General features: G+C 72.3%; 141 protein-coding genes, 1 tRNA gene, 2 pseudogenes and 1 riboswitch (1 of these 145 only partly in view). Of the genes and pseudogenes, 72 read left to right on the top strand and 72 right to left on the bottom strand.

Annotation, left to right across the window (positions count from 1 at the left end):
* On the bottom strand, positions 1 to 1523 hold the 5' portion of the coding sequence (locus OHA91_RS10835; RefSeq protein WP_328739179.1) for an MFS transporter. The gene continues 31 nt to the left of window position 1, outside the view; 1523 of the gene's 1554 nt are visible here — the first part of the coding sequence; its start codon is at positions 1521 to 1523; its stop codon lies beyond the left edge, outside the window.
* Between the two features lie 143 nt (positions 1524 to 1666).
* Between OHA91_RS10835 and OHA91_RS10830 the strand changes: the two genes are divergently transcribed.
* The 3 genes from OHA91_RS10830 to OHA91_RS10820 all read left to right on the top strand — a co-directional run bounded on the left by OHA91_RS10830 (position 1667) and on the right by OHA91_RS10820 (position 3793).
* Entirely contained in the window at positions 1667 to 2269 is a 603-nt protein-coding gene (locus OHA91_RS10830; RefSeq protein ID WP_031146461.1) for a TetR/AcrR family transcriptional regulator, read from the top strand.
* A gap of 115 nt (positions 2270 to 2384) precedes the next feature.
* Positions 2385 to 3095 (top strand): ribonuclease HII, encoded by a 711-nt coding sequence (locus tag OHA91_RS10825; protein WP_030650359.1) that lies wholly within the window; start codon positions 2385 to 2387, stop codon positions 3093 to 3095.
* A 59-nt stretch (positions 3096 to 3154) separates the two neighbouring features.
* Positions 3155 to 3793 (top strand): hypothetical protein, encoded by a 639-nt coding sequence (locus OHA91_RS10820; RefSeq protein ID WP_031146464.1) that lies wholly within the window; start codon positions 3155 to 3157, stop codon positions 3791 to 3793.
* 247 nt (positions 3794 to 4040) lie between these two features.
* On the opposite strand, the gene OHA91_RS10815 is transcribed toward OHA91_RS10820, so the two are convergent.
* Entirely contained in the window at positions 4041 to 4670 is a 630-nt protein-coding gene (locus tag OHA91_RS10815; protein WP_031146466.1) for a hypothetical protein, read from the bottom strand.
* A gap of 215 nt (positions 4671 to 4885) precedes the next feature.
* Positions 4886 to 7045, bottom strand: a complete 2160-nt coding sequence (locus OHA91_RS10810; RefSeq protein WP_031146468.1) for a RecQ family ATP-dependent DNA helicase — start codon at positions 7043 to 7045, stop codon at positions 4886 to 4888.
* A 123-nt stretch (positions 7046 to 7168) separates the two neighbouring features.
* Between OHA91_RS10810 and OHA91_RS10805 the strand changes: the two genes are divergently transcribed.
* The 7 genes from OHA91_RS10805 to OHA91_RS10775 all read left to right on the top strand — a co-directional run bounded on the left by OHA91_RS10805 (position 7169) and on the right by OHA91_RS10775 (position 17639).
* Positions 7169 to 8434, top strand: coding sequence for a DUF4192 domain-containing protein (locus tag OHA91_RS10805; RefSeq protein WP_063835493.1), 1266 nt, complete (start codon positions 7169 to 7171; stop codon positions 8432 to 8434).
* A 209-nt stretch (positions 8435 to 8643) separates the two neighbouring features.
* Complete coding sequence (locus OHA91_RS10800) at positions 8644 to 10632, top strand: amylo-alpha-1,6-glucosidase (protein ID WP_328739178.1); 1989 nt, start codon at positions 8644 to 8646, stop codon at positions 10630 to 10632.
* 168 nt (positions 10633 to 10800) lie between these two features.
* Positions 10801 to 11547, top strand: a complete 747-nt coding sequence (locus OHA91_RS10795) for an NUDIX hydrolase (RefSeq protein ID WP_328739177.1) — start codon at positions 10801 to 10803, stop codon at positions 11545 to 11547.
* A 188-nt stretch (positions 11548 to 11735) separates the two neighbouring features.
* Positions 11736 to 13523 carry an ABC transporter ATP-binding protein gene (locus OHA91_RS10790; protein WP_328739176.1) on the top strand — a complete coding sequence of 596 codons (1788 nt, stop codon included), beginning with the start codon at positions 11736 to 11738 and terminating at the stop codon, positions 13521 to 13523.
* Positions 13524 to 13714: 191 nt separating this feature from the next.
* Positions 13715 to 14602: a FadR/GntR family transcriptional regulator gene (locus OHA91_RS10785; protein ID WP_078959064.1), complete on the top strand. Its 888-nt coding sequence runs from the start codon at positions 13715 to 13717 to the stop codon at positions 14600 to 14602.
* 386 nt (positions 14603 to 14988) lie between these two features.
* Entirely contained in the window at positions 14989 to 16572 is a 1584-nt protein-coding gene (locus OHA91_RS10780) for an RNA polymerase sigma factor (protein WP_328739175.1), read from the top strand.
* 140 nt (positions 16573 to 16712) lie between these two features.
* Entirely contained in the window at positions 16713 to 17639 is a 927-nt protein-coding gene (locus OHA91_RS10775; RefSeq protein WP_078959066.1) for a S1 family peptidase, read from the top strand.
* A gap of 189 nt (positions 17640 to 17828) precedes the next feature.
* Here OHA91_RS10775 and OHA91_RS10770 read toward each other — a convergent pair whose 3' ends face one another.
* Entirely contained in the window at positions 17829 to 18062 is a 234-nt protein-coding gene (locus tag OHA91_RS10770) for a DUF7455 domain-containing protein (protein ID WP_030028922.1), read from the bottom strand.
* A 447-nt stretch (positions 18063 to 18509) separates the two neighbouring features.
* On the opposite strand from OHA91_RS10770, the gene OHA91_RS10765 reads away from it, so the two are divergent.
* The 3 genes from OHA91_RS10765 to OHA91_RS10755 all read left to right on the top strand — a co-directional run bounded on the left by OHA91_RS10765 (position 18510) and on the right by OHA91_RS10755 (position 22881).
* Positions 18510 to 20630: a DNA gyrase/topoisomerase IV subunit B gene (locus tag OHA91_RS10765; protein WP_031146487.1), complete on the top strand. Its 2121-nt coding sequence runs from the start codon at positions 18510 to 18512 to the stop codon at positions 20628 to 20630.
* 176 nt (positions 20631 to 20806) lie between these two features.
* Positions 20807 to 21292: a DUF485 domain-containing protein gene (locus OHA91_RS10760; RefSeq protein WP_051892621.1), complete on the top strand. Its 486-nt coding sequence runs from the start codon at positions 20807 to 20809 to the stop codon at positions 21290 to 21292.
* Positions 21289 to 22881 (top strand): solute symporter family protein, encoded by a 1593-nt coding sequence (locus tag OHA91_RS10755; protein ID WP_031146491.1) that lies wholly within the window; start codon positions 21289 to 21291, stop codon positions 22879 to 22881. Before OHA91_RS10760 ends, OHA91_RS10755 begins: the two co-directional genes overlap by 4 nt.
* A 64-nt stretch (positions 22882 to 22945) precedes the next feature.
* Here the strand turns inward: OHA91_RS10755 and OHA91_RS10750 are convergent, their stop codons facing one another.
* The 4 genes from OHA91_RS10750 to OHA91_RS10735 all read right to left on the bottom strand — a co-directional run bounded on the left by OHA91_RS10750 (position 22946) and on the right by OHA91_RS10735 (position 26961).
* On the bottom strand, positions 22946 to 23647 hold the full coding sequence (locus tag OHA91_RS10750; RefSeq protein ID WP_031146493.1) for a DUF7342 family protein: 702 nt from the start codon (positions 23645 to 23647) through the stop codon (positions 22946 to 22948).
* Positions 23644 to 25245, bottom strand: coding sequence for a sensor histidine kinase (locus tag OHA91_RS10745; RefSeq protein WP_328739174.1), 1602 nt, complete (start codon positions 25243 to 25245; stop codon positions 23644 to 23646). Before OHA91_RS10745 ends, OHA91_RS10750 begins: the two co-directional genes overlap by 4 nt.
* 105 nt (positions 25246 to 25350) lie before the next feature.
* Positions 25351 to 25515 carry a hypothetical protein gene (locus tag OHA91_RS10740; RefSeq protein WP_328739173.1) on the bottom strand — a complete coding sequence of 55 codons (165 nt, stop codon included), beginning with the start codon at positions 25513 to 25515 and terminating at the stop codon, positions 25351 to 25353.
* Between the two features lie 210 nt (positions 25516 to 25725).
* The gene (locus OHA91_RS10735; protein WP_328739172.1) at positions 25726 to 26961 is read right to left on the bottom strand and encodes a citrate synthase; all 1236 of its coding nucleotides are present in this window, start codon (positions 26959 to 26961) and stop codon (positions 25726 to 25728) included.
* A gap of 80 nt (positions 26962 to 27041) precedes the next feature.
* Here OHA91_RS10735 and OHA91_RS10730 point away from each other — a divergent pair, with 80 nt between their 5' ends.
* Both OHA91_RS10730 and OHA91_RS10725 read left to right on the top strand, forming a co-directional pair.
* Complete coding sequence (locus OHA91_RS10730) at positions 27042 to 28202, top strand: citrate synthase/methylcitrate synthase (RefSeq protein ID WP_031146498.1); 1161 nt, start codon at positions 27042 to 27044, stop codon at positions 28200 to 28202.
* Positions 28203 to 28228: 26 nt separating this feature from the next.
* Positions 28229 to 29332, top strand: coding sequence for a CobW family GTP-binding protein (locus OHA91_RS10725; protein WP_031146500.1), 1104 nt, complete (start codon positions 28229 to 28231; stop codon positions 29330 to 29332).
* A 28-nt stretch (positions 29333 to 29360) separates the two neighbouring features.
* Here OHA91_RS10725 and OHA91_RS10720 read toward each other — a convergent pair whose 3' ends face one another.
* The 4 genes from OHA91_RS10720 to OHA91_RS10705 form a co-directional block, all read right to left on the bottom strand.
* Positions 29361 to 30269, bottom strand: a complete 909-nt coding sequence (locus OHA91_RS10720; protein ID WP_266492207.1) for a CAP domain-containing protein — start codon at positions 30267 to 30269, stop codon at positions 29361 to 29363.
* A 9-nt stretch (positions 30270 to 30278) separates the two neighbouring features.
* The gene (locus tag OHA91_RS10715) at positions 30279 to 30866 is read right to left on the bottom strand and encodes a hypothetical protein (protein ID WP_328739171.1); all 588 of its coding nucleotides are present in this window, start codon (positions 30864 to 30866) and stop codon (positions 30279 to 30281) included.
* Positions 30867 to 30878: 12 nt separating this feature from the next.
* Positions 30879 to 32969, bottom strand: coding sequence for a restriction endonuclease (locus tag OHA91_RS10710; protein ID WP_266492211.1), 2091 nt, complete (start codon positions 32967 to 32969; stop codon positions 30879 to 30881).
* A gap of 106 nt (positions 32970 to 33075) precedes the next feature.
* On the bottom strand, positions 33076 to 35532 hold the full coding sequence (locus tag OHA91_RS10705) for a DNA gyrase/topoisomerase IV subunit A (RefSeq protein WP_266492213.1): 2457 nt from the start codon (positions 35530 to 35532) through the stop codon (positions 33076 to 33078).
* A gap of 242 nt (positions 35533 to 35774) precedes the next feature.
* Between OHA91_RS10705 and OHA91_RS10700 the strand changes: the two genes are divergently transcribed.
* From OHA91_RS10700 to OHA91_RS10685, 4 genes are all read left to right on the top strand, one after another.
* Complete coding sequence (locus OHA91_RS10700; protein WP_266492215.1) at positions 35775 to 37142, top strand: M16 family metallopeptidase; 1368 nt, start codon at positions 35775 to 35777, stop codon at positions 37140 to 37142.
* A gap of 20 nt (positions 37143 to 37162) precedes the next feature.
* Complete coding sequence (locus OHA91_RS10695; RefSeq protein ID WP_266496774.1) at positions 37163 to 38530, top strand: M16 family metallopeptidase; 1368 nt, start codon at positions 37163 to 37165, stop codon at positions 38528 to 38530.
* A gap of 215 nt (positions 38531 to 38745) precedes the next feature.
* Positions 38746 to 38904: riboswitch (cyclic di-AMP (ydaO/yuaA leader) on the top strand.
* A 13-nt stretch (positions 38905 to 38917) separates the two neighbouring features.
* Positions 38918 to 39718, top strand: coding sequence for a M23 family metallopeptidase (locus OHA91_RS10690; protein ID WP_031146514.1), 801 nt, complete (start codon positions 38918 to 38920; stop codon positions 39716 to 39718).
* Positions 39719 to 39926: 208 nt separating this feature from the next.
* The gene (locus tag OHA91_RS10685; RefSeq protein WP_031146517.1) at positions 39927 to 40604 is read left to right on the top strand and encodes a GntR family transcriptional regulator; all 678 of its coding nucleotides are present in this window, start codon (positions 39927 to 39929) and stop codon (positions 40602 to 40604) included.
* 246 nt (positions 40605 to 40850) lie between these two features.
* Here the strand turns inward: OHA91_RS10685 and OHA91_RS10680 are convergent, their stop codons facing one another.
* Entirely contained in the window at positions 40851 to 41132 is a 282-nt protein-coding gene (locus OHA91_RS10680) for an HPr family phosphocarrier protein (protein WP_031146520.1), read from the bottom strand.
* Positions 41133 to 41311: 179 nt separating this feature from the next.
* Here OHA91_RS10680 and OHA91_RS10675 point away from each other — a divergent pair, with 179 nt between their 5' ends.
* From OHA91_RS10675 to OHA91_RS10660, 4 genes are read left to right on the top strand one after another with little or no spacing between them, the layout of a single operon-like run.
* Entirely contained in the window at positions 41312 to 44101 is a 2790-nt protein-coding gene (locus OHA91_RS10675; RefSeq protein ID WP_408059162.1) for a bifunctional acetate--CoA ligase family protein/GNAT family N-acetyltransferase, read from the top strand.
* Positions 44102 to 44151: 50 nt separating this feature from the next.
* Complete coding sequence (locus tag OHA91_RS10670; protein WP_030838227.1) at positions 44152 to 44751, top strand: DUF5998 family protein; 600 nt, start codon at positions 44152 to 44154, stop codon at positions 44749 to 44751.
* Positions 44751 to 45953: an alkaline phosphatase family protein gene (locus tag OHA91_RS10665; protein ID WP_031146526.1), complete on the top strand. Its 1203-nt coding sequence runs from the start codon at positions 44751 to 44753 to the stop codon at positions 45951 to 45953. Before OHA91_RS10670 ends, OHA91_RS10665 begins: the two co-directional genes overlap by 1 nt.
* A gap of 58 nt (positions 45954 to 46011) precedes the next feature.
* Positions 46012 to 46662, top strand: coding sequence for a thymidine kinase (locus tag OHA91_RS10660; RefSeq protein WP_266492231.1), 651 nt, complete (start codon positions 46012 to 46014; stop codon positions 46660 to 46662).
* A 9-nt stretch (positions 46663 to 46671) separates the two neighbouring features.
* On the opposite strand, the gene OHA91_RS10655 is transcribed toward OHA91_RS10660, so the two are convergent.
* Positions 46672 to 47958, bottom strand: coding sequence for a DUF2254 domain-containing protein (locus tag OHA91_RS10655; protein WP_266492233.1), 1287 nt, complete (start codon positions 47956 to 47958; stop codon positions 46672 to 46674).
* Between the two features lie 301 nt (positions 47959 to 48259).
* Between OHA91_RS10655 and OHA91_RS10650 the strand changes: the two genes are divergently transcribed.
* On the top strand, positions 48260 to 50107 hold the full coding sequence (locus OHA91_RS10650; protein ID WP_031146534.1) for a glycoside hydrolase family 15 protein: 1848 nt from the start codon (positions 48260 to 48262) through the stop codon (positions 50105 to 50107).
* Here OHA91_RS10650 and OHA91_RS10645 read toward each other — a convergent pair.
* From OHA91_RS10645 to OHA91_RS10595, 11 genes are all read right to left on the bottom strand, one after another.
* Positions 50079 to 51866: a cation:proton antiporter gene (locus OHA91_RS10645; protein ID WP_031146537.1), complete on the bottom strand. Its 1788-nt coding sequence runs from the start codon at positions 51864 to 51866 to the stop codon at positions 50079 to 50081. The two genes, OHA91_RS10650 and OHA91_RS10645, sit on opposite strands and share 29 nt — an antisense overlap.
* A 60-nt stretch (positions 51867 to 51926) precedes the next feature.
* Positions 51927 to 52982 (bottom strand): cytochrome d ubiquinol oxidase subunit II, encoded by a 1056-nt coding sequence (locus OHA91_RS10640; RefSeq protein ID WP_328739169.1) that lies wholly within the window; start codon positions 52980 to 52982, stop codon positions 51927 to 51929.
* Entirely contained in the window at positions 52979 to 54466 is a 1488-nt protein-coding gene (locus tag OHA91_RS10635; RefSeq protein WP_031146541.1) for a cytochrome ubiquinol oxidase subunit I, read from the bottom strand. The genes OHA91_RS10640 and OHA91_RS10635 overlap by 4 nt, the downstream gene beginning before the upstream one ends.
* Before the next feature lie 30 nt (positions 54467 to 54496).
* The gene (locus tag OHA91_RS10630) at positions 54497 to 55324 is read right to left on the bottom strand and encodes an SDR family oxidoreductase (RefSeq protein WP_328741117.1); all 828 of its coding nucleotides are present in this window, start codon (positions 55322 to 55324) and stop codon (positions 54497 to 54499) included.
* A gap of 176 nt (positions 55325 to 55500) precedes the next feature.
* Positions 55501 to 57081 carry a GMC oxidoreductase gene (locus OHA91_RS10625; protein ID WP_031146545.1) on the bottom strand — a complete coding sequence of 527 codons (1581 nt, stop codon included), beginning with the start codon at positions 57079 to 57081 and terminating at the stop codon, positions 55501 to 55503.
* Positions 57082 to 57232: 151 nt separating this feature from the next.
* The gene (locus OHA91_RS10620) at positions 57233 to 58150 is read right to left on the bottom strand and encodes a cyclase family protein (RefSeq protein WP_031146547.1); all 918 of its coding nucleotides are present in this window, start codon (positions 58148 to 58150) and stop codon (positions 57233 to 57235) included.
* Between the two features lie 35 nt (positions 58151 to 58185).
* A complete protein-coding gene (locus OHA91_RS10615) occupies positions 58186 to 59700 on the bottom strand; it encodes a gluconokinase, GntK/IdnK-type (protein ID WP_328739168.1) in 1515 nt (504 codons plus the stop codon).
* Positions 59701 to 59706: 6 nt separating this feature from the next.
* Positions 59707 to 60147, bottom strand: coding sequence for a DUF7144 family membrane protein (locus tag OHA91_RS10610; protein ID WP_031146550.1), 441 nt, complete (start codon positions 60145 to 60147; stop codon positions 59707 to 59709).
* A gap of 14 nt (positions 60148 to 60161) precedes the next feature.
* Positions 60162 to 61523, bottom strand: coding sequence for a chloride channel protein (locus OHA91_RS10605; protein WP_328739167.1), 1362 nt, complete (start codon positions 61521 to 61523; stop codon positions 60162 to 60164).
* Between the two features lie 39 nt (positions 61524 to 61562).
* Positions 61563 to 61847 (bottom strand): SHOCT domain-containing protein, encoded by a 285-nt coding sequence (locus OHA91_RS10600; protein WP_031146552.1) that lies wholly within the window; start codon positions 61845 to 61847, stop codon positions 61563 to 61565.
* Positions 61848 to 61946: 99 nt separating this feature from the next.
* The gene (locus OHA91_RS10595; RefSeq protein WP_031146554.1) at positions 61947 to 62381 is read right to left on the bottom strand and encodes a DUF6325 family protein; all 435 of its coding nucleotides are present in this window, start codon (positions 62379 to 62381) and stop codon (positions 61947 to 61949) included.
* A 262-nt stretch (positions 62382 to 62643) separates the two neighbouring features.
* Here OHA91_RS10595 and OHA91_RS10590 point away from each other — a divergent pair.
* Positions 62644 to 62715, top strand: a tRNA-Cys gene (locus OHA91_RS10590).
* Here OHA91_RS10590 and OHA91_RS10585 read toward each other — a convergent pair.
* The 6 genes from OHA91_RS10585 to OHA91_RS10560 are packed head-to-tail and all read right to left on the bottom strand — an operon-like array spanning position 62716 to position 68639.
* Complete coding sequence (locus OHA91_RS10585) at positions 62716 to 63714, bottom strand: pyridoxal-phosphate dependent enzyme (RefSeq protein WP_031146556.1); 999 nt, start codon at positions 63712 to 63714, stop codon at positions 62716 to 62718. It lies immediately after the preceding tRNA gene.
* Positions 63635 to 64732, bottom strand: coding sequence for a GHMP family kinase ATP-binding protein (locus OHA91_RS10580; protein ID WP_031146558.1), 1098 nt, complete (start codon positions 64730 to 64732; stop codon positions 63635 to 63637). The genes OHA91_RS10585 and OHA91_RS10580 overlap by 80 nt, the downstream gene beginning before the upstream one ends.
* Positions 64729 to 65634, bottom strand: a complete 906-nt coding sequence (locus OHA91_RS10575; protein WP_328739166.1) for a Rossmann-like domain-containing protein — start codon at positions 65632 to 65634, stop codon at positions 64729 to 64731. The genes OHA91_RS10580 and OHA91_RS10575 overlap by 4 nt, the downstream gene beginning before the upstream one ends.
* Positions 65631 to 66449, bottom strand: coding sequence for an ABC transporter ATP-binding protein (locus OHA91_RS10570; RefSeq protein ID WP_328739165.1), 819 nt, complete (start codon positions 66447 to 66449; stop codon positions 65631 to 65633). The genes OHA91_RS10575 and OHA91_RS10570 overlap by 4 nt, the downstream gene beginning before the upstream one ends.
* On the bottom strand, positions 66446 to 67612 hold the full coding sequence (locus tag OHA91_RS10565) for a FecCD family ABC transporter permease (RefSeq protein WP_266492271.1): 1167 nt from the start codon (positions 67610 to 67612) through the stop codon (positions 66446 to 66448). Before OHA91_RS10565 ends, OHA91_RS10570 begins: the two co-directional genes overlap by 4 nt.
* Positions 67602 to 68639: an ABC transporter substrate-binding protein gene (locus OHA91_RS10560; RefSeq protein ID WP_031146565.1), complete on the bottom strand. Its 1038-nt coding sequence runs from the start codon at positions 68637 to 68639 to the stop codon at positions 67602 to 67604. The genes OHA91_RS10565 and OHA91_RS10560 overlap by 11 nt, the downstream gene beginning before the upstream one ends.
* Positions 68640 to 68755: 116 nt before the next feature.
* On the opposite strand from OHA91_RS10560, the gene OHA91_RS10555 reads away from it, so the two are divergent.
* Complete coding sequence (locus OHA91_RS10555; protein WP_031146567.1) at positions 68756 to 70018, top strand: MFS transporter; 1263 nt, start codon at positions 68756 to 68758, stop codon at positions 70016 to 70018.
* An 18-nt stretch (positions 70019 to 70036) separates the two neighbouring features.
* Here the strand turns inward: OHA91_RS10555 and OHA91_RS10550 are convergent, their stop codons facing one another.
* The gene (locus OHA91_RS10550; RefSeq protein WP_031146569.1) at positions 70037 to 70822 is read right to left on the bottom strand and encodes a VOC family protein; all 786 of its coding nucleotides are present in this window, start codon (positions 70820 to 70822) and stop codon (positions 70037 to 70039) included.
* Positions 70823 to 70997: 175 nt separating this feature from the next.
* Between OHA91_RS10550 and OHA91_RS10545 the strand changes: the two genes are divergently transcribed.
* Positions 70998 to 71843: a sulfurtransferase gene (locus tag OHA91_RS10545; RefSeq protein ID WP_031146571.1), complete on the top strand. Its 846-nt coding sequence runs from the start codon at positions 70998 to 71000 to the stop codon at positions 71841 to 71843.
* A gap of 73 nt (positions 71844 to 71916) precedes the next feature.
* On the opposite strand, the gene sepH is transcribed toward OHA91_RS10545, so the two are convergent.
* Entirely contained in the window at positions 71917 to 72975 is a 1059-nt protein-coding gene (sepH, locus tag OHA91_RS10540; protein ID WP_328739164.1) for a septation protein SepH, read from the bottom strand.
* A 494-nt stretch (positions 72976 to 73469) separates the two neighbouring features.
* On the opposite strand from sepH, the gene OHA91_RS10535 reads away from it, so the two are divergent.
* Positions 73470 to 74243 (top strand): hypothetical protein, encoded by a 774-nt coding sequence (locus OHA91_RS10535; protein WP_037631534.1) that lies wholly within the window; start codon positions 73470 to 73472, stop codon positions 74241 to 74243.
* 6 nt (positions 74244 to 74249) lie between these two features.
* On the opposite strand, the gene OHA91_RS10530 is transcribed toward OHA91_RS10535, so the two are convergent.
* Positions 74250 to 75578, bottom strand: a complete 1329-nt coding sequence (locus tag OHA91_RS10530; RefSeq protein ID WP_031146576.1) for a D-arabinono-1,4-lactone oxidase — start codon at positions 75576 to 75578, stop codon at positions 74250 to 74252.
* Entirely contained in the window at positions 75529 to 76782 is a 1254-nt protein-coding gene (locus tag OHA91_RS10525) for an MFS transporter (protein WP_328739163.1), read from the bottom strand. Before OHA91_RS10525 ends, OHA91_RS10530 begins: the two co-directional genes overlap by 50 nt.
* Before the next feature lie 172 nt (positions 76783 to 76954).
* Between OHA91_RS10525 and OHA91_RS10520 the strand changes: the two genes are divergently transcribed.
* On the top strand, positions 76955 to 78130 hold the full coding sequence (locus OHA91_RS10520) for a ferrochelatase (RefSeq protein WP_031146579.1): 1176 nt from the start codon (positions 76955 to 76957) through the stop codon (positions 78128 to 78130).
* On the top strand, positions 78127 to 78930 hold the full coding sequence (locus tag OHA91_RS10515; protein ID WP_381625384.1) for an inositol monophosphatase family protein: 804 nt from the start codon (positions 78127 to 78129) through the stop codon (positions 78928 to 78930). Before OHA91_RS10520 ends, OHA91_RS10515 begins: the two co-directional genes overlap by 4 nt.
* 100 nt (positions 78931 to 79030) lie before the next feature.
* On the opposite strand, the gene OHA91_RS10510 is transcribed toward OHA91_RS10515, so the two are convergent.
* Positions 79031 to 79210: a hypothetical protein gene (locus OHA91_RS10510; protein WP_031146582.1), complete on the bottom strand. Its 180-nt coding sequence runs from the start codon at positions 79208 to 79210 to the stop codon at positions 79031 to 79033.
* A 247-nt stretch (positions 79211 to 79457) separates the two neighbouring features.
* Here OHA91_RS10510 and OHA91_RS10505 point away from each other — a divergent pair, with 247 nt between their 5' ends.
* The 4 genes from OHA91_RS10505 to OHA91_RS10490 all read left to right on the top strand — a co-directional run bounded on the left by OHA91_RS10505 (position 79458) and on the right by OHA91_RS10490 (position 82982).
* Positions 79458 to 80111 carry a response regulator transcription factor gene (locus tag OHA91_RS10505; protein ID WP_030008767.1) on the top strand — a complete coding sequence of 218 codons (654 nt, stop codon included), beginning with the start codon at positions 79458 to 79460 and terminating at the stop codon, positions 80109 to 80111.
* Between the two features lie 4 nt (positions 80112 to 80115).
* Positions 80116 to 81360 carry a sensor histidine kinase gene (locus tag OHA91_RS10500; protein WP_031146583.1) on the top strand — a complete coding sequence of 415 codons (1245 nt, stop codon included), beginning with the start codon at positions 80116 to 80118 and terminating at the stop codon, positions 81358 to 81360.
* A 383-nt stretch (positions 81361 to 81743) separates the two neighbouring features.
* Entirely contained in the window at positions 81744 to 82040 is a 297-nt protein-coding gene (locus OHA91_RS10495; protein ID WP_030036261.1) for a DUF4193 domain-containing protein, read from the top strand.
* A gap of 12 nt (positions 82041 to 82052) precedes the next feature.
* Positions 82053 to 82982 (top strand): hypothetical protein, encoded by a 930-nt coding sequence (locus tag OHA91_RS10490; RefSeq protein ID WP_328739162.1) that lies wholly within the window; start codon positions 82053 to 82055, stop codon positions 82980 to 82982.
* A 42-nt stretch (positions 82983 to 83024) separates the two neighbouring features.
* On the opposite strand, the gene OHA91_RS10485 is transcribed toward OHA91_RS10490, so the two are convergent.
* Positions 83025 to 83483 carry a DUF3093 domain-containing protein gene (locus tag OHA91_RS10485; protein ID WP_031146586.1) on the bottom strand — a complete coding sequence of 153 codons (459 nt, stop codon included), beginning with the start codon at positions 83481 to 83483 and terminating at the stop codon, positions 83025 to 83027.
* Between the two features lie 58 nt (positions 83484 to 83541).
* Between OHA91_RS10485 and OHA91_RS10480 the strand changes: the two genes are divergently transcribed.
* The 7 genes from OHA91_RS10480 (at position 83542) to OHA91_RS10450 (ending at position 90264) form a co-directional block, all read left to right on the top strand.
* The gene (locus tag OHA91_RS10480) at positions 83542 to 84126 is read left to right on the top strand and encodes a PaaI family thioesterase (protein ID WP_031146588.1); all 585 of its coding nucleotides are present in this window, start codon (positions 83542 to 83544) and stop codon (positions 84124 to 84126) included.
* Complete coding sequence (gene dut, locus OHA91_RS10475) at positions 84126 to 84671, top strand: dUTP diphosphatase (RefSeq protein WP_031146589.1); 546 nt, start codon at positions 84126 to 84128, stop codon at positions 84669 to 84671. Before OHA91_RS10480 ends, dut begins: the two co-directional genes overlap by 1 nt.
* A 1-nt stretch (position 84672) precedes the next feature.
* Positions 84673 to 85461, top strand: coding sequence for a DUF3710 domain-containing protein (locus tag OHA91_RS10470; RefSeq protein ID WP_031146591.1), 789 nt, complete (start codon positions 84673 to 84675; stop codon positions 85459 to 85461).
* 201 nt (positions 85462 to 85662) lie between these two features.
* On the top strand, positions 85663 to 88398 hold the full coding sequence (locus OHA91_RS10465; RefSeq protein WP_078959070.1) for a sensor histidine kinase: 2736 nt from the start codon (positions 85663 to 85665) through the stop codon (positions 88396 to 88398).
* Positions 88395 to 89081: a response regulator gene (locus OHA91_RS10460; RefSeq protein ID WP_031146595.1), complete on the top strand. Its 687-nt coding sequence runs from the start codon at positions 88395 to 88397 to the stop codon at positions 89079 to 89081. Before OHA91_RS10465 ends, OHA91_RS10460 begins: the two co-directional genes overlap by 4 nt.
* A gap of 25 nt (positions 89082 to 89106) precedes the next feature.
* Positions 89107 to 89526, top strand: a complete 420-nt coding sequence (locus tag OHA91_RS10455; protein WP_075971173.1) for an OB-fold nucleic acid binding domain-containing protein — start codon at positions 89107 to 89109, stop codon at positions 89524 to 89526.
* A gap of 6 nt (positions 89527 to 89532) precedes the next feature.
* Positions 89533 to 90264, top strand: coding sequence for a DUF3159 domain-containing protein (locus OHA91_RS10450; RefSeq protein ID WP_031146597.1), 732 nt, complete (start codon positions 89533 to 89535; stop codon positions 90262 to 90264).
* Positions 90265 to 90786: 522 nt separating this feature from the next.
* Here OHA91_RS10450 and OHA91_RS10445 read toward each other — a convergent pair.
* Together OHA91_RS10445 and OHA91_RS10440 are read right to left on the bottom strand one after the other, a co-directional pair.
* On the bottom strand, positions 90787 to 91449 hold the full coding sequence (locus OHA91_RS10445) for a potassium channel family protein (protein WP_030650639.1): 663 nt from the start codon (positions 91447 to 91449) through the stop codon (positions 90787 to 90789).
* A complete protein-coding gene (locus tag OHA91_RS10440; RefSeq protein ID WP_031146599.1) occupies positions 91446 to 92114 on the bottom strand; it encodes a potassium channel family protein in 669 nt (222 codons plus the stop codon). The genes OHA91_RS10445 and OHA91_RS10440 overlap by 4 nt, the downstream gene beginning before the upstream one ends.
* 271 nt (positions 92115 to 92385) lie before the next feature.
* On the opposite strand from OHA91_RS10440, the gene OHA91_RS10435 reads away from it, so the two are divergent.
* Both OHA91_RS10435 and OHA91_RS10430 read left to right on the top strand, forming a co-directional pair.
* Entirely contained in the window at positions 92386 to 94440 is a 2055-nt protein-coding gene (locus OHA91_RS10435; protein ID WP_031146601.1) for an APC family permease, read from the top strand.
* A gap of 100 nt (positions 94441 to 94540) precedes the next feature.
* Positions 94541 to 95872, top strand: coding sequence for a class I SAM-dependent RNA methyltransferase (locus OHA91_RS10430; RefSeq protein WP_328739161.1), 1332 nt, complete (start codon positions 94541 to 94543; stop codon positions 95870 to 95872).
* A 289-nt stretch (positions 95873 to 96161) separates the two neighbouring features.
* On the opposite strand, the gene OHA91_RS10425 is transcribed toward OHA91_RS10430, so the two are convergent.
* Positions 96162 to 98435 (bottom strand): UvrD-helicase domain-containing protein, encoded by a 2274-nt coding sequence (locus OHA91_RS10425; protein ID WP_328739160.1) that lies wholly within the window; start codon positions 98433 to 98435, stop codon positions 96162 to 96164.
* On the bottom strand, positions 98432 to 105256 hold the full coding sequence (locus OHA91_RS10420; RefSeq protein WP_328739159.1) for a DEAD/DEAH box helicase: 6825 nt from the start codon (positions 105254 to 105256) through the stop codon (positions 98432 to 98434). The genes OHA91_RS10425 and OHA91_RS10420 overlap by 4 nt, the downstream gene beginning before the upstream one ends.
* A 197-nt stretch (positions 105257 to 105453) precedes the next feature.
* Between OHA91_RS10420 and OHA91_RS10415 the strand changes: the two genes are divergently transcribed.
* Both OHA91_RS10415 and OHA91_RS10410 read left to right on the top strand, forming a co-directional pair.
* On the top strand, positions 105454 to 108531 hold the full coding sequence (locus OHA91_RS10415; protein ID WP_328739158.1) for an AAA domain-containing protein: 3078 nt from the start codon (positions 105454 to 105456) through the stop codon (positions 108529 to 108531).
* A gap of 36 nt (positions 108532 to 108567) precedes the next feature.
* Positions 108568 to 110136, top strand: coding sequence for an NnrS multi-domain protein (locus OHA91_RS10410; RefSeq protein WP_328739157.1), 1569 nt, complete (start codon positions 108568 to 108570; stop codon positions 110134 to 110136).
* Positions 110137 to 110139: 3 nt separating this feature from the next.
* Here OHA91_RS10410 and OHA91_RS10405 read toward each other — a convergent pair whose 3' ends face one another.
* Complete coding sequence (locus OHA91_RS10405; RefSeq protein ID WP_328739156.1) at positions 110140 to 111615, bottom strand: hypothetical protein; 1476 nt, start codon at positions 111613 to 111615, stop codon at positions 110140 to 110142.
* 18 nt (positions 111616 to 111633) lie between these two features.
* Positions 111634 to 112101, bottom strand: a complete 468-nt coding sequence (locus OHA91_RS10400; RefSeq protein WP_408059161.1) for an ATP-binding protein — start codon at positions 112099 to 112101, stop codon at positions 111634 to 111636.
* Positions 112102 to 112248: 147 nt separating this feature from the next.
* Here OHA91_RS10400 and OHA91_RS10395 point away from each other — a divergent pair, with 147 nt between their 5' ends.
* Together OHA91_RS10395 and OHA91_RS10390 are read left to right on the top strand one after the other, a co-directional pair.
* Complete coding sequence (locus tag OHA91_RS10395) at positions 112249 to 113085, top strand: helix-turn-helix domain-containing protein (protein WP_328739155.1); 837 nt, start codon at positions 112249 to 112251, stop codon at positions 113083 to 113085.
* Positions 113082 to 113285: a DUF397 domain-containing protein gene (locus OHA91_RS10390; RefSeq protein WP_328739154.1), complete on the top strand. Its 204-nt coding sequence runs from the start codon at positions 113082 to 113084 to the stop codon at positions 113283 to 113285. The genes OHA91_RS10395 and OHA91_RS10390 overlap by 4 nt, the downstream gene beginning before the upstream one ends.
* 55 nt (positions 113286 to 113340) lie before the next feature.
* Here OHA91_RS10390 and OHA91_RS10385 read toward each other — a convergent pair whose 3' ends face one another.
* The 11 genes from OHA91_RS10385 to OHA91_RS10335 all read right to left on the bottom strand — a co-directional run bounded on the left by OHA91_RS10385 (position 113341) and on the right by OHA91_RS10335 (position 132699).
* Positions 113341 to 118419, bottom strand: a complete 5079-nt coding sequence (locus OHA91_RS10385; protein WP_328739153.1) for a class I SAM-dependent DNA methyltransferase — start codon at positions 118417 to 118419, stop codon at positions 113341 to 113343.
* Between the two features lie 15 nt (positions 118420 to 118434).
* Positions 118435 to 121320 (bottom strand): DEAD/DEAH box helicase, encoded by a 2886-nt coding sequence (locus tag OHA91_RS10380; protein ID WP_328739152.1) that lies wholly within the window; start codon positions 121318 to 121320, stop codon positions 118435 to 118437.
* Positions 121321 to 121436: 116 nt separating this feature from the next.
* Positions 121437 to 122618 carry a serine/threonine-protein kinase gene (locus OHA91_RS10375; RefSeq protein WP_328739151.1) on the bottom strand — a complete coding sequence of 394 codons (1182 nt, stop codon included), beginning with the start codon at positions 122616 to 122618 and terminating at the stop codon, positions 121437 to 121439.
* A gap of 254 nt (positions 122619 to 122872) precedes the next feature.
* The gene (locus OHA91_RS10370; RefSeq protein ID WP_308288976.1) at positions 122873 to 123076 is read right to left on the bottom strand and encodes a hypothetical protein; all 204 of its coding nucleotides are present in this window, start codon (positions 123074 to 123076) and stop codon (positions 122873 to 122875) included.
* Complete coding sequence (locus tag OHA91_RS10365; protein WP_328739150.1) at positions 123061 to 123600, bottom strand: hypothetical protein; 540 nt, start codon at positions 123598 to 123600, stop codon at positions 123061 to 123063. The genes OHA91_RS10370 and OHA91_RS10365 overlap by 16 nt, the downstream gene beginning before the upstream one ends.
* A complete protein-coding gene (locus tag OHA91_RS10360; protein WP_328739149.1) occupies positions 123537 to 124460 on the bottom strand; it encodes an SWIM zinc finger family protein in 924 nt (307 codons plus the stop codon). Before OHA91_RS10360 ends, OHA91_RS10365 begins: the two co-directional genes overlap by 64 nt.
* A gap of 221 nt (positions 124461 to 124681) precedes the next feature.
* Positions 124682 to 126760, bottom strand: a complete 2079-nt coding sequence (locus OHA91_RS10355) for an Hsp70 family protein (protein ID WP_266492416.1) — start codon at positions 126758 to 126760, stop codon at positions 124682 to 124684.
* Entirely contained in the window at positions 126757 to 127269 is a 513-nt protein-coding gene (locus OHA91_RS10350) for a hypothetical protein (protein WP_266492419.1), read from the bottom strand. Before OHA91_RS10350 ends, OHA91_RS10355 begins: the two co-directional genes overlap by 4 nt.
* 169 nt (positions 127270 to 127438) lie before the next feature.
* Positions 127439 to 129133 (bottom strand): hypothetical protein, encoded by a 1695-nt coding sequence (locus OHA91_RS10345; protein WP_266496785.1) that lies wholly within the window; start codon positions 129131 to 129133, stop codon positions 127439 to 127441.
* 333 nt (positions 129134 to 129466) lie between these two features.
* Positions 129467 to 130888 (bottom strand): McrC family protein, encoded by a 1422-nt coding sequence (locus tag OHA91_RS10340; RefSeq protein WP_408059160.1) that lies wholly within the window; start codon positions 130886 to 130888, stop codon positions 129467 to 129469.
* Entirely contained in the window at positions 130885 to 132699 is a 1815-nt protein-coding gene (locus tag OHA91_RS10335) for a DUF4357 domain-containing protein (protein ID WP_266492422.1), read from the bottom strand. Before OHA91_RS10335 ends, OHA91_RS10340 begins: the two co-directional genes overlap by 4 nt.
* Positions 132700 to 132782: 83 nt before the next feature.
* Between OHA91_RS10335 and OHA91_RS10330 the strand changes: the two genes are divergently transcribed.
* A complete protein-coding gene (locus OHA91_RS10330; protein ID WP_328739148.1) occupies positions 132783 to 134459 on the top strand; it encodes a DUF262 domain-containing protein in 1677 nt (558 codons plus the stop codon).
* Positions 134460 to 134487: 28 nt separating this feature from the next.
* On the opposite strand, the gene OHA91_RS10325 is transcribed toward OHA91_RS10330, so the two are convergent.
* Both OHA91_RS10325 and OHA91_RS10320 read right to left on the bottom strand, forming a co-directional pair.
* Positions 134488 to 134886 (bottom strand): hypothetical protein, encoded by a 399-nt coding sequence (locus OHA91_RS10325; RefSeq protein ID WP_266492426.1) that lies wholly within the window; start codon positions 134884 to 134886, stop codon positions 134488 to 134490.
* A complete protein-coding gene (locus OHA91_RS10320; protein WP_328739147.1) occupies positions 134883 to 137300 on the bottom strand; it encodes an AAA family ATPase in 2418 nt (805 codons plus the stop codon). Before OHA91_RS10320 ends, OHA91_RS10325 begins: the two co-directional genes overlap by 4 nt.
* Positions 137301 to 137586: 286 nt before the next feature.
* Between OHA91_RS10320 and OHA91_RS10315 the strand changes: the two genes are divergently transcribed.
* Positions 137587 to 139917: a DUF2786 domain-containing protein gene (locus OHA91_RS10315; protein ID WP_328739146.1), complete on the top strand. Its 2331-nt coding sequence runs from the start codon at positions 137587 to 137589 to the stop codon at positions 139915 to 139917.
* 94 nt (positions 139918 to 140011) lie between these two features.
* On the opposite strand, the gene OHA91_RS10310 is transcribed toward OHA91_RS10315, so the two are convergent.
* Positions 140012 to 141154, bottom strand: coding sequence for an EcsC family protein (locus OHA91_RS10310; RefSeq protein ID WP_266492434.1), 1143 nt, complete (start codon positions 141152 to 141154; stop codon positions 140012 to 140014).
* A 469-nt stretch (positions 141155 to 141623) separates the two neighbouring features.
* Between OHA91_RS10310 and OHA91_RS10305 the strand changes: the two genes are divergently transcribed.
* The gene (locus OHA91_RS10305) at positions 141624 to 143639 is read left to right on the top strand and encodes a UvrD-helicase domain-containing protein (RefSeq protein WP_328739145.1); all 2016 of its coding nucleotides are present in this window, start codon (positions 141624 to 141626) and stop codon (positions 143637 to 143639) included.
* Between the two features lie 254 nt (positions 143640 to 143893).
* On the opposite strand, the gene OHA91_RS10300 is transcribed toward OHA91_RS10305, so the two are convergent.
* Positions 143894 to 144715: a helix-turn-helix domain-containing protein gene (locus OHA91_RS10300; RefSeq protein ID WP_328739144.1), complete on the bottom strand. Its 822-nt coding sequence runs from the start codon at positions 144713 to 144715 to the stop codon at positions 143894 to 143896.
* Between the two features lie 142 nt (positions 144716 to 144857).
* Between OHA91_RS10300 and OHA91_RS10295 the strand changes: the two genes are divergently transcribed.
* The 16 genes from OHA91_RS10295 (at position 144858) to OHA91_RS10220 (ending at position 185190) form a co-directional block, all read left to right on the top strand.
* The gene (locus OHA91_RS10295) at positions 144858 to 145592 is read left to right on the top strand and encodes an SDR family oxidoreductase (protein ID WP_031154398.1); all 735 of its coding nucleotides are present in this window, start codon (positions 144858 to 144860) and stop codon (positions 145590 to 145592) included.
* On the top strand, positions 145589 to 146065 hold the full coding sequence (locus tag OHA91_RS10290) for a nuclear transport factor 2 family protein (protein ID WP_328739143.1): 477 nt from the start codon (positions 145589 to 145591) through the stop codon (positions 146063 to 146065). Before OHA91_RS10295 ends, OHA91_RS10290 begins: the two co-directional genes overlap by 4 nt.
* Before the next feature lie 75 nt (positions 146066 to 146140).
* Positions 146141 to 146641, top strand: a complete 501-nt coding sequence (locus OHA91_RS10285; protein ID WP_031154394.1) for a hypothetical protein — start codon at positions 146141 to 146143, stop codon at positions 146639 to 146641.
* Positions 146642 to 146745: 104 nt separating this feature from the next.
* Positions 146746 to 147594, top strand: coding sequence for a dimethylargininase (gene ddaH / locus OHA91_RS10280; protein WP_328739140.1), 849 nt, complete (start codon positions 146746 to 146748; stop codon positions 147592 to 147594).
* A gap of 506 nt (positions 147595 to 148100) precedes the next feature.
* Complete coding sequence (locus OHA91_RS10275; RefSeq protein ID WP_266492452.1) at positions 148101 to 148637, top strand: toxin-antitoxin system HicB family antitoxin; 537 nt, start codon at positions 148101 to 148103, stop codon at positions 148635 to 148637.
* Positions 148638 to 148765: 128 nt separating this feature from the next.
* Positions 148766 to 149614 carry a DUF4097 family beta strand repeat-containing protein gene (locus OHA91_RS10270; protein WP_031154386.1) on the top strand — a complete coding sequence of 283 codons (849 nt, stop codon included), beginning with the start codon at positions 148766 to 148768 and terminating at the stop codon, positions 149612 to 149614.
* Between the two features lie 45 nt (positions 149615 to 149659).
* Complete coding sequence (locus tag OHA91_RS10265; protein ID WP_031154384.1) at positions 149660 to 150673, top strand: daunorubicin resistance protein DrrA family ABC transporter ATP-binding protein; 1014 nt, start codon at positions 149660 to 149662, stop codon at positions 150671 to 150673.
* The gene (locus OHA91_RS10260) at positions 150670 to 151467 is read left to right on the top strand and encodes an ABC transporter permease (protein ID WP_266492462.1); all 798 of its coding nucleotides are present in this window, start codon (positions 150670 to 150672) and stop codon (positions 151465 to 151467) included. The genes OHA91_RS10265 and OHA91_RS10260 overlap by 4 nt, the downstream gene beginning before the upstream one ends.
* 387 nt (positions 151468 to 151854) lie before the next feature.
* Complete coding sequence (locus OHA91_RS10255) at positions 151855 to 152643, top strand: thioesterase II family protein (RefSeq protein ID WP_328739134.1); 789 nt, start codon at positions 151855 to 151857, stop codon at positions 152641 to 152643.
* A gap of 177 nt (positions 152644 to 152820) precedes the next feature.
* Positions 152821 to 159363: a non-ribosomal peptide synthetase gene (locus tag OHA91_RS10250; protein ID WP_328739132.1), complete on the top strand. Its 6543-nt coding sequence runs from the start codon at positions 152821 to 152823 to the stop codon at positions 159361 to 159363.
* 10 nt (positions 159364 to 159373) lie between these two features.
* Positions 159374 to 176929 carry a non-ribosomal peptide synthetase gene (locus OHA91_RS10245; RefSeq protein ID WP_328739130.1) on the top strand — a complete coding sequence of 5852 codons (17556 nt, stop codon included), beginning with the start codon at positions 159374 to 159376 and terminating at the stop codon, positions 176927 to 176929.
* A gap of 2 nt (positions 176930 to 176931) precedes the next feature.
* Entirely contained in the window at positions 176932 to 178164 is a 1233-nt protein-coding gene (locus tag OHA91_RS10240; RefSeq protein WP_051893384.1) for a cytochrome P450, read from the top strand.
* 46 nt (positions 178165 to 178210) lie between these two features.
* A complete protein-coding gene (locus OHA91_RS10235) occupies positions 178211 to 179413 on the top strand; it encodes a cytochrome P450 (protein ID WP_031154369.1) in 1203 nt (400 codons plus the stop codon).
* A 106-nt stretch (positions 179414 to 179519) separates the two neighbouring features.
* Positions 179520 to 180728: an NAD(P)/FAD-dependent oxidoreductase gene (locus OHA91_RS10230; protein WP_266492478.1), complete on the top strand. Its 1209-nt coding sequence runs from the start codon at positions 179520 to 179522 to the stop codon at positions 180726 to 180728.
* Positions 180725 to 183889 (top strand): non-ribosomal peptide synthetase, encoded by a 3165-nt coding sequence (locus OHA91_RS10225; protein ID WP_328739125.1) that lies wholly within the window; start codon positions 180725 to 180727, stop codon positions 183887 to 183889. Before OHA91_RS10230 ends, OHA91_RS10225 begins: the two co-directional genes overlap by 4 nt.
* A 59-nt stretch (positions 183890 to 183948) precedes the next feature.
* A complete protein-coding gene (locus OHA91_RS10220; protein ID WP_031154363.1) occupies positions 183949 to 185190 on the top strand; it encodes a cytochrome P450 in 1242 nt (413 codons plus the stop codon).
* Positions 185191 to 185258: 68 nt separating this feature from the next.
* Here the strand turns inward: OHA91_RS10220 and OHA91_RS10215 are convergent, their stop codons facing one another.
* The 7 genes and pseudogenes from OHA91_RS10215 to OHA91_RS10190 form a co-directional block, all read right to left on the bottom strand.
* Positions 185259 to 186056, bottom strand: a complete 798-nt coding sequence (locus tag OHA91_RS10215) for a thioesterase II family protein (RefSeq protein ID WP_328739122.1) — start codon at positions 186054 to 186056, stop codon at positions 185259 to 185261.
* Complete coding sequence (locus OHA91_RS10210) at positions 186053 to 188050, bottom strand: alpha/beta fold hydrolase (RefSeq protein WP_328741114.1); 1998 nt, start codon at positions 188048 to 188050, stop codon at positions 186053 to 186055. The genes OHA91_RS10215 and OHA91_RS10210 overlap by 4 nt, the downstream gene beginning before the upstream one ends.
* A pseudogene (locus OHA91_RS10205) lies at positions 188047 to 194673 on the bottom strand (SDR family NAD(P)-dependent oxidoreductase); the annotation flags it as partial. The gene OHA91_RS10210 and the pseudogene OHA91_RS10205, both read right to left, overlap by 4 nt.
* Positions 194674 to 194808: 135 nt before the next feature.
* The gene (locus OHA91_RS10200; protein WP_456293594.1) at positions 194809 to 205746 is read right to left on the bottom strand and encodes a type I polyketide synthase; all 10938 of its coding nucleotides are present in this window, start codon (positions 205744 to 205746) and stop codon (positions 194809 to 194811) included.
* A 162-nt stretch (positions 205747 to 205908) separates the two neighbouring features.
* Positions 205909 to 208254, bottom strand: a pseudogene (locus OHA91_RS40035) (acyltransferase domain-containing protein); the annotation flags it as partial.
* Positions 208255 to 208363: 109 nt separating this feature from the next.
* Entirely contained in the window at positions 208364 to 209554 is a 1191-nt protein-coding gene (locus OHA91_RS10195; protein WP_328739116.1) for a cytochrome P450, read from the bottom strand.
* A gap of 27 nt (positions 209555 to 209581) precedes the next feature.
* The gene (locus tag OHA91_RS10190) at positions 209582 to 210745 is read right to left on the bottom strand and encodes a pyridoxal phosphate-dependent aminotransferase (protein WP_328739114.1); all 1164 of its coding nucleotides are present in this window, start codon (positions 210743 to 210745) and stop codon (positions 209582 to 209584) included.
* A gap of 372 nt (positions 210746 to 211117) precedes the next feature.
* Here OHA91_RS10190 and OHA91_RS10185 point away from each other — a divergent pair, with 372 nt between their 5' ends.
* The gene (locus OHA91_RS10185) at positions 211118 to 211930 is read left to right on the top strand and encodes an LmbU family transcriptional regulator (protein WP_266492495.1); all 813 of its coding nucleotides are present in this window, start codon (positions 211118 to 211120) and stop codon (positions 211928 to 211930) included.
* A 100-nt stretch (positions 211931 to 212030) separates the two neighbouring features.
* Here OHA91_RS10185 and OHA91_RS10180 read toward each other — a convergent pair whose 3' ends face one another.
* The gene (locus OHA91_RS10180) at positions 212031 to 212678 is read right to left on the bottom strand and encodes an FMN-binding negative transcriptional regulator (protein WP_328739111.1); all 648 of its coding nucleotides are present in this window, start codon (positions 212676 to 212678) and stop codon (positions 212031 to 212033) included.
* Positions 212679 to 212912: 234 nt separating this feature from the next.
* Between OHA91_RS10180 and OHA91_RS10175 the strand changes: the two genes are divergently transcribed.
* On the top strand, positions 212913 to 214271 hold the full coding sequence (locus OHA91_RS10175; RefSeq protein WP_031150969.1) for a lysine N(6)-hydroxylase/L-ornithine N(5)-oxygenase family protein: 1359 nt from the start codon (positions 212913 to 212915) through the stop codon (positions 214269 to 214271).
* 118 nt (positions 214272 to 214389) lie between these two features.
* On the opposite strand, the gene OHA91_RS10170 is transcribed toward OHA91_RS10175, so the two are convergent.
* Entirely contained in the window at positions 214390 to 214626 is a 237-nt protein-coding gene (locus OHA91_RS10170; protein WP_031150971.1) for an MbtH family protein, read from the bottom strand.
* A 416-nt stretch (positions 214627 to 215042) separates the two neighbouring features.
* On the opposite strand from OHA91_RS10170, the gene argB reads away from it, so the two are divergent.
* Positions 215043 to 216017 (top strand): acetylglutamate kinase, encoded by a 975-nt coding sequence (argB, locus tag OHA91_RS10165; RefSeq protein WP_328739108.1) that lies wholly within the window; start codon positions 215043 to 215045, stop codon positions 216015 to 216017.
* 427 nt (positions 216018 to 216444) lie between these two features.
* Positions 216445 to 218694, top strand: coding sequence for an MMPL family transporter (locus OHA91_RS10160; protein WP_328739106.1), 2250 nt, complete (start codon positions 216445 to 216447; stop codon positions 218692 to 218694).
* A 94-nt stretch (positions 218695 to 218788) separates the two neighbouring features.
* On the opposite strand, the gene OHA91_RS10155 is transcribed toward OHA91_RS10160, so the two are convergent.
* Entirely contained in the window at positions 218789 to 219241 is a 453-nt protein-coding gene (locus OHA91_RS10155) for an Lrp/AsnC family transcriptional regulator (RefSeq protein ID WP_031150977.1), read from the bottom strand.
* A gap of 122 nt (positions 219242 to 219363) precedes the next feature.
* Between OHA91_RS10155 and OHA91_RS10150 the strand changes: the two genes are divergently transcribed.
* Together OHA91_RS10150 and OHA91_RS10145 are read left to right on the top strand one after the other, a co-directional pair.
* On the top strand, positions 219364 to 220365 hold the full coding sequence (locus OHA91_RS10150; RefSeq protein ID WP_266492506.1) for an asparaginase: 1002 nt from the start codon (positions 219364 to 219366) through the stop codon (positions 220363 to 220365).
* 64 nt (positions 220366 to 220429) lie between these two features.
* The gene (locus tag OHA91_RS10145; RefSeq protein WP_266492508.1) at positions 220430 to 223813 is read left to right on the top strand and encodes an NACHT domain-containing protein; all 3384 of its coding nucleotides are present in this window, start codon (positions 220430 to 220432) and stop codon (positions 223811 to 223813) included.
* A 56-nt stretch (positions 223814 to 223869) separates the two neighbouring features.
* Here the strand turns inward: OHA91_RS10145 and meaB are convergent, their stop codons facing one another.
* From meaB to OHA91_RS10125, 4 genes are read right to left on the bottom strand one after another with little or no spacing between them, the layout of a single operon-like run.
* On the bottom strand, positions 223870 to 224853 hold the full coding sequence (gene meaB, locus OHA91_RS10140) for a methylmalonyl Co-A mutase-associated GTPase MeaB (RefSeq protein WP_031150983.1): 984 nt from the start codon (positions 224851 to 224853) through the stop codon (positions 223870 to 223872).
* A 10-nt stretch (positions 224854 to 224863) separates the two neighbouring features.
* Entirely contained in the window at positions 224864 to 227050 is a 2187-nt protein-coding gene (scpA, locus tag OHA91_RS10135; protein WP_031150985.1) for a methylmalonyl-CoA mutase, read from the bottom strand.
* On the bottom strand, positions 227047 to 228912 hold the full coding sequence (mutA, locus tag OHA91_RS10130) for a methylmalonyl-CoA mutase small subunit (RefSeq protein WP_266492513.1): 1866 nt from the start codon (positions 228910 to 228912) through the stop codon (positions 227047 to 227049). The genes scpA and mutA overlap by 4 nt, the downstream gene beginning before the upstream one ends.
* Positions 228896 to 230137: an ROK family protein gene (locus tag OHA91_RS10125; RefSeq protein WP_328741113.1), complete on the bottom strand. Its 1242-nt coding sequence runs from the start codon at positions 230135 to 230137 to the stop codon at positions 228896 to 228898. Before OHA91_RS10125 ends, mutA begins: the two co-directional genes overlap by 17 nt.
* Positions 230138 to 230686: the final 549 nt, after the last annotated feature.

Genomic DNA, 230686 nt, shown 5'->3' with positions numbered 1-230686 from the left:
CCGGCCAGGGCCTGCAGGTCGCTCTTGCGCACCCGGATCACCAGCAGGGCGGTGGCCAGGGCGAGGCCGGCCATCGCCACGGCGGCCATGAACGAGGTGGAGATGCCCTGGGCCAGGACGAGGTCCCCCCAGGGGTCGGGCAGCCGTCCGGTCTCCTTGAAGGCGGCCGCGGCCTGGGGATCCGCCTGGGCAAGGAAGGCCGGTACCTGCTTCGTGGCCTCCTCGCGGCTGGCGGTGCCGAAGACGGTGACGAGGATGGACAGGCCGAGCGAGCCGCCGACCTGCTGGCCGGCGTTCAGCAGTCCGGAGGCGGCCCCGGCCTCCTTCGGGTCCACCCCGGAAACGGCGGTCAGGGTCAGCGTCACGAAGTTGAGGCCCATGCCGAAGCCGAACAGGAGCATCGGGCCGAGGACGCCGGAGAGGTACGAGCTGTCGGTCCGCAGGAGGGCCAGCCAGGCCAGCCCGGTGCCGGTGAGCGCGGATCCGATGACCATGAAGGGCTTGGGGCCGAAGCGCGGCAGGAAGCGCTGCGAGAGGCCGGCGGCGGTGACGATGGCGACCGTGACGGGCAGGAAGCCGAGCCCCGACCGGATCGGCGAGAAGCCCAGCACGTTCTGCACGAACTGGACGATGAAGAAGAACATGCCGAACATCGCCGCGGCGAGGCCGAGCATGATGACGTAGGTGCCGGTGCGGTTGCGGTCGGCGAACATGCGCAGCGGGATGATCGGTTCGCGGGCCTGCGACTCGATGACGACGAAGAGCGCCAGCAGGACCAGGGCGGCGGCGAACGAGCCGAGAGTGAGCGGGTCGCGCCAGCCCTCCTCCGAGGCGCGGATGAAGCCGTAGACGAGCGAGGCCATGCCGCCGGTGGAGGTGAGGGCTCCGGCGATGTCGAAACGGCCGGGGTGGCGCTCGGACTCGCTGATGTAGAGCGGGGTGAGCACCGCGATCAGAATGCCGATCGGTACGTTGACGAAGAGCACCCAGCGCCAGTCGAGCCACTCGGTCAGCATGCCGCCCGCCAGCAGGCCGATCGCGCCACCGCCCGCGGAGACGGCGGCGAACACTCCGAACGCCCGGTTCCGCTCCGGGCCTTCGGCGAACGTCGTCGTGATCAGCGCGAGCGAGGTCGGGGAGGCGATCGCGCCGCCGACCCCCTGGAGGGCTCGGGCGGCGAGCAGCTGCCACGGCTCCTGGGCGAAGCCGCCGAGGAGCGAGGCCAGCGTGAAGAGCAGGATTCCGGCCAGGAACACCCGGCGCCGGCCGAGGATGTCGCCGGCCCGGCCGCCGAGCAGCAGCAGTCCGCCGAAGGTGAGGGTGTAGGCGCTGAGCACCCAGGAGAGGTCGGTGGTGCTGAAGTCGAGCGCGGTCTGGATGTGCGGGAGCGCGATGTTCACGATGGTCGCGTCGAGGACGACCATGAGCTGGCAGGCGGCGATGACGGCGAGCGCCACGCCGGGGCGTCCCTCCCGGCGCGCCGCCCCCGGTATCCGGGGCGCGGCGAGTTGAGAGCTTGTCACTGAGGATCCCCCCCAAAGTGAAATAGTGAACGGCGTCGTTCACTACGGGTCCACGGTAGGAGCCGGGATTAGTGCACGCAAGCGTTCACTAAGGCTGAAAATGTATGCAGTGACGGCGTCTCGGGCCGGTGGGAGGTGGGGAGATGGTGGGTTCGCGCTGGTCATCGGCGTCGCCGGGGCGCAGGCGGGGTCCCGAACTCGAACGGGCGATTCTCGACGCGGCGTTGGAGCAACTGAGCACGGTCGGCTGGAACGCGCTGACCATGGAGGGTGTCGCGGCCGGTGCGCAGACCGGCAAGGCCGCGCTGTACCGGCGCTGGCCCTCGAAGGCGGATCTCGTGGCCGACGCGCTGCGGACCGGACTGCCGGAGATCGGTGAGATTCCCGACTCCGGCTCGATCCGCGAGGACCTCTACCTGCTGTGCGAGCAGACGAGGGACGTCATGCACTCGCGTGCCGGACAGGCCCTCTGGTCGGTGCTTCACGAATGCGATCACTTGACCGCGGAGCGGTTCCACGGCGTCATTTGGTCCGGGCTGCAGGAGCCCGCCCGGCGTCTGATCAGGGAGCTTGTGCTGCGCGGAATCGAGCGGGGGGACGTGCGACCGGACGCTACTGGTCCGTTTGTCGTGGATGTCATTCCGGCGATGCTGATGTACCGCGCCAAGGTGTGCGGAAGCGAATGGAGGGATGCTGACATCGCCGAGTTGATCGACGGGGTGATGGTGCCGCTGCTCAGGGTGTGAGACGGGGAGGGGCGGCTGCGGGAGGGGGCGGGCGGGATCCGTGGCCGATCGCATGCCGGTCGGACCGGGGCGGGGGTGTGCAGTGGGCTCGGGGCGGCGTAACCTTGCTGGCGCCATGCCGTACGAAGCACCCACCCACACCGTCGAGCGCTCCCTCCGTGCAACCACCGGCGCCAAGGTCATCGCCGGGGTCGACGAAGTCGGACGAGGGGCCTGGGCCGGTCCCGTCACCGTGTGTGCGGCGATCACGGGCCTGCGCCGGCCGCCCGCCGGGCTCACCGACTCCAAACTGCTCACCCCCAAGCGGCGCGACGCTCTGCTCGATGTCCTGGAGGACTGGGTCACCGCGTACGCGCTCGGGCACTCCACGCCCGAGGAGATCGACGAACTGGGCATGACGGCCGCCCTGCGGCTCGCTGCGGAGCGCGCGCTGGAGGCCCTGCCGGTGCGGCCCGACGCGGTGATACTCGACGGCAAGCACGACTATCTCGGCCCGCCCTGGCGGGTTCGTACGGTGATCAAGGGCGACCAGTCCTGCATCGCCGTCTCGGCGGCTTCGGTCATCGCCAAGGTCCGACGCGACCGCATGATGGCCGAACTCGGCGAACAGGGCGGCGGAATCGAGGACTTCGCTTTCGCCGCCAATGCCGGATACCCCTCGCCCGTGCATCGGGCGGCCCTTGAGGAGCGGGGGCCCACCCCCTACCACCGGCTCTCGTGGTCGTACCTCGACGCGCTGCCCAGATGGCGCCACCTGAAGAAGGTGCGCCGCAGCGAGGAGTCGATGGAGCTGGAAAACGGAGGCCAACTCGGCTTCGATTTCTGATCGCACCCATGTGCCACCGGCCGGTACGTTTCGTACCGGTGTTTGATAGATGTCAACTCATGCCTCTCACCCCCGCCATCGAGGAGCCTCAGATTCACGAGAGTGCCCAGGGTCCCCGCGTCACGCCGGCCGCGAGCCGCACCGCGCAGACCCCCCGCCCCGTACCTGGTCCGCGTCCCGCCGCAGTCCCGCGGCCCGGTCGCCCCGGTCCCGCCCGGCCCGCACCCCCCGCGCAGCGCGCGGCGCAGGCCACGCCCGGACCCGTTCCCGCAGCCCCTGCCCCCACTGCACCGTCCGTCTCCGCGGCGGTGCCGCAGATCCAGCTGATCCCGGCGTCCGCCGAGGGTGCGCTGGACGCGGCCGAAGAGGCCGTGGACCTGCTGCTCGACACCGGGCGCGCGCCCGGCGACATCCTGGTCCTCACCACCGGCGACCCGCACCCGTGGGCCGCTCACGAGCTGTCCTTCGGCGAGGCCGCGTACTGGGCCCTGCACGACGCCGGGGACGACGTCTTCTACGCGGACGCGGCGCAGGTCGAGCGTGCCGCCGGGCGTCCCGTCGTGGTCTTCGCGGCCAACGGCGGTCCGGTCGACACCGTCGTGGGTTCCCTGCCGGTCGCGCTCACCCGGGCGGGTGCCCTGCTGATCGTGTGCGGTGACGCGAAGCAGATCAACTCCGTGCTGGGTGCGGGCGTCTGACGCCCTGTACCCCGGCACGGGCGAGGGGCGGGGCGGGCGCTGAGCCGGCCCCGCTGAAGCCCGGGCCGAGACCTGGTCCGAGGTTCGAGCCGTGGCCCGAGCCGTGGCCCGTGTCGACGCCCGCGCGGGTACCCGAGGCCTGATCCGCCGTACGCCCGGTTCCGGGTGTACGGCCGTGAGGCCTGCCCGCGGGCAGGCTGCGCGTCGTGAACGAGGGTCGAACGGGGCCGGACGCCGGGTACGGGCTTCAGCGCGCGGCGGTCCGGCGCAGGGCCTCGGCCGCGCCGCCACCGGTGTGCAGGGCCACCGGAGCGAACTCGGCCACGGTGTCGCCGAGCCGCTGCGGTCGCGAGTCCGAACTGGGCCGCCGGCCACCACGGCCTTCGCCCAGCACCTGCCAGCCGGCGCGGGTCAGCGTGATGTACGCGCCGCAGCGCAGTCCGTGCAGGGTGCAGGCGTCCCGCAGCCCCCACATCCACGCCCCGTCCTCCGGGGTCCACCGCTCGTCGCCCTCGCGGCAGTAGAGCAGGACGGCCGTCCGCACCGGGGTCCGTCGGCGCAGGTCGTGCGGGAGGACCCGGCGCAGCCGGGACAGCAGGGCGTTGCGGTACTCCCAGCCGTCGGCCGACGCCGAGCGCTGCACGAAGGAAGCGCTCGCCACGAGCTGTTCCTCCGGGCCGAGGACGGCGATCACCGCGGTCGCAGGCACCGGGCTGTGCCGGGAGTGCAGCCCGCTGACGACCTCGCGAGGATTGCGCAGCAGGGGAATGCCCGCCGACATCCACTCGGACGGTTCCAGCAGCCTGCCGTGCCGGCTCGCGCCGCCGGTGGCCGTTGCCAGAGACGAGGTCGAAGGCGGCGTGAATCCGAAGGTCACGTTCCTCCCTTCGGGTACACGCCCGCGGACGGGCACGGCTGGAGTCAGGGCGCGCCGCAGCGCGGCCCAGGAGGGTGCCGAGGAGCCGAGCGGGAGCACTCCAATTCTCGCGTGGCTTCCGAGCATGCGGCAACGAGCAATTGACGACGCCGACCGGAATTCGCCGGTATGCCGTTCATATCCTTGCCCCGCCACGCCGAGAATGACGCATCGGGTCACCCCTGGAGCGCCAGCACCAGCGGGAACACCTCCTTTGCGCCTGCGCGTCGCAGGAGCCGTGCGGCCACCGCGAGTGTCCATCCGCTCTCCGCGCGGTCGTCCACGAGGAGCACCGGGCCGGGGGTCTGCGCCAGTGCCGCAGCCAGCTCCTGCGGGACGGCCAGGGCTTGGTGGAGACCGCGGACCCGCTGCGCGCTGTTGGAGGACGCCAGCCCGAACTCGGGGACCTGATCGGTGTAGGAGATCGTGCCGAGCAGGGGCATCCGCCCGACCTCGGCGATCCGCGCGGCCAGCGAACCGACGAGTTGGGGACGGCTGCGCGAGGGCAGTGCGACCACACCCACCGGACGTTCCGGTGCGTCGGAGGCGCCGGAGGCCCAACCGCCGGGGCCCCGGGCCCAGTCGGCGAGCACCGCGATCACGGCCTGCGTGACATCGTCCGGAACCGGCTGGTCGGGAGCCTGCGGGGCGAGCATGGGGCGCAGCCGGTTGCCCCAGCCGATGTCGGACAGCCGGCCCAGGGCCCGGCCCGTGGAGGCCTGCTCCCCGGCGGGGATGCGCCCCTTGAGGTCGACACCGACCGCGGCGAGTCCGGTCGGCCACATCTTGCGCGGCTCCAACTCCACACCGGGGCGGCCCAGCTCGCCGCGCGCGGTGTCCAGCGCGGTGGTGGAGACCTCGGCTGCGAACCGGGCTCCGGCGCAGTTGTCGCAGCGGCCGCAGGGCGCGGCCTCCTCGTCGTCGAGCTGCCTGCGCAGGAACTCCATCCGGCAACCCGTGGCCGCCGCGTAGTCGCGCATCGCCTGCTGCTCGGCGGCCCGCTGGCGGGCCACCCAGGCGTAGCGCTCGGCGTCGTAGGCCCACGGTTCACCCGTCGAGGTCCAGCCGCCCTTGACGCGGTGCACGGCGCCGTCGACGTCGAGGACCTTGAGCATGGTCTCCAGCCGGGTGCGGCGCAGGTCGACCAGCGGCTCCAGGGCGGGCAGCGACATCGGGCGCCCCGCCTGGGCCAGGACGTCGAGGGTGCGGCGCACCTGCTCCTCCGGCGGGAAGGCGACCGACGCGAAGTACTGCCAGATCGCCTCGTCCTCCCGGCCGGGCAGCAGCAAGACCTCCGCGTGCTCCACGCCACGGCCCGCTCGGCCGACCTGCTGGTAGTAGGCGATCGGCGAGGACGGAGACCCCAGGTGCACGACGAAGCCCAGGTCGGGCTTGTCGAAGCCCATCCCGAGGGCGGACGTGGCCACCAGGGCCTTGACCCGGTTCGCCTGCAGGTCGTCCTCGGCCTGCTGGCGGTCCGCGTTCTCCGTCTTGCCGGTGTACGAGGACACCGTGTGCCCGCGGTGGCGCAGGTACGTGGTGACCTCCTCGGCCGCCGCGACCGTCAGCGTGTAGATGATCCCGGACCCGGGCAGCTCGCCGAGGTGGTCCGCGAGCCAGGCCAGCCGGTGCGCCGCGTCGGGCAGGGTCAGGACCGCCAGGCTGAGGCTCTCGCGGTCCAGCGGGCCGCGCAGCACCAGCGCGTCCGTGCCGGCTCCGGTGCCCAGCTGCTCGGCGACGTCGGCGGTCACGCGGGCGTTGGCCGTGGCGGTCGTGGCGAGGACCGGGACGCCCGGCGGGAGGTCGGCCAGCATGGTGCGCAGCCGGCGGTAGTCGGGGCGGAAGTCGTGCCCCCAGTCGGAGATGCAGTGCGCCTCGTCCACCACGAGCAGGCCGGTGGCCGCCGAGAGCTTGGGCAGGACCTGGTCGCGGAAGTCCGGGTTGTTGAGCCGCTCCGGGCTCACCAGCAGGACGTCGACCTCGCCCGCCGCGACCTCGGCCTGGATCCCCTCCCATTCCTCGGGGTTGGCGGAGTTGATGGTGCGGGCGCGGATCCCCGCCCGTGCCGCGGCCTCGACCTGATTGCGCATCAGCGCGAGGAGCGGCGAGACGATCACGGTCGGGCCGGCGCCCGCCGCACGCAGCAGCGACGTGGCGACGAAGTACACGGCGGACTTGCCCCAGCCCGTGCGCTGGACCACGAGCGCCCGCCGCTTGTGCGCGACGAGGGCCTCGATCGCGAGCCACTGGTCCTCGCGCAGCCGGGCGGTGCCCGTGGGGTCCCCCACGAGGCGGGCGAGTACGGAGTCGGCCGAGGACCTCAGGTCTGCGTTCATGCCCCCATGCAACCCGATGCATCCGACATCGCGCCAATGCTGCCCGACACAGTGTGGAAGTTGAAGCATCAACACTTATCCACAGGGCTTTCGGGATCGGATCATGCACGGGACCTTCGTGGCATGACGAACAACAGCGAATCCCGTCGCCCGTCCGACCGGCCCTTCATCAGCCCGGCCGGAACCACCGACGAACCTCAGATCACCCTGCGCAGCCCGGCCGAACTGGCCGACGCGCTGCCCTACATGCTCGGCTTCCACCCGTCCGACTCCCTCGTCATGGTCGCCGTTCACGGCGAGGGCGGGCGTTTCGGCGGCCGGCTCCGCGTCGGCATCCCCACCGCTCCCGCCGAATGGGAGGACACCGCCCGACAGGTCGCGGACTGCCTCATCCGGGGCAGCGAACGACGCGGAGTCAAGCCCGACGGCATCGTCGTCTACCTCTGCCAGGAGCCGCGCGGAGAAGAGAGCGGCCGCGGCGTGATGACCCGGCTGCGGCCGTTCGCCCAGCGGATCCGGCTGGCCTGCGGCGCGCTGGACGTGCCGGTGCTGGAGGCCCTGTGCCTGTCGGCGGGCCGCTTCTGGTCCTACGTCTGCCCCGACGAGCGGTGCTGCCCGGCCGAGGGCAGCCCGCTGGCCCCGGTCGGCACCTCGGTGATGGCCGCGGCCGCGACCTTCGCCGGGCTCCAGATCCGGGGCTCCCTCGAAGAGATCGAGGGCAGGCTGGCGCCGCTGCGCGGGGCCGTGGCAGAGGAGGCGGAGCGGGCCCTGGACCGGGCGGCCGCCGCCCTGATGCCGAGGATCCTCCACGGTGCCACCCGGGAAGAGGTCGGCACCGAGACCATCACGCTGGCGCAGGCCCTGATGCGGCGCATGACCCTGGCGCCACCCGTCGAGAGCGGCGTCCAGGGCGACGACTGGGACGACGCGCTGCTCGGCCACGACGAGGCCGCATCGCTGATCCTCGGCCTCCAGGACCGCGAAGTCCGGGACGTCGCGGCCGAGTGGATGGAGGGCGAGGAGGCGGCCCCCGCCCTCCGCCTGTGGCGGGCACTGGCCCGCCGCTGCGTCGGTGCCTACGGCGAGCACGCCGCGGCCCCCCTCACCCTGGCCGGCTGGGTCTCCTGGTCCACCGGGGACGAGCCGACGGCCCGGATCGCCCTCGGCCTGGCCCTGCGGGCCGACGCCGAATACCGCTTCGCCCAGCTGCTCCACCACGCCTGCAACGAGGGAATCGACCCCGAGGGGCTGCGGCAGTGCCTCAGGGAGGAGCGGCGCCGCAGGGAACCCCGGCGCAGCCGGCCCTCCGCCGCCACCCGGCCGCCGGGCCGCCGGGGCCGCACGGCGCCGCGCCGCGGATCCCGCCGCACCGCGGGGAGCGGGCAGTGAGCGCGCGCCGGCCGTCGTACGGCCGTCCCGTGCGGCTGCTCCGCGGCGCCTTGACCCCGGCCTGGCGCAGCGGGCTCCCTCCCCGCCGCGCCCGGCCGGAGCCGCGGCCCGTGACCCGGGCGGGGGCGGGGGCGTTCAGCTGGGGGGAGGTGCCGCCCCGGCCGCGCCGCCGCCCAGCTGAACCCACCGGAGCGCAGACAAGGCGACACATGTCTCACCCCGCACCTCCCCGCCCGACCGGCGTGCCCGCAGCCCGCAGGCCCGAGCTGCCGCCCGTGCACGGCGCCGTCATCTGCGTCGCCGCGCCCTGCCTGGTCATCTCGCCGGAACACGGCCAGCTGACCGGGCGGGGGATCGACGGGATCTACCGCTCCGGGCGCAGGCTGCTCTCCAGGTGCGTGCTGCGCGTCGGGGGCCGTGACCCGGTCGCCGTCCAGGGACGCAGCCTCGGTGCCGACCGGGCCGCCTTCACCGCCACCGTGCGCACCGGCGCCGAGCCCGGACCCGATCCGGACATCGGGGTGGAACGCGTCCGCCACGCCGACGGCACCGAACGGATCACCCTGCGCAGCTTCACGGGCCGGCCGGTGCGGCTTCCCGTGGAGGTACTGCTCGGCACCGACCTGGCGGAACTGGCCGAAGTGGCCGCCGGCCGGGCCGGCCCGGAGCTGCCCGCCGGGGTGCACGCGGCCGGCCTGCGCTGGAGCACCGGCGGCGCGCAAGCCGTCACCGCGGCGGAGCCCGCGCCCGACGACGCCGTGGCCTCGGCCGGTCTGCTGCGCTGGCAGCTCGAACTGGGCCCCGGCGAATCCCGCACCATCGAGCTGCGGACCACGCACGACCGCGTGGTGCGGGCACCCGCCGGCCAGGTGGCGAACCCGCTGGCCGACGCCCGGGCCGAGGGGGACGATCCGAGGGCCGAGGCGTGGTTCCGAACCAGCGTCGAGGATCTGGGCGCGCTGCTCTCGCGAGACCCCGAGGAGCCGGGCGACGCCTTCGCGGCGGCCGGGGCGCCCTGGCGGCTGGGCCTCGCGCCGGCGGAGTCGCTCTGGGCCGCCCGTATGGCGCTGCCGCTGGGGACCGGGCTCGCCGCCGCCACGCTGCGCATCCTCGCCCGGACACAGACCGAGGGGTCCGGGGCCGAGGCCGGGAAGATCCCGGGGCCCCTGCGCGGAGCGGGCCCGCAGCTGCCGCCCGCGTGCACCGGCACCGAGGCGACCCTCGCCTTCCCCGCCGTGCTCGCCGAAGCCCGGCTCTGGGGCATGCCGGAGGAGGACGTCGCCCGACTGCTCCCAGCCGCCGAACGGTGCCTCGACTGGCTGCGCGGCGCCCTCGGCAAGGACGGCTTCCTGGCGGATCCCGAGCCAGGTCCGCGGCGCTGCGAGACCCAGGCCCACGCGCACCGGGCCGCCGTGCTCGGCGCGGACCTCCTCGCCGGATGCGGACGACCCGGAGCGGAGGAGTGGCGGGAGCGGGCGACCGCGCTGCGGCAGCGGTTCCGGGAGGGGTTCTGGATCGACGGCCCGGACGGCGGCCGGCCGGCCTCGGCCCTGCATCCCGACGGGCGGCCACTGCCACGGCTGACCGGCGCCGCCGCCCACCTGCTCGATACCGGGCTGCTCGGCGGCGGCCGGCTCGCCCCCGGGCTCCTCGACCGGATCCGCACCGAGCAGCTGGCCCGGCTGCTCGGAGCCCCCGCCATGGACTGCGGATGGGGGTTGCGGAGCATGGCCCTCAAGGAACCGGGACACAACCCGTTCGGCCACCGCTCGGGCGCGGTACGGGCGCACGAGAGCGCGGTGGCCGTGTCCGGCCTGGCCGCTGCGGGGTTCGAGAAGGAGGCGGCCGGCCTGCTCAGGGGCCTCCTGGACGCGGCGGAGGCCTTCGGGTACCGGCTGCCGGAGATGTTCGCCGCCGAGCAGCGGACCGCGGGCAGCGCCCCCATCCCGCACCCGGCGGCCTGCCGCCCCGCCGCCGTGGCCGCGGCCGCGGGGGTCCACGTACTGACCGCCCTCGCCGGAATCCGCCCCGACGCCCCCGCCGGCACCGTCGCCCTCGTTCCCCTTCCCGGCGCTCCCCTCGGCGCGATCCGGCTCGCGGGCCTGCGGGTGGCGGGCGAGCCCTTCGCCGTCCGGGTCAGCCGGCTCGGCCTCGGCATGGTGGAGGAGGCCGCGGATGCGCTCCAACTGGGAGGCTGAGCCGGCCGGCGGCCCGCGCCTCGTACGAGCCGTGATGTGCCGACTCCGGCGCGCAGGCGGCGCACATCGCGGGCCGCGCCCGCCCGGCGCACCCGTCGGCCTGCAGGCCGTTGTCTTCAAGGTCACCAAAGCGCTGTTTATCGTCAGGCAGACGACTATGATCGCGGCATGTCGCCCTACGACCCGTCGGCCTATCCGCCCTTCGCAGTCACCGTCGACCTGGTCGTGCTCACCGTGCGGCGCCACGCGCTCTGCGCGCTGGTCGTCCGGCGGGGTGAGCAGCCGTTCCAGGGGCGCTGGGCGCTGCCCGGCGGATTCGTCCGCGGGGACGAGGACCTTGCGGCCGCCGCCGCCAGAGAGCTCGCCGAGGAAACCGGCCTGGGCGCGCACGACCCCGCCTTGCCGGGCGCGGGCAACGGGGCGCACCTCGAACAGCTGGCCACGTACGGCGACCCGAAGCGTGATCCGCGGATGCGGGTCGTCAGCGTGGCGCATCTGGTGCTGGCGCCGGACCTCCCCGCACCCCGGGCCGGCGGCGACGCCAACAGCGCGCGCTGGGCCCCTGTCGACGAGGTGCTGGCCGTCGGCGACGAGAGCTCCGCTGGGCTCGCCTTCGACCACGCGCAGATCCTTGCCGACGGTGTGGAGCGGGCCCGCTCGAAGATTGAGTACTCCTCGCTGGCCACCGCCTTCTGCCCGCCCGAGTTCACCGTCGGCGAGCTGCGACGGGTGTACGAGGCCGTGTGGGGAGTGGCGCTGGACCCGCGCAACTTCCACCGCAAGGTCACCGGCACCCCCGGGTTCCTGGTGCCGGCCGGCGGAACGACGACCCGTCAGGGCGGGCGCCCGGCCCAGCTGTTCCGGGCGGGCGGGGCGACCCTGCTCAACCCGCCGATGCTGCGCCCGGAGGTCTGACGCCGCGGCACACGCGCCGCCGGTCCTGCACCCGCCGGCGGCCGAACCGGGCTCCCGGACGGGGGTGAGCTTGACGGAACGATCGGCATTCCATCGGACCGGTTGCGCCGAAAATCGGACATATCGCGTTATCTTGCTTGCGGTACCCACGCTGCCGCAAAGCGGTCTCACACCCCGCGAGGGAAGCGATGCTCCAGGCCATCGGACTCACCAGCAAACCACGTTCCGGCGCCCCGCCACTTGTGGACGACCTCACCCTCGAGGCCCGCCCGGGGCATGTGACCGCCCTGCTCGGCGAGCCGGGATCGGGCAAGACGACCGCCCTGCGGCTCATGCTCGAACTCGAACCGGGCCGCGGCGTCACCTACTTCCGCGGCCGGCCGCTGCACCGGATCCCGCACCCCGGCCGTGAGGTCGGAGTGGTGCTGGGAGACGTCCCCGGCAACCCGGCACGAACCGTCCGCAACCAGCTGCGGATGCTCTGCGCCGCCGCCGGGGTGCCGGCCTCCCGGGCCGACACCATGCTCGAGGTCGTCGGCATCGCGGGCCTGCGGGATCAGCGTCTCGGCTCGCTGTCGCTCGGCATGGAGCGCAGGGTCGCCCTTGCCTCGGCCCTGCTCGGCGATCCTTGCACCCTGCTCCTCGACGAGCCCGCCGCAGGGCTCTCCCCCCGCGAACGCGGCTGGCTGTACGGGCTGCTGCGCGGCCACGCCTCTCTCGGGGGAGCCGTGCTCTTCACCACCGCCGACGCCAAGGAGGCGGCCCGGAGCGCCGACCGGGTCGTCAGCATCGAGGCGGGCCGCCTCGTCGCCGACCAGGAGGCCGCGGAGTTCGCGCGGACGAGGCTGAGGCCCCGGGTCGCCGTGCGCACCCCGCACGCCGCCCGGCTGGCCGACGTACTGGGACGGGAAGCCCGCGCGGCCCAGCGGGCGGTGGAGATCGTCGAGGAGAGCGGCAGCCGGCTGTCGGTGTACGGCAGCAACTGCGCCGAGGTCGGCGAGGCGGCGTTCCGCCACGGCGTACTGGTCCACCAGCTCGCCGACGAGACCGGCGATGCCGGCGCTTCGACGGCGCCGGTCCCGCACGCCCGGGCCGGGGCCGCAACCGCGGTGGCCGCCGGCGCGGCGCAGGAGCCCTCCGAGGACTCCGGCGGCCCTGCCCGGCGCGCCCGCTCCCAGCCGCCGGCCTCGGCCGTGCGGCGCGTGGGCGGACCCCTGCGGCCCCTGCGCTACGAGCTGCTCCGCGTCTTCGGCACCGCCACCCCCGTCCTGACCGCCGCCCTCGTCGTCGTGGTCTCCGTCCTCACCGCCCTCGTGCTCGCCCGGGCCGGCCAGACCCCGCAGAGCCGGCTGCTCGCCGCCTGGCCCGAGCTGCTGCCGCTGCCGCCCGCAGCCCTGGGTGCGGGTCTGCTCGGCGCGCTGGCCTTCGGCGAGGAGTACCGCTACCCCGCCCTCGCCGCCGACCGGGGCACCGTGCCCCGCCGTCTGGGACTGCTCACCGCGAAACTCGGCGTCTGCGCCACCCTCGCCCTCGTGCTGGGCGCCCTGGTGGTGACGGCCGACGCCGCCGCCCTGGCACTCGTCTTCGACAGCGGCCCCCTGCGCGTCCCGGTGGAATGGCTGTCCCCGGCGGCTAGTTGGGCAGGCCTCTTGATCGGCTGCGCCTGGGCCGGAGTACTGGCCTCCGGCGTCTTCCGGTCCGCCACCGCGGGGCTCGCGGCGGTGCTCGCCGTACCCGTGGGAGTGGTTCCGCTGGTGCGCAAGGCGCTGGAAGGCTCGTCCGCGTACCCGGTGACCGGACTGGGGCCCAGGCTGCGCGGCCTGTCCTGGGTGCAGTGGCCGCCCGAGGCGGACCGGCTGCTGGTGGGGGCCCTGCGGGTGATCACCCAACCCGTCGCCACCGCATTGGTGTTGTCGCTGATGGTCCTGTTGTGCGCCTATGGGTTCACCGGACTGCGCAGCAGGGTCCGTTGGTGATCGTTCCGGTGCCGGAGCGGTCACGGACGGGACCGTTGCAGTCCATGTCGCGTCAAGCGGACCGCAACTCCACCCAATAGGCCCGGTTCTTTACGATAAGTCGTCAATTGCGCAGGTGGCGCCGATCACCCTTTCGTGTGCTTTTCACCAAAGACCTCAAGGGTCGTGGAGGCACGACCGACAAAGGATTCGTGAGTACCCTTGCGCACACCATGATGACCGCCGCCCGCCATGCCGACTCCGGCCTCGCCGGCGCGGGCGAACTCGACCGCTACCCCTACGCGGAGGCCCCCGTGTCCGACCGCGTCGGAGCACCCCACTGGGACGGCGCCGACGTGGAGTTGAGCCGCGTGGGCCGCCGCGCGGCAGGCAGCCGCGGGCGCGGACTGCACGGCCAACTCGTCCAGCAGCTCGGCCAGATGATCGTCTCCGGCGACCTCGGCGCGGACCGCCCCCTGGTCCCCGAGGAGATCGGCCAGCGCTTCGAGGTCTCCCGTACGGTCGTCCGCGAATCGCTGCGGGTCCTGGAGGCCAAGGGCCTCGTCAGCGCCCGCCCAAACGTCGGCACCCGGGTCCGCCCCGTCGCCGACTGGAACCTGCTCGACCCCGACATCATCGAGTGGCGCGCCTTCGGGCCCCAGCGCGACGACCAGCGCCGTGAGCTCGGCGAGCTCCGCTGGACGATCGAGCCGCTCGCCGCCCGCCTGGCCGCCGGCCACGGCCGCCCGGACATCCAGCAGCGCCTGGCCGACATGGTCGAGATCATGGGCCACGCCCTCGGGCAGGGTGACTCGATCACCTTCGCGCGCGCCGACAACGAGTTCCACGCGCTCCTCATCCAGGTCGCCGGCAACCGCATGCTGGAGCACCTCTCCGGCATCGTCTCCGCCGCCCTCCAGGTCTCCGGCAGCCCGATGACCTCCTGCGACCGGCCGAGCGAGACCTGCGTCGCGCACCACGCACGGATGGTCGAGGCCCTCGCCGCGGGCGACGCGGTGGGCGCCGAGAGCGCGATGCGCCAGCTCCTGACGGTTCATCCGGAGGTCGAGCGCGTGGTCCCCGCCCCGCGCGAGCACTGACGGGCGGGCGCGTGGGGGTGTACGACACGTCGCCGGGCCCGGCCGGGCCCGGCGACACCGGCGTGCGGGCCCCGTCCCTGTTCCGGAGCCCCTTCCGGAGCCGCCGCGGCCCTTCCGGAACCGAGGGGTGCGACCGTATGACCGGCATTCGCGCATACGGGGTGTGACTCGGGCCACGAAGATTGGGCGTAACGCTCCGCGAGGTCGCGCGATGACTTAAGAGGTGATGGCCGACGGAGGGAAGACAGCAGCCCTTGGGGGTGCTGTGCAGCTCCCCGGCCCCTGCCCGCGCCGCCGGCCCATCCCCGGTCGGTGGTCGTCGGCTCCGGTCCAGCACCACCAGGCCCGGGGTCGGAAGCCGTTCCCATCGTTCCGAGAGGTTGTTCGTGTCGGCCAGCACATCCCGTACGCTCCCGCCGGAGATCGCCGATTCCGAGTCTGTGATGGCGCTCATCGAGCGGGGCAAGGCCGAGGGGCAGATCGCCGGCGATGACGTGCGTCGGGCCTTCGAGGCTGACCAGATTCCTGCGACCCAGTGGAAGAATGTTCTGCGCAGCCTCAACCAGATCCTCGAGGAAGAGGGTGTGACGCTGATGGTCAGTGCCGCGGAGTCGCCCAAGCGCACCACCCGCAAGAGCGTCGCAGCGAAGAGCCCGGCCAAGCGGACGGCCACCGAGCCGGTCAGGAAGACGGCGGCCAGGACGACGGCGGCGCAGCCCGCGGCCCCCGCGGTCCCGGCGGCCGAGGCGGCGGACCCGCAGGCAGCGGACGCCCTCGTCGAGGAGACGGCAGCGGAGCCCGTCGCCAAGAAGGCGGCGGCGAAGAAGACGGCCGCGAAGAAGGCCGCGCCCGCCAAGAAGACGGCCGCGAAGAAGACCGCAGCCAAGAAGACCGCGGCCAAGAAGGACGCGGACGAGGGCGGCGACGACGAGAACCCGGAAGAGGGTCCCGACGCGGTCAAGGCCGAGGGCGAAGAAGAGGAAGAGGGCGGGGAGAACAAGGGCTTCGTCATCTCGGACGACGAGGACGACGCCCCGGCCCAGCAGGTCGTGGTGGCCGGCGCCACCGCCGACCCGGTCAAGGACTACCTCAAGCAGATCGGCAAGGTCCCCCTCCTCAACGCCGAGCAGGAGGTCGAGCTCGCCAAGCGGATCGAGGCGGGTCTGTTCGCCGAGGACAAGCTGGCGAACTCCGACAAGCTGGCGCCCAAGCTCAAGCGCGAGCTGGAGATCATCGCCGAGGACGGCCGCCGGGCGAAGAACCACCTGCTGGAGGCCAACCTCCGCCTCGTGGTCTCCCTGGCCAAGCGCTACACCGGCCGCGGCATGCTCTTCCTGGACCTGATCCAGGAGGGAAACCTGGGTCTCATCCGCGCGGTCGAGAAGTTCGACTACACCAAGGGCTACAAGTTCTCCACCTACGCGACGTGGTGGATCCGGCAGGCGATCACGCGCGCCATGGCCGACCAGGCCCGCACCATCCGCATCCCCGTCCACATGGTCGAGGTCATCAACAAGCTCGCCCGCGTGCAGCGCCAGATGCTCCAGGACCTGGGCCGCGAGCCCACTCCGGAGGAGCTGGCCAAGGAACTCGACATGACCCCCGAGAAGGTCATCGAGGTCCAGAAGTACGGCCGTGAGCCGATCTCCCTGCACACGCCCCTGGGCGAGGACGGCGACAGCGAGTTCGGTGACCTCATCGAGGACTCCGAGGCCGTCGTCCCGGCCGACGCCGTGAGCTTCACACTCCTGCAGGAGCAGCTGCACTCGGTGCTCGACACCCTGAGCGAGCGCGAGGCCGGCGTGGTTTCCATGCGCTTCGGTCTCACCGACGGGCAGCCGAAGACCCTTGACGAGATCGGCAAGGTCTACGGGGTCACGCGTGAGCGGATCCGCCAGATCGAGTCCAAGACGATGTCGAAGCTGCGCCACCCGTCCCGCTCCCAGGTGCTGCGCGACTACCTGGACTGAGCAGGCGGGCGGACGGGCCTCGGCGGCGCAAGGTGCCGAGGCCCGGCGACAGAGGCCGTGGCGGTGGCCGCGCGGGTGCGCTCGGCCACCGGGCATCCCACTCTGGGTGGAGTCATGCACACTCGGAGTCAGGAGGCCTCATGCGTCGTCCCTTTGCCCGTGTCCTGGCGGGCGCGCTGACCCTGGCGGCGGGAGCGGCCGCGGCGCCGCTCGCCCAGATGCCTCAGGCGGCCGCGGACAGCGTGGTGATCGGCGGGAAGCCGGTGATGGTGGCCGACAGCCCCTGGGTCGTGGCTCTGGCCAGCCGTGACCGGTTCGGAGGTACGCGGGACGGGCAGTTCTGCGGGGGTGTCGTCGTCGCTCCGACCAGGGTGGTCACCGCGGCGCACTGCCTGAGCCGGCAGGTGCTCGGCGGTCCTGTCGAATCCGTGTCCGATTTCCGGGTGATCGCCGGCCGTACGGAGCTCCGGGCGGCCGACGGCAGGGAGATCGCGGTGCGCGGGGCGCGGGTCAACCCCGGCTACGACCCCCAGAGCAATGCCGGGGACCTCGCGGTTCTGGAGCTGGCGGAAGCCGTGCCGGCGCACCACGTGCTCCCCATGGCGGAGGCGGGTCACCCCGCGTACGGGGCGGGCACCGAGGCGGACGTGTACGGCTGGGGTGACACGAGCGGCTTCGGCGACTACGCGTACGCCCTGCGGGCCGCACGCGTGACGGTGCTGGCGGACGAGGTCTGCGGGCGCGCCTACCCCGGGGACGCGGACGGACAGTACCGGGCCGAATCCATGGTGTGCGCGGGTGACGGCGGGGGCGGCAAGGACGCCTGCCAGGGCGACAGCGGCGGGCCGCTGGTGGCCCAGGGGCGGCTGATCGGGCTGGTCTCGTGGGGCCGGGGCTGCGGGCGGGCCGACAGTCCGGGCGTGTACACGCGCATCGCCCCCTTGGCCGGCTTCGTGACGGCCCCGGAGAGGGCCGCGCAGCCGGGTGGGGGCCAGGACGCCGCGTGGGGGCCCCAGAGGAGCTCCGGGGCGCGAGCAGGGTCCGTACAGGGGCATCGTGCGCATTAGCGGCGGTCGGACGATGTCCCGGCCGACCAGCGCGACACGCCGGTGACAGCCCGTACCCCCGCCCCTCGCGAGGGGCGGGGGTACGGCCTGCGGATGTGAGGACGGGCGGCACCCCTGGGTCTCAGGGGTGCCGCCCGTCGACCGGCCTGGCCGGTCCTGGCTCGTCGGATGCGAGGTTCGGCCTGTGTGTCAGCGGTCCTCGGGTTCGGCATGGGCAGCCGGAGCGGACGTGAGCCGCTCGGTCTCATCCTGTATTTCCGCGGCGATCTTCTTGAGTTCCGGCTCGAACTTGCGACCGTGGTGGGCGCAGAAGAGCAGTTCACCGCCGCTCAGCAGGACGACGCGCAGATATGCCTGGGCGCCGCAACGGTCGCATCGGTCAGCGGCCGTCAGCGGGGTCGCGGGTGTCAGAACAGTAGTCACGTCGCCTCTTCTCTAGCTCGACGAGCTGTCGTACCAGGGTCAACATCCAACCAGGCCGAAAACGTTCCCGCTCGCGGCTTTTCCTCGAAACTTCCTTCCGAAGCTGGCCGGCTGTTGCCGGTTGGCGGCGAAGGAGCCGTATTGCGTTGCTTTACGGTTTCGCGTTGTCAGTCGTGTGCTTGTTGCAGTTCCATCCTCCCCGGCGAGAGTGCCAGGTTGTTCATGAGGACGTGCCCGAACCCTAAATGGTTCATGCGCGGAAGGGAACGTGATGTTTCCTTCACCCGCCCGGGGGATCGAACATCCGTGCGGATCTGGACTAGGCTGAGGAAAGCGCGAGGGTGGCGTTGCATCGGCTCTACCTGGCCTCGGTACCCTTCGACGGGCACCCGAGCCACCCCTGCGCCCGACAGGGCCAGAAAAGAAATTCAGCGAGGAGCGAACTGCGTGACCGCCGACACGTCCGTGCCTTCCAGCGCGCTGCTGTCCGGAGCAGACCGGGACGGTTCCAACTACACCGCGCGGCACCTGCTCGTCCTCGAAGGGCTGGAGGCCGTCCGCAAGCGTCCCGGCATGTATATCGGCTCGACCGACAGCCGGGGCCTCATGCACTGCCTGTGGGAGATCATCGACAATTCCGTCGACGAGGCCCTGGGCGGCTACTGCGACCACATCGAAGTGATCCTCCACGAGGACTCCTCTGTCGAGGTCAGGGACAACGGCCGCGGCATCCCCGTGGACGTCGAGCCCAAGACCGGCCTGTCCGGTGTCGAGGTCGTCATGACCAAGCTGCACGCGGGCGGCAAGTTCGGCGGCGGCTCGTACGCGGCCTCCGGCGGCCTGCACGGCGTCGGCGCCTCGGTGGTCAACGCCCTCTCGGCCCGCCTGGATGTCGAGGTCGACCGGGGCAGCTCCACCCACGCCATCAGCTTCCGCCGCGGCGTCCCCGGCATGTTCACCGAGCAGGGCCCGGACAGCCCCTTCGACCCGGCGAACGGCCTGCGCAAGGTCAAGCGCATCGCCAAGGGCAAGACCGGCACCCGGATCCGCTACTGGTCCGATCGCCAGATCTTCCTCAAGGATGCCCGCCTCGGCCTGGAGACGCTCTACCAGCGCGCCCGCCAGACCGCCTTCCTGGTCCCCGGCCTGACCCTGGTCGTACGCGACGAGCGGGGCATCGACGGGGCCGGCAAGACCGAGGAGACCTTCCGCTTCGACGGCGGCATCAGCGAGTTCTGCGAGTACCTCGCCCAGGACAAGGCCGCCTGCGACGTGCTGCGGCTGACCGGATCGGGCACCTTCAAGGAGACCGTCCCGGTCCTCGACGACCGCGGCCACATGACCCCCACCGAGGTCACCCGCGAACTCGGCGTGGACATCGCCCTGCGCTGGGGCACGGGCTACGAGACCAACGTCAAGTCCTTCGTGAACATCATCGCCACCCCCAAGGGCGGCACCCACGTCACCGGCTTCGAACGCTCCGTGACCAAGACCGTCAACGAGGTGCTGCGCTCGGCCAAGCTGCTGCGCGTGGCCGAGGACGACGTGGTCAAGGACGACGCGATGGAGGGCATGACGGCCGTCGTCACCGTCCGTCTGGCCGAACCCCAGTTCGAGGGTCAGACCAAGGAGGTGCTCGGCACCTCGGCCGCCACCCGGATCGTCGCCGCCGTGGTCGCCAAGGAGCTCAAGGCCTTCCTGACCTCCACGAAGCGTGACGACAAGCAGCAGGCCCGCGCCGTGATGGAGAAGATCGTCGCGGCTGCCCGGACCCGGATCGCGGCCCGCCAGCACAAGGAGGCGCAGCGCCGCAAGACCGCGCTGGAGACCTCCTCCCTGCCCGCCAAGCTGGCAGACTGCCGCAGCGACGACGTGGACCGCAGCGAGCTCTTCATCGTCGAGGGCGACTCCGCCCTCGGCACCGCGAAGCTCGCCCGGAACTCCGAGTTCCAGGCACTCCTGCCCATCCGCGGCAAGATCCTCAACGTCCAGAAGTCCTCGGTCTCCGACATGCTCAAGAACGCCGAGTGCGGGGCGATCATCCAGGTCATAGGAGCCGGCTCGGGCCGGACCTTCGACATCGACGCTGCCCGCTACGGCAAGATCGTGCTGCTCGTCGACGCCGATGTGGACGGCGCGCACATCCGCTGCCTGCTGCTCACGCTCTTCCAGCGGTACATGCGGCCGATGGTCGAGGCCGGCCGGGTCTTCGCGGCCGTCCCGCCGCTGCACCGGATCGAGCTGGTCCAGCCGAAGAAGGGCCAGGACAAGTACGTCTACACGTACTCGGACAACGAGCTGCGCCAGACCCTTCTGGAGTACCAGCGCAAGAACATCCGGTACAAGGACTCGATCCAGCGCTACAAGGGCCTCGGCGAGATGGACGCGGACCAGCTGGCGGAGACCACCATGGACCCCCGCTTCCGTACCCTGCGCCGGATCAACATCGGCGACCTGGACTCCGCCGAGCAGGTCTTCGACCTGCTCATGGGCAATGAGGTGGCCCCGCGCAAGGAGTTCATCACGAGCTCCGCGGCGACGCTGGACCGCTCGCGCATCGACGCCTGAGCGGAAGGGCACCGGTGGCCGGCGACGCCTGATGCGGGCGGTCGCGACGGCACACCGGTGCCCTTCGCTCCATCACCTGTTGGAGTGAAGAGCACCGGTACACCAGTCCGGAAACAGTCCATTCCGCACATCCTTGTGGGCACGCGGCCAATGCGGCAGCGGACAAGGAGAGTTCGGTGGACAAGCACGAAGGTCGTGATGTCGGAACGATCCGGCTGGACGACCCCTGGTACGACGCGCTGGCCGTCGGCTGGGGCGAGGGCGCGGAACCGTCCCCGCCGCGGCCGGCCCCGGCCGGCCGCCCGGCACCCGGCGCATCCGACATCTACCTGGAAGTACAGCGCAGCGCCGCCTTCCAGGAGGTCCGCAGCCGATATCGCCGGTTCGTCGTCCCCGCGACCGCCGGGTTCTTCCTCTGGTACGTCGCCTACGTGGTGGCCGCCACGGCCGCACCCGGTCTGATGGCCCGCCCCGTCCTGGGCGCGGTCAACGTGGCCATGCTTGCGGGGCTCGGCCAGTTCCTCAGCACCTTCCTGCTCACCTGGGCCTACGCCCGGCATGCGCGGCTGCGCCGGGACCGGGCCGCGCTCGACCTGCGCTGGACCGTCTTCGAGCAGGAGCGCGGCCAGGAGCGGAACCGGGCGAGGAGGGCGGGCCGGTGACCACTGAGCACCAGACCCTGGCGCTGATGCTGTTCAGCCTCTTCATCGCGGTGACCCTGGGCATCACCACCTGGGTCAGTCGCAACCGGCACGGCTCGGCCGAGGAGTTCTACGCCGGCGGGCGGCTCTTCTCCCCGATGGAGAACGGTTTCGCCATCGCGGGCGACTACATGTCCGCCGCCTCCTTCCTCGGCATCTCCGGTCTGATCGCCCTCTTCGGCTACGACGGCCTGCTCTACTCGGTGGGATTCCTCGTCGCCTGGCTGGTGGTGCTGTTCCTCGTCGCCGAACTGGTGCGCAACTGCGGGCGCTTCACCCTCGCCGACGTGGTCGCGGCCCGGATGAGCGAGCGCCCGGTGCGGATCGCGGCCGGTACCTCCTCGGTCGTCGTGTCCGTGCTCTACCTCGTCGCGCAGATGGTCGGCGCGGGCAGCCTGGTTGGGCTGCTGCTGGGGAACTCGAGCGCCGCGGCCCGGACCCTCACCGTGATCGGGGTGGGCGCCCTGATGGTGGTCTACGTGTCCTTCGGCGGAATGCGGGCCACCACCTGGATCCAGATCGTGAAGGCCGTGCTGCTGATGGGCGGGGCGATCACGCTGACGGTGCTGGTGCTGCTGCGCTTCCACGGCGACTTCGACCGGCTGCTCACCAGCGCCGCCGAACGCAGCGGGCACGGACTCGCGTTCCTCAGCCCCGGACTCAAGTACGGCGGGGACTGGACCGCCCGCTTCGACTTCATCAGCCTCGGTCTCGCGCTGGTCCTGGGGACCGCCGGACTGCCGCACATCCTGTCGCGCTTCTACACCGTGCCCACCGCCCGCGCGGCCCGCCGCTCCGTGGTGTGGGCGATCGGGCTCATCGGCAGCTTCTACCTGATGACCATCGTCCTCGGCTTCGGGGCCGCGGCCCTGGTCGGACCGGACGAGGTTCGGGCCTCCAACGCCTCGGGCAACACGGCCGTCCCGCTGCTCGCGGCCTTCCTCGGCGGAGGCGCCGAAACCACCGGTGGCGCCGTGCTGTTCGCCTTCGTCGCCGCCATCGCCTTCGCCACCATCCTGGCCGTGGTGGCCGGCATCACCCTGGCCTCGTCCGCCTCCGTGGCCCACGACCTGTACGCCTCGCTCAAGCGCAGGCACGCCAGGCAGCGCAGCGAGGTCTCGGTGGCCCGGGCCGCCGCCGTGGGCATCGGGGCGGTGGCCATCGCCCTCGGGCTGCTCGCGCAGAACCTCAACGTGGCGTTCCTGGTGGGGCTGGCCTTCGCGGTGGCGGCCTCGGCCAACCTTCCGGTGTTGATGTACTCGCTCTTCTGGCGCGGTTTCACCACGCGCGGAGCCGTCTGGTCGGTGTACGGGGGCCTGGTCCCGGCGGTACTGCTGGTGCTGGTCTCACCGGTGGTGTCGGGCAGTGCGGAGTCGCTGTTCCCGGGAGTCGACTTCCAGTTCTTCCCGCTGCAGAACCCGGGGATCGTCTCGATCCCGCTGGGCTTCCTGGCCGGCTGGCTGGGCACGGTCATCTCGGGCGAGGAACCGGACGAGGCGAAGCACGCGGAGACGGAAGTCCGTTCGCTGACCGGCGCTGGAGCGGTCTGAGCGGAGGGGCAGAACCGGAGGTGCCGGGCCGGAGGGGCGGGTCGGGGGGGCGGGTCGGGGGCCGTCAGGCCGGCCCCTCCGACGGGAGCCAGGCGTAGCGGTGCTCCGGGCGGCCGGTCTCGCCGTAGCGCAGGGCCAGGGAGACGCGGCCGGAGCGTTCGAGGAGCTTCAGATAGCGCTGGGCGGTCTGGCGGCTGATGCCCGCGCGGTCGGCGATCTGCTGGGTGGACAGGGGGCCTTCGGCGGAGCGCAGCACCTGGCGGACCAGCTCCGCCGTGGTGGGGGAGTGGCCCTTGGGGAGCTCGTTCACGGAAGCCGCGCCGGCGAGGGCGCCGAAGATCCGGTCCACCTCGGCCTGTTCGGCCTCACCGCCCGTTTCCAGGGCGCGGCGCAGCGAACCGTACGCCTCCAGCCGGGTGCGCAGCCCGGCGAAGGTGAACGGTTTGACCAGGTACTGGAGGGCTCCGAGGCGCATGGCTGCCTGCACGGTGGCGAGGTCGCGGGCGGCGGTGACCATGATCACATCGGTCCCGTCGCCGCGCTGGCGCAGGCGGCGGACCAGGTCCAGGCCGTTCTCGTCGGGGAGGTAGTGGTCCAGGAGGACCAGGTCCACCGGGTGGGCGGAGAGGAAGTCCAGGGCCTCGGCGGCCGAATGTGCCTGCGCGATCACGTGGAAACCGGGAACCTTCGCCACGTACGCCGCGTTGATCCGGGCAACACGCATGTCGTCGTCGACGACCAATACGTGGATCGGGGTCTCGTTCATCGCAGGGCCTCCGGAAGTACGACGGAGAATTCCGCCCCTCCGTCCGCTGCTTCACCGGCCCGGGCGCTTCCGCCCTGCCGCTCTGCGAGGCGGCGTACGAGGGCGAGGCCCAGCCCGCGCTCGCGGTGGGCCCGGGGCTGCTTGGTCGACCAGCCCTCCGTGAAGATCTCCTCGCGGCGCGCGGCGGGGACCCCGGGGCCGCTGTCGCGCACCCGCAGCACGGCGGTACGGCCCTCCGCGCGCAGCTCCACCTCGACCAGGGGCGCCGTTCCGCCGGCGGCGGCGTCCAGGGCGTTGTCCACCAGGTTGCCGACGATCGTGACGAGCCCGCCCGGGTCGACCAGGCGGTCGGGAAGGAGGGTGGCGGCTGCCAGCCGCAGGGGGATGCCGCGCTCGGCGGCGACGGTGGCCTTGCCCACGAGGAGGGCGGCCAGCAGCGGGTCGTGGACCTTCTCGGTGACCTGCTCGGCGGTGGTGCGGTGCACGCCGACGACTTCCGTCACGAACTCCACCGCCTCCTCGTGCAGGCCCAGCTCCAGCAGGCCGAGGAGGGTGTGGAGACGGTTGGCGTGTTCGTGGTCCTGGGCGCGCAGGGCGTCGATGAGACCACGGGTGGAGTCGAGTTCGCGGCCCAGGTGCTCCAGCTCGGTGCGGTCGCGCAGGGTGGCTACGGCACCTCCGTCCGCGGTGGGCATGCGGTTGGCGACCAGGACCCGCGGGCCCTGGACGGTGAGGAGGTCCCGGCCCGTCACGCGGCCGGAGAGTACGTCGGCGGTGCGGCCGGCGCCGAGGACGTCGCCCAGCGGCCGTCCGGCGAAGGTGCCGATGGTGTCCGGGGTGAGGCCCAGGAGGCGGGCGGCCTCGTCGTTGACCAGCCGGACCCGGCCGTCCGGGGCGAGGGCGATCACGCCTTCGCGGATGGAGTGCAGCATCGCCTCGCGTTCGGCGAGCAGGCCGGCGATGTCGGAGAAGGCCAGGTCACGGGTCTGGCGTTGGATCCTGCGGGAGAGGAGGTAGGCGGCGAGGGCGCCTGCGGCCAGGGCGCCGCCGGCGTAGGCCAGCAGGCCCGGTATGGCCCCGAGCAGGCGGTCGCGGACGCTGTCGTAGGCGATGCCGACCGAGACCGCGCCGACGATCTCGCCGTCGGCGGCGACGAGCGGGACCTTGCCGCGGGCGGAGCGCCCCAGGGTGCCGTCGTCGATCTCCATGACCTCGCGGCCGGCCAGGGCGTCGCTCGGGTCGGTGGAGACGGGCAGTCCGATCCGGTCGGGGCTCGGATGCGAGCGGCGGATGCCGTCCAGGTCGAGGACGACGACGTACTCGGCGCCCGTCGCCCGGCGGATGCGCTCGGCCGAGGCCTGCACCGGGCTGTCCGCCGACGCCCCGGAATCCAGGAGGCCTGCGGCGATCGCGGGATCGGCCGCGGCGCTCTGCGCGATGGCCAGGGCACGGCGCATGGCCTGGTCGTCGAGCTGGGCGCTGAGCGGCGCGAGGAACAGTCCCGTGGCCAGGACGACGACCCCGGCCGCGATGGCCAGCTGGGTCAGCAGGATCTGCGAGACCGCCCGTCTGGGCAGCCCGAGGCGCCGAGCGCTCATGAGGGGGAACCGCATGGACAGCAACGGTAGGTCGGCCCCGGCACAAGCGGAACATTTGCGCCCCGCTTGTCGGGTACCCCACTCCCGTCATGCCCGGGTCGTGTTTCACGGGTCACTGCGGGTGAAGTGGGTGTCGTAGGGCTCCTGGACGTCCGGGAGGGATTCCGGGGGCGCGACGAGGAGGTCGGCGTTCTCGCCGGGGCGGCTCGCGGAGCCGGTGCCGTGGCTGCGGGAGGTCCACGCGGCCTCCGGTCCACCGGCAGGGGACATGCTCGCGGTCGCGCTGGCCGCCGCGGGGAGGAGCGGGAAGCCCCGGTATCCACGGCCGGGCCGGACCGCTGCGGACGGACTACTTCCGCAAGGAACTCTCGGTGAACTGGCCGTGCTGCTGGGCCGGGAGGACGGGGCTGCGGCCCGTTTCGCGCTGGCCGAGGGCATCGCGGAGCGGTGGGACAGCCCACTGGGCCGCCCGGACACGGTCTAAGGCATCGGCTGGGGCGGGCGCGGGCCGTGGTACTGGCCGCTCGGCCGCATGCGCAGCGGGCGCTCCTGGTACTCCTCCAGCGCGTGGGCGATCCAGCCCGCCGTGCGGGCCACCGCGAAGACCGTCTCACCGGCCTCGGCGGCCATGCCGCAGGACACCGACAGGACCGCCAGCGCCAGGTCCACGTTGGCGTGCAGCCCGCCCTGGCGGGCCGTCACCGCGACCACCTCGCGGGCCGCCGCCAGGGCGGGGGCGGCTTGCTCCAGCCCTTCCAGCCGTGCGAACAGCGCCCCCGCCCGGGGGTCCTCGCCCCGGTAGAGGCGGTGGCCCAGGCCCGGGACCCGGCGTCCCGCCCGCAGGTGCTCGGCGACCACCGGCGCGGCACCGCCCTGTTCCAGCACCTCCACCAGCATCCGGTGCGCGAGCCGCCCGGCCGCGCCGTGCAGTGGTCCTTCGAGCGCGCCGAGCCCGGCCGAGACCGCCGCGTACGGATGCGCGCGCGCCGACGCGGCCACCCGTACGGCGAGCGTGGAGGCGGCCAGGTCGTGGTCGACCAGCAGCGCCAGGGCCAGGTCCAGTACGGCGAGGGCGTCCGGGTCCGGCTCCCGCGGCGTCAGCCGGGACCACAGCTGCCGGGCGATCCGGCCGTCGCCGGCCCACCCGCTGCCCACCGCGGGCAGTGCGCCGACCAGCGTCGGGATCAGGCAGCGCGCGGAGCCGAGTACGGCCTCCTCCGACAGGTCGAAGCGCAGCGGATCCGCCACCGCGGCGGCGGCGACCGCCACCCGCAGCCGGTCGACCGGGCCGCTGTGCGCCGGCAGGGCGTCCACCGCCCGACGGGCCGCCTCCAGCAGCTCCGCAGGAGCGGTGAACCGGGCCCCGGGGGTGAGGGTCCCGGTCCAGAGCCACTCGGCGACCTCCTCGTAGCGGTACCGCGAGGCCAGGGCCACGGCGTCGACGCCCCGGAAGTAGAACCGGTCGGGTTCGATGAGGGTGAGCGCCGTGCGGACCGAGAGCTCACCGGCGGGGGGAGCCGCCGCCTCGCGCCGGCTGCGCCGGGCCAGCGCCTCCACCTCGGCGGCGTCGAAGCTGCTGCCCCGCCCTGCCGCATCGCGGCGGCTGGTGAGCTGGCCCCGGCTGACATAGGCGTACACCGTCGCCGGCTTCACGCCGAGCACCCGCGCCGCCTCCTGCGTGCTGAGCCTGCGTCCGCCGTCCGTCTGGTCACTCATGCCGAACACCCTACAGATGCATTGTTGTATTGATTCAATCAATATTGACAGCGATTGAATCCATCATGGATGGTCGATGCATGAACACCACCGACAGCACCATCGAAGGACCGCGGGGCCTCGCCGGAGTCGTGGTCACCGAAACCGAGCTGGGCGACGTCCGGGGCCGCGAGGGCTTCTACCACTACCGCCAGTACTCGGCCGTGGAGCTCGCCGCCGGCCGCAGTTTCGAGGACGTGTGGCACCTGATGTTCCGCGGCACCCTCCCGGCGGATCCCGCCGAGCGGGCCGCCTTCGCCGCCGAGACCGCCGCGCTGCGCCGGCTCCCCGAGGAGGTGCGGGCGGTCCTGCCGGACCTGGCCCGCGCCACCCGGCTCTCCGGCCCGCTCGCCGGGCTGCGCACCGCGCTCTCGCTGCTCGGCGCCTCCGCCGGATTCCGGCCGGTGTACGACCTCACCCCCCAGCGCCGGGCAGCGGACGCGCTGGCGGCCTGCGCCGCGGTGCCGACCCTGTTGACCGCCCTGCACCGGCTGGGCCAGGGCCTGGAGCCGGTCGAGCCGCGCGCGGACCTCCCGTACGCGGCCAACTACCTCTACATGCTCACCGGCGAGGAGCCCGACCCCGCCCGGGCCCGCGCGGTCGAGCGGTACCTGATATCCACCGTCGACCACGGCTTCAACGCCTCGACGTTCACCGCCCGGGTGATCGCCTCCACCGGCGCCGACGTCGCGGCCTGCCTGACCGGGGCCATCGGCGCGCTCTCCGGCCCGCTGCACGGCGGCGCCCCCAGCCGCGCCCTGGACACCCTCGACGCGATCGGCACCGTGGACCGGATCGGGCCGTGGATCCGCGAACGTGTCCTCGCCGGCGACCGGATCATGGGCTTCGGGCACCCCGTCTACCGCACCGAGGACCCCCGCTCACGCATGCTGCGCGAGATCGCCCTCGGCTTCGGCGGCCCCCTCGTGGACTTCGCCGTGGAGGTCGAACGCCAGGTGGAGGAGATCCTCGCCGAACTCAAGCCGGGCCGCGAACTGCACACCAACGTGGAGTTCTACGCGGGCGTGGTCATGGAATTGTGCGGGCTGCCGCGCGAGATGTTCACCCCGACCTTCTGCGCGGCCCGGGTCGTCGGCTGGAGCGCGAACATCCTGGAACAGGCCACCGATTCGAAGATCATCCGACCGGCCGCCCGGTACACGGGACCTACCCCTCCGCAGCCGGTGCCGCTGATGGACTGACCGGGAGCCTGGCTACGATCGACCGGGTGAACAGCAGGCAGCCCATCCCCGTCGTCGTCCTCGCCGGATTCCTCGGATCCGGGAAGACCACCGTGCTGAACCACCTCCTCGCCGGCCGCGGCGGTACCCGCATCGGGGTCGTCGTCAACGACTTCGGCTCCATCGAGATCGACGCGATGTCGGTGGCCGGCCAGGTCGGGGACTCGATGGTCTCCCTCGGCGGCGGCTGCCTGTGCTGCGCCGTCGACGGCAGCGAGCTGGACGCGTACCTGGAGAAGCTCTCCGCCCCCGTCCACCGGATCGACGTGATCGTCATCGAGGCGAGCGGCCTGGCCGAGCCCGAGGAGATGATCCGCATGCTGGTGGCCAACGAGAACCCGGCCGTCCGGTACGGCGGCATGGTGGAGGTCGTGGACGCGGCGGAATTCGACGCCACCCGGGCCCGGCACCCGGAGACCGACCGACACCTGGCCGTCGCGGACCTGGTGGTGCTCAACAAGACCGACCGGGTCGACCCTGTCGAACGGGCCAGGATCGAGACCGAACTCGCCGCGCTCTGCGCGCCGGGCACCCCGGTCGTGGGCGCCGCCCACGGCCGCATCGACCCGGAGCTGCTCTTCGACCGCAGGCCCTGGACCGAGACCCGGGGACAGCTGTCCTTCGAGGACCTGCTCGCGCAGGCCGAGGGCCACGACCACTGCACCCACGCGCACGCCGCCTACGAGAGCACCGAGTTCACCTCGGAGCAGGCGCTCTCCCCGCGCCGGTTCATGGACTTCCTCGACCGGCGCCCGGCCGGGCTCTACCGGATCAAGGGCTACGTGTGGTTCGGGGTCCCCGGACACGAGGAGCGCTACGAGATCCAGGCGGTCGGCCGCTTCCTCCGCTTCGCCCCGCAGCCCTGGGGGCGGGGCGAACCCCGCCTGACGCAGCTGGTCCTGATCGGCTCGGGCACCGACGGCGAGGGCCTGGTGCGGGAGTTGGAGGCCTGCCGTGACGAAGCCCCCCAGGACGCGAACCCCGAGAGCATGTGGGGCGTGCTGCGGTACGTCGACCGGCCCGCGGAGGACTGGGGCGACGCACCGGAGCCGGACACGTCCGAGACGCCCCCGGTGCCCCCGACGTATTGACCGCGCAGCGCCGGGCGCGGCCGGCCCCCTACGTGCCGTCCGAGAAGTTGTGCACGCCCCACCAGCCGGAGGCGTCGTGGTGCAGACCCACGCCGACCTCGGTGAACTCCGCGCTGACCTGCGCCTTGTAGTGGCCGGGGCTGTGGCGCCACATCGACTGGAACTTCTCGGCGGCTTCCTGGGCGGTCATCGAGGCATCGCTCCACCAGACGATGTTCTCGCCCGTCCAGGTGCGCGAGCCGGTGTTCAGGTAGGCCCGTTCCTCATTGGAGGAGTGGCCGAATCCGTTCTTCTTCATGTGCTCGGCCCACTTGCGGGCGAAGTCGCTGAGGTCCTGCTTGAGCACGAGCGGAGGCCTGCCGACGGTGGCCCGTTCGCCGTTCAGCAGCTGCAGGGACAACGACTGGGCCGTGCGGACGTCCTGCGTCGAGATGCGGGCACCGGGCACCTTCGGGTCCGGTCCCACCGGACCGTTCCCCGAAGGGCCGCGGGTCGGCTGCGCGGGCCGGTCGTTCTTGGCGGACTGCTTGGACACGGGTTCGGCCGACGCCGCGGTAGGCGAGGGGGAGGCGGCGGTGGTGCTCGCGCTCGGTGTCGCCCCGGCCGTGGGGGTCTCAGCCGCCGCACCTGCCCCGACGGTGGGTGAGGCCGGGCCGGTGGGCGGGCCGCCCAGCGGGCCCGGGCCGACGGCGTCGGAGGACGAGGACGAGGCAGAGGCCGTCGCCGCGGTACGGGCAGGAGCTTCGCCGGATATGAGCGTGTACGCACTCCCGGCTCCGGTCAGCAGGACCACGGTGGCGACCGCTGCCGGCACGGGCATCTTCCGGCGGGTCCGGCGGCGGCCACCGGCCACCCGGCCCGCGTGACGCGGCCCGGAAGACCGGTCCGGCACCGCCCCGTCCACGCCCTGCCCGAACTCGTCGTCGCGCAACTGCATCGCATCTCCTCAGAGGTGTGACGGCCCACTTGGCCTGACACATGGGGAGACCCGCGGGGCGGCCGGCGATAACACTTTCTCCGCGTGATCCGGTTGATTCGGTTGATCCGCGTGATCGGGCCCGTCGGGGTCGTCCGCGTAGTGGGCCTCGCCGGTGAGGCAGGCGTGACACAGGCAGCGGCCCGGATGCGGACTCTTCGGCGCCGTCGCGGCGCGGTACCGGCGCGCGTACCGCTCCAGCATCGCGGCGGCGTCCACCGCGTAGTCCGCCGTGGCGAAGCCGCGCGCGTAGCGCTCCTCACGCAGCCGTTCCAGGACGCGCGGCGTGTGGACGAGCTTCGGCCGGAAGCCGTACAGGTGGCGCGTCGCCGTGTCGATGACGATCCACCGGCCGGTGTGCCGTTCGCGCCCCGCCACCGTGACCCGGTCACCCCCCGGACCCCAGTACACCCGGGCCACGTACACCTTCGCCCCGCCCTTGAAGAACTTCGTCCCCGGGCGCAGTTCCTGGCCGCCGACGCCGCAGCGACGCCAGGCCACGACGTTCGCGGCCACCACCCAGACCGGCTCCGGAGACCGGTCGTCCGACTCGTCCATCCGCTCCACCCCCTATGCGACCTCGACGCCGTACTCGCGCAGCAGGTCCTCCAGGCCGCCGCGGTAGCCCTTGCCGCCGATCACGAAGTCCCAGTCGCCGTTCGGCCTGCGCCGGAACGAGCCCAGCACCAGCGCGGTCTCACCGGCCCGGCCGTCGGAGACCTCCAGCTGCCCGGCCTCCGCGCCCGCCGCGTCCAGGAGCCGGATCCGGGCGTCGGTGAAACCTGCCAGGTCGGCATGCGGATCGGCCTCCGGGTCCACGGCTGCCACGAGCACCAGCCGGTCGGCCTCGCGCGGCAGGGCCTCGAAGGAGACCTCCAGCGCCGCCTTGTCCGGCGCCGCGTGCGCCCGGGCCCGTACCGAACCGTCCGGCGTGCGCGGGTTGTTGAAGAAAACGAAGTGGTCCTCGCTGAGCACCCGGTTGCCCGTGCAGACCAGGGCGCACACGTCCAGCGCGACCCGGCCCGACCAGGTCATGCCGAGCACGTTGTGGTCGTCCGACGGGGCGGGCTCGGGAGCCCGCTGCGCCGGGACCCGGGCCGCCGGGCCGCCACCGAGGCGTCCGCGCAGCCCGTACTGGTGCAGGAGCTCCACCAGCTTCTCCCCGGGAACCAACTCCAGCGGCTTGCCGTTGGAGAAGGTGTACGACGTCGGCCCGAAGGACGAGGTGGTGACCAGCACCCCCTTGTTCGCCCCCTTGTCCTGGACCGTGCCGTACAGGTCCCGTACCGCCGTGGGCGGCACGGTGTTGCGGTAGCGCTTGACCTGGACCACGATCCGTCCGCCCGTGATCGGGGAAGGGTCGTTCGCCTCGATGTCGACGCCGCCGTCGCCGGACCGCTGTGTGGTCAACGCCTCCATGCCCATCGCCCGGAAGAGCTCCGCCACCAGGTTCTCGAAGGCGATCGGGTCCATCACGAAGAGGTCCGGCTCGTCCTCGTCGTCGCCCGCGTGCCCGCCGTGGCTGACGACTCCGCCGCCGACCTCGTCGGGCCGGCGTCCCGCGCGTACGGCCGTCAGCTGGTCGGGCCGCGCCGACAGCTGCCCGCGCAACCCCTCCACCAGGCAGTCCACCGCGCTGACCTGCTCCAGCCGAAGCCCCGCGAAGGCGGAGCGGGCCGCCGACACCGAAGCGAGCGTGATCCGCGCCTCCTGCCCCGTCACCGGATCGTGGTCGTCCACGAAGCCGTTGACCACGACGGACTCGAGCGCGCCGAACTCGTCCGCCGCGTACAGCTCGCGCACCACCAGCAGCAGGCACTGCGCCAGCAGGTCCCGGTACAGCGCGCGCCGCTGCGTGGCAGGGCGAGCCGTCTCCTTGTCCTGGTCCGTACTCGGCATGTACCGGACCGACTTGGCCTCGGGCACCACCTGGAACCCCGGCAGCTGCCAGTCCAGGACCAGCTCGCGCGCGCCCCGATCGTAGGCGGCGGCCAGCTGCCTGGGCAGCGCCTCGGGCCAGGCGGTGGAGGCGTAGAGGGCGGCCGAGAAGTACTCCACGGCGGCATCGGCGTCACCCGCGCGCAGTGCCCTGGCCAGCTCGGCGAGGCCGTTGTTGTGCTCCCGGATCCCGGCGAGCTGCTGCGCCGCCCACTGGTCGTACTGCTGCCGGTACGCCGCCAGCTGCTGCTGCCGCTGCAGCTCCGCGGCATGCGCCGCCTGCCAGGCCTGGGTGTAGCGGGCGTGCGCCTCGCGCTCCGCCTGCGCCCGGCGGTTCGAGCCGAGGGTCCAGCCGCTGTTCTGCTGCTGGAACTGCTCGAGGCGCGGCATCGGCAGCGGATGGGCGAGATTCCCCGGGGCGAAGGGTTCCAGCTGCTCCGGCCGGACCAGCGCGGCCGTACGGAACGCCGGTGCCCGGCAGCCCGCGGCCAGCAGCCCCTGCAGCCCGGCGACCTCCGCCTCGATGCGCTCCGTACGCCGTCGTGCCTCGGCCTCGCGATGCTGCCGGTAGGCGGCCTGCTGCTCGCGCTGCCCCCGGGCCGCCTCGCGTTCGTACGCCCGCTGTCGGCGTTCCGCCTCGCGGTGCTGGATCAGCTGCGTCTGCTGCATCCGGCGCTGGGCCTCGGCCCAGTCCCCGATCAAACCGCCCGACCGACGACTCATCAGCTCTGTGTTCTCCCGCCCCACCCGACAGTGCCAAGAGGGAAAACACTAGTCGCCATTCGGGTGGTACGTCCTCCGGACGTACCACCCGAATGGTCCGGAACCCCTACAGTGCGGGTCCCGCCAGCGTCGCCACGACCGCCGGCAGGGCCGTCCCCGAGCCGTCCCGGCGCGGGTCCGGTGCGGGCAGCTCGGCCGGAGCGCCGTTCGCCGCCGCCGCGCGGGCGGGGGAGCCGCCGGCCCAGGCCAGCACCAGCAGGTCCTCGCCCTTCAGGAACCGCTGGCAGCGCACGCCGCCGGTGGCCCGGCCCTTGCGCGGGTACTGGTCGAAGGGGGTCAGCTTCCCGGACAGCATCGAGTCGTCCAGGGTCCCGTGCGAGCCGGCCACCGTGAACACCACGGCCTCCCGGCCCGGGTCGACGGCCGAGAAGTGGATCACCTTGGCGTTCTCGGAGAGCTTGATGCCCGCCATGCCGCCCGCCGGACGGCCCTGCGGCCGGACCTGGCCCGCCGGGTAGCGCAGCAGCTGGGCGTCGTCGGTGATGAAGACCAGGTCCTCCTCGCCCGTGCGCAGCTCGACCGCGCCGACGATCCGGTCGCCGTCCTTGAGGGTGATGACCTCCAGCTCTTCCTTGTTGGCCGGGTAGTCCGGCACGACGCGCTTGACCACGCCCTGCTCGGTGCCCAGCGCCAGACCCTGCGAGGACTCGTCCAGCGAGGTCAGGCACACCACCTTCTCGTCCGCCTCCAGCCCGGAGAGGAACTCCGAGACCGGTGCGCCGCCCGCGAGGTTCGGCGCGGCGTGCGTGTCCGGCAGCTGCGGCAGGTCGATCACCGAGAGCCGCAGCAGCCGGCCCGCGGAGGTGACCACGCCGACGTCGGCCCGCGCGGTCGCCGCGACCTGCGAGACGATCAGGTCGTGCTTGGCCCGGGCGCCGCCCCCGTCCTGCGGCAGCGGCTCGCCGTTCGCCGTACGGGCCAGCAGGCCCGTCGAGGACAGCAGCACCCGGCACGGGTCGTCCGCGACCTCCAGCGGGACGGCGGCCACCGCGGTGCCCGCCGACTCCAGCAGGACCGTACGGCGCTCGGTGCCGAACTTCTTCGCGACGGCGGCCAGTTCCGCGGAGACCAGCTTGCGCAGCTCGTTGTCGGACTCCAGGATCCCGGTCAGCTCGTCGATCTCGCCCGTCAGGCGGTCGCGCTCGGACTCCAGCTCCAGGCGGTCGAACTTGGTGAGCCGGCGCAGCGGGGTGTCCAGGATGTACTGGGTCTGGGTCTCGCTCAGCGAGAACCGCTCGATGAGCCGGGCCTTGGCCTGGGCGGAGTTCTCGCTGTCGCGGATCAGCCGGATGACCTCGTCGATGTCGATGAGGGCCACGAGCAGGCCCTCGACGAGGTGCAGCCGGTCCCGGCGCTTGGTGCGGCGGAACTCGCTGCGGCGCCGGACGACCTCGAAGCGGTGGTCGAGGTAGACCTCCAGCAGCTCCTTGAGGCCGAGGGTGAGCGGCTGCCCGTCCACCAGCGCCACGTTGTTGATGCCGAAGGACTCCTCCATCGGCGTCAGCTTGTAGAGCTGCTCCAGCACTGCCTCCGGGTGGAAGCCGTTCTTGATCTCGATGACCAGGCGCAGGCCGTGGGCGCGGTCGGTGAGGTCCTTGACGTCGGCGATGCCCTGGAGCTTCTTCGAGCCGACCAGGTCCTTGATCTTCGCGATGACCTTCTCGGGGCCGACCGTGAAGGGCAGTTCGGTGACGACCAGGCCCTTGCGGCGCGCCGTCACGTTCTCCACGGCCACCGTGGCGCGGATCTTGAAGGTGCCGCGGCCGTTCTCGTAGGCGTCCTTGATGCCCGAGAGGCCGACGATCCGGCCGCCCGTGGGCAGGTCGGGACCCGGTACGAAGCGCATCAGCGCCTCCAGGTCCGCGTGCGGGTACCGGATCAGGTGGCGGGCCGCCGCGATGACCTCGCCGAGGTTGTGCGGGGGCATGTTGGTCGCCATGCCGACCGCGATCCCGGACGCGCCGTTGACCAGCAGGTTCGGGTAGGCGGCGGGGAGCGCGACCGGCTCCTGCTCCTGGCCGTCGTAGTTGGCGGTGAAGTCGACGGTGTCCTCGTCGATCGACTCCGTCATCAGCGACGTGGCGTCGGCCATCTTGCACTCGGTGTAGCGCATCGCGGCCGGCGGGTCGTCGTTGCCGAGCGAACCGAAGTTGCCGTGGCCGTCGACCAGCGGCAGCCGCATCGAGAAGGGCTGGGCCATGCGAACGAGGGCGTCGTAGATCGAGGCGTCGCCGTGGGGGTGGAGCTTGCCCATCACCTCGCCGACGACACGGGCGCACTTCACGTACCCGCGGTCGGGACGCAGACCCATCTCGTTCATCTGGTACACGATCCGGCGGTGCACCGGCTTCATGCCGTCCCGGGCGTCGGGCAGGGCACGGGAGTAGATCACCGAGTACGCGTACTCGAGGAAGGAGCCCTGCATTTCGTCGACGACGTCGATGTCGAGGATCTTCTCCTCGAAATCCTCCGGCGGCGGGGTCTTCGTGCTGCGGCGGGCCATCGCTGCGCGGCTCCTTAACCAAGAATGGGATGTGCTGGGTGTCTGGCTGGTCTGGCGGGGTCTGGCTGGGTCCTGCCGGAGTCCGGCGGGGGGTACGACGCGGACCATTGTGGCCCGAGGGACCGACAACGCCGACTCCGACCCAGGTCTGGCCCGGGAACTTATCCGGTGGCCGACGCGCTTGCATACAGTGGCAGGTCTGACGGAAATCTCTGCATCGCGATCGAAGGGACCACATGCCCATGGGTCACACGGCCACAGCCCAGGCCGGCTCCGGCGGCCTGACAGCGACCGAGCACCGGCTGGCCAACGGCCTGCGCGTGGTGCTGTCCGAGGACCACCTGACCCCGGTCGCCGCGGTCTGCCTCTGGTACGACGTCGGCTCGCGCCACGAAGTCAAGGGGCGTACCGGCCTGGCTCACCTCTTCGAGCACCTGATGTTCCAGGGTTCGGCGAGCGTACCCGGCAACGGCCACTTCGAGCTGGTCCAGGGCGCCGGCGGCTCCCTCAACGGCACCACCAGCTTCGAGCGCACCAACTACTTCGAGACGATGCCGACCCACCAGCTGGAGCTCGCGCTCTGGCTGGAGGCGGACCGGATGGGGTCGCTGCTGGCCGCCCTGGACGACGAATCGATGGAGAACCAGCGCGACGTCGTCAAGAACGAGCGCCGCCAGCGCTACGACAACGTCCCCTACGGCACCGCCTTCGAGCGGCTGACGGCCCTGGCGTACCCCGAGGGCCACCCGTACCACCACACCCCGATCGGCTCCATGGCCGATCTGGACGCCGCGTCCCTGGAGGACGCGCGCGCCTTCTTCCGTACGTACTACGCGCCCAACAACGCGGTGCTGTCGGTCGTCGGGGACATCGACCCGGAGAAGACGCTCGCCTGGATCGAGAAGTACTTCGGCACCATCCCCGCCCACGACGGCAAGCAGCCGCCCCGTGACGGCTCGCTGCCCGACATCATCGGGGAGCAGCTGCGCGAGGAGATCGTCGAGGAGGTCCCGGCCCGCGCGCTGATGGCCGCCTACCGGCTGCCGCACGACGGCACCCGCGAGTGCGACGCCGCCGACGTGGCCCTGACCATCCTGGGCGGCGGCGAGTCCTCGCTGCTGCACAACCGGCTGGTACGCCGCGACCAGACGGCCGTCGCCGCCGGCTTCGGCATGCTGCGCCTGGCCGGCGCGCCGTCGCTGGGCTGGCTGGACGTCAAGACTTCCAGCGGGGTCGAGATCCCCGCCATCGAAGCGGCCGTCGACGAGGAGCTCGCGCGGTTCGCCGCCGAGGGCCCGACCGCCGAGGAGATGGAGCGCGCGCAGGCGCAGCTGGAGCGCGAGTGGCTGGACCGGCTGAGCACGGTGGCCGGCCGTGCCGACGAACTGTGCCGGTACGCGGTGCTGTTCGGCGACCCGCAGCTGGCCCTCACCGCCGTCCAGCGCGTCCTCGACATCACCGCCGAGGAGGTGCAGGCCGTGGCCGCGGCCCGACTGCGCCCGGACAACCGCGCGGTGCTCGTCTACGAGCCGCTCGCGGCGGACGGCGCCGAGGGCGAAGAGGGCGAAGAGAACGCCGACAGCGACGAGAACGAGGGGGCGGAGCAGTGAGCGACACCGCAGCCGTCACGATGACCTTCCACCCGCGCCCGCAGGCCGGAGAGCCGCAGCCGTGGGCCTTCCCGGCCCCCGAGCGCGGGACGCTGTCCAACGGGCTGACCCTGCTGCGCTGCCACCGCCCGGGCCAGCAGGTCGTCGCGGTCGAGATCAACCTCACCGCGCCCCTCGACGCCGAGCCCGAGGGCCTGGACGGCGTGGCGACCATCATGGCGCGCGCCCTGTCGGAGGGCACCGACAAGCACACCGCCGAGGAGTTCGCGGCCGAGCTGGAGCGCTGCGGAGCCACCCTCGACGCGCACGCCGACCACCCCGGACTGCGTGTCTCCCTGGAGGTCCCGGCCTCCCGGCTGGCCAAGGCGCTGGGCCTGCTCGCCGAGGCGCTGCGCGCCCCCGCGTTCGCCGACGCCGAGGTCGACCGCCTGGTGCGCAACCGGCTCGACGAGATCCCGCACGAGCTGGCCAACCCACAGCGCCGCGCCGCCAAGCAGCTCTCCAAGGAGCTCTTCCCGGCGTCCCTGCGGATGTCCCGGCCGCGCCAGGGCACCGAGGAGACGGTCGCGCGGATCGACTCCGCCGCCGTACGCGCCTTCTACGAGGCCCACGTACGCCCGGCCACCGCCACCGCGGTGGTCGTCGGCGACCTGACCGGCATCGACCTTGACGCCGTGCTGGCGGACACCCTGGGCGCCTGGACCGGCGACACCGGCCAGGCCCGCCCCGTCCCGCCGGTGACCGCCGACGACACCGGCCGCGTGGTCATCGTCGACCGGCCCGGCGCGGTCCAGACGCAGCTGCTGATCGGCCGGATCGGGGCGGACCGCCACGACCGGGTATGGGCGGCCCAGGTGCTCGGCACGTACTGCCTGGGCGGCACCCTCACCTCCCGCCTGGACAAGGTGCTGCGCGAGGAGAAGGGGTACACCTACGGGGTGCGCGCCTTCGGCCAGGTGCTGCGCTCCACCGCGGACGGCAAGGGCGCCTCGATGCTCGCCATCAGCGGCTCGGTGGACACCCCCAACACCGGGCCGGCGCTGGAAGACCTCTGGAAGGTGCTGCGCACCCTCGCGGAGGGCGGTCTGACCGACGCCGAACGCGATGTGGCCGTGCAGAACCTGGTGGGCGTGGCCCCGCTGAAGTTCGAGACGGCCGCCTCGGTCGCCGGCACCCTGGCCGACCAGGTCGAGCAGGAGCTGCCGGACGACTACCAGGCACAGCTGTACGCGCAGTTGGCCGAAACCGGCACGGTGGAGGCCACCACGGCGGTCGTGAAGGCGTTCCCGGCGGACCGGCTGGTCACGATCCTGGTGGGCGACGCCGCGCTGATCGAGGAGCCCGTGCGGGCCCTCGGGATCGGTGAGGTCACGGTCGTCACCAACTGACGCCACGGGCGCCCGGACTACGGGCAACTGACTCAGGGCGCAAGGGGCTCCGGCGGTTTTCCGCCGGAGCCCCTTTTTGTCCGTTTAGTGGTGAGGTTGCTTGTATGCGGTGTGGCGTACGCAACAAAAAGCCGCGTCTGTTTGGCGATTGACTGATGATCCGCCTAGCGTCGGGCGTGCTGTCCGTCAGTTGTGCCCGCCGCACCCGCGGCACCGGGCAGCGATCGCCGAGTCCCCGTCAGGCGCGAGCCTGGGGAGCCGGGGACCCACATCAGTCCCTGGGGTGAATCGGACCCCCTCGCAAGAGGAGGCCCGTAGGAGACCTTCCTGCTCCGAACCCGTCAGCTAACCCGGTAGGCGAGAAGGAAGGAAAGGATCAAACCCTTCATGGCGTTTGGCAGTCGTCCCGCTGGTACCGGCAAGCACCGTGGTTCCAGCCGCCTGAGCAAGAAGACCGCCGGCTACGCCGGTATCGCCGCGATCGCCACCACGGGTGTGGTCGGCTCCCTCGCCGCCCCGGCCTTCGCCGCGGACAACCACAGCAGCTCCGCCCCGGAGAACGGGCTGGGTGCCGTCGTCGTCGCCGAGGACCTCGCGGGCGACATCGCGGACCAGGCCGAGTCCCAGCAGCGCGCCGCCGAGCACGCCGCCGCCAAGGCGCAGGCCGAGGCCGACGCCAAGCAGAAGGCCGCCGAGGCCAAGCGCCTCGCCGAGGCCAAGGCGAAGGCCGAGCGCGAGGCCGCCGAGCGCGCCGCCCGCGAGGAGGAGCGCAAGCGCCTCAACACCTTCGTCTCCCCGCTGGACGACTCGTACGTCAGCACGCAGTACAAGGCGGGCGGCGGCATGTGGTCCTCCGGCAGCCACACCGGCATCGACTTCCACGCCGCCTCCGGCACCTCGGTCCACGCAGTGGGCTTCGGTACCGTCGTCGAGGCCGGCTGGGGCGGTGCGTACGGCAACAACGTCGTCATCAAGCACAACGACGGCACGTTCACGCAGTACGGCCACATGTCGTCGCTGAACGTCTCCGTCGGCCAGCAGGTCACCCCGGGCCAGCAGATCGGCCTGTCGGGCTCCACCGGCAACTCCAGCGGCCCGCACCTGCACTTCGAGGCCCGCAGCGGCTCGCAGTACGGCTCGGACATCGACCCGATCGCGTACCTGCGCTCGCACGGCGTCAGCCTCTGACCCTCCGCGCCGCCCACCGGGCACAGCGCGCAGCGCACAGCTTCACGAAGACCCCGCCTCCCGAGCCGGGGTCTTCGTGTTTTTGCGCTCCGACGCAATGTTTCGGATTTCTGTCCGCTCTCGAAATTATGCTGTGCTGCAATAGAGTCGATGCGTGCGCGTGAGCGCGCACGGGGGCTGGCGGTCGGAAATAGGCGGAGGTTCGGTCTTGCGTATTCCTGCGCACGCGGTATGCACGGCAATTCGCGACGACATCGTCTCCGGGGTGTTCGAACCAGGCGGTCGGCTGACCGAGGAGGTGCTGGCCCGCCGGTACGGAGTCTCGCGCGTCCCGGTCCGCGAGGCCCTGCGGACGCTGGAGTCCGAGGGCTTCGTGACCACGCGGCGGCACGCCGGGGCCTGTGTGGCCGAGCCGACCGCGCAGGAGGCGGCGGATCTGCTGGAGCTGCGGATGCTGCTGGAGCCGCTCGCGGCGGCCAGGGCCGCCCGGCGCCGCACCGACGCGCACCTCAAGGTGCTGCGCGGGCTGGTCAGGCTGGGTCAGGAGCGGGCCAGGCGGGGCCAGGGCGAGGATCTGCGGGCGCTGGGGGGCTGGTTCCACGAGACGCTCGCACAGGCCTCCGGCAGCCCCGGGCTGATCGCGCTGCTCACCCAGATGCGGCACAAGCTGGCGTGGATGTTCGTGGTGGAGGCGCCGGTCCGGCCCGCGGAGTCCTGGGCGGAACACGGCGCGATCGTGGACGCGGTGGCCCGCGGGGACGCCGAGCGGGCGCGGACGCTGGCCGCGGTCCACGCCGACCGCGCGGCCGCCGCGCACCGGCTGCGGCAGCGGCCGGCGGTGAGCACTTCGCAACCTGCCGTAAACATGTCGAGCGGCCGGCATTAACAGGAGCCGTATACAAAGGATGGAATCGCGCGAATTCGCTGCGCGGGACAATTCGCTGCGCCGAATTCCTGTAGGCGGGCAGAAAGTCGCGCGGCGAATGTCGTGCGGCGAAATGCCCTCCGGCGAGAGGGCGCCGGTCTTCTTTTCCGGCGAGCGGTACTTCCCCGTCTCCGAAACGGCGAAGCCGCGGCCCCTCGTGGGGGTCGCGGCTTCGCCGTTCGCGCTGCGCGGGGTGAACCCGAAGGGTCAGACGGTCTCGGGGAGCTCTTCGAGACCCTCGGCGACCAGCTTCGCGAGGCGGTCCAGTGCGACCTCCGCACCCTCGGCCTCGGAGGCGAGGACGATCTCCTCGCCGCCCTGGGCGCCCAGGCCCAGTACCGCCAGCATGGAGGCGGCGTTGACGGGGTCGCCGCCGGACTTCGCGATGGTCACCGGGACGCCGGAAGCGGTCGTCGCACGGACGAAGATCGAGGCGGGACGAGCGTGCAGGCCCTCGGCCCAACCGACGTTGACGCGGCGCTCTGCCATGGTGATGCCCTTCAGGTTCTTACGGTTGTCTAGACCAGTCTCTCACGGCACCCTGAATGCTCCGACCGACCCTCGGCCCGAATCTCGCCGCTCCTCGACCTTCCCCAGCTTGCACCGGTTTGCACCGGCTTGCCTACTGCGCCGCGCGAGCGCTCTACGGCCCGGTCCGGCCGTAAGGTATGCGCATGACCATAGAGTCGGACCCGTCCTACCCGGCCCACTGGGAAGCCGACGTCGTCCTCCGCGACGGCGGCACCGCCCGGATCAGGCCCATCACCACCGAGGACGCCGGCCGGCTCGTCAGCTTCTACGAGCAGGTCTCGGACGAGTCGAAGTACTACCGCTTCTTCGCGCCCTACCCCCGCCTCTCCGACCGCGACGTGCACCGCTTCACGCACCACGACTACGTGGACCGGGTGGGCCTCGCCGCGACCATCGGCGAGGAGTTCATCGGCACCGTCCGCTACGACCGCATCGGTCCCGACGGCCGGCCCGCCTCCGCTCCCGCCGACGAGGCCGAGGTCGCCTTCCTCGTCCAGGACGCCCACCAGGGCCGCGGGGTCGCCTCCGCGCTCCTCGAACACATCGGCGCGGTGGCCCGCGAGCGCGGCATCCGCCGGTTCGCCGCCGAGGTGCTGCCCGCCAACACCAAGATGATCAAGGTGTTCACGGACGTCGGCTACGAGCAGAAGCGCAGCTTCGAGGACGGCTCGGTCCACCTCACCCTCGACCTCGAACCCACCGCCCAATCCCTCGCCGTGCAGCGCGCCCGGGAACAGCGCGCCGAAGCCCGCTCCGTGCAGCGACTGCTGGCCCCCGGCTCGGTGGCCGTCGTCGGCGTCAGCCGTTCCGGCGCCGGCGTGGGCGCCGCCGCGCTGCGCAACCTGCGCGACAGCGGCTTCCACGGCCACCTCTACGCCGTCAACGAGGCCGTCACGCGCGACCTCCTCGACGGGGTGCGGGCCTACCGCTCCGTCGAGGCCGTCGGCGCCCCCGTCGACCTCGCCGTGATCGCGGTCCCGGCCGAGCGGGTGCCCGAGGCGGTGGCCGCCTGCGGCGAGCACGGCGTGCAGGGGCTCGTCGTCCTCTCCGCCGGATACGGGGACAGCGGCCCGGCAGGACTCGCCCGCCAGCGCGAGCTGCTGCGGCAGGTGCGCTCGTACGGGATGCGCCTCATCGGACCCAACGCCTACGGGGTGATCAACACCGCTCCGGAGGTGGAGCTCAACGCCTCGCTGACCCCCGCGCCGATGCCGATGCGCGGCCGGACCGGCCTGTTCACGCAGTCCGGGGCGATCGGGATCGCCCTGCTCTCGGCGCTGGTCCGGCGCGGCGAAGGCCTGTCCTCCTTCGTCTCCGCGGGCAACCGGGCCGACGTCTCCGGCAACGACATCCTCCAGTACTGGTACGAGGACGAGGCCACCGACGTCGCCCTGCTGTACCTCGAAACCCTGGGCAACCCGCGGAAGTTCACCCGCCTCGCCCGCCGGACCGCCGCCGTCAAGCCCGTGGTCGTCGCCAAGGGCGGCCGCCACACCCCCGCCGGGCACGTCGTCCCCGGCACCCGGCTGTCGGAGGACACCGTCTCCGCCCTCCTGCGGCAGGCCGGCGTCATCCGGGTCGACACGGTCACCGAGCTGGTGGACGTCGGCCTCCTGCTGGCCTCGCAGCCGCTGCCCGCCGGACCCCGGATCGCGATCCTCGGCAACTCCGAGTCCCTCGGGGTCCTCACCTACGACGCCTGCCTGACCCAGGGCCTGCGGCCGCTGCCGCCCCTGGACCTGACGACCGCGGCGTCCCCGGCGGACTTCCGCGCCGCGCTGGCCGCCGCCCTCGCCTCCGACGACTGCGACGCGGTGGTCGTGAACGCCATTCCGTGGGTCAGCGAGCACGCCCTCGCCGACGACCTGGCCGACGCGCTCCGCGAGGCCGTCGCCGAGGCCCCCGGCAAGCCGGTGGCGGTCGTGCACGTGGAACTGGCCGAGCTGGTGCAGGCCCTGTCCGCGACCCGCGGACCCGCCGCCGAGACGCCGGACCGCCCCGCCGCGGACACCCCCTGGACCCCGGCCGCCGCCGCGGCCACCGCCACCGCCGACCCGGTCCGGATCCCCAGCTACCCCGCCGCCGAGCGCGCCGTGAAGGCCGTCGCGGAGGCCGTGCGCTACGGGCAGTGGCGGCGGGCCCTCGCCGACGCCGGGCAGGTCCCCGAGTACGAGGACATCGACGAGGCCGGCGCCGCGACCCAGCTCGCCGGGCTGCTCGCGGACGTCGACGGCGGGGCCGTGCTGACCCTGAGCGACTGGGACGCCCGCGAGCTGCTCGCGCGCTACGGGATCCGGGTCCTGCCCACGCTCCCCGCGCCCAGCGCCGACGCCGCCGTCCGGGCCGCCGCGGTCCTGGGCTACCCGGTCGCCCTCAAGACCACCGCCCCGCACCTGCGCCACCGCGCGGACCTGGGCGGCGTACGGCTCGACCTCACGAACGAGGCCGAGCTGAGGCGCTCGTACGAGGAGCTCACCGACGCGCTGGGCAAGCCGGGCGAGCTCCAGCCCGTGGTCCAGGCCATGGTGCCGCGGGGCGTCGACACCGTCGTCCGGTCCGTGATCGACCCGGCCGCCGGCGCCGTCCTCTCCTTCGGGCTCGCCGGGGTCGCCTCCGAGCTGCTCGGCGACACCGCCCACCGGCTGGTCCCGGCGACCGACCGGGACGCCGCCGGACTGGTCCGGTCCATCCGGGCGGCGCCCCTCCTCTTCGGCTGGCGCGGCAGCGACCCGGTCGACACCCCCGCCCTGGAGGAGGTGCTCCTGCGGCTGTCCCGGCTGGTGGAGGACCATCCCGAGGTGATCGGCGTCTCCCTGGAGCCGGTCGTCGTCGCCGTCGAGGGGATCTCCGTGCTCAGCGCCACGGTCCGGGTCGCCCATCCGCCCGCCCGCGGTGATCTCGGGCCGCGGACCCTCCCCAGTTACTGAGCGGGTACGGCGCGGTAGGAGGGCAGCCGAGGGGCCTTACCATTGACCCCATGGCGAAATCCGGTACGACGACCCAGGGGCTGCGCACGGCGATCGAGCGCAGCGGCTACTACCCGGCCCTCGTGGCCGAGGCGGTGGAGGCCGCGGTGGGCGGCGAGCCGATCTCGTCGTACCTGGTCCACCAGGAGACGACCTTCGACTCCAACGAGGTGCGCCGCCACGTCACCGTGCTGGTCCTGACCGGCAACCGCTTCATCGTCAGCCACACCGACGAGCAGGCCGCCGACGCCGGGTCCCCGTCCCCGTACGCGACGACCTCCACCGAGTCGGTCAAGCTCTCCAGCATCTCCTCGGTGGTGCTCAGCCGCGTCGTCGCCAACCCGGAGTCCTACACCCCCGGCACCCTGCCCCGTGAGGTCGTCCTGACCATCGGCTGGGGCGCGGTCTCGCGGATCGACCTGGAGCCGGCCGCCTGCGGCGACCCCAACTGCGACTCCGACCACGGCTACACCGGCAACTCCACCGCCGACGACCTCAGCCTCCGGGTCAGCGAGGCCGGCGACGGACCGGAGGCGGTGCGCCAGACCCTGCTCTTCGCGCAGGCGCTGAGCGAGGCGACCGCGGCCACGTCCTCCACCTCCGCCCGCTGATGGTGTACTCCGCACCGCAGGACTGGACCGAGCCGGAGCTGCTCGACCTGGCCGGCGCCCCCGTCCCGGAGTACGGCGCCGGGTCGCTCGCCGACCTGCTGCCGACGCTCGTGGCCGGGCAGGGCGTGCCCGGCTACAGCGCCGCCATCGCCGAGCTGACCCCGGCCGACCGCAACTGCGTGTTCCTGGTCGACGGCATGGGCTGGGAGCAGATCAAGGCCCACGCGGACGAGGCCCCGTACCTCGCCTCCCTCCTCGGCAGCTCGCGCGGGGGCACCGGACGCCCGATCACCGCGGGCTTCCCGGCGACCACCGCCACCTCCCTGGCCTCCGTCGGCACCGGGCTGCCGCCGGCCCGCCACGGCCTGCCCGGCTACGCCGTGCGCAACCCCGCCACCGGCGAGCTGATGAACCAGCTCCGCTGGCACCCGTGGGCCCCGCCGAAGCCGTGGCAGCCGTACCCGACGGTCTTCCAGGAGGCCGACAAGGCCGGCGTGGCGACCGCGCAGGTGTCCTCGCCCGCCTTCCAGACCACCCCGCTCACCAAGGTCGCCCTGAGCGGCGGCACCTTCCTGGGCCGGATGACCGGCGAGGAGCGGATGGACGTGGCCGCCGAACGCCTCGCGGCCGGTGACCGCTCGCTCGTCTACACCTACTACAGCGAGCTCGACGGGGCCGGCCACCGCCACGGCGTGGACTCGGACGCCTGGCGCGGCCAGCTGATGTACGTGGACCGGCTCGTCCAGCGGCTCGCCGAGCAGCTGCCGCCGCGCACCGCGCTGTACGTGACCGCCGACCACGGCATGGTCGACGTCCCCTTCGACGAGGACGCGCGGATCGACTTCGACGAGGACTGGGAGCTGGGCGCCGGCGTGGCCCTGCTGGGCGGCGAGGGCCGGGCCCGGCACGTGTACGCGGTGCCGGGGGCGGAGGCCGACGTGCTGACCGTGTGGCGCGAGGTGCTCGGCGACCGCTTCTGGGTGGCGAGCCGCGAAGAGGCCCTGGAACTGGGCTGGTTCGGCCCGCCGGGGGAGTGCGACGAGCGCGTGCTCGGCCGTATCGGCGACGTGGTCGCGGCGGCCCAGGCCGATGTCGCGATCACCGCGTCGCGCAACGAGCCGAACGAGTCGGCGCTCGCCGGAATGCACGGCTCCATGACCCCGGCGGAACAGCTCGTCCCGCTGCTCGAAATCCGCACCTGACCCGCCGGCCCAGCCCGGTACCCGATCCCGCCCACGACCCGAAAGGTCCGTACTTCCCATGCCCGAGCTGGTGTTCTTCTCCGGAACGATGGACTGCGGAAAGAGCACTCTGGCGCTCCAGATCACGCACAACCGCTCGGCCCGCGGTCTGCAGGGCGTGATCTTCACCCGCCAGGACCGCGCCGGCGAGGGCAAGCTGTCCTCGCGCCTGGGCCTGGTCACGGAAGCGGTCGAGGTCACCGACGCCATGGACCTCTACGCCTACCTCGTGGGCGAGCTCTCGCAGGGCGGCCGGGCGGACTACGTCATCGTCGACGAGGCCCAGTTCCTCGCCCCGGAGCAGATCGACCAGCTGGCCCGGATCGTCGACGACCTCGACATGGACGTCTTCGCCTTCGGCATCACCACGGACTTCCGCACGAAGCTCTTCCCGGGCTCGCAACGCCTGATCGAGCTCGCCGACCGGATAGAGCAGCTCCAGGTCGAGGCCCTGTGCTGGTGCGGCGCCCGGGCCACGCACAACGCCCGTACGGTCGGCGGCGTGATGGTCGTCGAGGGCGAGCAGGTCGTCGTCGGCGACGTGAACCGCCCGTCGGAGGAGATCGGCTACGAGGTCCTCTGCCGCCGCCACCACCGCCGCCACATGACCTCCGCCGCGGCCCACGCGGCCGCCCTCTCCCCGGACGTCCTCCCGGTCAACCGCCCCTGACCGGTCCGGTCAGTCGGCGTCGGGGCGGTGGCGGGCGCCGATGCCCTGGGGGTCGGGGGTGCGGGCCAGGGCGCGACGGGCGGGGTCGGGGTACTCGCGCTCGACGGCCTCGCGCAGCAGGGCCAGTTCGGTGCGGACGGCCGGCAGGGCGCCGGGCGGCAGCGCGGTGAGCAGACCCTCCAGCAGGGAGCGGAGCCGCCGGCATATCTGGACGGACGGAGTGCCGTACTCGCGGATCTCGGTCACGGCCAGCTGCAGGTAGTCCTCCCAGTCCCGGCCCTGCACCACCAGCCGCGGCGTGCCGTGGCGGTCGCCCAGCACGTAGCGGTCGCGCAGGCCGGCCCGGCCGACCGTGTGGAGGAACGACTCGATCTGGTTGAGCACTTGGACCGCCGTGGTCGGGTCGTTCACGGCCGGGGAGAGCGCCCGGATGGCGATGTCGACGAGGACCCGCAGCGCGAACGCGGGGTCCTGCTCGATGGTCCGCTCCGAGCCGAAGGCGATCAGCCCGGTCACCTGCTGCGGCTCCGGGGCCGACGTCCCGCCGTGGACCTCGACGACGACCGCGCCCGGCGGCACGTAGTCCCCGACCAGGCGGGTGACCAGGAGGACGCAGTCGTGGCGTTCCGCCAGCGCCGTCAGCCGTCCCGGGTGGAATGCCTGGATCACGCCGCCGCGTTCGGACCGTACGTACGCGACGGGACCGCCGTCGGCCGGAGTCCCGGGGTCCCCCGCGCGGGGCGCGGCGCCGAGGACCGCGGCCTCCCCGCGGACCAGGACCGTCTCGCCCAACCGTCCGACCAGTTCGGCGATGGCGACGGGCCGGAGGTTGTGGGTGAACCGATTGAGGTAGACGAGCAGCAGCAACAGGCTGACGGACACGGCCGCCCCGGCCATGGAGACCCCGAGGTCGGGCACGGAGTCCGACTCGATGGTGCGCAGCAGGGCGAAGGAGAAGGAGAAGGTCCCGGTGAAGGTGGCCAGCACCGCCTTCTGCAGCCGGTCCCGGTACCACAGGCGCATGTAGCGCGGGGACAGGGTGCCCGTCGCCTGCTGGACGACGAGCACACCGATCGTGACGACGAATCCGAGCAGGGCGATCATCGCGCCGACGATGGCGGTGAGCACGCCGCTGGCCGTCGAGGCGGAGTAGCGCCAGCCGGCCGGGAACCCCGTGCTGTCCACGGAGACGGCCCACTCCGCCAGCAGCACACCGAGGACCAGACCGAGCAGGGGCACGATCCAGAGGCTGGCCTTCGTGTACTGCAGCAGCCGGAACCGGGAGGCCCAGGACATCAGGGGCCGTAGCGGGATTCCGGTTGCCCGACGGGCGCTTTCGTGCGTCTGCGCGGCAATGGCACGGGTGACCTCCGACCTCCGGTTCACGGCTCGGGACGGCCTTCAGCCCTCACGGTAAGGCCGCCCACCGTCCTGCGCACGCCGCGGCCGGGCCCGCCCGGGCGGGCCCGGCCTCCGCAGGACCGGCCGGACATTCCTGCCTAAGCTGACCGTGTGACACCGGTGACCCGGATCGGCCTTCTTCCGTCCGTGTTCCTTCCGGCCGGGCCGTGTACCCGCGGACCGAGAGGTGTTCCCGATGGACGAGTACCCCCTGATCGAGAACCACGGGCTGATCGGCGATCTCCAGACGGCCGCTCTCGTGACCACCGACGGAACGATCGACTGGTTCTGCTGTCCGCGCTTCGACTCGCCGAGCGTGTTCGGGTCGCTGCTGGACCGGGAGAAGGGCGGGCACTTCCGGGTCGCACCGCTGAACACGACGTACACGACGAAGCAGTTGTACTTCCCCGACACCGCGATCCTCGTGACGCGGTTCATGACGGAGTCGGGCGCCGGCGAGGTGATCGACTTCATGCCGGTGACCGGGACGACGGCCACCGACCGGCACCGCATCGTGCGGATGCTGAAGTGCGTGCGCGGCAGCATGACGTTCGAGATCGACATCGCCCCGCGGTTCGACTACGGCCGGGCCCCGCACACGCTGCACACCACCGAGCACGGCGCTGTGTTCGCGTCGGAGGGACTGGAGCTGACCGTTCACGCCGTCCGCGAACCGGGGGACGAGCGGCTGCTGAGTGCCCTGTCCGACGACCACGACCTGCACTTCTCGCTGACCCTGCAGGCCGGCCAGCAAAGGGGGCTGGTGCTGGAGTCGTCGGCCGGCGGGCCGCCGCGCGAGATCCTGCCCGCCGACTTCGACGCGATGTTCGCCGAAGCGGTCCGGTACTGGCGGTCGTGGCTGCGCCAGTCGACGTACTCCGGCCGGTGGCGGGAGGCCGTCGAGCGCTCGGCGGTGACGCTGAAGCTGATGACCTACGCGCCGAGCGGCGCCCTGGTGGCCGCTCCCACGGCGGGACTGCCCGAGCAGCTGGGCGGCGAGCGCAACTGGGACTACCGGTTCACCTGGATCCGCGACGCGTCTTTCTCCGTGTACGCCCTGCTGGGGCTGGGCTTCACGGAGGAGGCGACGGCGTTCATCGGCTGGCTGCGCGACCGGGTGAAGGAGAAGGCCGGCAGCGACGGGGACACCGGCCCGCTGAACATCATGTACCGGGTCGACGGCTCCTCCGACCTCGTCGAGGAGACCCTGGAGCACTGGGAGGGGTACCAGGGCTCCCGGCCCGTACGCATCGGCAACGGCGCGGCCACCCAGCTGCAACTGGACATCTACGGCGAGGCGCTCGACAGCATCTACTTCGCCCATCAGCACGGCATCCAGCTGGACAACCGGGGCTGGGCCTCCCTGCACACCATCCTCGACTGGCTGACCGACCACTGGGACCTGCCCGGTGAAGGCCTGTGGGAGACCCGGGGCGGCCGCCAGGACTTCACCTACGGCCGGGTGATGTCCTGGGTGGCCTTCGACCGTGCCCTGCGGCTGGCGGCCGCGAGTGGCCGGCCCGCGGCCACCAGCCGCTGGAGCCAGGCCCGCGACGCGATCTACGGGCAGGTCCTGCAGCGGGGCTGGGACCCGCAGCGCATGGCGTTCGTGCAGCACTACGGCAGCGACGTCCTCGACTCCGCCCTGCTGCGGATGCCGACGGTCGGCTTCATCACTCCCGACGACCCGATGTGGAAGTCGACCCTGGACGCGATGGACCGGGAGCTGGTCACCGACAGCCTGGTCTACCGGTACAACCCCGAGGCGTCGCCGGACGGCCTGCGCGGCTCCGAAGGCACGTTCTCGCTGTGCACGTTCATGTACGTCGACGCGCTCGCCCGGGCCGGACGCACCGATCAGGCGCGGCTGGTGCTGGAGAAGATGCTCTCCTACGCCAACCACCTCGGCCTCTACTCCGAGGAGATCGACCTGACCGGCCGCCAGCTGGGCAACTTCCCGCAGGCGTTCACCCATCTGGCGCTCATCGACGCGGCCATCACCCTGGACGCGACCCTCAACCGGGCTCGGGCCCGCGCTGCGTGAGCGGTACGGGACCGAGCAGGACGAGGACGTCCTCCTCCGCCGGGGCGGCGGCCTCGGTCTCCGTGACCGGATCGAGCCTGCCGTCGGCGCGCACCACGAACAGCGTCTCGAAGTCCGCCGGGGCCGGCTGGGAGGCCGGCTGCACCAGGTAACGGGCACCCTCCCGGTAGCGCTCTGCCAGCACGTGCCGGACCAGCCGGGTGCCGAAGAGGATGTCGCCGCCCGTGTAGGGGGCGACGACGCCGTGGCTGGTGTGCGGGGGGCCGACCCGGTAGACGGGGCCCTCGACGTTGCCCTCCACCATGACCGAGGCCAGCGCGTTGAAGTCGTCGTCGTCCGTGAGGAGGAAGACGGCGGTGACGCCCTCCAGCCGTGCGCGCGGGTTGGTGGCGGTGGCCAGCAGTTCTCCCTGCGCCAGTTCGATTCCGGCGTCCTTGATCCGCTCCCGTTCCTCCTCGTCCCCTGCCCACATGAGGACGTCGAGTCCGGCCGAGCGCAGCGCCTTCCCCATGTCGATGACCCAGCGGTCACCGCCCACCAGCAGGGGGCGCGTGCGGGAGGGACGGACGACCCCCAGCCTGCGGGCCATGGGGGCGGCGGTCAGCGCGTAGAGCAGGACCGTTCCCACGATCACCAGGAAGGTCACCGGGAGGATCTTCGAGGCCCCCTTCAGCCCCTTGTCGGTCAAGGTGGCGGCGAACGCGGATGCCGTGGAGGCCGCGACGATGCCGCGCGGCGCCATCCAGGCGAGGAAGCCCCGTTCCCCGCGCGTGAGCCCGGACTTCCGGGTGGACATGAAGGCGATCAGCGGCCGCAGGACCAGGACGAGGAACGCGATGAGGACGAGGGAGGGGAGGAGCACGGGCGTCAGGGACGCCGGGGTGACGGTCGACGAGATGGAGATGAACAGCAGCCCGATGATCAGCTGGACCAGGGTCTCGAAGAAGGGGCGGCGGGCGGGCATGTCGAAACCGGGGATGTTGGTGACCGCCAGCCCCGTGACGATGGCGGCGATCAGCCCGGTGTCGTCGCGGACGATGTCGCAGCCCGCCGACACCGTGATCACGACGGCCAGCTGGGCGAGCGTGCCGAGCGTCTCGCCGAGCCGCAGGACCCGCAGCGTCAGCCACAGCAGGGCGACGCCGACGGCTCCGCCGATCAGGCCGACACCCATGCTGATCATGAACTGGCCGAGCTGGTAGCCCCGGCCGATGTCGATCCGGTGCGAGGAGGAGACGGCGTGGAAGACGAGCGCGCCGAGGATGCCGCCGATCGGGTCGATCAGCGTCCCCTCCCAGATCAGGATGCGACGTACCTTGTCGGTGGGCCGCACGTATTCGAGCAGCGGTCCCACCACCGTCGGTCCCGAGACCACGAGGATCGTGCCCAGCATCGCACCGGTGGCGAGCGACATGCCGAACAGCGCGGGGGAGACGAAGCCGACCGCGAGGAAGGTGGCGAGCACACCCACCGTCAGCAGTCTGCCCACGATGCCCCGGGTGCGGCCGGTGAGCTGGCGCAGGTTGAGTCCGAGACCGGCGTCGTAGAGGATCACCGCCACCGACAGGGAGACCAGCGCGTCGAACGGCGGCCCGATCAGCTTGTCCGGGTGGATGACGTCGGTCAGCGCCCCCGCGACGAAACCGGCCGGCAGCAGCAGGATCAGCGCGGGCACGCGCAGCCTGCTGGCGAGGATCTGCGAGAAGGCGGCCAGCGCCACCGTCAGGGCGAGGCCGAGGAGGATCTGGTCCTCGCTCACAGTGGCATTCCCCCTCGGACGCTTGCGGTGCGACGGGGCCGGACGCGGCTCGCTCGCCCCTCAGCTCCCATCGGCGCTCTCGCCCCGTTCTGTGCCGCCCCGCCGCAGGTCGGCGTCGGTGAGCGACTCCAGTTCGCCGTGCGTGTCCAGCCAGTACAGGAGGGCGACGGCCGGGGCGACGATCACCAGGGCGACCAGCGTGACGAACGCCAGCCACGTCAGCGTGGAGGGGGCGCCCGCGGCCTCGGCGACGGTCAGCGAGGTGGGGATGAGGTAGGGCCGCTGGGCCATGCCCCAGGCCAGGACGGCCGCCGCGACGACCCCCACCGCCGTGACGCGTACCCAGGTCCCCGGCGGCCGCAGCAGGAGCCATGCCGTGGCGAACGTGGCCGCCGCGGCCAGGAGGACGAAGACCAGCCCCATGCCGTGGGTGAGGCCGTGCCACACGTGGGGGGCGTCCGTGCGCGTGACGAACAGCGCGACCACGGCCAGTACGGCGACCACGGCGAGCGCGCCCAGCGCCCGCCCCCGGAAGTGGTCGACGAGATCGGGCGCGTCGAAGCGGCGGGCGTCACCGGAGAGGAACACGGCGCCGAGGAAGGCCGTGGTCGCGATGGCCAGCAGCCCGAAGACCAGGGAGGTGGGGTTGGACCAGGCCCTGGCCGAGGCCTCCGTGCCGAGCGCGACCCGGCCGGAGGCGATCCCGCCGGCGGCCGCGCCGAGGAAGAAGGGCGTCACCAGCGAGGACACGGCGAACAGGGTCCCGAACAGGCGCTGCCCGGCGATCCGCCGGGAGGCCTTGCGGAAGGCGAAGCCCGCGCCGCGCAGGACCATGCCGACGGCGGCCAGGGCGAGCGGCACCCACATCGCGGAGAACACCGTCTGGAAGAAGACCGGGAACCCCGTCCACATGATGACGAAGATGAAGATCAGCCAGACGTTGTTGACCTCCCACACCGGGGCCATGGCGTGGTCGATGAGCCACCGGGGGCGCTTGCCCCGCTCCGCCCCGCCCGAGGTGAGGTCCCAGAAACCGGCCCCGTAGTCGGTGCCGCCGGCGCAGGTGTACGCGGTCACGGCGAGCAGCAGCACGAAGGCGATGAGGTCGGCGGTCACGGGCGGCCGTCCCCGGACGAGGACCCGGACGAGGGCGTGGACGACGAGGCCGAGGAGGACGGGACGGACGAGCGCGGTCCGTACGGCGTGTCCGCCTCCGGGGCCTCGACCGGACTCCCCGCCTCCTGCTGGGCGTCGGCGAGCCGCCATCTGGTGCGCATCTTGAGGAGGACGGCGAGGAACGCGCCGAAGACGAACACGTACACCACGATCACCAGCCCGAACATGATCCACAAGGTCGTCGAGCGCGTCGCGGTGACCGCCTCGGCGACCCGCATGTTCTGGTAGACGATCCACGGCTGGCGCCCCACCTCGGTGGTGACCCAGCCGCATTCCACGGCCACGACGGACGCGACGCCCGCGCAGGCCGCACTGCGCCAGAACCACTTGGACGCCGGCAGCCTGCGGTGCCGCAGCCAGACCACGGCGTACCAGAGGGCGAGCAGCACCAGCACGGACCCGATCACGACCATGAGGTCGAAGGCCCAGTGGGCGATGGTCGCCTGGGTGGCGTTCGGCCGGTCGCTCTCCGGGACGGCGGTCAGCCCCATCACCTTGGTGTCCGGGCTGAAGCCGGCCAGGATGGAGTCGAGCTGGGGGATCTTGATGCCGCCCGAGATCGTCCCGTCCGGATGCAGACGGCCGAACAGGTACTCGGGCATGTGGGTGTCGGTCTCCCAGACGATCTCCATCGCGGCGAACTTCACCGGCTGCTTCTGGAACACCTGCCGGGCGATGGAGTCGCCCAGGAAGAACTGGATCGGGGTGGCGATGGCCGCGACGGTGAAGGGCACGGTGAAGCCGAGCCGGTGGTAGTGGTCGCGGCGGCCGCGCAGCCAGCCCACGGCGTAGACCCCGGCCACCACGTACCCGGCGGTGAGCAGCATCGCCACGACGAAGTGCCAGTACTGCGGCCCGAACATCGGGGTGAAGATGGCCTTCCAGATGTTCACGTCGACCGGGTTGCCGGCGGAGTCGAGGGTGAAGCCGCGCGGGGTGTTCATCCACGAGTTGGCGGCCAGGATGCCGAACGCCCCCATCAGCGCGGCGGCCGGCAGCGGAAGCCCGAGCAGGAAGTGCGTACGGGGCTTCAGCCGGCGCCAGCCGTACAGGTAGACGGCGATGAGCACCGCTTCGAGGAAGAACGCCCACGCCTCGACACCGAAGCCGATGCCGAACACGTCGCCCCACTTGCCCATGAGCCCCGGCCAGAGCAGGCCGAACTCGAAGGACAGGACGGTGCCGGTGACGACTCCGACGGCGAACTGCACCGCCATCACGGCCGACCAGCGCCGCGCCAGCAGCAGTGCGGTGGGGTCGTTGCGGCGGATCCCCCGGTAGTGCATCAGCAAGGTGATGAACGGCAGGGCCACCCCCATCGGCACCAGGATGATGTGCGAGGCCAGGGTGAAGGCCATGAGCTGTCGGGCCGGGAGCAGCTGGGCCGGGGCGTCCGCCGCCAGCAGGAGAACCGTGGTGTGCATGCGTGCCTTCGCTGCTAGGCGGGGGAGGGATCAGCCGCCGGTGGCGAAGCCGGGGAAGAGGGTCATCCCGCCGTCGACGTAGAGGGTGGTGCCCACCACGTAGTCCATGAGGTCGGAGGCGAGCGCGACGACCGCGTGGGCGATGTCCTCCGGATCCCCGATCCGGTCGTACGGGATCAGCTTCAGCAGGTCCTCGCGGGCCTGCTCGGTCTCCCAGGCACCGCGGTTGATCGGCGTCTTGATGGCCCCGGGGGCGACCGCGTTCACCCGGATCTTCTGCGGTGCGAGCTCCTGGGCCAGGGTCTCCATCATCATCTGCACGCCGCCCTTGGAGGAGGCGTAGTTGACGTGGCCCGCCCACGGGATGAGCTGGTGCACCGAGCTCATGCAGATGATCTTCCCGGCCGCTCGGGACACCTCGGGCACGACGCCGCGCCGCACGAACTCCTTCGTCGCCTCCCGGGCGCACAGGAACTGCCCCGTCAGGTTGACGTCCAGGACCTTCTGCCACTGGGCGAGGGTCATCTCGGTGAACGGGGCGTCCCGTTGCAGGCCGGCGTTGGCGACCAAGATGTCGATGGTCCCGAACTCCCGGACCATCCGGTCCACCATGGCGACGACCTGGTCCTCCTGGGACACGTCCGCCTCGTACGCCGCCGCGCGCACCCCGAAGGAGGTGATCTCCCGGACGACGGCCTCTGCGGACTCCGGGTCCGCCACGTAGTTGACGACGACGTCGGCGCCGGCCCTGCCGAGCCCGATGGCGGTCGCCTTCCCGATACCGGAGTTGGCGCCGGTGACCAGCGCCTTCTGACCCTTGAGCAGGTGAGCCGGAATCACACCCTGCTGTGCGCCCATGGTGGAATCCACGTTCGTGCTGCCTCCTCGATGAGCGGGCCGCCACGTCCCGGCCGCAGCCGGACGGACCGATCGCCCACGTAATCACCGGCCGCGGCGGGGAGCCTGCCGGGCGGGTCCCGGTTGGGCCGTTCGGCCGAGGATCTTCCTCCGGTCGGCGCAGACGCGGGGGAGGGTCAGTTCAGCCGTGCCAGGAGGTGGTCGCCGACCCGCAGGGCGTTGGCGATGGCCGTGAGGGACGGGTTGACCGCGCCGATGCTCGGGAAGAAGCTCGTGTCGACCACGTAGAGGTTGTCGAGGTCGTGGGCCTTGCAGTTGACGTCCAGGGCCGAGGAGGCCGGGTCCGTACCGAAGCGGACGGTGCCCGCCTGGTGCGCGGTCGCCCCGATCGGCATGCCCTTGTGCAGGTAGATGCTGTGCGACAGCAGGTGGTGCTCGTGCATGCCCAGGTGGCCGAGCATGCTCTGCAGTTTGTGCCTGAGCCGCTTCAGGCCCTCGATGTTGTTCTTCTCGTCGAGCGCGAGGTGGATGGCGCCGTCGCCGTCCAGGGTGACCCTGTTGCCGGGCAGCGGAAGGTCCTCGCCGCACAGCCAGAAGTCGACGGCGTGGTGCGCCAGCACCTCGAACGGCATGTCCGGGGTGACCGCCCCGGCCCAGCGCGGGGCCTCGCCGTGGATCTGCTCGGCGTCCGACTTGCCGAGCATCTGGATGCCGCCCAGCGGGAAGTCCCAGTCGTCCGCGCCCAGATACCAGTCGTGCAGGGCCAGGGTCTTCTGGAACTGCGTGGGGTTGGGCTCCTTCGACACGGCCATCAGGGCCAGGTTGTTGTGCCGCATGTAGTGCCGGCCCACCACGTCGGAGCTGTTGGCCAGCCCCCGGGGGTGGCGGTCGTTGGCCGAGGCCAGCAGCAGGGCTGCGGAGTTGACCGCCCCGCAGGAGACGACCACGACGTCCGCGGAGAAGCGGGTCTCGGAGCCGTCGGCGAGCCTGACGACGGCGGCGGTGACGCTGCGACCGGCCGCGTCGGTCTCCAGCCGGACCACGTGTGCGTTGGTGACCATTTCGACGCCCGGGTGTTCGAGGGCGGGCTCCACACAGATCACCTGGGCGTCGGACTTGCCGCGCACCAGACAGGGGAAGCCGTCCACCCGGTTGCAGCGGATGCACACGCTGGAGGGAACGGCCCGCCCGTCGGCGTCCTGGTCGAGGTCGACCCCGATGGGCAGGTGGAAGGGGTGCAGCCCCTTCTTCTCCAGGTCGTCGCTCAACTGCTGGATGCGCGGCTCGTGTTGCACGGGCGGGTACGCGTACTGCGCGCTCGCCGGTCCCTCGCCGGGATCCTCCCCGTGCCGCCCGTGTACGAGGTAGAGGTGCTCGGCCTGCGTGTAGTACGGCTCCAGGTCCTCGTATCGCAGCGGCCAGGCGGGGGAGATGCCGCCGTGGTGCCGGATCTCGCCGAAATCCTCGGGCCGCAGCCGGAACAGGGCGGCTCCGTAGAACTTGGTGTTGCCGCCGACGTAGTAGTTGACCTCGGGCGGGAACTCGTTGCCGTGCTTGTCGAACCAGAACTCCGGTGCCCGGTACTTGCCCTTGACGAACACGGCGGTGGACTCCCAGTTGTCCCGTTCCCGCGGAAGGTAGTCGCCGCGTTCGAGGAGGAGCACCCGCTTGCCGGAGGGCGCCAGCCGGTGGGCGAGGGTACCGCCCCCTGCGCCGGTGCCGATGATGATGACGTCGTAGTGGGGAGAGTCGCCCATGTCGACCACCGTCCTTGGGCTCGTGGCCCCGCCCGGAGGGCCGGGACCTGTCACTCCGCGGAGCGGAGGCCTGGCATTCCCACCCATTCGAAACTAGCCGCCCTTCCACCGGAGGGCGACCCGGTCGGACGGGCCCGGGCGCGGAGCGCCGTCACAGCACGGCGATCGGGTTCACCGGAGAGCCGGTGGCGCCCGGCAGGCGCAGCGGGGCGACCACGCACAGGAAGCTCCAGCGGCCGGCCCGCTCGCAAACGGCCGCCAGCTCCTCGAACTGCAGGTAGTCCATGAGGTGCACGCCCATCGCGTGCACCGCCAGGACGTGTACGGGGAAGGCGACGTCCGCCACCGCGCTGGGCGCGGTGTCGTTGTTGCCGTCGCCGCCCAGGACGGCGACCTCCCGTTCGGCCAGGAACGGCAGGGCCCGCGGGTGCAGGCCCGCCCTGGCCCGGGCCGCCTCCCACGCCCCGAGCTCCCCGCGGCGGCGCCGGTGCCCCACGCGGACCAGCAGCAGGTCCCCGGGGGCCACGCGGACCCCCTGGGCGGCCTCGGCGGCCGTCAGGTCGTCCGCCGTCACATGGTCCCCCGGCTCCAGCCAGGGCACGCCCCGCAGCCGCGGTACGTCCAGCAGCACACCCCGTCCGACGACGCCCTCCCGGACCAGGTCCACGGAGAGTGAGCGGACCTGCGAGGCCGTCGCGTCCCCGGCCGGGACCCCGCCGTAGAGCTCGCCGTCGTACAGCACGTGGTTGAGCGCGTCGAGGTGGCTGTCCGCGTCCCCGTGGACGTTCATGGCGAACCGGTCGAGGGCGAAGTGCAGCCCGTCGGCCCCGGCCTCCCCGGGTGCGGGCCCGGTCATCCTGTGCTTCGCCGGTTCCGGGTTGTCCGGGCCCGGCCGGGTCTCGATCGGCGCGGCCAGGGACACCGTGCGGCCGAGCCGGACCTCGGCCGCGGCCGCCGCGACGCGGGCGGGCGTCAGATGGCGCAGCGCCCCGCGCCGGCCGCCGTCCGGGCCGGACCGGGCCTCCCGGCGCAGCCGCTCGTACAGGGTGCGGAAGTCCTCCGCGCTCATGCGCCGCTGCGGAACGGGCGGTTCGGGGTGCCCGCTCATCGGATCGCCGCCCCCTCGGTGGTTCCCCACGGGCGCATGCCCCACCGGAGCACATGGCCGGCCCCCGGTTCCAGGACGGTGAGGCCGCTGCCGGTTCGGAAGGCGTCCGCCGGGCAGGACATGGCCTCCACCGCGACACCGCGCCGGCGCCGCTCGGGCTGCCCCAGTGTGTCGCCGGTGTAGACCTGCACGTACCGGGCGCCCTCGCCCAGCCACACGTCGGTGCCGCGGTGCCCCGACGGGTGCGCCAGCCGGACCACGGCCCGCCCGGCCGCGTCGCGTTCGAGTCCGGTGAAGGCGGTGTCCAGGGCCCCCGCGCCGATGGGCCGGGCGGTACGGAAGTCGTACTCCGTGCCCTCGACGGGCTCCTCGCCGGTCGGCAGGCCCTCGTCGTCGGTGGTGAGCCGGTGGCCTGCGGGCACGGTCAGCAGCGCCGTGTCGACGAGATCGGTGCCGACCGTCAGGTACGGGTGCTGCCCCACGCCGTACGGGGCCCTCGCACTGCCCGTGTTGACGGCGCTGACCAGCACCTCCAGCCCGTCGTCGGTGAGCCGGTACTCGGCGAACACCTCCAGCAGGAAGGGGTACCCGGGCTGCGGGTGGAGGGTCGTGCCCACCCGCACCGCGTCGCCGGAGTGGGCGAGCAGCCGCCACGGGGTCCAGCGCAACAGCCCGTGGATCGCGTTGTGCCGCTCCGGCTCGGTCAGCGGGAGTTGCAGGTCCGCGCCGTCGAAGCGGTAGCGGCCGCCGCCCACCCGGTTGGGCCAGGGCACGAGGATCTGCCCGCGCCCCGAGGTGACGGGCTCGTCGGCGGCGAACCCGTCCAGCACGGGCACGCCGTCCGCCTCGTAGTGGCGCAGGGCGCCCCCGAGTTCGACCACGACGGCGCTCTGCCGGCCGTGGCGCAGCTCCCACTGCTCACCCGTCGGGCCTGCTGACCGGGGCGTCTGCGCGGACATGGGAGCCTCCTCGGACGGTGGGGCAGGGGCGGCGAGGCCCAGCAGGGACAGCGCGGCAGCCGCCACGGCCTGCGGCGGCTGGTCGACCTCCACGACCACGGGGTGCTCGTCGGGTCCCGGTTCCTGGAGGTCGGCGAACTGGCTGTCCAGCAGGGCCGGCGGGAAGAAGTGGCCGTGCCGGGCCCCCAGGCGGGCCCGCACGAGCTCCGGCGTGCCGTGCAGGTACAGCAGGCGCGCCCCCGGCCGCCCGCGCAGCAGCCGGTCCCGGTAGGAGCGCTTCAGCGCCGAGCAGGTGACGACCGCCGGGCGGTGCGCGCCGGCCTCCTGGTCCATCCAGGCGCCGATGGCCGCGAGCCACGGGGCCCGGTCGGCGTCGTCGAGGGGGTGTCCGGCAGCCATCTTGGCGCGGTTGGCCGGGGAGTGGAACTCGTCCGCGTCCCGATGGGGCCAGCCGAGCCGGTCCGCGAGCAGCCGGGCCACCGTGGTCTTGCCCGAACCGGACACGCCGACGACGACCACCAGGGGCGTCGGCCGCGCGGCTTCCACCGGCACCGGGGCTCAGCCCTCCGTAAGACCGGGTGCCGTGCACAGCGCCCAGACGATCAGGCCGTCGATCGCCAGGAGCACCAGGGCCCAGAACGGCGTGTACGGGAGCCACATGAAGCTCGCGACCATGCTGAGGCCCGCCAGTGCCAGGCCGACGACCCGGGCCCACAGGGCGCCCCTGATCACGGCGAGTCCGGCGAGGAAGATCACGATGCCCAGGATGAGGTGGATCCAGCCCCAGCTCGTGAGGTCGAACTCGTAGGCGTAGTGCGGGGTGGGGATGAAGACGTCGTCCCGGGCGATCGCGGAGATGCCCGTGAACAGCATCATCAGTCCGCCGAAGACCATCAGGAACCCGGCGAAGTACAGCCAGCCGTTGCGGGCGTTGAAGCCGCCCTTGTCCGCGGCCGACGGAGCGCCCTTGGGCCGGGCTCCGCCCACGTGACTCGTCATGACACGCTCCTTCTTCACTTCGCGCCGGCCGCGGGGACCGCGACCGCCTTGCCCACCGGGGGCACCTCGGGCCCGGGCGGCAGCAGTTCGGTGACCACGAAGGCGACCACGGACGCGAGGATGATCACGGGGATCATCGCGCCGCTGCCGAGCAGCAGGACGACGAGCACCACGCTGCTGACCGGAAGCCTCAGCGCGCAGGTGGCCGCGGCCGCCATACCGGCCGCGAGGCCCGGAATGACGCCCAGTCCCGGCAGGGGCGCGAACAGCACGCCCGCGGCCGCACCCAGGAACAGGGCCGGGAAGATCGGCCCGCCGCGCAGGCTGCCGAGACAGAGCGCGTACGCCGCGCCCTTGCACAGCAGGACCGCGATCAGCGCCCCGATGCCCCAGGCCTGCGGATCGGAGGCCAGGCTGCCCATCACGGCCTGGCCCGACGAGGCCACGTCGACGGGGGAGTTGCCGGTGACGAGCGCGTACAGCGCGCCGAAGGCGCCGGCCGCCAGGGCGCAGACGGCCGTGTGGGCCACGGGCCGCCTGGCCACGTACACGGAGGCGAACCGGCCGCCGGCCAGCACCATGTGCATGAAGACGCCCATGACGGCCGCCAGGAGCAGCGACCACAGCACGTCGGGGGCGTCGAGGCGGGGGAAGGGCGTGTCCAGGTCCAGTTTCAGGCTGCCCGTCGCCAGGCCCGTCCAGCGGCCGAAGCCGGTGAACACGAGCTCGCCGACCCCGCTGGACAGCAGGGCCGGCAGCATGATCGCGAACAGCTGAGGTCCGCCCACTCCGGCCACTTCCATCAGCAGCACGGCGCCGATCAGCGGATTGCCGAAGATCGCGGAGATGGCCGCGGCCGCCCCGGCCGCGCCCAGGATCGCCGTGCTCTGCGGGGTCGCGGGCGCCTGGGCCAAGTCCCGGAACAGCAGTGCGAGCCCCCCGCCGAGGGCGATCAGCGGGGCTTCGGGGCCGAGGGTCGCCCCCAGCGGCAGGCTGAGCACCGCAGCCAGGATGACGCCCGGCAGCGCGGCCGACGTGGCCCCTCCGGCGTGCAGCCCGGAGGCGGGGATGTGCCCGCCGGCACCGGGCAGGTGGGTCACCACCAGCCCGACCAGGACACCGGCCACCAGCAGCAGCGGCAGCGGCCACCACCAGGGCGGGCCGCTCCAGCCGAGCGCCTCCGGGAGGTCGCTCCACACCAGGTGTTCCAGTTCGTGGAGCGCGACCAGGAACCAGAACGCCGCCAGGGAGACGGGGATGCCGATGAGCGCGCACAGGACGAGGAGTTTCAGGTAGCCCGGCGTGCGCAGCATGTCCCGCAGCCGGTCGCCCTCCGGGGGCGGTTCGGCGGGTGCCGGGGTGCGCTGCGCCGTCATGGGGTCATCCCTTTCCGTCCCCCGTGACCGAGCGGCCGCTCAGCCGAGGAGTTTGGCCTTCTGTGCGGCGAACTCCTCCTCGGTGAGAACTCCTTGGGCCTTCAGCTCGCCCAGTTGCTTGAGCTGGTCGAGCTTGCTGCTCATGTCGTCGGCGGGCGCGGGTTCTGCCGCCGGCGGAGGGGGCGGGGGCGGTGCGGCGGCCTGCTGCTGTTCCTCCTGCTGGGACCAGCGGCCTGCTTGGCGTCGTGACACGCGGTTGGACACAGCGGTGGCGGTTCCCGCCACGACGGCGGTACGGGCGACACCGCGAAGAAGTCCGGGCATGGATCGTCATCTCCCAGGTTGCTCAGGGAACCGGAGGCGTCTGCCACAGGCGGGCCGGTCCTCGGGTCGGGAAGCAGGCCGCGGCCGCGCGGCCCGGGCTCACGCCTCCATCGCGTCGAGCGAGGCCAGCAGCGCCTGGACCGGAAGCCGGCCGCTCGCCACCAGCTGGGCTCCGCCGCGCCGCAGGGCCCGGGCGAACGGCGCCGCCCAGACGTTCTCGTACACCAGGATCCCGGCGGAGCTGCCCGCTTCCAGGGCGGCACCCGCCTCGTCGATGTCGTCCTGGCCGAGCAGGCCGGAGGCCGCGCCCTCGAAGACGGACAGGTCCATCTCACCGCCGCCGACATCCTTCAGTTCCAGTGCGATGACCGAACCGTCGGCATCCTTGCGGACGAAGACCAGGTCGAGGATGCGGATGATCCCGCGGTCCACCAGGTCGACGAGCAGGGGGAAGCCCTCCCCGGTCATGCGGTTGCCGGGGAACTCGACGACCAGGTAGTCGACGGGTCCCATCATTTCGATGTCGTCGCTCATCACCACTCCTCGGTGCGATGCGCGGGGTGACCGCGCCGTGGGCCGCCACGGGCTTCGACGGCGCCTTCTCCGGCATTCGGCGGAGGGGCAGCCCCCAGCTCATTGCAGCACCCCCACGATGCCTTCGCACCTTCGCACCGCACCGCGAAGGCCGCGCCCGCGCCGGTTCGTGAACGGCGTATGGCAGTCGTGTGGCGGGGCGCGGCGTTCCCTTCACCCGGGCCGGGGGATGCGCCTACGGTCGTACCCGAAGCGCCACCACGACCGTGTGCCCGAGTGGCCCAGGGGCCGGACTGCAAATCCGGTGACGCGGGTTCGAATCCCGCCACGGTCTCTACGACGGAGGGTCCGCCCGGTTCCAGTCCATCCGGGACCAGGGCAGGGCCAGTCCGTCCCGGCCGGTGACCTGCCGGGGAGCCAGCGAGCCGACGGGGACGGCCTCGCGGTGGCGCGCGTACACGGTGTCCACGTAGCGGTGGCCGGTGTCGGCGGCGATGAAGAGCACGGTGCGCTCCGGCGACCGGTCGCGCTCCCAGCGGGCGGCGAGATAGCCCGCCCCGGTGGACAGACCGGCGAACACCGCGTGCCGGCGCAGCAGTTCGACGCCCCCGGACAGTGCGGCCTCGAACGAGATCCAGTGGAGCGTGTCGTACGACGCGTGCCGGACGTTCCCGAAGGGGATGGAGCTGCCGATGCCCGCGATGATGATCTCGGGGTCGGCGACGTGCTCGGCGCCGAAGGTGACGCTTCCGAAGGGCTGTACGCCGACCAGCTCGGTGCGCGGCGCGTCCTCGCGCAGGTAGTGGGCGAGGGCTCCGGTGGACGCGCCCGACCCGACCCCGCCGACGACGGTGAGCTCCTGCCCCTCCGTGGCCGTGCGGATCAGGTCTGCCACGGCCCGGTAGCCCAGGTAGTGGACGTCGTCGTGGTACTGCCGCATCCAGTGGTACCCGGGGTGTTCGGCGAGGATCTCGTGGACGCGCTCGACGCGCCGCTTCTGGTCCAGCTTCAGGTCGCGGCACGGCTCCATCTGCTCCAGGGTCGCTCCGAGGACGGCGAGTTGGGTGCGCAGGGTGCGGTCGACCGTCGTGGAGCCGACGATGTGGCAGTGCATGCCGTGCCGGTGGCAGGCCAGGGCGAGGGCGTACGCGTAGATCCCGCTGGAGCTGTCCAGCAGGGTGTCGCCGGGGCGCACCACCCCCGTGTCGAGCAGGTGGCGGACCGCGGCGAGGGCGGAGACCACCTTCATCGTCTCAAAGCGCAGGCAGACGAGCCGGTCGTCGAGGCGTATCAGGTCCGGTCGGCCGATGGCCTCCGCGATGTGCTGGTCCACTCGGGGACTCCTTGGTCGTGGGGAAGTTCGAAAGGTCCGCCGGGTCCGGGAAGCCCGGGGCGGCAGGGAAGGTGGTGAACGTGCGGGTGGCGGGGATGCCGTCGCTCTCCAGGGCCCGTACGCAGCCGCGGACCCGGCGGCGCAGCCCCGGGGCGGCCGGGTCCAGCAGCAGCCCGGCCACCGAGCCGCTGTGCGCGATCTGGACGCCCACCGCCCCGAGCCGCCGGGCGATGCCGACGAGCGCGTCGAACTCCGGATGGCACAGGAGTCGTTGACCGCGCCGGGCGCTGGCCGTCGCCACCCGCCCGAGCAGCGCGGCATCACCCGTGGCCACGGCCCGCCGCAGCAGCACCCGCAGCCGCTCGAAGGCGCGTACGTCGTGGTCGTCGTGCACCCGGGCCGGGAGGGAGAGGGTGTCCACGGGCGCGCCCCCGCCCAGCGCGCAGCCCACGACGACGAGGGGCGGCAGGCGGTGGCCGAGCACCTCCAGTACCCGCCCCTCGCGCTGGGCGAAGAGCACCGGTCGGGCGTCGAGCATCAGCGGGTCGCAGGCCAGCTCGGCACGGACCGCGAGCCGGGCGACGGCAGCGGGCGGGAGCCGCATCCCGTACGAGTCCGAGACCGCGCGGACCACGGCGATGACGTCACTGGTGGAGCTGCCCATGCCCAGGCCCACCGGGACGTCGCCGGAGACCCGCAGCTCACCGCCGCAGGGCGGCTCGCCGCACCGCCGGGCGCACTCCTCGACGGCCAGGGCCGCCGCGCGCGCGGCCTTCGTACGGTCTCCGGGCCGTACGGTGAGCCGCTCCGGCGGGGTGCCGGGCCGCCGGGTGAACTCGGCCCGGCTGCCCGGGCCGCTCATCGGCAGGGTGACCAGGCCGGCGCACCGGCGCCCGGCGGAGTCGAGGAAGACGCCCTGGAGGATCTCGCCGTGGTGGCAGGAGGCGTGCCCGGCGCCGCGACGGCGGGTGCCGCGGCGGTCGGCGCCGGGGGAGTCCGTGCGGGTCGCCGGGATCACGCCGGCCCCGCCGTCCGGTAGCGGTACAGGGTGGTCGGGTCGGCGCTGAACTGGGAGAAGGGGAAGGGCTCCGCGGACAGCGCGGTCACCCCGGCGCCCAGGAAGGCGCGGGCCACGGCGCTGCCGCTCTGGGCGTACACGACGAGCGGGATCCCCCGCGTGCGGCAGCGGTCCAGGATGGTGTCGAAGGAGCCGTTGCTCAGGGTCATGCCGGTGGCGACGACGGCGTCGGCCCGCTCCAGCACCTCGTGCATGTCGGTGGTGACGGGGTCGCCCCACTGGGTGGCCCTGAGGTTGAAGTCGCAGGGCAGCGGTTCGCCGCCGCGCTCGCGGATCGCCGCGACCAGCGGGTTCACCACGCCGATCAGACCGACCGCGGCGCCGCGGTCGATGTCCAGCAGCCCGGCGATCGCCGCGTCGCGGGCCCGGGCGCGGACCTCGGGAGTGCCGGCGGGCAGGGTGACCGCTTCCGCCCCGGAGTCGCGGTGCGGGCGCTTCCGGGCCAGGTAGGCGTCGAGGGCGGCGATCCGCAGCGGGCGCGGCGCCTCGCGCAGCAGGACGTCGAGCGGGGCCCCGGAGGAGTCGCGGCAGACCTCCGGGTCGATCTCGCCGGCCTCGAAGGCGCAGCCGCCGAAGGAGTCGCCGAGCCGGACCAGGACGTACTGGTTGAGGTACGTGGTGTCGCCGCCGGCCAGCCGGGTGCCGTGGTGGATCCAGAACACGCTGGTCGCCACCAGCCCGGCGGGCAGCGGGCCGTGCTCGCCCGCCAGTACGGCCTCGATCAGGGCGTCGACGCCGGCCGCCGGAGCGGTCGTGGCCTGGGCCGGGGTCCGGGACGGGGGCTGGGTGCGGGTCCGGGGCTGGGGCTGCGTCCGGGGCTGGGACTGGGGCTGGGTCGTCATGGGGTTCCTTGTCGGCTGGGGGATCGGGAGGGGGGTCCGGGCACGGTGCCGCGGAGGGGGCCGCGGTAGGTGACCGCCGGCCGGCCCAGGGCGTCGGCGGACAGTTCGGCCTCCACCTCGAAGATCCGGGCGAGGTTCTCGGAGGTCAGGACGTCGGCGGGGGCGCCGTCGGCGACCAGCACGCCGTCGTGCATGAGCAGAAGCCGGTCGCAGTGGCGGGCGGCCAGGGCGAGGTCGTGCAGGGCGACGAGGACCGTCTGGTCGGCGTCGGCGAGGAGCTCCATCAGCTCCAGCTGGTGTTTGACGTCGAGGTGGTTGGTGGGTTCGTCGAGGAGCAGTCCGTACGGCTGCTGGGCGAACGCGCGGGCGATGTGGGCCCGTTGGCGCTCGCCGCCGGACAGGTTCTGCCAGGGGCGCCCGGCGAGCGCGGTGAGGCCGACGCGTTCGAGCGCGGCGGCGACGACGGCCCGGTCGTGCGCGTCCGGTCCGCGCCAGCGGTCGCGGAAGGGGGTCCGGCCCAGCCCGACGACGTCGGTGACGCGCAGGTCGGTGTCGAGGCCGGAGTCCTGGGCCACGAAGGCGACCCGGCGGGCGATCGCGCGCGGGCTCAGGTCCCGTACGGGCACGCCGTCGTAGCGCACGGTGCCCGTGTCGGGCACGCGCAGCCCGGCCAGACAGCGCAGCAGCGAGGACTTGCCCGAGCCGTTGGGCCCGAGCAGCCCGACGGTCTCGCCCGGCGCGATGTCCAGGCCGACCCCGCGGACGACGGGCGTGCCCGAGGCCGACCAGCCCAGCCCTTCGGCGGTGATCCTCACAGCTCCCCCCTCCTGCGCAGGACGAGCAGGAAGAGCGGGACCCCGATCAGCGCGGTGATCACGCCGACGGGCACCTCCCGGGGCGCGAAGGCCACCCGCGCCAGGGCGTCGGTCCACACCAGGAACACCGCGCCCGCGAGCGCCGCGTGGGGCAGCAGCACCCGGTGCAGCGGCCCGGCCAGGAAGCGCACCCCGTGCGGGACGATCAGCCCGACGAAGCCGATGGCGCCGACGGTGGCCACCGCGACCGAGGTCAGCACGGCCGTCACCACGAGCAGCAGCATCCTGGTGCGCCGGACGCCGATCCCCAGGGAGGCGGCGGTGTCCGCGCCGAAGGCGAGCCCGTCCAGGGCGTTCGAGCACAGCCAGGCCGCGGCCAGCCCGAGGGGGGTGACGACCGCGCAGACCGCCACGGCGTCCCAGCGGGCGGGGGCCATCGAGCCCAGCAGCCAGTGCGTGACGGCGCGCGTGGTGTCGGCGTCGGCCGAGGCCATCAGGGCGAGCGAGGTCAGGGCGGTGAAGAGCTGGCCGACGACCACACCGGTCAGCACGATGCGGACCGAGTCCAGTCCGGTGCGGCGCAGGAGGAGCAGCAGGCCCGCGAAGGCGAGCAGCGCCCCGGCGAGTGCGCCGCCGGTGATCCCGAGGGTGCCGGCGCCCACGCCGAGGACGACCACGGCGACCGCGCCGGCCCCGGCGCCCGAGGAGACCCCGAGCAGGTACGGGTCGGCGAGCGCGTTGCGCGTGACGGCCTGCAGGACCGTGCCGCAGACCGCGAGCGAGGCGCCGACCAGGGCCGCCATCAGGACCCGCGGCAGCCGCAGGTCCCAGACGAGCGAGTCCAGCAGCGGCGGCAGCGGTTCGGTGTCCAGCCCGAGCCGCCCGCCGAGCACCCGGGCCAGGTCGGTCCATCCCACGTCGGCGGTGCCGACCCGGGTGGCGGCCGCCACCGAGGCGGCCAGTACGAGCCCCATGGCGAGCAGCAGCCCCGCCCGCGCGGGGCCGTGGCGAGGGGCCGGAGGGGAAGGGGCCGGCGCGGGGGCGGCCGGACCCGGTGTGCGGGCCGAGGGATGCAGCAGGTCGACGGACGGGCCCGTCGCCGCGGTCGGCGCCTCCGGCGGCCCCGTTGCCGACCTCGCCCGGCCGCCCACGTCAGCGGACATACCCGAGGTCCTTCATCCCGGCCGCCAGCAGGCCCAGCGCGTGCACGGAGCGCACGGAGGGGTCCAGCTCGATGCCGGGCACCTCGACGATCCTGTTGTCGCGCACCGCCGCCAGCTTGGAGACCACCGGGTCCTCGGCCATCGCCCTGCGCTTCTCGGCGGCGCTGTCACCGGGCCGGCCGCGCTCGGAGAGGTCGCCGATCACGATGAAGTCCGGGTTGCGCTTGGCGACTTCCTCCCAGGAAACCTCCGGCCAGTCCTCCTCCACGTCGTCGAAGGCGTTCTTCGCGCCGACGATCCGGCTCATCTCGCTGGGCAGCCCGGTCCGGCCCGCGACGTACGGCATGCCGTTGAAGACGGAGTAGAGGTAGACGACGGTGGGCTGCTTGCCGTCCCGGGCCGTGCCGGCGGCGCTCTCGCCGGCCTTGGCGACGGCGGCGCGCTGTTCCCGGGCGAGGGCGGCGGCCCGTTCCTCGGCGCCGAAGACCTTGCCCAGCGCCTCGTAGTCGGAGAAGAGCAGTTCGAAGGGGGACTTCCCGGGCTCGTTCTGCTGGGGGCAGTCGACGGCGCTGACGAAGGCGGGGACCCCCAGGGCCCCCAGTTCCTCCCGGGTGCCCGCCCGGTCCTTCGTGTAGAGGTCGGTGGAGCCGGCGACCACGAAGTCGGGCGTCGCGGCACGCAGTTGCTCACCGGTCGCGATCTTGGGGGCGATCACCGGGACCTTCGCGTACGCGTCCTGGTACTGCGCGGGGATCTTCGTCTTGAGGTTGGCGGTCCCGGCCATCCGGTCCTGGAGGCCCAGTTCCAGCAGGGTCTCGGTCGAGGCCTGGTCCAGGGCGACGGTGCGCTTCGGGGGTCCGTCGAAGGAGAGCGGGCTGCCGCAGCTGGTGACGGCCGTCCGCGCGGCGGGCGCGCCGTGCGCGGTGCGGTCCGAGCTGCGGTCGGTGGTGGTCGAGCACCCCGCGGCGGCGGCCGCGGATGCGAGAACGAGGGTCAGGGCGAGGCCGGTTCGGGCGCGGTGGCGCATGGGTTCTCCGTCTGGGGGCGTGGGTGTGGGCGTGGTCGTGCACCGGGCAGGAGTGCCGCGTTCAAGAGTACTGTAATGGTTATCGTTTTCATTAATGGAATGAGGAGCACCACATCGTGGCGACCACACCTGCCCCCGCGGAGCCCAAGAACCGTCCACCGCAGGAGCGTTCCGTCCTGCGCGACGCCGCCTTCCTGCGCCTGTGGGCGGGCACCACCGCCTCCGGGCTCGCGACCTGGGCCCTGCCCTTCGTCCTGGGCCTCGCCGTCCTGCAACGGGAACTGGGCGCGGCCGGCCTCGGCCTCGTCCTCGCGGCGCGCACCGCCGGCTTCCTCGCCGCCGTGGCCGTCGGCGGGGTGCTGGCCGACCGCCACTCCCGCCGGGCCGTCGTCCTCTGGTCCGCCCTCGCGGCCGCGGCCGCCGCGCCCCTCCTCGCCGTCGGGCTCGGGCGCTCCCTCCTGCTGATGACCGCGGCCGCCGCCCTCGCCGGCGCCGGCCAGGGAGCCTGCCGCCCCGCCTTCCAGGCACTCACGGCCGAGGTCGTCGACGCCGACCGCAGGCAGCAGGCCAACGCCGCGACGACCCTGGCAGTACGTGCCTCCACACTGGCCGGGCCCGCGCTGACCGCGCTGCTCGCCGCCTTCACCGACGTCTCGACCCTGCTGCTCGGCATCGGCCTGCTCTGGCTCGTCGCCGCACTCCTGCCGGGGCGGGGGGCCGCGGCCGGCGCGGGCGCCCGCCCCCGGCCGCAGCGGGCGTCGCTGCGCGCCGAGTTCGTCGACGGGATACGCGAGGCCCGCCGCCACCCCTGGTTCCTCGCCGGACTGGGCGCCCTGACCGCCGTGATCGCGCTCGGCTACTCCGCCACCAGCGTCGCCCTGCCCCTGATCAGCCGTGACCGGTACGACACCGAGTGGGTGCTGGCCGCCGCCATGACCGCCTACACCGTCGGTGCGCTCGGCGGAGCCCTGGTCACCGCCCGCTTCCGGCCCGGCTCCCAGGGCTGGGCCGCCTTCGCGGGGCTGGCCGCCTACGGCTTCGCGCCGCTGAGCCTGATGTTCCCGGTGCACCCCGCCGTGGTCATCGGCGCCTACGCGGCCGCCGGCATCGGGATCGAACTGTTCAACGTGCCCTGGTTCACCGCCACCCAGCGCGAGGTCGCCCCGGACAAGCTCGCCCGGGTCTCCTCATTGGACTTCCTCGTCTCCTACGGCCTGGCCCCGGTGGGCCTGGCGCTCATCGCCCCGGCCATCCAGGCCTTCGGGGTCACTCCGGTCCTCGGCGTGTGCGCCGCGGCCTGCTTCCTCGTCCCCGCGGCGGCGGCGCTGGTGCCCACCGCCCGGCACTTCGGGCGGCCGCCGTCGCGGCCCGCCGGCTGAGTTCCGCCGCAGCGCCGCTCAGGACCGTGAGTGCACGAGGGCGAACACCGCGCCCTCCGGGTCCGCGACCGTGGCCTGCCGCCCGCGCAGGCCCTCCCGGGGCGGGTCGACGACGCGCCCGCCGAGCTCCTCGACCCGCCGCGCGGCCGCGTCGGTGTCCTCCACCTCGAAGTACGCCAGCCAGTGCGGACCCCGGTCGTGCGGCAGCGAACGGCCCACGCCGTGCACGGCGGCGACGGGCCGGCCCGCCAGGTTCAGGGTGACGTGGTCGAAGTCGTCCGAGGAGGTGACGTCGCTCTGCGCCTCGTGGCCGAATACGTGCTCATAGAACTTGCCGACCGCCGAGGTGTCCTGCGTGATCAGCTCGTGCCAGACGGGGGTGCCCGGACCGCCACCCGGCCGGGCACCCAGGCGGGCCTGCGTCTGCCACAGCCCGAAGACGGCTCCCAGCGGGTCCGAGCAGATCGCCACCCGCCCCGCGATGCCGGCGTCCAGCGGCCCCACCGCGACCGTGCCGCCGCACGCGCGCACCGACTCGGCGGTCGCGTCCGCGTCATCCGTGGCCAGGTACGTCGTCCACGCCATCGGAAGGTGTCCGTCCGGCGGCATCTCGCCGATCCCGGCCACCTCCTGGCCGTCCAGCACGGCACGGACGTACGGCCCGAGCTGCTCGGGCCCGGGCACGTACTCCCACCCGAACAGGTCGGCGTAGAAGTCCTCGGTGCTCCCGAGGCCGTGCACCATGAGACTCACCCAGCACGGGGTGCCGGGGGTGCGCCGGGTCGCTTCCGCTGCCTCGGTCATGTCAGCCGTCTCCTCCGTCGTGCCGTCACCGGTGCTGATGGTTCCACTCCGGCGGACGCCTCGCGCCCCGGCCGCGCCGCATTCCGGTGGTCCGGACCGGAGTTGACCGGAACAGGGTGCCCCGCTGATGACGGCCCTGTTACACGGGTGCCGGGCGGGGAGGAAGATGGCCGCCATGACTGCGAAGACTGCGATCCTGTCCGCCGCCGAACTGAGGAACGAGCTGGCGGGCGCCAGGCCGCCGGTCCTGCTGGACGTCCGCTGGCAGCTGGGCGGCCCCGACCAGCGGCCCGCGTACGAGGCCGGACACCTGCCGGGTGCCGTCTACGTCGACCTCGACCGCGAACTGGCAGGTCCGGCCGGGTCGGGCGGACGCCACCCGCTGCCGGACCCGGAGGCCTTCGGCGCGGCGATGCGCAGGGCCGGGGTCCCGGCGGACGCACCGGTGGTCGTGTACGACGGCGGCCAGGGCTGGGCGGCGGCCCGCGCGTGGTGGCTGTTGCGCTGGACGGGTCACCCGAACGTGCGAGTCCTGGACGGCGGTCTGGCCGCCTGGACGGCGGCGGGAGGCGAGCTCACGGCCGAACGGGTGATTCCGGTTGAGGGCGATTTCAAGCCAACCCCCGGGGCGCTCGGGCTGCTCGACGCCGACGCGGCGGCGCTGAGGGCGCGCGAAGGCGTCCTCCTGGACGCCCGGGCGGGGGAGAGGTACCGCGGCGAGGTCGAGCCGATCGACCCGGTGGGCGGCCACATTCCCGGCGCGCTGTCGGCCCCGACCACCGAGAACGTGGGCCCCGACGGCCGCTTCCTGCCCGCGGACGCGCTGCGGGCCCGGTTCGAGGCGCTCGGCGCGTCGGAGGGGACCCCGGTGGGCGTGTACTGCGGCTCGGGGGTCTCGGGAGCCCACGAGGTGCTCGCCCTGAAGGTGGCCGGTATCGAGTCCGACCTCTACGCGGGCAGCTGGTCGCACTGGTGCGCGGACCCGGCCCGCCCGGTGGCCACGGGCCCGGACCCCCAGTAGCCGCATCGGCGGGGCCGGCGCGCTGCCGGTCCCGCCGTGACGCTCGTTCCGCCGCTTCAGGTGCCGGCGGGAACTACTCCTGCTTCTTGCGGCGGGTACCGAAGACGATCTCGTCCCAGCTCGGCACGGCCGCACGGCGCCCGGGGCGGACCCCGTCGGCCTCCGCCTGCCGGTCGGTGGTGCCCGTCAGCCGGTCGCGGTGGCCCGCCACCGTGCGGGGCATCAGGACATCGGCGTACGCGGCGCCCGCGCCCGCCGACGCGGCGGGCGCCGGCGGCTCCTCCGACTCCGGTTCCGTGTCCGTCGGCTCGGTGCGCTCGGGGACGACCATGTCGCCGCGGAAGCTCGGCACCGCCTCCAGCAGGCTGGTCAGCGTGTCCCGCTCCTCCTCCGGCTCCGGTACGGGCGCGGGCCGGGGCTCGGCCCGCTCCAGCTGCCGGTCCAGGGCGCGGTCCAGCGGCCGGTCGCGCGGCAGGCGCGCGATCCTCGGCACGAAGGGGAAGCTCGGCTCCGGCGTCGCCGGCAGGTCCTCGGACTCGCCGATGAGGGAGCGGGCCTCGTCGTCCACGGCCACGACCAGTCGGCGCGGCGGGTCGTAGGTCCAGCTCGCCGAGTGCGGCTCGCCGGCGACCCGGTAGACCAGGAGGACCTCCCAGGTGCCGTCGTCGCGGCGCCAGGAGTCCCACTGGACGGAGTCCTTCTCGGCCCCGCGCAGGGTCAGGCGTTCCTGCACGGCCTCGCCGAGCTGCGGTCCGGTGTTCTCGCCGGGGCGGCGCACCGGGGTCTTGCGGGCGCGCTCGGCCATGAAGGCGCGCTCGGCGAGCACGGGGCCCTCGAAGCGGCGTACGCGGTCGACGGGGATGCCGGCGAGTTGGGCGACCTCCTCCGCGGAGGCACCGGCTCGTATGCGGGCCTGGATGTCGCGGGGACGGAGGTGGCTCTCGACCTCGATCTCGATCTGGTTCAGGCGCGCACGGTCGTTGCGCACGGCAGCCCGAAGCCGCTCATCGATCGGAAGCGTGTACTCCGTACTGTCCGCAGCTTTGAGCACCAGTCGTGTGCCGTCATTGGAGACGGCCACGACACGCAGTTCGGGCATGGGGACCTCCCGGGTGGTGCCTGCCGACGTCACGTGCGTCGCTGCTTCCGCTAGTCGAGTGTGGCCTGCCCGGGTGCAGCCTGCCACAACCTTGCCGAGTTAAACCGGCGTGTCGGGCATGCGCCCTTGATCGCCGTTATGGCACGGTTACCTGTTGGGCACGCACAGTGACCGGACGGTTACTGTGCGCAGCAGGATCCGTGCAATGCCGCGGCATCACCGGTCTTCGAGTGCCGCTTTCCGTCAGCCGGCCCCCTCTCCCGGATCCGGACATCCGAAAGGAAGGACAGACCCAGGGCTCGCCACAGTACTCCATTCGGGCCACCTGGGTGGACCGCCGCGCCGCCGAAGTTTCCTCGGACGGCGGGAGTTGGGCTGCCCGCTGTCGGGTCCCACCTGCGTCCGGTGCCTGAAAGCGGGTGTCCTGCTTCACAGAATCACCCGAAACGGAACTATCCCCTTCGCCCAGCTGTCAGTAACTGCTGAAAGAGGAGAAGCACGAGAGGCCGGGCACACAGGGGATGGCGATGGGTCAGAGGACGACGCGTGACGTCGGGACCGAACCGGAGGAGAAGAAGCTCGACCTGAGCGTGGCCCAGGTCGCCGGATCCTCCCTGGCCACCGTCGCGGCCGCCCTGCTCGCCTCGAAGATGGGCGTCTACGGGACCATCCTCGGCGCCGGCGTGGTCAGTGTCGTCGCCACCGCCGGCGGACCCGTCATCCAGCACCTCTTCCGGCGCACCGGCGACCAGCTGCGCGAGGGCGCCCGGCCGAAGGCCCGTCAGGTGCCGCCGCCCCGCGGGGAAGGGGAGGCCGCGGCCACCGGGCCGACCGAGGAGTTCGGCGAACCCACCGTGCACGGAACGCGGGTGCGCGGATGGAAGCGCACCGCGGTGGCCTCCGGCGCGGCCTTCGCCATCGCCATCGGAGGCCTCGGTACCTACGAGGCGATGGCGGGCACCTCCGTCAGCAGCGGCGGCGGCACGCTCTTCTCCGGCGGAACCCGCACCGCGGGCGAGGACCGGCCCGCCCCGCCCGAACACGGCCCGGCCGGCGGGGAGAAGGAGCGGCGGGGCGGCACCGACGCCCCCGGCCCGGGCGCCTCCCCGAGCCCCTCCCGCCCGGACGGCGGCCGGAGCCCGGGCCCGGACCCGTCGCGCTCCGGGGAGCCGGCGCCCCGCCCCTCGGAGTCGACACACGGGCCGGCGCCGACGCCGACACCCACGCCGCCGACGCCGGACCCGACCCCGACGCCGGGCGCCGGCGGTGCCACGCCGTCGGCCCGGCCGAGCGCCCCCTGACCTGCCTCAAGCCCCCAGGACGCGCCGCAGGTAGTCGTTGCCGAAGACCCGGTCCGGGTCGAGGCGGTCCCGCAGCGCGGTGAACTCGCCGAAGCGCGGGTAGATCCGGGAGAGGTACTCCGCGTCCCGGGTGTGCACCTTGCCCCAGTGCGGGCGGCCGCCGTGCGCGGTGAAGATGTGCTCGGCCGCGGTGAAGTAGGCCTGGTAGGGGGTGCCCTTGTACATGTGCACCGCGATGTAGGCGGTGTCGCGCCCGGAGGCCGTGGACAGCGCGATGTCGTCCGCCGGAGCCGTCCGCACCTCCACCGGGAAGCTGATCCGCAGCCCGGAGCGGTCGACCATCGCCCGCAGCTCCCGCAGCGCCTCGACCACGGCCTCGCGCGGGAGGGCGTACTCCATCTCCACGAACCGCACGCGGCGCGGGCTGGTGAACACCTTGTACGGGATGTCCGTGTAGGTGCGCGCCGACAGGGCGCGGCTGGCCACGCGGGCTATGGAGGGGATGGTGGCCGGAACGGCGCGGCCCAGTGTGTTGACCGCCTGGAAGAGGCCGTTGGAGAGCAGCTCGTCCTCCACCCAGGCGCTCACCGGTCCGGGCGGGGCGGCGGGGCCCTGGCTGCGGTTGTTGCGCTTGGTGTTGCAGTTGCCGGTGTGCGGGAACCAGTAGAACTCGAAGTGCTCGTTCTCCGCGAAGTGCTCCTCGAACTCGGCGGTCACCCGGTCGAAGCCCATGGGCTCCTCACGGGCGGTCAGGAAGAAGAGGGGCTCCACGGCGAAGGTGATCGCGGTGACGATGCCGAGCGCACCGATGCCGACCCGGGCCGCCGCGAAGACCTCGGGATTCTCCTTCTCGGAACACGTCAGCAGCTCGCCGTCCGCCGTGACCAGCTCCAGGGCGCGGATCTGGGCGGCGATGGAGGCCGAGTCGCGGCCGGTGCCGTGGGTGCCGGTGCTGGTGGCGCCGGAGACCGTCTGCTCCATGATGTCGCCCATGTTGGTGAGCGAGAGGCCCTCGGCGGCGAGGGCCCGGTTCAGGTCCTTGAGGGCCGTGCCCGCCGCCACCGTGACGGTGCCCGCTGCGCGGTCGAGCGACCGGATCCCGGCCAGGGCCTGCGGCCGGACGAGGACCCCGTCGGTCGCGGCGGCCGCGGTGAAGGAGTGGCCGGTGCCGACCGCCTTCACCCGCAGCCCGTCCTCGGCGGCCCTGCGGACCGCCTCTTGGAGCTCCCCGACCGATGCCGGGGTCACCACGCGGGTGGGCGTCGCGGTGACGTTGCCCGCCCAGTTACGCCACGCGGTCGCCGTGCTGCCGTTCCGTGCTGTCGCCGTCCCCATCGGTTGCTGGCTCCTCCCCTTGCGCCGGCCTCGTCAGCCGGCGGTATCCCGCGAACGCAACCGCCGCCGCGGCCGCTCCCGCCGAGATGGAGACGACGTACCCGGTCCGCGCGCCGGCCGCGTCGACGACCCAGCCGGTCACGGAGGACCCGAGCGCGATACCGACCGCGAGGCCGGTGCTGATCCAGGTCATGCCCTCGGTCAGCTTCGCGTGTGGTACGTGCGCCTCGATCAGGGCCATCGTGGTGATCATCGTGGGAGCGATGGCGAGGCCCGAGACGAAGAGCGCCACGGCCAGAAACGGAAGGTTCCCGGCCAGTAGGAGGGGGATCATACTCACGGCCATCGCACTGATGCCCACGACCCAGCGAGGTTCGGCCTTGCCCTTGAAGTGCATCAGGCCGAAGACGATGCCCGCGAGGCAGGAGCCGAAGGCCCACACGGCGAGGAAGACGCCGCCGAGGGACTTGTTGCCGTGCTCCTCGGCGAAGGCGAGGGTGGCCACGTCCACGGAGCCGAAGATCGCGCCGGTCGCGACGAAGGTCGCCACGAGTACCCGCAGGCCGGGGGAGCGCAGCGCGGAGGAGAGGTCCGAGTGCTCGTGGCGCGGATGCGGCTCCGGCTCGGTCGCGGTCAGGGCCGTCAGCCACCACACGCCCGTCACCAGGAAGACGACGGCGACCACCGGGCCGGCCTCGGGGAACCAGCCGGCCGAGAGCGTCGCGGCGAGCGGCGGGCCGACGATGAAGCAGAGCTCGTCGACGATGGACTCGAACGAGTACGCCGTGTGCAGCTGGGGGGTGTCGCGGAACAGGGCCGTCCAGCGGGCCCGGACCATCGAACCGACACTGGGCACGCACCCGGCGACGACGGCGAAGACGAAGAGCGTCCAGCTCGGCCAGCCCTGGGCGGCGGCGATCAGCAGGCCGGTGACCGAGGCGGCCGCGATCAGGGTGGCGGGGCGCAGCACCCGGCGCTGTCCGTGCTGGTCGACCAACCGGGAGACCTGGGGGCCCACGGCCGCGGCGGAGAGGGCGATGGTGGCGGTGATCCCGCCGGCGAGGGCGTAGCTGCCGCCCAGCTCGGTGACCATCGTGAGGACACCGATGCCCACCATGGACAGCGGCATCCGGCCTATGAGGCCGGCGGCTGTGAACCCCTTGGTGCCGGGGGTCGCGAATATCGCGCGGTAGGGACTGGGCAAGGTGCCCTCCGTAAGGGACTGGATTGGCTCACACAGATTACGTCTGCCGACGAAGCGCACGCACGGGGAAGGCGCCGGGCAAGAACTTAGGGTGACCTTACCTGTCATTCGATGTGTGGGACGGCGCCGGGTCCGTTACCGGACGGGGCGGCCGGGTGGCAGGATTCGAGGCATGTCAGACCAGTTCCGTGCCCCCGACGCCGGCTCCGCCGCCCCGTACGACGCACTCCTGCTGCTCTCCTTCGGAGGCCCCGAAGGACCCGACGACGTCGTGCCGTTCCTGGAGAACGTCACGCGCGGGCGCGGCATCCCGCGCGAGCGGCTCAAGGAGGTGGGGCAGCACTACTTCGGCTTCGGCGGGGTCAGCCCGATCAACGGGCAGAACCGCGAGCTGCTCGACGCCCTGCGCAAGGACTTCGCCGGACACGGGCTGGACCTGCCGGTCTACTGGGGCAACCGGAACTGGGCCCCCTACCTGGACGACGTGATGCGCGAGATGGCCGCCGACGGGCGCCGCCGGATCGCGGTGCTCGCCACCAGCGCGTACGCCTCGTACTCGGGCTGCCGGCAGTACCGCGAGAACCTCGCCGACGCCCTGGCCGCGCTGGAGCAGGACGGCGTGGAGCCGCCGCGGGTCGACAAGCTGCGGCACTACTTCAACCACCCCGGCTTCGTGGAGCCCATGATCGACGGCGTGGTGGCCTCGCTCGACGCCCTGCCCGAGGAGGTGCGCGCCGGAGCGCACCTCGCCTTCACCACGCACTCCATCCCGACCGCGGCCGCCGACACCTCCGGCCCGGTGGAGGACCACACCGGGGGGGGTGAGGGCGGCGCGTACGTCAAGCAGCACCTCGACGTCGCCCGGGTCATCGCCGACGAGGTCGCGGTACGGACGGGTGTCGCCCGCCCCTGGCAGCTCGTCTACCAGTCCCGCAGCGGCGCCCCGCACATCCCGTGGCTGGAGCCGGACATCTGCGACCACCTGGAGGCCCTGCACGCCGAGGGGGCCCCCGCCGTGGTCATGGTCCCCATCGGCTTCGTCTCCGACCACATGGAAGTCCTGTACGACCTGGACACCGAGGCCACCGCCAAGGCCGCCGAGCTGGGCCTGCCCGTCGCGCGCTCCGCGACGGTCGGCGCCGACCCGCGCTTCGCGGCGGCGGTACGGGAACTCGTCCTGGAGCGGGCCGCCAAGGAGCGCGGCGAGGCGGTCGGGGAATGCTGGGTGGGCACGCTGGGACAGAGCCACGACCTGTGCGCGGTGGGCTGCTGCCCGGCGCGGGCCCCGCGGCCGGCCGCCGCGGGCGCGGACAGCCCGTACGCCCGGGAACGAGGAGGGGAAGCGTGATCTCCGAAGAGCTGAAGGCCGAACTGCTGGAGGTCGGCATGGAGGCCGCCCGGCAGGCCGGGGCCCTGCTGCGCGACGGCCGGCCGGCCGATCTGGCGGTGGCGGCGACGAAGAGCAGCCCGATCGACGTGGTGACCGAGATGGACATCGCGGCGGAGAAGCTGATCACCGGCATCCTCGCCGAGCGGCGGCCCGAGGACGGGCTGCTGGGCGAGGAGGGCGCGGACACCCCGGGGACGAGCGGGGTGCGGTGGGTGGTCGACCCGCTGGACGGCACCGTGAACTACCTCTACGGCCTCCCGAGCTGGGGCGTGTCCATCGCCGCCGAGTACGGGGGCGAGACCGTGGTGGGCGTCGTGGCTGCGCCGATGCGCGGGGAGGTCTACCACGCGGTGCTCGGCGGCGGCGCCTGGCTGGGCACGGCACGCCTCGCCTGCCGTTCGGCGGCCCCGCTGGACCAGGCGCTGGTCGGGACCGGCTTCGCCTACGTCCAGACCCGCCGGGCGCACCAGGCCGACGTGGCGCAGCGGATCATCCCGCTGGTGCGGGACATCCGGCGGGGCGGCTCGGCGGCCCTGGACCTGTGCGACGTGGCCGCGGGGCGGCTGGACGGCTACTACGAGCGCGGCCTGAACCCCTGGGACCTGGCCGCCGGCGACCTGATCGCCCGGGAGGCCGGGGCCGTGACCGGCGGCCGCCCCGGGGAGCCGGCCTCGGGAGAGCTCGCGCTGGCCGCCACCCCGGCCGTGTTCGCCTCGCTCCAGCCGCTGCTGGAAGAGGCCGGGGCCTGGCACGACTGAGCGCGGCGGCGGTGGACGCACGTGGACCCCGGCCGCCCTCTCGGGCGGCCGGGGTCCACGTCGTCCTGGGGTCGGCTCTCGGCAGCCGCTCAGCGGCCGGTCAGCAGGCGGGCACGGCGGCCGTGACCGGGACGCCGTGTTCGGCGGCCAGGCGCTGGAGGTCTTCCAGCTCCGCCTGTTCCACTTCCGCGAGGAAGTCGTCGCCCGTCTCGCGGGCGTGCCTGAGATCCGACTGCGTGGCCCTGATGCGCTGCAGGAGACCCGCGGTGAATGCGTCCATGATGGGTTCGCCCCCTCTTCGTGGGTCGGCGGCGGCACGTGGCAATACCGCCGTCAGGGAGTGGATGGGGTGTGCTCACGTCCTCCCCGGCACCCTGGGCGCAGAAACCTCCGGAGGCGAGGGAATCCTCACTTCCGTCCCGCGGGCCCCCTCCATGACCCGTCTTACAGCCGGTTTACGGCTGAAACGGGCAGGATGTACGACGCAATACACGTGTGCCCTTCTGGGCTCGGAGGAAGGAAACGACGTGCGCGTACTCGTCGTCGAGGACGAGCAGCTGCTCGCCGATGCGGTGGCCACCGGCCTGCGCCGGGAGGCCATGGCCGTGGACGTCGTGTACGACGGCGCCGCCGCCCTGGAGCGGGTCGGCGTGAACGACTACGACGTGGTCGTGCTCGACCGGGACCTCCCGCTCGTGCACGGTGACGACGTGTGCCGGAAGATCGTCGAGCTCGGCATGCCCACCCGCGTGCTGATGCTGACCGCCTCCGGCGATGTGAGCGACCGCGTGGAGGGCCTGGAGCTCGGGGCGGACGACTACCTGCCCAAGCCCTTCGCCTTCACCGAGCTGACCGCCCGCGTGCGGGCGCTCGGCCGGCGCACCACCGTCGCGCTGCCGCCCGTACTGGAGCGGGCCGGGATCAAGCTGGACCCGAACCGGCGCGAGGTGTTCCGCGAGGGCAAGGAGGTGCAGCTGGCCCCGAAGGAGTTCGCGGTGCTGGAGGTCCTCATGCGCAGCGAGGGGACCGTGGTCTCCGCCGAGCAGCTGCTGGAGAAGGCCTGGGACGAGAACACCGACCCGTTCACCAACGTGGTGCGCGTGACGGTGATGACCCTGCGCCGCAAGCTGGGCGAGCCGCCCGTCATCGTGACGGTGCCCGGCTCCGGATACCGGATCTGACCACGTGGCGACGACCCCGGCGCCACCGACGGCGCCACCGAAACCGACCTGGGACCCCGGCCAGCCCGAGGGTCCCTTCCCGTGGCTGAGGCCGACCATCCGGATACGCCTCACGCTGCTCTACGGCGGGATGTTCCTGATCGCGGGCATCCTGCTGCTCTCGATCATCTACCTGCTGGCGGCCCAGGCCCTGCGGCAGGGCAACGCCCTGCCGTTCCAGATCGTGGGCGGCCAGGTGAAGGTCACCAGCAGCTCCTGCCCGGGAGTGGTGGGCCTCGAACTGACGCCCGACCAGTTCAACGCCGCGATCGGCCAGTGCATCCTCGAACAGCGCAGGCACGCCCTGGACGACCTGCTCAGCCGCTCGCTGATGGCCCTGCTGGGCCTGAGCATCATCGCCTTCGCCTTCGGCTACGCGATGGCCGGCCGGGTGCTCTCACCGCTGGGCAAGATCACCCGTACCGCCCGCCGGGTGGTCGGCTCCGACCTGACCCGGCGGATCGAGCTGGACGGGCCGGACGACGAGCTCAAGGAGCTCGCCGACACCTTCGACGAGATGCTGGACCGGCTGGAGCGGGCCTTCACGGCCCAGCAGCGGTTCGTCGCCAACGCCTCGCACGAGCTGCGGACGCCGCTGGCGATCAACCGGACCCTGCTGGAGGTGCACCTGTCCGATCCGGGCGCCCCGGTGGAGCTCCAGCAGCTCGGCAAGACGCTGCTCGCCACCAACGAGCGCAGCGAGCAGCTGGTCGAGGGCCTGCTGCTGCTGGCCCGCAGCGAGAACCAGATCGTCGAGCGCAAGCCCGTGGACCTGGCGGAGGTCGCCTCGCGCGCCGTCGACCAGGTGCGGGGCGAGGCCGACGCCAAGGGTGTGGAGATCCGCGGCGAGCGCGAGCCGGCCGTCGTGCAGGGCAACGGTGTCCTGCTGGAGCGGATCGCCCTCAACCTGGTGCAGAACGCCGTCCGGTACAACGTGCCGGAGGACGGCTGGGTGGAGGTCACCACCGAGGCCCGGCACGGCCAGGCGGTGCTCCTGGTGTCGAACACGGGTCCCGTGGTTCCCGCGTACGAGGTGGACAACCTCTTCGAGCCGTTCAGGCGGCTGCGTACGGAGCGCACGGGCAGCGACAAGGGTGTAGGACTGGGTCTGTCGATCGCGCGCTCCGTGGCGCGCGCACACGGCGGCAGGATCCAGGCGATGCCCCGGGAAGGCGGTGGCCTGGTGATGCGTGTCACTCTGCCTTTGTGAGACCCCCCACCCCGTGTTCGCTTTTGGCTGAATACTTGGCCTCTGAATCCATTCGCCCTTGTGTGATCGATCACAGTCGGCGGTGGCGGGCCATGTGTGTTCGGCGACTCGGGGACGGCCGGAACGCCCGGGAAGTCCGGGTTTCCGGCCCCCCGAATGGCGGGAAATACACGGGGTGGCGTTTGTGCAAGACGGCGCCCGGACCGTGTACGGTCCCGGTCGTCATCCCAGCCGATCGCCCCTTCAGGCGGGCGGCTGGGTGTCGATTGAGTAACAGACCTTGATGTGAGGCAAAATCTCCGCCTCAGGTCGGGCACAAGTCCGGCCTCTCGTGCGTTACGTGCGCTGAGACACCGCTAACACCCAGAGGGGGAGAGCGAACAATGGCAACGGACTACGACACCCCGCGCAAGACCGACGACGACGTCGACAACGACAGCATTGAAGAGCTGAAGGCTCGACGCAATGAGAAGTCGTCCTCGTCCGTCGACATGGACGAATTCGACTCGGCCGAGAGCCTGGAGCTTCCCGGCGCGGACCTCTCCAACGAGGAGCTGGCCGTTCGAGTCCTGCCCAAGCAGGCCGATGAGTTCACCTGCATGAGCTGCTTCCTGGTGCACCACCGCAGCCAGCTGGCACGTGAGAAGAACGGTCAGCCGATCTGTCGCGACTGCGACTGAGAGGCGTAGGCCGTGGCTGGCTCGACACCCTTTCGGAGGCGCCCCTTCCGAAAGCAGGGTGATCCGGCGGAGACGCAGGTGGTGACCACGGACCCGGAGACGGGTCCCGAAGCCCCCGGCGGCTCCGCCAGTGCGGCACTCGCCGTTCCCTCCGACACCGCCCCGGCGGCGTCGGTCGCGGAGCCCGGCGAGGGGTCCCGGCGCGGTGCCGGGGGCCGTCGGCTGCAAGCCGTCAAGAACGGTGTACGCAAGGGCGGCGAAGGCGTGCGCGGCGCCGCCCTCTACATCACCGACAGGATCATCGAGAACGCACCGCGCGTTCCGGTCCGGGACCTCGCGACACTGCGCGCGCAGTTCCCCGGCCTCGGTCCCGACCAGCTCGCCGACAAGCTGATCTCGGGCGCCACCGCCGCCTCGGCGACCGTCGGCGCCAGCATCGGCGCGGCGGCCATGCTGCCCGTGCCGCCCGCGATGCCCGCCGAACTCGCGGCGGAGATCACCGGCGTCGCGGCCATCGAGCTGAAACTCATCGCGGAGCTCCACGAGGTCTACGGCCAGCGGCCGCACGGCAACCTCAAGGAGCGCACGTTCGCCTACCTGACCGCGTGGACGGAAGAGCGCGGAGTCGACCTCACCAAGCCCACGACGCTGAACGCCGCGCTCGGCGGGCAGATGAAGCGCGAACTGCGCCAGCAGATCATGAAGCGGATGATCCGCAGCCTGCCGAACCTCATGCCGTTCATGGTGGGCGCGGCGGTCGGAGCGGTCATGAACCGCCGCGACACCCGCAAACTCGCCGAGAAGGTCCGTGCGGACCTGCGCAGGCAGGCGGTGGCCTGGGAGGCCCTGCGCACCCTGCCGCCCCTGGAACGGCCCTCGGAGCCCCTTCCCGAGGCCACCAGGGCCGCCCTGGAGGGGCCGGAGTACTTCGCGCGCGACTGACGCGCTCCGCCGCCGTGCGCGCAGCGGCCCCGGGCAGGCCCGTCAGGCCGCCCGCGCCGCGCGCAGCGCCGAGACCAGGGCCTGCGGTTCGCGGGTGGAGACGTAGACGTACGGGGTCGGGTCGGCGGGGTCGGTGACCTCGATCCGGACCGCCGTCGGCACATAGCTGCGCATCAGCATGAAGGCCCGGGTGTCCGCCTTGTACGTGCGCCAGGCGCGCGCCTCCTCGGCGTCCAGGATCTCGGCCTCGCCCAGCGCCGACACCGGGATCCGCGCGTCGCCGACGGCCAGCGCACCGTTCACCACGCGCACGCGCGCGGAGCCGTACGAGCTCACCACCAGCCCGGCCAGTGCGGTGCCGCCGACGAGGCCGGCCAGCAGCGGCAGCGTGCCCAGGGGCAGCAGCATCAGCGCACCCGCGAGGCCGGTCATGACGGCGATGCCCCACCAGGAGCGGGGGGCGGTCAGGCGTTCGTCGTGGTGCGCGGTGGAGAGCTGCATGTGCTCAAGCCTGCCACGAGGCGACCGGCGGGTAGCCGCGCGGGTAAGGTCTGCGGCTGTGAGTGGACGAAACACAGCGTTGACGCCCCCGGCCGATGCCGCCGCACCGGTCCGGCATCCCGACGCGCCGGCACCCGGTGAGCTCCTCGGTGCCCACTACGAGCACTGTTTCGGCTGCGGCGGGGGCCAGCCGCACGGACTCCACCTGGCGGCGCGGGCCGGCGACGGCGTCCGCGTCACCGCCGAGTTCACCGTCAAGCCCGCCCACCAGGGCGCGCCCGGGCTCGCCCACGGCGGGGTGCTCGCCACCGCACTCGACGAGACGCTGGGCTCGCTGAACTGGCTGCTGCGCGTCATCGCCGTGACCGGACGGCTGGAGACGGACTTCGTGCGGCCGGTGCCCGTGGACACCGTGCTGTACCTGGAGGCCGAGGTGACCGCCGTCGCCGGCCGGAAGATCTACTGCACGGCCGTGGGCCGGATAGGCGGGCCGGAGGGCCCGGTCGCGGTCCGCGCCGACGCGCTCTTCATCGAAGTGAAGGTCGACCACTTCATCGACAACGGACGGCCCGAGGAGATCCAGGCGGCCATGGCCGACCCGGACCAGGTCAGGCGCGCACGCGCCTTTGAGGTGAACCCCTGATGTCCCTGAACAACAACGGATCCCGCCAGGACGTGGACGTGCTGATTCGCCGCGTCGACCCGGAGGTTCCGATTCCGGCGTACGGGCACCCCGGTGACGCCGGCTGCGACCTGGTCACCACAGAGGCCGCCGTACTGGAGCCCGGTGAGCGCGCGGTGCTGCCCACCGGGGTCTCGATCGCCCTGCCCGACGGGTACGCGGCCTTCGTGCACCCGCGTTCGGGTCTGGCCGCACGCTGCGGGCTCGCGCTCGTGAATGCCCCGGGGACGGTGGATGCCGGGTACCGTGGAGAGATCAAGGTGATCGTGGTCAATCTCGACCCTCGCGAGAGCGTCAGGTTCGAGCGTTTCGACCGCATTGCCCAGCTGGTTGTCCAGCGGGTCGAGAAGGTGCGCTTCCACGAGGTGGCGGAACTTCCCGGCTCGGCCCGGGCCGAGGGGGGCTTCGGCTCCACCGGCGGTCATGCGGCCGTGGCCGGATCCGGGGCTGGTCAGCAGGGTGGGAATGGCTACGCTTCGGTCGTAACCGACCGGGAAGGACAGTGACGTGTTCGGACGTCGCAAGAAGAACGACTCCGCCAAGGACGGCGGCGCGGCCGAGCAGGTCGTAGACGGCGTCGCCGCCGCTGAGCAGGACGATGCGGGCGAGTCGGACGGCGCTGCCGCGCCGCGCCGGATCAACCTGCCCCCGGCCCCGCGGCCGGACGGCCCCTGGGACGTCTCCGAGGTGCTCGGGAACCCGGCCGACGGCCGGGTCGACCTGGGCGGCATCTTCGTACCCGGTGTCGACGGCATGGAACTGCGCGTCGAGGTCGCCGGGGACGCCATCGTGGCCGCCACCGTGGTGCTGGGCGACAGCGCCGTGCAGCTGCAGGCCTTCGCCGCGCCCAAGAAGGAAGGCATCTGGGGCGAGGTCCGCGACGAGATCGCCGCGGGCATCACCCAGCAGGGCGGCATCATCGACGAGGTCCAGGGCGCCCTGGGCTGGGAGCTGCGCGCGCAGGTTCCCGTCCCGCTGCCCGACGGACAGACCGGCGCCCAACTGGTCCGCTTCGTCGGCGTGGACGGCCCGCGCTGGTTCCTGCGGGGCGTCATCTCCGGCCAGGGCGCGGTGCGCCCCGAGTCGGCGGGCGTGCTGGAGCAGATCTTCCGGGACACCGTCGTCGTCCGCGGCGACGGCCCGATGGCCCCGCGCGACCCGATCGTCCTGAAGCTGCCGAACGACGCCCAGATGGTGCCGGACGGCGTGCAGACGACGGAGGAGCAGGAAGGCTCCCGTTTCGGCGGCGGCATGGGCCAGCTCGAGCGCGGCCCGGAGATCACCGAGGTCCGCTGACCCGCCGACCCCGGACGGCCCCCGCGCACAAGGGGGCGCGTCGTGTTTCCGGCCGGTGGGCCCCACTCCTTCGGGGTGGGGCCCACCGGCTTTCGCGCACCGCGGACGGAGCTCCGCGGCCCGCGTCAGGGATCCGTCAGGGATCGGTCCCGGCGCCGGGATCGGTGCGTGCCCGGCCCGGACGTCCCCGAGAATGAGCGCATGGGACGCGGCAAGCTCAGGATCTATCTCGGCGCGGCACCCGGCGTGGGCAAGACCTACGCGATGCTCTCCGAAGGGCACCGCAGGACGGAGCGGGGCGCGGACTGCGTCGTCGGCTTCGTCGAGCACCACGGGCGGCCGCGTACGGAGGTCATGCTCCACGGCCTCGAACAGGTGGAACGCCGGACCCTGACCTACCGCGGCGCCACCTTCACCGAGATGGACGTGGACGCGCTCCTCGCGCGCCGGCCGGCCGTAGCGCTCGTGGACGAGCTCGCGCACACCAACGTCCCCGGCTCGCGCCACGCCAAGCGCTGGCAGGACGTGGAGGAGCTGCTGCGGGCCGGCATCGACGTCGTGTCGACCGTCAACATCCAGCACCTGGAGTCGCTCGGGGACGTGGTCGAGGCGATCACCGGGGTACGGCAGCGGGAGACCGTGCCCGACGAGGTCGTCCGCCGGGCCGACCAGATCGAGCTGGTCGACATGTCCCCGCAGGCGCTGCGCCGGCGGATGGCGCACGGGAACATATACAAGCCCGAGAAGGTCGACGCGGCCCTCTCCAACTACTTCCGGCCGGGCAACCTGACCGCCCTGCGCGAGCTCGCACTGCTGTGGGTCGCCGACCGGGCCGACGAGTACCTCCAGCAGTACCGGGGCGAGCACGGCATCCGCTCGACCTGGCAGGCGCGGGAGCGCATCGTCGTCGGGCTCACCGGCGGGCCCGAGGGGCGCACCCTCGTCCGGCGTGCCTCGCGGATGGCGGCCAAGGGCTCGGGCAGCGAGATCCTCGCCGTCTACATCGCCCGCAGCGACGGCCTGACCGCCGCCTCGCCGAAGGAGCTCGCGGTCCAGCGGACGCTGGTCGAAGACCTCGGAGGAACGTTTCACCACGTCATCGGCGACAACATCCCCGACGCCCTGCTCGCCTTCGCGCGCGGGGTCAACGCCACCCAGATCGTGCTCGGCTCCAGCCGCCGCCGCTCCTGGCAGTACGTCCTCGGCCCCGGCGTCGGCGCGAGTGTGGCCCGCGACTCGGGACCCGACCTCGACGTCCACATCGTCACGCACGAGGAGGCCGCCAAGGGGCGCGGCCTGCCCGTCGCCCGCTCGGCGGCCCAGCTCGGCCGCAACCGGATCGTGGCCGGCTGGGTGGTGGGAACGGTCTTCCCCGTGCTGCTGTGCCTGCTGCTCACGCACGTCGACGCCGACCTCGGGCTCGCCAACGACATGCTGCTGTTCCTGGCGCTGACGGTGGCCGCCGCACTGCTGGGCGGGCTCTGGCCGGCCCTCGCCTCCGCCGCCCTCGGCTCGCTGCTGATGAACTACTTCTTCGCGCCGCCGCTGCACCGGTTCACCGTGTCCGATCCCAGGAACATCGTCGCCATCACCGTCTTCTTCGGCGTGGCCGTCTCGGTGGCCTCGGTGGTGGACCTTGCCGCCCGCCGCACCCACCAGGCCGCCCGGCTGCGCGCCGAGTCCGAGATCCTCTCCTTCCTCGCCGGAAGCGTGTTGCGGGGCGAGACCACGCTGGACGCGCTGCTGGAGCGCGTGCGCGAGACCTTCGCCATGGAGTCGGTGGCCCTGCTGGAGCGGGCCGACGACCTGGAGCCCTGGAAACCGGCCGGCAGCGCCGGCCCCGGCCCGGTCGCCCGCCCCGAGGACGCCGATGTGGACATGCCCATCGGCGACCACATGGCGCTCGCCCTGTCCGGGCGGGTCCTGCCCGCCGAGGACCGCCGGGTGCTCGGCGCCTTCGCCGCCCAGGCCGCCGTGGTCCTGGACCGCCAGCGGCTGGTCGGAGAGGCCGAGGAGGCCCGCCGGCAGGCCGAGGGCAACCGGATCCGGACCGCCCTGCTGGCCGCCGTCAGCCATGACCTGCGTACGCCGCTGGCCTCTATCAAGGCCTCCGTGACCTCGCTGCGCTCCGACGACGTGGAATGGTCCGAGGAGGACCGCGCCGTGCTCCTGGAGGGCATCGAGGACGGCGCCGACCGCCTCGACCACCTCGTGGGCAACCTGCTGGACATGTCGCGGCTGCAGACCGGGACCGTCACCCCGCTGATCCGGGAGATCGACCTCGACGAGGTGGTCCCGATGGCGCTGGGCGGCGTACCGGAGGACAGCGTGCTGCTGGACGTGCCCGAGTCGCTGCCGATGGTGGCGGTCGACCCCGGGCTGCTGGAGCGGGCCGTGGCCAACGTCGTCGAGAACGCCGTCAAGTACAGCCCGGCCGGCACACCGGTGCTGGTGGCGGCCAGCAGCCTCGACGACCGGGTCGAGGTGCGGGTCGTCGACCGCGGGCCCGGGGTCCCCGACGAGGCCAAGGACCGGATCTTCGCCCCCTTCCAGCGGTACGGGGACGCCCCGCGCGGCGCCGGAGTGGGCCTCGGACTGGCGGTCGCCCGCGGCTTCACCGAGTCCATGAACGGCACCCTCGCCGCCGAGGACACCCCCGGCGGCGGGCTGACCATGGTGCTGACCCTGCGCGCGGTGCCCCGCGGCCCGGCACCGGCCCAGGGCACGGTGGACGCCGGATACGGCGCCGGATACGACGGGGGACACGGCGGGGGACACGGCGGGGGACAGGCCGGCGGGGACGGTCCCGGACACGGCGGGGGCGACGACCCCGGAGCCACGGGAGCCCCCGGCGCGGACCGCGCCGGTACGGACCACCCACTCGACACCGGTCACGACCGTGACCGGACGACGCGACAGAAGGCAGGACCTCAATGACCCGGGTGCTCGTGGTGGACGACGAGCCGCAGATCGTCCGAGCCCTCGTGATCAATCTGAAGGCACGCAAGTACGAGGTGGACGCCGCCGCAGACGGCGCGAGCGCACTGGAGCTCGCCGCGGCCCGCCATCCCGACGTGGTCGTCCTCGACCTCGGCCTGCCGGACATGGACGGGGTGGAGGTGATCAAGGGGCTGCGCGGCTGGACCCGCGTGCCGATCCTGGTCCTCTCCGCCCGGCACAGCTCCGACGAGAAGGTCGAGGCCCTGGACGCGGGCGCCGACGACTACGTCACCAAGCCCTTCGGCATGGACGAGCTGCTGGCCAGGCTGCGCGCCGCCGTCCGCCGGGCCGAACCGTCCGCCGGGTCCGGCGAGGACGAGGTGGTCGTGGCGACCGAGGGCTTCACGGTGGACCTGGCCGCCAAGAAGGCGGTGCGCGAGGGGCGCGACGTACGGCTGACCCCCACCGAGTGGCACCTGCTGGAGGTGCTCGTCCGCAACGGCGGCAAGCTGGTCAGCCAGAAGCAGCTGCTCCAGGAGGTCTGGGGGCCCTCGTACGGCACCGAGACCAACTACCTGCGGGTCTACATGGCCCAGTTGCGGCGCAAGCTGGAGGCGGACCCCTCGCATCCGCGGCACTTCATCACCGAACCGGGCATGGGATACCGCTTCGAGAGGTAGTGGGCGCGCCGGTAGGCTTTCCTGTATGAGTGCTGAACCGCGTCCCGAGAAGCCCGCGAAGCCGGCCAGGCCGGCGGGCCGGTTCCGCCGGATGATCGAGCGGCTGTCGACCTCGCAGGAGGAGCTGCACTCCGCGGAGCTGCAGGAGGACGCAGAAGCCGCGGGGTGTACGCGGATCTGCGACTGCGACGACCGTCAGATAGTCAAGGTGACCGGCACCCTCCGCACGGTCACCCTGCGGCCCCGGGCCGGCGTCCCCGCCCTGGAGGCCGAGCTGTTCGACGGCTCCGGCGCACTGGACGTGGTCTGGCTCGGGCGTCGCTCGATCGTGGGAATCGAGCCCGGGAGACGCATGATCGCCTCCGGGCGCATCTCCCTGAGTCACGGCCGTCGGGTGCTGTTCAACCCGAAGTACGAACTCCGACCGCTCGGACAGGAGCAGTAACCGGCGATGTCACTCGACAAACCGACCAACCCGGAGCCCGGCGCCGAGCCGTCCGAGGACCAGAAGGCCGTGACGCAGGCGGCGCTGTTCGACGCGTTCGGAGGTGTCCGGGGCACCATCGAGACGATGCTCCCCGGGCTGCTCTTCGTGATGATCTACACGATCAACAAGGACGTGAAGATGTCCGCCATCGCGGCGGGCGCGGTCGCCGTGGTGCTGGTGATCGTGCGGCTGCTGCGCAAGGACACGGTCAAGCACGCCTTCAGCGGGGTCTTCGGCGTGGGCGTGGGCGTGGCCTTCGCCCTCTTCACGGGCAGCGCGAAGGGGTTCTACCTGCCGGGCATGATCTACGGCGTCGGCCTGGGCGTGGCCTTCACGGTCTCGGCTCTGGTGGGCTTCCCGCTGCTGGGCGTGATCCTCGGCCCGGTGTTCAAGGAGAACCTGTCCTGGCGCACGCGCAACCCGGGGCGCAAGAAGGCGTACACGAAGGCCAGCCTGGCCTGGGGGCTGATCTTCCTCGCCAAGTACGCGATCCTCTTCCCGCTGTACTGGTGGGGCGACGCGACGCAGCTGGGCTGGGTGCTGATCGCGCTGAAGCTCCCGCCGATGGTGCTCGCGGTGTACTTCACCTGGGTCTTCCTGGCGAAGGCGCCGCCGCCGATCGACGTGATCGCGGAGTGGGAGGCCAAGGAGGCCGCCGAGGAGGCCCGCAAGGCGACGTCCCACCGGAAGGCCTGACCGGCCGGCACACGACGAACGACGCAGGGGCGGGACCGGCCATCAAGGCCGGTCCCGCCCCTGCGTCGTCCCGCTGCCGGCACGCGTTGCCCCGCCCGCCGCGGTGCGGGCCCGGCCGGGGCGGCGGGGCGGCGTCCGAAGCGGCCCAGGGGCCCGTGCCCGTCCCCTCCGGCAGTTCGGGGCGTGTCCCGGTGCCCCGGCTCGGCGCCTGCGGGCCACCGCCGGGGCGGGGACACGGGGGAGTGTCCCCGCAGGGCGAGCGCGCAACCACCGCCCCGCAGACGAAGCGGTGCCCGCAGGCGCGAGCCGAGGAGACGCTCCCCCGGGGCGCCGCCCCACCGCACACCACGGCCCCGAGCTCCCGCCCGGGGCCGCCCCCATCGCACACCACGGCCCCCGAGCCCGAGCCCGGGCCCCGGCTCCGCGGGGAACTCCGCCGCCCGGGCGGGGAAGCGCGAAGGGGGCGCACCCGGCCGGGTGCGCCCCCTTCGTCCGTCGAGCGTGCCCGCAAGGGCCGACGCGCTAGCGGCGGGCCTGGAGCAGGTCCTCCAGCTGCTCCTCGCGGGCCTGGGCGGCCACGAAGAGCAGTTCGTCGCCCGGCTCCAGGGTCTCCTCGCCGTGCGGCGTCAGCACCCGGTTGCCCCGGATGATCGTGACGAGCGAAGTGTCCTCCGGCCAGCTGATCTCGCTGATCTGCGTACCCGCGACCGAGGAGTCGGCCGGCAGGGTCAGCTCGACCAGGTTGGCGTCGCCGTGGCTGAAGCGCAGCAGCCGTACCAGGTCGCCGACGCTCACGGCCTCCTCGACCAGGGCCGACATCAGGCGCGGCGTGGAGACCGCGACGTCCACGCCCCAGGACTCGTTGAAGAGCCACTCGTTCTTCGGGTTGTTGACGCGGGCCACCACGCGCGGCACCCCGTATTCGGTCTTCGCGAGCAGCGAGACGACGAGGTTGACCTTGTCGTCGCCGGTCGCCGCGATGACCACGTTGCAGCGCTGCAGCGCCGCCTCGTCCAGCGAGGTGATCTCGCAGGCGTCCGCCAGCAGCCACTCGGCCTGCGGCACCCGCTCCACGGAGATGGCGGTCGGCGCCTTGTCGACCAGGAGCACCTCGTGGCCGTTCTCCAGCAGTTCGCCCGCGATGGAGCGGCCCACCGCGCCTGCCCCGGCGATAGCGACCCTCATGCGTGTGCCTCCTCAGGCCCCTCGGCGAAAGCCGCCTCGACCTTGTCGATCTCGTCCGTGCGCATCATCACGTGGACGAGGTCGCCCTCCTGCAGCACCGTCTGCGACGTGGGCAGCATGGCCTCGCCCAGCCGGGTGAGGAACGCGACACGGACGCCGGTCTCGTCCTGGATCTTGCTGACCTTGTGGCCGATCCAGGAGGAGGAGGTGTGCACCTCGGCGAGCTGCACGCCGCCGCTCGGGTCCCGCCACAGCGGCTCGGCGCCCGACGGCAGCAGCCGGCGCAGCATCTGGTCGGCGGTCCACCGTACGGTGGCGACGGTGGGGATGCCCAGGCGCTGGTAGACCTCGGCGCGCTTGGGGTCGTAGATGCGCGCGGCGACGTTCTCGACGCCGAACATCTCGCGGGCCACCCGGGCGGCGATGATGTTGGAATTGTCACCACTGCTGACGGCCGCGAACGCGCCCGCGTCCTCGATTCCCGCCTCCCGCAGGGTGTCCTGGTCGAAGCCGACCCCGGTGACGCGGCGGCCGCCGAAACCGGCGCCGAGCCGGCGGAATGCGGTGGGGTCCTGGTCGACGACTGCGACCGTATGACCCTGCTGTTCCAGGGTTTGCGCAAGCGCGGAGCCCACTCTTCCGCAACCCATGATGACGATGTGCACGGCCGTCCTTCCGGCTGTCAGCGACTCGCTGGTTCCCAGCCTCATTGCATGCTCTGGTTTAACAGGGTCTCAGACCATGGCCCAAGCTACACACGGGTGGTCACGGGTGTGGCCTCTTGGGGCTTCTCGGGACGCCCCCGGCGCATCAGGGCGCATCCGGGGCGCACTCGTGGTGTGGTCGTGGTGCGGTCGGGGAGGAAATGCAACGGGATTGCGGTATGAGGGGGTGGGGGGTTCGTCAGTCTGATTTCGAACGCTTACGATCCTCTGCGTGTCCAAACTGACCGACGTGCCCAAACGGATCCTGATCGGCCGGGCGCTACGCAGCGACCGCCTCGGGGAAACCCTCCTTCCCAAGCGGATCGCCCTTCCTGTCTTCGCGTCCGACCCTCTCTCGTCCGTGGCCTACGCCCCGGGCGAGGTCCTGCTGGTCCTGTCGATCGCGGGCGTCTCCGCGTACCAGTACAGCCCCTGGATCGCCCTCGCGGTCGTGGTGCTGATGTTCACGGTGGTCGCCTCCTACCGGCAGAACGTCCACGCCTACCCCAGCGGCGGCGGCGACTACGAGGTGGCCAACACCAACCTCGGACCCCGGGCCGGCCTGACCGTGGCGAGCGCTCTGCTCGTCGACTACGTCCTTACCGTCGCCGTGTCGATTTCCTCCGGAGTGGAGAATCTCGGCTCCGCCGTGCATTTCGTCATCGAGCACAAGGTGCTCTCGGCGATCGTCATGATCCTTCTGCTCACGCTGATGAATCTGCGCGGCGTGAAGGAGTCCGGCAAGCTCTTCGCGATCCCGACCTATGTCTTCGTCGCCGCGGTCTTCGTCATGATCGGCTGGGGCGCCTGGAAGGGCATCGTCCTCGGCGAGACCATGTCGGCACCGACGGCCGACTACGAGATCGAACCCGAGCAGAAGGGCCTGGCCGGCTTCGCCATGGTCTTCCTGCTGCTGCGCGCCTTCTCCTCGGGCTGTGCCGCACTGACCGGCGTCGAGGCCATCAGCAACGGCGTCCCCGCCTTCCGCAAGCCCAAGAGCAAGAACGCCGCGAGCACCCTCGCCCTCATGGGCGGCCTGGCGGTCACCATGTTCTGCGGCATCATCGGCCTGGCCATGGCCACCGACGTGCGGATGGCCGAGAACCCCGCCGAGGACCTGCTGCACAACGGTGTCCCGGTCGGCCCCGAGTACGTCCAGGACCCGGTGATCTCCCAGGTCGGCGAAGCCGTCTTCGGCGGCGGCAGCATCCTCTTCCTCCTGCTGGCGACCGCCACCGCGCTGGTGCTGTTCCTGGCCGCGAACACCGCGTACAACGGCTTCCCGCTGCTCGGCTCGATCCTCGCGCAGGACCGCTACCTGCCGCGCCAGCTGCACACGCGCGGCGACCGGCTCGCCTTCTCCAACGGCATCGTGCTCCTCGCCGGCGCCGCCATACTGCTCGTCTGGATCTACGACGCGGACTCGACGAAGCTGATCCAGCTCTACATCGTCGGCGTCTTCGTGTCCTTCACGCTGAGCCAGATCGGCATGGTCCGGCACTGGAACCGGCACCTGAAGACCGAGCGCGACACCGCCGCCCGCCGGCGCATGCACCGCTCCCGGGCGATCAACACCTTCGGCGCCTTCTTCACCGGCATGGTCCTGGTCATCGTCCTGGCCACCAAGTTCACCCACGGCGCCTGGGTCGCCCTGCTCGGCATGGTGATCTTCTACGGCACGATGACCGCGATCCGGAAGCACTACGACCGGGTCTCCGCCGAGATCGCCGCCGCCGAGGGCCCCAGCGACGACAGCGTGCGCCCCTCCCGCGTCCACTCGATCGTCCTGGTCTCCAAGGTGCACAAGCCCACGCTGCGCGCCCTGGCCTTCGCCAAGCTCACCCGTTCCGACACCCTGGAAGCGGTCAGCATCAGCGTCGACCCGGCCGAGACCAAGGCCCTGCGCGAGGAGTGGGACCGGCGCGGGATCAACGTCCCGCTCAAGATCCTCGACTCGCCCTACCGCGAGATCACCCGCCCGGTGGTCGAGTACGTCAAGGGCCTGCGCAGCGAGAACCCGCGCGACGCGGTCAGCGTGTACATCCCCGAGTACGTCGTCGGCCGCTGGTGGGAGCACCTGCTGCACAACCAGAGCGCGCTGCGCCTCAAGGGCCGGCTGCTCTTCACCCCCGGTGTGATGGTCACCTCGGTGCCCTACCAGCTCGAATCCTCGGAGCTTGCCAAGCGGCGGGCGAAGAAGCGCCAGGACTGGAACGCCCCGGGCTCGGTCCGCCGCGGTCCGGTGGACACGCCGCGGCCGCCGAAGGCGCCGACCGGCAAGGGCTGAACAGGTTGGTGAACGGCCGGACGAGATCCACGTAAACTGGTGGGTCGGTCGTCCGGCCGTTCACTTTTTTGGTCTTTCTTAGCCTTGGAGCCTCCCCGCCATGACGGAGCAGAACGAGAAGCAGTCACTGGTCGGGGAGGAGTACGAGGTCGAGGTCGGTCCCGTCGCGCACGGCGGTCACTGCATCGCCCGGACCGCCGAGGGCCGCGTCCTGTTCGTCCGCCACACCCTGCCCGGCGAGAAGGTCGTCGCGAAGGTCACCGAGGGCGACGCCGACTCCCGCTTCCTGCGCGCCGACGCGATCACCGTGCTCGACGCCTCCAAGGACCGCGTCGAGGCCCCCTGCCCGTACGCCGGCCCCGGCAAGTGCGGCGGCTGCGACTGGCAGCACGCCAAGCCGGGCGCGCAGCGCCGGCTCAAGGGCGAGGTCGTCGCCGAGCAGCTGAAGCGGCTCGCCGGGCTCACCGCGGAGGAGGCCGGCTGGGACGGCACCGTGATGCCGGCCGAGGGCGACAAGCTGCCGGCCGGACAGGTGCCGCAGTGGCGCACGCGCGTGCAGTACGCGGTCGACGAGGACGGCACCGTCGGCCTGCGCAAGCACCGCTCGCACGAGATCGAGCCGATCGACCACTGCATGATCGCGGCGCCGGGCGTCAGCGAGCTCGGCATCGAGAAGCAGGACTGGCCCCAGATGGCCACGGTGGAGGCGATCGCGGCCTCCGGCTCCCAGGACCGCCAGGTCGTCCTCACCCCCCGCCCCGGCGGCCGCCTCCCGCTCGTCGAGCTCGACAAGCCGGTCTCCGTCCTGCGGGTGGAGGAGAAGGACGGCGGTGTCCACCGCGTCCACGGCCGCCCCTTCGTCCGGGAGCGCGCGGACGGCCGTACGTACCGCGTGGGCATGGGCGGCTTCTGGCAGGTCCACCCGCAGGCCGCGGACACCCTGATCAAGGCCGTCATGCAGGGCCTGATGCCGCGCAAGGGCGAGATGGCCCTCGACCTGTACTGCGGCGTCGGCATCTTCGCGGGAGCCCTGGCAGAGCGCCTGGGCGAGACCGGCGCCGTCCTCGGCATCGAGTCGACGAAGCGCGCGGTGGAGGACGCCCGGCACAACCTGGCGGACTTCCCCCGGGTCCGCATCGAACAGGGCAAGGTCGAGACGGTCCTCCCGAAGACCGGCATCACGGAGTGCGACCTGGTCGTCCTGGACCCCCCGCGCGCGGGCGCCGGCAAGCAGACGGTCCGCCACGTGGCCGGCCTCTCGGCCCGCCGCATCGCCTACGTGGCGTGCGACCCGGCGGCCTTGGCCCGCGACCTGGCCTACTTCGCGGAGGCCGGCTACAAGCCCCGCACCCTCCGCGTCTTCGACCTCTTCCCGATGACCCACCACGTGGAGTGCGTGGCGATCCTGGAACCGATCGCGAAGGCCGCCTGACCTGCGGATTCAGGAGGGAATGATGCAGCCTTGGCTGACAGCCCTCCGTGCGGCCTTCACGGTTTTGACGCTCACATGACGTTCGCCCTGAAGGCCCCGCCACCCCGGCCAGGCTGGGCAGCCGTGGAGTGGGGCTGATCGGTCCGGTGGCCACCCGGAGGCGGGAGGGCTGTACAGCGCGGTGCTCGTGGGCGCTTCGCATCACAAGGTCCTCGGCCGCCGCGGCTCGTGTATGGGCGAGGAAGCACGCGTGTGGGACAAACAATCCCTATCGACCCGGCCACCGTGCTCATCCGGCAGGCAGCCGCATGAGCGGTGCGAGAAACGGGCTCGGGCGGCCGTGCCAGAAGATGGCGAGACTGTCACGGGACCGAGTGGCTGCGACGAAGAGGAGAGATCGAGCCCGCTGAAGCTCGCGCCGGTAGCGGACCGCGTCCGAGGTGCGCAGTCGGCTGACCGCCTCCCGGGGTACGAGCCCGTCCCGGACCCCCGCGATGACCATCCGCTGGTACTCGAGGCCCTTGAAGCGGAACATCGTGCCGATGTGGACGCCCTCGTCTCCGCGGGGGCCCTCAGGGCCGATCTCGACTGCTTTGATCCCCTTATGGGCGAGGGCGTAAGCCAGCTCGCTCGCCATGTCGTTGGTCGGAACACAGATGGCGATCTGCGCGGGGGGTGTCGGCAGGGAGATCCACTCGGCGAGGAGAGCTGCGATCGACTCCTGCTCGGACTCCCAGTCATCGCAACCGTGCAGCTGCGGAAGGCTTCCCGTCAGCACAGACCTGTATCCGGCCAGGTCCTCGGTGCTGCCGTCCAGGTCGTCGAAGCTCTCGCCGCTGAGCACACCGAGTGCGGACCCGAGGATCTGCCGGGTCGTTCGGTAGCTCAAGGTCAGCTTGGCCGAGCGGCCGCGGATGTGAATCCCGAGGCTCCCGAGCGTGACCTGATTGCCGTAGATGCGCTGGTGCGTGTCGCCTACGAGAAAGATGTCGTTGGCGGTACGCGGCGTCATGGCTCGGAGAAGCTTCCAGTGCGCGGCCCGCAGGTCCTGCGCCTCGTCGACGACGATGTGCTGGAAGCGGTGGCGCAGCCAGCCCGCGGAGCCGGCCTGGAGGTGGATGTTGTCCAGCCCGCCCGCCTCCTCGCGCTGACGCTCGATGTTCTGGATCCGACGCTCGCGGTCCATCTCCAGCCGGGCCGCGCGCTCGGCGACCTGCTCCCAGGTTTGTCGTCCTAGGCGGTCGAGTCGCTGGGTGAACCGCTCCGCGAGCTGCCAGATCTCGGCCCGCTCGGCCCTCGCGATGTTCTTGCCCCGGCCTGCGCGGCGTGCGCGGAAGTACTCGGTCCGGGAGACGACGGCCTGGCCGAGGATGACCTGGGTCCACTCGTCGTGCAGGAACTGGGCGTCCCAGTCGGTTTCGCCGAGCTCGTCAAGCATGGCCCGCCACTCGCGCAGGGCCTGGCTCTCATCAAGGGTCTGCTTGACGCTTCCGGGTTCGGCCTCGCGTACGACCCGCAGCGCGAGCTGGTCGACGTGACTGATCTCCACGCGCGCCAAAAGATCCTCGCCGCCCAGCTGAAGCAGCCGGGACTTGAGGTCGGCGGCCAGGTTCTTGTTGTACGTGGTGAGGAGGACGGGCTTGTTGCGGCCGGGCGGCAGCCGGTCCACGAGGTGCTTGACCCGGTGCAGGGCCACGATGGTCTTACCCGTGCCGGGCCCGCCCCCGACACGGGCGGGGCCCGAGTACTCGCGTTCGACGAGCCGGGACTGGGTGGGGTGGAGGAAGACCTTCCAGCGGCCGAAGTCACCGCCTTCGAGCGCCTCGCGCAGGGCCTCGTCCGTCGTCGTGACCATGGTGGCAGGCCGCTCGGCAGCAGCCCTGAAGTCATCGGTGTCAACGGCGTCCGGGGCGGAGACGGGGTGGGTGATCTGCTCCAGCACCGCTTCGTACGACGCTCCGTCGTGGAGCGCGAGAAGCACCTCGGAGGTGAGCTGGGGGGCGTATTCGGCCAGGCCGAGGAGCTGATCCTCGGTGGTCAGGGTTCGGACGACCGGGACGAGCGGCCCTGCGACGCCGAGGTCCGTGAGCTGCTCGTCGGAGAACGCGGCAAACAGCGGGACGGGTGTCGCCTCGGGTGTGGGTGCAGCAACCGGGGCAGGCCTGGCCGGGCCGGTGCCGACACGCCCGGCGGTCGCCGCGCGGCGAAGGACGCTCTCCTCGATGATCTCGAGGTCGACGTACTCGATGCCACCGGTGATCCGGTTGATGCCGTACGAGAGCCGATCGAGCTTCTCGTACGCCTCCTTGCGGTGCTTGACAGAGACGATGAGCCAGTCCGTTTCCGCCAGGCGCAGCAGAAGGACCCTGTACTCGTCGTTGATACGCGCCGACCAGAGCCGGTCGTGTCCTTCCAGCTGCTTCAGCCGCAAGCCCCGGAGGTACGGATTCTCCTTGAACTTGTGCTGGAAGTCGTAGATCGCGCCCTTGACCGCACGCGGCAGCCTCAGGATCTCCTTGTCCGCCTTGTCGAGCAGACGCAGGGTCACGCCTGTGCTTGTCATCGGTGCTGGTCTCCGTCGTTCGTGTCCGTGTCTTTGCCCTCTGCCGCAGCGAGGAGGCTCGCGATGTCCCGGGGCGAGGAGGAAACGGCCGTACTGATCCACCATCCCGCCGAGGTGAAGGCCCTGTCCCGGTCCTCCGCGTCGTGGTCCGGTTCCCCGTCGGCGGGCCGGTGGGCCGTCACTACGGCGATCCGGGCGCTGGGCCAGGCGAGTTCGGCCATCCAGCCGTGCTCGTCCAGCTCGTAGCCGGCTTCCGGCGGCGCCACTCCGAGCGCGAATAGCCCTTGGGTGAGGAGAAGCAACCCGGGTTCCTCGGGGTCGAGGAACTCCAGTACCTGTTCCCAAAGGGCATTCCGACCGGACTCGGAGGGCTGAGGCGGCTGAGCGACCGGCACGGCCGGATGAGGCTCTTCTTCAGCGATTCCGCGGGGGCTGTCCGCGTCGGAAACTGCGCGCTCGGCCTGCTGGGATTCGAGCCAGCCCGCACCACCTGTGACGGTGAGGCCTTCGGTGCTGAAGCCGTCCAGCAGACTGGTCGTCAACTGCGCGCTGTCACCACCGCCGTGCTCCAGGAACTGCAGCACATTGCTCCAGTAGAGCCAGCCCTGCCAACGTCGCTTGTGCCCGCTCTCGTCCGACCACACCCGATCGCTGTCGTCGAGCAGCGTCAGTGCAGTCCACACGGGTGGCCGATGACGGCCGTCCGCCGCAGCTGCCACGACACAGCCTGCGGCATCGACAGCCGACAGCACCTGCACCGGTCCCTTGGGCCCTTGCGGAGTGCCGCCCCGAAGAGCTGAGAGAAGCTGCTCTCCGACCGCTTGCGGATCCAGCGCGGCGATCCGGGCTCCGGCGCCCAGCAATCCGGCGACTGAGGCATCGGCGCGTCGCTGCCACAAGGCAGCTTCCGGGACGCGCAGATGAGCGAGCAGAAGCTCCGCCGGATTCACCCACAGCGTGGCCGACAGCTCGCCGGGGAGACCACCGTGCACGCCGGCGTAGTAGTCGCGCGCACGCTTTTGCCCTTGCTCGCCGTAAGGCACCCAGACCGGGTTCTCCGGCCCCGAGGTGGCGTACCCCGTGTCGCGAACGCGAGTACGCCATTCCTTCACGTCGTAGTAGGTGAGCTGGAAGACCCGAACGCCGTCGGCGCGCAACCGCATGCGCTTGACGGCGTCGTCGGCCAGCCTGTCCTTGTGTTTCGGTCCGGCGTGGAACTCGTAGCCGTCGAGGTAGAGCGCGACCCGCGGACCGGGGGCATCCGTGCGTTCGAAGAGGACGTCAGGACGGGTTCCGTCCAGGACCCGCTGCTGGGAGACCCGCCAGCTGACGGTGGCCCCGTCGGTGCCGGTCAGCCGCAGGTCCAGCGAGTACGTTCCGGCTGTGGTCGTATAGGCGTCCGCGCTGGCCTTGGCCGAGGGCTGCTGGGCCCATTCGCCCAACGTCTCCAGGAACATGACCTCCAGATCACTCTCGGCCTGTTGCTCCAGCGGGATCTGGTGGGTGTCCGCCACCGGTGAGGTGGCCCAGTCATTGCCGTCGGCTCCCAGCAGCTCGTCGAACATCTGGCGGACCTCGTTGCGGCTGACCTTGTCGTAGTCGCCGGCCGGCACGCGGCGCAGCAGGCAGCGGTGACAGCCGTCGAGGCCCTTTTCGATACAGGGGCAGCTGTCGATCACCTCGCGAGCCTTGGTCAGAACCTCGCGGAAGCCGTCTGAGGTGGCGAGGCGGTGCAGGTAGCCGGTACCGCCGGGCAGCCGGTCGTAGACGACGAGGAATCGGCGGGGCCACTCAGGGTCGTGACCGTCCGGCATGGACGCGGCGGTGATGTCGATGTGGTCCGGGTCGCCGCCGTACCGTGCGGCTATGCCGACGAAGAGAGCGGCCGTGAAGGATGCCAGACGCTCCTTGACACGCGCCACCGATGCGGGAAGAAGGATCCGGACGGCCTCCGTGGTCAGTTCGTGGGCCAGCAACAGGGGCACGTCCTCCCCCTTCCCCTGACCTTCCGGGCTGCTCGTACGGACCTTGCGACGCGGGCACCACAGCTGGTGATGGGCGCTGGCCTTCGTCGCCGCCGCCACTGACTCGGTGAGGGCGTCCTGGTGGTGGTCGACGACCGGGCGACCCTCGGAGGTGGCGCCACCACAACTCGTGCAAACGTAGAACGGGTTGATGCGCACGTCCGCCCCGGCCAGGGGCACAGTGCTGCTCCCGTCCTGGCGGTCGAGCCCGAGGTTGAGCGTGCGTACGACCGCATGGCGGGTGAAGTCGACGCCGAAGACGGCGGTGTCGTGACGCCAGGAGCCCGATGCCAGGTGTACGGGGTCGACGTCCACGGTCGTCAGGACCGCGTACCTCTTGCTGTCGCGCTCGTCCTTGTCGTCACGGACCCGGGCGTCGTCCCGCTTGTCGCGCGACATGACCCGCTTCGGTTCCAGCACGCGCTGGACACAGCCCGCGTCCGCGATCTCGCGGCCGCCGCACCGGGGGCAGGGCGAGGCATCGGCCTGTGCGTTCTCCGTACGGGTGTAGCCACATGCGGGACACAGTCGCCACACCGACCAGGCGCGACGCTCCGGACTGCCGATGTCCAAGGCCCGGACCACGTGCTTGTAGCCGTTGACGTAGAAGCTGTTGCCGGGCGCCAGCTCCGAGAGGGCCGACCGGCGTGAGCGCTCGTAGTCACGGACCTCGCTGTGGTACGTCTTCTTGGCCCCCTCGGTCTCGGGCTGCTCGGTCCAGTAGAGCGTGGCCTCCAGTTGGGTGGTGGTGTCCGAGAGGGTGTAGTTGGGCAGCAGCCCCAGCTCGACGAGGGCCCCGTGAGCACTGGTCTGGTTGAGGTCACGCAGCAGATTGCCGGTCGCGTAGCGCTCGGCACGCAACTCGCGCCATTCCCGTTCCTGCTCGGGATCGCTGCGCACGAGCTGGTCCATGGCCGTGTCGATGGCGCGGATCCGGCGCCGGAGCTCCTCACCGCGGCCGGTCCACTCCTCTTCGGCCTCCTGGAGCGCCCGTACGATCCCGCCGCACGCGTACTTCCGCAGCTCTGCGGCGGCTTGCACGGAGACGCCGGTATCGGGCCGTCCCGGGAGCGACGGGAAGAGTTCCAGGAAGGCTTCGACGAGCCCGGCGCCATGGGCGAGGGCCGCGTCCGCGAGCTCCTGGCACCAGGCCGTGCTGCCGAACAGTGCCGACACCAGACGCGGCGCCGGCTGGAGCTGCTCGCCGTCGTTCGTGGTGAGTCGGCCACGGGCCGCCAGGTCCAGAAGGTGGGCCGTGTACTGGCGGCGCAGGATCTCCACGGCGGAGAGGTAGCAGCCGGGCGGCACGATGTCCCCGGCGATCATCTCCCGCGGCTCGTCGAGGTAGTACAGGTCACGCGCGCGACGGCCACCGAAGGCCACCACCAGGGCGTTGCCGGTTTTGCGGCCCGCACGGCCGGCCCGCTGCACATAGTTGGCCGGGCCCTTCGGCAGCGATCCCAGCAGCACGGCGGACAGGTCCCCGATGTCGATGCCGAGTTCCAGCGTGGGAGTGCAGGAGAGCACGTTCGGGTCGGTGTAGTGCGTGCCGTCGCGGAAGGTCCGCTCCACCCGCTCGCGCTGGGGCCGGGTGAGCATGCCGGTGTGTTCGGCCGTGACCACCCTGAAGGTGCCACCCGTCCGGTACAGGTGCCGGTAGTAGTCATCGCGGTAGTCACGCGGCCGCGGGCCACCGAAGCTGGTGGCACCGGAGGACGACAGAGTGGCGGGGGCCGGCTGCGGCGCGGTGATCTGGCCGCGGCACCGGTACCGGGGGCAGGGGTGGCCGTACCAGCGGGTGCGCCGGGACGGGTGCACCACCTGCTGCCAGCCGCATGCTTCACAGGAGACGAAGGCCTTGTTGACGATCTCGTCCTCCAGCAGCCGCACCTCGACATGGCCGGGCTGCAGGCCGTAGACCTTGGTCGCCCGGTCCTGTGACGTGCGCACCGCGAGGAGGCCCTCGTCGACGAGTACGGGCAGCAGCCTGCGCAAGTACTCAACTGCCCCGGGGGTATCGAGTCCGAGGCAGCGACGTGCCCAGTCCTGGTACCAGCCGGCCTTGGCCGTCGTCGAGTCGAAGTCGGACCTACCCTTCTCGCCGTCTAGCAGGAACCGTGGCGCGGCCACGCTGTCGGGGAATGCCGGCATTCCGTCGGGCCGGCCGCCCCAGATCTTGAACCGCGTCACCCCGGCATCCTTCATCCAGGGCTCCAGCCAGCGGTGCCGGAGCCCGCCGCGCAGCCGAATCCGCTCCAGCAGGCCGCGTACGAAAGCCAGATAGCGCTCGGAGGTCGGCAGGCCGGTGCCGAGCATCTGCCCGGGCAGGGTCATGTGGACGTCACGGGCGAGCATCGTGATCCGGTGCTGGTCCTCGATGACGACCTCGGCGGCCGCCGTCCGGGTCAGCTCCAGGGTGCGGCCCTGCCGGGAGCGGAGCCCGAACTCCATGACGGTGGCGAAGGCGAGCCGTTCGCCGATGAGCTTCCAGGTCCGCAGGTCGCCCGTGCCCCGCCCGGAGAGCAGACGGTCCACACCGGGCTCGTCGTAGAGGTCGGGCGGCACGACGGCGGCAAGGGCCTGCGGGTCCTCGACGGAGTCGAGGACGTTGCCGATCAGGTCGTTGAGGGCCACGGGCCGGCCGGACTCGTCCAGGTTGCGCGCGAGCAGCGAGCGCAGCGAGAACGTGAACGAGCGGTTCGCCACGTAACCCGCACGGTGGGCGGCATCCTGGGTGGAGTCGTTGAACAGGAGGGTCTTACGCTCCTCCGCTTCGAGCGCGACCTCCTGCCCGGTGAAGAGCTGGGTCACCGTCGCCGCGGCCAGGGCCGCCAGCCGCGTGCCGAGGAAGCGCATGGCGTTGTCGGTGTCGCAGGCCGGGCAGCGCTGATCGACAGCGGCTTTGTCGGCGACCTTCTTCTCGGTGATCGCCAGGACGAAGCAGGCGTCCTGCAGATGCCCGTCGTCCTGGGCCACCGGCAGTCGGTACGTGCCCTGCGCGCCGTCCAGGATCAGTGCCGGCAGCTGCCCCCCGGCCGTCGCAGGGCGGGACTGGCCGATCGCCGCGAGGGTGTCCTGCTGCTCCGCGGCCGTGGCGGCAATGAAGTACCGGACCCGCCGTTTGTCCCGGCCGACACTGGCGCGCCAAATCTTGTCGTGGGCCATGACGAGCTGCTGGGGATCGGCCTCCGGGGAGATGGCCGCCCAGCCGGAACGACCGCAGTTGCGGCAGTACACGGCGGGCAGCCGTACGCTCGCCTGCCGGACCGTGGTGTCCGCACCGATCGCGGACTGCGCCCGGTGCGAACGGGCCACCTGCCCGATCTGGGCGGTCTCGGGCTCCTCGCCGCCGTCGGCGGGCATCACGGGCAGGGCCGAACGGCGCGCGCGATCGTCCTCGTACCAGTGGAACTCAGGCTTTCCGGGACCGACTCCGCGCAGGATCCGACCAACGGGCCGGACCCACAGATGAGTCTCCACATGGAGCAGAGGGCGCGGGCGGCGCTCGTCCGACTCCGGATCGCGGGCGGCGGACAGCAGGGCCACGAACCGCGCGAGGGCTGCGAGGGCGAGGCGGGGATTCTCCCGGGCGGTCCGGCCCCAGGCGTAACCGAACCGGCCCAGCCGGTCGCGGAGTTCCCATTCGCTGAGGGGATCACCGTCGAGGAGGGACAATACCCCTTGGGTGAAGTCGTGCTGCTTGAGCAGTCGCCCGATTTCGAAGGCGGACAAACCCTGCTGGCCCAGCATCCGTGCTGCCAGGGCGTTGAGATCGAGCTTGTCCGGACGTGACACCACATCGGGGCCGCCCGAGCAGGCGATGACCTCCTCGGGTGAAGGCGGCTCCGGCAACGCGTAGTTCACCGGTCCGGTGAACTGCTCGGGTGTCATCCGTTCCTCGCCCACCACTGCGTCCGAGGGGAACGGCATCCCGAAGACCTGCGCGGCCACCTCCAGGATGCCGCCGGGCTCGGCTCCGGGCCCGGCTTCGCCGAGGGTCGCCGACGTCGCCACCGGGCAGATCGAACCGAGAGGACGCCCGGGCTCGCTCTGGCCCGTGGTCATCGCCAGGCGGCGCAGCAGCATGGCGACGTCCGTGCCCTGCGCCCCGTCGTAGGTGTGGAACTCGTCCAGCACCACGTACTGGATCCGGGAGTCCTGCCACAGCGCACGGTCCTCGCTCCGCTGGAGCAGGAGGTCAAGCATCTTGTAGTTCGTGATCAGCAGGTCGGGCGGCGACTGCCGCATGTCCTCGCGCCGGGTCATCACCCTGCGGAAGTCCGTGTCCGGGCGGTCGCCGATGTAGAGCCCGGCCGTCACCTGGGCCAGTTCCGGCTGCGCGAGGTAGTCGCCGATCCGGCCGGCCTGGTCGGAGGCGAGCGCATTCATCGGATAAAGCAGCACGGCCTTGACCCCGCCGCGGCCGAGGGCCTTCTCGCGGCGGCAATGGTCGAGAACGGGAACGAGGAAGGACTCTGTCTTCCCGGACCCCGTCCCTGTTGTGACCAGCGTGGGCAAGGCCGGCCCGTGGAGCGTGCTCAGTCGCTCGTACGCCTTCGCCTGATGCCGGTACGGGGTGAATCCCGGGTCCCACTCCAGATGCTTCTCCCACCCGGCCGCGGCCTTGTGGAAGGGAGTCCTGATCCGTAGGTAGGGGCCGCGGAACATCCCGCTCTCGGGGTGCTCCAGGAACCGCTCCAACGCCCGGCGGGTGTCCTCGTCGGTGAGTGCGTAGGTCGTCGTGAGGTACTGGGTGAGACTGCCCCGCAACTGCGCGGCGGCCAGCGTGGGCCTCACGACGTTCTCCTCTGCTTCGTACCAGGTCGTTGAGCTGGCTCAACGGTATACGGAGCTGACGACATCGTTCCTGGGTATGCGGGTCGACCATTGATTCCGGCCAGTGCGTGGCCGGTGCCCGTCCGATGCCCGCCGGTCGGCAATGGATCCTCGTACAGTCTTTGCACCTGTGTGGTGATCTTGGGGGAGCGGTACACATGACCGATACGGAGCGTCCATATCCCGTTGCGGAGTTTCTGACGGCGGTGCGCGCCGAGATCCTCGCGGAGCACCGGAACGACGCCGAGGGTGCCGTAAAGGTCACGCTCTCCAAAGGGCGGCTCCTTTCGTACTCCGAAGGGGCCCGCGAGTATCTCTTCGAGTGCCGGAACTGGCACGACAGCCTGGACGGTGTTCCCGTCCTCGCCCGGCCGTCCCGCTCCCGGAAGGCCTGGGACCCGGCCGAGGCCTCGCGCGCCCCGGACGGCACCGTACGGCTCGTGACGAAAGCCGACTTCGGGGCGGCGCCCGCCAACATCCAGATCCGCAAGGACGACTCGTCCAACTGGGCCGCCCTCTCCGAGTGTCTGGAGGCGGTCGGCCAGCAGGACAGCCCCATCGACGCAGGGCACGCCGGCTGGCTGGTCGGCCGGGGGACCCCGCGCACCGGCCGTGCCGAAAACCCGGGGCAATGGGTGGCGGACTGGGAAGGGCTTCAGCTCAACCCACGTCAGCGTGACGCCGTCGCTCAGGCGCTCGCCAGTGAGGTGCTGTTCCTGTGGGGACCGCCCGGCACCGGGAAGACGGACGTCGTCGGCCATATCGTCGAGGGCAGCTTCCGCCAAGGGCTGAAGATCCTCTTCCTGGCTCCGACGAACGTTGCGGTGGATCAGGCCCTGGAGCGCATGTGCTCCCTCCTGGAACACGAGGAGGGTTTTGCCGAGGGGATCGTCCAGCGGGCCGGGAACATCGTCCTGCCGTCGCTGCGCAGCCGCTACGGAGACCAGGTCGACCCGGGCAGGATCGCGGCCCTGCTCGTGGAGAGCATCGACCGGCAGATCAGCACGGCGGCCGACCAGCTCAAGGGCGCGAGAGCGGCGCTGGCCCTCCACGACCGGATACGGGATCTGGAGTCGGACCTGGCCACCGCCGTGGGGGAGACGGCCGCGGCCGGCCGCGACCAGGCCGCAGCGGCCCGGACGGTGCTTGCAGCGGATGCGGAGGCCGCGCAGCTGCGGTTGGCGATCGACAAGGTGGGTGTGCCGACAGGCTTTTTGGCGGAACGCAAGGCCGCGAGACTGCGAGACCTCCACTCCGCCCTGGCGGACGAAGCGTTCCGCGCGGCACAGGCCAGGGAGGTCGTCGCGAGCGCGGCCCGTCGCCATACCGCGGGCGGACAGCAGGCAGCCGAAGCCCGCCGCGCCCTGTCCGCTGCCTACGCCGCGGTCGTGGGGATCCCGCCCAGGGAGACCGTCGCCGAAACCGCTGCCTCTCTCCAGGTGCGACTCGACGAGCTCGACCGGAAGCGCAAGCGCCTCCACGACGAGGTCCGGTCCCGCTGCCGGGTGCTCGGAGCCACCGTGGCCAAGGCCGTCCAGTCGAGGAAGCTGCTCGACGAGATCGACGTCGTGGTGATCGACGAAGCCGGGATGGTCAACCTGCCCTCGGCCTGGTTCGCCGCCGGCCTCGCCCGCAAGCGGGTGATCGTGGCCGGGGACTTCCGCCAGTTGCCCGCCGTGACCAAGGGCGACGGGGATCGGCAGGCGAGCGAGGAAGAACAGTCCCACTCCCGAGAATGGACGGCGCGGGACGCCTTCCACGCCGCCGGACTGGTCGACCCGTCCGGGCGGGTACGCCAGGACCCGCGCCTGGTGGCGCTCGACACCCAGTACCGGATGCGGGAGCCGATCTGCGCGGTCGTGAACGAGGTGGCGTACCCGGACGCGCCCCTCAAGACCGGGCGCGGCGACGTCAGCCGACTGCCGTTCGCCCCGCTCATCGACTCCCCGGTGATCCTCATCGACACCTCCGGCCGCCGGATTCCCGGCGGCGGCCGCAAGCCCCACATGACGAACGCCGTCCACGCCGCCGTCATCCACGAGCTCGTCCGCGGACTCCAGTACGAGGGCATTTTGCCCGGCCGCAAGTGGCAGGACGTCCCCGAGGGGGAGCGGGCGACCGACCGGCTCGCCGTCATCTCCCCGTACCGCGAGCAGGTCAAGGCGCTCAAGAGCAGCCTCACCCACCGGTTCGGGGAGGACTACGACGGCCTGGTCGACACCGTCCATCGGTTCCAGGGCAGCCAGCGCCCCGTCGTGCTCCTGGACACGGTCGCGGGCGCCGGAAAGGATCCCGGCTTCTTCTACAGCGGAACCGGGCTGTCCTCGCAGACCTGCCGCCTTCTCAACGTCGCTCTCAGCCGGGCCCAGGACCACTTGGTGGTCGTGGCGGACGTCGCGTTCCTGCGCAAGTACCTGGCCCCGCACAGCGAGGCCCTGGCGATGGTCGACCACCTGGAGGCGCACGCGCAGACCATCTCCGCCGACCAGCTGATCCCGATCCTGGACGCCGACCAGCTGGCCAGCCTGTCGGAAGAGGAGCTGGTCCGGCCCGCCTTCTTCGAGCACAGCGAGGTCGCGGCCGCGGTCGAGTGGGACGTGGAACGGGCGCAGCGCAGCATCGAGCTGTACTCGGCGTTCATGGACAGGGAGCCGGTGGGCCGGTGGGCTCAACTGGTCGGACCGAGGACGGCGGCCGGCATCCAGGTCACGGTCTTCACCCGCCCACCGGAGGAGCAGCAGGAGCCCTCCCGCGTGGCGCGGCACCGGGAGCTCGTGCAGCAGCTGGAGTCCGCCGGCTGCCGGGTCGAGTTCCGGGACCGCATGCACGAGAAGGTGCTCATCCTGGACAATTCGGTTCTCTGGCACGGTTCGAAGAACCTGCTCGCGAACATCGGGCCGACGGACCTGATGATGCGCTACACCGACCCGGCCTCCTGCGACCGCGTACGGAAGCTCATGGAACAGACCCGCATGGAACGCCCGGCGCGAGCACCGTGGCGCCCGGCGGAACAGGCCGCTCCGGCGCCGCCCGAGCTACCGGCCCAGCGGGCGCAGACGCCCGACAAGGTGTACCCGGGACTGGTCCGGGACGGCCGCTTGTACCTCAAGGTCCCGTACGAGCAGAAGGACGAGGCGAAACGCCTGCTGAGCGCCAAGTGGGACAAGCAGGCTGGGCACTGGTGGGTCGACGCCACCAAGATCACGCGGGAGCAGGCGGCGCGCTGGCTGCCGTAGGGGGAACTGATGCAAGGGAAGCGGTACGACCAACGCGTGCTCGTTCTGGTCGAGGTGCGGGGGGAGCAGCGCGACTGGGACGAGGCGGAGCGGGCGTTCGACCAGCAGGGCTGGCCGGTCGTCGCTGCCTTTGCCCGGGGCGAGGGCGCCTCGCAGGGCGTGCTGAGCGTGGATGCCTCGGCGCGGCTGTACTCCGTCGAGGTGCGGTTCTTCGGAGCCCGCAACCGGCGCACCGAGCAGGCGGCCGAATGGTGGGTGCAACGGCTGGCACGCAGAACCAGGCTGGAGATGTACGCCCGACGCTGTGAGCCGGTGGACCGCGATCGGGAGCAACTGACCGGCTGGCGGGCACATACGGTGGCTCACAGGCCACCCCGTGTGCCCGATCCGAGGCCCTTGACGCCGATGGCACGGCTGCGCCGATCCACTGCGATGGCACGCGCGCGCCTCTCCGAGGGTTCCGGTCGGCACGACACGGGCACCTTGGTGAGGGGGACGGCCTCGGAGGCCCTGCGGCTGTCGCGGATGGACCTGCCCGGAGGTTCCGCTCCCGAGGCCGCCATCGACGTGCGAGCACGCCATGGCCGGGAGCGAAGGCACATCGTGCAGCGGCGCGAGGAGGACCATCAGCGTGTCACGTCCCGCGTCATGGCCTGGACGTTCGCCATGCTCTTCTGCGTGGTCGTCGCACGGCAGGCGAGCGGTACGCGAACGTGGGTCTGGGGCACTGCCGCGGTGTTGTGCCTTCTGTGGTCCGCTTGGTTGACGCGCGGCGTGTTCGCGGAGGGGGGTCGCGTGGGGAGCATCCTCACGTGGGGCGTGGTGACCGCGTTCCTCCTTGCCGTCGCCTTGGGCGCGGACATGGGGGATACGAGGGGCTGGACCCCAGTGCAAGTACTGTCGGTCTTCGCCGTCACGGCGACGGCTACAGGAATCTGGCTGCTGGTCCGCCAGTGGACGTGGGGCGAATGGCTCGCCTGGGCCGCACCGTTGCTCTTCGCGCTGGTCGCGTCCTGTGTTGTGGCTTCAGGGTCGGTGATGCACGCGCTGTACGCCGACAGCCTGGACGTAACACCCAATGACCTCGATGTCCCCGCGATATGGCAGGCCGCTTCGGCCCTCAAACTCTTGAGCTTTCTGAGCTTCGCCCTGTTCGTGCCGGCCCTGTGGGGCATAGCGAAGCACGTGCACGCGTCATTCGTCAGCCCCGTCGAGCGGTTCGGTGTCCTGTCGTACGTGGTCGCCCAGGTGGCGGTGGTGCTGTTCTGCACGCTGGGAGCGCTGGACTCGGCGGGGGACGCGGTGAAGGAGCTCCGTACGGCTGCGGCCCAGAAGGCGGAACTGCCCTCCTATTTCGGGGTGGAGCCGGAGTGGATGTGCGTGGAGCCGACGGTCTTGGCGGCGAAACTCAGCAGCCGGGGTGGCGTCCTGCGACCCGAGCGGCCGTACGTCTCCTTCGGGGAGGCCGGAGGAACGGTGTCCTTGTGGGACGAGCCGGCGGGCAAGGCGTTGCAGATGCCGGCCGAGCAGGTGCGCCTCGTACCGGCCGCGGACGGCAGGGTCCGGTGCACGTTCTCGTACGAGAGCCTGCCGAAGGGAGACTGACCGTCAGTCTGCGAAGAGGTCGTCGAGTCCCAGGGACAGTTGCTCTCCGGTGACGGGTTGCCGAGGCTCGGTGGCGGTCGGGGGAGTCACCGGGGGCGACTTCCTGGCCTGACGCTTGTTGGCTCCACGGGAGTTGGCGCGCCGTTGCCGTTCCCGAACGGCCTCTCCGGGGTGTCGCCCGTCCCCGAGCTCCGCGGCGATGGTCACGGAATAGCCCTCCGCGGCACGCTCCTCACCGAGTGCGAGCAGGTCTTCCCGGGTGGTACCCACGGTCCCGGCCAGCCCGTGTTTCACGAGTTCGATGAACTGGCTGTTGATCAAGTGCCGGTCGGCGTAGTCGTAGCCGAGACGCCTGCCGCCGCCGGGCCCCAGGGTGCAGTCGTCCTGGAGGAGGAGGTGGACGTAGGAGAGCGGGAGGTACATGCCGGCCGCCGGTCCGCCGGGGTCGCCTCGGCCGTCCTCGGGCCAGTAGGCGAGCTTCACGAAGCAGGGGTCGCTGCCCAGGCGCCAGTCGTGCGGGGCGTACGCCGGACGGCTCAAGCGCGCGACGGCCTCCAGCCGGTCCAGCTGGCCACGCAGCCGGTCGTCCACGTAGATCCAACGCTGCACGGACGGCAGCCGCTTGTATTGGACCAGCACGAAACTGTGGGTGGCCTCGTGGTAATAGATCAGGTCACTGCCGAGCCGCGCCTCGACCGGTGTGGCGTTGACGTTGGCGACCTCGATGCGCCGACCCTGGTGCTCGAACACGTGGATGTCGCAGCGGAAGTCCGGGCGGTCCCAGGGCTGGAGGAATCTTGGTTCGGTTACGGAGTGGGCGGCATCGTGTTCGATGAGGCTCTGTTCGGTGGGCTCGGGGATCAACCCTGCGAGGTAGGTGTCGTGCGGGCTCCGGGGCCGGCGCCAGGCGCTGAGTGGGGCCAGAGGGAACTCGGCGATGCTGAGCGCCAGCCGTGCGGAGTCGTACTGCTCCTGCCAGGAGCGGTCCTCGATGCGGGAGCTGTCGAAGGGGACTTGATCCGCGACGCTGCTCAGACGGTCGAGAAGCTCGGCGAACCGCGGCCCGAGCTCGCGCAGCGCGGCGACGAGGCGCTCACCGAGCTCGTCGGGCAGTACGACGACCTCGTTGAAGAGCATCGCGGTGAGTTCCTCGGCATCCATCCGGGACAGCGAGGCCGTCACCGCGGCCAGCTCCACCGGGGCGGGGCTGCGCCACAACGGCTCCACCTTGATCAGGGCGTCGCGGGTGCCGACCTTCCGGCCCTTGGGGTGCTTCACCACACCGAGCCAGCGCAGATGGTAGGCCGGGTGGGCCGTGCCTGCGGAGGAACGGGCGCGTGCGAACACGAGGGCCACCTGAGGTGACAGGTCTCGCGGCCGCAGGGAGAACCCCATGGTCTTGCTCATGAACTGGTCCAGCTGTAACTGCCAGTCGATGTCGTCGAGTTCCTCCGACGAGAGGGAGATCGCATAGACCATGGACGGAAGCCTATTGGATCACTCGTCCGGTCGGACGGTGTTGATCTCCGCCCAGACGGTCTTGCCGGGGGCGGCTTGGCGGGGTGTGACGCCCCAGCGGGTGGCGAGCGCCGCTACGAGGAGCAGGCCGCGGCCCGATTCGGAGTCAGGGGTGGGGGCGCTGAGGGCGAGGGTGCGCTCGGTGCGGGTGTCGGTGACCTCGATACGGATGGTCGTGCCGTCGGGGTTGACGGTCAGGCGGAGGCGGAAGTCCCGGCCGGGGACGTGGCCGTGGCGTACGGCGTTCGCGGTGAGCTCGGCGGCAATGAGGGTGGTGGTGTCGTTGGCAGGGGTGTTGTAGGGGTGGCCCCACTCGTGGAGGCGGTGCGAGACGAGGCGTCGGGCGAGCCGTGCGCCGCGTGGGGTGGAGGTGAAACACATGTCGAACTCGTGGGTGGAGGTGGGCAGTGCGGGGGAGAGCTGGATCGGGGGAGATGTGGGCTTCATGCGACTAACGGTGGCGTTGCGTGAGTAGCGTTGACCAGGAGTGACGCACTGACGGGTGCCAGCTGTACGCGTCGGTGCGGACGGTGTCGGCGGTACGGGGCGTGACCGGCGGGACGGCCGGGACGTTGGGCGCGGGAGGCGCGGATCGTGGACGAACAGCAGGCGGAGGCCGGGCACGATGCTGAGGCGGGGACGGGCATCCTGCTCGTCTTCGGGCGTCAGCTGAAGCGGTTCCGGGAATGGGCGGAGCTGGAGCGACCGGAGTTGGGGTCGAGGACGGGGTACTCGGCGTCGACCATCGCGGCGTTTGAACAGGGGCGACGGATCCCGCCGCCGAAGTTCATCGACCAGGCGGATGAGCTGCTGGGTGCGCGCGGCATGTTGATGGACATGAAGGAAGAGATCGAGCGGGTACGGTACCCGGCGTTCTTCCGCGGCGCGGCGAAGCTGGAGAAGGAGGCTGTGGAACTGCACGTGTACGCGGTGCAGGCGGTGCCGGGGCTGTTGCAGACGGCGGAGTACGCACGGGCGGTGTTCGCGATGTGGCTGCCGCTGTTGGATGAAGCGACCATCGAGGAGCGGGTCACGGCTCGGCTGGCTCGTCAGGACATCTTCTCCCGGACGCCCCTGCCCACGATCAGCTTCGTGATCGAGGAGTCGATGCTCAGGCGTCCTCTCGGCGGGCGGGACGTGATGAGGGGGCAGTTGGAGCAGATCCTCCTGGCTGGCCAGAGGCGCAATGTTGCGATCCAGGTGATGCCGACTGCCCTGGAGGAACACGCCGGACTGGGCGGTTCGTTCACCTTGATCGAGACTAGGGAAGGGCGGAGGATGGCCTACGTGGAGGCGCACCAGGACAGCCGCCTGTACAGCGAGCGCAAGTCGGTGCGGGAGTTTGAGGAACGATACGGACTCCTCAGGGCGCAGGCGCTCACGCCACGTGAATCGTTGGACGTCATTGAAAAGGCGCTGGGAGACGTATGAACGCGAAGGAGCCTGTGCAGGCCGTGCCCGAATCGGCCTGGTTCAAGAGCAGCTACAGCAGCGGCGCGGGCGGCGAGTGTGTGGAGGTGGCGAACGCTGTCGGTTCGGTCCACGTCCGCGACTCGAAGAATAGGACCGGGGCCATGCTGAGCTTCGACGCGCAGCAATGGGCGACGTTTGTTGCCTTCGCCTCCCACTGACCTGCACGACAACACAGGCCGCGCCAAACTCGGTTGGCGCGGCCCGTTCGTGTTCCTACGCGTCAGCCTTCACGGGTGGCGTCCACCGGCCGGCGGCGATCTCCGCGTCGAGCCGCGCGGAGAAGTGTGCGTGCGCGGCCCGCATCTCGGTCTCACGGTCCGCCTTGTAGAAGGGCGCGGTGTACCCCTCGGGCGGCGGGACGGTGGCCGGGTTGTCCAGGTGGTCAAGGAGCGCCGGGTAGGCCTCCTTGGTCTGACCGTAGCCATAGGTGTTGTGGTTCCGGGCGATCTTGCGGCCGTGTACGTCGAAGTACATCTCCGCCTCGTAGTCGGAGAGGACTGGGTAACGGGACTTGTAGATCGCGACGAGTTGATCTGCGGTGATCCCGAGCCAGACGGACACGAGGGCATCGAGCTCAACGAGTGCTGCGCGGCGCTCGTACTCGGTCCGGAGGGGTGTTTCGTACTCCCAGGTCCCCTTGAGGTGTCCCGCGAGGGGCATGAGAGTTGGCCATGCGTGGGCCCAGTCTTCGTATCCAGGCCAGGTGAGTTGGAACAGCTCTCCCCAAAGGGGGGTGTAAGCATCGGTGAGACAATTCAGGCGCAAGGTACGCAGGAGGAGGGCGGCGGCGAGGGGGTGCTCGGGTGTGGCTGCAGGCATTTTGTGGGCCTCCGTGACCTGGAGGTGTGAACGGCCCGTGATGCGCAGCAAGTAGTCCAATGGGAGGGCGGCCCAGAAGCCTGCGTTCAAGACGGTCAAACGATTGGTGGGTAGTGCCATCGACTGAACGGTGTGGACGTGAGCAGGGCCGGGTGGGATGAGTGCGGCAAACAGGCTGCGCTCATTGGAGGGAGGGACCATCACGCGCCAGGCGAGGCGGAAGTATTCTGTGTAGCGGCGACTTCCCCACGAATTCTGGGCGGCCTCATAGGCTGCGTGGTCGCACGCTCGAACATAGTTTGTGCGGGGAGTGAATTGAGGAGGCAGGGAAGGGAGATTGAAAGAAATCCAGTCGCGATTGGTTCGGCAAGGATTCTTCGGCTGCTTATTGAATGGAGTCGCTCCAGAGAAATGGGGTCCCTGAAGCACGAGATCGGTGAGGGAATCCGGTTCGGAGGTTGACCAGCGGATCAGTCCGTCTCTTTTTGCGTTGGTTTCGTTATATCCTGGACTGATCTTTGGGTTGTGATTTCCGAGGCGCTCGGTCGCGGAGGCCAGGGCGGCGATGGCGCCCTGTTCTGATTGCAGAATAGGATATACGAGGGGTGTCTCCATAACCGGAACGGTGACGTCTCCCGCGAGCCGGTGCCACTCGGTGAGAGTCGTTTCGTTGACGTGGATGACGCGGGCGGAGTGAGGTCTGATATCCCATCTATCGCTTTCGCGGATTCCAGGTTCCGTTCCGGTGCCATCATGCTTGAGGGAATTCGGAAGCACTTCGGCGGCGAATAGACTGCTCAGGTGAGAGAAGTCTACAGAGGTCCTATTTCCGTACACGTGGAGGCCGAACTCTTGCTTACGGGCGAGATCTTCGAAAGCCCAGTTGGCGCCGTTGACGAAGCTCGCGTGCACTCGAAGATGTTGGTAGGTGATGGATCGGAGGTGGCCTTCCTGTTTGCCTCCGAAGTGGGTATCCGGGTGGATTAGACCTGCCATTCCCTGGGTGTTTAGGTTAATCCACGCCCGGCACATGAATGCGCGGTAGAGGTCGGAACGCGTGCCGACTAGATCCGGGTACATGGCGCCCGAGCTGAGTATTGTTGTGAGTCCGGTGTTGGATGCGAGCTCGCCCATGTAGAACTCGGCCTGAATTGGAAGTGTTTCCTGCTTTCGAAGTCGCCATTCCTCAGTGGTCGGGTTCTCAGTCAGCTTGAACCAGGGCTCTGACTCCGCGAGAACCGAGTCCTCCTGCCAGTCCGGCCGAACCCAAGGAGGGTTCCCGACCTGCAAGTCGTAGCCGCCATGTTCAAAGACCTGTGCGTACTCCAGTTCCCAATGAAAGAAACCCTGTTGGGTCGCGATGTCCTTTGACTTGGCCGCCCAGGGGAAGCGGGACTCCAGCCAATAGGAGCGGTCCATGCCCATGAGGTCCGGGAGGGCGTCCTCGTAGGGGGTCAGTTCCGTCAGGGACTCGAATGCGGCGACCAGGGACTCCGACGGGACGTCCTGCGTGCCGAGCAGCGACTCGGCGAAGTCGAGCCAGTCGTCCAGGTTGGCCAGGGGGATGACCGCGCGGCGCTGCTCGGTGATGGCCTCCTTGCGGCGGCCCATGCGGCGCTTGGCCACGTCCTCCTGGGTGAGGGAGAGCTGCTTGGCCTCCGTGCCGAAACCGGGGAGAGCCTCTTCCTCCCAGGACATCAGGACGCCGGAGTCGTCGTCCTCCGGGTCCGACACTGCCACCTCGTACGCGGCCGACTGTTCCGCCAGTTCCGCTGCGTGGCGGTAGCGGGGGTTCGTGCCGTCCAGGAGGGACGCCTCCTGGACCGGCCAGAACCACAGGGCGCACCAGGCGTCCATCAGGGTCTTCAGGCGCCAGTACGGGGTGTCCACCGCCTCAAGGTCGGCCAGGATGTCATCGCGCTGCATCGCTTCGACCGGCTGGCGGAGCCAGTCCGGTTCGGCTCCCCAGACGTCGATCTTGCGGCTGATGTCGCGTTCGGAGATCTCCAGGCGGCGGACCACCAGCTGCCACAGGTACTCCGCGCGGCGGGCCAGGCCCTGGAGGCGGGTCGTTTGCTTCGCTGACGGGGACTTCGTGATCGCCTTGCGCCAGGCGGCCAGCGCCTTGGCTTCCGCCGGCGCGAGGGCCTTCGCCTCCTTCTCGGCGGCGACCGCCCCCCACTCCTTCGCCGGGAGAAGGAAGTGGTGGACCGAGCCGGACGGGAGGCCGTTCGCAGCTTCCGTGAGGGGGAAGCGTTCCGGGGTGGTGCCCAGCCAGCCGCCCTTTTTCAGTCGTTCCGCGGAGTAGATCTCGCGGCGGCCGCCGATCAGGGAGTTGCCGCGGCGCAGGTGGAGGCCGAACCAGGGGGCCTCCATGCCCGGGTGCATCGTGTTGAGCCAGAGGGAGACCTCGGCCAGTTCGACGGCGGTCGAGTTGAGGTCCACGCCGTACGCGTTGTGCAGCGCGATGTACGCCTTGGCCTTCTGGAACTCCACCGGGTACTGCTCGGTGTCGATCGCCTGGCCGGTCTCCTCCTGGCGGCGGCGCAGGTACTCCGCCGCGACCTGGTTGATGGCCTCGTTCAGGAACGCGCCCGAGCCCAGGGCCGGCTCGCAGATCTTCCAGTCCAGGAGTTCGCGGGCCTCCGTGACGGTGTCGTCCTGGTCCAGGCGGTGTTGCAAAGCCAGCTGGACCGTTACCTTGGTGAGGGATTCCGGGGTGTAGTACGAGGCCGAGGTCTGGCGGTCGCGGCCCGAGAGGCGGTAGACGAACGAGCCCGGGCGGTAGCGGACCCGGACATCGGCGCCCGTCTCCTCGTCGCGGCGGCGGACGAAGACAGAGTCCGCGTACTCGTCGGCCTTCGAGGCGGGGACCAGCCAGGAGCCGTCCTTCGGGTCGCCGTTCTTCGCGACCTCGTACAGCTCCTCGCCCGCGATGAAGCCCGCGTACGACATCAGGCCCTCGTACACCGCACCCAGCTGGTTGATGCCGAGCTGCGCGTACGAGATGAAGCCGCCGCGCTCGCCCTTCTTGCCCCGCGTGAGCATCAGCTTCCGCAGGACCTTGTACAGGGTCGCGTTGCGCAGGCGCGTGTCCAGGTAGCGGGGATCGCCGTCCGCGTCGTCGTCGTGGCGGGGGTCTTTGACCGACTCCGCGCCGATCAGACGGATCGACTCCGGCTCGAAGAGCTTGGAGTGCAGCGGCTCGAAGCGGAGCCCGATGTCTTCGGATTTCGCAGTCTCGGACTCCTTCTTCGCCACCCCGTGCGTGCGGCGCGGGCGGTAGCCCTCCTGGACCTTGCTGAAGAGGAGGTCCAGTGACTCGTACAGGTACACGCCCTCGCGGGCCTTCTCGCCCACCAGGTCCCGTTCCGCGACCAGCTCGCCGAGCCGGCCCAGGCCGTACCCCTGGTGGTACTCCGGGTAGTCCGACGGCAGGATGCCCAGCTCGGGGCGGGCCTCCGCGTACAGGAGGAACAGGATGCGGTACAGGTAGCGGAGCGACTCGCGGGTCAGCTGTCGGGAGAGTTCCGGGAGCTCCTTCACGTCCTCCAGGCGGACGTCCTCATGGCTGGTGATCCGTTCCAGGACCTCGTTCGCGATGAGTTCCACCGATTCGCGCAGGCCGTCGCGGAGCTCGGAGGAGACGCCCACCGCGTGCTTCGTCGACTTGTCGACGAGTCCTGCGAGGGGGTTCTCGCCGCCCTCCTCCGGGGTGCGGAGGGAGTCCGCGCCGAAGAGAGCCGCCAGGGTGTCGAGTTCCTGGCCGTCCTTGGTGTTGTTGCGGTCCAGGGCCGTGTCCAGCGAGGCGGCCAGGTAGCGGCCTTCGCCCCACGCCGCCCGGTCCGCCAGGACGATCACACCGCCGGCCAGCAGCAGGACATACCGCGGCGCGTCCTCGCTCGCGAAGAGGAACGAGGCCAGCTTCGAGCCCGTGCGGAGGGAGGTGGACGCATCCAGCGCGATGGGGATCAGGAGGCGGCCGGGGCCGTCCGGGTCCAGGGCCGCGTCGGGTTCGGCCGCCCAGCCGCAGTCCACGGCCACCAGGCCCGGTTCGGCGTGCGCGACCGGGATCTCGTACGTGTGGTCCGCCCGCGAGACCGTCAGCGTCTGCGGCTTGGCGTCGTAGCCCAGGGAGCGGAGCACCGAGGCATTGAGGGAAGCGGCGCGCTCACGCCACTCGGGGGCGTCGTACGTCGTCGCGTCGTCAGCCGCGCCCGCCGCAGCCTCCGCGAAGAAGGCGCGCGTACGGAAGTACGGACGGCGCAGTGCGCGCAGACCCAGGCGGGGAGTGACCGGGAGCGCCTGAGGGTCCGCTTCCTGCTCCTGTTCGGGGTCCGACGAGGACTTGGCCTCCTCCTCGCGGGCCTTCCAGGCCGCCAGCAGACCGGACTTCAGGTCTTTCGGGAAGACCTCGGCCAGGTAGTGCGCGGAGAAGTACTCGCCGCGGTTGACCAGGGAGTCGTACGTCATGTGGTTCTGCTTCTCCTAGGCCTGTGCGACGGAGCCGTCGTGGGCGGAATCGAGGACGGCCAGGACGCGCAGCATCGGGCGGCCCGTCGTCAGCAATGAGTCGGCGAGGCGGGAGAGTTCGTCCTTGGTCTCCTCGCCCGCGAGGGTGGACTGCTCCCACTTGCCGAGTCGCTGCCGGTACTCCTCGATCGGGGCGAGGAGGGCCTCGTCCCAATCGGAGCGGTGGCGCGACAGGAAGGCCTCCGCGGCCTCCAGCGCGTCCGGGATGCCCGCCCGCAGGCCGTCCACGTCGTGGCGGCGCAGGGGGTTGGCCATCGTCGGGCCGATACCGGCCTCGCGCAGCGTCCCCACCATGTCGTCCGTGACTTCCTCGCCCGTCACGGCCATCCACTTCACGACCGTCGGGCGGCCGAGCGCGTTGGAGTAGATGCCCTGTACGAGGTACACGGGCGCCTCGACATCGGCCGTGATGACCGGGGCCTCCTGGCGGCCCAGCTTGACGAGGACCTTGTCGGTCAGCCACTCCACCACCGGATGGAGGTCGGTGAGCAGGGAGATCTCCGGCCAGCTGGAGGTGCCGGACTCCCGGGCGCGTACGAGGGAGCGGTCGGCGAGCTTGCGGTTGAGGGTGACCAGCAGGCGCTCGCTCAGGCGCTGCTCGCGGCGGTAGTCGGGCGGCAGCGCCTTCAGCCGGTGCACCAGGTCCGCCGGGGGCTTGAACGAGATCAGGCCGTTCTCGGGGTCGCGGTCCATCCCGAGGGACTGCTGGGCATCCGGGAAGACCTCTCGGACCGCCTCGTCTACGAACTCGCGCGTCGTCGTGAAGAGGCGGGGCACATGCGCCTGGGGAGGGGCGGCCGAGGAATCGTCCGATGCGGGAGCGTCGGTGGCGGCGGGCTCAGTCGTGTCGTCGACCTGGGCGAAGAAGTCCGCCAGGAAGTCGTCCGCCCCGCCCGCTTCCTCGGCGGTGTGCTGGAGGGACTCGTCGACCGTGCGGCCCTTGAGGAGGTCCTGGATCAGCGACTTCTCCTCGGCTTCCGCGCGGTACAGACCGGAGACCGCCTCCGCCGTGCCGAGCGAGCGGTGCGCCTCGTCCTCCCGTTCCAGCAGCCGCTCGGCGACCGTGCGGTCGTCCTTCGCGCCGTCCACCTCGCTGGTCAGGATCAGGGCGCGGAACTGCGGTTTGTTGGTCTGCCCGTACCGGTCGATACGGCCGTTGCGCTGCTCGATCCGGATCAGCGACCACGGAACGTCGTAGTGGATGAGCTGGTGGCACTGGCGGTGCAGGTTGACACCCTCGGAAGCCACATCGCCGGTGAAGAGGATGCGTACGGGTGCGTCGGCGAGACCGAAGTCCTCGACGCACTGCATCTGCTGCTCGTCGGAGAGGCCGCCGTGCATCACACGGGCCGCTTCCTCCAGGGCCTTGCCCTTGAAACCGAGCGCGGCCGGCACGGTGGACCGCAGCCACTCCAGGGTCTGGACGCGCTCGGAGAAGACCACGACCCGCGTCTCGCTGCGCGGCCCGACCCCGATCGCCTTCAGCTGTTCGACGAGGGCCGTGAACTTGGCCGAGTCCTGCTCGGTCATCCCGGCCGTCAGATCCCGCAGTCGCTGGAGCGCGGCCAGTTCGGCGCCCGTCGCCTCCAGGACGTCCTTCTTCACCAGCGTCTTGATGCGGGCTTCGACCGTCGAGCTCAGGGCGGCATGCGAGGAGAGGAAGGACTTGAGCAGGGTGTAGGGGAAGAGCGGTACGTCGCTCACCGATCTGCCCTCGGCAGGCAGCCAGACCTGGGTCAGCTCCTCGAAGATCTTCTCCTCGGCCGGGGTCGCCGGGCTGTGCACCGACTCGGAGGGGCCCCGGTCGGCCCACTGGCCGGACATCTTCTCCCGCACCTCGGCGCTGACCTTGGTGCGCCGGATGAACAGGTGCTTGATGTCCTCGGCCGAGTACCGCTCCGGGTCGCGGATTGCCGCCGGGTCGAGCAGTGCGATCAGCTCGGCGAACGAGCGGGCGTTGCCGTTGTGGGGGGTGGCGCTGGCGAGGATGAGGGCGTCGGTCTGCGGGGCGAGGAGCTGGGCGAGCTGGTTGCGCAGCGAACCGCGGTTGATCAGGTTGTGCGACTCGTCGATGACGACGGCGTCCCACCGGATGTGCTCCAGGTGGTGCTTGTACTGATCGGTGTTCTTGAGGGTGTCGATCGAGACGATCACGCGCTTGAAGAACGTGAAGGGATTGCGGCCCGCCGGGATCTCCCGCTGGATCCGCTCGATGCCCGCGGAGTCGAGGCGGATCAGCGGGATCGCGAACCGCGTCCACAGCTCGTGCTGGAACTGCTCCAGGACGTGCTGCGGGGTCACCACGAGGATGCGTTCGCCACGGCCGCGGCGGATCAGCTCCGCGAGGGTGAGACCGATCTCCAAGGTCTTACCGAGGCCGACGACGTCCGCGATCAGCATGCGGGGGCGCAGGTTCCGGCCGGAGAGAGCGAGCTGAGCCGGTCGCTGCTGGTAAGGGAGCGGGTCCAGGAGGAAGCTGTCCGCGAGGGCCAGGCCGCGCTCCGCCTGGGCCAGGGGGGTCTTGCGGAGGATCGCTTCGAGGAAGAGCCGGCTACGACGGAAATTCGGGGAGTCGTCGCTGATGAGGGTGGTCTTGGCTGGGTCCATCAACTCGATGCCCGGTGCGCCGTCGCGGGTGCGCTCCAGGCCGGTGAAGAACACGGCCTCCTGATCGCGGACGAACTCGGAGATCCCCACGGCCTCGATCCGGTCGCCGTCGTGGTCGGTCCGGGTGACGTTCTTGACCAGCCACTCCTCGTCCCGTACGACGATCTGGGCGCCGGGCGGGAGGCTCGTGCCGGCCCCTGGGGTGGGCTGCCGACTGGACTGCTGGGCGGTCACCCGCGGTACCTCCTGGTAGATGTTGAACTGTGAAGATTTTCTGTTCGCCGCTGGTCCAGTACAAGAGGGACGGCTGTCCCTGTCTCGCCGGCCCCTGTGATACGGCCGGGACCTGATCAGAAAGCCGCGGTCGAGGCGTACGTCTCGCGGAGCTGGGCGGCGATACGACGCGCGGCGGCAGAGCGGCGCGGGCCCGCAGGCAGTGCAGGCGCAGGCGTGGGAGCCGGGGTGGTCGCGGCGACTGTGGGCGTGTACCCCGGCCCGGGAGCCGGAACGGGCTGCTGCGGCAGCGGAACGGTCGGCGCCACGGCCACGGCATCCTGGCTCGGGGCCAGGGCAGTCGTCGCCTCGGCGTAGACCGGAGTCTCCGATGCGGACGGGGCGGTCGCCGGTACCGGTTCGAAGACATGCGGTTCGCATGCGGACGAAGCGAGAGAGACCAGCCGCCGCCGGGCCTGGGCCACGGTCGACCCGTGCGCCTTGATCACCTTCACGCACTGAGCGACCACGTCGTCCATGGTCGGACGGTCCTTCTGCGCGTACTGGAGCATCGACGACAGGAGTCCGACCAGTTCCTCCGGGGCACCTGACAGGTCGGGGGCCTTGTCAGGGTTGGTGATGTGGCTGAACAGCACCTGAACGTGATCTGCCTGGTACGGATAGTGTCCGGTGGTCATGAAGAGCAGTACCGCCCCGAGCGCGTACACGTCCACCGGGGCCGTAAGCGGCTTCTCCCCGTTCGCCTGCTCCGGCGCCATGCAGGCCGGAGTGCCCATCACCATGTTCGGGGCGGTGAGGGAGGCGCTGGACTCCGCGAAGACGGCGAGGCCGAAGTCGATGATCTTGGGGCCGTTGGGGCCGAGCAGGATGTTCGCCGGCTTGAGATCCCTGTGCAGCAGACCTTGGCCGTGCACCCCGGCCAGTGCCTCGGCCAGGGTCGCTCCGAGGGAAGCGGCTGCCAAGGGCGGGAGGACGCCGCGCGCATCCAGCAGCCGGCGCAGATCGGGGCCCTCGACGTACTCGGTCGCGAGCCACGGCTGCTCGGACTCCGTGTCGGCCTTCACGAACGCGGCGACGCGCGGACCCCAGACCGTCTTGAGGACCTCGATCTCCTGGGCGAACCGCTGCCGGGTCTCCGAGTCGACGACCGTCGGCTTGATGACCTTCACCGCGACGGCCTCACCCGCGGCGGACTCGCCGAGGTAGACCTGGCCCATGCCGCCGTGGCCGATCCTCCGCAGCAGCGTGAACCCGCCCAGCTCCGCCGGATCATCCGGGCTCAGCGGTGTTGTGTGCACTGGGGTCCTCACCTTGAAGCTCTGCCGCATGGTCGCGCGCGTACGCGTCATAGGGTATCGGCGGCCTTCGGCGCTCGGTCCGGTCTGCGGACACTCCCCGCTCCTTGGCCTGATATGGCCCATGTGACGCTCAGGGTCCTTCGTCTGCTGTGGTCCACGACCACCTCGCGAACGACCGCTGGGCCGAGGAGTGCGAGCGGCGCAATCTTGAGTACGCGCTGACCCGCCGGGGCGAGACCGTATCCGCCGCAGTGCTACAGGCCGTGTTGATCGAGCATCGCCGTCAGCCTGCGCGTGCGCTTTTGGGCGGTGCGCAGGGTGGTCATGTAGGTGGTGAACTCGTCCTCCGTGCCCAGGGTGCGGTGGCAGGCACGGGCGCTGAGGAGGAGCTCCGTCAGGTGTTCGTACGTGGCGTCGCCGGTACGGGTGAGGAGCGGGCCGATCAGTCGGTGGTACACGGCCAGGGCGTCTCCGGGGCGGTGGTCCCGGGTGTGGTCGGCGAGGGTGAGCCATTGGCTGTCGCGGCGTGGCCCTCGGTGCCTGCCTGCCAGGCTGCGTCGTGGTCGCCGTCGTCCAGCAAGGCGTCGATCAGGGCAGGGCCCGGGCGGCCGAGGCCGATGAGGGGCTGGGTGTCTGCGCGTAGCGCGTCCAGCGCTCGTGTCCGCTCGGTCTCGTCCCAGCAGCCGGCCGCGCGGGCTGCCGTACGCAGGTGCTGGTACGCGGCCAGGGAGCGGCGGCGGAGCAGCACCTCACGGCGGATCCGCACGACATCGGCCGGGCGGCCGGACCGGATGTAGCGCTCGCACGCGTCCACCAGGCGGGTCTCAGGGCCGTGGTCGGGTTCGGCCTCACCCAGGCCGCGCTCCGCCCACTCCAGGGCTTCGACCGGGCGTCCCGCCCGCTCCAGCTCCCGGGCGATCAGCAGATGGGTGGCGCCCGACGGGGCCATGTCCGTGGCGTGCAGGGCGATGAGCGCGTCCACACTGCCCTCCATGCGCAGCAGTTGTTCCATGAGGTCTTTCGCGGCCCAGTCCTCGGCGTTCTCGCGCAGGGCTGCCGCAGCCCGTTCGTGTGCCCCGCCATGCCCGTGCTCTTCAGAACGTCCGCGTATGCGGACAGGAGGATGTCCGTGGCGTGGCCGAGGTCGCTCAGGAGGTGGTCCACCAACCAGTCGGCGGTCCGCGAGGGATCGGGGTGGGCCACCAGACAGGCCTCGAGGTGGGCTGCGGCCAGTCCGTCCGCCACGTTGCCGATCACCCCGTCCGAGTCGTCGATCTCCCCGTACGTCCGGGCGAGGGCTTCGACCGCTTCCCGTGCCATGTCCACGGCTTCCGTCGCCCTCCCGGTCGCCGTGAGGTTGCGCAGCACGGAGACCGCCTCCGCGGCCTGCAGGCCGTAGGCACGGGCGTCCGCGTACTCGACGTAGCCGTATCGGGCGAAGGGCCGCGTATCGAGCAGAGTCAAAAAGCGCTCCCGCACGGCGCTGGGATCGTCGTCGGCGGTGGATGCCCGCAGTTCCAGCCGACGGCGCAGGTCATGGTCGGCCGCGATGTGCTCCTTCACCAGGGCCAGGAGTTCGCCCCGGCTGCGAGTCTCCAGCCAGGTGGTGAGCTGTCGGGAGCGGGATGCGGCGGCTGCACGGTGCTTCGGTACCGACTCCGATTGCTGCAGGACGGTCAGGCCCACCGCCACGCAGTGCTTGCAGAAATTGCCTTCTCGCCCGTATGGGCAGTCGCAACACCCGGTGAGGCCGTCCTCGTGCTCCGTCAGCTCGACTTCGTAGATCTCGGTGCCGTCGACGCTCGCGGTGGCCGTCTTCTCCCCGATCTCCAGCGCCGACACAGAGGAAAGGTATTCGAGGCCGCGCTCGAACGACCTAGCCCCAGCCGGTCGGCGCAGCGGGTCCCTTCCGAAGCCCTTGCCTAGACGGTTCGGCAGGAGACTCGGTTGACGATGGGCGCCGTGACCGGCATCGAGAAAGCTGCCCACGGCCCGCCACCGCACTGCACTGCGCACTCCGGCGTGGACCGCCGGGCACCGCGGTGGCGGCAGTCCGTGCCTCGTCAATTCGAGCGTGTCGTCCTCGGCCGTGCCGGCGTTGCCGGGTTCGGTACGCGACGGTTGAAGACCCACACTCCCTGTGAGTACGTGGCTCCCAACACCCGGCCCGCGTCGCGGAGCCAGGGGTTCGCCTTCTGGAACGGTGCGAAGTTGTCGTTGGAGATGATGACCCCGCCGACTTCCTCGGCGATGCTGATCACCAGCGCGTCCCCCCTGCCTTCGGTGCCTGCCGGAGGCTGGACGACCTTCCCGTCGGCGATCGCGGCTTCCACCCGGGGGCGCTCTTCGGCGGCCACGTCGTGGCGCAGCGTGGCATCGACCACCACATGGATGTCACGGCCATGATGCTTGAACTGCAGGGATCGGATGGCGGCCTCCAGGGCCGCGAAGCTCGGCCTGCCGCCGGCCGCGCGGGGAGGCCTTCCGTTCCAGGCGAGGTTGGAGCCATCCACCACCAGCGCAGACGTGCCGGAGTCTGCAGTCCGGGGTGAAGACCGTGGGGGAGTGGGCTTGGGAGCGCTGACCGTTCGGCCGTCCGGTCCGCCGTGCCGCGGATGCGGTGGCACGGGGGTCTGCCGGACCGGCGTGACGAGGTTGATCAGGCGATTGAGCTCGTTCTGCACCTCGGGCAGGACGTTCCCGTCCCCGAAGACCTTCACCTCCCCGTCGAGGACCACCTCACCGGTTTTTTGGAGAGTGGCCCTGACGGTCAACAGGCCTTCCTTGCTGTAGGTGTACTCCAGGTCGAAGATTCCGTCCTCGGCCTTGCCGCGCCGCGGGTACGTGAGGACGAGGTCCGTCAGCTTCACGTTGTCCGGGTGGTCGACCTCACGGTCCGGGTCACCCTCCCAAACCTCCACGGTCAGCTCGGAGACGTTGTCCCTGGTCGGCTCGTACGACTTCACGCGCTGCTGCGGCAGACGCTGGTTCCGGTCGATGAGCGCGCTGAAGTTCCGTCTGCCCTCGCGGTCCTTGGTGATGGTGCCGAGGGCATGCGTGTTGACCACGCGGATGATGCTCTTCAGCTCGCCGTCCATGGCGGCTGCCGTGATGGCCGCTCCTTCGGCCACCGCGGTCATGGGGTCGCACAACGCGGTATCGACGAGCTCGCAGTCCAGTGCCTCCGACACCGCCGCGCGTACGGCGGGAATCTGGCTGCTTCCGCCGATCATCAGGACCGCGGTGAGGTCCCGCGGGTCGATCCGAGCCTGCTCCAGACATTCCTCGACCGGGTCGAGCGCTCGGCTGATGAGGTCCTGTATGGCTTCGGCGAACTCGTCCTGTCCGATCGTGACGACGGCCCCGTCGGGAGTATGGACGTCGACCGATTCCTGGTGGGAGAGAAGGATTTTGGCCCGCTCGATGTCGAGGGCGAACTTCCGCTTCTCCGAGTCGCTCCACTGACCCCGTGCGGGGGCCCGCTGGAGGACCAGGCGACGCAGCCGGGCGTCGATCTCCAGACCGCCGAGTCGGTTGACGCCTCGGCTCGCCTTTTCGTCGAAGAAGCCGTCGTCGTGCAGCAGCAGGGTGGCGTCCATGGTGCCGCCACCCCAGTCGAAGACCAGGAACTCACCGTCGATTTCCATCTCGTGTGCGTAGGCGATGGCCGCGGCTGTCGGTTCGTTCAGCAGGGTGCGGACCGAGATCCCGGCGGCACGCGCGGCCTCACGCGTCCGGAAGCGGGCTGCTCCGGTCGCGTTGGCGGGAACGGTGATGACGGCTTCGCGGATCTCGGTGGCGGCTTCCTCCTCCGCAGCTCCTGTGATGGCGTGGAAGACGCCGGCCGCGGCCGTGGTGGCGGCGAACCTCTGACCGCCCAGGCTGACGAACGGTTCCTCGCGCAGCATCCGCTTGCACGCTTCGACGGCCTGCTCGGAGCGGAGCTTGGCCTCCCAGCCGAACAGCGTGCCCGGCCGTAGGGAGCTGGTTCCCACGACCGACGGATAGAGCAGCTCGAACCCCTTCCGCCGCCAGTTGGCATCGAGCCCCTGCCCACCGATCTCCAGTACCTCGACGTATTCGCCGTTCCACTGGGCGGCCACGGAGTTGGTGGTCCCGAAGTCGATTCCTGTCGCCGTCATGCCTCTTCCCCCCCATTGACACCCGCGGGGGCGGCGACACGCCGCAGTTGTCCCGCGAGAACGACCTTCCCGGTCAGCTCGTCGACGTATGCCGGGCTCAGTAGTTCGAAGGTGTCTCCCTCGCCCTCGGTCACCACGAAGCGGTCGCTCTCTTCGGGCTCCGTCACTCGGAGCAGTCGAAGTTCGCGCAGGTGGTCGGACATCGCGCTCTCGACGGCTTCGCTGCTGTCTCCGGCCCGGGATCGGAGCAGTGCATCGATCTCGGCGAGGCGGCCGGTGAACTGGGCACGCGTGCGGAACTCGTCCAGGACTGCCCTGCGTACGGCGGCGGCGAGGGAGCTGGACGAAGGCGCATTGCCGATCTCGGCGGCCTTCAGGGCGTCGGGCAGTCGACTCGTCACCCCCTTGATCACCGATATCGCGTCGATCGGATCGGGCGCGGCCGGAATTCCGGCGACGTCGGTCGACGGGGCCGGAAGCTCGGAGCTGCGTTCCCGACGACGCCTCAAGCCCCCGGGCTTGTGCGGTGCTTCCTTCGCAGTCGCGCCGGGTTGCGTTTGGCCGCAGGCGGGGCACGGGCGGTGGGAACGCTCCCTCTTGGGGATCTTCTTCTTGGGAGGCATCAGGCTCTGCTTCGTTCGGTTCGGGCGGTGGATCAGATCGCGGATGCCGGAGTGGTCATCGCGCGGAGCTGTGGCGGTCGAGGTGGGGAGCGGTGCTGCGGAAGTCGTCGAGGAGTTCGACGGCGGCACGGGCACGAATGGTTTCCAGCTCCCCACCACTCGTCACCGGCGTCCGGCGTGTCAGGGCCTCCACCGGCGGCACGAGATGCTCCGGTACCTGGGAGGGCATCAGATAGCGCGATGGGTCCAGCGGCAGCTGGTAGAAGACGTCCCAGCCCGCCTCACTGCGCAGGGCTCCTCGGATGCGTTCCTCGGCCATGTTCAGGGCGGATTGGGCTCTGGTGTCGCCTTCGTGTCGGCGGAACACCTCTCGGCAGCGTTCCTCCCACGCATCGGCGCCGTGATCCAGGCCGATTTCGAGGAAGGGATTACTGAACCGGCCTCGGTTGTTCCGTTTCGTCTCCCGCCACGCACGCAGGAGCCTGAGGTTGCGTTCGGCAACGGAGCTTCCGTGAGCCGCGGCCATCTCCGCGTACTTCTCCGCAGAGTCGAGCAGTTTGTCCCTGGCCGAGGGTGACTCGGCGTTCTCACTCTGCACGGCGGCCGCGTAGGCGGCGAGAGCACAGCCTTCCTGCACGAGCTCCGCCGCGATCCTCCGGCTGTTGCTGCCGCCGCGCGCCAGCGACTGCGCCTGACGGGCAGCAGCCTCCAGGTCGCCTGTCTTGGCCGCATCGTATGCCCGCTGCACCGCGACGAGGGCGTAGAAGGTACTGCGGCCGGCATCGACGGTCTCCCGTGGTTCCCACAGGGCGGCCATCAGCCGCCACAGCCCAGGGTCCTCGCCGAAGGCAGTCGGCCACTGTCCCGAAAGAGCACCCGACTTGAGATCGCGCAGTTCGATCTGCTGGGTACGGGGCAGCGCCGCGTCGAGTGCGTCGAACACCGACAGGTCGCCGTCCAGGACGACGTCGTACAGCAGATCCCACACGTCGTCCGGCTCCTGCCGTGTGAGTGGCTCACCGCGCAAGAAGGACTGTCGACGCAGGAAGCCCTGCCAGCCGAGCGTCGACGCCTCCTCCTCGGTGATCTTCTCCGGCGCGAGCCGTGCGCGCAGGTAGAGAGCCTCCCGCGCATCCCGCGCCATCCAGGGCGTGTCCTCGGCAAGCAGCCCGCCGCGATCGACGAGATCGTCGAGGACGGTCAGGGGAGCCCACGGGAGCAGCTCGTCCAGGAACCGGTTCGGCAGGGGCACTGCGCCCCGGGTGGCGGCGGTGGCGAAGAGGGAGAAGGCGGGACCGCCCGTAACCGCGTGGGACCGGGTGCTGACGAGGTCCAGGCTGGGCGCTGTCGAGCACAGCAATCGGCACCGCTCCAGGCCGGCCTCGGTGAGCCATTGCACCCCGGCCGACCACAGGTTGCGCATGTGCCCCAGTACCGAGGCCGGCGGAAGGAGGGCAAGGCCCGAGCGGACGGCGGGCAACAGCTCCACTCGGTCAGGATCCCCTTCCAGCGCCCGGAGGAGCACAGCCTTGTCCGGCTCAGCTATCCCGGTGGCGGTGGCCGTCTCCGTGAGCATGTCCAGCACGGCTTCGACTGCTTCGTTGCCCCCGACACCGAGCCACCGCCACTTGCGCTGCACGAAACCGCTCACGGCAGTGGGGTCTCGTCCTTCCCGGCGTTCCTGCGCCCGGGTCAACCGCTCGCGTTCGGCTGCCTTTGCCGCCTGACGAGCGGCGACCGCATCTGTCATGTCGTACACGGCGACAGGTTATCCGTGCACCCTGACAGACCGTACGGTCGCGGACGCATCGTGACCTCGGCGAGGCATGGTTCGACACCATGGGCCGGGCGCCGTACACAGGACAGCGGGCGGCCGACGCGACATAGAAACAAAACTGCATGCTGCCGTAGCCGGTGCGGCATACTCGCGAGGCATCCGAGCCGCCCCGCGGCGAGCCACGCATGCCGAGGCGGCTGTACGACCGGTTGGCCGGCCGATGGGCCGGACGCTGTCGGCGGACCTCGAGGTCCGATCAGACGGTCGACGTACCGTTGAACGAGCTGCTCGACGACGCCGTGGATCTCACCCCGGGCCGCTACGTCTGAGAATCACATCGCGACTGTGCCACCGAGTACGACCGTCTGCCACGGGATTTGACGCAACAGGCCCGTCGACTGGCCGTGCTGCTACTTCACTTGTCGAGGAGAAGGCGCTGGCGCTCTGGACGGCCCGTCCGTCAGTGTTGCCGACCTCGCGAGGGCCGGACTTGTGGAATACGGCGATTCCGAGCCGGCCTCCGCCGTGCGGCGTGCTGATCAGCAGGTCGGCCACCTCCTCGATGTCCGCCAGCAGCCCGGGGGGATCCTGGTGGAGATCGAGGGTGTGCTGGTGGATGACGATGCCGGCATGGCGCACGGTGTGGGCCGCGTGTGCCGCGTTGCCCTTGGCGTACACGAGGTGGCCTGACGGCAGGCCCAAAGCGGTGCAGTACGCGAGCATCTGATACAGGTCGGCGTCGGGGAACCCGTCCCGCTTCTCGGCCTTGTATTTAGCGTCCACCACAGCGCACAGGGCTCCGCCCGGCCCGTACAGCACGAGGTCGGGTTTCATCCGGATTGCGGCGGCCTCGTCGAGGTGGTGCGGCTCCTGGAGCCGGGCCACAAGGCCGCGGGAGCGGCAGGCCTCCCGTAGTGCCACGGTCACGAAGTCCTCGAAGAGCTTGTTCATGTCGAAGAGGAACCCGTCGACGCGCAGTCCGCCGGCGGCATGCTCGGCCGATGCGCCGTCCAGGACGACACGGGCCAGGTGAAGCGCCTGGTGGTATCGGGCGTTGAGGCGCGTGGGCTGCCACTTCGGCAGCGGCTGCCCGCGCACCAGTACGGCCGCATCGGCGAGTCGGGCCCGCTGGTGGTGGAGGCGGCGGCGTACACCGGTCGTCACACCGGGCACTCGCAGCAGGCGCTCCAAGGCTGCGCGCAGGATGCGGTTCTCCGCGATGTCGGTGGTGAACTCGTCGAAGGCGACCTCGATCGGCAGCGTGGCGCCGAACCGCCTTCGGATCTGCTCGGACTCCCGGATGCGACCGCGCACGACGAGAGAGGACTCTTCTGCCGCTCGGTAGCCCTGAAGAAGCCCCTGCCGCAGAGCCCGGTCCACCTGTCGTTCCACGGTGTGGGCGAAGGCGGGCAAGAGATCTCTGTGCTCGGCGACTTCCACGCTCCCTTCCCGCCAGATGTCGTCAGGCTTCAGGGCGTAGCCGAGGAGGAAGAACAGGCGGGCGATGGGGACCTTGGAGGTGACGCGCACGGTGACCCGGGTGCCGTCCGGCGCGGTGTAGGTCATCGCGCCGACTCTGCTACCGGCTCGCAGCGACCAGCGCCCCGGGAGATACGGATCCGGGGCAGCGTCCACCATGTTCCCTGCCGCCAGGGCTCGTCCGATTTCCTCCGGCAGGGGGACGGAGCGCGCGGGGGCGTGCTCGACGAGTTCGACGACCCGGCTCACCCGAGCGATTCCCGAAGCGCTGCAAGGCCGTACCGCTTCTGGACGTCGACACCCTCGCCGTAGTGGTGTTCCTCCAGCAACGGGAGGATCTTGGTCCGCCAGGTGCGCTCCAGCCCGCCCTCCCGGTAGACACCCCTCTTCATCAGATACGAGGGCCCGATGCGGAAGTCGGCGTCGTCGACCCGGGCGTTGAGTGCATCGAGCAGCTCGGCCGGCTCGCTGCCGCGGCCCGCCTGCGCGAGCCAGCGACGCAGCAGTCCGCTCGTCGGTTCGGTGCGCGGTGAGAGCTCGACGAAGGCGAAGCGTCGCCGCATGGCCGCGTCGACCAGGGCGATCGAACGGTCCGCGGTGTTCATGGTGCCGATGACGAACAGGTTCGGTGGCAGAGCGAAGTCGTCACCGGAGTAGGTGAGCCGGACGGACTTGTTCCGGTACTCCAGCAGAAAGTACAGCTCGCCGAACACCTTCGCGAGGTTTGCGCGGTTGATCTCATCGATGATCAGGAAGTGCGGGACGTGACGGTTGCCCTCGCGGGAGGCCAGATCGGCCAGCTCGCGCAGCGGGCCGGCGGTGAGCCGGAAGGCTACCTCGCGAGTCCGGGGGTCCTCCTGCGGCCGGAAGCCCTCGAAGAAGTCCTCATACGCGTAGGACGGGTGGAACTGTACGAGCTTGACCTGTTCGGGGCCGCCGCCGAGGAACTCGGCCAACTTCAGCGCCAGATAGGTCTTGCCGGTTCCGGGCGGGCCGTACAGCACGAGCTGTCGCTCGTCCCAGAGCAGATCGCGTACTTCACGCAGCCATGCGGGGTCGTGCACCAGGAGCTCGGCTGCCAGGTCCTCCGTCGGCTCGGGCAGCTCCAGCTCCCGCCGGGCGGTCAGCGCGGGCACCTCCGCGCCCGGGTCACGCTCTATCGCCTCCGCTTCCTCCGCGAGCTCCTGGTCGGTGAGGCCGAGGCCATCGACATGGGCCTGCACCGAGGTGAGGTCGACGACGTCGTGCTGGACGGACAGCTTCTGCTGCAGTTCTTCCGGAAGATCCTCGTACGGGAATCCGATCGGCTGCCACTCGACCGGTCGGCGGAGGTTGGACCGCCGGTCCTCGGAGCCGGAGTGCTCGGCCTCACCGGTGATCTCGCCTACGTACAGCCTGCCGCCGGAGATCGTGCACACGCTGTCGCCCGGCTTCATGCGGGACAGGAAGGCGTGCAGATCCTCGACGAGCTGCTGCTTCTGGCTGTAGGTCGCAGTCGACTCGTAGTCCTCCTGGACCAAGGTGCGCAGCTCGTCCTTGCTGACGCCTTCCCTCAAGCCCTGCCTCAACCTGGACGCGGCCAGGGTGACGCGCCCTTCCGGCAGCCAGAGGCGCTGTACGAGGTCGAGCCCGGTGACGTTGGAACCGCGGACGAGCCAGGGCCGGTTGGGGCCTGTTCGCACCCCGGACATGTAGTCGGACAGCGGACCGTCGTCCTCGGTCCGCCACTCCTCCCACCCGTTGCGCGGGGCCCCGACCATGACCACGGCCGCGAAGGACGGCGAGCCGAACACGACGTCCTCGGTCAGCTCCAGCCATCCGGGCCAGCGCGGCGAGGGCACGAGCACGCCCTGCGCCCTGAGCTCCTCACGGCGTTTGGCCGGCGCCTTGAAGTGCTTGCCGAGCGACGGCATGACGTGAACGCGAGCAGGAGAACCGGCCCGTACGAGGAACTTGCGGCTCCCGTTCGTCCCCGTCTCGTCCAGCAGCACCCCGCGTGCCCGCTCGATGCCGTCACCGTTGGGCAGACGCAGCCGGAACTCCGGGTACTCGTGGGCCATGGATCATCTCTTTCCTTGGTCCGTTCTCGCCCCGCAGCGTACTGCGGGAAACGGGTGTCGGTGGAGGCCGTCATGATGGCCGCATGCAGAAGCTCGAAGCGCACGAGATGCCCCTCCACAAAGTCTTCAGCAGTGACTACGACTTCCGGATCCCGGACTACCAGCGCCCCTATGCCTGGCAGGAGGAGCAGGCCGTCCAGCTGCTCACCGACCTCGGAGAGGCACTGGAGCGGGGCACCGTCGAGCCGTACTTCCTCGGCTCGCTGGTCCTCGTCAAGGAGAGCGGACAGCCGAGAGCCGAAGTCATCGACGGCCAGCAGCGTCTGACCACGCTCACGATCCTGTTGTCGGTGCTGCGTGACCTGACGGCCGAAGCCGAACTGCGGGAAGCCCTGCACAAGCTGATCAACCAGCCCGGTGACCCGATCCTCGGCAGGAAGCCCCAGCCTCGGCTGAGGCACCGGCAGCGGGACGCAGACTTCTTCCACAAGTATGTCCAGACCGGTGGCGCCGTCGGCATGCTCATCGCACTGGACAGGACCACGTTGGCGACGGACGCGCAGAAGGCCGTCCGGGACAACACGGCTGCCCTGCACAGTGAGCTGGAGGGCTGGTCCGAGGAACGCCGCCTCGGCCTGGTGAGAATGCTCGGCGAGCGGACCTTCCTGGTCGTGGTCGCCACCCCCGACCTGGAGAGCGCGCACCGCATCTTCAGCGTGATGAACTCCCGCGGCCTGGATCTGTCCCCTACCGACATCTTCAAGTCGCAGATCATCGGGGCCCTGGAGGACCCGGAGGAGTCGGCCAGCTGCGCCCGCAAGTGGGAGGACGCCGAAGAGATCCTCGGCAGGGACGACTTCGCCGACCTCTTCCTCCACCTGCGCATGATCTACGAGAAGAAGCGGGCCGAGAGGGAACTGCTCAAGGAGTTCCCCAAGCAGGTACTCGACCGCTACCTGCCGGACAGGGCGGACGTCTTCGTCAACGACGTCGTCGTCCCGTACGCCGATGCGTACGCCCAGATCCGCGACGCGCGCTATGAGGCGTCGTCCGGCACCGAGCAGGTCAACGCCTGGTTCAAGCGGCTCCAGCAGACCGACAACAACGACTGGCGACCGGCCGCGCTCTGGGCGCTGCGCAACCACGAGCACGACCCGGAATGGCTCGATCGCTTCCTCCGCGCGCTGGAACGACTGTCCGCCAGCATGTTCATCCGCCGCGTCTACACCACCCCACGCGTGACGCGCTACGCGGAACTGCTCCGCCAGCTCGACCAGGGCCAGGGCCTGGACTCGCCCGCGTTCGAACTCACGGAGGCCGAGAAGGCCGACACCCGTGCCCGTCTCGAAGGCGAGCTGTACCTCGTCGGCAAGATCCGCAAGTACGTGCTGCTCCGCGTCGACGAGATACTCTCCGAGGCCCACGGTGTGAGGTACGACCTTCCGCTCATCACCGTCGAGCACGTCCTGCCCCAGAACCCCCAGGCCGGTTCGCGGTGGACGAACCTGTTCGACGAGGACCAGCGCGCGTACTGGACCCATAGGCTCGGCAACCTGGTCCTGCTCAACCGAGTGAAGAACTCCGCCGCCCAGAACTACGACTTCACCGCGAAGAAGGCCAAATACTTCACCGGACGCAGTGGCGCGGTGCCCTTCGCCCTGACCAGCCAGGTGCTCCAGTACGAGGACTGGACGCCGGAGGTGCTGGACGCCCAGCAGAGTCAGCTGGTCGCCCTTCTGGTCAAGGAGTGGGCGCTGTGATGGGCTGACGCAGCCGAACGAAGCCGGTTCAGCCGTCCGCGACGCCTTCTCGTCCGTCCGCGACGCCCAATGCCGAGAGAAGGCCGGTCACCTCCAGCAGTCGCGTGCGGATCTCCGCCGGCCCGGGCGGCAGTTCACAGGTCCGGTAGTGGCACGCCGCGCTGAGCGCCGACCAGGTGGTGCGGCAGCGCCGGGCGGTGTCCTGGCCTGCGTACCACTCCAGGCAGAGCATCCGGTGCTTGCCGATCCGGGTCATGGACGGGGTGACCCGCCGCCAGTAGGCGTCCAGTGCCTGATCGAGTGCCATGCGGAGCAGGACCGCCGCAGCGCGGGCGCGCAGTCCGGGGGCCAGGGTGTGCACGGTGCTGGGGGCGGGTTGCACGAGGCCGCGTGCGGCGGTCACCAGGGAACCGGGGGACGTGCTCATCGGGCGCCCCCCGAACCATGAGTTCCCGTCGTGCTCCGGATGGCCTTGGCGAGTGCCTCGGTACGGCGCACCAGCCGCTTGCGGTCGTCGACCGTCGGGAGCGGGCCGTGTGAGCCGGAGTTGAAGGATTCGATCAGCGTCCACCCTCCGGGGTGGATCCGTTCGACGGCTTCCCGGGCGTGCCGGCCCGCGTCGCCCAGGAGGGCGAGGGCCACGTACGTCTTGGTGCGCTCCAAGGAGCCGACGCGTTCCTCCACGGCCCGCAGACCGAGCCCCTCCTCGTCGCGGAGCCTGCGGCGCGCCGTCTCCAGGCAGGCCGCCTCGACCACCACCCGGCACATGGCGGGGAGCACGTGGTCGGCCACGTCCTGCGGCAGGCCGGGGTCGAGGGAGACGGCCCGCGCTTCCGTGAGTGCCTGCTCCATCGGGTCGGAGAGGGTCTCCACACCCACCACCGAGTCGGTCTGACGGGTGATGCGCAGGACGGTCGCCTCGATGCCGAGGTGGGCGATGGCCTGCTGGAGCCGGGTGTCGTGGGTGAACACGATCACCTGTCGGTCGCGGGCGCAGGCGTCCAGGACCCGAGCCAGACCTTCCACCTTCTCGGGGTCCATGGACTGCACGGGGTCGTCGATCACGAGGAAGCCGAACGGGCTGGCCGCGTGGGTGGCGCGCGGCAGGAACAGGGAGAGCGCGAGTGAGTGCAGCTCGCCCTGGCTCATCACGCTGTAGGCGGGTGCGGACATGTCGTCCACGGAGACGTCCAATTCGACCTTGCCGCGGCCCGGGGTACCGGCGAGCGTCACGGAGCCGAGGGTGACGCTGCTGTGTTCGCACAGTTGCTGCCACACCTCCTGGGACTGCTGGGCGAAGGGCCGCAGACGCTCGTCGCGCAGTTCGTCGATGATCGGCCGCAGCCAGGAGCGGCCCTTGCGCAGGTGTTTGCGCCGCTCGCGGGCGCTCTCGGCCGCCGTTGCCACCCCCAGCCACTCCGCGAGCCGCACGGCTGTCGGCTGCCAGACACCGTCGTGTTCGGCGAGCTGCCGGACGGCGTTCTCCCGCAGCTGCCGGCAGGCGTCGTCCAGGGTGGTCGCGGCGCGCTGGATGCGATCGGCCAGCTCCCGGGGATGGGTGACATCCCTGCACTGCGCCCACTCTTGCCACACCGAGGCGAATGCGGGCGTCTCTCCCCTCAGCCACACCGGTACCGGCTGTACGAGGCCGTGGGCGGCCCGCACCGCGTCCGTCACCTTCTGCCGGGCAGCCGCCGCGTCCGCGGCCTCCGTCCTGAGCCGGTCCACCTCGGCACGCGCGCGTTCGGCCCACGCCTGGTCTAGCCGTTGCTCCGCGCCGCAGACCGGGCAGTCCGTGGCCTGCGAGCGCCGCTGCTGCGCCAGAGCCGCTTCCAGGAGTTCAGCCAGGCGATGGGCCTCTTCAGCCTGGCCGTACCGGGTCTCCTCGGCATGCGCGGCGGCCTCCCGCAGCCGCGCGACGGCCGTGCCGACCTCCCGCAGGTCCAGCTCGTCCAGGCCGGCGTACTGGCGCAGCCGGGCCAGTTCGGACTCGGCTGCCCGGTCACCGCGCTCCAGCAGCGCCCGCACCCGGTGCAGGTCGGTCGTGCTTCCCGACAGTGCCTGTGCGGCCTCGCGGGCGCGGGGGTCGTCGAGCGTGGGCAGCTCGGCGAGCAGGTCCGCGGTGAGCGCGTCCGCGTGTTTGATCGTCTGCTCGCACTCGCCGGAGGCGTCCTTGACCCTGCCGTCGAAGTCGGCGAGCAGCTCCAGACCGAGGAGCTTGAAGAAGGCGTCGTGCAGCCCGCCGAGCGTGCCGTTGATCATCGAGCCGAGTTCGCTGTACGGCAGGAAGGGGCGGGCCAGGTCCAGCGCCTCCGGGTCGATGACCTCCTCGAACTTCCGCTCGGAGCGGTCGGCGGCCTCGACCTCGGTCCGGGCATCGGTGACCTTGACCCCGAACCAGGTCCGCCGGACGGTGACGGCCTCGCCCCGCTCGCCGACGGTGAGCTCGACACCGACCTCGGGCGTGACGTCGGGGCTGTGCAGGTTGCGCCAGCCCTTCTGCCAGTCGGAGGCCCGTCGCCCCTCCCACCGGGAGTTGCGCCCCGTGATCGCCGTCTCTGCTGCCTCGGCGAAGCTCGACTTGCCGGAGCCGTTGGGGCCCGCGACGACCACCAGGCCGGGACCCGGCGGCAGTTCGAGCGTGGTGCGCGGTCCGATACCGCGCCAGCCGCCCGCGGTGATGGACCGCAGCTGGACCGGTTGGGCGCGTCCGCCGGTCCCCCTGGCCGGCTCGTCGGGGAGCAGTTCGCGCAGCAGCTCCTGCACCTCCGGTGCGAGGCCGGATTCGTCCAGGCGGGCGAGGAGGAGGGCGTGCAGAGAGGCAGAGCGCTGATCGGGCATGGGCGACTCCTTGGGCTGGGCGTGTTGGAGGGTGCCTCGCGGACTGATGACTCGCAGCGCCGGCGCACCGAGCATGGCGAGCACGTGTCAGCAGCGTCAACGTGGATTTACGTTCCCGCGAATTCGGAACTGTGTGCACGAAGTACCCGATAGTGGCGGTACGGGTGCCCCGGTTGCCTGGACCAAACTGCCGTGGCCGGCGATGGGGCGCGGGACTGTGATCGCTCGCGCCCTCTTCCTGGGATGATCTCTCTTATGTGGGTGGGGATTCGGGGAGGGGAAACACATGACGTACGGCCGCGTGGACGGGCCCTCGGCGGTTGAGTTCCGGCAGGCGCGCAAGGAGTGGATCGAAGGCAGGATCCAGGACCTTGCGGACGCGCTGGAGAGCGCCGGCCCGGATCTGTACGAGCTCCTGCCGGCGGATCTGGGAGAGCTCCGCCTGGCCGCGGCGCTCACCGTGGTCAGGGTCGCCGCGGACGAGGCGCGCACCCAGCCCGTGGCGGAGACCGTCCACTGGCTCGAGCGCCTGATTCCCGGCGGGCACCGCCACGACCTGGCGGGAGTGACCCGAGCCTTGCGTTCACGGCTGGCGGCCGGGGGCGAGCCGGCCGTCTGGTCCTGGAACGCCGCGGCATGGGAGGAGTTGGCCCTGTGGTGGTGGCGACGGCATCAGCCGGCCAGCGATGATCCCGAACAGGACTTCACCGAGTGGCGCTCCCGCTGGTCGGCGGAGATTCCCCGGAGCGGGGGCATCGACGAGCCCGAGCAGGCGCCGCGACGGCATGGCCGTGCGCTTCTCACACCCGCCGAGTTCTTCGCCTCGGAACCCGAACCGCTCAGGCTCCTGGCCCACGCGGTACTCAGGTCGCCGCGAACGCTCGCCGCCGTGGAGGATGCCGTCCTGCTGCGCGAGGAGCACCTCCAGGGCGCGGGGCACCTGAGGTGGCTGGCCGAACAGCAGGCCTGCGCCGACCAGCTCGAAGCGTGGCGCAGAAGCCAGCAGGAGACCGGGTCCGAGGCCACACGGGCCTTCCTGGCGGAACTGTCCGAGGCCGTCAAGCGCTATGCCACGCTGGTGCTCCAGCCCGTCGTCGAGGCCCTGTCGGCCGCGGAGCGTGCGCTGCTGGACGGCAGCCGGCCCGGCTCGCACCGCACTGCCGTCGACTACCTGGACGTGTTTCTCGACTGGCAACGGCAGCCGGACGCTGACGCATGGACGGACGAGGCGGTGAGCGCGGACGTGGCGCGGCAGGCCCGTGAGCGCCGCGAGCGGGGAGAAGCGACCTGGCAGGGCATGCGGGGCTCCATGCCCGTCTGGTACCACATCGTCGCCTCCCCGCAGGAGAAGGCGGCCGCGCTCGCCTACTCGGGTCGGCCATCGGCCTCCGTCGTCCGTGTCCGCACCGGCGGCGACGACGTGACGGTCCCGGGCCTCTCCCTGTTCGAGGGTTTGTTCGACGAGACCGACGAGTCGGCGGACTGGTATCCCGAACCCGGCATCGACGTGCCGTACGACCCGGACAGTGCGTTCGACCTGTGCGCGCTTCTCGCGCTGGCACAACTCGGCCATGCGCGGCTGGAATTCCTGACCATCCACCCGGAGGGAGCTGTGCGTACCCTCCGGGCGGTCCGCGCCCTCGTACGCGAGGACGATGCCAAGGCCTACCGGCGCTGGGCCCTGGCCGGGCTGGCGGAGGCGGCTCCCGACCCGGAGGACCTCGCCGACCTCATGGCCCGGGACCAGGAAGAGGACACGGACGAGTCGGGCGAGACCGGCGGACCGGAGGGCGCCGACCCGCAAGCCGGTCCCGACGGGGCTCCGTCCGCCGGGCCGGATGCTCCTTCCCCCGGCCGCCGCACCACCGGTGGCAGCCTTCCGCCCGAGCTGCTCGGCAAGGTGAAGGCTCTGCTGCGCAAAGCGGAGGACGGGGCCTCCACGGAGGAGGAAGCCCGCGCCTTCCTCGCCAAGGCCACGGAGCTCATGGCGAAGTACGGCATCGAGCAGGCCATGCTCGACGACCTGGAAGCGCCCGTCGGACCCTTGGACAGGGTCGTCGAGGTTCACCCGCCCTATGCCAAGGAGATGCGGCGGCTGCTCAGCTGGATCGCCGAGGCCATGCGCTGCCGCTCGGTCTATCCCGGAGGCAAGGTGAACCGCATGCGGGTCCACCTCTTCGGTTTCGAGCCCGACGTCCAGGCGAGCGAGGTCCTGTTCGCCAGCCTGCGGCTGCAGATGCTGGACGGAGCGGACCGCGCCGACCGCCTGTACCGGCCGGCCGGGGAGGACGCCCGGGCCTACAAGCGTTCGTGGATGCTCGGGTTCATCCGTGAGGTGACCGACCGGGTCAAGGCGGCACAGGAGACGGCACGGGCGGCCGCGCAGTACGAGCAGGAGGGCGCCGGAAGTGTGGCCCGCAGCGTGGCCCTGGTCCTCTCGGACCGGTCGACCGTGGTGGACGCACGCATGAACGACCGGTACCCCGCGCTGGGCAAGAGCCGGCCCACGAAGTTCAAGGGAACGGGGTACCGGCAGGGACGTGTCGACGGCCGACGCGCCGACATCGGCGGGCAGACCGACGTTCCCGGCACCCGCACCGAGCAGCTCGCCGGCTGATCGCGCGGCAAGGGACGGCGAGGGGACCGTTGGCCCGGCACACCTCGTCGTCCGTCGCCGGCCCGGCGACGACGTGTCCCGCCGGGACAGAGGGTCAGTGCAGGTCGGGGCCGCCCGCCGCGACGATCTCACCGAGCAGACTGATCTCCTCGTCGGCGTCGTCGGGGACGTCAGGGCCGTCGGCGGGGAACGGCCCGGATGCCTCCTCGTCGGCGAGATGCGGGTACTTCTCGAGGAGGAACCGTCGCCGGTACGCCATGTCGGCGGCGTCGACGATCCCCTCCAGAGTGGTCCAGTTGAGGGTGCTTCCCACGACGATCCCCACCGCGGGCACGGCCTTGCCGAGTCCCTTCTTGGTGAGGCGGAATCCGAACGCCTTCGCGAACTCCGTGGAGACCTTGGTCACGACTGCTTCGTTCAGGTCCTTCCATGCCTTCCCGCGGAAGAGTGCCTGGGTGAGCCGCGAGATGTCGGCCATCGCGGCGTTCTTGGCGGTGGCCGAGCTCGCCGTCCCGGCGTTGACCACCGACAGCACGAAGAGCTTCTCGGCAGGTTCCTCGGGGTCGTAGCCGTAGAACAGCGAGACCTGGCCGACCGCGCGGGACGCGAGCCCGAGGACGGCTGCGGTGTCGGCGACGAAGGCACCAGCGATCGCCCCACCCGAAGGTGCTGCCGCGGCGCCGGCGGAGGCGGCGATGACGAGCTGCCCTCCGGAGATCACGAGTCCCGCAGTGGCTCCGGAGAGCGCTGCGGCAGCCGGGAAATACCAGCTCGCGGCTCGTCCGCGGACCGCGTCGACCTGTTCGAGGTCGAGGCGGCGCAGGTCCCGCAGTGACGCAACGTCGTGCCCGCGCTTCTTGTGGAGCGCCACCACCCGCTTGGAGGAGAGCCCCGCCCGCGAGACCCGTCCCACCGTCTGCCGTAGGGAATGCACGGCGGTGCCGCTCCAGTCCGGTAGGGCGTCGGCGGCTCCGCGAGCCCCGGCACCGACCTTGTGAGCGCCCTTGGCGACGAATGCCTGTCCGCGTGAGACCGCCGATTTGGCCCGAGGGTGGTTCTCCAGTTGCTTCGCTGCGCGCTTGCCGAGTATCGAGACGCCGTTGGCCACTTGCTCACCGGCGTTCCTCATGGCTCGTGACAGCGGCCGGCCCTTGAACTGCTGGATGGCGTTCCATGCATCGATCTCGTAGTCCGACGGGAACCGATCGGCCTGCTGCGGGTACTCCGGGTCACTCATGGTCCGTGACGCTCCTGTCTCTGGGGCGAACTGTCGGGCGGGCGGAACGCCGCTCCCTCGTGCCGTGGCCGTGGCCGTGGCCGGGGCGGAGTGCGAAGCGAGGCGTAGGTTCCGCCGTCCACGAGGGGCCGCTCCAGGTTCAAGCCGACCGCCGCCATGCGCACGTACGCGGTGAGCGCGAGCCGCTGGGTGCGGTATTCCGCCTTACTCGCCGGGCTGGTTGTTCATCAGGGCGCCCGACTCCGACTGGAGGGCCTCCAGGTCGCGCCCGACCGGGTTCCTGCGGGGTACACCCACTGCCTGCTGTCGCGGCCCATCGTGCCAGAACGGACGTTGAACAGTCGCCGTTGCCGATGATTCCGGTCGGAGTCCGTAGATCCTGAATTCTCCCCGTGGGCAGGCACGCGGTCTGCCGGTTCGGTTGCCTTGCGTCCTATGATCGCCACTCCGTGTACGAGGGGGGCTGGGCATGGCGGCTGGAGCGTCGCAGGAGGCGCGGCGGCAGGAGCGGTTACTGCGGGAGCAGTGGGAGGCCGCCCGGCGGCAGGTTCGGTGGTCGGGGGCGGGCGGGGAGGGGGAGCGGCGGGTCCTCGCGCAGTTGCTGGTGCTGACCGCGCGCGGCTGGCGGTTGCTCGTCGGGCGGGCCGGGAGCGGGGACGGGGTGTTGGTGGGGCCCGGCGGGGTCTTCGTCGTCCGCGTCGAAGACAGGGCGGGGGAGGGCGGGCCGCCGGACGAGGGCGCGGGCGGGCTGCTCGCCGCCACAAAGGTCGCCGAGAGCGCGGTCGCGTCGCTCGGGATGTCGCCTGTGGCGGTCCAGCCGGTCATGGTGCTGGCCGGGCAGAGCCTCGACCGCGCGCTCGGGCGGATACGTCTGCTGGGGGAGCAGCAGGTCGGGCCCGTGCTGCTGGCGCAGCCGCGCCGGCTGCGGGCGGAGTCCGTCCGGGCGATCGCGGATCACCTGGAGAGGGTCCTCCCCGGCTGTGAAGGGCTCGTGCTCGAACAGGGCGCGGCGCCGGACACCACCCGACAGGCGTCCCCCGACGGGCTGTTCGATCTGGACGGGCTGCGCGAGGCGGCCCTGGAGGGGGCGCGGCGGGCGCCGATCGAGCAGTGGATGACCTTCCTCCACCCCGATCAGGTGGCACTGGTGCGCCGCAACTGGTCGGGCCCGGCGCGCATCAGCGGGCCGGCGGGGACCGGCAAGACCGTCGTCGCCCTGCACCGTGCGGCCCATCTGGCCCGGCGTACGACGGGCCGCATCCTGTACGTCACCTTCGCCAACAACCTGCCCCGCGTGCAGAGCACCTTCCTGCGGACCATGGCTCCCGCCGTCGCCGACCGGGTGGACTTCCGCAGCCTGCACTCATGGGCCCAGGAGTTCCTGCAGGAGCGCGGCGTACCGGTGCGGCTGAACGGGGACAAGGCCGAGACCGCCTTCAGCCTGGCGTGGAAGAACCTCGGCCGCGGGAGCCGGTTGGTCCAGATCGACCCGGGTCCGGCCTACTGGCGGGAAGAGATCGACTACGTCATCAAGGGGCGCGGTCTCACGCGCTTCGAGGAGTACGCGGTCGTCGTCAGGAAGCGGCGCAAGGCGGGCCTTCACCGTACGCAGCGGCAGTCGGTGTGGGAGCTGTACGAGGAGTACGAGGCGCGGCGTCGCGAGCGCGGCGTGCACGACTTCAACGACGTGCTCTCGCTCGCCCTCGGCGAGGTGTCCCGAGAGACCGAAGACAGGGGCGGGCCCCCGTACGCGGCCGTCGTCGTGGACGAGGTCCAGGACCTCACGCTCGTCGGGGTGCGCCTGCTGCACGCGCTCGTCGGCGACGCGCCCAACGGCCTGCTGCTGGTCGGCGACGGCCAGCAGACCGTGTACCCGGGCGGCTTCCGCCTCACCGACGCGGGCATCGACATCCGCGGCGACCGCGGGCAGGTGCTGCGCACCAACTACCGCAACAGCAGGCAGATCCTGGACGCGGCCCTCGCGGTCGTGGCCGACGACGCGTTCGAGGACATCGACGGGGAACCCACGCCGGGCCGCCGCGACGTCGACCTCACCTACCACGACGGGAACGTCGTGCGGGTCGCCGAGCCCACCGCGGACGCCCACGACCGGGAGCTGGTGGGTGCTTTGAAGGCCCTGCCCGACGGCGCGCTCGCCGACACCGCCCTGCTGTGCGCCTCCAAGTGGGCCCTCGGCCACTACCAGCGGCTGCTGGCCCGGGCCGAGATCCCGGTGTGCCAGCTCGAGCAGTACGACGGCAACCCCGTCGACGCAGTCAAGCTGGGCACCTATCGCCGGGCGAAGGGGCTGGAGTTCAAGAACGTCTTCCTGCCCCGGTACGACGCCGAGTCCGCGGTCGGGACGCCGGGGACGGACACGGCGCGCGAGCGCGCGGAACTCCGGCGCAGCCAGCTCTTCGTGGCCATGACCCGGGCCCGTGACCTGCTGTGGCTCGGCAGCGTCGCCGACCCGCCGGCGCGGTGATCCCCGCGTGATCGTTCCGGTGCGGGCCGGCTGTGGCCGCGGACATAATCGGGCCGGGCCCTCTCCTTCACAACTTCCGCCGCCCGAAGGACGGATCGTCGTCGGTGGAGACGGCGGGCCGGCCCGGCGGTCGGCGCACGAGCTCCAGGACGTGCACCGGGAACGGGTGACCCTCGTGATGCCCGGACTGACAGACCGCCGTGCGGCCGTACCGGACCTGCGGTACGGCCGCACGGCGGCGCTCGGACCTGGAGTCACTGGAGAGCGCGGGCGCCGAGCAGGGTGAGGGCTTCGGCCGTCGGGGTGCCGGGGGCGGCCTCGTAGACGATGAGCTGCTGGCCCGGGGCGGCGCGGACGTCGAAGGACTGGTACGTCAGGGTCAGGGGGCCGGCCACCGGGTGGTGGAGGTGCTTGGCGTCCCGGGTCTTGGCCAGGACGTCGTGGGTGGTCCACAGGCGGGCGAAGTCCGGGCTGTGCGTGGTGAGGGTACGGACGAGGTCGCGCAGGCGGGGGTCGTCCGGGGCGATGCCGGAGGCCTCGCGGAGGTGGCCGGCCGTGGCCCGGGACGTGGCGGCCCAGTCGGCGTAGAAGCGGCGGCCCGCCGGATCGAGGAAGACCATGCGGGCCAGGTTGTCCGCCGGCGCGAACGGCGCATGCAGGGCCAGGGCGCAGTCGTTGGCCGCCAGGATGTCCAGGGCGGCGTTGACGACGAACGCAGGGAAGGCGGGGAAGCCGTCGAGGAGTCGGCGCAGGGCCGGGTCGACCAGGTCGGTGGCCGGGCGCTCGGCCGGCGGTGAGCCGGCCAGGCGGTGCAGGTGGGCGTGGGCGTCGGGGCGCAGCCGCAGGGCGCGGGCGAGCGCGTCGAGGACCTGCGGGGAGGGGTGGCGCTCGCGGCCCTGCTCCAGGCGGGCGTAGTAGTCCACGTTGACGTCGGCCAGGACGGCGACCTCCTCGCGGCGCAGGCCGGCGACCCTGCGCACGCCGTGGCTCGCCATGCCGACGTCCTGCGGCCGCAGGGCCGCCCTGCGCGCGTGGAGGAACTCTCCGAGGGCCCGGTCCGTCGTGGTCGTGGTCATGGCCACAGGTTAGGCCGCGGGGCTGCGCCGTGCCTGGGTGTGCCGCACCCGGGCGACTCGCGCCCTGGCCGGCCGTCTTCGGCGCGCGAAGACTCGGTCGGGCAGGACGGACCTGCGCCCGTGGTCGAGGAGTAGGGCAGGCATGAGGAACGAACCCAAGGTCGTGGCAATCACCGGAGCGAGCAGCGGGATCGGGGAGGCGACCGCACGGCGGCTCGCCGCCGACGGGCATCGGCTGCTGCTCGGGGCGCGGCGCGCGGAGCGGCTGGAGGCGCTGTGCGAGGAGATCGGCGCGGCGGGCGGGACCGCGGCGTTCCGGCGGCTCGACGTCACGGACGCCGGGGACGTACGCGGCTTCGTGGCCGCGGCGGGCGAGCGGTACGGGCGGGTGGACGTGGTGGTCAACAACGCCGGCGTGATGCCGCTGTCGCCACTGGACGCGCTGGAGGTCGAGGAGTGGGACCGGATGATCGACGTGAACGTACGGGGAGTGCTGTACGGGATCGCCGCCGCGCTGCCCGTGATGCGCGCCCAGGGTGCCGGGCACATCGTGAACATCGCCTCCGTGGGTGCCTATGAGGTCTCGCCCACCGCGGCCGTGTACTGCGCCACCAAGTTCGCCGTACGGGCGATCTCCGAAGGGCTGCGGCAGGAGTCCGGCGGGGGCGTCCGGGTCACCCTCGTCTCCCCGGGGGTGACCGAGTCGGAACTCGCCGACGGAATCTCTGACCCTGCGGCGAGGGAGGCCATGAAGGCCTACCGCGCGGTGGCGCTGCCGGCCTCCGCCGTCGCGGACGCCATCGCGTACGCGGTGTCCCAGCCGCCGGAGGTCGATGTCAACGAGCTCGTCGTGCGTCCTGTCGCGAGCGTCCGGTGACCGCCCCGGGAGACTGCGACGGCCTGGTCCGGCGGCTGCGCGTGCTGGAGGACAAGGAAGCGCTGCGGGGGCTGCTGGTCCGGGGGTGGCGGGCGCTGGACCGCAAGGACTGGCGGACCTGGATCGAGTGCTGGGCCGAGGACGCGGTGCTGGAGTTCGGTCCGTGGGGGGAGATTCGCGGCAGGGAGGCGATCCGGGCGAAGGTGGAGGAGGCGGAGGCGCCCTTCCCGAGCATGCAGCACCACATCCTCAACACGCACTTCGAGGTGGACGGGGACCGGGCAGCCGGCGTCGGCTACATGTGGTTCGTCGCCGTCACGGGCGAGGCGGCGAGGTCCGCGCCGTACGCCATGGGAGGCCCGTACGACTGGGAGTTCCGCAGGGGCACGGACGGCGGCTGGCGTCTGACCCGCCAGCGGCTCGGCGTCTGGTGGACCGCGGGGGAGGACTCTGGTCCGGAGGCCTTCCGGTAGGTCGGGCGCGTCGATCTCGTGGCTCGGGCGAGCCCGACAATGGTTCCCCAAGCACAAGAGAGCAGGGAACCGTTGATGCATGCGCACTCCTACCCGCCCGCCGACGACCCGCTGTTCGGGACCGTCACCGTCGAACTCGACCACGAGGCGGGGACCCTCGCCGTGCACGGCGAGGGGATACCGCGGGTCGAGATGAGGCGGACGGGCGCCGCGGCGGCGGAGAGCCATGTGCCGATCGGGACCCGGGACCCCGAACGCCTGGCGATGGAGGTCGGGGGAGCGGAGGTGGAGCTGCGGCCCTCCAAGGGGTTCCTGACCCGCACGTCCTACCGGGTCGACGTCGGCGACCACCGGTTCGTTCCGGTCTCGCTCGACGGCAGCCGGCTGTCGCGCGGCGGTGCGGTACTCGGGATGTTCGTCTCGACCGGGGACGGGCGGGTGACCGCCGAGTGGGGGGACGTGCAGCCGGAGGGGTACGACGCGGCCGTCGGGTACGCGCTTGCCGCGGCGTTCGGGACCGGCGCCGAGCCGGCGTGGAAGCTCACCCTGGACGCCGTACTGGAGGCCATGCCCTGAAACCGGAAATTGGCCACCTGTTCACCCGCTCCTATTGAGTGCGGCGGCGGCGCGGATATCGTGGCACGAGGTATCCGTGAACCGACTCCGCATCGAGGGAAACCATGAGCCAATCAGGGCGAACGGCAAGGCCGCGGCATTATCTGATGTGCCGTCCGCACTATTTCGACGTTCGGTATTCGATCAATCCGTGGATGGACCCCACGAAGCCCACGGTGACGGAAACCAGCCTTTCCCAGTGGAAGCGGCTGCACGACCTGTTCGTCGAGCTCGGGCACCGGATCGACCTGATCGAGCCGGTGCCCGACCTGCCGGACATGGTGTTCGCTGCCAACGGGGCGACCGTGCTGGACGGGCGGGTGCTGGTCGCCCGCTTCCGGCACGACTACCGGGCCGGGGAGTCGCCGGCGTACCTGGACTGGTTCGCGGAGCGGGGGTGGGGCGAGGTCCGGCAGGCGGAGTACGTGAACGAGGGCGAGGGCGACTTCCTGCTCGTCGGCGACACCCTCCTGGCGGGCAGCGGGTTCCGCAGCGACCCGCGCTCGCAGCGGGAGGCGCAGGAGTTCTTCGGGCGGCAGGTCCTCGGGCTGACGCTGGTCGACCCGCGGTTCTACCACCTCGACACCGCGCTCTCGGTCCTCGACCGCGACGAGGTCATGTACTACCCGGCGGCGTTCTCCCCGGAGAGCCGCGAGGTGCTCGCCGACCGGTTCCCCGACGCGGTCCTGGCCGAGGAGGCCGACGCGGTGGCGTTCGGGCTGAACGCCGTCTCCGACGGCCTGCACGTGGTGCTGCCCGAGCAGGCGCGGGGGTTGGCCGCCCAGCTCGCCGAGCGCGGGTTCGAGCCGATCGGCGTCGACCTGTCCGAGCTGCTCAAGGCCGGCGGCAGCGCCAAGTGCTGCACGCTGGAACTGCGTCCGGCGCCGACCGCCGACCGACCTGGCCGGTCGTAACCGCCGCTCTGCGCTCGCCGCCCTATCCGCTTCCCGGGTGCGCTTTCAGTGGCGCGGGGCGCTCGATACCGCCTCCGCCCGCATTCGGCCGGCGAAATGCACGGAACCGCCGCGGGGCCGTCCTGTCGACAGGACGGCCCCGCGGTCGCATTTCGGAGGCGCCTTGAATGCTTATGCGTTCCTGCGGATGATTGGGAATGCGCCGCCTGCGGAATTCCCGTCCCGCGATCCCGGGTGCCGCGTGCCGCGTGCCGCGCGCCGGAGCAAGCCGGTCCGCCTCTTCCGGGGTCTGTTCGGACACGGCCCGGCGCCTCACGGCCGCGGCCCCGCCGGTTCCGCGGGGGCACCCGGAGGCTCCGGCTTGCCGGCATCAGTCGAGTAGTGGCGCCACTTGGCTCAGCTTGGCTCCCTAGTGGCACACACTCTGACCTGCATCTTTGTAAATGGCGGCACATGTGGCGCCAGATTGGCTCGCCATGGCGCCATGTGTGTGTCATGCTGAGGACATGGACCTCAGCCCCTATGTCGCAAGTCTTCGGCACGAGCTCGCGGTGGCCGCCGAAGCGGGCGGCGAAGACGCCCGCGCTCTCGCCGAGCGCATCACCGCCCCGCTAGAGTCGGCAGCCAGGCTCACCCTCCTGAACGCCCTGTCGGACGCCATGGGCGAGGTCACCCGGGAGCTCGCTCCCGGCTCGGTCGACGTACGGCTGCGCGGGCTCGAGCCCGAGTTCGTCGTGACCGCCCCGCCGCGGGAAGAGCCCTTCGAGGCCGGCGGCTTCGACGAAACCCCCGCCGCCCTGCCCGCCGTACCGCTCGCGCCGGAAGGGGAGGACAGCAGCACCGCACGCATCAACCTCCGGCTCCCCGGCCACGTCAAGACGCGCGCCGAGCAGGCGGCGGCGCGTGAGGGCCTCTCCCTCAACGCCTGGCTCGTCAGGGCGGTCTCGGGCGCCCTGGAGACCGGCGGCGGACGGCCGACGGCCGAGACCCAGGCGCCCCGGCGCGGCAGCGGCAGGCGGAGCTTCACCGGCTGGGTGAGCTAGCTCGGCGGCCCGGCGGCGCAGGGGCGGCGCCGGGACACGACATCGGAGTGCGGGAGCCGACCACTCCCGCGCCATCTTCACGTCCCCGGAGCGGGGGCGGCCACCAGACCCACGAGGACGGGACAGCCATGCCTTCTTACGAGACCAAGGGACCCATCACCGCGACCATCCACGTCGAGGTCGGAGTCGCCCGGATCAGCGCCACGGACCGCACCGACACGGTCGTGGAGATCCACCCGCGCACCGCCGGGGACAAGGACGACCAGCGCGCCGCCGAGGAGACGAAGGTCGACTTCGCCGACGGGAACCTGACGATCCGCACCCCGAAGGCGCGCGGCCTGTTCAGCGCCCGCGGCTCGGTCACCGTCGACGTCGCCCTGCCCCAGGGCTCGCGGCTCGTCGGCACGCTGGAGATGGGCGACATCACCTGCAAGGGAACGCTGGGCGAGTGCGAGGTCCGCACCAGCGCCGGCTACATCCGCCTCGACCAGAGCGGCCCGGCGAAGCTCAAGACCCAGCACGGAGACATCCAGCTCGACACGGCGGCGGGCGACGTGGACGTCACCACCGGCTCGGGCGAGGTCAGGATCCGCACCATCGGCGGCGACGCCGACATCAAGAACTCCAACGGCAACACGTGGCTGGACGACGTGGCGGGCGATCTGCGACTGAAGGTCGCCAATGGAAACATCACCGTCGGCCGGGCGCAAGGGTCCGTGTCGTCAAAGAGCTCGAACGGCCACGTACGCATCGAGGAAGTGGCGCGGGGCACCGTCGAGCTCCAGACTAAAGCCGGCAACCTCGAAGTCGGGATCCGCCAGGGGACTGCCGCCTGGCTCGACATCAACTCCCAGTCCGGGACGGTCTACAGCACCCTCGGATCCGCCGAAGGCCCCACCGAGGGCGCGGAGACCGTCAAGGTGCACGCGAGGACCAGCCTCGGCGACATCACCATCCAGCGTGCGCACGGCGCCTGACGTCAGAGCTCTGCCTCGCGACAGCTACGAAATGGAGGGGGCACGATGAGTGCCGCGACCGAACAGAAGGCCCCGCCCCAGGGGATCAGCGCAGTCGGCCTGCGCAAGTCGTACGGCGAGAAGCTCGTACTCGACGGGATTGACCTGCACGTGCAGGCGGGCACGATCTTCGCGCTCCTCGGTCCGAACGGCGCGGGGAAGACCACCACCGTCCAGATCCTCTCGACGCTCATCTCCGCCGACGGCGGCGAGGCGACCGTCGTGGGGCACTCGCTGCAGCGCAGCGCGGACGCCATTCGTGCCAGGATCGGTGTCACCGGCCAGTTCGCGGCGGTCGACGGGCTGCTGACCGCCGAGGAGAACATGCTCCTCATGGCGGACCTGCACCACCTCGACCGCGCGGAGGGCAAGCGCCGCACCGCCGAATTACTCCGGCAGTTCGAACTCACCGAGGTCGCCGGCAAGATGGCCTCCACCTTCTCCGGGGGCATGCGACGCAAGCTGGACCTGGCGATGACCCTCGTCGGCAACCCCGGCCTGATCTTCCTCGACGAGCCGACCACCGGCCTCGACCCCCGCAGCCGCCGCACCATGTGGCACCTGATCCAGCAGCTCACCGCCCAGGGCGTGACCATCTTCCTCACCACGCAGTACCTGGAGGAGGCCGACCAGCTCGCCGACCGGATCGCCGTCCTCGACAAGGGCAAGATCGTCGCCGAGGGCACCGCGGACGAGCTCAAGCGCCGCATCCCCGGCGGCCACATCCGCCTGCAGTTCTCCGACGTGCTCAGCCTCGACGCCGCCGCCCGCCGGCTCGCCCTCGGCCCCGGCGCCCGCGACGAGGAGAAGCTCACCCTGCAGATCCCGAGCGACGGCAGCATCCCGGCGCTGCGCTCCGTACTCGACCTGCTGGAGAGCGCCGGAGTCGAGGCGGACGCGCTGACCGTCCACACGCCCGACCTGGACGACGTCTTCCTCGCCCTCACCGGTGACGGCTCGCGCCACCACGCGACCACCGTTCCCGGCCCGGCCAACACGGTGCAGGAGGCCCGCCGATGAGCACGACGTACGCGATGCGCGACTCGATGACGATGCTGCGCCGCAACCTCAAGCACGCACAGCGCTACCCCTCGATGACCATCTCGATCGTCGCGATGCCGATCCTGATGCTCCTGCTGTTCGTCTACGTCTTCGGCGGCGCGCTCGGCGCCGGCATCGAACTGCCGGGCGGCGGCACGGGGGACCGGGGCGACTACACCAACTTCGTCGCCCCCGGCATCCTCCTGATGGCCGCCACCGCCGGGGCCGTCTCGACCGCCGTCTCCGTCTGCACGGACATGACCGAAGGCATCATCAACCGCTTCCGGACCATGTCGATCTCGAAGTCCTCCGTGCTGACCGGGCACGTCGTCGGCAACGTCATCCAGACCATGATCAGCCTGGTGCTGGTCATCGGCGTCGCGCTCCTGGTGGGCTTCCGTCCCAACGCCACCTTCGTCGAGTGGCTCGCCGCCCTCGGCATCCTCGCCCTCCTCGCCTTCGGCCTCAGCTGGCTGTCCGCGGCCATCGGCCTGGGGGCCAGCAGCGTCGAGGCGGCGAGCAACGCCCCCATGCCGCTGACCTTCCTGCCCTTCCTCGGCAGCGCGATCGTCCCGCCGGAGTCCATGCCGGTCGGCCTGCGCTGGTTCGCCGAGTACCAGCCCTTCACCCCGATGACCGACACCCTCCGCGGCCTGCTCATGGGCACGGAGATCGGCAACAGCGCGTGGCTGGCGCTGGGTTGGGGCGTCGTCCTCAGCCTCCTCGGCTTCCTGTGGGCCCGCTCGGCCTTCAAGCGCGAGGCGAAGATCTAGGGATCCGCTGCACGCACCGCAACGTGAACGGGGCCGCCCGGCCGAAGGCCGGGCGGCCCCGTTCTTCGTGCGGGCCGTCCCGTCGACGGGACGGACGCAGCACGGACAACGGGACACGGTGGCCGAAAACGCAAGGACGAATCGCTCACCAGTGCCGCCGCGGCAGAGCAGTGCGGGCATTCCTTGCCTCGCCCCCGGGCCACTCCTACGATCAATCCGGAAGAGCGGGGAAACAATTCACGGCCGATCTGAACCGGCCCCCTGTGCCATCGAATCCGGCATCGCGTTCTGCGTTCCACATTTCGCGTTCCACATTTCGCGTTCCGCGTTCCGTTTCCCTCTTCGTGCTTCCCGCTTCCGCCCGACACAACGCAGAGGGGAATGGTCATGCACACGCGCAGCCACGCCACGGAAACCGGCGCCGGACTCGTCGTCGAAAGCCCCTTCATATGGCGGGCCAGGCGGCCCGGACACCGCCACCAACTGGTCTGCTTCCCCCAGGCGGGAGGCGGCGCCGGAGCCTTCGGCGACTGGGTGCACCAGCTCCCGGCCGACATCGAGGTGGTCGCCGTCCAGCTGCCCGGCCGGCAGAACCGGATCCTGGAGGACGCCGCCACCGAGGTCGGCCCGCTCGTCCGCACGCTGGCGCAGGCCCTGCGGCCCGTACTGGACGGCCCCTTCTCCTTCTTCGGCCACTCCTGCGGGGCCCTGCTCGCCTTCGAGCTGGCCCTGGCCCTCCAAGCCCGCGGCGGCCCCCGGCCGGCCCACCTGTTCCTCTCCGGACAGGCCTCGCCCGTCCCCTTCCGCGACCGTCCCCAGCTGCACGGACTCTCCGACGAGGAGTTCCGGGCCGAGGTCCTGCGGCTCGGCGGCTTCGACGAGGAGCTCGCCGAGGACGAGGACGCCATGGAGGCCCTGCTGCCGCCCGTCATGGACGACTTCACGCTCTGGGAGCGGCACGTCATGCCCGTCGACGCCCGCCTCGACGTCCCCATCACCGCCCTCGTCGGCGCATCCGACAGCAGGGCGCCGCGGGGCGAGATGGAGACCTGGGGCGCCCACACGGACGCCGCATTCGACCTGCGCGTCTACCCCAGCGGGCATTTCTATCTCTTCGAGCCCGGACTGAGCTCCGAGCTGCTCGAATTCATCGCCGGAACGGTTCTGGAGCCTTAGGCTCCCGATGGGGAGTGCCTGTATGGCAGCTTTTTCGGGTTGCCGCGCCGACGGTCCGGCTGCGATTAATTGAGAAATCAAACCCATGAGATCCCGGTCTTCATGTCCAACCATTGGGGGATGGTCGCTTTGTGCTCGTTCCATGACGCGGCGGTGCCGGTGGCGACGATTCCTGAAATGTTCGAGAAGCGCGTCGCCGCCTCGCCGGACGCCGTCGCCCTCGTCTTCGGCGAGACGTCGCTGACCTACCGCGAACTCGACGCGCGGGCCAACCGCCTGGCCCGTTTCCTGGTGACCCGCGGCGTCGGACCGGAAACGGTCGTGGGCGTGGCCCTGCGGCGCTCGCCCGAGCTGTGGACGGCCGTCCTCGCGGTCCTCAAGGCGGGCGGCGCCTACCTCCCCATGGACGCCGCGTACCCGGCCGAGCGCCTGCGGTACATGGCGCAGGACTCCGGCGCCCGCCTGGTCCTGGCGGACATGCCGACCGGCGGCGAACTGCCCGAACTCCCCGCCCCCGTGGTGCTGCTGGACGCCGCCGAGACCGTCGAAGCGGTCTCCCGCGAGGCGGCCGGCCCGCTCACCGACGCCGACAGGATCCGTCCGCAGCGCGTCGCGCAGACCGCGTACGTCATCTACACCTCGGGCTCCACCGGCCGGCCCAAGGGCGTCGCCGTCACCCACAACGGCCTCGCCCCGCTGCTCGCCACGCACGTCGAGCGGCTGGGGGCGGGCCCCACGAGCCGGGTGCTGCAGTTCGCCTCGCCGAGCTTCGACGCCTCGGTGTGGGAGATGTGCATGGGCCTGCTGTCCGGGGCGACCTTCGTCCTCGCCGGCAAGGAGGCCCTCGCCCCCGGCGACCCGCTCGCCGACACCATCGCCCGGCACGGCGTGACCCACGTGACGCTGCCGCCCCCGGTGCTCGCCGCGGTCCCGGCCGGAGCCCTGGCCTCCGTCGAGACGCTGGTGGTCGCCGGAGATGCCACCACCCCCGAACTCGTCGCCAGCTGGTCGGCCGGCCGCCGCATGATCAACGCGTACGGCCCCACGGAGACCACCGTGTGCGCCACGATGAGCGCACCGCTGGCCGGCGACGGCCGCGTACCCCCGATCGGCGGCCCGATCACCGACACCGGCGTGCACGTCCTCGACGACGGGCTGCGCCCGGCGGACACCGGAGTGATCGGCGAACTGTACGTGTCGGGCGCCTCGCTGGCCCGCGGCTACCTGGGCCGCCCCGACCTGTCCGCCCAGCGCTTCGTGGCCTGCCCCTTCGGTGAGCCCGGCGCACGGATGTACCGCACCGGCGACCTCGTCGAACGGACCCCCGGCGGCGACCTCGTCTTCCACGGCCGCGCGGACACCCAGATCAAGATCCGCGGCATCCGGATCGAACCCCTGGAGATCGAGGCCGTCCTCAGCGGCCACCCCGGTGTCGCCGACGCCGCGGTCATCCCGTACGAACACGGCGGCAGCCGGCGGCTGGTGGCGTACGTCGTGCCCGCCGCCTCCGGCCGACCCGGCCACGGGGGCCCGCAGGGCAGCGCGTACGGCAGCATCGCCCTCGACTCCGGCTTCGGCACCGCCGAACTGCGCACGTACGCCGGCCGGCACCTGCCCGACCACATGGTCCCCGGGGCCTTCGTCCTGCTGGACCGGCTGCCCCTGACCCCGAACGGCAAGCTCGACAAGGCCCGCCTGCCGGAACCGGAGTTCAAGGGCGGCACCTACCGGGCGCCGCGCACCCGGCAGGAGGAGATCCTCGCCGAGCTGTACGCGAAGGCCCTCGGCCGCGACCGGGTCGGCATCGACGACGACTTCTTCACCCTCGGCGGTGACAGCATCCAGTCGCTCCAGGTCGTCTCCTGGGCGCGGGCCCGCGGCCTCGTGGTCACCGCCCGCCAGGCCGTCGAGCACCGCACCGTCGCCCGCCTCGCCGAGATCGCCGTAGCGAACGGGCAGGGCGCCGCCACCGGACCGGTCCTGGAAGAGCTCGACGGCGGCGGCACGGGCTGGATGCCCCTGCTGCCCGTGGCCCGCTGGATCCGCGACTGGGGCCCCGGCTTCGACCGCTTCCTCCAGGCGATGGTGCTGGAACTGCCCGAGGACATCGACGCGGCCGGCCTGGCCGCCACCCTGACGGCCGTACTGGACCGCCACGACCTGCTGCGCGCCCGACTGGTGCCCGACGGCGACGGTGACGACGAGGGCCAGGGAGCCGGACTGGTGGTCGCGCCCGCCGGCTCCGTGGCCGTGGACCCGCTGCTGCGCCGCGTCACCTGCGACGGCCGCTGGGACGACGGGTCCTGGCGCACCCTGCTGCTCGGCGAACTGGAGGAGGCGGCCGGCCGGCTGGACCCGGCCGCGGGCGTGGTGGCCCAGTTCGTGTGGTTCGCCCCGGAGCAGGGCGCGGGCCGGCTCCTGCTCGCCCTGCACCACCTCGTCGTGGACGGCGTGTCCTGGCGCATCCTGATGCCCGACCTGGCCTCCGCCTGGCAGCAGGTCCGTGCCGGCCGCACCCCCGAACTCCCGCCCGTCGCCACCTCGATGCGCCGCTGGGCGCACGCGCTCGCGGACGAGGCGCTGCGCCCCGGGCGGACCGCGGAGCTCGACCTGTGGCGGTCGGTCGTCGACGGCCCGGACCCGCTGCTCGGCGCCCGGCGGCTGGACCCGGCCGTCGACGTACGGGCCCGCGTGCACACCACCCACGTACAGCTCCCGGTGTCCGTCACCGAGGCCCTGCTGACCGACCTGCCCGCGGCGTTCCGCGGCGGCGTCAACGACGGGCTGCTCGCCGCGCTGGCCCTGGCCCTCGCGCAGTGGCGGCGCACCCGCTCCGTCGACGAGACCTCCGCGCTGATCCGCCTCGAAGGACACGGCCGCGAGGAGGCCGCCGCGCCCGGCGCGAGCCTCGCCCGCACGCTGGGCTGGTTCACGACCGCCTTCCCGGTGCGCCTCGACCTCGCCGGGGTGGACCTCGACGAGGCCTTCGCGGGCGGCCCGGCCGCCGGCCTGGCCGTCAAGAAGGTCAAGGAACAGCTCCTGGCCCTGCCCGACAAGGGCATCGGCTACGGCCTGCTGCGCCACCTGAACCCGCAGACGGCCGCCGTCCTGGAACGCCATCCCGTCGGGCAGGTCGGCTTCAACTACCTCGGCCGTTTCTCGTCGGCCGCCGACCTGCCCGGCGAGCTGCGCGGGGCGGGCTTCACCCGGGCCCCCGAGGCCGCGGCCATCGCCGAGCTGGCCGAGCTCGACGCCGCCCAGGACCCGCGGATGCCGGCCTCCGCCGAACTCGACATCAACGCCACCGTCGCCGACCAGCCGGCCGGGCCCGTGCTGAACGCCGTGTTCAGCGCCCCCGAGGGAGTGCTCTCCCCGGCCGAGGTACGGGAGATCGCCGACCTGTGGCGCGCCGCCCTGGAGGGGCTCGCCCGGCACGCGGCCGAGCCCGGCGCCGGCGGCCTGACCCCGTCGGACCTGCCGCTGGTGACGGCGAGCCAGCACGACATCGACGGCTGGCAGCGGCGCTTCCCGGGCCTGACCGACGTCTGGCCCACCACCGCCCTCCAGTCGGGCCTGCTCTTCCACTCGGTCTTCGAGGACTCCTCCTTCGACGCCTACCAGGTGCAGTACGCGCTGCACCTGTCGGGCCAGGTGGACCCGGCCCGGCTGCGCGCCGCCGGCCAGTCGCTGCTGGACCGGCACGCGGGCCTGCGGACCGCCTTCGTGCACAACGCGTACGGGGACCTCGTCCAGCTCGTCCTCGACTCCGTCACCCTGCCCTGGCAGGACCTCGACCTGTCCGGCCTGGACGAGGCGGAGCGCACGGAGGCCTTCGAACGGTTCCTCGCGCAGGACCTGGCCACCCACTTCGCCCCGTCCGCACCGCCCATGCTGCGGATGTCCCTCGTCCGGACCGGCGAGCGGACCCACGAGCTCGTACTGACCGCCCACCACGTGCTGTTCGACGGCTGGTCGGTGCCCCTGCTGATGCAGGACCTGCTCACCTTCTACGGAGCGGACGGGCAGGACGCCGGGCTGGAACCGGCCCGGAACCACCGCGACTTCCTCGCCTGGCTCTCCCGCCAGGACCGCGAGGAGTCCGCGCGGGTCTGGCGCGAGGAACTCGGCGGGGTGGGGGAGCCGACCCTGCTCGCCCCGGTGGTCTGCGCCCCGCGGACCACCCCGGCGGACGGGTCCGGGGGAGCGGCCGAGGACATCGCCATGCGGCAGGCGGAGGTGCCGCTGCCCGCAGGGGCCTCCCGCGAGCTCCAGCGGCGCGCGGCCGAGCTCGGCGTCACCCTGAACACGGTGGTCCAGGGTGCCTGGGCGATGCTGCTGGCCCGGCTCACCGGCCGCCAGGACGTGGTCTTCGCCTCCACCGTCGCCGGCCGCCCGCCCGCGCTGCCCGGTGTGGACGCAACGGTCGGCATGTTCCTCAACACCCTGCCGGTACGGGTGCGGTGCGCGCCCTCGGACACGGTCGCCGAGCTGCTGACCGCGCTGCAGGGCCGGCAGGCCGCCCTCATGGACCACCACCACTTCGGCCTCGCCGAGATCCAGCAGGCCGCGGGCGTCGAATCCCTCTTCGACACGATCGTCGGCTTCGAGTCCTTCCCCATGGACCGGGCCGGCATCGTCGAGGCCAGCCGGCAGGCCGGGATCTCGATCACCGGCATCCGCTCCTTCACCGCCAGCCACTACCCCGTGACGGTGCTCGCCTTCATCGAGCCCGACCGGCTGCGCCTGGCGGTGCAGTACCAGCGCACGGTGCTCGACCCGGCCGCCGCCGAGTCCCTCGCCGCCCGCTTCGGCATGATCCTGCGGCAGGTGGCCGAGGACACCTCCCGCCGGGTGGCCGCCGTGGAGGTGCTGGAGCCCGCCGAGCGCGACCTGCTCCTGCACGGCCCCGGCACCACCGGAGCCGGGGGCGCGGACGCCCCTTCGGGTACGACGACGGTCCCCGGGCTCTTCGAGCGGCGCGCCGCCGACACCCCCGACGCCGTGGCGGTGGCCGACGGCGGGCGGTCCCTGACCTACCGGGAGCTCGACGAGCGGGCGAACCGCCTCGCGAGGTCCCTGACCGGGCGCGGCGCCCGGCCGGAGACCCCGGTCGCCGTGGCCCTGCCCCGGTCGGCGGAACTGATCGTCGCGCTGCTCGGCGTACTGAAGTCCGGGGCCGCGGTCCTCCCCCTCGACCCGTCGCACCCGGCCGACCGCCTCGCGCGGGTCCTGACCGACGCCCGGCCGCTGCTGGTGCTCACCGACGCGGACACGGCGGCCGCCCTGCCGGACACCGGCGTCCCCGCCCTCGCCCTCGCCGACGCGGGCCCCGGCGACGCCGGACCGGCCCCGGCGGCGCCCGTACGGGCCGACTCGCTCGCGTACCTCTCGTACGCCTGCGGCAGTTCGGGCGGGCCGACGGGCGTGGAGACCACCCACGGCAACCTCACCGGCCGGGTGCCCGGGCTGCTCGCGCGGCTCGGCCCCGCGGCCGGGCGGCGCCTGTTGCTGGCCGCCGACTCCGACACCGCACTGCCCGTCGCGGAGATCGTCGCCGCGCTCTGCGCCGGCGGCGGTGTCGAAGTGCTCCGCGACGGCGCGGCGGCCACGGGCGGGGTGCTCGCCACGAGCCCCTCCGCCTTCGCCGACCTGCTCGACGAGGCCGTCGACGACATCGCCGCGGACGCCCTCCTGTTCTCGGGCGAGCCGCTCCCGGCCGCCCTGGCGCTGCGGGCGGCCGCATCGGCCCCCGGCGCCCGCCTGGTCAACGTCCACGCGCATCCCGAGACCGGTCCCGCCACGGCGTACTCACCGCCGGACGGCGAGCAGCCGCCCGGGACCGGGGCCGTGCCCGTGGGAACTCCGTCTGCCGGAGTGCGGGCGTACGTCCTCGGCGCGGGCCTCACGCCCGTACCGCACGGCGCGATCGGCGAGCTGTACCTCGCCGGCGGCGCGCCGGCCCGCGGCTACCGGGGCCACGGCGCGCTGACCGCAGAGCGGTTCGTCGCCGACCCCTTCGGGCCGGCCGGATCGCGGATGTTCCGCACCGGCGACCTGGTCCGCCGCACCGCGGACGACCGGCTGGAGCTCCTCGGACGCACCGGCCCGGAGGCGGCGGTCCGCGGCACGCGGGTCGCACCGGCCGAGGTCGAGGCCGTCCTCACCGGGCACCCCGGGGTGGAGCAGGCCGTCGTGGTCGTCCGCCCGGGCCACGGACCCGGCGGGACCGCCCGGTCGGTGGGTTACATCGTGCCCCCCGACGGACACCACGTGGCCGACCCCGCGGCCCACGCCGACCAGGTACGGGCCCACGCGGCGCAGCGGCTGCCCGCGGCCCTGGTCCCGGCGGTCCTCGTGACGCTGGAACGGCTGCCGCTCACCCCCGACGGCCGTACGGACCGGGCGGCACTGCCCGAGCCCGAGCCCGCCGCCCGCCCCTACCGGGCGCCGCGCACCCCGCAGGAGGCGGCTCTGTGCGAGCTGCTGGCGGAGGTGCTCGGCGTCGAACGGGTCGGCATGAACGACGACTTCTTCGAACTGGGAGGCAACTCCCTCCTGGCGACACGGCTCACCAGCCGGATCCGCAAGGTGCTCGGGGTGAGCGTGCCCCTGCGGTCGATCTTCGAGTCCCACGCAATCTCAGAACTTTCGCGCACGGTCAAGAACGCAGGCACGTCGAGCCGGCCTCGACTGCGCAAGATGGACAGGAGTGGACAGTAAAATGATCCCGTTGTCGTTCGCACAGCGTCGGTTGTGGTTCATCGACCGGTTCGAGGGGCCGTCGGCCACGTACAACGTCCCCTTCCTCGTGCGGTTGACCGGCGAGCTCGACCGGACTGCCCTGCAGTCGGCGGTGCGCGATGTCGTGGCCCGGCACGAGAGCCTCCGTACGCTCATCGTGGTCGACGAGCAGGGCGTTCCCTCGCAGCAGGTGCTGCCGGTGGACGGTGCGCCGCTCGACGTACCGCTGGTGGAAGTCGCTCCCGACGCGGTCGACGAGGCCGTGCGCGAGGCGGCCCAGTACACCTTCGACCTGTCGTCGGAGATACCCGTCCGCGCCACCCTGCTGCGCTCCGGCGAGCGCGAGCACGTGCTGCTCCTGCTGGTCCACCACATCGCCAGCGACGGCGAGTCGATGGAGCCGCTCTCCCGCGACCTGGCCGCGGCCTACACCGCCCGGCTGCGCGGCGAGGCCCCGCAGTGGGCCGAGCTGCCGGTGCAGTACGTCGACTACACGCTGTGGCAGCGCGAGCTGCTCGGCGACGAGAAGGACCCCGGGAGCGTGGTCTCCACCCAGGTCGCCTACTGGAAGGACGAGCTCCAGGGCGTTCCGACGCCGCTGCGCCTGTCCACGGACCGCCCGCGCCCGCCGGTGGCCAGCCACCGCGGTGACACGGTCGGCTTCCCGATCGACGCCGAACTGCTCGCCGCCGTCGAGGCCCTGGGACGCGAGCGGGACATGACCGTCCCGATGGTGCTCCAGGCCGCCCTCGCCGTGGTGCTCCAGCACCTCGGCGCCGGCCACGACATCGCCATCGGCTCCACCGTCGCCGGCCGCACCGACGACGAACTCGCCGACCTGGTCGGCTTCTTCGTCAACACCTGGGTGCTGCGCACGGACCTCTCCGGCGCCCCCAGCTTCGACCGGGTGCTGGAGCAGGTGCGCCAGAAGGCGCTGACGGCGTACGACAACCAGGACGCGCCCTTCGAGCACCTGGTGGAGGTCCTCAACCCCGAGCGCTCCACCGCCTACCACCCGCTGTTCCAGGTCATGTTCACCTGGGAGAACGACGCCTGGATCGACCTGCGGCTGCCGGGTCTGGAGCGGGCGCGCTTCGAGGTCCTGGCCACCCCGACCGCCAAGTTCGACCTGGAGTTCAACTACTTCTCGGACCCCGAGGGCCCGGGCATGCTCTGCTACCTGGAGTACGCCACCGACCTGTTCGACCGCTCCACGGCCCAGTCCGTCGTGGACCGCTACCTGCGGGTGATCCGCGAGGTCGTCGCCCGCCCGGACCGTCCGGTCGCGCTGGCGCCCGTACTGGACCAGGACGAACTGGACTGCGTCGTCGGCGAGTTCAACGACACCGCCGTCGAACTGCCCGAGGTGACGATCGGCGAGCTCTTCGAGCGGCAGGCCGAGGCCACCCCGGACGCGGTCGCCCTGGAGGCCGGGGACGAGACCCTCACCTACCGCGAACTCGACGCGCGGGCCTCCCGGATCGCGCGGGAGCTGGCCGCGCGCGGCGTGGGCGCCGAGACCCTCGTGGGCGTCGCCCTGCCGCGCACGGCCGAGCTGGTGGCGGGCCTGCTCGGCGTGCTCAAGGCCGGCGGGGCCTACCTGCCCATCGACCCCAGATACCCCAGCCGCCGCCTCGACTTCATCCTCGACGACGCCGCGCCCGCGCTGATCCTGACCGACGGCGAGACGGTCGGCGTACTGCCGCCGACGGAGGTCCCGCGGCTGTTCACCGGCGACATCGGCTCCGGCGACCCGCAGGACGAACAGGCTCCCGCCGTCGTCGCCGGTGCCCGGCCGGGCCAGACCGCCTACGTCATCTACACCTCGGGCTCCACCGGCACGCCCAAGGGCGTCGCGATCACCCACGCCAACGTGGTCAACGACGTCCTCGGCCTGGCCTCGGCCATCGGCGTCGGCGCCGGTACGCGCGTCCTGGCCGGCACCTCGGTCAACTTCGACGTGTCCGTCTTCGAGATCTTCGCGACCCTCTGCTCCGGCGGCACCGTCGAACTGGTGCGTGACGCACTGGTGATCGGCGAGCGCGGCGGCTGGAGCGGCGGAGTGATCAGCACCGTCCCGTCCGTCTTCGCCGAACTCCTCGGACAGGTCGGCGACGGCATCGCCGTCGACACCGTCGTATTCGCCGGCGAGGCGCTCCCCACCTCCCTCGTTCGGCGCGTCCGCGAGGCGATCCCCGGTGTCCGGGTGGTCAACGCCTACGGCCAGAGCGAGTCGTTCTACGCCACCACCTTCGCGCTGCCCGCCGACGAGGACTGGGACGGCGCCGGCAGCGCCCCCATCGGCTCCCCGCTCGGCAACGTCCGCACCTACGTCCTCGGCCCCGGCCTGCTGCCCGTCCCGGCCGGTGTGGTCGGCGAGCTGTACGTCGCCGGCGAGATCGGCCGCGGCTACTTCGGCCGCGCCGCCCTGACCGCCGACCGTTTCCTCGCCGACCCCTACGGCGCGCCCGGATCGCGCATGTACCGCACCGGTGACCTGGCGCGCTGGAACACCGCCGGGCAGCTGGAGTACGCGGGCCGCGACGACGCGCAGATGAAGGTGCGCGGCTTCCGCATCGAGCCCGGCGAGATCGAGGCGGTCCTGACCGCCCACCCGGGCGTCGCCCAGGCCGTGGTCACGATCCGCGAGGGCCGTGGCAGCAAGCAGCTCGTCTGCCACGTCGTCCCGCTCGACGCCGACCAGGGCGGCTTCGGCACCGTCGCCAGCCTCGGCGACCTCGACGTCGACCTCACCACCAACGTGTCCGTGCGCGAGCTGCGGCGCTTCGCCGCGGGCCGGCTGCCCGAGTTCATGGTCCCGTCCGTGTTCGTCATGGTCGGCCGGCTGCCACTGACCGCCAACGGCAAGCTCGACCTGGCGGCGCTGCCCGAGCCCGACTTCAGCGGCGGCGAGTACCGCGCCCCGCGCGACGCCGCCGAGGAGGTCCTCGCCGCCGTCTACGCCGAGGTCCTCGGCCTCGACCGGGTCGGCATCGACGACGACTTCTTCGCCATCGGCGGCGACAGCATCCGCTCCATCCAGGTCGTCTCCCGCGCCCGCAGCGGCGGCGTGGAGGTCAGCCCGCGCCAGATCTTCGACCACCGCACCGTCGCCGAACTGGCCGCGGTCGCGATCCTCGGCACCGAAGCCGGCACCGGGCCGCAGCTCGCGGAACTCGAAGGCGGCGGCACCGGCCGGATGCCGCTGCTGCCGATCGGGGAGTACCTGCTCGAACTGGGCGAGGACACCGACCGGTTCGCCATGTCCACCGCCGTCGAGCTCCCCGAGGGCATCGACCGGGCCGGGCTCGCCGCCACCCTCGGCGCGGTCCTGGACCGCCACGACATCCTGCGCTCCCGGCTGGTCACCGGCGAGGGGGGAGCCGCCCTGGAGGTGGCCGCACCCGGCTCCGTCGACGCCGACGCGCTGATCCACCGCGTCGAGTGCGACGGCACCTGGGACGAGCGGTGGTTCGAGCGGGCCACCGCCGAGCTCGACGCCGCCACCGGACGGCTGGACGCCGCCGCCGGCACCATGGCGCAGTTCGTCTGGTTCGACGCGCAGGACGGCGCAGGCCGCCTGCTGCTGGTCCTGCACCACTTCGTCGTCGACGGCGTGTCCTGGCGCATCCTGCTGCCGGACCTCGCCGCCGCCTGGGAGCAGGTCCGCGAGGGCCGCACGCCCGACCTGCCCGCGACGGGCACCTCGGCGCGCCGCTGGGCGCACGCCCTGGCCGACGAGGCGCGCACACCCGGACGCGTCGCCGAACTCGCCCTGTGGCGCTCGGTCGTCGCGGGACCCGACCCCCTCCTCGGATCGCGCGCCCTGGACCCGGCCGTCGACGTCATGTCCACGGTCGACCACACCTGGCTCACGCTTCCCGTGCCGGTCACCCAGACCCTGCTGACCACCCTCCCGGCCGCCTTCCACGGCGGCGTCAACGACGGCCTGCTCGCCGCGCTGGCCCTGGCCGTCGCCCGCTGGCGCGCGGCCCGCGGCATCGACGAGTCCTCCGCCCTGATCCGGGTCGAGGGACACGGCCGCGAGGAGGACGTCGTACCGGGCGCCGACCTGTCGCGCACCGTGGGCTGGTTCACCACCATGTTCCCCGTCCGCCTCGACCTCGCCGGGATCGACCTCGACGACGCGTTCGCCGGCGGCGCCGCCGCCGGCGCCGCGGTCAAGGCCGTCAAGGAGCAGCTCCTGTCCCTTCCGGACAAGGGCGTCGGCTACGGCCTGCTGCGCCACCTCAACCCGCAGACCGCCGACGTGCTGCGCCGCTACCCCACCGGCCAGATCGGCTTCAACTACCTCGGCCGCTTCTCGTCCTCCTCGGACGCGCCCGAGCACCTGCGCGGCCTGGGCTGGACCCTCGCCGAGGGCACCACCGAGCTGATCGCGCAGCCGGGCGGGCGGATGCCGGCCCTCTCCACGCTCGACGTCGGCGCTCTCGTCACCGACACCGAGCAGGGCCCGCAGCTCACCGCCCGCCTCGCCTTCCCCACGAGCCTGCTCGCCAAGGAGGACGTCGAGGAGCTCGCCGAGCTGTGGAGCACCGCCCTGAACGCCCTGGCCCGGCACGCCGCCGCGCCCGGCGCGGGCGGCCTGACCCCCTCGGACGTACCGCTCGTCAGGGTGGGCCAGGACGAGATCGAGGCCTGGGAGGAGCACTACCCCGGCCTGGAAGACGTCTGGCCGCTGACCACCATGCAGGACGGCCTGCTCTTCCACGCCCAGCTCGCCGGCTCCACCTTCGACGCCTACCAGATGCAGCTCGTCTTCCACCTCGCCGGCGAGGTCGAGCCGGCCCGCATGCGGGCCGCCGGCCAGGCGCTGCTCGACCGGTACGCCAACCTCCGCGCCGCGTTCGTGTACGACGCGGCCGGCGACCGCGTGCAGGTCGTACGGGACCGCGTGGAGCTGCCCTGGCAGTACCTCGACCTCAGCGGGTTCGGCGAGGAGGGCCGCGAGGAGGCGCTGAAGCGCTTCCTGGCGGAGGACCACGCCTCGCACTTCGACCTGACCCGGGCCCCGCTCGTGCGGATGTCCCTCGTCATGCTGGCCCCCGACCGCTGGGAGCTCGTCTTCACCGCCCACCACGTCCTCTTCGACGGGTGGTCCATCCCGGTCCTCATGCAGGACCTGCTGCGGCTGTACGGCTCCGAGGGCGACGCCTGCGCGCTGCCGCGGGTGCCCGGCTACCGCGACTTCCTGGTGTGGCAGGCCGGCCAGGACCGCGAGGCCTCCGCCCGCGCCTGGGCCGCCGAGCTCGCCGGGGTCGAGTCGCCGACGCTGATCGCCCCGGACGCGGGCGCCGCGGCCGACCCGGCCGGCATCGGCCAGATCGACATCCCGCTGTCCGCGGACGACGCCCGCGAGCTCGGCCGCCGCGCCGCCGAGCTTGGCCTCACCCTCAACACCCTCGTCCAGGGCACCTGGGCGCTCGTCCTCGCCGGACTGACCGGCCGCCACGACGTCGTCTTCGGCGCCACCGTCTCCGGCCGCCCGCCCGTCGTCCCCGGCGTCGACTCGATGGTCGGCCTGTTCATCAACACCCTGCCCGTGCGGGTGGAGTGCACCCCCGGCGCCACCCTCGGCGGCCTGCTGCGCGACCTGCAGAACCGGCAGAGCGCCCTGCTCGACCACCACCACCACGGGCTGCTGGACATCCACCGCTCGGTCGGGCTGAACGTCCTCTTCGACACCCTCGTCGGCTTCGAGTCGTACCCGATCGACGGTGTCGCCATCAAGGAGGCGAACTCGGCCGCGGGCATCTCGGTCACGGGCATCAGCCCGCTCAGCGGCGCCCACTACCCGCTGGTCGTGATGGCCTTCGCCGACCCGCACCTGCGGGTGGCCCTGCAGTACCAGCACCACCTCTTCGACCCGGAGACCGTCGAGGGCATCGCCGCCCGCTTCGCACGGATCCTCCAGGAGCTCGTGGCGGACCCCGAGGCCCGCGTCGGCTCGGTCCACGTCCTGGAGTCCGCCGAACGCGCCCGGGTCCTCGACGGGTTCAACGACACGGCCGTCGCCGTCCCCGGCAGGACCGTCCCCGCCCTGTTCGAGGAGCGGGCCGCCGCCGCGCCGGACGACATCGCCGTCGCCGCCGGCAGCCGCACCCTCACCTACCGGGAGCTGGACACCCGCGCCAACCGGCTGGCCCACGTCCTGGCCGCCCGCGGTGTCGGCCAGGAGTCAGTCGTCGGCGTGGCCCTGCCGCGCTCGCCCGAGCTCGTCGTGGCCCTGCTGGCCGTCCTCAAGGCCGGCGGCGCCTACCTGCCGGTGGACCCCGAGTACCCGGCCGAGCGCATCGCCTTCATGCTGGCCGACGCCGCCCCGACGCTGCTCCTGACGGACTCCGAGATCGTCGCGGGCCTGCCCGGCGGGGCCTGCCCGTACCTCGTCCTGGACGATGCGGACACCACCGCGGCCGTCGCCGCGGCCCCCGGCGACGCGCCGGCCGCGGCCGCCCACGAGCGCGTCGACCAGCTCGCGTACGTGATGTACACGTCCGGTTCGACGGGCCTGCCCAAGGGCGTCGGCGTCACCCACCGGGCCGTCTCCGGCCTGGCCCTGGACCGCCGGTACCGCAGCGGCGCCCACCGGCGGGTCCTCGTCCACTCCGCGCAGTCCTTCGACGCCTCCACCTACGAGCTGTGGGTCCCGCTGCTCGGCGGCGGCACCGCCGTGGTGGCGCCCGTCGGCAAGCTGGACGCCGGAGCCCTCGCCGCCGTCGTCACCGAGCAGCAGGTCACCGCGCTGTGGCTGACCGCCGGCCTGTTCAAGGTGATCGCCGACGAGAACCCGGAGTGCTTCGCCGGCGTCGCCGAGGTCTGGACCGGCGGCGACGTCGTCTCCCCGGCCTCGGTGACGCGCGCCCTGCGGGCCTGCCCCGGCCTGAAGGTCGTCGACGGCTACGGCCCCACCGAGACCACCACCTTCGCCACCACCCACCCCATGGCCGACCCCGACCGGGTCGGCGAGCCGATCCCGATCGGCCGCCCGATGGACAACATGCGGGTCTACGTCCTCGACGCGGGCCTGCGCCCCACCCTCCCCGGCGTCCCCGGCGAGCTGTACATCGCCGGCGCGGGCCTCGCCCGCGGCTACGCCCACCGCTCCGCCCTGACCTCCGAGCGCTTCGTCGCCTCCCCGTTCGGCGTCCCCGGCGAGCGCATGTACCGCACCGGCGACGTCGTGGCCTGGACGGCGGACGGCGAACTCGTCTTCCGGGGCCGCGCCGACACCCAGGTCAAGATCCGCGGCTTCCGCATCGAGCCCGCCGAGGTCGAGGCCGCCCTGGCCGCCCACCCCGACGTCGCCCAGGCCGTCGTCACCTGGAACGAGGACCGGGCCGGCGAACGCCGCCTGGTCGGGTACGTGGTCCCGCGCGTCGACGGCTCCGACACCTCCGGCGCCGAGGAGCAGGTCGACGAGTGGGAGGAGATCTACGACGACCTCTACGCCGTCTCCGACGCCGCCTGGGGCGAGGACTTCACCGGCTGGAACTCCAGCTACACCGGCGGGACGCCCATCGCCCTCGACGAGATGGCCGTGTGGCGGGACGCCGCGGTGGAGCAGATCACCAACTGGTCGCCGCGCCGCGTCATGGAGATCGGCGTCGGCACCGGCCTGCTCATGTCCCAGACCCTCGGCCAGGTGGAGGAGTACTGGGGGACCGACATGTCGGCCGCCGTCGTCGACCGGCTGCTCGTACAGGTCGAACAGACCGGCTTCGGCGACCGCGTGCACCTGCGCCACCAGAACGGCGACGACGTCTCCGGCCTGCCGCGCGAGCACTTCGACCTCGTCGTCGTCAACTCGGTCGTGCAGTACTTCCCCGACGCCGAGTACATGGACCGGGTCCTGGCCGGCGCGATGGAACTGCTGGCCCCCGGCGGGCGCATCCTCGTCGGCGACGTCCGCAACGCCGCCACGCTGCGGCTCTTCCGCAGCGGGGTGCAGCGGGCGCTGCACCCCGAGGCCTCCGCCTCGGTGAGCCGCGCCGCCGTCGCCCGCGCGATCCTCATGGAGAAGGAGCTCGTCCTCGACCCCGAGTGGTTCACCCGGTGGGCCGAGCGGCACGGCGCGGGCGGCGTGGACATCCGGCTGAAGGCCGGCCGCCCCCACAACGAGCTGACCCGCCACCGCTACGAGGTCCTGTTGCACAAGGCGCCCGTCGCCGCGACCGACCTGCACGACGTCCCGGCGGTGCGCTGGGGCCGCCAGGTCGAGGACTTCTTCGGCCTGGAGGAGTTCGTCCGCGGCCACGGCGAGCAGCCCGTACGCGTCACCCGCATCCCCAACGCGCGGCTCGCCGACGAGGTCGAGTCCGCCGCCGCGGTCGGCGTGATCGAGGCACCCGCCGTCGCGGGCCCCGCCCTCGACCCGCAGGACCTGCGCGAATGGGCCGCCGAGCGCGGCTGGGGCGTACTGCTCACCTGGTCGGCCGCCGCGGCCGAGTGCTTCGACGCGGTGATCGTCCCCGCCGGCCCCGTCACCGACCAGGTCTTCACCGGCGGCTTCACGCCCTCGGGCCGCGCCGACCGGGTCCTGGCCAACGAGCCCGCCGCCGCGGGCCGGATCGGCACGCTCGTCGGCGCCCTGCGCGGCTACCTCGGGGAACGGCTCCCGGAGCACCTGGTGCCGTCCTCCGTCGTCGCCATCGCCGAGGTGCCGCTGACGCCCAACGGGAAGCTGGACCAGCGGGCCCTGCCCGCCCCCGACTTCGCGGCGGCCGCCACCGGCCGCAACCCGCGCACCCCGCAGGAAGAGGTCCTGTGCGGCCTGTTCGCCGCGGTGCTCGGCCTGGACCGGGTCGGCATCGACGACGACTTCTTCGCCCTGGGCGGCCACTCCCTGCTCGCCACCCGGCTCGTCAGCCGGATCCGGCAGGTCCTCGACGTCGAACTGCCCATCAGGGTCGTCTTCGACGCCCCGACCGTCGTGGAGCTGGTGGAGCACCTCGCCGCCGGCGCGCCCGTCCGGGCCCCGCTGCGGCGCACCGCCGAGCGCCCGGACTCCGTACCGCTGTCGTTCGCCCAGCGCCGCCTGTGGTTCATCGACCGGTTCGAGGGCCCCTCGGCGACGTACAACGCCCCCTTCCCGCTCCGCCTCACCGGCGAGCTGGACCTGCCGGCGCTGGAGGCCGCGCTGCGCGACGTCGTGGCCCGCCACGAGAGCCTGCGCACGCTGATCGTCGAGGACGCCGACGGCGTCCCCGCCCAGCACGTGCTGACGGCCGACGAGGCCCGGCTGCAGGTCCCGCTCGTGGAGGTGGCCCCCGGCGGTCTGGCCGACGCCATGGCCGAGGCCTCGGCGTACCTCTTCGACCTGGCCACGGAGATCCCGGTACGGGCCCCCGTGCTCCGGCTCGGAGCGCAGGAGCACGTCCTGGTCCTGCTCATCCACCACATCGCCAGCGACGGCTCCTCCATGGCCCCGCTGGCCCGCGACCTCGCCACCGCCTACGCGGCCCGCAAGGACGGCGGCGCCCCGCAGTGGGCGGAACTCCCCGTCCAGTACGTCGACTACACGCTGTGGCAGCGCGAGGTGCTCGGCGACGAGGAGGACCCGGCCAGCGCGCTCGCCGCGCAGGTGGGCTACTGGCGGGAGGAGCTGGCCGGCGTGCCGCAGCCGCTCCAGCTCGCCTCCGACCGCCCGCGCCCGGCCAAGGCCTCCCACCGCGGCGACGCCGTGGAGTTCGCCCTGGCCCCCGAGGTGGCGGCCGCGGTCGAGGACCTGGCGCGCCGCAGCGGCGCGACCTCCTCGATGGTGCTCCAGTCCGCCCTGGCCGTCCTGCTGCACGGGCTCGGCGGCGGCGACGACCTGACGATCGGCTCCCCGATCGCCAACCGTACCGACGAGGCCCTCGCCGAACTGGTCGGCTTCTTCGTCAACACCTGGGTGCTGCGCGTCGACCTGTCGGGCAACCCCGCGTTCACGGAGCTGCTGGAGCGCGTCCGGGCCAAGTCCCTGGCCGCCTACGACAACCAGGACGTGCCCTTCGAGCGGCTGGTGGAGGTCCTCAACCCCGAGCGGTCCACCGCCTACTCCCCGCTCTTCCAGGTGATGTTCGCCTGGCAGAACTTCGCCCGGAAGGACTTCGCGCTGCCGAGTCTGCAGGTGGAGTTCGAGCGGGTCCGCACCGAGACCGCCAAGTTCGACCTGTTCTTCAACATGGCCGACCTGCCCGGCATGGGCGTGGTGGGTCTCCTGGAGTACGCCACCGACCTGTTCGACCGGGAGACCGCCCAGGCCGTCGCCGACCGCTTCGTACGGGTCGTGGGCCTGCTGGCCGCCGCTCCCGAGCAGCGGGTGGCCTCCGTGGAACTGGTGGACGGAGCCGAACGCGAGCGGGTGCTGCACGGCTTCAACGCCACGCAGGAGCCGACCCCCGAGGTCACCGTGCCCGCCCTGTTCGAGCTGCAGGCCGCGCGGCGGCCCGACGCGGTCGCACTGGTCTGCGGCGAGGAGTCGCTGACCTACCGCGAGCTGGACGAGCGGGCGAACCGGCTGGCGCGTGAGCTCGGCCGGCACGGCGTGGGCCCCGAGAGCGTGGTGGGCGTCGCCCTGCCGCGCACCGCGGACCTGGTCGCAGCCCTGCTGGGCGTCCTGAAGGCCGGCGGCGCCTACCTGCCGATCGACCCGAAGTACCCGAGCCGGCGACTGGAGCACATCCTGGCCGACGCCCGGCCGGCACTGGTGGTGACGGACGCGGCCACCGCCGACGTCCTGCCCGAGTCGGAGACCCCCCGCCTGTACCTGGGCGACCTGGCCCTCGGCACACCCGCCGGCCCGGCCGCGGCGGCGCCCGCGGCCGCGCTGCCCGGCAACGCCGCGTACGTGATGTACACGTCGGGCTCCACGGGCGTCCCGAAGGGCGTGACCGTCACCCACGCAGGCGTCGTCAACGGCCTGCTGCGGCTCGCCTCCGCGATCGGCGTGGACTCCGGCACCCGCACCCTCGCCGCCGCCTCCGTCAACTTCGACGTCTCCGTCTTCGAGGTCTTCACCACGCTGACGGCGGGCGGCACGGTCGAACTGGCCCGCGACGTCCTCGTCATCGGCGAGCGCGGCGGCTGGACCGGCGGTGTGATCAGCACCGTCCCCTCCGTCTTCGCCGAGCTCCTCGACCAGGTCGACGGCAGGATCACCGCGGACGCCGTGGTGTTCGCCGGCGAGGCACTGCCCGCCTCCCTGGCCGCCCGGGTCCGCGAGACCATTCCCGGCGTCCGGGTCGTCAACGCCTACGGCCAGACCGAGAGCTTCTACGCGAGCACCTTCGTGCTCCCGGCCGACGGCGAGCGGGACGCCGCGCACACCGCCCCGATCGGCGCACCCCTGGGCAACATGCGCGCGTACGTCCTGGGGGCCGGCCTGGCGCCGGTGCCCGTGGGCGCCGTCGGCGAGCTCTACGTCGCCGGCAACATCTCCCGCGGCTACCACGGCCGCGCCGCACTGACCGCCGAGCGCTTCACCGCCGACCCCTACGGTGCGCCCGGATCGCGGATGTACCGCACCGGCGACCTCGCCCGGTGGCGGGCCGACGGACAGCTGGAGTACGTCGGCCGCGGCGACGCCCAGCTCAAGATCCGCGGGTTCCGCATCGAGCCCGGCGAGATCGAGGCGGCCCTGACCGCCCACCCGGGCGTCGAGCACGCCGTGGTGACCGCCCAGAGCGCCCCCGACGGGTCCAAGCGCCTCGTCGGCTACGTGGTCGGCTCGCCGGACTCCGGCGGCCAGGTCGACGCCCAGGGACGCTTCGAGGCCGACATGACCTCCGGACTCAGCATGCGCGAGCTGCGCCGCTTCGTCACCGGCCGGCTGCCGGAGTTCATGGTCCCCGCGGTCCTCGTGCCGCTGGACCGGCTGCCGCTGGCTCCCAACGGCAAGCTGGACCGCGCGGCCCTGCCCGAGCCGGACTTCACCGGCGAGAGCTACCGCGCCCCGCGCGACCGGACCGAGGAGGTGCTCGCCGCCGTCTACTCCGAGGTGCTCGGCCTGGAACGGGTCGGCATCGACGACGACTTCTTCGCCATCGGCGGCGACAGCATCCGCTCCATCCAGATCGTCTCCCGGGCGAAGGCCCAGGGCGTCGTGGTCAACCCGCGGCAGATCTTCGAACTGCGGACGGTCGCCGAGCTGGCCGCCGCCGCGGGCGGAGCGGACCTCGGCCCCGCCCTCGCGGAGCTGGACGGCGGCGGTACCGGCTCCATGCCGCTGGCCCCGATCGCGCGGTACATGCTCGAACTCGGCGGCGGTTTCGACCGGTTCTCCATGTCCGCGGCGCTCGAACTGCCCGAGGGCATCGACGAGGACGGCCTGACCTCCGTACTGAACGCGGTGCTCGACCACCACGACGTCCTGCGCTCCCGCCTCGTCCTCGACGCGGGCGGCAGCCTGGAGGTCTCCGCCCCCGGCACGGTCGACGCGGCCGCGCTGGTGCACCGGGTGGCGTGCACGGGCACCTGGGACGAGGCGTGGCTGGAGACGGCCCGGGCCGAACTGGACGCCGCGACCGGTCGGCTGGACCCGGCCGCCGGCACCATGGCCCAGTTCGTGTGGTTCGCCCCGGAGCGGGGCGCCGGCCGGCTCCTGGTGGTCCTGCACCACCTCGTCGTCGACGGCGTGTCCTGGCGCATCCTGCTCCCCGACCTGGCCACCGCCTGGGAGCGGATCGAGGCGGGCTCCGCACCGGCCCTGCCCGCGGTCGGCACCTCCGCCCGCCGCTGGGCGCACGCCCTGCTCGACGAGGCGTCCGACCCGGACCGCATCGCCGAACTCGCCCAGTGGTCCGAGCTGCTGGACTGCGACGACCCGGTCCTCGGCGCGCGGGCACTGGACCCGGCGGTGGACGTCATGTCCACCGTGGAGTCGGTCTCCCTGGAGCTGCCGGAGCAGGTCACCGAGGCGCTGCTGACGACCCTGCCCACGGCCTTCCACGGCGGAGTCAACGACGGCCTGCTGGCCGCGCTCGCCCTCGCGGTGACGCAGTGGCGCGCGGACCGCGGCGTCGAGGCGTCCTCCACCCTGATCCGGCTGGAGGGCCACGGCCGCGAGGAGCAGGTCGTGCCCGGCGCCGACCTGTCCCGTACGGTCGGCTGGTTCACCAGCATGTTCCCCGTACGGCTCGACCTCGCCGGGCACGACGTGCAGGAGGCGATCTCCGGCGGCGCCGCCGCGGGCGGCGTCCTCAAGGCCGTCAAGGAGCAGCTCCTGGCCGTCCCCGACAAGGGGGTCGGCTTCGGCCTCCTGCGCCACCTGAACCCGTCCACCGCCGCCGAGCTCGACTGGCGCCCGACCCCGCAGATCTCCTTCAACTACCTGGGACGCGTCGCGGCCGGCACACCGGCCGACGGCCGCCAGGGCGCCGGCTGGAACCTGGCCGCCGACGCGCTCGGCCTCGCCGCGGACCTCGACGCGGACATGCCCGCGCTGTCCACCGTCGAGATCAGCGCCTACGTCACCGACACCGCCGACGGCCCCCGGTTCAACGCCCGCGTCTCCTACCCGGCGGGCGTCCTCGCGCAGGCCGAGGTGCGGGAACTGGCCGACCTGTGGGTGCGCGCCCTGGAGGGCTTCGCCCGCCACGCCGCCACCCCCGGCGCCGGCGGCCTGACCCCCTCCGACGTCCCGCTGGTCCGCCTCACCCAGGGCGAGATCGAGGGCTGGGAGGAGCAGTACCCGGGCCTGGCCGACGTCTGGCCGCTGACCCCGCTCCAGTTCGGCCTGCTCTTCGAGACCATGCGCCTGGAGGAGGACGCCTTCGACCCGCACATCGTGCAGGTGGCCTTCCACGTCCGGGGCCGGGTCGACCCGGCCCGGATGCGGGTGGCGGCACAGGCGCTCCTCGACCGGTACGCCAACCTGCGCACCGCCTTCGTCACCGACGCGAACGGCGACCTCACCCAGCTCGTGCTCGACACGGTCGAACTGCCCTGGCGGCTCGCCGACCTGCGCGGCCTCGACGAGAACGCCCGTGAGGAGGGGCTGGAGCGGATCCTCGCCGAGGACCACTACGCGCAGTTCGACCCGGCGAAGCCGCCGATGCTGCGGGCCACGCTGGTCCAGCTCGCCGAGGAGACCTCCGAGCTGGTGCTGACCGTGCACCACGCGCTCTTCGACGGCTGGTCGTTCCCGCTGCTCGTACGGGACCTCGCCCACCTGTACGCGTCCGAGGGCGACGCCTCCGAGCAGCCGCGGGTGCCCGAGTACCGGGAGTTCCTGCGCTGGCTGTCCCGGCGGGACGACAAGGCCGCCGCGGCGGCCTGGGCCAAGGAGATGGAGGGCGTCGGCGAGCCCACCCTGCTCGCCGCCGAGACCCCCGGGGACGGCGGCGACGACGCCCGCGTCGGACAGGTCGACATCCCGCTGCCGCTGGAGGAGGCCCGCGCCCTGAAGAAGCGCGCCGCCGAACTGGGCGTGTCCATGGGCACCCTGGTCCAGGGCGTCTGGGCGCTGATGCTCGGACAGCTCACCGGCAAGCGGGACGTCATCTTCGGCACGACCGTGTCCGGCCGGCCCGCGGAGGTGCCCGGCGTCGACCAGATGGTGGGCCTGTTCGTGAACTCGCTGCCCATCCGGGCCGAGTACGCGCCCAGCGACACGCTCGCCCAGGTGCTGAGGAACCTCCAGGAGCGCCAGACGGCGCTGCTGGACCACCACCACTTCGGGCTGCACCGCATCCAGCGGGAGGCCGGCCTGAAGGAGCTCTTCAACACCATCGTCCTCTTCCAGTCCTTCCCGGTCGACAAGGAGGCACTGGGCGCGGCCAACACCGCGGCGGGCGTCTCCTTCACCGGGATCCGGCCCTCCGCCGGCGCCGCCTACCTCGTGGGCCTCGCCGCCGACGCCGAGCCCCACCTGCGCATGATCCTCCAGTACCAGCGGCAGGAGATCGGCGCGCGGACGGTGGAGCGGATCGCCGAGCGGGTGCTGCACATCCTGCGGCAGCTCATCGCCGACCCGGAGATCCCGGTGGGCGCGCTGGACGTCCTGCACGAGGCCGAACGCGAGCGCCTCCTGCTGGACTTCAACCGGACGCGGACCGAGGAGCCGGCGCTCACCCTGCCCGCCCTGTTCGAGCGGAAGGCCGCCGAGGCACCCGACGAGATCGCGGTCATCTTCGAGGACCAGAAGGTGACCTACGCGGAACTGGACGCGCGGGCGAACCGGCTGGCGCGGATCCTGGTCGAGCGCGGCGTCGGACCGGAGGCGGTCGTCGGCGTGGCCCTGCGGCGCTCGCCGCAGTGGCCGGTCGCGGTCCTCGCCGTGATGAAGGCGGGCGGCGCCTACCTGCCGCTCGACCCGGCCTACCCGGCCGACCGGCTCACCTACATGGTCGAGGACTCCGGGACCGGACTGATCCTGGTGGACCGGGCGACGTCCGACCGGCTGCCCGACCTGCCGTCGGAGCTGCTGACCCTGGACGCACCGGAGTTCGCCGCGGCCCTGGACGGCGCGGGCGGCACGCCGCCGGCCGACGCGCAGCGGCTCCGCCCGCTCGCGGTCGCCAACACCGCCTACGTCATCTACACCTCGGGCTCCACCGGCCGGCCGAAGGGCGTGGCCGTCACCCACACCGGTTTCGCCAACATGGTCGCGGAGGTGACCGGGCTGCTGGGCATCACCGCCCGAAGCCGGGTCCTGCAGTTCGCCTCGCCGAGCTTCGACATCTCCGTCGGCGAGATGTGCATGTCCCTCTTCGCCGGGGGAGCCCTGGTCATGGCCGACCCGGACCGGCTCGCCCCCGGGGCGCCGCTCGCCGAGACCGCCGACGCGTTCGGGGTGACCCACGCGATCCTGACGCCCACGGTGCTCGCCGCCATGCCGGCCGGATCGCTGTCCTCGGTCGAGGCGCTGATGGTGGCCGGCGAGGCCGCCTCGCCGGAACTGGTCGCCACCTGGTCGGCCGGACGCCGGATGTTCAACGGTTACGGACCGACGGAGACCACCATCGGCGCCACGGCCGGCGAGCTCACCGCCGGCACCGCCGTCACCATCGGCCGCCCCATCCGCAACACCCGCGTCTACGTCCTGGACTCCGCGCTGCGGCCGGTCCTGCCGGGCGTGCCCGGTGAGCTCTACATCGCCGGCGCGGGACTGACCCGCGGCTACGTCGGCCGGCCCGACCTGACCGCCCAGCGGTTCACGGCCTGCCCGTTCGGGGAGCCCGGCGAGCGCATGTACCGCACCGGCGACCTCGTCGAGTGGAGCCACGACGGCGAGCTCGTCTTCCGCGGCCGCACCGACAACCAGATCAAGGTGCGCGGCTACCGCATCGAGCTCGGCGAGATCGAGACGGCGCTCGCGGCCCACCCGACGGTGGACCACGGCGTCGTGACCGCCCGCGACAACCTGGCCGGCGACAAGCAGCTCGTCGCCTACGTCATTCCCGCACCGGGCGAGAGCGTGGTGGCCGAGGACCTGCGCAAGCACCTCACCAGCCGCATGCCGGAGTACATGGTCCCGTCCGCCTTCGTCACCCTGGAGCAGCTGCCGCTCACCCCGAACGGCAAGCTCGACCGCGACGCCCTCCCGGACCCGGAGTACAGCGGCGGAGTCGACTACCGCGCCCCGCGCAACCCGCTCGAGACCACCCTGGCGAAGCTGTTCGCCGAGGCCCTCGAACTGGAGCGGGTCGGCATCGACGACGACTTCTTCGACCTGGGCGGCCACTCGCTGCGCCTGACCAAGCTCATCAGCCGGATCCGCGCGGTCCTCGGGGCCAAGGTCCCGATCCGCGTGATGTTCGGGGCCACCACGGTGGCCAAGCTGGCCGAGTACCTGGAGGCCCAGGTCAAGACGGCCCAGGCGCCCGTCTTCGCGGACCCCTTCGCGGTGGTCCTGCCGATGCGGACCGAGGGCTCCAAGGCGCCGCTGTGGTTCGTCCACCCGGGTGTCGGACTGTGCTGGTCCTACGTGGGCCTCGCCCAGCTCCTCGGGGACCGGCCGGTGTACGGCATCCAGGGCCGCGGCTTCGACGGCACGGGCCGGGCCGGGTCCACGCAGGCGATGCTCGACGACTACCTGGAGCAGATCCTCGCGGTCCAGCCGCAGGGCCCCTACCACCTGGTGGGGCACTCCACGGGCGGCACCTACGCGCACGCCCTCGCCGCCGAACTGAAGCGGCGCGGACACCAGGTGGCGCTGCTGGCCCTCATGGACAGCCCGCCGAGCGGCTGGTTCCGGCACATCGAGGACCCGGTGAACATGCCGGAGGTCCGGGAGTTCTTCAAGGAGTTCTTCATCGGCTCCGGCGTGGACGAGGACCGCGAGGCCCTGGTGGAGAACGGCAGCCACCTCTTCAAGTCGCACGCCGAGATGCTCCTGGAGTGGGACTCGCCCGTCTACGACGGCGACGCGGTCTTCTTCAACGCCACCCGGAACCCGGACGAGTCCTACGCCGCCATCTGGGCCCCGCACATCGGCGGCACGGTCCACGAATACGACATCGACGCCACGCACATGGGCATGCCGAAGGCCCAGCCCGCGGCCGAGATCGCCCGCATCATCAACCAGCACCTCGGGGGGAACTGACCATGACCGGGACACCAGCCGGCGCGGAGGGGACGGAGGCGGCGGCCTTCGTCGACCGCCTGGGCATCAATGACGAGTTCTTCTGGCTGCGCGGGCACCGGCCCGAGCACCCGGTCGAGGTCAACGACTACGGCATCGTCAACGTGTACGGCTACAAGGAGGTGCTGGAGGTCGTCGGCGATCCCAAGACGTACTCCAGCGACGTCGCCGAACTCATCGCGGGCGACGTGGAGATCGACCCCGAGTTCAGCGACGGCACCCTGCTCCAGTCCGACCCGCCGGACCACACCAAACTGCGCAAGATCATCAGCAAGGCGTTCACCCGTGGGATGGTCGCGGCCCTGGAGCCGCGGATGGTCGAGATCACCCACGAACTGCTCGACGCCGTGGACGGCCAGGACAGCATCGAAATGGTGAACGACCTGGCCTACCCGATGCCGATCATCGTCATCTCCGAGCTGCTCGGCGTACCGCAGAGCGACCGCGACCTGTTCAAGACGTGGGTCGACCGCATGGCCCACAGCGCGGTCGCCCTCACCTCGGGCGACCGCGACCTCGACGAGGACGTCGACGCCCAGGCCGCCATGCGCGTGGTCCCGGAGATGTTCCAGTACCTGCGCGAACACGCCGCCGAGCGCCGCACCAAGCCCCGCGAGGACCTGCTGACCAAGCTCGTCGAGGCGGAGGTCGACGGCGAGCGGCTCAGCGACAACGCGGTGGTGAACTTCGCCAACGAGCTGCTCGTCGTCGGACACGCCACCACCAGCGCACTGCTCGGCAACACCCTCCTGTGCCTGGACGCCCACCCGGAGCACCTGGCCGCCGTCCGCGGGAACCCGGACCTCACCCCCGGCCTGATCGAGGAGTCGCTGCGCTACCTCAGCCCCATCGCGACGGCCTACAAGGCGTGCGTCGCCGAGGGCGAGCTGGCCGGCGTACCGGTCCACCCGGGCCAGCTCGTCGCGATCTCGCTCTCGGCGGCCAACCGGGACGAGCGCATGTTCGCCCGCCCGCACGTCTTCGACCCGTACCGCGACCCCAATCCCCACATCGGCTTCGGCCGGGGCATCCACTTCTGCCTCGGCGCACCGCTGGCCCGGATGGAGGGCCGGATCGCCACCGACATCCTGCTGGACCGCTTCCCGAAGATGCGGACCGACCCGGACAACCCGCCGGCCTTCCTGCCGCTGCCCCACGTCATCTCGACCTCGGAGCTCCCGCTCCTCGTCCGATGAGGCGCCGACCCGAGGCCCGTGACCGGGCCGCCGAAGGAGACCCCCGATGACCACCACCAGCACCCCCCTCGACAAGTGGGAGATGCATCCACGGCACTTCTGGCTGCGCGGCATCCGTCCAGAGGCGCCCGTGGAGTACGACCCCGAGGTCGGGATGTGGCACGTCTACGGCTACCCGGAGACGCTCGAGATCCTGAGCGACCCCGCGACGTACTCCTCCGAGGTCGCCGCCCGCTACGTCAGCCCGGAGCAGGCCGCCGTCGCCTTCGACGGGAACCTCACCCAGGCCGACCCGCCGGAGCACCAGAAGCTGCGCAAGCTGGTGGGCCGCACCTTCACCCTGAAGATGGTCGCCGAGCTCGAATCGCGCATCGCCGCGCTCACCCACGAGCTGCTCGACCGGATCGAGGGCGACACCTTCGACCTGGCCGAGGCCCTCGCCTACCCGCTGCCCGTGATCGTCATCTGCGACATGCTCGGCATCCCCCGCGAGGACCGCGAGCTCCTCAAGGAATGGGCCGACCAGTCCCTCATGGCGAGCACCCAGCTCACCACCCACCAGGGCGACAAGGCACAGGAGGAGTCCCTCGACACCCAGGCCGAAGCGGCCATGGCGATGGGCTTCTACATCCTCGAACTGGTCACCCGGCGGCGCGCCGAGCCCCAGGACGACCTCCTGTCCCGGCTCGTCGAGGCGGAGGTCGACGGCGAACGGCTCACCGACCGGCAGATCGTCAACTTCGCCAACCTGCTGATCTCGGCCGGCCACATCACCACCACCATGCTGCTGGGCAACACCATCCTGTGCCTGGACGCCTTCCCCGACGTGGACCGGCGGGTGCGCGAGGACCGGTCGCTGGTGCCGACCCTGCTGGAGGAGTCCCTGCGCTACCTGAGCCCGCTGGCCGCGGGCTACCGGGTCACCACCCGCGACGTGGAGATCGGCGGGGTGAAGATCCCCGAGGGCGACGTGCTGGAGGTCTGGTTCTCGGCCGCCAACCGCGACGCCCGCGTCTTCCAGGACCCGGACGTCTTCGACCCGGCCCGCACCCCCAACCCGCAGATCGGCTTCGGCCGGGGCATCCACTTCTGCCTCGGCGCCCCGCTCGCGCGGCTGGAGGGCCGGGTGGCCATGAACATCCTGTTCGACCGCTTCCCGAGGCTGCGGGTGGACCCGGACGACAAGCCGACCTTCCTCACCTCCCCGGAGTTCACCGGGGTCTGGCGCCTCCCGATCCGGGTGAACTAGCCGGCCGGCGGCCCGGACCCGACCGGTCCGGGCCGCCGGCCCGTACCCGCCCCCCACGCATCCCCGACGCCCGCCACCGGGGCCGGCGCAGGACAAGGAGCATCTTTTGACCCACTACGACGTGATTGTGGTCGGCGCCCGGTGCGCCGGGGCTCCGACCGCGATGCTGCTCGCGCGCGCCGGCTACCGGGTGCTCATGGTCGAGCGCGGCACCTTCCCCAAGGACACCCTGTCCACGCTCTACATCCACCAGCCCGGCGTCGCCGCCCTCGCCCGGTGGGGCCTGCTGCCCGCCGTGGCGGCCACCGGCGCCCCCGCCCTCGACCGCGTCCACTACACCCATGGAGACATCCGGCTGGAGGGCTGCTCCTGGGCGGCCGACGGGCAGCGCGCCGCCTACGCGCCGCGCCGCTACCTCCTCGACCCGATCCTCGCCCGGGGGGCCGTCGACGCGGGCGTCGAATTCCGCGAGAACTGCTCGGTGAGCGACCTCGTCTTCGACGGCGACCGCGTCGTCGGCGTCCGGCTCGGCGCCACCGGCGCCGTGGAGCGGGCCACCCTCGTCGTCGGCGCCGACGGCATGCGCTCCACCGTCGCCGCGAAGGCCGGCGCCCCGCTCGTCGTCGAGGACCCGACCTCGACGTGCGCCTACTACTCCTACTGGTCCGGCCTCCGGCCCGGGTTCCGGCTGTACGACGCCCCGGGGCACTGGGTCGGCACCGTACCGACCAACGACGGCGCGACGCTCGTAGCCGGCTACTTCCCCCAGGAGCAGTTCCGCAGCGTGCGCGGCGACGCGCTGGGCGCCCTGCTCACGAACGTGGAGAAGACGGCTCCCGAGCTGCGGGAGGAGATGGCGGGCGGGGCCCGGCTGGAACGCGTCTACGGCACCGGCGACCAGCGCAACTTCTTCCGGCAGGCCGCCGGGCCCGGCTGGGCGCTCGTCGGCGACGCCGCCCACCACAAGGACTCGATCACCGCACGCGGGATCACCGACGGCTTCTACCAGGCCCAGCTGCTCGCGGACTGCATCGGTGACGGCCTCCACGACCCCGGCCGGCTGAGTGCGGCCCTCGACACCTACACCGAACAGCGGATGGAGGCGCTCACACCGGAATACCGCGCCACGCTCAAGACGGCCCGGCTGAACCCGCCCGCCCACCACCTGGACCTGCTGCGCGCCATCGCCACCAGCGGCGAACTGACGGACCGGTACTTCTCGACGCTGTCCGGTGTCTGCCCGATCGACGAATTCGTCACCCCCGAACTGCTCGACCTGATGGAAGAGACGGACATGAAAGGAACGAAGGGATGACCGACGGGACGACCGGCGACGACCGGCTGCCGCTCACCTTCGGGCAGGAGCTCATCCGGTCCGGACACCGGCAGGAGGCGGCATCCGGTCACCACCCGGTCATCGCGCTCCGCCTGACCGGCACCCTCGACCGGGCCGAACTCGCCGGGGCCCTGCGGCTCCTGGCGGCCCGCCACGAGCCCCTGCGCACCACGTTCACCGAGGCCGGCGGCCGGCCCGTGCAGAAGGTCTGGCCGGCCGGGCCGCTGGAGCTGGAGTCCGCCGACCTGGCGGCGCTGCCCGCACCCGAGCGCGGCCGGCAGCTCGACGCCCGCGTCGCGGAACTGGCCGCCCGCCCCTACGACCTGGCCTCCGGGCCGCTGCTGCGCTCGCTCCTGATCCGCCTCGGCGCCGACGAGCACCTGCTGGTGCTGAACGCCCACCGCATCGCGGCCGACACCCGCTCCCGCGCGATCATCACCGCCGATCTGGCCGAGCTGTACGCCGCCGCCGTCACCGGGCGCCCCGCCCGGCTCCCCGAACTGCCCGTCCGGTACGCGCAGTACGCCGCCGAGCAGCGCGCCCGCGTCACCGAGGCCGATCTCGCCGCACAGCTGGACCACTGGCGCGGCCGGCTCGCCGGCCTGCCCGCGCTGCGGCTGCCCACCGACCGGCCCCGGACCCGGGCGCGCGACCGGGCCGCGGCCCGCCACGCCTTCCGGGTGCCGGCCCGGGCCGTGAGCGGGCTCGCCGACACGGCCCGCGCGCACGGCGGCACGCTGTTCGCGGGCCTGTTCGCCGCCTGCCAGGTGTTGTTCTCCCGGCACACCGGGCAGGAGGACCTGGCACTGGGCACCCTGGCGGCCGGCCGGCCCCGGCCCGTCCTCGACGGCCTGGTCGGCGCGTTCGACAACCCGCTCCTGGTGCGCGCCCACATACGTGCCGAGGCGCCGTTCACCGAAGTGCTCGCCGACACCTGCGCCGCCCTCGCCGAGGCCCTCGCCCACCAGGACGTCCCCTTCGAGCGGGTGCGCGCCGCCCTGGGCGAGGGCAAGGACGCCGGCGACACCCCCGACGTACAGGTGATGGTGGTGCTCCGCGGCGCCGACGAGGCCGCCGAGCCGTCCCGCGGCCCGGCCCTGGCCGTGCGCGCCGTCCGGCCGCCCGGCGTGCCCGCCGCCCACGACATCACCGTGGAGTTCACCGAGACCGGCTCCGGCGAACTGGCCGGCGTACTGGAGTACGACGCCGCGCTCTTCGACGCGGTGACCGTGGAGGTACTGGCCCGCCACCTGACGGTCCTGCTCGCCGCCGCCGCGGCCGACCCCGCCCGCACTGTCGAGGAACTCCCCCTCGCCGACGAGGAGGAACTGCGCCTGCTCACCACCGAGTGGGCCGTCAACCGCGCCGACTTCCCCGCCGACCGCTGCGTGCACGAACTCGTCGCCGAACAGGCGCGCCTGCGCCCCGACGCCGTCGCCGTCACCGCCGGCCTGGAGACGCTGACCTACGCGGAGCTGGACGCCCGCGCGAGCCGCCTGGCCCACCTGCTCGTCGCCGACGGCGTCCGGCCCGGCACCTTCATCGCCGTCTGCCTGCCCCGCGGCCCCGAGCTCGTCACCGCCCTGCTCGCCGTCCTCAAGGCCGGCTGCGCCTACCTCCCGCTGAACCCCGACTACCCGGAGGACCGGCTCGGCTTCATGCTCTCCGACGCCGGGGTGCCGCTCTGCCTCACCGAGTCCTGGCTGACCGGCAAGCTGCCCTCCGACGGCACCCGGATGATCGCCCTCGACGAGCAGGACGAGGCCCTCGCCGCCCAGCCGGCCGGGGCACCGGCCGTCCGGGTCACCGCCGACGACCCCGCCTACATCATGTACACATCCGGCTCCACGGGTACGCCCAAGGGGGCCGTGATCGGCCACCGTTCGGTCGTCCGGCTCTTCTGCAACGCCGACTGGGTCCGGCTCGGCCCCGACGACGTCATGGCCCAGGGCTCCGACGTCACCTTCGACGCGGCCACCCTGGAGATCTGGGGGCCCCTCCTCGCGGGCGGCCGGATGGCCGTCATCGACAAGGACACCCTCCTCGACCCGGCCGAGCTCACCGCCGCGCTGCGCCGCCACGGCGTCACGACCCTGTTCGTGACCACCGCCGTCTTCAACCAGATCGTCGCCGCCGACCCGTACGCCTTCGGCGCGCTGCGCCACGTCCTCTTCGGCGGCGAGGCCGCCAACTCCGTACGCGTGGCCGAGGTGCTGGCGGCCGCCCCGCCGCAGCGGCTCGTGAACCTCTACGGGCCGACCGAGACCGCCGTCCTCGGCACCTGGCACCTCATCCGCGAGGCCGACGAGCACATGCCCGTCCCCATCGGCCGGGCCGTCGCGAACACCACCGCGTACGTCCTCGACGACCGGCTGCGGCCGGTGCCGATCGGTGTGGCGGGCGAGCTGTTCATCGCCGGCCCCGGAGTGGCCCGCGGCTACCTCAACCGGCCCGGACTGACCGCCGACCGCTTCCTGGACAACCCGCACGGCGAAGCCCCCGACCACCGCATGTACCGGACCGGCGACCTCGTGCGCTGGACCAGCGCGGGAGTCATCGAGTACGTCGGACGGGCCGACCACCAGGTCAAGGTGCGCGGCTACCGCATCGAGCCCGGCGAGATCGAACTCGTCCTCCAGCAGCACCCGGACGTCGGTGTGGCCCTCGTCGTCGCCCTCGCCGACGGCGAGCACAAGCGCCTCGTCGGCTACGTGACCCCCGGCGCGGCCGGAGGCCGCCCGCAGCCGGCAGAGCTGCGGGAGTTCGTCTCCGCCCGGCTGCCCGTCCACATGGTGCCGTCCGCGGTGGTGTGCCTGGAGCAGTTCCCGCTCACCCCCAGCGGCAAGGTCGACCGCAAGGCCCTGCCCGCCCCCGAGCACGCCGCCGCCCCCGCCGAGGTCCAGGAGCCCCGTACCGGCGCCGAGCGGCTGCTCGCCCAGATCTGGTCCGACGTGCTCGGCGTCCCCGCGGTCGGGGTCACCGACAACTTCTACGAGCTCGGCGGGGACTCCATCCTCGGCATCAGGGTGGTCGCCCGGGCGAAGAAGGCCGGACTGGTGATCTCCGCGAAGGACGTCTTCCGCAAGCAGACGATCGCCGAACTCGCCACCACCGCCGTCGCCGTGGCGGAAGCCGCCTGAGGACATGACCGTGCCGCGGCCCCCACCCGGGGGCCGCGGCCCCGGAGGAGAAAGCACCCATGACTGCCCCCACCCTGCCCGCGGCCGAACTCGCCGACCCCGCCGCCTTCGACCTCACCGACCCGCAGACGTTCGACGACAACGACCCGCACGAGATGTGGCGGCCGTTCCGCGCGCACAACCCCGTCTTCTGGCACGCCCCCCGGGACGGCAAGCCCGGCTTCTGGGTCCTCACCAAGTACGACGACATCATGGCCGCCTACCGCGACAACAAGCGGTACACCTCCGAGCAGGGCAACGTCCTCAGCACCCTCCTGCTGGGCGAGGACTCCGCCGCCGGCAAGATGCTCGCCGTCACCGACGGCCCGCGCCACCGCGAGATCCGCAACCTGATGATGAAGTCCTTCTCGCCGCGGGTCCTGGCCCCCGTCGTCGAGAACGTCCAGCAGCTCACCGACCGGCTGATCTCCGAGGCGGTGGAGGAGGGCGAGGTCGACTTCGTCACCGCCGTCGCCGACCGGATCCCCATCCACACCATCGGCGACCTCATGGGCATCCCCGCCGGGGACCGCGAACAGCTCGTGGACTGGAACGCCCAGACCCTGTCCCGGTACAGCGCCGACGACGGCGAAGAGGTCTCGCTGATGGCGCGCAACGAGATCATCCTCTACATCTCCGGCCTGATGGCCGAACGCCGCCGCAACCCCGGCGAGGACGTCCTCAGCACGCTGGCCACCGCCACCGTCGACGGCGAGCCGCTCACCGAAGAGGAGATCATCTACAACGCCTACAGCCTGATCCTGGGCGGCGACGAGTCCAGCCGGGCCACCGCCTCCGGCATCGTCCACGCCTTCAGCCAGTACGAGGACCAGTGGCGCCGGCTGAAGAACGCGGAGGTCACCCTGGAGAGCGCCACCGAGGAGGTGATGCGCTGGACCACGCCGACGATGCACTTCGGCCGGCACGCCCTGGTCGACATCCCGATCCGCGACCACGTCGTCAAGGCCGGCGAGATCGTCACCCTGTGGAACAGCTCGGCCAACTTCGACGAGGACGTCTTCGCCGACCCGTACACCTTCGACCTGGGCCGCACCCCCAACAAGCACGTCAGCTTCGGCCACGGCCCCCACTTCTGCCTCGGCGCCTACCTGGGCCGCGTCCACATGATCTCCATGCTGGAGTCGCTCCGCACCCGCGTGGCCGGCATCGAACTCCTCGCCCCGCCCACCCGCCTCTTCTCCAACTTCGCCAACGGCCACGCCACCCTCAAGGTCCGCCTCACCCCCCAGCCCCGCCCCTGACGCGCCCTCCCGCACGGCGAAGGCCCTCCCGGTCCGAGGACCGGGAGGGCCTTCCGCATGAGGTGCGGTCAGTGGGTGGGGGTCAGGAGGGCGGTTCTGGTGAGGGTGTGGAGGTCGGAGGCGAGGGCGCGGGCCACCTCCGGTTCCTGGGACTGGAGGTAGAAGTGGCCGCCCTCGAAGAAGCGGACCGTGAACTCCGCCGAGGTGTGCTCGCTCCACCGCAGCAGGCCCTCGCGCGGCACGTTGTGGTCCTGCGCCCCCGAGTAGGCGTACAGCGGGCAGGAGACGCGGGTGCCCGCCGCGCCGCGGTAGCTCTCCGCAGCCTTGAAGTCCGCGCGCAGGGAGGGCAGTACGGCCGCCATCAGGTCCTTGTCGGCCAGCAGTTCCGGCGGGGTGCCGGCCAGGTCGGAGATCGACGAGGCGAGGGCCTCGTCCTCCAGCAGGGACAGGCCGCGGCTCAGGTGGATCGCGGCCGCCGGCCGGCCCGAGACGATCACGCCGATCGGTGCGCGGCCCGGGTGCAGGCTCTCCAGCCGCAGGGCCACCTCGTACGCGACGATCGAGCCCAGGCTGTGCCCGAACAGCACGAGCGGGCGGCCCGCGCGGGGGAGGAGCGCCTCGACGACCCGGTCCGCCATCTCCCCGATGTCGTCGATGCAGCGCTCGCCGAGCCGGTCCTGGCGGCCCGGGTACTGCACGTTGAGCACCTCGGCGGCGCCGCACAGGGCCTGCGACAGGGTGTAGTAGCCCGTCGCCGAGCCGCCCGCGTGGGGGAAGACGACCAGCGTCGGCCCCTCCAACGGCGGCCGGTGGTACTGGCGCAGCCAGCCCGTCGGGTCGGCGCCGGGTCCGTAGGGTCGCTTCATCGCAGATCTCCGTTCGCGAGGACGTGCGGGCCGACGTCCGCGAGGGACGCGCAGCCGGTCAGGGCCAGGGCCAGCCCGAGGTCGGTGAGCAGGCAGCGCAGGACGTGCTCGACGCCGCGCCCGCCGTCGAGGCCGAGCCCGTACACGTACGGCCGGCCGTACAGGACGGCGTCCGCGCCCAGGGCCAGCGCCTTGAGGACGTCGCTGCCGGTGCGGACCCCGGAGTCCATCAGCACCGGTACGCCCGGGCCGACGGCCGCGCGCACCGCGGGCAGCGCGTCCAGGGCGGACACGCTGCCGTCGAGCTGGCGGCCGCCGTGCGTGGAGACGACCACGCCGTCCGCGCCGTGCTCCAGCGCCAGCCGGGCGTCGTCCGGGTGCAGGATCCCCTTCACGAGCAGCGGCAGCCGGGTCAGCCCGCGCAGCCGGGTCAGATCCTCCCAGGTCAGGGTGGGGTCGGTGGAGATCTGCGCCCACCGCAGGACGGTCTGGGTGGCGTCCGCGTCCGCCGGCAGACCGGCCCGGAAGGCGGGATCGCTCGTGAAGTTGGCGATGCCCGTCCCGCGCAGGAACGGCGAGTACCCGCTGTCGAGTTCCGCCGGACGGAAGCCGAGGTGGGTGGCGTCCACGGTGACGACGATGGCGCCGTAGCCGCTCGCCTCGGCGCGCCGCACCAGCGACTCGCCCACCGCCCGGTCCGAGGGCAGGTACAGCTGGAACCAGCGCGGGTGGTCGCCCGCCGCCCCGGCCACCTCCTCCAGCGTGCGCGAGGCGAACGTCGACAGCACCATCGGCACGCCGGTCGCCGCAGCGGCCCGCGCCGTGGCCGACTCGCCCTCCGGGTGGGCCACTTGCTGCGCGGCCAGCGGAGCCAGCAGGACGGGGACGGGCAGCCGCTGCCCGAACAGCGTCACCGAGGTGTCGGCACGGCGCGTGCCGCGCAGCATCCGCGGCACCAGCCGAAGGCGGTCGAAGGCCGCCCTGTTCGCCCGGCCCGTCGCCCCGGACCCGGCCGTGCCCGACACGTACGCGAAGGCCTCCGGGGCCATCACCCGGCCGGCCGCGGCCTCCAGGGCGGTCAGGTCGGTCGTCAGCCGCGGGGTCCGGCCCGCGAGACCCTCCAGCATGAGCTCCCGCACCAGGTCGGCCAGGGGCTCGGGACCCGGCGCCCCGGACGCCCCGGACGCCCCGGACGCCTCGGCCCGGGCCAGGTCCCCGCGGATCCGCTCCGTGACCGGCAGCGCGCTCTCCGCGGGCCGCTCCAGGAGCGCGAAGTGCCCGCCGGACAGCGTCACGACCTCGTGCCCGCGGGTGGTGTGGCGGGCCCAGTCGGCCATCTGGGACGGGGAGTTCTTCGGGTCCGCCGTGGCCAGGAGCACCGTGACGGGGGCCGCCACGGCGTGCTCCCGCGCGCAGCGGTGGCGCAGCAGCGCGCGATGGTCGGCGCGCAGCAGCCGCAGGATCTCGGCGGCGATCTCCGGATCGGCCAGCAGCGGTTCGGGAATGCCCCCGAGCCGCCGCAGCCCGGCGACCAGCTCCCCGTCGCCGACGAGGGCCAGGTCGGGCTCCTCCCAGTCCTGAGCCGGAGGCCGGGCCGCCGACACGAACAACCGGGCCGCGCCGCCGCGTTCCTCCAGCAGCCGGGCCGTCTCGAAGGCCACGAGGGCCCCCATGCTGTGGCCCAGCAGGAACAGCGGCCGGTCGTCGGGCGACGCGGCGAGCGCCCCGGCCACGCCCGCGGCCAGCTCGGAGAGGTCCTGCGCGCAGGGTTCGCCGCGCCGGTCCTGGCGGCCGGGGTACTGGACGGCGAGCAGCTCGACGTCCTCGGGCAGTGCGGCCGACAGCGCCACGAAGGCGTTCGCGGCCCCGCCCGCGTGCGGGAAGCACACCAGGCGGGCGGGCGCCGAGGCTCGGGGGTGATAGGTGCGCAGCCACCGGGACGGGTCGGCGGCACCGGCCGGTGAAACCGGGGCGGCCGTCGGGGTGTTGGTCATGCCCACGCGGAGTGATCCTCCTTCATAGAACCCAGTTCGGTCAGCAGCTCGCGCAGCCGCTCGCTCACGACGGCGCCCTGCGCCTCGCTCAGGGGCCGGTCGGCCACCGCGGCCTCCAGCCGGGCGATGTCCGCGAGCAGCGCCACGGTGACACCGGCGTCGTCGCCGGAGACCGGGGCAGCGGGGCCCGGGGCCGGGGCCGGGGCCGGGGCGGGGGCCTGGGCGACGTCCCCGGCCGGCTGCGGGAGTTGCTCCCGCAGGTGGACCACCAGCTCGGCCGGGGTCGGCCAGTCGTAGATGAACGTGGCGGGCAGCCGGACGCCCGTCGCCGCCGCCAGCCGGTTGCGCAGCTCCACCGCGGTCAGCGAGTCGAAGCCGAGCCGGTCGAAGGCACCGTCCCGGTCCACCGCCGCACCGGAGCCGTGCCCCAGCACGGCCGCGACCTCGTGGAGCACGCAGTCCAGCAGCCGGTCCCCGGTCGGCGAGGCCCCCTCGGCCGGAGCCGGAGCCGGCGCCGGCGCCTGCGCGGCGGCCCTCGCCGCCACGGACACCGGCGGCGCCGCCGGCAGCAGCCCCCGCAGCAGCGGCGGCACCGCCGCGCCCTGCCCGACCGCGGCCCGCAGCCCGTCGAGGTCCCAGCGCGCGGCCACCGCCACCGGACGGTCGCGGCGCACCGCGGCGTCCAGCAGGTCGAGCCCCTGCCCGGAGGTGATCGGGGCCACGCCCACCCGCGCCATGCGGGCGACGTCCGCGCCGGTCAGGCCGGCGCCCATGCCGCCGGCGCCCTCCCACAGGCCCCACACGACGGAGACCCCCGGCCGGCCCACCGAACGCCGCTGCTCCATCAGCCCGTCGAGGAAGGCGTTGCCGGCCGCGTACCCGGCCTGGCCCGGGGCGCTGAGGGTGCCCGCGAGGGAGGAGAAGGCGACGAACGCGTCCAGGCCGAGCGGCTCGGTGAGCTCGTGCAGGTTGAGCGCCGCGTCCACCTTGGGACGCAGGGTCCGCTCCAGGCTCCCGGCGGTCAGCGAGGTCAGCAGGCCGTCGTCCAGGACGCCCGCCGCGTGCACGACCCCGCCGACGCGGACCCCGTCGCCGGCCAGCTCGCCCAGGGCGGCGGCCAGCGCGTCCCGGTCGGCCGCGTCGCAGGCCACCGTACGGACGTCCGCGCCCAGCTCCCGCAGTGCGGCGACGTCCCGGGCGGCGTCCTCGCCGGGCAGCCCGCGGCCCATCAGGACCAGCTGCCGTATCCCGTGCCGCGCCACCAGGTGGCGGGCGGCGAGCCGGCCCAGCCAGCCGAGACCGCCGGTGACCAGGACGGCCCGGGAGGTGTCCCAGCGCTCGTCCTCGTCGGCCAGGTCCAGCACGACCTTGCCGATGTGCCGGGCCTCGCTCAGGTGGCGGAAGGCGTCCGGCGCCCGGCGCAGGTCCCAGGCCGCCACCGGCGGGGCCTGGAGCGCACCCCGCTCGAACAGGGCGAGGAGCTCGGCGAAGATCTCCCGGATCCGGTCCGGACCCGGGTCGCGCACGTCGTACGTCCGGTACACGACCCCCGGGTGCGCGGCCGCCACCTCGGCGGGCTCGCGCCGGTCGGTCTTGCCCATCTCCAGGAACCGGCCGCCGCGCGGCAGCAGGCGCAGCGAGGCGTCCGCGAAGTCCCCGGCGAGGGAGTTGAGCACCACGTCGACGCCCCGGCCCCCGGTCGCGGCGAGGAAGGACGGCTCGAAGTCCAGGGTGCGGGAGGAGGCGATGTGCCCGTCCGCGACCCCGGCGCCGCGCAGCGCCTCCCACTTGGCGGGGCTCGCGGTGGAGTACACCTCGGCGCCGAGGTGGCGCGCGATCTGGATCGCCGCCGTACCGACGCCGCCGGCGCCCGCGTGCACGAGCACCGACTCGCCCGCGCGCAGGTCCGCCAGGTCCACCAGTCCGTAGTAGGCCGTCAGATAGGTGACGGGGACCGCGGCCGCCTGCCGGAAGGACCAGCCCTCCGGGATCCGGGAGACGAACCGGCGGTCGGTGACCGACGTCGGACCGATGCCGTAGAACAGGCCCATCACCCGGTCTCCGGGCTGCAGGTCGGTGACACCGGGACCCACTTCGAGGACCGTGCCGGCGCCCTCGCCGCCCTGCCCCGAACCGCCCGCGTGCCCGTCCACGGACGCCGGGATCACCCCGAGGGAGAGCAGGACGTCACGGAAGTTCAGGCCCGCGACCCGCATCCGGACCCGCACCTGCCCCTCCTCCAGCGGGGCGGCCGCCTCCGGCCACGGCTTCAGTGCCAGGTTCGCGAAGGTCCCCTTGGCCACGTAGTCGAGGTGCCAGTGCGGGGTGTCGGCGGGCGGGACCAGCAGGTGCTCCGCATGGTCCGTGGCGAGCAGGGGACGGAAGGCGGCGCCGCCGCGCAGTGCGAGCTGCGGCTCCCCGGTGGCCAGCGCCGTCGCGACGGCCCGCCGGGAGGCGGGGGTGCCGTCCTCGTCGAGCACCGCGAACCGGTCGGGGTGCTCGGCCTGCGCGGAGCGCAGCAGGCCCCATACGGCGCGGTGGGACAGCTCGCCGGGCTGCTGCTCGCCGCCCAGGGTGACGGCGCCCCGGGTGAGGACCGCCAGCCGGGTCCCGGCCAGCCGCTCGTCCGTGACCAGCAGCCTGACCGTGTCGAGGACCCGGTGCAGGGCCGTACGCACGGCCGCGGCGCCGCCGCCCGGCGTGCCGCCGCCCGCGGGGAGCGGGCAGGGCAGCAGGAGCAGCGCGGGAGCGTCCGCCCCGGCGGACAGCGCCGCCAGCAGGTCGCCGGTGTCGGACAGGGCCCCGCCGAGGCCCAGTTCGTGCTCGTGCTCGTACGCGCCGAGCAGCGTCCAGCGGTGCGTGGCGGGTGCGGCGGGCAGCTCGGCCAGCTCCTCCCACACCGGCCACAGCAGGCCGTCGCCCGGTCCGGCCGGAGCCTCCAGGGCGCCCGCCGGGAGCGGGCGCAGCACCAGCGAGCCGATCGAGGCCACCGCCCGGCCCGAGTCGTCCGCGACGTCGATGCCCACCGCGTTCGCCCCGGCCGGCACGAGCCGGACCCGCAGGCGCGGGCCGCTCCCGCCGTGCGTGCGGACGCCGGACCAGGCGTACGGCAGGAACGTGCGCCCGTCGTCGCCGTCGGCCCCGTCGACCAGGCCGCCGAGCGCGATGGGGTGCAGGGCCGCGTCGAGCAGCGCCGGGTGCAGCCCGTAGCCGTCCGCCGCCGGCCCGGCCGCGGCGGGGAGCGCCACCTCGGCGAAGACCTCCTGCCCGCGCCGCCAGACGGCCCGTACCCCGCGGAAGGCCGGGCCGTAACCGAGGCCCTTGGCGCCGAGGACGCAGTAGAGGTCCTCGACCGGGCCGGGGACCGGCTCGGCGCCGCGCGGCGGCCACACCCCGGCCCAGTCCCCGCCGGCTTCGGCGGCAGGCTCCGGCGCCGGCCCGGAGCCGTCGCCGTCCGGCAGGACCGTGCCGTGGGCGTTGCGGGACCAGCCCTGCCCGTCGGCGTCGCCCTCGGGCCGGGAGTGGACGGAGACGGCCCGGCGGCCGGAGCCGTCCGTGCCGTCCGGGGCGGCCACGGACACCCGCAGCCGGACTTCGCCCTCCTCCGGCACCACCAGCGGCGCCTCCAGGACGAGTTCCTCGACCAGGGCGCAGCCCGCCTCCCCGGCGGCGCGCGCCACCAGGTCGAGCAGGCCGGTGCCGGGCAGCAGCACCCGGCCGCCCACACGGTGGCCGGCCAGCCACGGGTGGCGGGCCAGGGAAAGCCGCCCGGTCAGCAACAGACCCTCGGAATCAGGCAGTTCCACGGAGGCGCTCAGCATCGGGTGGTCGACCGCGACCAGCCCGGCCGACCGCACGTCCCCGGCCGCCGCCGGCCGGTCGATCCAGTACGGGCGGTGTTGGAAGGCGTACGTGGGCAGCTCCACCCGGCGGGCCCCGCGGTCAGCGAACAGGGCGGCCCAGTCCACGTCACCACCGCAGGCGTGCAGCCGCGCAACCGCCGTGAGCAGTGCGGTCACCTCCGGCAGGCGCCGCCGCAGCGACGGGATCAGCGTGTGGCCGGCCGGGCGCCCCCGGCCCGCGTCCTCCAGGCACTCCGCGGCCATCGAGGTCAGGTCGGTGCCCGGCCCCACCTCGACGAAGCGGGCGCAGCCCAGTTCGGCGAGGGCGGCCACGCCGTCCTGGAAGCGGACGGCGTGCCGTGCGTGCCGGACCCAGTACTCCGGGTCCGCGAGCTCGTCCGCGCCCACGGGGCGGCCGGTCAGGTCGGAGACGAAGGCGAGCTGCGGTTCCTTGAAGACCAGCCGCGCGACGACGGACCGCAGCTCCTCCAGGGCCGGTGCCATCAGCGGCGAGTGGAAGGCGTGGCTGACGCGCAGCCAGGTGGCCTTCCCGCCGGCCGCCTCGAAGCCCGCGACCACGCCGGCCAGGGCGTCGCGGTCGCCCGAGAGCACCGTGGCGGCCGGGCCGTTCAAGGCGCCGAGAGAGATCAGCTCCTCGTGGCCCGCGAGCAGGGCCGCCGCCTCCGCCTCGGAGGCGCGCAGGGCCACCATCGCCCCGCCCGACGGCAGCCGCTCCATGATCCGGCCGCGTACGGCGGCCAGTTCGGCCGCGTCCGCCAGCGACAGCGCCCCGGCCGTGTGCACGGCCGCGAGCGCGCCGACGGAGTGCCCGAGGACGGCGTCGGGCCGGATCCCCCAGGACTCCAGCAGCCGGAAGAGCGCCACCTCGAAGGCGAAGACCGCCGGCTGCGTGTAGCCGGTCCGGTGCAGCAGGGCGCCCTCGGGGCTGTCCTCGGCCGCGAGGACCACGTCCCGCAGCGGCCGCTCCAGGTGCGGGTCCAGAGCGGCGCACACCTCGTCGAACGCGGCCGCGTACACGGGGAACGCCTCGTACAGCTCCTGGCCCATCCGGGCCCGCTGGGCGCCCTGGCCGGCGAAGAGGAACGCGGTGCGGCCCTCGGCCGCCGTCGCCCGGACCACGTCCGCGCCGGGCACGCCGTCGGCCAGCGCCCGCAGCCCGTCGAGCAGTTCGTCGCGGTCCTCGGGGAGCAGCACCGCCCGGTGCGGCAGGTGCCCGCGGGTGGTGGCGAGGGAGAAGCCGACGTCCGCGAGCCCGTCGCCGTCCGCCTCGGTCAGGTGCTTGTACAGCCGGTCGGCCTGCGCCCGCAGCGCGGGCTCCCCGGCCGCCGACAGCACGACCGGAACGGGCGCCGGCGCGGCCGGGCGCCCGGCCGGGGCCGGCTCCGGCGCCGCCTGCGGCTCCGGCGCCTGCTCCAGGATGACGTGCGCGTTGGTACCGCTGATGCCGAAGGAGGACACCGCGGCCCGGCGCGGCCGCTCGCCCTGCCCGGGCCACGGGACCGCCTCGGTCAGCAGGGAGACGGCGCCGGCCGACCAGTCCACGTGCGGGGTGGCCTCGTCCACGTGCAGGGTCCGGGGCAGCAGCCCCTCGCGCAGCGCCATCGTCATCTTGATGACACCGCCGACCCCGGCGGCGGCCTGGGTGTGCCCGATGTTCGACTTCAGGGAGCCCAGGTGCAGCGGCCGGTCGGCCGGGCGCCCGCTGCCGTACGTGGCCAGCAGCGCCTGCGCCTCGATCGGGTCGCCCAGAGAGGTGCCCGTCCCGTGCGCCTCCACCGCGTCCACGTCGGCGGGCGTCAGCCCGGCCGCGGCCAGGGCGCGGCGGATGAGCTGCTCCTGCGCGGGGCCGCTGGGCGCGGTCAGCCCGTTGCTCGCACCGTCCTGGTTGACGGCCGAGCCGCGCACCACCGCCAGTACGGGGTGTCCGTTGCGGCGGGCGTCGGAGAGCCGTTCGACCAGCAGCAGACCGGCGCCCTCGGCCCAGCCGGTGCCGTCCGCGGAGGAGGAGAACGCCTTGCAGCGGCCGTCCGCGGCGAGTCCGCGCTGCCGGCTGAACTCCACGAACGGCATGGGCGTCGCCATCACCGTGGCGCCGCCGACCAGGGCCATCGAGGACTCGCCGCTGCGCAGCGAGGCGCACGCCAGGTGCAGGGCCACGAGCGAGGAGGAGCAGGCCGTGTCGACGGTGATGGCCGGGCCCTCCAGCCCGAAGGTGTAGGACAGCCGCCCGGAGGCCACGCTGCCGGCGCCGCCGACGCTCAGGAAGCCCTCGTACTCCTCCGGGGCGGGGGAGAACCGGTTCATGTAGTCGGCGTACATGGTGCCGACGAACACGCCCGTCCGGCTGCCGCGCAGGGTGGCCGGGTCGATGCCCGCGTGCTCGAACGCCTCCCACGCCGTCTCCAGCAGCAGGCGCTGCTGCGGGTCGATGCTGTGGGCCTCGCGCGGCGAGACGCCGAAGAACTCGGCGTCGAACTGCGCCGCCCCGTAGAGGAATCCGCCTTCCCGCGCGTACGAGGTGTGCGGCCGGTCCGGGTCGGGGTCGTACAGCTCCGCCAGGTCCCAGCCCCGGTCGGCGGGGAACGGGCCGACGGCGTCCACCTCGTCGGTGGTCAGCCGCCACAGGTCCTGGGGGGAACGGACGCCACCCGGGTAGCGGCAGGCCATCCCCACGATCGCGATCGGCTCGTGCTCGCGTTCCCTGATGCGGGTGTGGTCGGCCTTGAGCCGCTCGTTCTCCTTCAGCGCGGCCCGCAACGCCTCGACGACCTGCTGCTGGGTTGTGGAAGCCATCCTGTTCTCTCCGTACTTCCCTGTCGGGGTCTGGGTGTGGGTCTGGTTGCTCGGCCCGGGTCCGGAACGGGTCCGGACCCGGGCGGGGGGTGGGTGTCTTCCTCAGCTCTGGCCCAGGGCCAGGCGGACCAGGTCGTCGGCGCTCATCGAGTCCAGCGCGCTCTCACCCCCGCTCCTGTCCCCGCGCGCACCGTCCGGCCCTCCGGCGGCGTCCGCGGCCTCCTCGGGGGTGTCCTGCGCCGGGACCTCGGGGACGAGCGCCGCGCGCAGCCGGTCCGCCAGGGCGCCCGGCGTCGGGTGGTCGAAGACGAGCGTGGGCGGCAGCTTGACGCCGGTCGCGGCCGTCAGGCGGTTGCGCAGCTCGACCGCGGTGAGGGAGTCGAAGCCGAGGTCCTGGAACCGGCGGTCGGCCGCCACCCGGTCGCCGTCCGAGTGGCCCAGTACCGCGGCCACTTCGGTGCGTACGGCCTCGAGCAGGATGTGGTGGTGCTCCCGCCGGGGCGCCCGGGCCAGCCGCTCGTGCAGACCGGCCGCGGTGCTGCGGGCCGCCGCCCGCGCGGAACCCCCGGCGCGGCGGGCCGGGGCCAGCCCCCGCAGCAGGAACGCGACCGCGTCCGGATCCGCCGTCCGCAGGTCGAGGTGGGCCGCCGTCAGGACCGGGGCGCCGGAGGCGACGGCCGCGTCGAACAGGGCCAGGCCGTCCTCCGCGGACAGCGCCCCGATCCCGGAGCGGGCCAGACGCTTCAGGTCCGCCGCACCCAGGTCCCCGGTCAGCGTGCTCTCCTGCGCCCACAGGCCCCAGGCCAGCGACACGGCCGGCAGCCCTTCGGCGCGGCGCCGGCCGGCGAGGGCGTCCAGGAAGGCGTTGGCCGCCGCGTAGTTGCCCTGTCCCGCGGAGCCCAGGGTGCCGGCGAGGGAGGAGAAGAGGACGAACGCCGACAGCTCCATGCCCAGGTCCCGGGTCAGCTCGTGCAGGTGGAGGGCGGCGTCGGCCTTGGGCCGCAGCACCCCTTCCATCCGCTCCGGAGTGAGCCCCGCCAGGACCGAGTCGTCGGTGACACCCGCGGCGTGGACGACCGCGGTCAGCGGCCGGTCCGCGGGGACGGCGGCCAGCAGGGCGGCCAGCGCCGCCCGGTCGCCGGTGTCGCAGGCGGCGACGGTCACCTCCGCGCCCAGGGAGGCCAGTTCGGCCGTGAACTCCTCCGCGCCCGGGGTCGCCGGACCGCGCCGGCCGGTCAGCAGCAGCCGGCCCACGCCGTGCTGCTTGACCAGGTGCCGGGCCAGCAGCCGGCCCAGGGTGCCCAGACCGCCGGTGACCAGGACGTGGCTGTCCGCTCCGAACACCGCCGGGGCGTCCACGGCCGGGCCGGCGGGCCGGTGGCCGCGCAGGGCCGGCGCGGAAGCCCGTCCGGCCCGCAGGGCGAGCTGCGGCTGTGCCGAGGCCAGGGCCTGGGGGAGGACGCGTACGGACTCGGGCCGCCCGTCGGTGTCGACCAGGGCGAAGCGGCCGGGCTGTTCGGACTGCGCGGAGCGGACCAGGCCCCAGACCGCCGCCAGGGCGGGATCCGGGTGTTCGGTGTCCGCGACGGCGACCGCCCCCCGGGTGAGGACGGCGAGCCGGGAGTCCGCGAAGCGCTCGTCCGCCAGCCAGGCCTGGGCCAGTTCGAGGACCGCGAGCACGGTCCGGCCGCCGGCGTCCGGTACGGCGGCCAGGACCGAGGTCGGCACCGGGGCCCCGGCGTCGACCGCCGCCCGCAGCGCTTCCAGCCCCGGGTAGGTGCGTACGGCCACGCCGGCGGCGCGTACGGCGTCGGCGAGGGCTGCGCCGTCGCCGAGTACCGCCCACGGGCCGGCCGGTACGGGCGTCGCCGCCCGCAGCGGAGACCAGTGCAGTTCGAACAGCCCGGCCCCGTGGACCGGCCCGGCGGCGGCCGCCGCATCGGCCTGGAGCTCGCGCACCGCGAGGCCGCCGGCCGTGAACACCGGGACGCCGTTCTCGTCCGCGATCAGCAGCGCGTGCACCTCGCCCGGCCCCCGCCGCAGGCGGACCCGCAGCCGTGCCGCACCGCAGGCCCGCAGGGCCAACGCGCTCCACGCGAAGGGCACCACCAGCCGGTCCCCTGCGCCGGGCCCGACCAGTGCCGTGTGCAGGGCGGCGTCGAGGGCGGCGGGGTGGAGGGCGAAGCCTTCGGTGCCGGTGCCGGTGCCGGTGCCGGTGCCGGTGCCGGTGCCGCTGTCCGTGTCGGGGAGGGCGATCTCGGCGTAGACGTCGGTGCCGTGCTGCCAGGCCTTGCGCAGCCCCTGGAAGGCGGGCCCGTACGCGTATCCGCGCTCGGCGAGCCGGGGATAGAGGCCGTCGACGGGGATCTCGGTGGCGCCCAGGGGCGGCCAGACGGCGAGGTCGGGCTCCTCGCCCGTCGCCACGGGAACGTCGTCGGCCAGCAGGCCGGAAGCGTGCCGCACCCAGGCACCGTCCGCGGTCCCCTCCGGCCGGGAGTGCAGGGCGAGGGGACGCGTCCCGTCCTCACCGGCCGCACCCACCATGAGCTGGAGGGCGACACGTCCGTCGAGCGCCAGCGGCTGTTCGAGCGTGAGCTCGGCGACCTCCGCGGCTCCCGTCCGGCCGGCCGCGTACAGGGCGAGCTCGGCGACGGCCGCACCGGGCAGCAGCGGCCGACCCAGGACGGTGTGCTCCGAGAGCCACGGGTGGACCTCGGCATCAAGGGTCCCGGTGAACAACCACCCCTGTCCCGCCGCGAGTTCGACCGCCCCGTCCAGCAGCGGATGCCCGCCGGCCGGCTTCGGTGCCGCGGGGGCCGCCGGAGCGCTCAGCCAGTAGCTGTCGCGCTGGTACGGGTACGTGGGCAGGGCGACGGCCCGGCCGTCGGGCAGGAACCCGTCCCACCGCACGTCCCGGCCCCGTACGTGGGCCTCCGCGAGCGCCGCCGCGAGGGTCGCGCCCTCGGGCCGGCCCTTGCGCAGCAGCGGGGCCGCGGCGACCGGCTGCCCGGCCGCCCGGCCGGTCTCCGGCTCCCCGGAGGCCAGGATCGTACGGGTCATGGCGGTGAGCACGCTGTCCGGGCCGAGCTCCAGGAATGTGGTGACGTTCTGGTTTCGGAGGTGCTGGATGGCGTCGTTGAAGCGGACGGTGTGGCGCAGGTGTTGGACCCAGTAGTGGGGGTCGGTGAGTTGTTCGGTGGTGGCGGGCTCTCCGGTGAGGTTGGAGATGATGGGGATGGTGGGGGCGTGGTAGGTCAGTTCGGCGGCGGTGGTGCGGAAGTCGTTGAGGATGGCGTCCATGTGGGGTGAGTGGAAGGCGTGGCTGACGTTGAGTTGTTTGGTGCGTCGGCCGTTGTTGCGCCAGGTGGTGGCGAGTTGGTGGGCTGCGTCGTGGTCGCCGGTGATGACGGTGGAGTGGGGGGTGTTGATCGCGGCGATGTCGAGGTGGCCGTGGTGGGTGGGGAGGGTGTTGCGTATCTCGGTTTCGGTGGCTTCGATGGCGATCATGGCGCCGCCGGAGGGGGCGGACTGCATCAGGCGGCCGCGGGTGGCGACGAGCTTGCAGGCGTCGTCGAGGGAGAGCACCCCCGCGACGTGCGCGGCGGCCAGCTCGCCCACCGAATGGCCGAGGAGGTGGTCGGGGGTCAGCCCGTACTCCTCCACGAGCCGGAACAGCGCGACCTCGACGGCGAACAGCGCGGGCTGGGTGTACTGCGTCCTGTCGAGGAGCGCGGCCTGCTCGCTCCCCTCCTCGGAGAGGATCAGCTCCCTGAGCGACCGGCCCAGGTGCACGTCCATCCGTGCGCAGACCTCGTCCAGGGCGCGGGCGTAGACGGGGTGGGTCCCGTACAGCTCACGGCCCATGCCGGGCCGCTGACTGCCCTGCCCCGTGAAGAGGAAGGCCATCCCGGAGGTCCCGGCCGCCCGGTCCGGATCCCCGGTCACCAGCTGCGGCGCGGATTCGCCGCGGGCCAGCGCGTCCAGGCCGGCCAGCAGGGCGGCCGGGTCGTCGGCGAGGACGACGGCACGGTCCGGGAGCGCGGCCCGCGTGGTGGCCAGGGCGTGGCCGATGTCCAGGTGCGCGAGGCCGAAGCCGCCGTCCGAGCCGGCCTCGGCGGCCGACCGCCGCAGCAGCGCGGCCTGGGCGCGCAGGCCGTCCGCACCGCGGCCGGAGACCACCCACGGCAGAGGTGAGGGAAGCGCTGCCTCGCGGGCGGGCTCGGGTGCGGTGGCGGGGGCCTGTTCGAGGACGACGTGGGCGTTGGTTCCGCTGATCCCGAAGGAGGAGACCGCCGACCGGCGGGGCCGGTCGGTCTCCGGCCACGGGGTGCGCTCGGTCAGCAGCGAGACCGCGCCGCTCGACCAGTCCACGTGCGGGGTCGGAGCGTCGACGTGCAGGGTCTGGGGGAGTATGCCGTGGCGCATGGCCATGACCATCTTGATGACGCCGCCGACGCCCGCGGCGGCCTGGGAGTGGCCGATGTTGGACTTGAGCGAGCCGAGGTGCAGGGGCCGGTCGGTGTCGCGGTCCTGTCCGTAGGTGGCGAGGATGGCCTGGGCTTCGATGGGGTCGCCGAGGGTGGTTCCGGTGCCGTGGGCCTCGACGGCGTCGACGTCGGCGGCCGACAGGCCGGAGGCGGCGAGGGCTTCGCGGATCACTCGTTCCTGGGAGGGGCCGTTGGGTGCGGTGAGGCCGTTGCTGGCGCCGTCCTGGTTGACGGCGGATCCGCGGACCACGGCCAGTACGGGGTGTCCGTTGCGGCGGGCGTCGGAGAGCCGCTCCAGGAGCAGTACGCCCACACCCTCGCTCCAGGTCGTCCCGTCCGCCGAGGCGGAGAACGACTTCACCCGGCCGTCGGGCGCGAGGCCGCGCTGTCGGCTGAACTCCACGAAGGGCCGCGGAGTGGCCATCACGGTGGCACCGCCCGCCACGGCCAGGCTGCACTCGCCCTGGCGCAGGGCCTGGGCGGCCAGGTGCAGGGCCACGAGCGAGGAGGAGCAGGCCGTGTCGACGGTGATGGCCGGGCCCTCCAGCCCGAAGGTGTAGGACAACCGCCCGGAGGCGACGCTGCCGGCACTGCCCGTGCTCAGGTAGCCCTCGTACTCGACCGGGACGGAGGACAGCCGGGAAGCGTAGTCGTCGTACATGGTGCCGACGAACACGCCCGTCCGGCTGCCGCGCAGGGTGGCCGGGTCGATGCCCGCGTGCTCGAAGCTCTCCCAGGCGGTCTCCAGGAGCAGGCGCTGCTGCGGGTCGATCGCGTACGCCTCACGCGGCGAAACCCCGAAGAACTCGGCGTCGAAACGGTCGGCGTCGTAGAGGAATCCGCCGTGCCGGGTGTAGCTCTTGCCCGCCCGGGTGGGGTCGGGGTCGTAGAGGCCGTCGACGTCCCAGTCGCGGTTGGTGGGGAAGGGGCCGATGGCGTCGGTGCCGTCGGCGACGAGCCGCCACAGGTCGTCGGGGGAACGGGTGTCGCCCGGGTAGCGGCAGGCCATGCCGACGATCACGATCGGGTCGTCCCGGCCGACGCCGGAGCCGGCCCCGGATCCGTTCGCGTCCTGCCGCTCGGACCGGGCCGCCGCCTCCCCGGCGATCTTGCCGAGCTCGGCGACGACGAAGTCCGTGAGGGCGCCGGGGGTGGGGTGGTCGAAGACGGCGGTGGCGGGAACGGCGATGCCGCTGTCCGAGGCCAGCCTGCGCCGCAGCTCCATGCCGGTCAGGGAGTCCATGCCCAACTGGATGAACGGGCCGCTGTCGTTGACGGCGGAGGGCCCCGCGAGGCCGAGGACGGCCGCGACCGTGGCCCGTACGAGTTCCAGCGCCGCCCGACGGCGGTCGCCGGGGGCGAGCGCGGCGGTGCGCTCGGCCCAGGAAGAACCGGCGGCCGCGGCGGCCCGGCGGCGCGGCGCGCGGACCAGGGTGCGCAGCAGCGCCGGCGCCGTCGCCTCCGGGGCGCGCAGCGCCTGGAGGTCCAACTCGATTGGCACCAGAACCGGTTGCCCGGCGCCGAGAGCGGCGTCGAACAGCTCCATGCCGCGTTCGGGGGTCAGCGGAAGGATGCCCTTGTCGGCCCACCGCTTCATGTCGGCGTCCGAGAACTGGGCGGCCATGCTGCCGGTGCTCGTGTCCCAGAGTCCCCAGGCGAGGCTGGTGGCGGGGAGGTTGTGGTGGTGGCGGTGGTGGGCGAGTGCGTCGAGGTAGGTGTTGGCGGCGGCGTAGTTGGCTTGGCCGGGGTTTCCGATGAGTCCGGCGATGGAGGAGAAGAGGATGAAGTGGGTGAGGTTGTGGTTCTGGGTGAGTTGGTGGAGGTGGTGGGCGGTGTCGGTTTTGGGGTGGAGGACGTGGGTGACGTGGTGGGGGGTGAGGTTGTCGAGGGTGGCGTCGTTGAGGGTGCCTGCGGCGTGGATGACGGTGGTGAGGGGGTGGTCGGTGGGGATGGTGTCGAGGAGGTTTTTGAGTGCTTGGCGGTTGGAGGTGTCGCAGGCGGTGATGGTGATGTGGGCGCCGGCTGCGGTGAGTTCGTCGTGGAGTTGTCGGGCTCCGGGTGCGTTGGGGCCGGTGCGGCTGGTGAGGAGGAGGTGTTTGGCGCCGTGGTGGGTGACGAGGTGGCGGGCGAGGATGTGGCCGAGTCCGCCGGTGCCGCCGGTGATGAGGACCGTGCCCTCCGGGTCCAGCGCGGTGCCCGGGGTGGTGGGGGTGTTCTCGAGGCGGGGGGTGTGGAGTCGGCCGTCGCGGAGGGCGTACTGGGTGTCGGGGTGGGTGGCTGCGGTGTGGGCTGCCGCGGCGAGGTGCTCGGTGTTGTCGATGTCGAGGAGGGTGATGCGGCCCGGGTATTCGTTCTGCGCGGTGCGGACGAGGCCGGTGAGGGCGGCCGCGGGCAGGTCGTGGATGTCCTCGTCGGTGGTGAGGGCGGTGGCGCCGCGGGTGAGGACGACGATCCGGGTGGAGTCGAGCGCGGTGTCGGCCAGGAGTTCCTGGAGGGTGGCCAGGGTGCTCTGAACCGCCCCGTGCACCTCCGTGAAGCTCTCCGACAGGGCTATGAAGGACGGCAGTTGGGCGCCGTCGCTCAGAGCCGTCCGTAGTTCGGCGACGTCGGCGTACGCGTCACCCGAGACGGCCGCCGCCAACCCGTGCGGATCGGACCCCAGCACAGCCCACAGCCCCGCCGCGGTCTCCGCGGCCGCCCGCGGAACGGGCTTCCACACCAGCCGGTGCAGCCCGGAGTGCCGCCCCGCGCTCGCGCTCTGCGCGGCACGGAGGTCACCGGCCGGACGCAGTGTGATCGAGTCGATCGTGACGACGGGCCGGCCCTCGGGGTCCGTCGCGGTCAGCGACGCGGTGTTGGCGTCGACCGGAACCACGTGCACGCGCAGCGCGGTCGCACCCGCGGCGTGCAGGGTGACCCCGCTGAAGGAGAACGGGATGGCCAGCTCGGTGCCGTCACCGAGCAGCATCGCGTGCAGGGCCGCGTCGAGGAGCGCCGGGTGGATCGCGAAGGCCGAGGCGTCGGCGTGCTGGTCCTGCGTGAGGGAGACCTCCGCGAACCGCTCCTCGCCCGACAGCCAGGCACGGCCCAAGCCCTGGAAGACCGGCCCGTACTCGTAACCGCGGTCGGCGAGGCGCTCGTAGACGTCGTCGAGGGGGACCGGCCGCGCGCCCTGCGGCGGCCAGGCCGGCGCGGCGGCGGGGACCGGGTGCTCGCCGGTGGCCAGTACGCCCGAGGCGTGCCGGGTCCACTCCGCGTCGCCCGCGCCCTCGGGGCGGGAGTGGACGGTGACGGACCGGGTGCCCGACTCCTCGGCCGGTCCGAGCGCGACCTGGAGGTGGACGCCGCCCTCCTCGGGGACGAGCAGCGGAGCCTCCAGCACCAGCTCCCGGAGCCGGTCGTGGCCGAAGCGGTCGCCCGCGGAGACGGCCATGTCGACGAGGGCGGTGCCGGGCAGCAGGACCGTGCCGACGACCGCGTGGTCGACGACCCAGGGGTGGGTACGGCGTGAGACACGGCCCGTGAACAGCACGCCCTCACGGTCGGCGAGGCTGGTCACCGCGCCCAGCAGCGGGTGCTCCGCCGGCGTGAGGCCCAGCCCGGACGGGTCCTCCGCCGTGACCGGGGTGTCGAGCCAGAACCGGCTCCGCTGGAAGGCGTACGTCGGCAGCTGGACCCGGCGGGCGCCCGTACCGGCGAACACGGCGGACCAGTCGACGCCGATGCCGTGGCAGTGGGCCTCGCCGAGCGCGAGCAGCAGCCGCCCGGCCTCGTCCTCGTCGCGGCGCAGGGTACCCAGGGCGGTGCCCCGCACACCCGCCTCGTCGAGGGCGGCCTGCACTCCGATGGTGAGCACCGGGTGCGGGCTGACCTCGATGAACGTGTGGTGCCCGGCCGCGAGGAGCTCCCCGACCGCCTGCTCGAACTGCACGGTCTCACGCAGGTTCTGGTACCAGTACCCGGCGCCCATCACGCTCGCGTCGAGCAGCAGCGCCCCGGTCAGCGACGAGTAGACCGGTACGTCTCCCGGGCCCGCCCCGATCCCGTCGAGGAGCCGCGCCAGCTCGCCCTCCAGCTCTTCCACGTGGGCCGAGTGGGAGGCGTAGTCCACATCGACGAGACGGGCCCGCGCCCCCTCCTCCTTGGCCCGGGCCAGGAACTCGCGCAGGGCCTCCGGGTCGCCGGAGACCACGGTCTGGGCCGGGCCGTTGACCGCGGCGACGGAGATCCTGCCCTGCCAGGCGCCGATGCGCTCGCGCACCCACGCGGCCGGCTGGGCCACGGACATCATGCCGCCGCGGCCCGACAGCACGGTCAGCGCGCGGCTGCGCAGCGCCACGACGCGGGCGGCGTCCTCGACGCTCAGTACGCCGGCCACGCAGGCCGCCGCGATCTCGCCCTGCGAGTGGCCGATCACGGCGGCCGGTTCGACCCCCAGCGAGCGCCACACCGCGGCCAGGGACACCATCACCGACCACAGGACGGGCTGTACGACGTCCACGCGCTCGAAGCCGGGAGCCCCCTGCGCGCCCCGGACGACATCCAGGAGCGACCAGTCGACCAGCGGGTCCAGCGCCGCCGCGCACTCGGCCATCCGGCGGGCGAACACCGGGGAGGACTCCAGCAGGCCGGCCGCCATGCCCACCCACTGCGCGCCCTGCCCCGGGAAGACGAACACGGGGCGGGCCGCGGGCCGGCTCTGCCCGGTGACCAGGCCTCGGGCGGTGGCGCCCTCGACCAGTGCCCGCAGGCCCTGCTCCAGCTCCGCGCGGTCACCGGCGACCACCGCGGCCCGCCGGTCGAAGTGGGCGCGGCCGACGGCGAGGGAGCGGCCGATGTCCGCGAGGGGGACGCCGGGGTTGTCGCGCAGGTGGTCCAGGAGCCTGCCGGCCTGGGCCCGCAGTGCCTGGTCGGTCTTCGCGGACACGAGGAAGGGGACGGGCGCGCCATCGGCGGGCACCTCTTCGGCGGGCGCGGCTCCGCCGGCCTCCGGTTCCGCGGCCTGCTCCAGGACGAGGTGGGCGTTGGTGCCGCTGACACCGAAGGAGGAGACGCCGGCCCGGCGCGGCCGGTCGCCCGCCGGCCACGGCACGGCCTCGGTCAGCAGCGAGACCGCTCCGCTCGACCAGTCCACGTGCGAGGTCGGGGCGTCCACGTGGAGGGTGCGCGGCAGCAGGCCGTTGCGGATCGCCATGACCATCTTGATGACGCCGCCCACGCCGGCGGCGGCCTGGGTGTGCCCGATGTTCGACTTCAGCGAGCCCAGGAACAGCGGGCGGCCGGGGTCACGGTCCTGTCCGTAGGTGGCCAGGACGGCCTGGGCCTCGATGGGGTCGCCGAGCCGGGTGCCCGTACCGTGCGCCTCGACGGCGTCGACGTCCGCGGCCGACAGGCCGGAGGCGGCCAGGGCCTCACGGATGACCCGCTCCTGGGAGGGACCGCTGGGGGCGCTCAGCCCGTTGCTGGCGCCGTCCTGGTTGACGGCCGAGCCGCGGATGACCGCGAGGACCTCGTGCCCGTTGCGCCGCGCGTCGGAGAGCCGCTCCAGCAGCAGCATGCCGGCGCCCTCGCCCCAGCCCGTACCGTCCGCCGCCTCCGCGAACGACTTGCAGCGGCCGTCCACCGACAGTCCGCGCTGGCGGCTGAACTCCACGAACATGCCGGGGGTTGCCATCACCGTCACACCGCCGGCCAGGGCCAGTTCGCACTCCCCGGCCCGCAGCGCCTGGGCGGCCGTGTGCAGCGCCACGAGCGAGGCCGAGCACGCGGTGTCGACGGTGACGGCCGGGCCCTCCAGACCGAGGGTGTAGGAGGCGCGGCCGGAGACCACGCTCGTGTACGTGCCGGTCAGCAGGTAGCCGCCGACGCCCTCGCCCGCCTCGTGCAGCCGCGGACCGTAGTCCTGCGCCATGGCGCCGACGTACACGCCGGTACCGCTGCCGCGCAGCGCCGCCGGATCGATCCCGGCGCGCTCCACGGCCTCCCACACGGTTTCGAGCACCATGCGCTGCTGCGGGTCCATGGCCGTGGCCTCGCGCGGGCTGATCCCGAAGAACTCGGCGTCGAACCGGTCGACGTCGTGCAGGAACCCGCCCCGGCGGGTGTACGAGGTGCCCGCGCGGTCGGGGTCCCCGTCGAAGAGGGTCTCCAGGGCCCAGCCGCGGTTGCCGGGGAACTCGGAGACGGCGTCGCGCTCCTCCACGAGCAGCCGCCACAGGTCCTCGGGGGACTCCACCCCGCCCGGGAAGCGGCACGCCATGGAGACGATCGCGACGGGCTCATCGGAGCCGTGGTCCCGGCGCGGGACGGACCGGGAGACGGGCCGGTGCGCGGCCACCGTCCCGGAGAGCTCGGCGAGCCGGGCGACCAGCTTCTCGGGGGTGGGCCGGTCGAACAGCAGGGTGGTGGGCAGCTTCAGACCGGTGGCGGCGACGAGCCGGTTGCGCAGTTCCACCGCGGTCGCGGAGTCGAACCCGAGCTCCTGGAAGGTGCGGGCGGGGTCGATGTCCGCGCCCGTGCCGCGGCCGAGGACCAGGGCCGCCTCGGAGCGCACCAGGTCCATCAGGAACCGGGCCGTGCGCTCGGGGTCACCGCCGGTCCCGAAGGGGTCGCCGGTGGCGGACGTACCGGGCCGGAAGGGGTACGTGGGCAGGGCGACGACCGGGGCGTCCGCGGGGAAGACGGGGCTCCAGTCCACCGGGGCGCCGTGCGCGTACGCCTCGGCCGCGGAGGACAGGAAGCGGTGCGGGCCGTCCGTGCCCCGCCGCAGCGAGCCGACCACGGCGGCGGTGGACCCGGTGGCCTCCAGGGTCTGTTCGAGGGGCAGCGTCAGCACCGGGTGCGGGCCGATCTCGACGAAGAGGTCGTGGTCGGCCACGCACCGGACCGAGCTCTCGAACAGCACGGTCTCGCGCAGGCTGCGGAACCAGTACGAGGCGTCCAGCGAGCGGGTGTCGAGCAGCGCGCCCGTCAGGGCCGAGTAGAAGGGGATGCTCCCCCTGCGCGGGCGGACCGGGGCCAGCGCGGTGAGCAGCTCTTCGTGGACCTCGTCGATGTGCGCGGAGTGCGCCGCGTAGTCGATGGCGACGCGCCTGACCCGCACGCCCTCGGCGGTGAGCTCCTCCTGGAGCTGCTCGACGGCGTCGAGGTCGCCGGCCACGGTGATCGAGCGCGGCCCGTTGACGCCCGCGACGGAGAGCCGCCCGCCGTACGGGGCGATCCTCGGCCGCACCTCGTCGAGGGGCAGCAGGATCGAGAGCATGGAGCCGCGTCCCGCGAGCCGGGCCTGGGCCTTGCCGCAGAGCGCGCTGGTCCGGGCGCCGTCCTCCAGGGTCAGTCCGCCCGCGACGACGGCCGCCGCCATCTCGCCGATGCTGTGGCCGACGACCGCGGCCGGCTCGATGCCGAAGGAGCGCCAGAGGGCGGCGAGACCGAGGGAGGTGGCGAACAGGGCGGGCTGGACGACGTCGATGCGGTCGGGCGCGGGTGCGCCGGGCGCACCGCGCAGTACGTCCTCCAGGGACCAGTCGACGTACGGGGCGAGCGCTTCGGCGGTGGCCCGGACACTGGCGAGGAAGACGTCCGAGGCGTCGAGCAGGTCGGCGGCCATGCCGGGCCACTGCGCGCCGTGGCCGGGGAAGACGAAGACGGTCCGGTCGCGCGGCACGGCCGTGCCGCCCACGCGTCCGGGGCCGCGGCGGCCCTCGGCCAGCGCGGCCAGTTCCTCCGTGAACTCCGCCCCGGTGGCGGCCAGCAGGACGGAGCGGTGCGCGAACGCGGTGCGCGAGACGGCCAGCGAGTGGCCGATGGCGGCGAGGTCGGCGCGATCGCCGGCGCCCTCGGCGAGCTGTGCGAGGAGCTGCCCCGCCCGGGCGCGCTCGGCCTGCGCGCTGTGCCCGGAGAGCACCCACGGCAGCACGCCGGCCCGGAAGGCGGCCGGCCGCCCGGCGAACCGTTCCTGTGCACCGCCGCGGGGCGTTCCGTCGACCTCCACGGCCCACACCACCCCGTTCCCGTCGACCGCACGAACCACGCCGGCCTGCCCGGCCCCAGCGGAGCGCACCGCCGCGGCCAGCCGCGCCCCGGCCCGGGCCCCTGCCCCGGCGAACCCGTCGCCTCCGGCGAAGTCCTCACCCTCGTCGGCGGCCCCGGCCGCCCGGGTGAACCCGTCGCCTCCGGCGAAGTCCTCGCGCCTGGCGTCGGCTTCGCCGCCGGCGCCCGGCTCGTCCGAGGTGGTACCCGCCGCTCCGGCCGTGAGGCCGCCGTCGGCTTCGCCCGGCCGTCCGACGCCCCGGCCGACGTCGTCCACCGACCGGCGGGCGCCGCCGTCACCGTCGACCGCTTCGCGGACCGCCGCGGGCCGCCCGGCGTCCGGACCTTCGGTGGGGCCGCCGCCCGCGGCATCCGCTCCGTCGGCCTCCTCGCCCTCGGCGGGACCCGCCTTGTCCATGGCGGCGGCCCGGTCCTGGGCTGAAGCCCCGGCCCCGGCCCCGGTCCCGGTGCCGGCTCCGGGTCCGGCCGCCGGGCCCGTGGTGGCGAGCACGGCGAGGATCCTGTCGCCGTCCGCCTCGGCCCGGGGCAGGGGCTTGAGGACGACGACGGCCCCGTCCGTGGTGCCCGCGAGGGCGATCAGGCTCTCCCCGGAGCGCAGGCTCTCGGCCGCGAGGTGCACAGCCGCCGGTGCGGCCGCGGCTCCCGCGCGCACGGTCCGGCGCACACCGCTCAGGCCGAACACGGCCCCGACCCCACCGGCGAGGGCCTCGGCCCCGCCCTCGTCGTCCACGCCGAGGAAGAGCCCCGTACCGGCGGCCCCGCGCAGCGACGCCGGTACGATCCCGGCCCCCTCCAGGGCCTCCCAGCACAGCTCCAGCAGGAGCCGCTGCCGCGCGTCCACCGACGCGGCCGCCTCCGGCCCGAGACGGAAGAACGCCGGGTCGAAGCCCTCGGCGGGCCCGTCCGCCCCCGGGAAGCGGCAGGACAGCCCGATGACGGCGACGGGCTCCCCGGTGGTCCCGGCGTCCCCGACGAACTCGGCATCGCTGCGGGTGGTCTCGACAGACATGCGGATCCTCACTCCAAGTCCAAAGGTGTTCCGGGGAGCAGCACTTCGAGGGGGCCGCCCGGAACACCCGGGAGGCGACCCGCCTGTACGACCGGCCCGCTTGCGGCGGCTACCACTCCACGTGCAGCCGGGCCAGCCCGCGCGTGCCGAGGCCGTCCTTCCAGACCACGGCGTCAGGCCCCGAGGCCGTCCGCAGGGTCGGGAACCGCCGCGTCAGCCGCTCCAGCACGATCTGCAACTGGAGCCTGGCCAGCGGGGCGCCGAGACACCGGTGGACGCCGTGCCCGAACGTCAGGTGGGCGGCGTCGTGCCCCTGCGGATCCAGCAGTCCGGGTTCCGTGAACGTCTTGCCGTCCCGGTTCCCGTGCAGCAGGGAGACGATGACGCCCTCCCCGGCCTGGATGGTGACGCTGCCGAGCGGTACGGCTTCCACCGCCACCCGGGGGAAGCTGATCGGGGTGGAGGGGGTCAGCCGCAGCAGTTCCTCGACCGTGGGGGCCAGCCGGTCGGGCCGCCCGCACAGCTCCCCGTACGCGGCGGGGTCGCGGAGCAGGGCGTGCACCGACAGGCCGAGCTGCCCGACGACGGTCTCGTAGCCGGCCATCAGCAGGGTGAGTCCCATGGTGAGCAGCTCGCCCATGGACAGGTCGCCCTGCTCGTGCGCCGCGATCATGGAGGTGAGCAGGTCGTCCTGCGGCCGGCGGCGCTTGTGGTCGATCAGGTCGGCCATGTAGTCGATGAGTTCGAGGCGGCGGCGGGCCTTCTCCTGCGGGGTGCTGGCGGAGATGTCGAAGAGCACCTCGACCCAGTCGCGGAAGCGGGTGGCGTCCTCGGGGGGTACGCCGAGCAGCGAGCACAGGACGGCCAGTGGCAGCGGTGCGACGAGCGCCTCGATCAGGTCGGTGCCCGGCCCCGACGCGGCCAGGGCGTCGAGGTGGCGGTCGGCCAGCTCCTCCACGGCCGGCGCCATGGCGGCCGTGCGGCCGGTGGTGAACGCCTTGGTCACGACGCGCCGCAGCCTGGAGTGGTCCGCTCCGTCCATGCTCATCATGGAATTCGGCACGGGTTGGGCGTCGTTGAGCTTGGGGGCCTGCGGCGTGAGGGCCTCGGCGCGGCTGAACCTCTTGTCCGTCAGGACCCGGCGGGCCAGCGCGTAGTCGCACACCAGCCACATCTTGTCGCCGGCGGGCGTGAAGAACGGGACGACGTCGATGCCGTCGGGGACCTGCCCCTCCCCGGCCACGTACTGACCGAGGAACTCCGGAAGCGGGCCCAGCGGGCCGGCGCTGCGGTGCTTCATGCCTTTCCTCCCCGTTGTGGTCGGCGGTCAGGTGTTCAAGAGGCGGCGCTCGGCCTCGCGCAGGACCGCGGTCTGCCGGTTGAACGCGATGCGCACGTAACTCTCCCCGTCGGCGGGGTCGGCGAAGAAGGGCGTTCCGGGTACGACCAGCACCCCGGTCCGGTCCAGGAGTTCGCGGACGAAGCCGAGGCTGTCCTGCCGGCCGCCGGTGAGCGGGGAGATGTCGGCGAAGAGGAAGCAACCGCCCTCCGCGGGGGCGAACTTCATGCCCGCGCGGGAGAAGACGTCCTGGGCGAGGTCGCGCCGGTCGGCCATCTCGGCCGCCGCGACCGTCAGGTCGACGCCGTGGGCGGTGCGCCCTGCGGCCACCTGGAGGGGGACCGCGGCGCCCAGCGTGGTGAGCTCGTGCACCTGGCGCAGGGCGCCCGTGCGCACGGGGTCGGAGCGCAGGAAGCCCAGCCGCCATCCGCTGACGGCGTGGCTCTTGGACAGGGACCCGACGACGATGCTGCGCTCGGCCAGCCCGGGCACGTCGGCCACGGAGACGTGGGTGCGCCCGTCGAAGACGAAGGCGCGGTAGACCTCGTCGGAGATCACGGTGACGTCCCACCGCTCGCACAACGCGGCGATCTCGCCCAGCTCCTGGCGGGTGAGCACGCGTCCGGTCGGGTTGCCGGGGGTGTTCAGGACGACGGCCCGGGTCCGGGGGGAGAAGGCGGCGGCCAGCTCGGCGGGGTCGAAGCGCCACTCGGGCGCGTGCAGCCGTACGTAGCGGGGTACCGCCCCGGTCAGTTCGACGGCGGCGCTGAAGTGGTCGAAGCCGGGGTCGAGGAGGATGACCTCGTCGCCGGGATCGACGGTCGCCAGCAGCGCGACGAAGAGGGCCTCCGTCGCGCCCGCGGTGACCGTGATCTCGGTGTCCGGGTCGGTGGGGGTGCCGAGGGACTCCGCGATCCGCTGCCGCAGCAGGGCGTCCCCGTTGGGGTGCTCGTACTGGTTGTGGCCGGCCCGCATGGCACGGGCCGCCTCCTCGATCAGGTCCGCGGAGGTCTCGGGGTGGCCCGGTGTGCCGACCGCCAGATCGACGGCGTCGCGGGTCCGCGCCAGCATGAACACCTCGGTCAGCCCGCTGCCCTTGAGCCTCGCCGCACGCGACGAGACGGGCGACTTGTGGGCCCGTGAGTGCGTCATTTCCGATCCTCCTGCTCATGCCGAATCGACTGAATGAGATGAATAGGGAGGCGCAGTGCGGGCGCGGAGAAATGGCCGTAGCCGTTCCGCTCTACCTCTGGTGCCTCGTGAAAAAGCCGAGCCGGCGGCGCTGGGAATTCTGCCGAGCCGCTGCGGGGAAACTCTGGCCGAGAATGAACATACCTCTCGGCCGGGAGGCGGAGAACAGAACGGCGACGACAGGCGGCGGCAGCGGGCAACTGCTGTTCGATTGTTCGACGAGTCGGTCGTTCCCGTCCCGTCGACGGGACGCCGCGGGCGGCTTTGGCACGCCTTTAGCACGTGCTGCGAGCCTCCACACCTGTTCTGTTGGCCCCTTCACGTGGAGGCACGATGGCGATTCAGGTCGGCGACATCGAGGGATCGAGAACGGGTCGGATCCGTACGGGCCCCGAGGCGGCGCCGAAGCCGCACAGGGGCATGGGCGAGGACCCGCGGCGCGGTCAGGTGCTGACCACCAAGGTGGGTCTGCAGATGCCTGCGGGGATGTCCTTCGACGACTGGGAGAAGGCCGGCCGCCAGCTGTCCGGAATCGTAGATTCCTCTTCATGGTGGCTGGGCGACTGGCTCGTGTACGGCAAGGACCACTACACCGACCGCTACCAGCGCGGGATCAGGGCCGCGGGGCTCCAGTACCAGACGCTGCGCAACTACGCCTGGGTCTCCCGCCGGTTCGACTTCGGCCGACGGCGGGGCTCCCTCAGCTTCCAGCACCACGCGGAGCTGGCGTCCCTGCCGCACGACGAGCAGGAGACCTGGCTCGACCGTGCCGAGCAGTGCCGGTGGACCACCAAACAGCTGCGCAGCGCCATCCGCGCCGCCCGCGAGAGCCAGGACCGGGTCCGGGTCCCCGCGGAACCGACGCGGAGGCTGGAAGTGCCGGGCAGCCGTCTGGAGTGGTGGCACAAGGCCGCCGAGCAGGCGGGTGTCGACTTCGAACGCTGGGTGCTCGTCACCCTGGACAGCGCCGCGAAGCAGGCCCTGGCGGAGCTCGGCAGGCTGGAGGAGGCCGTGGAGGGGCCGGCGGAGCTCACGGCGGCGGCCGGGTCCCGGCAGCCGCCGGAGGTCCGGGGCCCCTTGGAGATCGAAGGGCCGAAACCGCCGGCGGGGACGGGGGAGCCCGACAGGCCGGCCCCCGATGCCTGAACACCGCGCGCACGACGGCGGACCGTCGGGCCCGCACTCCGCGGGGGAGTGCGGGCCCTGGGGGCCCGGGCGCCGAGGGCCCGGGCCCCCGTCCGGCCGGTCAGGGCAGCTGCCGCATGAGGTCGGCCGTGTCGTGCTGCCGCGTGCACCCGCTGTGGGTGAAGGAGTCCAGCACCCGCCCGCGCACCTCGGCGGGCTGCTCCTGGCTGAGTTTGAACATGCCCTCGGCGCCGGTCACCGTGATCCGGAAGGCGCCCACGGCCGGCAGGAGCTGGTGGAAGTAGCCGATCGAGTCGGTCATGTCCCAGCCCGATCCGAACTTCGCCTCCTCGAAGGCGCGCACGGTGGACTGCACCACGTCCATCGTCTCCTCGCTCGATTCGATCTTCTCCACCACGCCGCGCACGTGCACCGAGGTGAAATCCCACGTCGGGGCCGCCGGTGATTTCTCGTACACCGTCGGAGAGACATAGGAATGCGGGCCGGTGAAGGTCAGCAGGACGACGCCGCCGGTCTTCATGGCCGCCCAGTGCGGATTGGCCTTGTTCATGTGTCCGAGCAGTCTGGCACCCGAAAGGTCCGGCGCCCATTCCTCGTTCGCCCGCGGATCGGCGATGACCGGAAGATGGGTGGCGAAAGGCCCGCCCTCGGCGGTCCCGTTGATCACCGCCAGCGCCAATGGATTGTCGCGCATCAGGTCTGTCATCCATGAACTGTCCGGTTCACGGTAGTTACTGGGGACGAACATCCGGGATTCACCCTTTCAGTCGGCTCGGTGCGCGAACACATGGAAATCCGGACCGACCGTACCGCCGTCCTGTCACCGGGACAAAGGTCTTCGGTATTCGGTTCGCGCAAAGGCCGCTCGGATTGCTTTGTTGGTGACTTCAGGTTGGCGCCGGGACGTTCTCCGGCGCAATACTGAATAAAGGTCTCCCGGATCACCGGTCGAGATTCCAAGACGCTAGCGGGAGAATTGTCTATGGGTACAACGAGTACGCATGAACACGAGATTCACGACGTGGTGGGCATCGGCTTCGGCCCGTCCAACCTGTCGCTCGCAATCGCTCTGGAAGAGCACCGGGCCAATGTTCCGGACCGTCCGGTCAAGGCCGCGTTCTTCGAGCGCCAGGCATCGTTCGGCTGGCACCGCAATATGCTGCTGCCGTCGACGACCATGCAGATCTCGTTCCTGAAGGACCTGGCTACCTTCCGCAATCCGGTGTCCAGGTTCAGTTTCGTTTCGTATCTGCACGCGGCCGGGAGACTGGTGCAGTTCGTCAACAACCAGGACTTCTTCCCGACCCGGCAGGAATTCCACCAGTACCTGGAATGGGCGGCGGCCGGCCTCGCCGACCGCGTGTCCTACGGATCCGAGGTCACCGCGATCCGCCCCGTCGGGGACGCCGGGACCGGCTCCCCCGACCACCTCCAGCTTGAGGTGCGGGGCCCCGGCGGCGACGTCAGGCTGGTCAGGGCGCGCAACGTGGCCATATCGACCGGCCTGGTGCCGCGCCTGCCGGCCGGGGTGACCGCCGACGAACGGGTCTGGCACAGCTCCCAGTTCCTGGAGAGGTTCCGCGGCCTGGACCCGAACGAGCTCAAGAGCGTGGCGGTGGTCGGCGCCGGCCAGAGCGCGGCCGAGATCACCCGGTTCCTGTACGACATGCTCCCGCACGCGCGCGTCAGCGCGGTCATCCCGTCCTACGGCTACTCCGTCGCGGACGACACTCCCTTCGCCAACCAGGTGTTCGACCCGGCCGCGGTCGACGAGTACTACTTCGGCACCGACCGGGCGCGGGAGGCCTTCTGGCACTACCACCGCAACACGAACTACTCCGTCGTCGACGACGAGGTCATCCGCGACCTGCACCAGCGCTCGTACGAGGAGGAGGTGCGCGGCCACAAGCGGCTGCACTTCCTCAACCTCACCCGGGTGGCCGACGTCGCCAGGGTCGGCAACGAGACACGGCTCACCCTCACGTCGCTGCTCGACAGCGAGCCGCAGGAGCTGGACGTCGACGCGCTCGTCTTCGCGACCGGCTACGAGGGCATGGACCCGGCCGGCCTGCTAGGCGACTTCGACCGGCACTTCCTGCGGGACGAGACCGGCCGGCACCGGGTGGAGCGCGACTACCGCCTCGTCGCCGCGTCGGGGCCGTCCTGCGGGATCTACCTCCAGGGCGGCACCGAGCACACCCACGGCCTGTCGTCGTCCCTGCTGTCGAACATCGCCGTGCGCAGCGGGGAGATCGCCGACTCCATCGTCCTGCGCAGGGCCGAGCAGGAACTGGCCGGGGTGCGTGCCGTCGAGGCTGCGGGCGCGGCCGTCCGGGCCTGACCCGGCTTCACCCCGGCACGACCGAAGGGTGGGCCCCGGTGCTGTTCGTCCAGCACCGGGGCCCACCCTTCGTCCTTCATCGGCTGTTCCGCGGAATGCGCGGAATACCGGATTCACTTCACGCGGCGTCGGCGGAAACCCGGTCCGCGGCCATCGCGTCGCGCAGGCTCTTCGGCCGCAGGTCGGTCCAGTTCGCCTCGACGTGCTCCAGGCACAGCTGGCGGCTTTCCTCGCCGAATACGACGCTCCAGCCGGCGGGAATCTCGGCGAACGACGGCCACAGCGAGTGCTGGCCCTCGTCGTTCACCAAGACGTAGAACCGGCCATCGGCGTCGTCGAACGGGTTGCTGCTCATGCATCCACTCCAATTCAAGCCGTTCACGGTCCGTTTCCCGGACGGGGAACGGACCGTCATCCATTAATGGGGATGGAGTTGGCGAGACCGCCGTGCCCGATCATGGCACCTTTCGGACGCCCGGTGGAGACCGGTGCGTCGATGAGGCGCCCACCGGTCCCGCCGATGCGCCTCGCCCGCCGTCCTGTTGACGGGACGGCTGCGAACACCCTGCCCCAATTTCACGGTGTTCTGCCTGAGTTCCCGGGAACGGACTTCCTTTCGCGCCTTCTCGCGCGCAATGCTGGACGGGCGACCACGGCCCGTGCCGTGGTCCTTCACGTCCCCGGGAGCCGGAGTCCTCCACAGAAGGAGTTGTGCCGATGAGCGTCGCCAGCGCGGCCGGCCGTTCTCTTCCCCCTGCGCACGAGGTTCTCATGATGCCCAGTCGGTGGTCCGCCCTGGAGAAGGCGCGGTCCGTCTGCGAGGCGCTGCCTTGGCTGACCCGCCACCAGAACCGCACCGTCGTCATCAAGCTGGGCGGGCACGCCATGGCCGACGAGCGGCTGACCGCCGCCTTCGCCCGCGACGTCGTCTTCCTGCGCTACGCCGGGCTGAGGCCCGTGGTCGTCCACGGCGGCGGCCCGCAGATCGGCGCCGAGCTCGAACGACGGGGCCTTGCCAGCGAGTTCAAGGCGGGCCTGCGGGTCACCTCGGCCCCCGCGATGGACGTGGTCCGGATGGTGCTCGCGGGGCAGGTCCAGCGCGAGCTCGTCGGACTGATCAACGCGAACGGCCCGCTGGCCGTCGGAATGACCGGCGAGGACGCGGACACCCTCACTGCGGTCCGGCACGTCCCGTGGGTCGACGGCGAGCCGGTGGACATCGGCCGGGTCGGCGACATCACCCGGGTGGACACCGGAGCCATCGAGGCGCTCCTCGCGGACGGTCGCATCCCGGTCGTCTCCTCCGTCGCCCGCAGCGCCGAGGACGGCCACGTCTACAACGTCAACGCCGATACGGCGGCGGCCGCGCTGGCCACTGCCCTGCGCGCGCAGGCGCTCGTAATGCTCACCGACGTCGAGGGCCTGTACGCGGGCTGGCCGGCCGGCGGCGAGGTCATCGCCCGGCTCACCGCACGCGAGCTGGAGAAGCTGCTGCCGGAGCTCGCCGACGGGATGGTCCCCAAGATGACCGGCTGCCTGCACGCCGTGCGGGGCGGCGTCGGCACCGCACGCGTGATCGACGGGCGGGTCCCGCACGCGGTCCTGCTGGAGATGTTCACGGACGAGGGCGTCGGCACGGTGATCGTGCCGGATCCCGACCCGGACCCGGACCTCGACCCGGAGCCGGGGCCCGGCGAGCCGGGGCCCGGCGAGCCGGGGCCGGGCCGGGCGGAGGCGCGGCCGTGAGCGGAACGGCCGCCCGGGCCCGGTTATCCGCCGACCGCAGTGGCGTCATGATGGCGCCACATGGCCCCGGTTGGCGCCACCGCGCTGGGTGCGGTCCCGGCGTGAGGGGTGGCCGGTATCAACCGGCCGGTGGAGCCCGGCCCTTGACCGGTATCAAGGCCGCCCACGGCCTCGACCGCCCAGGTCGGCAGGGTTTACGCGCCCCCGGCGAGCGCCCCGTACGACCGCCGAACAACCGGCTTCTTTCGGCCTCTCCAGTTGGGTGGCTCACATTTGGCGCGACAGTGGCGCCATGTGTGTGCCATCATGGCGTCACGGAATCGGCGCCCCCTTCCATCCCGGCCGCGCCTTCCCTGATTCCGCCTTCACGGACTTCGCCGGAACCACCCCGCTCGCACCACCGATTCAAACAGGAGTTCTTTTCGCTATGGCTACCTTCCTTTACAAAGTGGGACGATTCGCCTTCCGGCGACGCGGTCTGGTCGCACTGTTGTGGGTCGCCGTCCTGGTCGGGGTCGGTTTCGCGGCCTCCACCGCGCCGGCTCCGCCCGCCGACACGTTCTCGATGCCGGGTACGGAGTCCCAGAAGGCCTTCGACCTGCTGAAGGAGAAGTTCCCGGCCATGAGCGTGGACGGCGCCACCGCCCGCGTGGTGGTCCGTACGCCCGGCGGCGAGAAGCTCTCCGACCCCGCCCAGAAGGCCAAGGTCGAGACCCTCGTCGGGGCCCTCTCCAAGGCACCGGACGTGGTCTCCGCGTCCGACCCCTTCAAGACCGACGCCATCAGCCAGGACGGCACCACGGCCTACGCCGTCGCCACCTACAAGCTGACCGCGCTCAAGCTGACCGACGAGGCCCACGACGGCCTCGACAAGGCGCTCGAGGACGCCCGGGCGACCGGTCTCGTCGTCGAGGCCGGCGGCGACGCCGTCAAGGTCGACGGAGCGCCGGGCGGCGGAGCCGAAGGCATCGGCATCCTCGTCTCCGCGATCGTCCTGGTCCTCACCTTCGGCTCGATGATCGCCGCCGGCATGCCCCTGCTCACGGCCATCCTCGGCGTCGCCATCGGTGGCGCGGCCATCACCGCACTCGGCAGCACCCTCGGCCTGTCCAGCACGACGTCCACCCTCGCGCTGATGATCGGCCTCGCGGTGGGCATCGACTACGCCCTCTTCATCGTCTCCCGCTACCGCTCCGAGATGGCCGAAGGCCGTGAGCGCCAGGACGCCGCGGGTCGGGCCGTCGGCACGGCCGGCTCCGCCGTCGTCTTCGCCGGCCTCACCGTCATCGTCGCCCTCGCCGGCCTCACCGTGGTGAACATCCCGATGCTCACCAAGATGGGCCTCGCCGCCGCCGGCACGGTCGCCGTCGCCGTCCTCATCGCGGTCACCTTCGTCCCGGCCCTCCTCGGCTTCGCACCGATCAAGGTCATGCCCCGCCGGGACCGCAAGCAGTACAACGGCAAGCCGCTGACCGAGCGCCAGCAGCGCAAGGCCGACAAGCGCGCCGCCAAGGGCCACAAGCCGAACCTGGGCACCCGCTGGGCGCGGTTCGTCGTCCGCCGCCCGCTCGTCGTCCTCCTCTTCGGCGTCGTCGGCCTCGGCGCCGTCGCGGTGCCGGCCGCGAGCCTCCAGCTCGGCCTGCCCGGCGAGGGCACCATGGCGCCGGAGACCACCCAGCGCAAGGCCTACGACATGCTGTCCGAGTCCTTCGGCGCCGGGTTCAACGGACCGCTGATGGTCACCGTCCAGGCCAAGGACGCGGCGACCGCCGCCGCCGGCGTGGGCAAGGAGCTCGCCAAGATCGAGGGCGTCGCCACCGTCACCCCCGCCACGCCCAACGACAAGGGCGACACCGCCGTCCTCACCGTCATCCCGAAGACCGGACCCACCGAGACCGCGACCGAGGACCTGGTCGGCCACATCCGCGGCGCCGCGGGCACCCTCGGGGCGGGCAACGGCGGCGCCGAGATCCTGGTGACCGGTCAGACCGCCCTGTTCATCGACTTCTCCCAGACCCTCGACGACGCGATGCTGCCCTACCTGGGCCTGGTCGTCGGGCTCGCCTTCCTCCTGCTGGTCCTGGTCTTCCGCTCGCTGCTCGTCCCGCTCAAGGCGGCCCTCGGCTTCCTGCTCTCCGTGAGCGCGGCCCTCGGCGCGGTCGTGGCCGTCTTCCAGTGGGGCTGGCTCGGGGACTTCTTCGGCGTCGAACACCCCGGCCCGATCATGAGCACGCTGCCGATCTTCATGATCGGTGTGGTGTTCGGCCTCGCGATGGACTACGAAGTCTTCCTCGTGACCCGCATGCGGGAGGCCTACGTCCACGGGGCGCAGCCCAAGGACGCGGTGATCACCGGATTCCGCTACGGCGGCCGGGTGGTCGGCGCCGCCGCGATCATCATGGTCAGCGTCTTCTCCGGCTTCATCATGGAGGACAACGTCTTCGTCAAGATGGTCGGCTTCAGCCTCGCCATCGCCGTCCTCTTCGACGCCTTCGTGGTCCGCATGGCCCTCGTGCCCGCCCTGTTCGCCCTGCTCGGCCGCTCCGCCTGGTGGCTGCCCCGCTGGCTCGACCGGGTGCTGCCCAACATGGACGTCGAGGGCGAGAAGCTGAGCCGCACCGCCCCCGCCGTGCCCGCCCAGCAGCGCCGTGAGCAGGAGTCCGGCGCCCTGCGCTGACCCCCGGCGCACCAGCGCCGCACGACAGCGAAGCCCGTACCCGACGGCAACGAAGCCGTCGGGTACGGGCGTTCCGGCCGTCCACCCGCCTCGCTCAGGTGACCGGCAGGCCGGTCGGCTCCTTGATGCGCTTCATGATGATCTGCGAGTTGACCTCGGTGATGCCGGTGAGGGCGGTCAGCTTCTCGATCCACAGCCGCTCGTACGCGCGCAGGTCCGCGACGGCGATCCGCAGCAGGCAGCCGGGGCTCCCGAAGAGGCGGTAGGCCTCGATGACGTCCGGGATGTCCTGGAGGGCGGCCTCGAAGGCCTCGACCGCCTCTCGGTCGCGGCGCACCTCCACGGAGACGAGCACCTCGAAGCCGCGCTCGACCGCCTCGGGGTCGATCACGGCCCGATAGCCCTGGATCACCCCGTCCTGCTCCAGCTGGCGCACCCGGCGCATGCAGGGCGACGGGGTCAGCCCCACCCGCTGGGCGAGCTCCTGGTTGCTCAGCCGCCCGTCCGCCTGGAGCTCGCGCAAGATATCGCGGTCAATGGCATCCATGGCGCAATTATCACCCACGCCTTCTCGGCCACCCCGGCGGAAGACGCAAGCATATTGCGCGTAGATCGCTCTATCATTGCTGCTTTGAGTACATATGTGCGAGTGAAGGGTGGCCAGGCAGCATGGGACGGATCGTCGTCATCAGCACCGGCGGCACGATAGCCAGCCGCTGGCAGGGCTCCGGCTTCGCGGCGGACGCCGACGGCAACGAGGTCATCGCCACGGCGCCACTGCCCGAGGGCATGACCGTCGAGGTCATCGACCTGTTCAGCGTGAACAGCCCCCGGCTCACCACGGCCCACCAGCTCACCCTCCTGCGCACCGTGCACGAGGTGCTCGCGGACCCCGGCGTCGACGGCATCGTCGTCACCCACGGCACCGACACCCTGGAGGAGTCGGCGTTCCTCGTCGACCTCCACCACCACGACCCGCGCCCCGTGGTCTTCACCGGCTCGCAGCGGCCCATGGGCACCGCCGACGGCGACGGACCGGGCAACCTGTACGACGCACTGCTCACCGCCGCCACCACCCGCGGGCTCGGCGTCCTGATCGCCTTCGCCGGACGCGTGCACGCCGCACGCGGCACCGTGAAGACGCAGGCCGTGGCCCTGGACGCGTTCGCGGACCCCTCCAAGGAACTGCTCGGGAAGATCGGCTTCGGCAAGGTCACCGTCCTGCGCACCCCCCAGCGCCCGGCCGCGCTCCCGCTGCCCGCGATGCCCGAACTCCCGCCGCGCGTGGACGTGGTGATGCACCACGCCGACGCCGACCCGGTGCTCCTGAACGCCTCCGTCGGGGCCGGCGCCCGCGGCATCGTCCTCATCGGGACCGGCGCGGGCAACGCCACCCCGGAGATCGTCGAAGCGGTCCGCGCCGCCGTCGCGCGCGGGGTGCTGGTGGCCCTGACCACCCGGGTCATGGCCGGGCCGGTCACCGAGATCTACACGCACGGCGGCGCGGTGGACCTCGTCGCCGCCGGCGCCGTCCCCACGGGCACCCTCCGCGCCGGCCAGGCCCGCATCGCGGTCCTCTCCGCCCTCCTCGCCACCGACGACACCGCGGAACAGGCCCGCATCCTCCGCGACTCCCTGACCCCGGAGGGCCCGGTACTCGTCGAGGCGTAACGCCCCGGGCGGCGTGCGCGACCGTTAGGCTCCCGTCAACGGTCGCTACGCTGCGGGGGGTTGCATGGAGCCCGGCACCATCGGCATCCGACTGGCCTCGGCGGCCGTCGGCCCCCTCATCAAGAGGCTGTTCGTCAGCGAGGGCGGCGGCGCCGGCCTCGTCGACCGGCCGATCCGCATCTCGGGCTATGTGTCCTTCACGGGCGAGAAGCGCTCGCTGACGGACTCCGACCTCCACGACCTCGCCGCCAAACTGGTGAAGCAGGCGCTCCGCACGGGCGAACGTCCCGTCCTCCGGGACGAGGAGCTGGCGGTCATCGACGCCCTCGCGACCACCCTGTACGCCCTCGGCGACCTCACGATGACCGACCTGGACGCCGTCGGGCTCGGATCGGCGGACTTCGCCCGCGAGCTGCGCCGGGCCGCCGGCCGGCCGGAGAAGCACCTGAGCGCCGACGCCACGTACTTCTACGAGCGGCTCGTCGAGGCCGCCTGCGTGCACGTCCTGCAGTTCTTCACGCAACGCTCGACGTTCGTCGCGCACGCACTGGTCCAGCAGACCCGCCGCCTCGCCGAACTGACCGCCAAGGTCGACGAACTGATCCGCCGCGCCCCCCTGCCCGGCGCCGAGGACACCGCGTTCGAGCAGCAGTACCTCCCGTACGTGGAGAACAAGCACAGCAAACTGACCATCTACGGCATCGACCTCATCAACTCCCCGGCACGGTGGCCCCTGGGCGTGGCCTACCTCAGCCTGGAGGTCACCTCGCAGCCGCGCTACGGGCGGACGAGGACCGCCCAGCCGGCCTCGGACGGCGCCGGGCCGGGCGAACCCGATGCCGACCTGGACGTGATCGCGGCGGAATCCATCGCACGCCATGAGGCGCGGGAACGGCTGTCCGGGACGGCATGGGAGCCGCGGACCGGGCCGTTGGCAACCCACGCAGTCGACCTGGTGGAACAGGGTGCCTCCCACCTCCGGAAGCTCTTTCGGACCCTCGCGCCGCAGGCGGCCGACCAGGCCCTGGCCGGGAGCACCCGGGTGCTGCTCCGCGGCGAAGCCGGATCCGGCAAGACCACGCTCGTGCAGTGGCTGGCCGTCACCGCCGCCCGGCAGGACCTCACCCCGCAGACGGAGTACCTGGACGACCGCATCCCCTTCGTCCTGCCGCTGCGCACCCTCACCCGGCACGGCGAACGGCTCCCCGCGCCCGCCGACTTCCTCGCCGCGTCCGGCTGCCCGCTGGGGGCCGAGCAGCCCGCCGGATGGGCCCACCGCATCCTGACGGCGGGCCGGGGCCTCGTCCTCGTCGACGGCATCGACGAGATCCCCGACGCGGAACGGGAACGCGCCCGCGGCTGGCTGCGGGACCTCATGGACACCTACGGCGGGGACAACCGCTGGCTCGTCACCTCCCGCCCCTCCGCCGTCGGCGCGGACTGGCTCGCAGAAGAGGGCTTCACCGAGCTGACCCTGTCCGCCATGGGCCGGGCGGAGGTCGCCACCTTCATCAAGCGGTGGCACACCGCCGCCCGCGAAGGCGGGGACACGGACGCGAAACTCCGCACGTACGAGAGCCAGCTCCTCACCGCCGTACGCACCAAGCCCGACCTCGGACGCCTGGCCACCAACCCGCTGCTGTGCGGCCTGATCTGCGCCCTCCACCGCGACCGCAACGGCTACCTCCCGCACGGCCGCAAGGACCTCTACGAGGCGGCCCTCTCCATGCTGCTGAGCCGCCGCGACCGCGAACGCGACATGGCGGTCCCGGACCTGCGGGAGGAGCCGCAACTCGACCTGCTGCAACGCCTCGCGTACTGGCTGATCAAGAACGGTCGCACGGAGATGGACCGCTCCCGCGCCGAGGAGATCATCGCCCGCGCCCTGCCCGCGGTTCAGGAGGCGGCCGCCCTGGGCGAGGCGCCCGTCGTCTTCGACCACTTCCTCCAGCGCAGCGGACTCCTGCGGGCACCGGCTTCCGCCACCGTGGAGTTCGTCCACCGCACCTTCCAGGACTTCCTCGGCGCCCGGGCCGCGGTCGAGGAGGGCGACTTCGGTCTCCTCACCGGCCACGCCGACGACGACCAGTGGGAGGACGTCATCCGGATGGCCGTCGCCCTCGCCCGGCCTGCCGAGCGCGTCACCATCATCCGCGACCTCCTCGCCCGCGGCGAGAACTCCTCCGACCAGCGCACCCGCGCCCGCATCTACCTGCTCGCCGCCGCCTGCCTCGAACACGCCACCACCCTCGACCCCGAAGTGCGCGCGGCCGTGGAAGCACGCACCGCCACCCTCATCCCCCCGGCGAACGCGGAAGAGGCCCGCGCCCTGGCGAAGGTCGGCCCGCTCGTCCTGAGCCTGCTCCCCGGTCCGGAGAAGCTGGACGACATGGACGCGTACCACGTGGTGATCGCGGCCTCCCGGGTCGGATCGGACTCCGCCGTGTCCTACCTCGCGCAGTTCGTGGCACACCCCTGGCCGCCGGTACGCTCCGAACTCCTCCTTGCCTGGCCGCGCTTCGACAGCGCCGAGTACGCCGACGAGGTCGTCGCACACCTGGATCCGGCGGGTCTGCAGTACACCGTCCGGTCCGAGGACCAGCTGGGCCAGCTGGAACGGCTCGCCGTCCGGCCGGAGGGCCTGATCGTCAGGGGCGGCGTGTCCCCGGGGGCCCTGGCGGCGTACCTCGGCCGGCACAGGCTCCAGGCGATCACGTTCGCGAGCGAAGCCACCTTGTCCGGTCTGGAGTGCCTGCGGGGGCAGTCCGCCCTGCACACGCTCGACATCGACGGCTGCCCGGAGATGACGGACCTCTCCGCGATCGGCGGCCTGCCGATCCGGCAACTGAGCATCACGACGGGCCGGGCGGACCTCGACCTGCGCGCCGTCGCACAGTTGGGCCACCTCGAGGTGCTGACCGTCAGCGGCCCCACCGGTCTGAACTGGTCCCCGCGGTCGCTGCCCACGGGCGCCCCTCTCCGGGGGCTGCTGGTGCGCGGTGAAACGAGCCCCGCGCACGGACTCGACGGGCTCGGTTCCCTGCCCGCGCTCGTGCGCCTCGTGCTCAACGCCGAGTCCAGTCCGGCCTCCGCCGCCGACTGGCAGGAGATCCGGGCCCTGCCCCGCCTCGGCAGCCTCAGGGTGTCCGCGGCCTCGATCGGGGCCATGCCGGCGGGCATGACGCTCCCGGGTGTGCACAGCCTCACCCTGGACGGTACGTGCGGGGAGAAGGTGCTGCGGATGGTGATCCGGCGGCTGCCGCTGGCCTTTCCCGGGCTCGGGGAGTGCCGCTTGCCGGGGAAGTACAAGCCGGAGGGCGACACCGGCATCGACATCGGGCCGCTGGGCGCACTCCCCGGCCTGAAGGAGATTCAGCTCCTCGCGAGCCGGGACCGGGTCCGCGGCGTCGAGCTGCTGCCGTCGTCCACGAGGGTCTTCTTCGGGTGACGGGATGACCGTGCGGCGCCCCCGCCGGGGGTGCCGCACGGTCGTCCGCCGTCAGTTCACGGGTTGCCGAACGCCGACAGGATCCGGTCCGCCGCCGAGGTCGGGGTGAGCGAGCCCGCCCGGACCGCGGCCTCCAGGTCCGGCGCGAGCTCCCGTACGGCCGGGCTCGCACGGAGCCGTTCCAGCAGTTCGTCGCGGACCATCGACCAGGTCCACTCCACCTGCTGCGCCGCCCGCTTCGCCGCCAGCCGACCGCCCGCGTCCAGCAGGGTCCGGTGCTGCTCCAGGCGGTTCCACACCTCGTCCAGGCCCGTCGACTCCCGGGCGCTGCACGTCAGGACCGGCGGTGTCCAGGCCGCGTCCACCGGGTGCATCAGCCGCAGCGCGCCCGACAGTTCCCGGGCGGCGGCCTTCGCGTCCCGCTCGTGCGGGCCGTCCGCCTTGTTCACCGCCAGGACGTCCGCCAGCTCCAGGACGCCCTTCTTGATGCCCTGCAACTGGTCGCCCGTACGGGCCAGGGACAGCAGGAGGAAGGAGTCGACCATCCCCGCCACCGTGGTCTCCGACTGGCCCACGCCGACCGTCTCGACGAGGACCACGTCGTAGCCCGCCGCCTCCATCACGATCATCGACTCGCGGGTGGCCTTGGCGACCCCGCCCAGCGTGCCCGCCGACGGCGACGGCCGCACGAACGCCGCCGGGTCCACCGACAGCCGCTCCATCCGGGTCTTGTCACCCAGGATGGAGCCGCCCGTACGCGTCGAGGACGGGTCCACCGCGAGCACCGCCACCCGGTGGCCGAGCCCCGTCAGCATCGTGCCGAAGGCGTCGATGAAGGTCGATTTCCCCACCCCCGGCACACCGCTGATGCCGATCCGGCGGGCCCGGCCCGAGTGCGGCAGCAGCTCCGTCAACAGGGCCTGGGCGAGCGCCCGGTGAGCGGGCAGGGTGGACTCGACGAGGGTGATCGCACGCGCGATGAACGCGCGCTTCCCGTCGAGCACCCCCTTCGCGTACGCCTCGATGTCGATCTTCGGCACCGGCGCCCGCCTACAGCTCGTGGCCCAGGTCCGCGGCCAGCCGCGTCACCAGGTCGTGGGCCGCGTCCGGGATGACCGTTCCGGGCGGGAACACCGCGGTGGCGCCCATCTCCAGCAGCGTCGGGACATCGGCCGGCGGGATCACCCCACCCACGACGATCATGATGTCCTCGCGGCCCTCCTCCGCCAGCTGCTCGCGCAGCGCCGGTACGAGGGTCAGGTGGCCGGCCGCCAGCGACGACACGCCCACCACGTGGACGTCCGCCTCGACGGCCTGACGGGCCACCTCCGCCGGGGTCTGGAACAGCGGGCCGACGTCCACGTCGAAGCCCAGGTCGGCGAAGGCGGTCGCGATCACCTTCTGACCGCGGTCGTGCCCGTCCTGGCCCATCTTGGCGACCAGGATGCGCGGACGACGTCCCTCCGCCTCCTCGAACCGGTCCACCAGCGCACGGGTGCGCTCGACGGACGGCGACTCTCCTGCTTCGTTTCGGTACACGCCCGCGATCGTACGGATCTGGCTCGCGTGCCGTCCGTACACCTTCTCCAGTGCGTCCGAGATCTCACCCACGGTCGCCTTCGCGCGCGCCGCGTCCACCGCCAGGGCCAGCAGGTTGCCGTCACCGCGCTCCGCCGCGTTCGTCAGCGCCCGCAGCGTGTCCTGCGTGACCGCCTCGTCGCGCTCCTCGCGCAGCCGCCGCAGCTTGGCGATCTGCTGGCTGCGCACCGAGGAGTTGTCGACCTTCAGGACCTCGATCGCCTCGTCGCTCTCCACGCGGTACTTGTTGACGCCGATCACCGGCTGGCGGCCCGAGTCGATGCGGGCCTGCGTACGGGCCGCGGCCTCTTCCACGCGCAGCTTCGGGATGCCCGCGTCGATGGCCTGCGCCATGCCGCCCGCCGCCTCGACCTCCTCGATGTGCTGCCAGGCCCGCCGCGCCAGGTCGTACGTCAGCTTCTCGACGTAGGCGCTGCCGCCCCACGGGTCGATCGACCGGCAGGTCCCCGACTCCTGCTGCAGCAGGAGCTGGGTGTTGCGGGCGATGCGCGCCGAGAAGTCCGTCGGCAGCGCGAGCGCCTCGTCGAGGGCGTTGGTGTGCAGCGACTGGGTGTGGCCCTGGGTCGCCGCCATCGCCTCGATACAGGTGCGCGTCACGTTGTTGAAGACGTCCTGCGCGGTCAGCGACCAGCCCGAGGTCTGCGAATGCGTGCGCAGCGAAAGCGACTTGGCGTTCTTCGGGTCGAACTGCTTGACCAGGCGTGCCCACAGCAGGCGCGCCGCACGCAGCTTCGCGACCTCCATGAAGAAGTTCATGCCGATCGCCCAGAAGAACGACAGGCGCGGCGCGAACGCGTCCACGTCCAGCCCCACCGCCTGCCCGGCCCGCAGGTACTCCACACCGTCCGCGAGGGTGTACGCCAGCTCCAGGTCGGCCGTGGCACCGGCCTCCTGGATGTGGTAGCCGGAGATGGAGATCGAGTTGTACCGCGGCATCTTCTGCGAGGTGAAGGCGAAGATGTCGGAGATGATCCGCATCGAGGGCTTGGGCGGGTAGATGTAGGTGTTGCGGACCATGAACTCCTTGAGGATGTCGTTCTGGATGGTCCCGGCCAGCTTGTCGGGGGAGACGCCCTGCTCCTCCGCCGCCACGATGTACAGCGCGAGGACGGGCAGCACCGCGCCGTTCATCGTCATCGACACCGACATCTTGTCCAGCGGGATCCCGTCGAACAGCTGCCGCATGTCGTAGATCGAGTCGATCGCCACGCCCGCCATGCCGACGTCGCCGGTCACGCGCGGGTGGTCGCTGTCGTAGCCGCGGTGCGTCGGCAGGTCGAAGGCCACCGACAGGCCCTTCTGGCCGGCCGCCAGGTTGCGCCGGTAGAAGGCGTTCGACTCCTCGGCCGTGGAGAAGCCGGCGTACTGCCGGATCGTCCAGGGCTGGTTGACGTACATCGTCGGGTACGGGCCGCGCAGGTACGGGGCCACGCCCGGGTACGTCCGCAGGAAGTCCAGGCCCTCCACGTCCCGCCCGGTGTAGAGCGGCTTGACGCCGATGCCCTCGGGCGTCTCCCACAGCAGGTCGGCGGCCGCGGTGCCGGTGGACTCCTTCACCGAGGAGCGCCACTGCTCCTCCGAGACCCCGGCGGCGGCGGTGGGACCGAGCGCCAGCTCGGAGAAATCGGGGATGCTCATGCGGGCACTCCCATCCGGTCGAGTACGGAGGACAGCACGGCGACGGCGTCACAGCCGGCGAAGACGTACTCGTCCACGGAAGCCTCTGCGGTGCCCGGCCGCCCGGCGAGGAAGACCGTCGTGGCTCCCGCGGCGCGCAGCGCCGCGGCCACCGCCGCGGCCTGCTCCTCGTACAGGGCGTCGCTGGAGCAGAGCACGGCCATGCCGTCGGCGCCGCTCGCGGCGTAGGCCGCGGCCGCCGTCTCCGGGTCCACCGACACCGGGTCGTGCACGGGTGTGACACCGCCCGCCTGGAACAGGTTCGAGGCGAAGGTGGCGCGCGCGGTGTGCGCGGCCGCCGGGCCCAGCGCGGCCAGGAAGATCCTCGGCCGGGCGCCCGTGGCCGCCAGGTGCGCGTCGCTGCGGGCGCGCAGGGCCTCGTACGCCTCGTCGCGCCGCACGCGCGGCAGTCCGCCCGTGGGAGCCGCGGGCGCGGGCTCGCGTACGACCGGCTTCTCCGAGAGCAGCGGGAACTCGCTGACGCCGGTGATCGGTTCGCGGCGCTTGGCCAGCTTCTTGGAACGCTCCGCCCAGGTGGCGGCGAGCCGTTCGGCGACCAGGCCGGAGCGCAGGGCGTCGGCCATGCCGCCGGCCTTCTCCACCGTCCGGAAGAACTCCCAGGCGGCGTGGGCGAGTTCGTCGGTGAGGCGCTCGACGTAGTACGAGCCGCCGGCCGGGTCGATCACCCGGGCCAGGTGCGACTCCTCCAGCAGGATCGTGGAGGTGTTGCGGGCGATGCGGCGCGCGAACGCGTCCGGCAGGCCCAGCTCGTTGTCGAAGGGGAGCACGGTGACCGAGTCGGCGCCGCCGACGCCCGCGGCCATGCAGGCCACGGTGGTGCGCAGCATGTTCACCCAGGGGTCGCGGCGGGTCATCATCACCGGCGAGGTGACGGCGTGCTGCCGCTGGGCGCCAGCCTCCGGGGCCCCCGAGGCCTCGGCGATCCGGGCCCACAGCCGGCGGGCGGCGCGGAACTTGGCGATGGTGAGGAACTGGTCCGCGGTCGCGGCGTACCGGAACTCGATCTGGCCGAGCGCGGCTTCGACGCCGAGCCCACCTGCGGAGAGGGCGCGCAGGTAGGCGACTCCGGTGGCCAGCGAGAGCCCGAGCTCCTCGGCCGCGCTGCCGCCGGCCTCGTGGTACGGCAGGGCGTCCGCGGTCAGGGCGCGCACCCCCGGCAGGCCGGCGGCGGCCTCCCGGGCCAGCTCGACCGCGGCGGCCTGGTCCAGCGCCTCGCCGGTCCGCGCCTCGTGGCCCAGCGGGTCGGCGCCCAGGGAGGCCCGCACAGCCTCCGGAGCCACCGAGCGCTCGGCGTACAGGTCCAGCAGGGCACGGGCGGCCGCGGCGTATTCAGCGCCGGCGTCCAGGGCGATCGGGGCGAGGTCCAGGTAGACCCCGTCCAGGGCCCGGGCGAGACCGTCGACCGGGATGCCGCCGCTGCCCACGGTGAGCCAGAGGGAGGTGACCCCGTTCTCCAGGTCGGCGAGGGCCGCCTCGTTCAGGCGCTGCGGGTCGGTGCCGGCGAGGCGCTGGCGCACGTCCCAGCCGTTCGCGGTGGTGCCTTCCGGCCTGCCTCCGCGGACGAAGGGCGCGAAGCCGGGAAAACCGGTGTCGGGCACCGTCCCGTCGGACGGCGCGGTGTACAGCGGGCGGGTGGTGAGCCCGTCCTCGAGTCGGGTGGACAGCGCATCTTCTGCGGCCTCGCCGGAGACTTCCTTGCCCGACTTGCGCAGTACGCCTTCTACAAGGCGCTGCCACTGCTCATGCGTCGCGTCAGGGAACTCGGCGGCCAGGGAGAGCCCGTCGTCAGGCAGGACCGTCATGGCTCGAATGTAGGGGAGCGCGCTCAGGTGGCACCATACCGACGGGTGTGATCTCCCCCTCTCGGACCGTACCGAGAGGGTCCTGGAACACCCGGCTGAGCAGCACGGTTGCGGCGGCCTCCGGGAGCACGGCCGGACCCGCGTGCGGGACCACGATCCGTTCGGGGTCGTCGCAGACGTGCGAGAGCTCCAGCGCGGCGGCCCGCAGCTCCTCCAGATAACCCTCGTGCAGGACGCTCGCCAGCTCGGTCACGACCATGATCGCCGGATTGAAGACATCCAACAGAAGGGATGCCGCGCGGCCCACCGCGCGGGCGCGCTCGCGCAGCAGCCGGTCGGCGCGCGGGTCCCCGGTCGCCGCCGCGTCCACCAGCAGCGGGACGGAGGGGTCCGGCACGATGCCGCGGCGCACCGCCTCGGCGCCGAGCGCCGTGTCGGAGGCCGTCGCCTGCAGGCAGCCGGTACGCCCGCACGCGCACGGCACGGTCGCCCCGGGCACCGGCAGGTGGGCCACGTCGCCGGCGGCGGAGCCGGGGCCCTGGTGTACGGCGCCCTCGATCCCGAAGGCGGCGTCGACGACGTTGCCGATGAACAGGTGCACCAGGCTCCGGCGGGCCTCGGGCCGGCCGAAGAGGATCTCCGCCCGCGCGACGGCCCGGGCGTGGTTGTCGATCCACACCGGCAGCCCGAGGGCGCCGGACAGCTCGGCGGCGAGCGGCTTGTGCCGCCACCGCAGCACGGGGTGGCGCACGACTACGCCCTCGTCGGGCCTGACCCAGCCGCCCAGGGCCGCACCGACCCCGAGCAGCGGCCGCCCCGAGTCGAACGCGGCGAGGAAGCGGCCCAGTTCGACGGTGATCTCGCCGGAGAGCCCGGCCGGGTCCCGGCCCTCGTGGGGGAAGGCCCGCCGGGCCAGCAGCCGGCCCCGCAGGTCGACGAGGCTGAAGGTCGAGGCGGGCACGCCGATGTGCAGTCCGGCGGCGACCGGCCCGCCGACGGCCCCGGTGTGCAGGTCCAGGGGGATCCGCGGCCGGCCCACCCCGCCGCCGGGCCCGGGCAGCTCGCGCAGCAGCCCGCCCCGGAGCAGTCCGGTGGCCTGCCGGGACACGGCGGCGGGGCTCAGCCCGCAGAGCGGGGCGATCGCGCTGCGCGCGACCGGGCCGTGGTCCAGCACCGTCCGCAGCACGGTGGCGGCATTGGCGGCCGTCCGGCTGTCACCGGCCATACGCGTCACGCGGTCTCCTCGGGGCGGGGTGTGTCCCCCCGATGATGCAGGTTCCCCCGCGGGGTGCCCGGCCGGGGAGACGATGCCGCGCCCGCCGGGAGCCCGGCCCGGGGGCGGATCCCGGCGAACGCGTGGCGGCCGCATTGCGGCACCGTGAAATCCGGCCACGGTTTTCGGCCGTCGGGGTGGGGTGGGCAGCGGGCCGGAGTGCGGGGGAAAGGGCAGGTCGCAGGGGGTGTACGGGGCGGACCCGAGGGCCGGTGAAGGGCGCGCCCGGTGGCCGCGGACGGGGGTTGACCCGGGTCTGAGGCGCTGACACGCTCCGGGACATGTCCGCGAACGAACTCCTCGCCCCGCGGCTCCGCACCCCCGGCCCCTGCACCGCGCCGGGCCAGTGTCCGGGCCGCTGTCCGGCCCCCTGTCGCCCCTGACCCCACTGCCCCTGGCACCCGTGCACGGCGCGGATCCCGCCACTGGCGGCCCGCCCGGGCCGACGGCCCGCGGTCCGCGCGAGCCGGTCCGGCCGGGTCCGGCCCGCAGGCCACCGGT

It is taken from the genome of Streptomyces erythrochromogenes (assembly GCF_036170895.1).
GTDB classification, from domain to species: Bacteria; Actinomycetota; Actinomycetes; order Streptomycetales; family Streptomycetaceae; genus Streptomyces; species Streptomyces erythrochromogenes.
Note: the sequence above shows the minus strand (reverse complement) of the source record. Positions and strands in the feature narration are given on the sequence as shown.

What these genes read in the sequence shown, in the direction of transcription:
- OHA91_RS10715 (WP_328739171.1), bottom strand. Translation starts at nt 30,866, where the DNA reads ATGGACGAGTCGGACGACCGGTCTCCGGAGCCGGTCTGGGTGGTGGCC.
- OHA91_RS10305 (WP_328739145.1), top strand. Translation starts at nt 141,624, where the DNA reads ATGGCGGCTGGAGCGTCGCAGGAGGCGCGGCGGCAGGAGCGGTTACTG.
- OHA91_RS10620 (WP_031146547.1), bottom strand. Translation starts at nt 58,150, where the DNA reads ATGAGCGCGGAGGACTTCCGCACCCTGTACGAGCGGCTGCGCCGGGAG.
- OHA91_RS10830 (WP_031146461.1), top strand. Translation starts at nt 1,667, where the DNA reads ATGGTGGGTTCGCGCTGGTCATCGGCGTCGCCGGGGCGCAGGCGGGGT.
- mutA (WP_266492513.1), bottom strand. Translation starts at nt 228,912, where the DNA reads ATGACGGTCCTGCCTGACGACGGGCTCTCCCTGGCCGCCGAGTTCCCT.
- OHA91_RS10250 (WP_328739132.1), top strand. Translation starts at nt 152,821, where the DNA reads ATGTTCGAGAAGCGCGTCGCCGCCTCGCCGGACGCCGTCGCCCTCGTC.
- OHA91_RS10560 (WP_031146565.1), bottom strand. Translation starts at nt 68,639, where the DNA reads ATGCGCCACCGCGCCCGAACCGGCCTCGCCCTGACCCTCGTTCTCGCA.
- OHA91_RS10600 (WP_031146552.1), bottom strand. Translation starts at nt 61,847, where the DNA reads ATGCCCGGACTTCTTCGCGGTGTCGCCCGTACCGCCGTCGTGGCGGGA.
- OHA91_RS10150 (WP_266492506.1), top strand. Translation starts at nt 219,364, where the DNA reads ATGGGACGGATCGTCGTCATCAGCACCGGCGGCACGATAGCCAGCCGC.
- OHA91_RS10300 (WP_328739144.1), bottom strand. Translation starts at nt 144,715, where the DNA reads ATGACCACGACCACGACGGACCGGGCCCTCGGAGAGTTCCTCCACGCG.
- OHA91_RS10730 (WP_031146498.1), top strand. Translation starts at nt 27,042, where the DNA reads ATGAACACCACCGACAGCACCATCGAAGGACCGCGGGGCCTCGCCGGA.
- OHA91_RS10460 (WP_031146595.1), top strand. Translation starts at nt 88,395, where the DNA reads ATGACCCGGGTGCTCGTGGTGGACGACGAGCCGCAGATCGTCCGAGCC.
- OHA91_RS10735 (WP_328739172.1), bottom strand. Translation starts at nt 26,961, where the DNA reads ATGAGTGACCAGACGGACGGCGGACGCAGGCTCAGCACGCAGGAGGCG.
- OHA91_RS10255 (WP_328739134.1), top strand. Translation starts at nt 151,855, where the DNA reads ATGCACACGCGCAGCCACGCCACGGAAACCGGCGCCGGACTCGTCGTC.
- OHA91_RS10695 (WP_266496774.1), top strand. Translation starts at nt 37,163, where the DNA reads ATGACCTTCCACCCGCGCCCGCAGGCCGGAGAGCCGCAGCCGTGGGCC.
- OHA91_RS10635 (WP_031146541.1), bottom strand. Translation starts at nt 54,466, where the DNA reads ATGCACACCACGGTTCTCCTGCTGGCGGCGGACGCCCCGGCCCAGCTG.
- OHA91_RS10235 (WP_031154369.1), top strand. Translation starts at nt 178,211, where the DNA reads ATGACCACCACCAGCACCCCCCTCGACAAGTGGGAGATGCATCCACGG.
- OHA91_RS10535 (WP_037631534.1), top strand. Translation starts at nt 73,470, where the DNA reads ATGGGTCAGAGGACGACGCGTGACGTCGGGACCGAACCGGAGGAGAAG.
- OHA91_RS10690 (WP_031146514.1), top strand. Translation starts at nt 38,918, where the DNA reads ATGGCGTTTGGCAGTCGTCCCGCTGGTACCGGCAAGCACCGTGGTTCC.
- OHA91_RS10240 (WP_051893384.1), top strand. Translation starts at nt 176,932, where the DNA reads ATGACCGGGACACCAGCCGGCGCGGAGGGGACGGAGGCGGCGGCCTTC.
- OHA91_RS10270 (WP_031154386.1), top strand. Translation starts at nt 148,766, where the DNA reads ATGCCTTCTTACGAGACCAAGGGACCCATCACCGCGACCATCCACGTC.
- OHA91_RS10265 (WP_031154384.1), top strand. Translation starts at nt 149,660, where the DNA reads ATGAGTGCCGCGACCGAACAGAAGGCCCCGCCCCAGGGGATCAGCGCA.
- OHA91_RS10285 (WP_031154394.1), top strand. Translation starts at nt 146,141, where the DNA reads ATGCATGCGCACTCCTACCCGCCCGCCGACGACCCGCTGTTCGGGACC.
- OHA91_RS10675 (WP_408059162.1), top strand. Translation starts at nt 41,312, where the DNA reads ATGCGCATGACCATAGAGTCGGACCCGTCCTACCCGGCCCACTGGGAA.
- OHA91_RS10190 (WP_328739114.1), bottom strand. Translation starts at nt 210,745, where the DNA reads ATGACGCACTCACGGGCCCACAAGTCGCCCGTCTCGTCGCGTGCGGCG.
- OHA91_RS10655 (WP_266492233.1), bottom strand. Translation starts at nt 47,958, where the DNA reads ATGTCCTGGGCCTCCCGGTTCCGGCTGCTGCAGTACACGAAGGCCAGC.
- OHA91_RS10405 (WP_328739156.1), bottom strand. Translation starts at nt 111,615, where the DNA reads ATGGTCTATGCGATCTCCCTCTCGTCGGAGGAACTCGACGACATCGAC.
- OHA91_RS10710 (WP_266492211.1), bottom strand. Translation starts at nt 32,969, where the DNA reads ATGAGTCGTCGGTCGGGCGGTTTGATCGGGGACTGGGCCGAGGCCCAG.
- OHA91_RS10485 (WP_031146586.1), bottom strand. Translation starts at nt 83,483, where the DNA reads ATGCAGCTCTCCACCGCGCACCACGACGAACGCCTGACCGCCCCCCGC.
- OHA91_RS10660 (WP_266492231.1), top strand. Translation starts at nt 46,012, where the DNA reads ATGCCCGAGCTGGTGTTCTTCTCCGGAACGATGGACTGCGGAAAGAGC.
- OHA91_RS10220 (WP_031154363.1), top strand. Translation starts at nt 183,949, where the DNA reads ATGACTGCCCCCACCCTGCCCGCGGCCGAACTCGCCGACCCCGCCGCC.
- OHA91_RS10680 (WP_031146520.1), bottom strand. Translation starts at nt 41,132, where the DNA reads ATGGCAGAGCGCCGCGTCAACGTCGGTTGGGCCGAGGGCCTGCACGCT.
- OHA91_RS10750 (WP_031146493.1), bottom strand. Translation starts at nt 23,647, where the DNA reads ATGAACGAGACCCCGATCCACGTATTGGTCGTCGACGACGACATGCGT.
- OHA91_RS10430 (WP_328739161.1), top strand. Translation starts at nt 94,541, where the DNA reads ATGACGGAGCAGAACGAGAAGCAGTCACTGGTCGGGGAGGAGTACGAG.
- OHA91_RS10320 (WP_328739147.1), bottom strand. Translation starts at nt 137,300, where the DNA reads ATGCCCGATCAGCGCTCTGCCTCTCTGCACGCCCTCCTCCTCGCCCGC.
- OHA91_RS10795 (WP_328739177.1), top strand. Translation starts at nt 10,801, where the DNA reads ATGTCGCCCTACGACCCGTCGGCCTATCCGCCCTTCGCAGTCACCGTC.
- OHA91_RS10810 (WP_031146468.1), bottom strand. Translation starts at nt 7,045, where the DNA reads ATGAACGCAGACCTGAGGTCCTCGGCCGACTCCGTACTCGCCCGCCTC.
- OHA91_RS10820 (WP_031146464.1), top strand. Translation starts at nt 3,155, where the DNA reads ATGCCTCTCACCCCCGCCATCGAGGAGCCTCAGATTCACGAGAGTGCC.
- OHA91_RS10455 (WP_075971173.1), top strand. Translation starts at nt 89,107, where the DNA reads ATGAGTGCTGAACCGCGTCCCGAGAAGCCCGCGAAGCCGGCCAGGCCG.
- OHA91_RS10315 (WP_328739146.1), top strand. Translation starts at nt 137,587, where the DNA reads ATGACGTACGGCCGCGTGGACGGGCCCTCGGCGGTTGAGTTCCGGCAG.
- OHA91_RS10670 (WP_030838227.1), top strand. Translation starts at nt 44,152, where the DNA reads ATGGCGAAATCCGGTACGACGACCCAGGGGCTGCGCACGGCGATCGAG.
- OHA91_RS10385 (WP_328739153.1), bottom strand. Translation starts at nt 118,419, where the DNA reads ATGACGTACGACTCCCTGGTCAACCGCGGCGAGTACTTCTCCGCGCAC.
- OHA91_RS10790 (WP_328739176.1), top strand. Translation starts at nt 11,736, where the DNA reads ATGCTCCAGGCCATCGGACTCACCAGCAAACCACGTTCCGGCGCCCCG.
- OHA91_RS10170 (WP_031150971.1), bottom strand. Translation starts at nt 214,626, where the DNA reads ATGAGCAGCAACCCGTTCGACGACGCCGATGGCCGGTTCTACGTCTTG.
- OHA91_RS10575 (WP_328739166.1), bottom strand. Translation starts at nt 65,634, where the DNA reads ATGACGACCCAGCCCCAGTCCCAGCCCCGGACGCAGCCCCAGCCCCGG.
- OHA91_RS10700 (WP_266492215.1), top strand. Translation starts at nt 35,775, where the DNA reads ATGGGTCACACGGCCACAGCCCAGGCCGGCTCCGGCGGCCTGACAGCG.
- ddaH (WP_328739140.1), top strand. Translation starts at nt 146,746, where the DNA reads ATGAGCCAATCAGGGCGAACGGCAAGGCCGCGGCATTATCTGATGTGC.
- OHA91_RS10415 (WP_328739158.1), top strand. Translation starts at nt 105,454, where the DNA reads ATGACCGATACGGAGCGTCCATATCCCGTTGCGGAGTTTCTGACGGCG.
- OHA91_RS10625 (WP_031146545.1), bottom strand. Translation starts at nt 57,081, where the DNA reads ATGGGCGACTCTCCCCACTACGACGTCATCATCATCGGCACCGGCGCA.
- OHA91_RS10550 (WP_031146569.1), bottom strand. Translation starts at nt 70,822, where the DNA reads ATGACCGAGGCAGCGGAAGCGACCCGGCGCACCCCCGGCACCCCGTGC.
- OHA91_RS10775 (WP_078959066.1), top strand. Translation starts at nt 16,713, where the DNA reads ATGCGTCGTCCCTTTGCCCGTGTCCTGGCGGGCGCGCTGACCCTGGCG.
- OHA91_RS10450 (WP_031146597.1), top strand. Translation starts at nt 89,533, where the DNA reads ATGTCACTCGACAAACCGACCAACCCGGAGCCCGGCGCCGAGCCGTCC.
- OHA91_RS10160 (WP_328739106.1), top strand. Translation starts at nt 216,445, where the DNA reads ATGGCTACCTTCCTTTACAAAGTGGGACGATTCGCCTTCCGGCGACGC.
- OHA91_RS10720 (WP_266492207.1), bottom strand. Translation starts at nt 30,269, where the DNA reads ATGCAGTTGCGCGACGACGAGTTCGGGCAGGGCGTGGACGGGGCGGTG.
- OHA91_RS10125 (WP_328741113.1), bottom strand. Translation starts at nt 230,137, where the DNA reads ATGGCCGGTGACAGCCGGACGGCCGCCAATGCCGCCACCGTGCTGCGG.
- OHA91_RS10665 (WP_031146526.1), top strand. Translation starts at nt 44,751, where the DNA reads ATGGTGTACTCCGCACCGCAGGACTGGACCGAGCCGGAGCTGCTCGAC.
- OHA91_RS10175 (WP_031150969.1), top strand. Translation starts at nt 212,913, where the DNA reads ATGGGTACAACGAGTACGCATGAACACGAGATTCACGACGTGGTGGGC.
- OHA91_RS10195 (WP_328739116.1), bottom strand. Translation starts at nt 209,554, where the DNA reads ATGAAGCACCGCAGCGCCGGCCCGCTGGGCCCGCTTCCGGAGTTCCTC.
- OHA91_RS10545 (WP_031146571.1), top strand. Translation starts at nt 70,998, where the DNA reads ATGACTGCGAAGACTGCGATCCTGTCCGCCGCCGAACTGAGGAACGAG.
- OHA91_RS10390 (WP_328739154.1), top strand. Translation starts at nt 113,082, where the DNA reads ATGAACGCGAAGGAGCCTGTGCAGGCCGTGCCCGAATCGGCCTGGTTC.
- OHA91_RS10145 (WP_266492508.1), top strand. Translation starts at nt 220,430, where the DNA reads ATGGAGCCCGGCACCATCGGCATCCGACTGGCCTCGGCGGCCGTCGGC.
- OHA91_RS10325 (WP_266492426.1), bottom strand. Translation starts at nt 134,886, where the DNA reads ATGAGCACGTCCCCCGGTTCCCTGGTGACCGCCGCACGCGGCCTCGTG.
- OHA91_RS10565 (WP_266492271.1), bottom strand. Translation starts at nt 67,612, where the DNA reads ATGTCCGCTGACGTGGGCGGCCGGGCGAGGTCGGCAACGGGGCCGCCG.
- OHA91_RS10185 (WP_266492495.1), top strand. Translation starts at nt 211,118, where the DNA reads ATGGCGATTCAGGTCGGCGACATCGAGGGATCGAGAACGGGTCGGATC.
- OHA91_RS10610 (WP_031146550.1), bottom strand. Translation starts at nt 60,147, where the DNA reads ATGACGAGTCACGTGGGCGGAGCCCGGCCCAAGGGCGCTCCGTCGGCC.
- argB (WP_328739108.1), top strand. Translation starts at nt 215,043, where the DNA reads ATGATGCCCAGTCGGTGGTCCGCCCTGGAGAAGGCGCGGTCCGTCTGC.
- OHA91_RS10805 (WP_063835493.1), top strand. Translation starts at nt 7,169, where the DNA reads ATGACGAACAACAGCGAATCCCGTCGCCCGTCCGACCGGCCCTTCATC.
- OHA91_RS10740 (WP_328739173.1), bottom strand. Translation starts at nt 25,515, where the DNA reads ATGTCCCCTGCCGGTGGACCGGAGGCCGCGTGGACCTCCCGCAGCCAC.
- OHA91_RS10180 (WP_328739111.1), bottom strand. Translation starts at nt 212,678, where the DNA reads ATGTTCGTCCCCAGTAACTACCGTGAACCGGACAGTTCATGGATGACA.
- dut (WP_031146589.1), top strand. Translation starts at nt 84,126, where the DNA reads ATGTCCCTGAACAACAACGGATCCCGCCAGGACGTGGACGTGCTGATT.
- OHA91_RS10800 (WP_328739178.1), top strand. Translation starts at nt 8,644, where the DNA reads ATGTCTCACCCCGCACCTCCCCGCCCGACCGGCGTGCCCGCAGCCCGC.
- OHA91_RS10530 (WP_031146576.1), bottom strand. Translation starts at nt 75,578, where the DNA reads ATGGGGACGGCGACAGCACGGAACGGCAGCACGGCGACCGCGTGGCGT.
- OHA91_RS10260 (WP_266492462.1), top strand. Translation starts at nt 150,670, where the DNA reads ATGAGCACGACGTACGCGATGCGCGACTCGATGACGATGCTGCGCCGC.
- OHA91_RS10215 (WP_328739122.1), bottom strand. Translation starts at nt 186,056, where the DNA reads ATGAAGCGACCCTACGGACCCGGCGCCGACCCGACGGGCTGGCTGCGC.
- OHA91_RS10595 (WP_031146554.1), bottom strand. Translation starts at nt 62,381, where the DNA reads ATGAGCGACGACATCGAAATGATGGGACCCGTCGACTACCTGGTCGTC.
- OHA91_RS10630 (WP_328741117.1), bottom strand. Translation starts at nt 55,324, where the DNA reads ATGGGCGCACAGCAGGGTGTGATTCCGGCTCACCTGCTCAAGGGTCAG.
- OHA91_RS10295 (WP_031154398.1), top strand. Translation starts at nt 144,858, where the DNA reads ATGAGGAACGAACCCAAGGTCGTGGCAATCACCGGAGCGAGCAGCGGG.
- OHA91_RS10495 (WP_030036261.1), top strand. Translation starts at nt 81,744, where the DNA reads ATGGCAACGGACTACGACACCCCGCGCAAGACCGACGACGACGTCGAC.
- OHA91_RS10210 (WP_328741114.1), bottom strand. Translation starts at nt 188,050, where the DNA reads ATGACCAACACCCCGACGGCCGCCCCGGTTTCACCGGCCGGTGCCGCC.
- OHA91_RS10225 (WP_328739125.1), top strand. Translation starts at nt 180,725, where the DNA reads ATGACCGACGGGACGACCGGCGACGACCGGCTGCCGCTCACCTTCGGG.
- OHA91_RS10465 (WP_078959070.1), top strand. Translation starts at nt 85,663, where the DNA reads ATGGGACGCGGCAAGCTCAGGATCTATCTCGGCGCGGCACCCGGCGTG.
- OHA91_RS10155 (WP_031150977.1), bottom strand. Translation starts at nt 219,241, where the DNA reads ATGGATGCCATTGACCGCGATATCTTGCGCGAGCTCCAGGCGGACGGG.
- OHA91_RS10275 (WP_266492452.1), top strand. Translation starts at nt 148,101, where the DNA reads ATGGACCTCAGCCCCTATGTCGCAAGTCTTCGGCACGAGCTCGCGGTG.
- OHA91_RS10330 (WP_328739148.1), top strand. Translation starts at nt 132,783, where the DNA reads ATGCAGAAGCTCGAAGCGCACGAGATGCCCCTCCACAAAGTCTTCAGC.
- OHA91_RS10310 (WP_266492434.1), bottom strand. Translation starts at nt 141,154, where the DNA reads ATGAGTGACCCGGAGTACCCGCAGCAGGCCGATCGGTTCCCGTCGGAC.
- OHA91_RS10510 (WP_031146582.1), bottom strand. Translation starts at nt 79,210, where the DNA reads ATGGACGCATTCACCGCGGGTCTCCTGCAGCGCATCAGGGCCACGCAG.
- OHA91_RS10705 (WP_266492213.1), bottom strand. Translation starts at nt 35,532, where the DNA reads ATGGCCCGCCGCAGCACGAAGACCCCGCCGCCGGAGGATTTCGAGGAG.
- OHA91_RS10345 (WP_266496785.1), bottom strand. Translation starts at nt 129,133, where the DNA reads ATGACAGATGCGGTCGCCGCTCGTCAGGCGGCAAAGGCAGCCGAACGC.
- OHA91_RS10445 (WP_030650639.1), bottom strand. Translation starts at nt 91,449, where the DNA reads ATGAGGGTCGCTATCGCCGGGGCAGGCGCGGTGGGCCGCTCCATCGCG.
- OHA91_RS10335 (WP_266492422.1), bottom strand. Translation starts at nt 132,699, where the DNA reads ATGGCCCACGAGTACCCGGAGTTCCGGCTGCGTCTGCCCAACGGTGAC.
- OHA91_RS10650 (WP_031146534.1), top strand. Translation starts at nt 48,260, where the DNA reads ATGGACGAGTACCCCCTGATCGAGAACCACGGGCTGATCGGCGATCTC.
- OHA91_RS10355 (WP_266492416.1), bottom strand. Translation starts at nt 126,760, where the DNA reads ATGACGGCGACAGGAATCGACTTCGGGACCACCAACTCCGTGGCCGCC.
- OHA91_RS10605 (WP_328739167.1), bottom strand. Translation starts at nt 61,523, where the DNA reads ATGACGGCGCAGCGCACCCCGGCACCCGCCGAACCGCCCCCGGAGGGC.
- OHA91_RS10425 (WP_328739160.1), bottom strand. Translation starts at nt 98,435, where the DNA reads ATGACAAGCACAGGCGTGACCCTGCGTCTGCTCGACAAGGCGGACAAG.
- OHA91_RS10825 (WP_030650359.1), top strand. Translation starts at nt 2,385, where the DNA reads ATGCCGTACGAAGCACCCACCCACACCGTCGAGCGCTCCCTCCGTGCA.
- scpA (WP_031150985.1), bottom strand. Translation starts at nt 227,050, where the DNA reads ATGAGCATCCCCGATTTCTCCGAGCTGGCGCTCGGTCCCACCGCCGCC.
- OHA91_RS10520 (WP_031146579.1), top strand. Translation starts at nt 76,955, where the DNA reads ATGTCAGACCAGTTCCGTGCCCCCGACGCCGGCTCCGCCGCCCCGTAC.
- OHA91_RS10745 (WP_328739174.1), bottom strand. Translation starts at nt 25,245, where the DNA reads ATGAGCGCTCGGCGCCTCGGGCTGCCCAGACGGGCGGTCTCGCAGATC.
- OHA91_RS10400 (WP_408059161.1), bottom strand. Translation starts at nt 112,101, where the DNA reads ATGAAGCCCACATCTCCCCCGATCCAGCTCTCCCCCGCACTGCCCACC.